This is a genomic window from Paenibacillus dauci (assembly GCF_000971985.1).
Lineage (GTDB): Bacteria > Bacillota > Bacilli > Paenibacillales > Paenibacillaceae > Saccharibacillus > Saccharibacillus dauci.
The window spans coordinates 1-230,686 of the sequence record NZ_KQ040798.1 but is presented as its reverse complement, the minus strand read 5'-3'; the positions used below and the strand labels follow the sequence as shown (position 1 = coordinate 230,686).

General features: G+C 46.5%; 201 protein-coding genes, 3 tRNA genes, 1 other RNA gene and 1 riboswitch. Of the genes, 151 read left to right on the top strand and 54 right to left on the bottom strand.

The genetic code is table 11. The features are described 5' to 3' along the window. Positions 1-123: 123 nt before the first annotated feature. Positions 124-1,218, bottom strand: coding sequence for an S-methyl-5-thioribose-1-phosphate isomerase (gene mtnA, locus WH46_RS01025; protein ID WP_046225406.1), 1,095 nt, complete (start codon positions 1,216-1,218; stop codon positions 124-126). A 254-nt stretch (positions 1,219-1,472) separates the two neighbouring features. Between mtnA and WH46_RS01020 the strand changes: the two genes are divergently transcribed. From WH46_RS01020 to WH46_RS00970, 11 genes are all read left to right on the top strand, one after another. Next, positions 1,473-1,940 (top strand): Dps family protein, encoded by a 468-nt coding sequence (locus WH46_RS01020; RefSeq protein ID WP_017811266.1) that lies wholly within the window; start codon positions 1,473-1,475, stop codon positions 1,938-1,940. Positions 1,941-2,348: 408 nt separating this feature from the next. Then, the gene (locus WH46_RS01015; RefSeq protein ID WP_046225405.1) at positions 2,349-2,846 is read left to right on the top strand and encodes a hypothetical protein; all 498 of its coding nucleotides are present in this window, start codon (positions 2,349-2,351) and stop codon (positions 2,844-2,846) included. A gap of 263 nt (positions 2,847-3,109) precedes the next feature. Beyond that, entirely contained in the window at positions 3,110-3,370 is a 261-nt protein-coding gene (locus WH46_RS01010; protein ID WP_046225404.1) for a hypothetical protein, read from the top strand. Beyond that, the gene (locus tag WH46_RS01005; protein ID WP_046225403.1) at positions 3,370-3,969 is read left to right on the top strand and encodes a DUF1802 family protein; all 600 of its coding nucleotides are present in this window, start codon (positions 3,370-3,372) and stop codon (positions 3,967-3,969) included. The genes WH46_RS01010 and WH46_RS01005 overlap by 1 nt, the downstream gene beginning before the upstream one ends. A 1,277-nt stretch (positions 3,970-5,246) precedes the next feature. Further along, on the top strand, positions 5,247-6,029 hold the full coding sequence (sufC, locus tag WH46_RS01000; protein WP_017811262.1) for a Fe-S cluster assembly ATPase SufC: 783 nt from the start codon (positions 5,247-5,249) through the stop codon (positions 6,027-6,029). A 28-nt stretch (positions 6,030-6,057) separates the two neighbouring features. Continuing rightward, positions 6,058-7,359: a Fe-S cluster assembly protein SufD gene (gene sufD, locus WH46_RS00995; protein ID WP_046225402.1), complete on the top strand. Its 1,302-nt coding sequence runs from the start codon at positions 6,058-6,060 to the stop codon at positions 7,357-7,359. Beyond that, the gene (locus tag WH46_RS00990; protein ID WP_017811260.1) at positions 7,356-8,576 is read left to right on the top strand and encodes a cysteine desulfurase; all 1,221 of its coding nucleotides are present in this window, start codon (positions 7,356-7,358) and stop codon (positions 8,574-8,576) included. Before sufD ends, WH46_RS00990 begins: the two co-directional genes overlap by 4 nt. Further along, on the top strand, positions 8,566-8,997 hold the full coding sequence (gene sufU / locus WH46_RS00985) for a Fe-S cluster assembly sulfur transfer protein SufU (RefSeq protein WP_017811259.1): 432 nt from the start codon (positions 8,566-8,568) through the stop codon (positions 8,995-8,997). Before WH46_RS00990 ends, sufU begins: the two co-directional genes overlap by 11 nt. Before the next feature lie 18 nt (positions 8,998-9,015). After that, entirely contained in the window at positions 9,016-10,413 is a 1,398-nt protein-coding gene (gene sufB, locus WH46_RS00980) for a Fe-S cluster assembly protein SufB (protein WP_017811258.1), read from the top strand. Between the two features lie 289 nt (positions 10,414-10,702). Beyond that, positions 10,703-11,155 (top strand): MarR family winged helix-turn-helix transcriptional regulator, encoded by a 453-nt coding sequence (locus tag WH46_RS00975; protein WP_017811257.1) that lies wholly within the window; start codon positions 10,703-10,705, stop codon positions 11,153-11,155. A 73-nt stretch (positions 11,156-11,228) separates the two neighbouring features. Next, positions 11,229-11,756, top strand: coding sequence for a spermidine/spermine N(1)-acetyltransferase (locus WH46_RS00970; RefSeq protein WP_017811256.1), 528 nt, complete (start codon positions 11,229-11,231; stop codon positions 11,754-11,756). Between the two features lie 139 nt (positions 11,757-11,895). On the opposite strand, the gene WH46_RS00965 is transcribed toward WH46_RS00970, so the two are convergent. From WH46_RS00965 to WH46_RS00955, 3 genes are all read right to left on the bottom strand, one after another. Further along, positions 11,896-13,260, bottom strand: a complete 1,365-nt coding sequence (locus tag WH46_RS00965; RefSeq protein WP_046225401.1) for a methyl-accepting chemotaxis protein — start codon at positions 13,258-13,260, stop codon at positions 11,896-11,898. Positions 13,261-13,299: 39 nt separating this feature from the next. Beyond that, positions 13,300-13,629 carry a hypothetical protein gene (locus WH46_RS00960; RefSeq protein ID WP_017811254.1) on the bottom strand — a complete coding sequence of 110 codons (330 nt, stop codon included), beginning with the start codon at positions 13,627-13,629 and terminating at the stop codon, positions 13,300-13,302. A gap of 221 nt (positions 13,630-13,850) precedes the next feature. Further along, a complete protein-coding gene (locus WH46_RS00955) occupies positions 13,851-14,489 on the bottom strand; it encodes a 3'-5' exonuclease (RefSeq protein ID WP_017811253.1) in 639 nt (212 codons plus the stop codon). Positions 14,490-14,786: 297 nt separating this feature from the next. Here WH46_RS00955 and WH46_RS00950 point away from each other — a divergent pair, with 297 nt between their 5' ends. Next, positions 14,787-16,373, top strand: a complete 1,587-nt coding sequence (locus tag WH46_RS00950; protein WP_331458210.1) for an FAD-dependent oxidoreductase — start codon at positions 14,787-14,789, stop codon at positions 16,371-16,373. A 177-nt stretch (positions 16,374-16,550) separates the two neighbouring features. On the opposite strand, the gene WH46_RS00945 is transcribed toward WH46_RS00950, so the two are convergent. Beyond that, a complete protein-coding gene (locus tag WH46_RS00945; protein ID WP_046225399.1) occupies positions 16,551-17,585 on the bottom strand; it encodes an HD-GYP domain-containing protein in 1,035 nt (344 codons plus the stop codon). An 84-nt stretch (positions 17,586-17,669) separates the two neighbouring features. Continuing rightward, positions 17,670-18,422, bottom strand: a complete 753-nt coding sequence (locus tag WH46_RS00940) for a molybdenum cofactor biosynthesis protein (protein WP_046225398.1) — start codon at positions 18,420-18,422, stop codon at positions 17,670-17,672. Between the two features lie 223 nt (positions 18,423-18,645). Here WH46_RS00940 and WH46_RS00935 point away from each other — a divergent pair, with 223 nt between their 5' ends. The 6 genes from WH46_RS00935 to WH46_RS00910 all read left to right on the top strand — a co-directional run bounded on the left by WH46_RS00935 (position 18,646) and on the right by WH46_RS00910 (position 25,627). After that, entirely contained in the window at positions 18,646-20,088 is a 1,443-nt protein-coding gene (locus tag WH46_RS00935; RefSeq protein WP_046225397.1) for a bifunctional metallophosphatase/5'-nucleotidase, read from the top strand. A 98-nt stretch (positions 20,089-20,186) separates the two neighbouring features. Further along, positions 20,187-21,320 (top strand): radical SAM/CxCxxxxC motif protein YfkAB, encoded by a 1,134-nt coding sequence (gene yfkAB, locus WH46_RS00930; RefSeq protein ID WP_046225396.1) that lies wholly within the window; start codon positions 20,187-20,189, stop codon positions 21,318-21,320. An 89-nt stretch (positions 21,321-21,409) separates the two neighbouring features. Continuing rightward, a complete protein-coding gene (locus WH46_RS00925) occupies positions 21,410-22,774 on the top strand; it encodes a hemolysin family protein (protein ID WP_046225395.1) in 1,365 nt (454 codons plus the stop codon). Positions 22,775-22,891: 117 nt separating this feature from the next. After that, positions 22,892-23,578 (top strand): HAD hydrolase-like protein, encoded by a 687-nt coding sequence (locus WH46_RS00920; protein WP_017811246.1) that lies wholly within the window; start codon positions 22,892-22,894, stop codon positions 23,576-23,578. A gap of 142 nt (positions 23,579-23,720) precedes the next feature. Further along, positions 23,721-24,068 carry a YlbF/YmcA family competence regulator gene (locus tag WH46_RS00915; protein WP_017811245.1) on the top strand — a complete coding sequence of 116 codons (348 nt, stop codon included), beginning with the start codon at positions 23,721-23,723 and terminating at the stop codon, positions 24,066-24,068. A gap of 218 nt (positions 24,069-24,286) precedes the next feature. Then, positions 24,287-25,627, top strand: coding sequence for a DRTGG domain-containing protein (locus tag WH46_RS00910; RefSeq protein WP_017811244.1), 1,341 nt, complete (start codon positions 24,287-24,289; stop codon positions 25,625-25,627). A gap of 137 nt (positions 25,628-25,764) precedes the next feature. Here the strand turns inward: WH46_RS00910 and WH46_RS00905 are convergent, their stop codons facing one another. Then, on the bottom strand, positions 25,765-27,717 hold the full coding sequence (locus WH46_RS00905) for a methyl-accepting chemotaxis protein (RefSeq protein WP_046225394.1): 1,953 nt from the start codon (positions 27,715-27,717) through the stop codon (positions 25,765-25,767). A 225-nt stretch (positions 27,718-27,942) separates the two neighbouring features. On the opposite strand from WH46_RS00905, the gene WH46_RS00900 reads away from it, so the two are divergent. The 6 genes from WH46_RS00900 to WH46_RS00875 all read left to right on the top strand — a co-directional run bounded on the left by WH46_RS00900 (position 27,943) and on the right by WH46_RS00875 (position 36,702). Next, on the top strand, positions 27,943-31,725 hold the full coding sequence (locus WH46_RS00900; protein WP_046225393.1) for a DNA polymerase III subunit alpha: 3,783 nt from the start codon (positions 27,943-27,945) through the stop codon (positions 31,723-31,725). A 222-nt stretch (positions 31,726-31,947) separates the two neighbouring features. Continuing rightward, positions 31,948-32,847, top strand: a complete 900-nt coding sequence (accD, locus tag WH46_RS00895; protein WP_017811241.1) for an acetyl-CoA carboxylase, carboxyltransferase subunit beta — start codon at positions 31,948-31,950, stop codon at positions 32,845-32,847. After that, a complete protein-coding gene (locus WH46_RS00890) occupies positions 32,848-33,966 on the top strand; it encodes an acetyl-CoA carboxylase carboxyltransferase subunit alpha (RefSeq protein WP_046225392.1) in 1,119 nt (372 codons plus the stop codon). 238 nt (positions 33,967-34,204) lie between these two features. Continuing rightward, positions 34,205-35,629 carry a pyruvate kinase gene (pyk, locus tag WH46_RS00885; RefSeq protein ID WP_046225391.1) on the top strand — a complete coding sequence of 475 codons (1,425 nt, stop codon included), beginning with the start codon at positions 34,205-34,207 and terminating at the stop codon, positions 35,627-35,629. A 145-nt stretch (positions 35,630-35,774) separates the two neighbouring features. Further along, positions 35,775-36,293: an acyl-CoA thioesterase gene (locus WH46_RS00880; protein WP_046225390.1), complete on the top strand. Its 519-nt coding sequence runs from the start codon at positions 35,775-35,777 to the stop codon at positions 36,291-36,293. A gap of 16 nt (positions 36,294-36,309) precedes the next feature. Further along, positions 36,310-36,702 carry an FxsA family protein gene (locus WH46_RS00875; RefSeq protein WP_017811237.1) on the top strand — a complete coding sequence of 131 codons (393 nt, stop codon included), beginning with the start codon at positions 36,310-36,312 and terminating at the stop codon, positions 36,700-36,702. Positions 36,703-36,898: 196 nt separating this feature from the next. Here WH46_RS00875 and ytvI read toward each other — a convergent pair whose 3' ends face one another. Continuing rightward, the gene (gene ytvI / locus WH46_RS00870) at positions 36,899-38,014 is read right to left on the bottom strand and encodes a sporulation integral membrane protein YtvI (protein ID WP_046225389.1); all 1,116 of its coding nucleotides are present in this window, start codon (positions 38,012-38,014) and stop codon (positions 36,899-36,901) included. 182 nt (positions 38,015-38,196) lie between these two features. On the opposite strand from ytvI, the gene WH46_RS00865 reads away from it, so the two are divergent. From WH46_RS00865 to nrdR, 19 genes are all read left to right on the top strand, one after another. Further along, positions 38,197-39,180, top strand: a complete 984-nt coding sequence (locus tag WH46_RS00865) for a LacI family DNA-binding transcriptional regulator (RefSeq protein ID WP_046225388.1) — start codon at positions 38,197-38,199, stop codon at positions 39,178-39,180. Positions 39,181-39,385: 205 nt separating this feature from the next. After that, positions 39,386-40,627: an MFS transporter gene (locus WH46_RS00860; protein WP_046225387.1), complete on the top strand. Its 1,242-nt coding sequence runs from the start codon at positions 39,386-39,388 to the stop codon at positions 40,625-40,627. Positions 40,628-40,717: 90 nt separating this feature from the next. Beyond that, the gene (locus WH46_RS00855) at positions 40,718-42,184 is read left to right on the top strand and encodes a glycoside hydrolase family 32 protein (protein ID WP_046225386.1); all 1,467 of its coding nucleotides are present in this window, start codon (positions 40,718-40,720) and stop codon (positions 42,182-42,184) included. Between the two features lie 519 nt (positions 42,185-42,703). Further along, positions 42,704-43,816 (top strand): citrate synthase, encoded by a 1,113-nt coding sequence (gene citZ / locus WH46_RS00850; protein WP_017811232.1) that lies wholly within the window; start codon positions 42,704-42,706, stop codon positions 43,814-43,816. Positions 43,817-44,167: 351 nt separating this feature from the next. Continuing rightward, positions 44,168-45,463, top strand: a complete 1,296-nt coding sequence (icd, locus tag WH46_RS00845; RefSeq protein ID WP_017811231.1) for an NADP-dependent isocitrate dehydrogenase — start codon at positions 44,168-44,170, stop codon at positions 45,461-45,463. Positions 45,464-45,475: 12 nt separating this feature from the next. Next, on the top strand, positions 45,476-46,420 hold the full coding sequence (gene mdh, locus WH46_RS00840) for a malate dehydrogenase (protein WP_046225385.1): 945 nt from the start codon (positions 45,476-45,478) through the stop codon (positions 46,418-46,420). 314 nt (positions 46,421-46,734) lie between these two features. Then, positions 46,735-47,160: a hypothetical protein gene (locus tag WH46_RS00835; RefSeq protein WP_017811229.1), complete on the top strand. Its 426-nt coding sequence runs from the start codon at positions 46,735-46,737 to the stop codon at positions 47,158-47,160. 367 nt (positions 47,161-47,527) lie between these two features. Then, the gene (locus tag WH46_RS00830) at positions 47,528-48,388 is read left to right on the top strand and encodes an SDR family oxidoreductase (protein ID WP_407944393.1); all 861 of its coding nucleotides are present in this window, start codon (positions 47,528-47,530) and stop codon (positions 48,386-48,388) included. 844 nt (positions 48,389-49,232) lie between these two features. Then, positions 49,233-50,219 (top strand): bile acid:sodium symporter family protein, encoded by a 987-nt coding sequence (locus tag WH46_RS00825; RefSeq protein ID WP_017813751.1) that lies wholly within the window; start codon positions 49,233-49,235, stop codon positions 50,217-50,219. Positions 50,220-50,231: 12 nt separating this feature from the next. Continuing rightward, complete coding sequence (pnpS, locus tag WH46_RS00820; RefSeq protein ID WP_017813752.1) at positions 50,232-52,049, top strand: two-component system histidine kinase PnpS; 1,818 nt, start codon at positions 50,232-50,234, stop codon at positions 52,047-52,049. 212 nt (positions 52,050-52,261) lie between these two features. Beyond that, complete coding sequence (locus WH46_RS00815) at positions 52,262-52,993, top strand: response regulator transcription factor (RefSeq protein WP_017813753.1); 732 nt, start codon at positions 52,262-52,264, stop codon at positions 52,991-52,993. A gap of 165 nt (positions 52,994-53,158) precedes the next feature. After that, positions 53,159-54,433, top strand: a complete 1,275-nt coding sequence (locus WH46_RS00810; RefSeq protein WP_046225383.1) for a methyl-accepting chemotaxis protein — start codon at positions 53,159-53,161, stop codon at positions 54,431-54,433. Between the two features lie 139 nt (positions 54,434-54,572). Beyond that, positions 54,573-55,328: a phosphate ABC transporter ATP-binding protein PstB gene (pstB, locus tag WH46_RS00805; protein WP_017813755.1), complete on the top strand. Its 756-nt coding sequence runs from the start codon at positions 54,573-54,575 to the stop codon at positions 55,326-55,328. 144 nt (positions 55,329-55,472) lie between these two features. After that, the gene (gene phoU / locus WH46_RS00800) at positions 55,473-56,132 is read left to right on the top strand and encodes a phosphate signaling complex protein PhoU (protein ID WP_017813756.1); all 660 of its coding nucleotides are present in this window, start codon (positions 55,473-55,475) and stop codon (positions 56,130-56,132) included. A 154-nt stretch (positions 56,133-56,286) separates the two neighbouring features. Continuing rightward, on the top strand, positions 56,287-58,971 hold the full coding sequence (gene polA / locus WH46_RS00795; protein ID WP_046225382.1) for a DNA polymerase I: 2,685 nt from the start codon (positions 56,287-56,289) through the stop codon (positions 58,969-58,971). Positions 58,972-58,994: 23 nt separating this feature from the next. Further along, positions 58,995-59,840 (top strand): DNA-formamidopyrimidine glycosylase, encoded by an 846-nt coding sequence (gene mutM, locus WH46_RS00790; protein ID WP_046225381.1) that lies wholly within the window; start codon positions 58,995-58,997, stop codon positions 59,838-59,840. 9 nt (positions 59,841-59,849) lie between these two features. After that, positions 59,850-60,446: a dephospho-CoA kinase gene (coaE, locus tag WH46_RS00785; protein ID WP_046225380.1), complete on the top strand. Its 597-nt coding sequence runs from the start codon at positions 59,850-59,852 to the stop codon at positions 60,444-60,446. Continuing rightward, a complete protein-coding gene (locus WH46_RS00780) occupies positions 60,443-61,018 on the top strand; it encodes a lytic transglycosylase domain-containing protein (protein WP_046225379.1) in 576 nt (191 codons plus the stop codon). Before coaE ends, WH46_RS00780 begins: the two co-directional genes overlap by 4 nt. 46 nt (positions 61,019-61,064) lie before the next feature. Beyond that, a complete protein-coding gene (gene nrdR, locus WH46_RS00775) occupies positions 61,065-61,595 on the top strand; it encodes a transcriptional regulator NrdR (RefSeq protein ID WP_046225378.1) in 531 nt (176 codons plus the stop codon). Positions 61,596-61,868: 273 nt separating this feature from the next. On the opposite strand, the gene WH46_RS00770 is transcribed toward nrdR, so the two are convergent. From WH46_RS00770 to WH46_RS00745, 5 genes are all read right to left on the bottom strand, one after another. Next, positions 61,869-63,977, bottom strand: coding sequence for a serine hydrolase domain-containing protein (locus WH46_RS00770; protein WP_046225377.1), 2,109 nt, complete (start codon positions 63,975-63,977; stop codon positions 61,869-61,871). Positions 63,978-64,179: 202 nt separating this feature from the next. Beyond that, positions 64,180-65,478 (bottom strand): ATP-binding protein, encoded by a 1,299-nt coding sequence (locus tag WH46_RS00765; protein WP_046225376.1) that lies wholly within the window; start codon positions 65,476-65,478, stop codon positions 64,180-64,182. A 1-nt stretch (position 65,479) separates the two neighbouring features. Further along, a complete protein-coding gene (locus tag WH46_RS00760; protein WP_046225375.1) occupies positions 65,480-66,220 on the bottom strand; it encodes a LytR/AlgR family response regulator transcription factor in 741 nt (246 codons plus the stop codon). 230 nt (positions 66,221-66,450) lie between these two features. Then, positions 66,451-66,534 (bottom strand) — tRNA-Leu (locus WH46_RS00755). Positions 66,535-66,857: 323 nt separating this feature from the next. Next, a complete protein-coding gene (locus tag WH46_RS00745) occupies positions 66,858-67,832 on the bottom strand; it encodes an ABC transporter substrate-binding protein (RefSeq protein ID WP_046225373.1) in 975 nt (324 codons plus the stop codon). Positions 67,833-68,197: 365 nt separating this feature from the next. Between WH46_RS00745 and WH46_RS00740 the strand changes: the two genes are divergently transcribed. Next, a tRNA-Ala gene (locus WH46_RS00740) sits at positions 68,198-68,270 on the top strand. Positions 68,271-68,437: 167 nt separating this feature from the next. Here the strand turns inward: WH46_RS00740 and WH46_RS00735 are convergent. Next, positions 68,438-69,022 (bottom strand): NAD(P)H oxidoreductase, encoded by a 585-nt coding sequence (locus WH46_RS00735; protein ID WP_046225705.1) that lies wholly within the window; start codon positions 69,020-69,022, stop codon positions 68,438-68,440. Between the two features lie 239 nt (positions 69,023-69,261). Here WH46_RS00735 and WH46_RS00730 point away from each other — a divergent pair, with 239 nt between their 5' ends. From WH46_RS00730 to WH46_RS00700, 7 genes are all read left to right on the top strand, one after another. Beyond that, positions 69,262-69,633, top strand: a complete 372-nt coding sequence (locus WH46_RS00730; protein ID WP_046225372.1) for a winged helix-turn-helix transcriptional regulator — start codon at positions 69,262-69,264, stop codon at positions 69,631-69,633. 243 nt (positions 69,634-69,876) lie between these two features. Beyond that, entirely contained in the window at positions 69,877-70,848 is a 972-nt protein-coding gene (locus tag WH46_RS00725) for an aldo/keto reductase (protein ID WP_046225371.1), read from the top strand. Positions 70,849-71,357: 509 nt separating this feature from the next. Continuing rightward, entirely contained in the window at positions 71,358-72,194 is an 837-nt protein-coding gene (licT, locus tag WH46_RS00720; RefSeq protein ID WP_046225370.1) for a BglG family transcription antiterminator LicT, read from the top strand. A 140-nt stretch (positions 72,195-72,334) separates the two neighbouring features. Next, positions 72,335-74,239 carry a beta-glucoside-specific PTS transporter subunit IIABC gene (locus WH46_RS00715; protein ID WP_046225369.1) on the top strand — a complete coding sequence of 635 codons (1,905 nt, stop codon included), beginning with the start codon at positions 72,335-72,337 and terminating at the stop codon, positions 74,237-74,239. 839 nt (positions 74,240-75,078) lie between these two features. Further along, complete coding sequence (locus WH46_RS00710; protein WP_231584260.1) at positions 75,079-76,857, top strand: acid phosphatase; 1,779 nt, start codon at positions 75,079-75,081, stop codon at positions 76,855-76,857. A 275-nt stretch (positions 76,858-77,132) separates the two neighbouring features. Further along, on the top strand, positions 77,133-77,480 hold the full coding sequence (locus WH46_RS00705) for a hypothetical protein (RefSeq protein ID WP_046225367.1): 348 nt from the start codon (positions 77,133-77,135) through the stop codon (positions 77,478-77,480). A 97-nt stretch (positions 77,481-77,577) separates the two neighbouring features. Then, entirely contained in the window at positions 77,578-78,603 is a 1,026-nt protein-coding gene (locus tag WH46_RS00700) for a hypothetical protein (protein WP_046225366.1), read from the top strand. Between the two features lie 258 nt (positions 78,604-78,861). Here the strand turns inward: WH46_RS00700 and WH46_RS00695 are convergent, their stop codons facing one another. Then, positions 78,862-80,019: a cation:proton antiporter gene (locus tag WH46_RS00695; RefSeq protein WP_046225365.1), complete on the bottom strand. Its 1,158-nt coding sequence runs from the start codon at positions 80,017-80,019 to the stop codon at positions 78,862-78,864. Positions 80,020-80,536: 517 nt separating this feature from the next. Between WH46_RS00695 and WH46_RS00690 the strand changes: the two genes are divergently transcribed. Further along, positions 80,537-82,684 carry an ATP-dependent Clp protease ATP-binding subunit gene (locus tag WH46_RS00690; protein WP_046225364.1) on the top strand — a complete coding sequence of 716 codons (2,148 nt, stop codon included), beginning with the start codon at positions 80,537-80,539 and terminating at the stop codon, positions 82,682-82,684. A 242-nt stretch (positions 82,685-82,926) separates the two neighbouring features. On the opposite strand, the gene WH46_RS00685 is transcribed toward WH46_RS00690, so the two are convergent. From WH46_RS00685 to WH46_RS24320, 6 genes are all read right to left on the bottom strand, one after another. Next, a complete protein-coding gene (locus WH46_RS00685; RefSeq protein ID WP_046225363.1) occupies positions 82,927-83,946 on the bottom strand; it encodes an alpha/beta hydrolase family protein in 1,020 nt (339 codons plus the stop codon). A gap of 44 nt (positions 83,947-83,990) precedes the next feature. Further along, positions 83,991-84,653 carry a GNAT family N-acetyltransferase gene (locus WH46_RS00680; RefSeq protein ID WP_046225362.1) on the bottom strand — a complete coding sequence of 221 codons (663 nt, stop codon included), beginning with the start codon at positions 84,651-84,653 and terminating at the stop codon, positions 83,991-83,993. Further along, positions 84,650-85,531, bottom strand: a complete 882-nt coding sequence (locus WH46_RS00675) for a helix-turn-helix domain-containing protein (RefSeq protein ID WP_046225361.1) — start codon at positions 85,529-85,531, stop codon at positions 84,650-84,652. The genes WH46_RS00680 and WH46_RS00675 overlap by 4 nt, the downstream gene beginning before the upstream one ends. A 388-nt stretch (positions 85,532-85,919) precedes the next feature. Then, positions 85,920-87,635, bottom strand: coding sequence for an ABC transporter ATP-binding protein (locus tag WH46_RS00670; RefSeq protein WP_026136240.1), 1,716 nt, complete (start codon positions 87,633-87,635; stop codon positions 85,920-85,922). A 347-nt stretch (positions 87,636-87,982) separates the two neighbouring features. Further along, positions 87,983-88,171: a hypothetical protein gene (locus tag WH46_RS00665; RefSeq protein WP_046225360.1), complete on the bottom strand. Its 189-nt coding sequence runs from the start codon at positions 88,169-88,171 to the stop codon at positions 87,983-87,985. 142 nt (positions 88,172-88,313) lie between these two features. Beyond that, the gene (locus WH46_RS24320; RefSeq protein WP_231584259.1) at positions 88,314-90,263 is read right to left on the bottom strand and encodes an adenine deaminase; all 1,950 of its coding nucleotides are present in this window, start codon (positions 90,261-90,263) and stop codon (positions 88,314-88,316) included. Positions 90,264-90,332: 69 nt separating this feature from the next. After that, positions 90,333-90,432, bottom strand: a riboswitch (purine riboswitch). A 340-nt stretch (positions 90,433-90,772) separates the two neighbouring features. On the opposite strand from WH46_RS24320, the gene WH46_RS00655 reads away from it, so the two are divergent. Continuing rightward, positions 90,773-92,200 carry an FAD/NAD(P)-binding protein gene (locus WH46_RS00655; protein ID WP_046225359.1) on the top strand — a complete coding sequence of 476 codons (1,428 nt, stop codon included), beginning with the start codon at positions 90,773-90,775 and terminating at the stop codon, positions 92,198-92,200. Between the two features lie 208 nt (positions 92,201-92,408). On the opposite strand, the gene WH46_RS23215 is transcribed toward WH46_RS00655, so the two are convergent. Beyond that, positions 92,409-94,175 (bottom strand): GDSL-type esterase/lipase family protein, encoded by a 1,767-nt coding sequence (locus WH46_RS23215; protein ID WP_052714062.1) that lies wholly within the window; start codon positions 94,173-94,175, stop codon positions 92,409-92,411. Positions 94,176-94,353: 178 nt separating this feature from the next. Here WH46_RS23215 and WH46_RS00645 point away from each other — a divergent pair, with 178 nt between their 5' ends. Beyond that, positions 94,354-96,597: a helix-turn-helix domain-containing protein gene (locus WH46_RS00645; RefSeq protein ID WP_046225358.1), complete on the top strand. Its 2,244-nt coding sequence runs from the start codon at positions 94,354-94,356 to the stop codon at positions 96,595-96,597. Positions 96,598-96,782: 185 nt separating this feature from the next. On the opposite strand, the gene WH46_RS00640 is transcribed toward WH46_RS00645, so the two are convergent. Next, positions 96,783-97,667: a carbohydrate ABC transporter permease gene (locus tag WH46_RS00640; protein ID WP_017813786.1), complete on the bottom strand. Its 885-nt coding sequence runs from the start codon at positions 97,665-97,667 to the stop codon at positions 96,783-96,785. A gap of 396 nt (positions 97,668-98,063) precedes the next feature. On the opposite strand from WH46_RS00640, the gene WH46_RS00635 reads away from it, so the two are divergent. From WH46_RS00635 to WH46_RS00585, 11 genes are all read left to right on the top strand, one after another. After that, positions 98,064-98,921: an ABC transporter permease gene (locus WH46_RS00635; protein ID WP_407944392.1), complete on the top strand. Its 858-nt coding sequence runs from the start codon at positions 98,064-98,066 to the stop codon at positions 98,919-98,921. 67 nt (positions 98,922-98,988) lie between these two features. After that, positions 98,989-100,503: an extracellular solute-binding protein gene (locus tag WH46_RS00630; RefSeq protein ID WP_017813788.1), complete on the top strand. Its 1,515-nt coding sequence runs from the start codon at positions 98,989-98,991 to the stop codon at positions 100,501-100,503. Positions 100,504-100,530: 27 nt separating this feature from the next. Beyond that, complete coding sequence (locus WH46_RS00625; RefSeq protein ID WP_052714061.1) at positions 100,531-101,700, top strand: glycoside hydrolase family 88/105 protein; 1,170 nt, start codon at positions 100,531-100,533, stop codon at positions 101,698-101,700. Continuing rightward, positions 101,687-103,042, top strand: coding sequence for a glycoside hydrolase family 28 protein (locus tag WH46_RS00620; RefSeq protein WP_046225355.1), 1,356 nt, complete (start codon positions 101,687-101,689; stop codon positions 103,040-103,042). The genes WH46_RS00625 and WH46_RS00620 overlap by 14 nt, the downstream gene beginning before the upstream one ends. A 1-nt stretch (position 103,043) precedes the next feature. Continuing rightward, complete coding sequence (locus tag WH46_RS00615; RefSeq protein ID WP_046225354.1) at positions 103,044-103,937, top strand: dienelactone hydrolase family protein; 894 nt, start codon at positions 103,044-103,046, stop codon at positions 103,935-103,937. A 65-nt stretch (positions 103,938-104,002) separates the two neighbouring features. Continuing rightward, positions 104,003-105,124 carry a pectinesterase family protein gene (locus WH46_RS00610; RefSeq protein ID WP_069202828.1) on the top strand — a complete coding sequence of 374 codons (1,122 nt, stop codon included), beginning with the start codon at positions 104,003-104,005 and terminating at the stop codon, positions 105,122-105,124. Positions 105,125-105,144: 20 nt separating this feature from the next. Beyond that, on the top strand, positions 105,145-106,830 hold the full coding sequence (locus WH46_RS00605; RefSeq protein ID WP_197088239.1) for a glycoside hydrolase family 43 protein: 1,686 nt from the start codon (positions 105,145-105,147) through the stop codon (positions 106,828-106,830). Positions 106,831-107,094: 264 nt separating this feature from the next. Next, entirely contained in the window at positions 107,095-107,781 is a 687-nt protein-coding gene (locus WH46_RS00600; protein WP_052714060.1) for a hypothetical protein, read from the top strand. A gap of 398 nt (positions 107,782-108,179) precedes the next feature. Continuing rightward, positions 108,180-108,926, top strand: a complete 747-nt coding sequence (locus tag WH46_RS00595) for a DeoR/GlpR family DNA-binding transcription regulator (RefSeq protein ID WP_046225699.1) — start codon at positions 108,180-108,182, stop codon at positions 108,924-108,926. A 2-nt stretch (positions 108,927-108,928) separates the two neighbouring features. Then, positions 108,929-109,840: a 1-phosphofructokinase gene (gene pfkB / locus WH46_RS00590; protein WP_046225353.1), complete on the top strand. Its 912-nt coding sequence runs from the start codon at positions 108,929-108,931 to the stop codon at positions 109,838-109,840. A gap of 73 nt (positions 109,841-109,913) precedes the next feature. Continuing rightward, complete coding sequence (locus tag WH46_RS00585) at positions 109,914-111,944, top strand: PTS fructose transporter subunit IIABC (protein WP_046225352.1); 2,031 nt, start codon at positions 109,914-109,916, stop codon at positions 111,942-111,944. A gap of 76 nt (positions 111,945-112,020) precedes the next feature. Here the strand turns inward: WH46_RS00585 and WH46_RS00580 are convergent, their stop codons facing one another. Then, a complete protein-coding gene (locus WH46_RS00580) occupies positions 112,021-112,911 on the bottom strand; it encodes a LysR family transcriptional regulator (protein ID WP_046225351.1) in 891 nt (296 codons plus the stop codon). 221 nt (positions 112,912-113,132) lie between these two features. Between WH46_RS00580 and WH46_RS00575 the strand changes: the two genes are divergently transcribed. Next, on the top strand, positions 113,133-113,852 hold the full coding sequence (locus WH46_RS00575) for an O-methyltransferase (RefSeq protein WP_046225350.1): 720 nt from the start codon (positions 113,133-113,135) through the stop codon (positions 113,850-113,852). Between the two features lie 169 nt (positions 113,853-114,021). On the opposite strand, the gene WH46_RS00570 is transcribed toward WH46_RS00575, so the two are convergent. Together WH46_RS00570 and WH46_RS00565 are read right to left on the bottom strand one after the other, a co-directional pair. After that, positions 114,022-114,606 carry a 50S ribosomal protein L25 gene (locus WH46_RS00570; protein ID WP_046225349.1) on the bottom strand — a complete coding sequence of 195 codons (585 nt, stop codon included), beginning with the start codon at positions 114,604-114,606 and terminating at the stop codon, positions 114,022-114,024. 421 nt (positions 114,607-115,027) lie between these two features. Then, the gene (locus tag WH46_RS00565; protein WP_046225348.1) at positions 115,028-116,002 is read right to left on the bottom strand and encodes a hypothetical protein; all 975 of its coding nucleotides are present in this window, start codon (positions 116,000-116,002) and stop codon (positions 115,028-115,030) included. A 510-nt stretch (positions 116,003-116,512) separates the two neighbouring features. On the opposite strand from WH46_RS00565, the gene WH46_RS00560 reads away from it, so the two are divergent. From WH46_RS00560 to WH46_RS00540, 5 genes are all read left to right on the top strand, one after another. Continuing rightward, entirely contained in the window at positions 116,513-117,277 is a 765-nt protein-coding gene (locus WH46_RS00560) for a DeoR/GlpR family DNA-binding transcription regulator (protein ID WP_017813805.1), read from the top strand. A gap of 85 nt (positions 117,278-117,362) precedes the next feature. Continuing rightward, positions 117,363-118,736 (top strand): PTS fructose transporter subunit IIC, encoded by a 1,374-nt coding sequence (locus WH46_RS00555; protein ID WP_017813806.1) that lies wholly within the window; start codon positions 117,363-117,365, stop codon positions 118,734-118,736. A 126-nt stretch (positions 118,737-118,862) separates the two neighbouring features. After that, positions 118,863-119,321: a PTS sugar transporter subunit IIA gene (locus WH46_RS00550; protein ID WP_046225347.1), complete on the top strand. Its 459-nt coding sequence runs from the start codon at positions 118,863-118,865 to the stop codon at positions 119,319-119,321. A gap of 256 nt (positions 119,322-119,577) precedes the next feature. Continuing rightward, positions 119,578-120,504, top strand: a complete 927-nt coding sequence (locus WH46_RS00545; RefSeq protein WP_046225346.1) for a prenyltransferase — start codon at positions 119,578-119,580, stop codon at positions 120,502-120,504. A 379-nt stretch (positions 120,505-120,883) separates the two neighbouring features. Further along, positions 120,884-121,975: a GntR family transcriptional regulator gene (locus tag WH46_RS00540; protein WP_046225345.1), complete on the top strand. Its 1,092-nt coding sequence runs from the start codon at positions 120,884-120,886 to the stop codon at positions 121,973-121,975. A gap of 176 nt (positions 121,976-122,151) precedes the next feature. On the opposite strand, the gene WH46_RS00535 is transcribed toward WH46_RS00540, so the two are convergent. Next, the gene (locus WH46_RS00535; RefSeq protein WP_017813810.1) at positions 122,152-122,766 is read right to left on the bottom strand and encodes a hypothetical protein; all 615 of its coding nucleotides are present in this window, start codon (positions 122,764-122,766) and stop codon (positions 122,152-122,154) included. A 598-nt stretch (positions 122,767-123,364) separates the two neighbouring features. Between WH46_RS00535 and WH46_RS00530 the strand changes: the two genes are divergently transcribed. From WH46_RS00530 to WH46_RS00490, 9 genes are all read left to right on the top strand, one after another. After that, a complete protein-coding gene (locus tag WH46_RS00530) occupies positions 123,365-123,985 on the top strand; it encodes a 50S ribosomal protein L25 (protein WP_017813811.1) in 621 nt (206 codons plus the stop codon). Between the two features lie 325 nt (positions 123,986-124,310). Further along, a complete protein-coding gene (locus tag WH46_RS00525; RefSeq protein ID WP_017813812.1) occupies positions 124,311-124,598 on the top strand; it encodes a Dabb family protein in 288 nt (95 codons plus the stop codon). A gap of 14 nt (positions 124,599-124,612) precedes the next feature. After that, entirely contained in the window at positions 124,613-125,050 is a 438-nt protein-coding gene (locus WH46_RS00520) for a DUF86 domain-containing protein (protein ID WP_017813813.1), read from the top strand. Positions 125,051-125,213: 163 nt separating this feature from the next. Then, positions 125,214-125,828: a helix-turn-helix transcriptional regulator gene (locus WH46_RS00515; RefSeq protein ID WP_046225344.1), complete on the top strand. Its 615-nt coding sequence runs from the start codon at positions 125,214-125,216 to the stop codon at positions 125,826-125,828. Between the two features lie 231 nt (positions 125,829-126,059). Then, complete coding sequence (locus WH46_RS23620; protein WP_069202826.1) at positions 126,060-126,524, top strand: YtxH domain-containing protein; 465 nt, start codon at positions 126,060-126,062, stop codon at positions 126,522-126,524. Positions 126,525-126,712: 188 nt separating this feature from the next. Beyond that, positions 126,713-126,916 carry a hypothetical protein gene (locus tag WH46_RS00505; protein ID WP_017813816.1) on the top strand — a complete coding sequence of 68 codons (204 nt, stop codon included), beginning with the start codon at positions 126,713-126,715 and terminating at the stop codon, positions 126,914-126,916. Positions 126,917-127,123: 207 nt separating this feature from the next. Next, positions 127,124-127,345 carry a hypothetical protein gene (locus WH46_RS00500; RefSeq protein WP_046225698.1) on the top strand — a complete coding sequence of 74 codons (222 nt, stop codon included), beginning with the start codon at positions 127,124-127,126 and terminating at the stop codon, positions 127,343-127,345. Between the two features lie 97 nt (positions 127,346-127,442). Further along, positions 127,443-127,751, top strand: a complete 309-nt coding sequence (locus WH46_RS00495; RefSeq protein ID WP_046225342.1) for a HesB/IscA family protein — start codon at positions 127,443-127,445, stop codon at positions 127,749-127,751. 23 nt (positions 127,752-127,774) lie between these two features. Then, positions 127,775-128,014, top strand: coding sequence for a YuzB family protein (locus WH46_RS00490; RefSeq protein WP_017813819.1), 240 nt, complete (start codon positions 127,775-127,777; stop codon positions 128,012-128,014). Positions 128,015-128,234: 220 nt separating this feature from the next. Here WH46_RS00490 and WH46_RS00485 read toward each other — a convergent pair whose 3' ends face one another. Together WH46_RS00485 and WH46_RS00480 are read right to left on the bottom strand one after the other, a co-directional pair. After that, positions 128,235-130,244 carry an LTA synthase family protein gene (locus WH46_RS00485; RefSeq protein WP_052714059.1) on the bottom strand — a complete coding sequence of 670 codons (2,010 nt, stop codon included), beginning with the start codon at positions 130,242-130,244 and terminating at the stop codon, positions 128,235-128,237. Positions 130,245-130,568: 324 nt separating this feature from the next. Next, positions 130,569-131,729, bottom strand: coding sequence for a THUMP domain-containing class I SAM-dependent RNA methyltransferase (locus WH46_RS00480; RefSeq protein ID WP_017813821.1), 1,161 nt, complete (start codon positions 131,727-131,729; stop codon positions 130,569-130,571). 225 nt (positions 131,730-131,954) lie between these two features. On the opposite strand from WH46_RS00480, the gene WH46_RS00475 reads away from it, so the two are divergent. Further along, positions 131,955-132,602 carry an O-methyltransferase gene (locus WH46_RS00475; protein ID WP_046225341.1) on the top strand — a complete coding sequence of 216 codons (648 nt, stop codon included), beginning with the start codon at positions 131,955-131,957 and terminating at the stop codon, positions 132,600-132,602. Between the two features lie 563 nt (positions 132,603-133,165). Here WH46_RS00475 and WH46_RS00470 read toward each other — a convergent pair. Continuing rightward, positions 133,166-134,407: an MFS transporter gene (locus tag WH46_RS00470; RefSeq protein WP_017813823.1), complete on the bottom strand. Its 1,242-nt coding sequence runs from the start codon at positions 134,405-134,407 to the stop codon at positions 133,166-133,168. A 325-nt stretch (positions 134,408-134,732) separates the two neighbouring features. Here WH46_RS00470 and hemE point away from each other — a divergent pair, with 325 nt between their 5' ends. From hemE to WH46_RS00430, 8 genes are all read left to right on the top strand, one after another. Then, the gene (gene hemE / locus WH46_RS00465; protein ID WP_017813825.1) at positions 134,733-135,791 is read left to right on the top strand and encodes a uroporphyrinogen decarboxylase; all 1,059 of its coding nucleotides are present in this window, start codon (positions 134,733-134,735) and stop codon (positions 135,789-135,791) included. A gap of 31 nt (positions 135,792-135,822) precedes the next feature. Next, a complete protein-coding gene (gene hemH, locus WH46_RS00460) occupies positions 135,823-136,773 on the top strand; it encodes a ferrochelatase (protein ID WP_046225340.1) in 951 nt (316 codons plus the stop codon). Continuing rightward, entirely contained in the window at positions 136,773-138,206 is a 1,434-nt protein-coding gene (hemY, locus tag WH46_RS00455) for a protoporphyrinogen oxidase (RefSeq protein WP_046225339.1), read from the top strand. The genes hemH and hemY overlap by 1 nt, the downstream gene beginning before the upstream one ends. A 299-nt stretch (positions 138,207-138,505) precedes the next feature. Beyond that, positions 138,506-139,939: a CapA family protein gene (locus WH46_RS00450; protein WP_046225338.1), complete on the top strand. Its 1,434-nt coding sequence runs from the start codon at positions 138,506-138,508 to the stop codon at positions 139,937-139,939. Between the two features lie 42 nt (positions 139,940-139,981). Then, a complete protein-coding gene (locus tag WH46_RS00445; protein WP_017813829.1) occupies positions 139,982-140,605 on the top strand; it encodes a fumarylacetoacetate hydrolase family protein in 624 nt (207 codons plus the stop codon). A 2-nt stretch (positions 140,606-140,607) separates the two neighbouring features. Beyond that, the gene (locus tag WH46_RS00440) at positions 140,608-141,438 is read left to right on the top strand and encodes a DUF92 domain-containing protein (protein WP_046225696.1); all 831 of its coding nucleotides are present in this window, start codon (positions 140,608-140,610) and stop codon (positions 141,436-141,438) included. Between the two features lie 50 nt (positions 141,439-141,488). Next, positions 141,489-142,112: a TetR/AcrR family transcriptional regulator gene (locus WH46_RS00435; protein ID WP_017813831.1), complete on the top strand. Its 624-nt coding sequence runs from the start codon at positions 141,489-141,491 to the stop codon at positions 142,110-142,112. Then, positions 142,109-144,064: an ABC-F family ATP-binding cassette domain-containing protein gene (locus WH46_RS00430; protein ID WP_046225337.1), complete on the top strand. Its 1,956-nt coding sequence runs from the start codon at positions 142,109-142,111 to the stop codon at positions 144,062-144,064. Before WH46_RS00435 ends, WH46_RS00430 begins: the two co-directional genes overlap by 4 nt. Before the next feature lie 157 nt (positions 144,065-144,221). Here WH46_RS00430 and WH46_RS00425 read toward each other — a convergent pair whose 3' ends face one another. The 5 genes from WH46_RS00425 to WH46_RS00405 all read right to left on the bottom strand — a co-directional run bounded on the left by WH46_RS00425 (position 144,222) and on the right by WH46_RS00405 (position 148,251). After that, complete coding sequence (locus WH46_RS00425) at positions 144,222-145,259, bottom strand: M42 family metallopeptidase (protein ID WP_046225336.1); 1,038 nt, start codon at positions 145,257-145,259, stop codon at positions 144,222-144,224. 153 nt (positions 145,260-145,412) lie between these two features. Continuing rightward, the gene (locus WH46_RS00420) at positions 145,413-145,766 is read right to left on the bottom strand and encodes a LapA family protein (protein WP_046225335.1); all 354 of its coding nucleotides are present in this window, start codon (positions 145,764-145,766) and stop codon (positions 145,413-145,415) included. Between the two features lie 165 nt (positions 145,767-145,931). After that, positions 145,932-147,722, bottom strand: coding sequence for an oligoendopeptidase F (gene pepF / locus WH46_RS00415; RefSeq protein WP_046225334.1), 1,791 nt, complete (start codon positions 147,720-147,722; stop codon positions 145,932-145,934). Positions 147,723-147,823: 101 nt separating this feature from the next. Further along, complete coding sequence (locus WH46_RS00410) at positions 147,824-148,012, bottom strand: hypothetical protein (protein WP_017813836.1); 189 nt, start codon at positions 148,010-148,012, stop codon at positions 147,824-147,826. Positions 148,013-148,020: 8 nt separating this feature from the next. Then, a complete protein-coding gene (locus tag WH46_RS00405; protein WP_026136247.1) occupies positions 148,021-148,251 on the bottom strand; it encodes a hypothetical protein in 231 nt (76 codons plus the stop codon). 151 nt (positions 148,252-148,402) lie between these two features. Between WH46_RS00405 and WH46_RS00400 the strand changes: the two genes are divergently transcribed. From WH46_RS00400 to WH46_RS00375, 6 genes are all read left to right on the top strand, one after another. Further along, the gene (locus WH46_RS00400; protein WP_017813838.1) at positions 148,403-148,600 is read left to right on the top strand and encodes a cold shock domain-containing protein; all 198 of its coding nucleotides are present in this window, start codon (positions 148,403-148,405) and stop codon (positions 148,598-148,600) included. Positions 148,601-148,975: 375 nt separating this feature from the next. Beyond that, positions 148,976-150,175, top strand: coding sequence for a cytochrome P450 (locus tag WH46_RS00395; RefSeq protein WP_197088238.1), 1,200 nt, complete (start codon positions 148,976-148,978; stop codon positions 150,173-150,175). Positions 150,176-150,625: 450 nt separating this feature from the next. Then, entirely contained in the window at positions 150,626-151,714 is a 1,089-nt protein-coding gene (locus WH46_RS00390) for a tetraprenyl-beta-curcumene synthase family protein (RefSeq protein WP_017813840.1), read from the top strand. Positions 151,715-151,730: 16 nt separating this feature from the next. Then, positions 151,731-152,714 (top strand): 6-phosphofructokinase, encoded by a 984-nt coding sequence (gene pfkA, locus WH46_RS00385; RefSeq protein ID WP_017813841.1) that lies wholly within the window; start codon positions 151,731-151,733, stop codon positions 152,712-152,714. Between the two features lie 308 nt (positions 152,715-153,022). Next, positions 153,023-153,622, top strand: a complete 600-nt coding sequence (locus tag WH46_RS00380; RefSeq protein ID WP_082208267.1) for a TetR/AcrR family transcriptional regulator — start codon at positions 153,023-153,025, stop codon at positions 153,620-153,622. Between the two features lie 21 nt (positions 153,623-153,643). Then, positions 153,644-154,513, top strand: coding sequence for a DUF72 domain-containing protein (locus WH46_RS00375; protein WP_046225332.1), 870 nt, complete (start codon positions 153,644-153,646; stop codon positions 154,511-154,513). Positions 154,514-154,699: 186 nt separating this feature from the next. On the opposite strand, the gene WH46_RS00370 is transcribed toward WH46_RS00375, so the two are convergent. The 4 genes from WH46_RS00370 to WH46_RS00355 form a co-directional block, all read right to left on the bottom strand. Further along, a complete protein-coding gene (locus WH46_RS00370) occupies positions 154,700-156,058 on the bottom strand; it encodes an MATE family efflux transporter (RefSeq protein WP_046225331.1) in 1,359 nt (452 codons plus the stop codon). Positions 156,059-156,185: 127 nt separating this feature from the next. Beyond that, positions 156,186-157,364, bottom strand: coding sequence for a putative glycoside hydrolase (locus tag WH46_RS00365; protein WP_046225330.1), 1,179 nt, complete (start codon positions 157,362-157,364; stop codon positions 156,186-156,188). A gap of 297 nt (positions 157,365-157,661) precedes the next feature. After that, positions 157,662-157,865: a hypothetical protein gene (locus WH46_RS00360; protein ID WP_017813846.1), complete on the bottom strand. Its 204-nt coding sequence runs from the start codon at positions 157,863-157,865 to the stop codon at positions 157,662-157,664. A 207-nt stretch (positions 157,866-158,072) separates the two neighbouring features. Beyond that, positions 158,073-158,894, bottom strand: coding sequence for a YitT family protein (locus WH46_RS00355; RefSeq protein WP_017813847.1), 822 nt, complete (start codon positions 158,892-158,894; stop codon positions 158,073-158,075). Positions 158,895-159,306: 412 nt separating this feature from the next. Between WH46_RS00355 and WH46_RS00350 the strand changes: the two genes are divergently transcribed. From WH46_RS00350 to WH46_RS00340, 4 genes are all read left to right on the top strand, one after another. Then, a complete protein-coding gene (locus WH46_RS00350) occupies positions 159,307-160,920 on the top strand; it encodes a degradosome RNA helicase CshA (RefSeq protein ID WP_046225329.1) in 1,614 nt (537 codons plus the stop codon). A gap of 252 nt (positions 160,921-161,172) precedes the next feature. After that, positions 161,173-162,072: a YesL family protein gene (locus WH46_RS00345; RefSeq protein WP_046225328.1), complete on the top strand. Its 900-nt coding sequence runs from the start codon at positions 161,173-161,175 to the stop codon at positions 162,070-162,072. A 42-nt stretch (positions 162,073-162,114) separates the two neighbouring features. Continuing rightward, a non-coding RNA gene (ssrS, locus tag WH46_RS23615) (6S RNA) lies at positions 162,115-162,304 on the top strand. Positions 162,305-162,499: 195 nt separating this feature from the next. Then, a complete protein-coding gene (locus WH46_RS00340; protein ID WP_026136249.1) occupies positions 162,500-162,892 on the top strand; it encodes a DUF1499 domain-containing protein in 393 nt (130 codons plus the stop codon). Between the two features lie 341 nt (positions 162,893-163,233). Here WH46_RS00340 and tpx read toward each other — a convergent pair whose 3' ends face one another. Beyond that, entirely contained in the window at positions 163,234-163,755 is a 522-nt protein-coding gene (gene tpx / locus WH46_RS00335) for a thiol peroxidase (protein ID WP_046225327.1), read from the bottom strand. Positions 163,756-163,892: 137 nt separating this feature from the next. Between tpx and WH46_RS00330 the strand changes: the two genes are divergently transcribed. Then, complete coding sequence (locus tag WH46_RS00330; protein ID WP_017813852.1) at positions 163,893-164,573, top strand: rhomboid family intramembrane serine protease; 681 nt, start codon at positions 163,893-163,895, stop codon at positions 164,571-164,573. 195 nt (positions 164,574-164,768) lie between these two features. On the opposite strand, the gene WH46_RS00325 is transcribed toward WH46_RS00330, so the two are convergent. Both WH46_RS00325 and WH46_RS00320 read right to left on the bottom strand, forming a co-directional pair. Then, positions 164,769-165,446 (bottom strand): zinc metallopeptidase, encoded by a 678-nt coding sequence (locus WH46_RS00325; protein ID WP_017813853.1) that lies wholly within the window; start codon positions 165,444-165,446, stop codon positions 164,769-164,771. A gap of 31 nt (positions 165,447-165,477) precedes the next feature. After that, positions 165,478-165,912, bottom strand: a complete 435-nt coding sequence (locus WH46_RS00320) for a MerR family transcriptional regulator (RefSeq protein WP_017813854.1) — start codon at positions 165,910-165,912, stop codon at positions 165,478-165,480. A gap of 484 nt (positions 165,913-166,396) precedes the next feature. Between WH46_RS00320 and WH46_RS00315 the strand changes: the two genes are divergently transcribed. From WH46_RS00315 to WH46_RS00305, 3 genes are all read left to right on the top strand, one after another. Further along, entirely contained in the window at positions 166,397-167,788 is a 1,392-nt protein-coding gene (locus tag WH46_RS00315) for an ammonium transporter (RefSeq protein ID WP_017813855.1), read from the top strand. A gap of 80 nt (positions 167,789-167,868) precedes the next feature. Further along, positions 167,869-168,942, top strand: a complete 1,074-nt coding sequence (locus WH46_RS00310) for a DUF294 nucleotidyltransferase-like domain-containing protein (RefSeq protein ID WP_197088237.1) — start codon at positions 167,869-167,871, stop codon at positions 168,940-168,942. Continuing rightward, positions 168,939-169,670 (top strand): exonuclease domain-containing protein, encoded by a 732-nt coding sequence (locus WH46_RS00305; protein ID WP_046225325.1) that lies wholly within the window; start codon positions 168,939-168,941, stop codon positions 169,668-169,670. Before WH46_RS00310 ends, WH46_RS00305 begins: the two co-directional genes overlap by 4 nt. 91 nt (positions 169,671-169,761) lie before the next feature. Here the strand turns inward: WH46_RS00305 and WH46_RS00300 are convergent, their stop codons facing one another. Continuing rightward, positions 169,762-170,412: a Mov34/MPN/PAD-1 family protein gene (locus WH46_RS00300; protein WP_046225324.1), complete on the bottom strand. Its 651-nt coding sequence runs from the start codon at positions 170,410-170,412 to the stop codon at positions 169,762-169,764. 351 nt (positions 170,413-170,763) lie between these two features. After that, the gene (cimA, locus tag WH46_RS00295) at positions 170,764-172,383 is read right to left on the bottom strand and encodes a citramalate synthase (RefSeq protein WP_017813859.1); all 1,620 of its coding nucleotides are present in this window, start codon (positions 172,381-172,383) and stop codon (positions 170,764-170,766) included. Between the two features lie 177 nt (positions 172,384-172,560). On the opposite strand from cimA, the gene WH46_RS00290 reads away from it, so the two are divergent. The 16 genes from WH46_RS00290 (at position 172,561) to WH46_RS00215 (ending at position 188,624) form a co-directional block, all read left to right on the top strand. Further along, positions 172,561-173,127: an Imm50 family immunity protein gene (locus WH46_RS00290; protein ID WP_046225323.1), complete on the top strand. Its 567-nt coding sequence runs from the start codon at positions 172,561-172,563 to the stop codon at positions 173,125-173,127. A 200-nt stretch (positions 173,128-173,327) separates the two neighbouring features. Then, the gene (locus WH46_RS00285) at positions 173,328-174,935 is read left to right on the top strand and encodes a HEAT repeat domain-containing protein (RefSeq protein WP_156172209.1); all 1,608 of its coding nucleotides are present in this window, start codon (positions 173,328-173,330) and stop codon (positions 174,933-174,935) included. Between the two features lie 22 nt (positions 174,936-174,957). Continuing rightward, positions 174,958-175,821, top strand: a complete 864-nt coding sequence (locus tag WH46_RS00280) for a hypothetical protein (RefSeq protein WP_046225321.1) — start codon at positions 174,958-174,960, stop codon at positions 175,819-175,821. A 103-nt stretch (positions 175,822-175,924) separates the two neighbouring features. Further along, a complete protein-coding gene (locus tag WH46_RS00275; protein ID WP_046225320.1) occupies positions 175,925-177,220 on the top strand; it encodes a DNA polymerase IV in 1,296 nt (431 codons plus the stop codon). A gap of 201 nt (positions 177,221-177,421) precedes the next feature. Next, a complete protein-coding gene (locus WH46_RS00270; RefSeq protein ID WP_046225319.1) occupies positions 177,422-177,664 on the top strand; it encodes a ferredoxin in 243 nt (80 codons plus the stop codon). Between the two features lie 222 nt (positions 177,665-177,886). Then, positions 177,887-179,302 carry a L,D-transpeptidase gene (locus WH46_RS00265; protein WP_046225318.1) on the top strand — a complete coding sequence of 472 codons (1,416 nt, stop codon included), beginning with the start codon at positions 177,887-177,889 and terminating at the stop codon, positions 179,300-179,302. 202 nt (positions 179,303-179,504) lie between these two features. Then, a complete protein-coding gene (locus tag WH46_RS00260) occupies positions 179,505-180,599 on the top strand; it encodes a quinone-dependent dihydroorotate dehydrogenase (RefSeq protein ID WP_017813866.1) in 1,095 nt (364 codons plus the stop codon). 60 nt (positions 180,600-180,659) lie between these two features. Next, positions 180,660-181,478, top strand: coding sequence for a GTP diphosphokinase (locus tag WH46_RS00255; RefSeq protein ID WP_017813867.1), 819 nt, complete (start codon positions 180,660-180,662; stop codon positions 181,476-181,478). Then, positions 181,468-181,941: a DUF309 domain-containing protein gene (locus WH46_RS00250; RefSeq protein WP_046225317.1), complete on the top strand. Its 474-nt coding sequence runs from the start codon at positions 181,468-181,470 to the stop codon at positions 181,939-181,941. The genes WH46_RS00255 and WH46_RS00250 overlap by 11 nt, the downstream gene beginning before the upstream one ends. 221 nt (positions 181,942-182,162) lie before the next feature. Next, entirely contained in the window at positions 182,163-183,824 is a 1,662-nt protein-coding gene (locus tag WH46_RS00245) for an RsmB/NOP family class I SAM-dependent RNA methyltransferase (protein WP_046225316.1), read from the top strand. 3 nt (positions 183,825-183,827) lie between these two features. After that, a complete protein-coding gene (locus tag WH46_RS00240; protein ID WP_046225315.1) occupies positions 183,828-184,589 on the top strand; it encodes a pseudouridine synthase in 762 nt (253 codons plus the stop codon). 49 nt (positions 184,590-184,638) lie between these two features. Then, on the top strand, positions 184,639-185,460 hold the full coding sequence (locus WH46_RS00235) for a Cof-type HAD-IIB family hydrolase (RefSeq protein ID WP_046225314.1): 822 nt from the start codon (positions 184,639-184,641) through the stop codon (positions 185,458-185,460). 235 nt (positions 185,461-185,695) lie between these two features. Continuing rightward, complete coding sequence (locus tag WH46_RS00230; protein ID WP_017813872.1) at positions 185,696-186,874, top strand: glycosyltransferase family 4 protein; 1,179 nt, start codon at positions 185,696-185,698, stop codon at positions 186,872-186,874. Positions 186,875-187,164: 290 nt separating this feature from the next. Beyond that, positions 187,165-187,734, top strand: coding sequence for a xanthine phosphoribosyltransferase (locus tag WH46_RS00225; protein ID WP_017813873.1), 570 nt, complete (start codon positions 187,165-187,167; stop codon positions 187,732-187,734). Positions 187,735-187,936: 202 nt separating this feature from the next. Beyond that, complete coding sequence (locus tag WH46_RS00220) at positions 187,937-188,266, top strand: hypothetical protein (protein ID WP_017813874.1); 330 nt, start codon at positions 187,937-187,939, stop codon at positions 188,264-188,266. A 112-nt stretch (positions 188,267-188,378) separates the two neighbouring features. Then, positions 188,379-188,624 (top strand): hypothetical protein, encoded by a 246-nt coding sequence (locus tag WH46_RS00215; RefSeq protein WP_046225313.1) that lies wholly within the window; start codon positions 188,379-188,381, stop codon positions 188,622-188,624. A 192-nt stretch (positions 188,625-188,816) separates the two neighbouring features. On the opposite strand, the gene WH46_RS00210 is transcribed toward WH46_RS00215, so the two are convergent. Continuing rightward, positions 188,817-189,293, bottom strand: a complete 477-nt coding sequence (locus WH46_RS00210) for a YhjD family protein (protein ID WP_046225312.1) — start codon at positions 189,291-189,293, stop codon at positions 188,817-188,819. Between the two features lie 926 nt (positions 189,294-190,219). Next, on the bottom strand, positions 190,220-190,867 hold the full coding sequence (locus WH46_RS00205) for a DUF1349 domain-containing protein (protein ID WP_052714057.1): 648 nt from the start codon (positions 190,865-190,867) through the stop codon (positions 190,220-190,222). A 122-nt stretch (positions 190,868-190,989) separates the two neighbouring features. On the opposite strand from WH46_RS00205, the gene WH46_RS00200 reads away from it, so the two are divergent. From WH46_RS00200 to WH46_RS00170, 7 genes are all read left to right on the top strand, one after another. Then, on the top strand, positions 190,990-192,189 hold the full coding sequence (locus tag WH46_RS00200) for an MFS transporter (RefSeq protein ID WP_046225311.1): 1,200 nt from the start codon (positions 190,990-190,992) through the stop codon (positions 192,187-192,189). Positions 192,190-192,523: 334 nt separating this feature from the next. Next, entirely contained in the window at positions 192,524-193,765 is a 1,242-nt protein-coding gene (locus tag WH46_RS00195; protein WP_017813879.1) for an aspartate aminotransferase family protein, read from the top strand. A 16-nt stretch (positions 193,766-193,781) separates the two neighbouring features. Continuing rightward, a complete protein-coding gene (locus WH46_RS00190) occupies positions 193,782-194,819 on the top strand; it encodes a zinc-dependent alcohol dehydrogenase (protein WP_046225310.1) in 1,038 nt (345 codons plus the stop codon). Between the two features lie 65 nt (positions 194,820-194,884). Beyond that, complete coding sequence (locus WH46_RS00185) at positions 194,885-195,634, top strand: HAD family hydrolase (protein ID WP_197088236.1); 750 nt, start codon at positions 194,885-194,887, stop codon at positions 195,632-195,634. Positions 195,635-195,980: 346 nt separating this feature from the next. After that, a tRNA-Leu gene (locus WH46_RS00180) sits at positions 195,981-196,064 on the top strand. 382 nt (positions 196,065-196,446) lie between these two features. Continuing rightward, the gene (locus WH46_RS00175) at positions 196,447-197,562 is read left to right on the top strand and encodes a glycerol dehydrogenase (RefSeq protein ID WP_046225309.1); all 1,116 of its coding nucleotides are present in this window, start codon (positions 196,447-196,449) and stop codon (positions 197,560-197,562) included. A gap of 630 nt (positions 197,563-198,192) precedes the next feature. Next, entirely contained in the window at positions 198,193-198,483 is a 291-nt protein-coding gene (locus WH46_RS00170) for a barstar family protein (RefSeq protein ID WP_026136257.1), read from the top strand. A 126-nt stretch (positions 198,484-198,609) separates the two neighbouring features. Here WH46_RS00170 and WH46_RS00165 read toward each other — a convergent pair whose 3' ends face one another. After that, complete coding sequence (locus WH46_RS00165; RefSeq protein ID WP_046225308.1) at positions 198,610-199,338, bottom strand: superoxide dismutase family protein; 729 nt, start codon at positions 199,336-199,338, stop codon at positions 198,610-198,612. Positions 199,339-199,685: 347 nt separating this feature from the next. On the opposite strand from WH46_RS00165, the gene WH46_RS00160 reads away from it, so the two are divergent. From WH46_RS00160 to WH46_RS00145, 4 genes are all read left to right on the top strand, one after another. After that, entirely contained in the window at positions 199,686-200,129 is a 444-nt protein-coding gene (locus WH46_RS00160) for a ribonuclease (RefSeq protein ID WP_046225307.1), read from the top strand. Between the two features lie 137 nt (positions 200,130-200,266). Continuing rightward, positions 200,267-200,545 carry a barstar family protein gene (locus WH46_RS00155; RefSeq protein WP_046225306.1) on the top strand — a complete coding sequence of 93 codons (279 nt, stop codon included), beginning with the start codon at positions 200,267-200,269 and terminating at the stop codon, positions 200,543-200,545. 89 nt (positions 200,546-200,634) lie between these two features. Continuing rightward, positions 200,635-201,423, top strand: coding sequence for a hypothetical protein (locus WH46_RS00150; RefSeq protein ID WP_046225305.1), 789 nt, complete (start codon positions 200,635-200,637; stop codon positions 201,421-201,423). 403 nt (positions 201,424-201,826) lie between these two features. Further along, positions 201,827-202,663 carry a formate/nitrite transporter family protein gene (locus WH46_RS00145; protein ID WP_046225304.1) on the top strand — a complete coding sequence of 279 codons (837 nt, stop codon included), beginning with the start codon at positions 201,827-201,829 and terminating at the stop codon, positions 202,661-202,663. Positions 202,664-202,899: 236 nt separating this feature from the next. Here WH46_RS00145 and WH46_RS00140 read toward each other — a convergent pair whose 3' ends face one another. Then, complete coding sequence (locus tag WH46_RS00140; protein WP_046225303.1) at positions 202,900-203,196, bottom strand: hypothetical protein; 297 nt, start codon at positions 203,194-203,196, stop codon at positions 202,900-202,902. 205 nt (positions 203,197-203,401) lie between these two features. On the opposite strand from WH46_RS00140, the gene WH46_RS00135 reads away from it, so the two are divergent. The 4 genes from WH46_RS00135 to WH46_RS00120 all read left to right on the top strand — a co-directional run bounded on the left by WH46_RS00135 (position 203,402) and on the right by WH46_RS00120 (position 206,000). Then, entirely contained in the window at positions 203,402-203,803 is a 402-nt protein-coding gene (locus WH46_RS00135) for an immunity 22 family protein (protein WP_046225302.1), read from the top strand. Positions 203,804-203,901: 98 nt separating this feature from the next. After that, positions 203,902-204,432, top strand: coding sequence for a ribonuclease (locus WH46_RS00130; RefSeq protein WP_046225301.1), 531 nt, complete (start codon positions 203,902-203,904; stop codon positions 204,430-204,432). A 90-nt stretch (positions 204,433-204,522) separates the two neighbouring features. Continuing rightward, positions 204,523-205,122, top strand: a complete 600-nt coding sequence (locus WH46_RS00125) for a hypothetical protein (protein ID WP_046225300.1) — start codon at positions 204,523-204,525, stop codon at positions 205,120-205,122. After that, entirely contained in the window at positions 205,119-206,000 is an 882-nt protein-coding gene (locus WH46_RS00120; protein WP_046225299.1) for a nucleotidyl transferase AbiEii/AbiGii toxin family protein, read from the top strand. Before WH46_RS00125 ends, WH46_RS00120 begins: the two co-directional genes overlap by 4 nt. Before the next feature lie 152 nt (positions 206,001-206,152). On the opposite strand, the gene WH46_RS00115 is transcribed toward WH46_RS00120, so the two are convergent. Beyond that, complete coding sequence (locus WH46_RS00115; RefSeq protein WP_046225298.1) at positions 206,153-206,440, bottom strand: hypothetical protein; 288 nt, start codon at positions 206,438-206,440, stop codon at positions 206,153-206,155. A gap of 141 nt (positions 206,441-206,581) precedes the next feature. Between WH46_RS00115 and WH46_RS00110 the strand changes: the two genes are divergently transcribed. The 3 genes from WH46_RS00110 (at position 206,582) to WH46_RS00100 (ending at position 209,435) form a co-directional block, all read left to right on the top strand. Beyond that, positions 206,582-207,313 (top strand): class I SAM-dependent methyltransferase, encoded by a 732-nt coding sequence (locus WH46_RS00110; RefSeq protein WP_046225297.1) that lies wholly within the window; start codon positions 206,582-206,584, stop codon positions 207,311-207,313. A gap of 192 nt (positions 207,314-207,505) precedes the next feature. Next, a complete protein-coding gene (locus tag WH46_RS00105) occupies positions 207,506-208,042 on the top strand; it encodes a sigma-70 family RNA polymerase sigma factor (RefSeq protein ID WP_046225296.1) in 537 nt (178 codons plus the stop codon). Beyond that, complete coding sequence (locus WH46_RS00100) at positions 208,026-209,435, top strand: DUF4179 domain-containing protein (protein ID WP_046225295.1); 1,410 nt, start codon at positions 208,026-208,028, stop codon at positions 209,433-209,435. Before WH46_RS00105 ends, WH46_RS00100 begins: the two co-directional genes overlap by 17 nt. Positions 209,436-209,557: 122 nt before the next feature. On the opposite strand, the gene phnE (WH46_RS00095) is transcribed toward WH46_RS00100, so the two are convergent. From phnE (WH46_RS00095) to WH46_RS00080, 4 genes are all read right to left on the bottom strand, one after another. Continuing rightward, positions 209,558-210,352 (bottom strand): phosphonate ABC transporter, permease protein PhnE, encoded by a 795-nt coding sequence (gene phnE / locus WH46_RS00095; RefSeq protein WP_046225294.1) that lies wholly within the window; start codon positions 210,350-210,352, stop codon positions 209,558-209,560. Continuing rightward, the gene (gene phnE, locus WH46_RS00090; protein WP_046225293.1) at positions 210,349-211,128 is read right to left on the bottom strand and encodes a phosphonate ABC transporter, permease protein PhnE; all 780 of its coding nucleotides are present in this window, start codon (positions 211,126-211,128) and stop codon (positions 210,349-210,351) included. Before phnE (WH46_RS00090) ends, phnE (WH46_RS00095) begins: the two co-directional genes overlap by 4 nt. Continuing rightward, positions 211,125-211,961 (bottom strand): phosphonate ABC transporter ATP-binding protein, encoded by an 837-nt coding sequence (gene phnC, locus WH46_RS00085; protein ID WP_017813901.1) that lies wholly within the window; start codon positions 211,959-211,961, stop codon positions 211,125-211,127. The genes phnE (WH46_RS00090) and phnC overlap by 4 nt, the downstream gene beginning before the upstream one ends. 150 nt (positions 211,962-212,111) lie before the next feature. Further along, positions 212,112-213,062, bottom strand: a complete 951-nt coding sequence (locus WH46_RS00080) for a phosphate/phosphite/phosphonate ABC transporter substrate-binding protein (protein ID WP_046225292.1) — start codon at positions 213,060-213,062, stop codon at positions 212,112-212,114. A gap of 296 nt (positions 213,063-213,358) precedes the next feature. Here WH46_RS00080 and WH46_RS00075 point away from each other — a divergent pair, with 296 nt between their 5' ends. From WH46_RS00075 to WH46_RS24185, 12 genes are all read left to right on the top strand, one after another. Next, positions 213,359-215,431, top strand: a complete 2,073-nt coding sequence (locus WH46_RS00075) for a bifunctional 2',3'-cyclic-nucleotide 2'-phosphodiesterase/3'-nucleotidase (RefSeq protein ID WP_052714056.1) — start codon at positions 213,359-213,361, stop codon at positions 215,429-215,431. A gap of 165 nt (positions 215,432-215,596) precedes the next feature. Further along, positions 215,597-215,791 (top strand): hypothetical protein, encoded by a 195-nt coding sequence (locus WH46_RS00070; protein WP_017813904.1) that lies wholly within the window; start codon positions 215,597-215,599, stop codon positions 215,789-215,791. Between the two features lie 95 nt (positions 215,792-215,886). After that, a complete protein-coding gene (locus tag WH46_RS00065; protein ID WP_046225291.1) occupies positions 215,887-216,357 on the top strand; it encodes a DinB family protein in 471 nt (156 codons plus the stop codon). Between the two features lie 329 nt (positions 216,358-216,686). Continuing rightward, a complete protein-coding gene (locus WH46_RS00060; protein WP_046225290.1) occupies positions 216,687-218,129 on the top strand; it encodes a serine hydrolase domain-containing protein in 1,443 nt (480 codons plus the stop codon). Positions 218,130-218,380: 251 nt separating this feature from the next. Continuing rightward, complete coding sequence (locus tag WH46_RS00055) at positions 218,381-219,124, top strand: glycerophosphodiester phosphodiesterase (RefSeq protein ID WP_017813907.1); 744 nt, start codon at positions 218,381-218,383, stop codon at positions 219,122-219,124. 219 nt (positions 219,125-219,343) lie between these two features. Further along, a complete protein-coding gene (locus WH46_RS00050; protein ID WP_082208262.1) occupies positions 219,344-219,853 on the top strand; it encodes a DUF2062 domain-containing protein in 510 nt (169 codons plus the stop codon). Between the two features lie 105 nt (positions 219,854-219,958). Then, positions 219,959-221,059, top strand: coding sequence for an FUSC family protein (locus WH46_RS00045; RefSeq protein WP_017813909.1), 1,101 nt, complete (start codon positions 219,959-219,961; stop codon positions 221,057-221,059). Positions 221,060-221,110: 51 nt separating this feature from the next. Then, positions 221,111-221,554: a MarR family winged helix-turn-helix transcriptional regulator gene (locus WH46_RS00040; RefSeq protein ID WP_017813910.1), complete on the top strand. Its 444-nt coding sequence runs from the start codon at positions 221,111-221,113 to the stop codon at positions 221,552-221,554. A gap of 85 nt (positions 221,555-221,639) precedes the next feature. Then, positions 221,640-221,972, top strand: a complete 333-nt coding sequence (locus tag WH46_RS00035; RefSeq protein WP_046225288.1) for a four-helix bundle copper-binding protein — start codon at positions 221,640-221,642, stop codon at positions 221,970-221,972. A 353-nt stretch (positions 221,973-222,325) separates the two neighbouring features. Further along, on the top strand, positions 222,326-223,069 hold the full coding sequence (gene map / locus WH46_RS00030) for a type I methionyl aminopeptidase (RefSeq protein ID WP_017813911.1): 744 nt from the start codon (positions 222,326-222,328) through the stop codon (positions 223,067-223,069). Between the two features lie 237 nt (positions 223,070-223,306). Beyond that, complete coding sequence (gene helD / locus WH46_RS00025) at positions 223,307-225,664, top strand: RNA polymerase recycling motor HelD (RefSeq protein WP_017813912.1); 2,358 nt, start codon at positions 223,307-223,309, stop codon at positions 225,662-225,664. Between the two features lie 226 nt (positions 225,665-225,890). Then, positions 225,891-226,274 (top strand): hypothetical protein, encoded by a 384-nt coding sequence (locus tag WH46_RS24185; protein WP_017813913.1) that lies wholly within the window; start codon positions 225,891-225,893, stop codon positions 226,272-226,274. A 6-nt stretch (positions 226,275-226,280) separates the two neighbouring features. Here the strand turns inward: WH46_RS24185 and WH46_RS00015 are convergent, their stop codons facing one another. Then, the gene (locus WH46_RS00015; RefSeq protein WP_017813914.1) at positions 226,281-227,213 is read right to left on the bottom strand and encodes an AraC family transcriptional regulator; all 933 of its coding nucleotides are present in this window, start codon (positions 227,211-227,213) and stop codon (positions 226,281-226,283) included. A 303-nt stretch (positions 227,214-227,516) separates the two neighbouring features. Between WH46_RS00015 and yicI the strand changes: the two genes are divergently transcribed. Both yicI and WH46_RS00005 read left to right on the top strand, forming a co-directional pair. Then, a complete protein-coding gene (gene yicI / locus WH46_RS00010; RefSeq protein WP_017813915.1) occupies positions 227,517-229,829 on the top strand; it encodes an alpha-xylosidase in 2,313 nt (770 codons plus the stop codon). Between the two features lie 290 nt (positions 229,830-230,119). Next, on the top strand, positions 230,120-230,524 hold the full coding sequence (locus WH46_RS00005; RefSeq protein ID WP_017813916.1) for a GyrI-like domain-containing protein: 405 nt from the start codon (positions 230,120-230,122) through the stop codon (positions 230,522-230,524). The last annotated feature ends 162 nt before the right edge of the window (positions 230,525-230,686 follow it).

Below are 230,686 nucleotides of genomic sequence, written 5' to 3'. Positions count from 1 at the left end.
TGTTAGACAAATCATAGGTAAAAACACAAAAATACCGGGGTCTGATGCGACCCCGGCTGTGATCAAAATGATATCGGAATATCTATAGTATTGCCCTCTTATAACTGCCTATAACAACGTTTTTCAGCTCTGAAAAAGCTTTGGAAGGTTTTCGTTATAGGAAGGATATACCAGACCTTTTTCAGTAATAATAGCAGTTACATATTCACTCGGTGTAACATCAAAAGCCGGATTGAATACTTTGATATCTTCAGGTGCCGTACGTTTGCCAAAGCTCTCGGTTACTTCTTCTGCAGAACGTTCTTCAATTGGAATTTCGGCTCCTGTAGCGGTAGATAGATCAATCGTCGACAGCGGGCAGGCCACATAAAAAGGAATATTATGCGCTTTGGCGAGCACGGCTACACTATAGGTACCAATTTTGTTGGCTACATCGCCATTGGCTGCTACGCGGTCAGCGCCGACGATGACTGCTTGAATCCAGCCTTTGGACATAACCATGCCTGCCATATTGTCGCAAAGCAGTGTTACATCAATACCGGCTTGCTGAAGCTCAAATGCAGTCAGACGAGCACCCTGCAGTACCGGACGAGTCTCATCGGCATATACTTTCAGATGAATACCTTGTTCGTGAGCCAGATACATGGGAGCCAGCGCAGTACCGTATTTCGCTGTAGCAAGTCCGCCTGCATTACAGTGAGTGAGAACGCCCATGCCATCCTTGAACAGAGGCAGTGCATGTTCTCCGATCATGCGGCATACTTCTTCATCTTCCTCATGGATAGCCACAGCTTCAGCGAGCAGTCCGGCATTGCGGGATTCCGTTGTGCCTTCCTGTTCGGCAAGTTGATGAGCACGCTTGTTCATACGATCGAGTGCCCAGAACAGATTAACAGCAGTTGGACGGGATTCTGCGAGATAGGCAGCTGTTTTGAGTACGTGCTTGAGCCAGGCAGCTGCATCTTCGTCTGAATACTCCCATGCGCCAAGTACAACGCCATAAGCTGCCGAAATACCGATAGCCGGAGCCCCACGTACTTTCATAGAACGAATGCCTTCGAATACCTGTTCAGCCGTGAACAGCTCCAGCATAACAATTTCATCCGGCAAGAGACGCTGATCCAGCATCAGCAGTTTATCTTCAGCCCAGCGAAGGGAAAGCAGCGGTTCAAAGGGGGCTTTAACGGGAACTTCATTGGATGGAATCTGATTATTCATAATAGAGAATCACTCCCTTGGATAATTACAAACATTAGAATATAGGATATCGGAAAACAATGTTTTTGCACAGTCTTTTTTCTGTTTTATTTCCTGTAGAGCTTCCGTTTTTTTGGTCTTCCGATGACCCTGGGCAAGGGCTGATTTCACATAGCGATTGTTTCGTCAATTGCTCACACGGGTAAGATGTATGCAGATGAGCCTGACATGTTTATCAATTTCACCAAAATTTATAGAAGTGAGGGATAAGAACTATGTCTAACATTACAAATGAAAACTCTACTCAAACCAAACGCGTCGAAGAACTGTTGAATCTGCAGGTGGCTAACCTGAATGTATTATATGTGAAAATCCACAACTTCCATTGGTATGTAAAAGGTGAGAACTTCTACACCCTGCATATCAAATTCGAAGAACTATACAATGAAGTAACGCTGAAAATGGACGAAATCGCTGAGCGTCTGCTGACACTCAAAGGTTCTCCGGCAGCGACAATGAAAGAATATCTGGAAATGTCCAGTATTCAAGAAGCTAACGGTAGCGAAGACGCTCGTACAATGGTACAGACCATTATCGAAGACTTTGCTACAGTATGCGAGCAGTTCCAGGAAACAATCGAACTGGCTGACGAGTCCGGTGACCAACCGACAGCAGATATGCTGATCGCGTTCAAAGCGGATCTGGAGAAACACATGTGGATGCTGCGCTCTTTCCTGGGCTGAGTTATCTCCACTTGATCATTAAATCAATTACTAACAACAAACCGCAATCTGTCTTAATGGACAGGTTGCGGTTTTATTTATGTAGACTTCTATGAAATACGATTTGATAATCAATCCAGGCTAATTATTTGATACATAATAGTAAAAATATGGTAATATGAAAAGGTAATATTTTATTACTAAAAATAGAAGGAGGTAAATAAGGATAAGCTCCTGTTCTGAAAATGAGCATAGTTTGTTAAGCCATAGTTCCGGAAACTTCAATACGAGAAAATCATCCTAACAAGGAAAAATCAAAGAAGAGCAATAATTTCAAAAGAAAAGAAACAAGTTAAAAGTAATTGTAAGCGTAATCATTTATGGATCTGCTTGGTTGATAGTTATTAATAACGTAAAGGGGAAATGAAAATGAGAGCAGCTACATGGTTGAAGAACATTTCATTTATACTCTTATTACCTTTGATTTTCAGTCTGGTATTGCCCGCTGGTTCTGCAAATGCCAAACCCTCCATTTCACCTCAAACCGAACCACCACCAGAATATTTCCATCATAACTGGTTTGAACCGATTTATCTTGGAGGCAATGCACGCGATTCTTCTGCCGAATGGACAACAAATAACAAAACAGATGTATCGGTTTCTTTTAGTATGGAAGGTGAAGGCGAACTGACGGTTTCTTACGAAGTATATAGTTATTATAGTGGGTGGATTCCTATGCACTCTGTAACCTTTACGGAATCCGGTAACTATGATTACAAAATGGGCTACTATCCTACGTTCCCGGATGATTTCTACCGATATCGTGTTGCCTACTATTTAAAAGAAACAAACGGACCATTTAGTGTATTTGGTGATGTGACGATTGATTATTACGACCGCTGGATTCCAACGGGTGGTGGCTGGTAATCCATATCGTCTATTTGGAATTTCCCTGTACTAATCAAAGATGCTGCTTGTCTTCTGGTAGGGAACGGAACATTCTTGGATAGAATACTAATGGAGTGTAATACACTGCTAATTATTCGCCGATGCCTAATTTATTCAAGCCATAGTTTGCAGAAATCGCAAACTATGGCTTGAATTTGTTATGGATGCATTCATTTGCTTTTATTTCTTTTATAATAAAGAAAAATAGGGTAATGAAAATCATGATGGGAGGCTTGCAGAAGATGTATATGAATGGCGGACGTTTTATCGTAGAAGACAAAGACATTTCTGCAATCTGGTGTTACCGGGATCGGGACGGCATTCATTTTGAAGATGGATTTCGATTTGAAATGCAGCTGCAGGATATTGTCATCTATCCAGGCAGTATACAAGCTGTCGAACTCCCTCACGAATTGGCTTTTTCTTCAGATGAAGGCATTGAAGAAAGCATACGGTTGGCTATTTACCAAAGTATTGGATTTATAAAGGAGGAGATTATCTAATGAATGAACAAGTTATTGCCCTCAAAGAATGGGCATCCGCTATTCGTGCCCTGGAACAGGGGCAACAGATCCTGTTAATGCGCAAAGGTGGAATCATCGAAGAAACACGTGATTTCGAGCTAAAAGAAAATGCCTTTTATCTGTATCCAACCTATGAGCACCAGCGCCGCGAGCTGCTCAAGCCAGAGGACCAACATCTGGTAGACGAATCCATGCAGGACTGGTCTCCCGAGCAAAATACAGCTACGATCCGCCTCTATGCCGAGGTCACGGATGATTTGGAAATCTACGATCAACAGCAGCTGGATCGGCTGAGAGAAATGCACATCTGGACCGATACATTTGCCGAAGAACGTCTTCGCTGGAAAAAGAAAAATCCGCTTCATGTACTAATCCTGCGGGTATATATAATTGAACGACCGGTGGACATCCCAATAGAAGAGCAGTATATCGGCTGCAAATCGTGGATATCCATACCAAGTGGTTCGGTGACGAGCGAATTGACGCCGGTGCTGGACGCTGCGGAGTTTGAGAGAATGAGATCTGCTCTATTGCAATCGCTGCAAGAACAGAACATTCCGGACACAAAGCTTGACTGAGTCGATCGGTCAGGCTTTTTATTTTGGTTTTGGGGTTGGTGGAGGCGAGGGATTGAGGTGGAGCAGGGGCCGCTGCGGCAAGGGATTGTCCGGCTGTCCTCCGGTTAAGAATGGATATTCTGAAAAGGGTACAGCGGGAATATCCATTCTTAAATGTCGTCCTGCCGGACAATTCCCTTCCCTCCGCTCCGCGCTGCTACCCTCAAACGTTGCCTCCTCCAACAAAGGGAGTGGGTAATGGGAGTGACCAAACCCTTTCTCTATTCGTTTTGTTTTTTCTTTATATATAGAAATATGAAAAAAACAAAAATGAAATTACAAAAATACAATGGATTATTAAAGTCTTAGCAGACAGACAAATGATCACTACGTTCTTAGCGGAGCAATTGGAATTGGACTTCAGCAGCGGAGCGGCCTCATTTAAGAATGGATATCTTCCGCGAAAGCGGAAATTCAGGATATCCGATTCTTAACGGAGGGCAGAAGACCAATCCAATTGTGCAGCGGATTCTTAGGAAACATCTTGTTTGATTTCTATATCTCCTAAATAAATAATCTTGTAAAAGATAAATCGATAATAAATGATTACGCATAGATAATCACAAAATCAATGACTACGCAAAAGTAACCCCAAGTATTATAGGTTCTTCGCATTTTCTATATCCTACGGAATTCACCCTAAAGACATCCTGTCCACACCAACCACGCGGCAAATGTTTTGAAGTTGTAGCTCCTCTTGCTCTGGCATGTTCCTGATATTCACGTTAAGATAAGGTGAAAGATATCCGTAGTTCATTGCGGCTATATTGAAATTATTATAAAATACTTGAGAATCGTTGAGAATCAGTTTAGAATAGTTCTAAGGAAGATTTATTCTTAGACTTTATCTAAATGAATCGGATACCTAATACTCTGTAGGTACGGTTCTTCAGAAAAGGATATTTGCTTCGCAAAAGATCCGGCTATTGGACAATGAGGGATTTTTCCCTGTTGAGATAAATGGGGGGCAGATCAAAGCCGTGAATTGGCTGGATGTCCACAGGAAAGTCATTCATATGCAGCTTGTTGATCCTAATACCGGAAAAGAGTGAATGCTGGAGAATAGAAGGCAGCTTATGGTTTTGCTGCTTGTCTTTTTTTGCGGACGACACAGTTTTACTGGTATGATTTAACAAGTGAAATGGTATTACGATCATTCTTATGAAGCAAGCTGATAGACGATATATTAAAATTGATCTATTTGGCTGCTTACTTACTTATTTGGAGGGACGACTATTATGGCAACAAATTTCGTCATTGAAGGTCTGAAAGCAACAATCGAGAACAAGGAAATCCTCAAAGGTGTTAACCTGTCGATGAAAGGCGGAGAAATCCACGCAATCATGGGACCTAACGGTACCGGTAAAAGTACGCTGGCATCCGCATTGATGGGACATCCCAAATATGAAGTAACCGAAGGCGCTGTAACGCTTGACGGTGAAGATGTACTGGAGATGGAAGTAGACGAGCGCGCACGCGCAGGTCTGTTCCTCGCTATGCAATATCCAAGTGAAATCACAGGGGTAACCAACTCCGACTTCCTGCGCAGTGCAATCAATGCACGCCGCGAAGAAGGTAAAGAAATTTCCCTGATCAAGTTCATTCGCCAGATGGAAGGCACGATGAAAGAACTGGAAATGAACCCTGAATTTGCTCACCGTTACCTGAACGAAGGCTTCTCCGGTGGTGAGAAAAAACGTAATGAAATCCTGCAAATGATGATGCTGGATCCAAAAATCGTTATTCTTGATGAAATTGACTCCGGTCTCGATATTGATGCTCTGCGCATCGTAGCAGACGGTGTAAATAAAATGCGCAGTGAAGATCGCGGTTTCCTGATCATCACTCACTATCAGCGTCTCCTGAACTACATTACGCCTGACCATGTACACGTTATGATGCAAGGCCGTATCGTGAAATCCGGCGGACCGGAACTGGCAGCCCGTCTGGAAGCGGAAGGTTATGACTGGGTTAAAGAAGAACTCGGTATTACTGACGAAACTGTAGGTCTAGAAGCGTAAATTACTGTACGGAAGGAGGAGCTACACAATGACATTGCAGACGATACTTCCGCTCAATACGGAAGCTCTCAAATCACTATCCCAACAAAAAAACGAACCGGCTTGGCTGACTGACAGCCGTCTGGGCGCTCTGGAACTTGCTTCCCGGCTCGAACTGCCCAAACCGGACAAAACGAAAATTGATAAATGGAATCTTGCAGACTATGGTACCTACCAGCCTGTAAGTGCGGCTGCTTCTCTGCAGGAACTGCCACCCGTGGTAAGCCAGCTGGTAAAAGAAGAAGAATCGGCGAATCTGCTTGTACAAAAAGATTCCGGCGTAATCTACGCGGTTCTGTCTGATGAACTCAAAGCACAGGGGGTTATTTTCACCGATCTGGAGACAGCAGCACGTGAGCATGGTGACCTGGTACAGGCGCATCTGTCCACTGTTGTCAAAAACGATGAAAATCAGCTAACTGCACTGAGTGCAGCTCTGTGGAACGGTGGAGCATTCCTCTACGTTCCCAAAAACGTAGAAGTATCTATCCCGCTGCAGGCTGTATTTGTAACGGAAAATGCAGACGCGACATTCGCGCCACGTGTACTTGTTGTTGCAGATACCAACAGTTCTGTAACGTATGTAGACAATTATGTATCGACTGGCGATGCCAGCCGTGTGCATAACGGTATCGTCGAGATCATAGCCAAAGATGGTGCCAAAGTACGTTATGCAACAGTTCATCAGCTGGGTACGAATGTAACGGATATGAGCTATCGCCGTGCAGTAACCGGTAACGATGCATCGATCGAATGGATCATCGGTGAAATGAACGACGGTAATACGGTAACGGATACATCGACTGTATTGCGAGGCAATGGTTCCACTTCCGATGCGAAAATCATCGCAGTCGGTTCCGGCGTACAGCGTCTGAATTATACAACCCGTGCGATTCACTTTGGTAAAGACTCCACCAGCCAAATGACAACACGTGCTGTTATGCGTGAAGAAGCCAATGCGATCATCAACGGTATTACCAAAATCGAACACGGCGCAACCCGTTCGAACGGTGAGCAGGCAGAGAAAGTGCTGATGCTCAGCCCGAAAGCACGTGGTGATGCTAACCCGATTCTGCTGATTGATGAAGATGATGTTATGGCAGGTCACGCAGCATCGGTAGGTCAGGTTAACCCTGAGCAAGTTCATTACCTGATGTCTCGCGGTATCTCCCGTGCACAGGCAGAACGACTGATTATTTATGGCTTCCTGGCTCCGGTCGTATCTGATATTCCACTGGAACAGCTGCGGGTTCGCCTGCAGGAACTGGTGGAAAGGAAAGTCGGACAGTGAACGAGCTCATCCGCGAGCAGTTTCCGATTTTACACCAGGAAGTAAACGGACATCCGCTTGTGTATCTGGATAATGCAGCGACTTCCCAGAAGCCGCGTGTCGTTCTGGATGCGCTGCGTCACTATTATGAATACGACAATTCCAATGTGCACCGTGGTGTGCATACATTGGGAACACGTGCGACCGACGCTTACGAAGGCGCACGCGAGAAGATTGCCCGTTTCATTAATGCGTCACGCAGTGAAGAGATTGTCTTTACCCGTGGTACAACAACAGCGCTTAACCTGGTTGCTTCTTCTTATGGCGGCCCTCGTCTCCAGCCCGGAGACGAGATCGTCGTTACACCGATGGAGCATCACAGCAACCTGATTCCGTGGCAGCAGCTCGCGCTGCGGACAGGAGCGACGCTGAAATATATCCCACTGCAGCCGGATGGCAATATCGATCTGGCTGATGTGGAAAAAGTCATTAACGATAATACCAAAATCGTCTCGGTTGTCTATGTATCGAACGTACTCGGTGTGGTTAATCCGGTGAAGGAAATTGCCGAGATTGCTCATCGTCACGGTGCGATCATGGTCGTCGACGGCGCACAAAGTACTCCTCATATGAAAGTGGATATGCAGGATCTGGATTGTGACTTCTATGCACTATCCAGTCACAAAATGTGCGGCCCGACTGGATTCGGTGCCTTGTACGGCAAGCGCAAGCTGCTCGCACAGATGGAACCGATCGAATTCGGAGGCGAGATGATTAATGATGTAGGATTGTATGAATCCGACTGGAAAGACGCTCCATGGAGATTTGAAGGCGGTACGCCGATCATTTCCGGTGCAGTCGGTCTGGGTGCAGCGATCGATTTCCTGTCCGAGATCGGTATGGACAAGATCGAAGCGCATGAAGCTCACCTGGCCAACTATGCTATGGAGCGCATGTCCCAGATTGAGGGTATTAAAATATATGGTCCAGCCAAGCGCAAAGTGGGTATTGTTACTTTCAACCTTGAAGGTGTACATCCTCATGATCTGGCGACGGTACTGGACACTTATGGGGTCGCTATTCGCGCCGGACATCACTGCTGTCAGCCATTAATGAGATGGCTTGAAGCAAGTTCTACGGCACGCGCAAGCTTTTACCTGTATAATAATGAACAAGACGTGGATAGACTCATTGAAGCGTTGGTTCTGACAAAGGAGTATTTTGGCGATGCAACTTGATGATCTTTACCGCCGCGTGATTATGGATCACTACAAAAATCAACGCAACCGCGGTACATTTGAAGACGGAGCGATGACGGTTGAATTGAATAACCCTACCTGTGGTGACCGCATATCTTTGCAGCTTCAGGTGGAAGACAACAAGGTAGTGGACGCCAAGTTCTCGGGAGATGGCTGTTCAATCAGTATGTCATCCGCCTCCATGATGACGGAAGCGATTAAAGGCAAGACGTATGCAGAAGCACTTGATCTGGCAGACCGTTTCTCTTCCCTGATGAAGGGCGAAGAAGTGGAATTTGTAGAATATGAAGAGATCGAAGCCCTATCCGGAGTAAATAAATTCCCTGCTCGCATTAAGTGTGCCACTCTGGCCTGGAATGCCCTGCGCAAAGGAATCGGAGAAGACAGCTTGGACAATTAAGATAGGGAGGCTACAACAATGGCTAAAAAAGCACCAGAAATGGAAGAATATAAATATGGTTTCCGCGACGAGCACAAATCCATTTTCCAATCCGGTAAAGGTCTGAACAAGGAAATCGTAATGGAGATTTCCCGCATGAAGGACGAACCGCAATGGATGCTGGATTTCCGTCTCAAATCACTGGAACAATTTGAGAAAATGCCTATGCCTGAATGGGGCGGCGATCTGAGTGGACTGGATTTCAACGATATTCAGTACTACGTAAAGCCATCCGAAGGACAAGGTAAAACATGGGAAGAAGTACCGACAGAAATCAAAGAAACGTTTGACAAACTCGGTATCCCGGAAGCAGAACAAAAATTCCTGGCTGGTGTATCCGCTCAGTACGAATCTGAAGTGGTATACCACAGCATGCAAAAAGAACTGGAAGACCAGGGCGTAATCTTCATGGATACGGATACTGCACTGCGTGAGCATCCAGAGATCCTGAGAGAATATTTCTCTACCGTTATTCCTCCAGCAGATAACAAATTCGCAGCACTGAACAGTGCGGTATGGTCCGGCGGAAGCTTTATCTATGTGCCACCAGGCGTACAATGTGATGTACCTCTGCAGGCGTACTTCCGTATTAACTCCGAGAACATGGGTCAGTTCGAGCGTACACTGATCATTGCGGATGAAGGCAGCTTTGTACACTATGTAGAAGGCTGTACAGCGCCGATTTACAGCACCAACTCCCTGCACAGTGCAGTTGTTGAGATCATCTGTAAAAAAGATGCTCGTGTGCGTTATACAACAATCCAGAACTGGGCACCAAACATCTACAACCTCGTTACCAAACGTGCGGTTGCAGAAGAAAATGCCACTATGGAATGGGTCGATGGTAACATCGGTTCCAAGATAACGATGAAATATCCAGCTGTTGTACTGAAAGGTCGCGGTGCCAAAGGTTCCGTACTGTCTATCGCTGTAGCAGGTAAAGGCCAGCTGCAGGATGCAGGCGCGAAAATGATTCACCTGGCTCCGGATACAACATCTACAATCGTATCCAAATCGATCAGTAAACACGGCGGTAAAGTAACGTACCGTGGTCTGGCATCATTCGGACGCAACTCCGAAGGTTCCAAGTCCAACATCAAGTGCGATACGCTGATTCTGGATAACCAATCCACTTCCGATACCATTCCGTACAACGAGATCAAGAATGATAACATCACTCTTGAACACGAAGCAACGGTATCCAAAGTATCCGAAGATCAGCTGTTCTACCTGATGAGCCGCGGTCTGACTGAAGACGAAGCGACTCAGATGATCGTAATGGGCTTTATCGAGCCATTTACGAAAGAACTGCCGATGGAGTATGCAGTTGAGATGAATAGATTGATCAAGTTCGAGATGGAAGGTTCTATCGGTTAATAGAACGTTTTAAATAAAAGAGGCACCTGTATTTTCAACTACAGGTGCCTCTTTTTGACTTTACTAATAAAAGATGTGATTTTGTTAGGATGAGGTATTTACTATAGAGGTCGCGGAAGTATTCTGCGGCCTCTTTTTCAGTTGGGAAAGATCTATATAATAAATCCCAATCATTATTTAATTCAATAATATTATATTTTGTTGCAAATACAACATAAATGAATTAAATTTAAATTACAATTTTATTGCATTTACAATAAAATTCAACGTTTTTAAAGGAGAATGTATTATGAAAGAAATTCTGCGCGAAATCGGAATGATTGCAAGAGCGCTGGATTCAATCAGTAATATCGAATTCAAGGAATATGACCTGACCAAAGGACAGTATCTGTACCTTGTACGTATCTGCGAACAGCCTGGTATTATTCAGGAAAAACTGGCGGAGATGATCAAGGTAGATCGGACGACTGCCTCGCGTGCCATCCAAAAGCTGGAGACAAACGGCTTTATCGAGAAGAGAGAAGACCCGCACAACAAAAAGGTCAAAAGGCTGTTTCCTACTGCGAGAGGCGAGCAGGTGTATCCTTTTATCAAGCGAGAAAATGACTATTCCAATTCGGTTGCTCTGGAAGGGCTGTCAGAGCAGGAAACCGAGCTAATTCATGATCTTCTCCGTAAAGTCAGAAAAAATGTAGAGAAAGATTGGGAAACCGTGAAAAAAGGCCATAAACGGAGCTATTAAGAAGGGGATGAGCCCGTGAGCTCATAAACCAATAAGTTAATACATTATTAGTTAGAGGAGTGTAAAGGGTAATATGGATATCCGTATCAGAAAATGCACGATAGATGACGCGCAGCAGCTGCAGCAGATTGGATATGAGACGTTTGACGAGACATTCAGGGATCAGAATTCACCTGAAAATATGAAGGCTTATCTGGAAAAGGCATTTGAGCGGAATCAAGTACAGCAGGAGCTATCCAACATGCTCTCCCAGTTCTTTTTCATGTATGTGGAAGATCACCTTGCCGGCTATCTAAAGGTGAATACCGGAGAAGCCCAGTCCGAACCGATGGGTGAGGATACACTTGAGATTGAGCGCATCTACGTACGAAGCCAGTTCCAGAAACGTGGAATAGGGAAGTATGTATTCGACAAAGCCATAGAAATTGCCATGCAAAGCGGTAAAAAGCAAGTATGGCTGGGTGTATGGGAGAAAAATCAGAATGCGATCATGTTCTATCAGAAGCTGGGGTTTGTCCAGACAGGAGCGCATTCCTTTTATATGGGGGATGAAGAGCAGATTGATTTGATTATGGTTAGACCGCTCTCTATCAGCCAATGAGTTGCAGTAATAATCCTAATGGACAAAATAAACCCGCACTTTGCGAGAACAATGGCAAAGTACGGGTTTATTTTTATATGATTCTTTAGCTATAAACATGAATGATTCAGTCAGACCATAAAGGTCCAATATTAACAGATTAAATCTTGAACTTGGCAATCAATTCGTTCAGTTCCTCTGCCATGACTCGCAGATCTTCGGAAGACGAAGAGATGCCGCCCAGCGCTTCGCGCTGTCTGTGGGAGATATCAGTCACTTCTACAGCACCTTTTCTGGAGACACTCGCAATCTCGGACAGTTCGGATACAGAGGAGGAGACTTCTTCGGAGCTTGCGGACATCTGCTCGGTTACAGCCGACATATCTTCGGTTTGTGAAGAGACTTCGCTGATCGCTGTCTCGATTTGGTGGAAAGCTTTGCCTGTTTCCTGGGACAGCTGGATACCAGCGTTTACTTCTCGTATACCTTCTTCCATCAGAGAGACGGCTTGATCGGTATCCTGTCTCATCAGGCCCAGGGTACCGGAGATCTGACCCGCTGACTGAGCCGACTGATCGGCCAATTTGCGGACTTCTTCAGCTACAACAGCAAAGCCTTTTCCGTGCTCACCGGCGCGTGCTGCTTCAATAGCAGCATTGAGTGCCAGCAGATTGGTCTGTGAAGCAATACCCGAGATCAACTCCGCCATGCCTTCGACTTCGCGTGAGCGTTGCTGCAGCTGGCGAATGCATGTTGCCGAGCGATCGACCGCTGCGCTGATAGAAGTCATCTGGGTACCAATTTGGCTGATGGTTGTACCGCCGCCTGCTGCTTTATATTTCATATCTGCTGCAGCTTCGGATACTTGATAAGCCGTTTGGGCAATTTCCTGAATGGCGCGTGCCATTTCTTCCATGACTCTGGCTGTTTCTCCCGCCGCGTGTTCCTGCGTTTCAGCACCCTGACTGACCTGCTCGGCGGTGTGTAGTACTTCAGCTTGCATCTGGACATTTTGCTCTACGCTGCTAGTTAGGGAAGAAGAAGCTTCTGCTGCCTGCATCGCTTTATGCTGAACACCTGCAATTACATTTTTGAGTTCGCCGGCCATTTCGCCAAAGTTACGATTCAGTTCACCAAAATCGTCATTGCGATCCGCCCGCAGCTGTACATTCAGGTCTCCTGTGCTCATCTGCTTGATCGCTGCAAACAGATCCCGAACAGGCTGCATCATATGACGCATAACAAAAAATTGAATAAGCAGCACAACAAGGACACAGCCTGCCAGAATAAGCAGGGAGTTACGCAGTAGAGTAGCGGTATTGCTCTCAATATCGGATGCACTGATATCCATACCGAACACAGCAACGACTTTGCCGGAACTATCTGTCACCGGTTGTAATACGCTGGACCAGCTTCCATATATATCTGTATAGACTTCAGTGCCAATCGGTTTGCCTTGATTGGCTACTTGTTGCATGGCGGCATACATAATTGGAGGGTTTTCATACAGTGTTCCTGGTCCCATACCTGCTTCAATCAGATGGGATGGAGAAGCGATAACAGTCTATTGATTATTTACGATCGCCGCACTGAATACATAAGCCTGGGCAATATTAGGATTGGTTTTGGAGACTTGATCGAGCTTTGCAGTCAGTTCTTTTTCGACTGCACTGCCTGCCACAGGATTTGCTGTCGCTTTGAGGATAATTTCGTTTCCGATTTGTTCCTGCATATAGGCAGATACACCAATATACTGCTTGTGCAGATCATCCAAAGACATTTTTTTCTGAATAATGACATTGAAAGTCGTCAGCAGTACACCGACCAACAAGATACCCATCGACATAAGCAGGATATTTTTTGCGAAAAAAGTAAGCCGTATTTTCTTTTTCATTAGTTGCTCCTTTGGTCCGAATGTAGGATGAAGTCTATTTATGATCTTTTCGGTAAAATAAATTCATTTATAAAGAGCAGATTGAAAATGAATGGATAATATGGAAAATAAAAAAGGACCCGTAATATTCGCGGGTCCTGCTGAAGTGAAAACTTATAACTTACATGGTATAAGGGAAGATAGATGACTATAGTAATTTCCTGTCTGGCTATATTCTCTGTTCAACTGTAATGGCTGAAGTTTTTCCTTTTCCATCCGCCTGGCTTCTTGGTCTTGGAGGCTGATGCAGAGAATGGGGTATAACCACCTGCATACAGCGTACCAGGCTTGTATCCAAGCGCTGCTGACAGTTCCGCCGGAGTTGGCTGCTGCTTATGCTCTAGCAGTTTGACGAGCACCAGTGCAGCGGCACGGGCATCTTCGAGGGCATCATGATGATTAAGTTCAATGCCATAGTAGGCAGCCAGATTGTTCAGACGGTGGGAAGGTAGCTCATTCAGAATCTTTTTGCTGAGCAGATAGGTGCAGTAATATTGAAATGCCGGATAGCCTGTACGGGCAGCATCCAGACTGTGACGCAGTACACTCATATCAAAAGCCGCATTGTGGGCGACTACATGTTTGTTATTCATATAAGGCAGCAGTTCCGGCCACAGTTCACCGAAAGTCGGAGCATCCTGTACCATAGAGGGTGTAATTTTGTGAATACTGATATTCATCGGATCAAAATGCTGCTCCGGATTGATCAGCCATGAACGTTCATCCGTAATCTCGCCGCCGCTGATCTCCACGATACCAATCGAGCAGGCACTGGAGCGACTGGAGTTGGCTGTCTCAAAGTCTATAGTTACAAAATCCATTCTTTTATTCATCCTTTCGGAGTTGGTCACCTGGTATCTATACGAATCATTACAAAACCGTTGTTGACGGGAGGGTATATGCACCTGTACCCTTTGTTAGGGTAGGATAATGAATCAATGCCGAGATACAGCAGCATGTTACTGGTATATTCTGTAGTGATTCACTTTATCTTTGCCGACCTCATGTACTGGCATACGGACAGGTACAATTATTCCCTGAACTATCTATTTTAGTACATAAGTATTCCATATACCAGTCAGTTACAGACAAATTAAATGCAAGGTGGTTAACAGCAATTGAAGAGCAGACGAAGTGAAAAGCATGGCAGAAGAAAACGTAAATCGGTAAGAATCCCAATCATCACGGCAGTAGTGGCACTCATTCTTATCGCAGCAGGAGCAGTATGGTATATGCAGCATCAGGCAATTCGGATTGCTGGACAGGGATCGACCGTTTCCGGGCAGAGTAACAATGAATCCAATACGGTACAAAATGGCAACAATGGAACGAATACAGCCAATGGACAGGCAGATCAAGCAAATGTTCCTGCGCCGCCTGCAGACGAGCATTATGATCTCGTGCTAATTGGGAGCGAAGTAGAGGGGATCCTTATGGCCAAAGCCGCTCATGATGAAGGGCTGAATGTATTGATTCTCGACCCAAGGGAAAAACCGGGCGGGCAGTTGATCCAGGGACAGATGCTTGTACTGGATGAGCCGAACAACAATAAGAAGATCAGCCTGGTGCAGGGTGAGATGAAAAAGCTGTACAATGCCTATAATCATGGTGAAATCCGCAAGGAATCCGATTTTATCAAGTATTATAACAGCCTGATCCAGGATATCCCGCTCAAAAGTGGTATAGATATCAAGCAGATTCAGCAAAAGGAAGAAAATGGACAGTATGCAATCGCCAGCCTGACCTATACGGAAAAGGATGGTGCCGAGCATACGGTGGATGCGCGTTATTTTGTGGAAAATACCGACTATGCAGCGCTATCTTCGCAGCTGCATACTACCCGCATTCCCGGCGTGGAATCGATCTTTGGCGGCGGCGACAAGCCTGAATATATGGCAGCCACTTATATGCTGAAATTCAAAAATGTAGACTGGCTCGCTTTGCACAGTGCTACGCTGAGGGATTATCCACTGTCCAATCTGGAAGCCAAATATGGTACCAATACGTACGTGGATTATGATTTTGGTACTGGCTACAGCAAAGTGACCGACAAATTCAAAATCGCCGATTCCCAGCTCAAGCTGCGCGGTATCAATTCCACCTATCAAAAAGACGGCGAAGTGATTATCAATGCGCTGCTGATCTATGATGTGGACCCTTCCGATCCCGAGTCTGTCCGCACAGCTATTGCCAAAGGCAAAGCCGAAGCACCTCATGTGCTGGAATTCCTGCGTGAAAATATCCCCGGCTACAAAAATGCCGAGTTGAACGGTTATCCGGAATATCTGTATATCCGTGACTATAACCGGTATGAGACCGACTATGTACTGCAATATGAAGATGCGATCAACAGCAAGATGTTCTGGGATGATGTCAGCATTGGCGGATATCCGCTGGATATTCAGGGTACGCGGGAAGTGCCGACCGGCAAAGGTTATGGCAAACCGGATGCTTACGGCATTCCGCTGCGGTCCTTTGAACTCAAAAATTATGACAATGTACTCGTTGCAGGCAAAAATATCGGAGCTTCGATCAAAGCTTATGGTAGTGCCAGAATCACACCAACTACGGCACTTGCAGCAGAAGTTATAGGTATTATTCTGGGGCATGAGAAAGATGGAAAGCGGCTCCGGGATCTGACCGAAGACGATTTCCGTACGATTCATGCATATCTGAAAAAAGATTATCATATTTCGCTGAACTAGAATAACCTGCTGTGATTCATAGACAGATGGCCTTCACTGCTGACGATCCGGTGGTAGAGGTGCAGTAGGCATATAGCCTGCTTAATGAAATAAGACATGTACGAATACATGCAACACAACAAAACGGGTCCTCTTCGGTAGAGAACCCGTTTTTTCGTGACTTTATTTCTTTGATCATCAGATGAAAATTTCTTCGATTTCCAGTGCAGACTGCATAGACAGATCTTTGAATCCCTGCTCCGTCTCAATCAGCGGGCGGAAATAGTCCGTTGGATTGGTCATAATGATTCGCCCGGTCTCGCCGGAATTCAGGCGCACTTTTTTGCCAATCATATTAGGCAGCATATTGCGGATAAAGGTCTGTGCGGCCTCGGCATACAGTTGTCCGAAGCTCATACGATGAATTTCCTTGAGCACACGAAGCAGTTCCTGCTTGGATTGATAAACCCGGTGTGTGGTCATGGCACTGTATATATCTGCAACCGCGGTAATACGTGCGTACGGATGAATATCATCAAGTGTGATACCGTTTGGATAGCCTTTGCCATCTGCCCGTTCGTGATGCTGTAGTGCCACAATAGCGCTCAGCTCATCTCCGGTCGACTCCATAATAATGTCATGGCCGTATTGAGCATGCTTTTTCATAATTTCATATTCTTCAGGTGTCAGTTTGCCCGGTTTGTTGAGGATTTCGGGCGGGACTTTGGCTTTGCCGACGTCATGAAGATATCCGGCGCGACCGGCAGCGTAGGCTTCCTGTTCTGTATATCCCATCCAGATGGCCAGATAATAAGATAGCATGCCGACTTGAAGGGAGTGTGTGTACGTGTAGTTATTAGTATCGTTGAGTACAAACAGAACGGAGACAACGTCTTTTTGGGTATGAAGTTCATCCATCAGAGGTTCTAGCATTGCATCCACCTGGCTCCCGTCAAATTCGCCACGGGAAGCTGCATTCAGGAACAGATTCTCAAATCCAACCAGTGCGGTATCGAACTGAACCTTTGCTTCTATAAGTGAATGATGGGGCTCATTATCATCGGTAATTACGATTTCTTCAATATCAACATAATCCAGACCATGCTTAAGCAGCTTGCTAATGTCATCGGGTTGGAGAATGTGGCCCTTTTGCATCATATGAATACCGAATGTATTGAACGTATCACTGGAAAGCGTGTCTCCCGGCTTCAAATCTGTAACATGCACTCTCAATATGGGCACCTCCATAATCTAAAAATTTAAACTTATCATAACAGGAAAAAAAGCGTACAACAATCCTGATATAGGTAATTTTACTCAGGATTTAGGTTCTGTGGGGTTCCAGGGACCTGTCTGTGCACCTTTCCATTCTGATCCATCTGCCCAGATTTCCTTTTTCCAGATCGGTACGGTTTCTTTGAGCCGTTCAATGGCAAACCGACTGGCTGCATAGGCATCATCACGATGAGCAGAGGAGACAGCGATAATCACACTTGTCTCTGCAATACCGACACTGCCGATACGATGACTGATCGCACAGCGTGTACCGGACCATGTATTTGCGATATGCTTGCCTATTTTTTGTAGCTGGGATAATGCCATGGGAATATAGGCTTCATATTCCAGGTATACCGTCTGCATTTCACCGGTCATTTCACGAGTCGTACCTATAAAAGCGATCGTTGCCCCGTGATTATTATCGGTAACTTTGGTAATGATTTCTTCTGCTAAGAGGGGAGCACTGGTAATGACATAGAGACCATCAGGGGTTTGTTCGGATGTAGTCGGTCCGGAGCCTCCGGACACGGGAGGGATCAGAGCCAGTTCATCGCTTTCCTTAATAATAGTATCGACAGTTGCATACTCTTGATTAACAGCTGCGAACGAATGACGGATAGAAATTTCGGCATCCGGGTATAATGTAGATAAAATATCTTTGATATGCTGTACAGTAACAGGATTTTTGCCCTCTTCAGAGCTGGTATCCATGGTTGAAGGTACTTCTACGATAATTTGGGATTCACCAATTTTTTCGGCAAGCCCGGCGAATAATTTAATGGTATACTGCATAAAATAAGCCCTCCATATAGGTATTATTAAAGCCCGGTACAGGCAGGTAATCACAAATGACCTGATTATTATGGACAAACAGGTTGCTGAACAATAAATGGTTACAGCCAGCAGACCAGTGATCTTCATCCTTTTAATATACCAGTATTTGCTTGAAATCCAAACGGTTTATTCAATTAGCATTTGATATAGTACACAGAGAAACAAGGGGAGGAACAAAACCATGAATACAGAAACAGCACACGATGTGCTTACCATACTGCATACCAATGATCTACACAGCCATTTTGAAAATATGGGTATCCTCGCATCCATTGCTGGAGATTATACCGATCGGTTGGGACGTGATCATGTACTGCTCGTTGATATCGGAGATCATATGGACCGGATGTCCCCGGAGACCGAAGGCTCGGAAGGTGGCGCCAATATCGATATTATCAATATGACCGGATATGATGCTGTGACAATTGGCAACAATGAAGGACTTACTTATACATCGTCCATACTGAACCAGGCTTATGCGGGTATTATCTGTCCAGTCGTATGCAGTAATGTAATCGAGCACGAGAGCGGTATACCGCCGGTATGGATGCGAACCCATCAGATTATCCAAAAAGGTACCTGGAAAATTGGTCTAATTGGTGCGACGGCTCCTTATGGTGATTTCTATGACCTGCTGGGCTGGGATGTCAGCGAGCCGGTCAGCAGTCTGCGTCCATTGATCGATCAGCTGCGCAGTGAAGTTGATCTGCTGGTGATGCTCTCGCATCTGGGACTGTCGGCGGATCAGAGGCTTGCAGAGCAGCTGCCTGAAATTGATGTGATCCTGGGCGGACACAGTCATCATGTACTGGATCGTCCGCTCTGGGTGGGATCAACGGTGCTTGGTGCAGCCGGCAAGTTCGGACAGTATATGGGACAGATGACCTGGCAAAAGGATACACTCGGCGGAAGGGCACATTTATTGGACGGAGGTCTGATTGCCATTACGGAAAATATGCCGCGTGAAGAAGCAGTGGAAGCGGCCATTGTACTCCATCGACAGCGGGCAGAGGAGCGAATGAGCCGCACGGTAGCGATGCTGGAAGCTCCACTGAAGATTGATTATGAGCGGGAATCACCGCTTGGCAATCTGCTTGCACAGGCGGTACGGCGTTATACCGGTGCAGAGCTGTCGATCGTAAATGCAGGACAGCTGCTGGATGAACTGCCTGCTGGCGAGATTACAGAATCGCTTCTGCATCGTCTGTGTCCATCTCCGATCAATCCGTGCATTACCCTGCTTCGCGGAAGCAGTATTCGACGGGCACTGGAGCAGTCACTGCTGTCCGAATTTACACACAAGGCTATTATGGGTTACGGATTCCGTGGCAAGATTCTGGGTTGTCTTTGTGTGGACGGACTGAAGATTACCTGTGACCTGGCCAGACCGGCTTATCAGCGTATTACCGGTCTGGAAATTAACGGACAGCCGCTGCAGGACGATCAGGAATACAGCGTCGGATCACTCGATATGTTCACTTTCCGGATCGGTTATGATTCACTCAGCGAGAGTGGAGGGGTGACTTACATGCTGTCGGAATTTATCCGTGATCTGCTGCGCAGCGAACTGCAGACGCCGGGAACAGTGCAGTCCTGTGCCGGACCTCGCTGGTTTATGGTATGATAAACAGGACCTTGTATCCATAATTGCATACTGCCCAGGTGGTAGCGTTAAGATTATACGAATTCAGGGTTAATACATGAGATAAGGTGAAGATACAAATGACAGTAATACACAGAAGTGAATGGCCGCTGAAAGAATTATCCCCGAGTTACGATCCGTGGGACCCGCTGCTGTCGCTTCGCCAGTATGGCAAACATACGCTTACCAGTGTAGAGATGACCGTCACCAATCTGTGCAATATGCGCTGTGAGCACTGCGCGGTAGGTGATTCGCTGGTGATGCGTGAGCCGGACATGATTCCGCTGCCGCTGATGCTGAAGCGGCTGGATGAGGTAGAGAACCTCCAGACGATCAGTATTACCGGAGGAGAGCCTACATTCCGCAAGCAAACTGTGGATGAAGTCATTGTGCCTTTGCTTCGATATGCGCGTGAGCGTGGGATTCGTTCACAGATCAACTCCAATCTGACGCTGGATATTGGCCGCTATGAGAAACTGCTGCCGTATCTGGATGTAATGCATATTTCGTTTAACTACACATCACCCGATGACTTCCACGAGGTGGGATTTGCCAATAGCGGACATCCGGTTCCGCGTGAGGCAGCTGTACGCATGTACGACAAAATGATGGAGAATACCCGTCGGCTGAGTGAAGCAGGCATGTTTATTTCCGCAGAATCCATGATCAACTATCGAACACATCGCAAACTGCCTGAGATTCATCGTATTATCGGTGAAATGGGCTGCAAGCGTCATGAAGTACATCCGATGTATGCGGCTGATTTTGCAGCAAGCCTGCCCGTCTTGTCTCTTGGCGATTTTCGCGCAGCGATTCATGACCTGTTGGATCACCGGGATCAGGATATGTGGATGCTGTTCGGTACACTGCCATTTTTTAGCTGTAACCCGAATAATGCCGATCGTGAGCTGGTATCCCGTCTGTATCGTGAACGGAATGTAACGGTGCGCAATGATCCAGATGGACGTAACCGGGTCAATGTGAATATGTTTACCGGTGACGTATTTGTAACGGATTTTGCTGCGATTCCTGCTTTTGGCAATATTCATAATCGTAAGTTGGATGAGGTGTTCGGAGAGTGGAGTAATAATCATCCGCTGAATCAGCAGGTAAATTGCCATTGTGATGCGGCAGCCTGCTGCGGACCGAATCTGCTTGTAGCGGATATGTATTACAAGGACACGGATTTCAAATCACGCAAGGCGCTGTTGTAAAACTGCCATATGCCGGTGATGTGAAACTTCTCTCTTAGGTTAGACGACCCGGCGAAGGTACTATATATCCGAGAAAAGGGGCGTTCCGGTTGGGGCATGAGTTTGACTTAGGCACTTTATTGCTTAATTTGGCACTGGTATTTGTGCTTGTATTTTTGAATGGATTCTTTGTGGCGGCGGAGTTCTCACTCGTCAAAGTGAGACATTCACGCCTGACCCAGCTACAAAGCGAAGGGAATCGACTGGCAGGATATGCACTCAAGGTAAACAGCAAACTGGATGCTTATCTGTCGGCGACCCAGTTCGGGATTACTCTGGCTTCTCTGGGTCTCGGCTGGATTGGGGAACCTGCCATTTCGGAGCTGCTTGTTGAACCGATCATGTACAAGCTGGGATTTGGTGATTCGACCATTATTGCGACGGTGTCAGTCGTTATCGGATTTGCCGTTATTACATTTCTCCATATCGTACTGGGCGAGCTGGCCCCCAAGTCACTGGCGATTCAGCGCACGGATGGCGTGTCTCTGGCGTTATCAGGACCTCTGTTATTCTTTTACCGGGTATTTTTCCCATTCATCTGGTTACTCAATATGGCTGCCAACGCGGTACTGCGCCTGGTAGGAATTGAGCCCGCGAGTGAAGCGGATGGGGCACACTCGGAAGAAGAAATTCGTATTCTGATGAATCAGAGTGCCAAAAGTGGCGTGATGGACGAAGGCGAGATTGAGCTGGTTAACAATATTTTTGAATTTTCCGATCGACTGGCTCGTGAAGTCATGCTTCCCCGTACGGATATGACCTGTCTTTATGCCAACTTGTCCCGGGAAGAGAACCTGGCGATTATCAATGATACCAAGCATTCACGCTATCCGGTAGCGGTGGAAGACAAGGACAGAATTATCGGATTCGTACATATTACGGATGTTCTGCTGTCTCCGGTAAATCAGCCTTATGATCTGGCTGCGCTTGCCCGTCCTATTCTGAATGTACCGGAATCGATGGAAATCAGTCATGTGCTGCAGCTGATGCAGAAAAATCACGCCCAGCTTACATTGGTTGTGGATGAGTACGGTGGAACCGCCGGATTGCTCACTGCTGAAGAGATTCTGGAAGAAATCGTCGGTGATCTATATGATGAATTCGAGGATGAGCGACCGGAGATGGAGATGGTAGGAGATATTATTTCCGTGGATGGCCGGATGCTGATCGAGGATGTAAACGAATTGGCCGGAGTAGAGATCGATGATGACGAAGTCGATTCAATTGGCGGCTGGATGTTCAAGGAACTTGAAGGTGTGCCGGAAGTAGGCAAGACCGTCGAAGTGGATGGAGTCGTATTCGAAGTCGCAGAATCGGAACGTCTGCGCATTATGCGGGTTCATGTCCATCCTCTTCCCAAGGAAGAAAATGCAGATGCTGAGGAAAATCATCAGGACAAGAATTCCCATTCCTAAATAACAAATATAATCAGTACCATAACGGCAGCCGCAAGGTGGAGGTGCACGATTCAATCAGCATAATCCCAATTGCGGCTGCCGTTAAATTTACATATAAACAAGGAGTGCTGGATGATGACGGATAGAACTGTACTGAACAAGCCGCAAGCGATGATGTTTGATATGGATGGAACACTGTTCGAGACGGAGACCGTACTGCTGCCTGCCTATCACAATACATTCGAGATTCTGCGTGAAGAAGGACTGTATCATGGAGAAACGCCACCGGACGAGATTATTCTAAGCTGTCTGGGCATGCTGCTGGAAGATATCTGGGCTCGTGTGATTCCGGGTGCCGAGTCGCGTACAGTTGCCAGAGCGAACCAGTTGCTGCTGGATCTTCAGGTTGATGGCATGAAAGCCGGTATATCCCGTCTGTATCCGCAGGTTATGGAGACACTGACCTATTTGCACGATCATGGCGTGCGTCTGTTTATTGCCAGCAACGGTCTGGAAGGTTATGTAAAAGGAATTGTAGAGGTACATCAGATGGGTTCCCTGTTGGAAGGGGTATACAGTGCAGGCGAATATCAGACCGCATCCAAAGTAGATCTGGTCCGGCTGCTGCTCGATACTCATGATATTACCTCTGCCTGGATGGTCGGTGATCGTTCTTCGGATGTAGAAGCAGGCCTTAAGAATGGACAAACCGTGATTGGCTGCAATTATGCAGATTTTGGTGATACGAGTGAGCTGGATGGATCGGATGTCACTATTACTTCATTTGATCAGCTGCGTCATCTGTATGATGAAGCACAGTAGAATGATCGAAACCACACATTTTACATCAGAGCTCAAATCAGTTACCCTGTATAGGACGTGTTAAAATAGTGCTGCCGTACAGGACATCTCCTGATTGGCAGACAGGAAATACAATACTGATTGGGAAAGTGGGAAATTGACAATGAATATTTACGATAAGGCACATGAACTATCCACAGCTATTCGCGATAGCAAAGAAGTATCTGATATTACAGCTGCTCTGAAATTGATCGAAAGCGATCCAGAAAGCCAGCGTATGCTGGATGACTTCCGTACGCGTCAGATGGAAGTACAGCAACGCATGATGTCCGGCGATATGCCGAACCCGGAAGAGATGGAGCAAATGGAGAAACTGTTCGAGGTGCTGAACCTGAACCTGAATATCCGCCGCCTGTTCGATGCCGAGCAGCGTCTAAGCACCATCATTGAAGATATCAACAAAATTATCACGGACAGCCTGAGCCATCTGTATGGCGGAGCTGCTGAATAATCTGTTGTAATCTGTCGACATATAAAGGTATAACAGAAGTCTGATGAGAGCTTGCGGCGCTGTAACCAATGCTTGATGGCGACGTGAATTCATCAGACAATCGATCAAGAAAACAAAAGCGGCGAGCGTCATCTCCCATAAGTACATGGTGAGATACGCTCGTTTTTTGTGCTATAATAAATGCACATTGATACAGATGCTGGAAGGTGGTGTTACAGTTGCAGGAACATGAGGAATCGATTACAAAGCACGAACAACTTTTGCAGCATATTGAGAAGCTCAAAATCGGGTCCAAAATCTCTGTCCGCAAGCTGGCCCGGCAGATGGGTGTAAGCGAAGGTACCGCCTATCGTGCGGTTAAGGAAGCGGAGAATATGGGAATCGTAGTAACCCGCGAACGGATTGGCACGGTACGGATCGAGAAACGTCCACGGGGAATCTCTGATCAGTTGACTTTTGCCGATGTGGCAGAGATTGTAGAGGGCAAAGTGCTGGGCGGCGGCAGCGGTCTGGACAAAACGCTGGTTAAATATGCGATTGGTGCAATGAAGATGGACGCGATGATGCGTTACGTGGAAGCAGGCAGCCTGCTGATCGTCGGTAACCGTGAGGATGCTCATTCTCTTGCACTGGAACACGGAGCAGCCGTACTGATAACGGGCGGATTTGGCACCAGCCTGGAGGTCAAGGCGCTTGCGGATGAACGGGGACTGCCCATCATTTCTTCTCGCCATGATACATTTACAGTGGCTTCCATGATTAACCGGGCACTGTTTGACCGGATGATCAAAAAGAAGATCATGCTTGTTGAGGATATTATTGCAGGCAAGCCCAAGCCTGGTGTGCTCAAGGCTTCCAGCATGGCAACTGATTTTTACGAAGTGGCGGAGAAGACCGGATACTTGCGTCTCGCCGTCGTGGATGAATGGAATCGGGTGATCGGGATTGTCGGACGCAAGGAAATCGAGGAGCTGGAGGGTGATCAGCCCATTGAAAAAGTGCTGATACGCAGACCGATAACGGCAACGCTACAGACTTCACTGGCTTCGGCAGCCCAGACGATGATGTGGGAAGGCATTGACTTCCTGCCTATCGTGGACCGTAACCGTAAACTGATCGGTACCGTCACCCGGCGTGAAGTGCTGCAGGCTATGCGGGATGCCCAGCTTGAGCCGCAGGCAGGTAACGTGGAGACATTTGATCATCTGATCTGGAATGGTTTTGCCGAAGAGCGGGATGAAGACGGAGGTATTGTCTATCATGGATTTATTACGCCGCAGATGGCGACAGACCTTGGTAATATTTCCGAAGGCATTCTGATCTCGGTCATGATCCAGGCGGCGATCCGCACTGCACGGTTGCTGAGTGGCCATGATTATGTAATTGATAATATTTCGACTTACTTCTTGCGCCCGGTGCAGATCGAGGATGCGATTGTGATCCGTCCAATTGTGCTGGAATCGAGCCGGCGTACCTACAAGCTGGAGATTGAGATCATTTATGAAAATATGCCTGTCTCCAAATCGGTGCTGACACTGCAGTCTATCGATCACGGATAAAAAAGCTGTGCGGAATAGAGATCCGCACAGCTTTTTTATATCCATAGGGTCGTTTTCTTGTAAATAGTGTGGGCAGTTATAACGTTGTTTGACTGGAATAGAATGTATGATTCCTGCAAATATTTATAGCCATGTCATTACACTTTGAACTTCTCAACCATAACTTTGAGTTCCTGAGCGACATTGGATAACACCGCAGAAGAAGCAGCAATTTCTTCCATAGTGGCAAGTTGCTGCTCGGTAGCAGCAGATACAGATTCAATCTCGCCTACAGAAGTGCTGGTGATATCAGACATCTGGTTAACCGACTGGATCACCTGTTGGGTACCGCTGGACAGATTGGATGAAGCAGAGGAGACGCTTTGAATACTCTGCGCGACTTCCTGTACATACTGGCGAATCAATCCAAAAGATTGACCGGCGGTATCTACTGCCTGGATACTTTGCTCGACTTCCTGGGAGCCTGCTTCTGTTTTGTTGACAACGGTATGAATTTCTTTTTGGATGCTGTCGATCAGGTTGCTGATCTGACTAGCCGAAGAGGAAGCTTCGTCTGCCAGATTGCTGATTTCTTTGGCGACCACGCTGAATCCTTTGCCATGTTCACCTGCACGAGCGGCTTCGATACCTGCATTCAGGGATAACAGATTGGTCTGTTTGGCAATCTGGGCAATAACACTGACAATTTGATTGATAGTCTGGGAATTTTTATCCAGATTACCTACCGAACCGGATAGTTCGCCAAAAATGGATTTCAGTTTGGTGATTTCATGACCGGCAGCCCGGAGCGCTTCGTCTCCTTCCGTGACTTTGGTAGAAGTCAGGACAGCCGTAGATGCGACTTCCTGGGCGCTACCGGCGATATTCTGTATTCCATCAGCCATCTGATGAACCGTGGAAGAAGTATAATTCACATGTTCGGCCTGTCGATCAGAACCGGCTGCCATTTCCTGAATGGACTCGGCAATATGCTGAGAGGCATAAGAGGTCTCGCCAGCGCTCGCTGTGAGTTCTTCGGAAGAAGAGGCCAGATGAAGAGAAGTATCCTTGAGATGAGAGACGATATCCCGCAAATTACCGGTCATCTGTGCGAGTGCATCGGACAGGGCCCCCACTTCATTTTTGGAGCGGATAGTCCAGGTAGATGTCAGATCGCCATCTGCTACAGCACGGGTGACTTCTACCAGCTGCATAATCGGACGTGTCAGACGGGTAGAGAAAATATATCCGGCAGCAATAGCAACCAGTAGTGAAACAGCAAGAATAATAATGCTGTTATAGAGCAGGGTATAATAGTCTTCCATGATGAGGTTATATGACTTTTCACTGAAGACCGTCCAGCCAGTTACCGGATCAGGTACATAAGAAACGAGCTTCTTATCATTTCCTTCTCCATAGGTTAGAGTGCCTGATTGACCGGCAGCGCCCTGTTGAAAGGATGGAGTGGATTTGATATCTGTATCAAGCGAAGCGGCGACAGGATGAGCCAGAATAACTCCTGTACGATCAGCGATGTAAGCTGTCTGTCCATTAATGGAAAATTCCTTGGCGTAGGTGCTCATGCTGTCGAGTGGCAGCGAACACTGAATCATACCTGTCAATGTATTAGTGTTATCAAAAACAGGATAAACGATATTAATGATTTTTTTGCCAGTGGATTTACTCACGAGGACATCGGAGACGACCTGCTTTTGGGTGGAGATCAGCTGTTTGAAATAATCACGGTCGCTGACATTATCAAGATCGGCATCGGTATTTTTGGCGAGCTGCTGGCCATCCTTATTGCTGAATACGATGGTTTGCAGCTCCGGATGCAGTTGGGAAGTCTGGACGAGCAGGTTTTTGACCTGTGGTAATTGAGCGGGAGTGAATTCCTTGAATTCCGGATTGGTGGCAAGCTGCTGCAGCATAGCGAGTTCCGTATTTACCAGTGTTTGCGCTTTCTGAAGTACCAGTTCAACATTCTGCTCATTCATGTTGTACGCATCTTTTTGAATTTTGTGGGTAGTGCTGATCAGACTGAATGCACCGAATACAATCATTGGGATGATCGTTATCAGACACATCATCAGGATTAACTGCTTTTTCATAAATTCATATCCCCTGTCTATTTAATCAATAGTGATTATTATTCTGAATGATAGATTTATCGGTGACCTGATCGGGGAAGTTTAGAAAAGAATAGTAACCTCTGTTCATCGCATTCATTTTTTTGCAAACTCTGACGGTCTATAGGCTGAATATGATAAAATAGTATAGATGAGAGTATAGATTCATCAGTTGTCTGATATTACACAAGGAAAGCAGGGAAGCGTATGACCCCATTTGTACATTTGCATGTGCATAGTGAATACAGTCTGCTGGACGGGGCTGCGCGTATCCAGGATCTGGTCGCCAGTGCAGCGGCAGCAGGAATGACTTCGCTGGCATTGACGGATCATGGCGTAATGTACGGTGCCATCCCGTTCTACAAAGCATGCCTGCAGCATGGTATTAAGCCGATTATTGGCTGCGAGGCGTATTACACGGCCGGATCACGCAAGGAAAAGGCAGCACGCAAAGACCAGCCGATTCACCACTTGTTACTGCTGGCCAAAAATGAAACAGGCTACCGGAATCTGATGAAGCTCTGCTCTGTCGGCCATCTGGAAGGTTTTCACTATAAACCGCGTATTGATGCGGAAGCATTGCAGCAGTATCACGAAGGCATTATTTGCCTCAGCGCCTGTCTGGGCGGGGAGATTCCGCAGCATCTGCTGCATGGACAGCTCGACGAAGCGAGAAAGGCAGCTTTGCGTTATCAGCAGATTTTTGGAGAAGACTTCTATATCGAACTGCAGGATCATGGTCTGGCCGAACAGAAAAAGGTCACGCCACTGCTGATCGAATTGGCACGCGAACTGAGTATACCGCTCGTTGCGACCAATGATGTGCATTATCTGACCGAAGAGGATGCCAAGACGCAGGATGTGCTGATCTGTATCGGAACCGGCAAGACGGTAGAAGATGAGAGCCGTTTGCGTATTCCGACCAATCAGCTTTATCTCAAAAATGAAGAGCAAATGGAAGCACTGTTCCGCTATGTACCGGAAGCGATCGATAATACTACTGTTATTGCAGATAAATGCCATTTGGAGCTTACCTTTGGTACTTCGCTGCTGCCTGCTTATCATCCGCTGTCGGAAGGCATGAATGCAGGAACTTATCTGGCTCAGCTATGTCAGGAAGGGCTGGTACGACGCTACGAAGGAACCGAGCTATGGAATGATCCCGAGGAGCGCCGAGTGCTGGATGAACGGCTCGCTTATGAACTCTCGGTTATTGGCAATATGGGATTTGACGATTACTTCCTGATTGTATGGGATTTCATGAATTATGCTCATCGCCAGGGAATCGCTACCGGACCGGGGCGGGGATCGTCTGCCGGCAGTCTGGTTGCTTATGTGCTGCAAATTACGAATGTAGATCCGATTCGATACAAGCTGTTGTTTGAGCGTTTTCTGAATCCGGCACGTGTATCCATGCCTGATATCGATATTGATTTCAGCGATCTGCGCCGGGATGAAATGATTGATTATGTGGTGGAGAAATATGGTCGTGACCGGGTTGCGCAGATTATTACCTTTGGTACACTGGCTGCGCGGGCTGCGGTACGCGATGTAGGACGGGCACTGAATGTACCTTATGCCGATACCGACAAAGCAGCCAAGCTGATTCCGGCACAGATTGGTGTAACGATTCAGCGTGCACTTGATCAGGTACCGGAATTAAAGGAAAGATACGTCAAATCCGCACCTGTGCGCGAGATGATCGATACCGCACTCAAGGTCGAAGGTATGCCACGTCATGCGTCTACACACGCGGCAGGCGTTGTTATTTCCAGTGGTCCATTGACCGATGTCGTTCCTCTGCAGGAAGGCAGTGAGCATGCGGTGCTGACACAATACACGATGGAAAATCTGGAAGCTATCGGTATGCTCAAAATGGACTTCCTGGGTCTGCGAACGCTATCCATTATTGAGCGTTGTCTGGAGTGGGTGGAAGAGCAAACGGGTGAGAAGATTGACTTTGACCGGATTCCATTCGATGATCCCGATACCTATCAGATGCTTAGCCAGGGCGATACCATGGGGGTATTTCAATTGGAATCCCCGGGTATCCGCAGAGTACTGCGTGATCTGAAGCCAAGTGAATTTGAAGATATTGTCTCGGTCAATGCGCTGTATCGTCCGGGTCCGATGGATTTTATTCCACGTTACATTGAGGCCAAACACGGCCGTTCTGTACCGGAATATCCACATAATGACCTGAAGCCGATCCTGCAGGATACGTACGGCATTATCGTCTATCAGGAACAGATTATGCAGATTGCTTCCACAATGGCAGGATTTTCGCTGGGGGAAGCGGATTTACTGCGGCGAGCCGTATCCAAGAAAAAGCGGGAAGTGCTCGATCAGGAACGAGAACACTTTGTACAGGGCAGTCTGCAGCAAGGATATACCGAGCAGGATGCCAATACGGTCTATGACATGATCGTGCGTTTTGCCGATTATGGATTCCCGCGGGCACATGCCACGGCTTATGGTGTGCTGGCTTTCCAGACCGCCTATCTCAAAGCTCATTATCCGGTGCAATTTATTGCTTCCATGCTGACGGCAGTAATGGGAACGCATCGTAAAGTAGCCGAATATGTACTGGAATGCCAGCGTGTCGGTGTCGAAGTGCTGCCGCCAGATGTGAATACGAGCGGAATTACTTTCACGCCGGTTCTGGAAGATTTGGCTTTACCACATCAGTCAGGAGAGAATCCTGCTGAAGATGTGACGGGACATGCGCAGCTATCCCAGGAAAATTCGGATAGCAACCTGGATAAAGTAGAAGCTAATTCGACTGGTGAACAAGCAGCGGAAACAGCACAAATCACCGGACATATCCGCTTTGGACTCGGCGCGGTCAAAAATGTCGGTACCCAGGCCATTAACAGCATTATCAAGGAACGTGCAGAACGTCCATTTGATAGTCTGGTTGATTTCTGTCGCCGTGTAGACCCAAAAGCCTGCAACAAGCGGGTAATCGAATCCTTGATCCAGGCCGGAGCATTTGACACGTTGCCAGGACATCGCGCCCAGCTGCTGCAGATGCTGGATGAGACGATCAAGGAAGCGGCGAAATGGCGTAAGGAACGCGAGGAACTGCAGATCGAGATGTTCGATTTCGATCTTGGAGAGAAGCCTAACTGGGAAGTCTCTTACCCGGATATTCCGCCATTTACAGCCGGAGAGCAGCTGGAGTTCGAGCGCGAGCTGCTGGGTCTGTATTTGTCTGGTCATCCGCTGGATGATTATGAGCGAGCGATTGAAGAGTCTGGCCTGTCACGGCTGATGAATCTGCATGAAGCCGAGGATGACAGTATGGTGGCGGTCGCAGGAATGGTTGTTTCACTCAAAGCGATCACAACCAAACAGGGTAAATCCATGGCCTTTATGGAAATGGAAGACCAGATCGAGAAGTGCGAAGTGGTCATGTTCCCTGAAGTGTGGCGCAAATATAATGAGCTTGTGGACAAAGGGGTACTGCTCGTCATTCGAGGGAGACTCCAGAAACAGGAAGAAGAAGGATTCAAACTGCTTGCCGAGGAAGCTGTACCATTGACACCGGCAGCAGCCGGAGAAATGGCAGAGAAGGCTCGCCAGCGGCGCAGCAAAACTTCTACAGGTGCTCCAGCAGCACGCCGTCCGTCACCGGTAGCGAAAAGCAAGACACAGCCGGCAGCAGCAGGAAAGGCATCTTCCACTGTGACATCGACTTCTTCGGCGCCAGCTTCTTCGAGCGGCAAAGCGGCTACCGAGCAGAACCATGCAGGCAAACCAAGCCAAACCGTATATATCAAAATCACTCGTGAAGCCCAGCAGGCAGGGCGACTGGAACAGCTCAAGCAGCTGCTTTCCAGTCATCCAGGTCAGCTTGGCACCGTACTTTTTTACGAGGAAAGTCAAAAACTGCTGGATCTGAGCGACAGCTACCGGATCAAACCGTCGCCTGCCCTGTTCCAGGAAATGGAACAAATGCTTGGCGAAGGCACAGTAAAAGTCAAGTGAAAAAGCACCCTGCGGTCCACCGGTTATGATCGACCGGTGGATTGATTTATTGTCTATGCTCTTTGTTACGGCAAAAAAATGTGGTATGGTATCATTATCCCATGATGTGGGCTTAAGTATGCCTATTTTTTGTAATCACTAAGTCCAGCTTGTGTTCGTTATAAATAATGATGATTTATTCAATAAGCAGGGGAATAAGTATACGTCTGAAGAGGTGTAGTTGTGTTTAGAGATTTATTCCAGAAGAAGAAAAAATATGCGACCATTCCTTCACAGCGCTGGAGCAATGAGTCCGCATCAGATGAGCCGTCGCAGGAACGCCCAAAACGGGAAATTCCGGAAGGGCTGATGAATAAGTGTAGCAAATGTGGCACGATTCATTACAGCAAAGAACTGGAAAAGAACCTGAAAGTATGCAGCAATTGCGGCTACCATATGCGCCTGAATGCGATTGAACGAATCGTTATGACGGTGGATGAAGGTCAGTTTACGGAGATGGATGCCGGTATGGAATCTATTGATCCGCTGAACTTCCCGGGTTATGCCAAAAAGCTGGAGCAGCAAAAAATGAACTCCGGCCTGCGTGATGCCGTGATTACAGGCGAAGGCGTGATCGAAGGGCATCGTGCGATGCTCGCGGTGATGAGCTTTGACTTTTTCAGTGGTAGTATGGGTTCAGTTGTCGGGGAGAAAATTACCCGTGCGATCGAAGCAGCGGACGAGCGCAATCTGCCGCTGATCATGTTCTCTACATCCGGCGGTGCCCGTATGCAGGAGAGTATTATCAGTCTGATGCAGATGGCCAAGACGAGTGCGGCACTGTCGCGCTTCCAGGATAACGGCGGTCTGTACATATCCGTCATCACAGATCCGACGATGGGCGGAGTATCTGCGAGCTTTGCGACACTGGGCGATGTGATTATCGCTGAACCAGGTGCGCTGTTTGGGTTCGCCGGACGTATCGTTATTGAACAGACGATCCGTCAGAAGCTGCCTGATAATTTCCAGACAGCCGAGTTCAACCTGGAGCATGGACAGCTGGATATGGTTGTTCATCGCAAAGACATGAAGACTATGTTGTCCGATCTATTGGACTATCATAGCGGGAAAGGGGGATTTTAAGTGGCAGGAGAGATGCCTTTTGAAATGCCTCTCGTTGAATTGCGCAAAAAGATCGACGAGCTGAAGCAGTTCGGTCAGGAAAAAGGAATCGATTTCGCTGATGAAATCAACCGTCTGGAAGAGCGTTACCGCCAGATGGAGAGCGAGATCTATACACATATCAGCCCGGCGCAGAAAATGCATCTGGCCCGGAATCAGCAGCGTCCTACGACGCTGGATCTAATTCCGCTCATTTTTACAGACTTTATCGAACTGCATGGTGATCGCATGTTCGGTGATGATCTGGCAATCGTTGGAGGACTTGCGCGTCTGGAAGGCCAGCCGGTCACGGTTATCGGTCATCAGCGCGGCAAGGATACCAAAGATAATATCGCGCGCTTCTTCGGTAGTCCTCACCCCGAAGGCTACCGTAAATCGATCCGTCTGATGAAGCAGGCCGAGAAATTTGGACGTCCAATTGTGACATTTATTGATACTAAGGGTGCGTATCCGGGTAATACAGCAGAAGAGCGCGGTCAGTCTGAAGCAATCGCCCGCAGCCTGTGGGAAATGGCCAGATTGCGTGTGCCTGTCATCTGCGTAGTCATTGGCGAAGGCGGAAGCGGTGGTGCGCTGGCGATCGGTGTAGGCAACCGTGTACTCATGATGGAAAATGCTATTTATTCGGCGATTTCACCGAATGGTGCAGCCTCCATCCTGTGGAAAGATGCATCCAAAGCCGATCAGGCTGCCGAAGCGATGAAAATCACGGCAGATGATCTGCTGCAAATGGAAATCATCGAAGGGATTGTTCCCGAGCCTCGTGGCGGTGCCCACAAGGATTACGAAGCAACTGGAGCCGCTCTCAAGGAGCATCTGCTGATTCATTTGCAGGAATTGTCCGGCATGGACGGCGATGCACTGGTCGAACAGCGTTATCAGAAATTCCGCAAGATCGGTGAATTTGCGGAGAAACGGGTAAGCAGCAATTTCTTTGGAAGTTCAAGCGAGAGCGAACAGGGAAAAGTCGAGAAGGTAGCAGATGAGTCCATGCAGCCGATAGATCATACGATCAAACATCTTTCTTCATTGGCAGAACAGCCGGGAGATGAGGATGCTCCGCGCACTCCACATCATTAATTCGGAATGTTTCCGGCGGAATTTATATGTAATTTACAAGAGTAACGTATAATTTACTACAGAGTCTCGAAGATGGCTTATGAAGATTCCGGAGCTTCCGCCGACCGGCTTCTTCAACAAGCTGTATACAAAAGCGAGAATTTGTAGTAAATTTGTTTGTTGGGGCTTGTTGTTACCAAACAATGGGCTATGTTGGAAAAAGAAAATAGAGAGACCTTGAAAACGGAGGAAATCAATTATGCGTAAAACGAAAATTGTATGTACGATTGGACCGGCAAGTGAGTCCTTGGAGAACACGAAAAAACTGATCATGGCAGGTATGAATGTATCCCGCCTGAACTTCTCTCATGGTGACTTTGAAGAGCACGGCAACCGTATCAAAAACATCAAACAAGCCAGCAAAGAACTGGGTAAAACAGTAGCAATCCTGCTGGATACCAAAGGTCCGGAGATCCGTATCGGCAAACTGAAAGAAGAGCCGATTGATCTGGTTCAGGATGAGTACATCACGCTGACTACCGAAGAAATCCTCGGTGACCAGCATCGTCTGACTGTATCTTACCAGGATCTGCCGGGAGATGTGGAAGTAGGTTCCACAATTCTGATCGACGATGGTCTGATTGGTCTGAGCGTAGTACAGGTTCTGGGTACTGAAATCAAGTGCCGTATCGTTAACGGTGGACAAATCAAAGGCCGCAAAGGCGTTAACGTACCGGGCGTGAATATTTCCCTGCCAGGTATTACTGAAAAAGATGCGAACGATATTATCTTCGGTATTGAGCAGGGTGTAGATTTCATCGCTGCTTCCTTCGTACGTAAAGCAAGTGACGTACTGGAAATCCGTAAATTGCTCGAAGAAAAAGGTGCTCCGCACATCCAAATCATCTCCAAAATCGAGAACCAGCAGGGCGTGGACAACCTGGACGAAATCCTGGAAGTATCCGACGGTCTGATGGTAGCCCGTGGTGACCTTGGTGTAGAAATTCCTGCCGAAGAAGTACCACTGGTACAAAAACGCATGATCGAAAAATGTAATCGTGCAGGCAAACCGGTTATCACAGCAACTCAAATGCTGGATTCCATGCAACGTAACCCGCGTCCGACTCGTGCGGAAGCGAGTGACGTAGCCAATGCAATCTTCGACGGAACAGATGCAATCATGCTGTCCGGCGAAACAGCTGCTGGTAAATATCCGGTAGAATCCGTACTGACGATGTCCCGCATCGCAGAAAAAGCGGAATCTGCACTGGATTACCGTGAAATCTTCCTGAAGCAAAGCCATGCACAACAAACTACAGTAACTGAAGCAATCAGCCAATCTGTAGCTAGCTGCGCAATGGATCTGAATGCAACAGCGATCATTTCTTCTACCGAATCCGGTCATACTGCACGTGTAGTATCCAAATATCGTCCGCAGGCACCAATCATTGCGGTAACGACTAAGGAACAAACGATGCGTCGTCTGGCTCTGACTTGGGGCGTACTGCCGGTTAAAGGCACAGAAGCTCATTCTACAGATGAACTGTTCGATATCGCCCTGCAGGGTGGTAAAGATTCCGGTCTGCTCAAAGAAGGCGATCTGGTTGTTATCACAGCTGGTATCCCACTGGGCAAATCCGGTTCTACAAACCTTATCAAAGTAGCACAAATGTCCGCGAAATAATCCGGCATAGTGCTTATATAGTACGATGCAAAGAAAGCAGTGGAGTCTTCCATTGCTTTTTTTGCTGATTTGCTGTGTATCTATATAGAAAAATAAACGTAATATACAGAGGAATGACAAAAGAGAAGAGTGGAGGAAGAGAGCAATGGCAAAAGAACAACTGCAGCTGCCAAGTGAATGGCATGGAATTTCGTTTCGGGTACGTTATCAGGAGAATGACCCGATGGGGGTCGTCTATCACACCAATTATTTGAACTGGTTCGAACTGGGACGGACCGAAATGATCCGCGATCTAGGATTTCGGTACCGGGATATGGAAGCGGCAGGGGTGCTGCTCCCTCTGATAGATGCTTCACTGAGTTACGGTCGCCCGGCGCGGTATGATGATCGGGTGGCTGTGTATACGCGGATTGTCAATTTCTCCAAGCTGCGGATTGATTATGAATACAAAATTCATCTGCTTGCTGATGAGGACTGTAATCTAGTAGGTGATGCTTCGGCTGTAGGACCACGTATTACCTTCCCTGATGGCGCAGAGCTGCCTGGAGAGCCGCTGACAGGCGGTTCTACCAAGCATGTATGGGTAAGCAGGGAGTTTACGCCAGTGCGGCTTGATAAAGTTCTGCCGCAGCTGTATGATTCACTTGTACGGTCTTTGCAATAGAGAGGAGAGGTACGGGTTGAAAAAGTGGATTGCTGCATTAATTATTATTGTGCCGCTCCTGGAATGGTACATTTTTCTTCAGATGATTGAATGGATTGGCGGCTGGAATACGCTGATTCTGCTCATATTGACCTCGCTGATCGGCATTGTCATGATGAGGTTCGAAGGACGCAAAGTACTCGAAGATACCAAAGCCCTTATCAATGCCAATCAGCCGCCCGGCCGTAAAATGCTGGATGGATTATGTGTGTTTATCGGCGGTATCATGCTCGTTTTGCCAGGCTTTGTACTCGATGTGATCGGTTTTACAATTGTATTTCCGCTGACTCGTCCACTATATCGGAATCTGCTGCTCAAATGGATTGAGAAGCGGATGAAAAAAGGTTCAATTACGATATACCGTCCCTAATCGGTCAGCACTGAAAAAGACTTCCCTTGGCATAAAGGAAGTCTTTTTTATTTGATGTATAAGATGACAGCAGATGCTGCGGGCAGAAGGATAGATGACTAATAAGTGTATTTCTGCTTATAGGGTAGTGCAGCGCGGTATATTATGGAGCAGTAACCGAAAGCAGCAACCGGAAGCAGTAACGATCGATTCCTGCCTACCGGACTCTTCCGTTGACAATATAATTGCGCAGATCGCGAAATACATTAGCGCGGTTCAGTGCCGATACGAACACCAGAGTGACCGGACCAATCAGCAGTCCGAGAGCACCGAATAGCTTCAGACCGACGAACATGCTGATTAGCGTAGCCAGCGGGTCAAGCCCTACATTGCTGGCGAGTATTTTGGGTTCCATCATCTGACGGACAATCAGTACAATGACATATAGAACGCTAAGACCAATCCCCAGCTTCAGATCTCCGCTCATAAAGTTGTATAGTGCCCATGGAATCATAACGATGCCTACACCCAGATATGGCAGCAGATCTACCATACCGATCAACAGCCCGATTAATAAAGCCGACTCCACATCAAGAATAAATAGTCCGATAATCACGATAATGCCAGTAATGGAAATGAGGATAAATTGGGCTTTGATATAGCCGAACAGGGCTTTTTGCAAATCGCTCCAGATCGCGGTTGCAGGTTGGCGGATACTTGATGGAAACCAGCCAGCGACAATACGGGTATGCCGCTCCCAGCTATTACTGATAAAGAAAGCAGAAAGGACGACCACGACAATAATCCAGGCGAAATTAGGCAGCGCAGTTAGAAAATCAAGCACCATATTGAGTAGACTGGTCACAATGCCGCTGACTACGCCCGATACGCTCTGAGTGGTCTTATTCAGATTATCATTAATCGTATCCTGATAAGGATTTTGCTGCAGAAAGGTACTGATTTCGTCGGTAATGGATTGAATCCGGTCATTCTGCGTCCAGCCGATCAACATCTGCCGCCAGCTATCCACATGCTCATTAAACGTTTTGGTCAGATTAATGGTCTCCTGCACGAGTCGTGTCACCAGTAGTGACAATAAAGTAAGTAATCCGCCAAAATACAGCAGCAGCGATACCGATACCGCGAGCCAGCGTGGAAAGCGCAGACGGCGCTGCAATACACGAATCAGTGGATTCATCGCATAGGCGAACAGCCAGGCAAGCAGCAGGGGATAGAGCAGTGGGAACAAATAACGTACAGCGATAGCCGTAATGATAATGGCTACCAGTACCCATATTCCTCTAAGAATCCGGTTGCGGATCGTAGTATTCAAAATGGTCAATCTCCTCACTGCACAATGTATGTAATCAGGTATATATCATGATGTTAAACGGCGAGCCTGAGTTTTGAAACGACTGTAATTGCCTGAATGGCAGAATATTTGTCGGAAGAGCACGATTTCTTTTTTTGCCCTTTGGCAAATGGTATACTAAAAGGAAAAAGGGAGGCTGCCGCATGAAAGCCAAACTGGAAGATGTTGCAAAATTAGCCGGCGTCTCGCCGACAACAGTGTCGCGTATGATGAACAATAGGGGATACGTCAGCGAAGCAACAAAACAGAAAGTACGCAGTGCCATGGAGGAGCTTCATTATTTTCCTAATGACATTGCACGGTCGCTGTTTAACAAACGCACTAATCTGATCGGACTTATTTTGCCGACAACAGCTAATCCTTTTTTTGGGGAACTGACTTTTCATATTGAAAATCTTTGTGCAGCACATGGACTTAAGGTGTTGCTATGTAATAGTCTGAACCGGATCGATAAAGAAGAACAATACGCCGAAATGCTAATGCGTAATCAGGTAGACGGTATTATTGTCGGGACGCATAACCGGGGGATACTTAATTATAAACGCACCAATCTTGCTGTAGTGGCGATCGACCGCTATTTGTCCGAGACTATTCCTGTTGTTAGCTCCGACAACTATGAGGGCGGCCGATTGGCAACGCAGCGGTTGATTGAGCGTGGATGCGAATACATCCTACATTTTAATGGACCAGCTGAATTGGAGACGCCTGCCCAGCTCCGCCGGCAAGCATTTGAGGATATGATGCAGCAGCGCGGATTACCGCATTATACATACGAGATGGAGCTGCCATTGGATCGCGAAGATCAACTGGCTGTGATACGACGAGCCTTGGATGAGCATCCTCAAGCAGACGGTATATTTGCGAGTAATGATATGATTGCAGCCTCCGTAATCTACGAAGCCGGTAGACGCAGTATATCTATTCCCGAGGATCTGAAAGTTGTCGGTTATGATGGAACCGCCGTGACTTCTTCGCTCATGCCACAGCTGACGACCATACGCCAGCCGATTGAAGCTATTGCAAATGCAGCCATAACGTTGCTGCTGCGGGAGATTGAAGGGGAATTTGAGGAGAAATCACAGCAAATTGTACTGCCTGTCGAGCTGTATGAGGGCACCACAGCCTGAGAAGCTTGATAGTACAAGTGACGGAATGGCTAGTATAGATAGAATCCAAACGCCTTTAAATATAAAGGCGTTTTTTGGTGCAGTAATATCTTTCGCCTATTTTTCCAAATCTAAAATTATTTTTATGTCATCCGGTTGACATATGAAACCGGTTGACATACAATTCTTGCAAGAAAGCACTTACATGAATAAAGGAGCGAGCCCTATGCCTGTATCAAAAAGCCTGTACTGGAAGCTGAGTCTTTACTTTTTCTTCTTTTTCGTTTGCTGGTCTTCCAGCTATTCCTTGTTCTCGATCTGGCTTGGACAGGAAATGAAGCTGACAGGAGCACAAAATGGTCTTATTTTCTCTGTAAACGCTATCTTTGCTCTTTGTGCGCAGCCGCTGTATGGCTATATTTCCGACAAGATTGGATTAAAAAGAAACATTCTGCTTTTTATTAGCTTACTGCTTGTATTTACAGGGCCCTTTTTTGTTTTTATTTATGGTCCTCTACTGCAGGTGAACGTGTGGCTGGGAGCGATTGTAGGCGGATTGTTTCTGAGTGTCGGATTTTTGGCAGGGGTTGGTGCGATTGAGACATATGTCGAAAAAGTCAGCCGCAAGTATGGTTTTGAATATGGACGTTCCCGGATGTGGGGCTCGCTTGGCTGGGCAGCAGCTACCTTTTTCGCTGGACAGCTGTTCAACCTGAATCCGAATATCAATTTCTGGATTTCTTCGGTGTCCGCCGTAATTCTTGTTGGTATCATTTTGTCGGTACGGATTGATGTGTCGGAACGTGAACTTGAAAAGGCGGCTTCTGTTACGCTGAAGGATATCGGCAACCTGTTTACACTTCGCTCATTCTGGTACTTTATGCTGTATGTGATCGGTGTAGCATGCGTGTACGGTGTATACGATCAGCAATTCCCGATTTATTATTCTTCCTTATTCCCATCCCATGAGGTGGGCAACCAGGTATATGGTTACTTGAATTCCTTTCAGGTATTTCTGGAAGCAGGCATGATGTTTATGGCACCCTTTATCGTTAACAAACTGGGTGCCAAAAAATCGCTTATTTTTGCCGGTTTGCTTATGGCTGTACGTATTGTAGGCTCCGGACTCGTTTTCGAGCCGATCGGTATTTCGGCGGTCAAGCTCATTCACGCGCTGGAATTGCCAATTATGTTGATTGCCATTTTCAAATATCTGGCTGCACATTTTGATACAAGGCTATCTTCGATTTTGTATCTGGTTGGATTTCAGTTCGCGTCCCAGGTCGGCCAGGCTGTACTGTCTCCGATTGCCGGCTCGCTGTACGATGATATTGGATTCCGTGCTACTTATCTGGTTATGGGGGCGCTTGTTCTATTGTTTACGGTAATCTCGATCTTCACACTGTTCAACGACAAACATCCCAAACCACAGCTCAAGGGAAAGCTGGAAACACAGCAAATAACCTAACATATTACACAAACACTCGTATGCCTGTTACATATAGCTATTAAGGCTGTATGTACCGGTATTATTGAGTACATTCAAGGAGGAACATCCATGTCTACACTTCATTCTATCCAGCAAGCCGCCGAAGCATTACAACTCTCCGGCCAAAAAATCAACCCACAGTATCGTCCAGGCTATCATATTGCAGCTCCAGCTAACTGGATTAATGATCCGAACGGTTTGGTGCAGTTCAATGGAGAATATCATGTCTTTTACCAGCATCATCCGTACGATGAGAATTGGGGACCGATGCACTGGGGACATGTCAAGAGCAGTGATCTTGTTCATTGGGAGCACTGTCCGATTGCATTGGCACCAGGCGATGATTGTGATCGAGACGGTTGCTTTTCTGGTAGTGCGGTAGACGATAATGGTGTGCTGACACTTATTTATACGGGACATCACTATACAGACCGGGATAAGGATTTATTTACGCAGAACCAGAATATTGCGGTTAGCCATGATGGGATTACTTTTGAAAAATATGAGTCCAATCCGGTTATTGCCGAGCCTCCAGCAGACAGTGCCCATCATTTCCGTGATCCGAAAGTGTGGAAGCATAATGATACATGGTACATGGTACTGGGTAACGCTACTCCGGATGGTCACGGGCGTGTTATCCTATATCATTCATCGGATTTACGAGCATGGACGTATAGTGGTGTACTGGCTGCAAGCGATGGAACGCTAGGGTTTATGTGGGAATGTCCTGACTTTTTCGAATTGGATGGACGGTATGTACTGCTGTTCTCACCGCAGGGGATGGAGCGTGAAGAGGAACGTTACTTGAATCTGTTCCAGACCGGTTATCTGGTAGGTGACTATGATTATGCAAGCAATGATTTCCGGCATGGTGAATTCCGGGAGATGGATCATGGACATGATTTTTATGCTGTGCAAACTCTGCTGGATAACAAAGGGCGCCGCATAGCGATTGGCTGGATGGATATGTGGGAGTCGGATATGCCGACCAAGGCTCATGGCTGGGCAGGCGCACTGACTTTGCCGCGTGTACTAAATCTGGATGAAGATGGACGCTTGCTTATGAACCCTGTCGAAGAAATCAAATTGCTGCGCCGCGAGCAGTACCGATTAGGTGAAAGTTTCGCTGTAACAGAGCGTCGTCATGAGACAGTGACTGAATCATTGCTGGAAATCCTCGTGTTATTTGATTTGAATAATAGTCAGTCCAATAAGGTTGGATTGACTCTGTACAGTGGAGGAGTCGATAAGACCGTTATTACGTATGATATCGCTGAAGGCAAGTTAACACTCGATGCTTCCAAATCGGGCAAGCCACAGGATGGAATCCGTATGGCGCCGCTGCAGCATGACGGCCTGCTGACCTTACGCCTATTCCTTGATCGTTCTTCTATAGAAGTGTTTGCCAATGAGGGACGGGCCACTCTAACCAGTCGCATTTATCCGACTGGAGCGATGACCGGAATAGAACTTTTTGCAGCAGGCGGTAAGACCGATGTGAAGGAATGGACTTGCTGGACATTGGAGGATGTATGAAATAGTGTCTACAATATGAATGAAGATGATAAGTAAGGAGTAGCTCCATCAACCAGGCTGTAATTCATCTTTTATGCAGCATAGAGTATACGGACTGAGTAGACTATTAGATTGGATATTGTATGCAGGTTGATAGGCAATACTGAATTTAATATATTCTAAGCGAGCCGATAGGGTATTACCTGTCGGCTTGCTCACAATTCTATTGGAGGAAAAGATACATAAAAGCGTATAATCAATCATTGTAAATGCTTACAAAAAAATGTTATCTTTGCGATAAAACAATTTGATACCCCGTCAGAAGACTACTTTTGTTCACAACTCCGTCAAAATAAAGTATGATGATATAAGGTTCTTGGAAGGTTAATGGCAGATGTTTCTATAACTTGTCGGCCAGGTGACCCTGTATCCCTGCATCTTATCATCTTCATATTTTTTACATTTTTTAAAATGTAAATGTTTTCATTTTATCGAATGAACAAAAAACTTCAAGAATCGTTCTGCAAAGGAGAGAGTAATATGACAGCTACCAAAGGTTTGGAAGGCGTTGTAGCAGCAAGTTCATCGATCAGCTCGATCGTTGATGGTGTTTTAACTTATCGCGGTTATGACATTGATGATCTGGCCGTTAACGCTAGCTTTGAGGAAGTCGCCTATTTGCTCTGGTTTGGTAAGCTGCCAAATCAGAACGAGCTTGACCAGTTGCAAAAGGATCTGGATAAATATGCAGTATTGCCGGATGCCTTGATTGAGCAAATGAAACTCTACCCTAAAGATATGAATCGTATGGCTGCTTTGCGCAGTGCGATATCTGCTCTGGCTCTATATGATGAGCAAGCTGATGATATGAGCCGTGAGGCCAATGAACTGAAAGTAATCAAATTACAGGCGCAGCTGCCTGCTATTGTAGCTGCACTGGGCCGTATTGCCGAAGGTCAGGAACCTGTTGCTCCGCTGCAGGGTGTATCGATTGCACATAATTTCTTGTATATGCTGACCGGCAAGCAGCCGGAAGATACAGCGATCAAGGCACTGGATCAGGCACTTGTACTGCATGCCGATCATGAACTGAATGCTTCCACATTTGCTGCCCGTGTGACTGTAGCGACGCTGTCCGATATCTATTCCGGTATTACTTCCGCAATCGGAGCGCTCAAAGGTCCCCTGCATGGTGGAGCCAATGAAGCCGTAATGAAAATGCTGGAAGAAATCGGTTCGGAAGATCGTGTAGAGAGCTACATTCAGGAACAACTGAGCAATAAAGTCAAAATTATGGGCTTTGGTCACCGTGTATATAAAAACGGCGATCCGCGTGCCAAGCATCTCCAGAAAATGTCCCGTGAACTGGGCGAAATGAACAATAATCTGAGTCTGTATAACATGTCTGTACAGATTGAAGACATTGTAACCGGCAGCAAAGGACTGAAGCCAAACGTAGATTTCTACTCTGCTTCGGTGTACACCATGCTGGGCATTCCTCGTAATCTGTTTACGCCGATTTTTGCAATCAGCCGTGTATCCGGATGGGCTGCACACATTCTGGAACAGTACGAAAACAACCGCATTATTCGCCCTCGCGCCGAGTATGTTGGACCGAACAACCAGGAATATCGTCCGGTTACAGAACGTTAATTATAGCCGCCGGATTTTATCTGTTGAAACCGGGTTTCCAAATTCTTGTGGCGTCTGCTAAAATAAAGACAACCGTTAATAACTGCACGTCAAGGAAAAGAATCACAAAGCTAGGGTGAGGGTCGATACCATAATGTACATGGACGTCTGTGTATACAGATGACAGATGGCCGTTTATGGATAGGTCCAGGTTGTTGAGCGCTCCATGCCAACAGCCTTACCAGAATGTGCTCTGAATCCTGTAATGTGCAGTACACCAACGGATGGCTGACAAAGGGCTGACGCCCGCACTACTTTGCAGTACCGATTGAATGATGTGGATCAACCATAATACTGAGGAGGAGCTTAATTATGCCGAACTTTGAAAAATACGAACTGCCGACTGCTGGTGAGCAGATCAAGATTGAAAATGGAAATTTGCAGGTGCCTAACAACCCGATCATTCCTTTTATCGAAGGTGACGGTACAGGACGCGACATCTGGAAAGCTTCTGTACGCGTGCTGGATGCAGCCGTAGAAAAAGCTTATGGCGGCTCCAAAAAAATCGCCTGGTACGAAGTGTTTGCCGGTGAGAAAGCGTTTAATACATACGGAGAATGGCTGCCAGCCGATACGCTGGAAGCAATCCGTGAATATACTGTAGCGATCAAGGGACCACTGACTACGCCTATCGGCGGTGGTATTCGTTCCCTGAACGTTGCTCTGCGTCAGGAACTGGATCTGTACGTATGTCTGCGTCCTGTTCGTTACTTTGATGGTGTACCTTCTCCGGTAAAACGTCCTGAGCTCGTAGACATGGTTATCTTCCGTGAGAACACTGAGGATATCTATGCAGGTATCGAGTATCAAGAAGGTACGGAAGAAGTGAAAAAAGTACTGGAATTCCTGAAAAACGAAATGGGCGTTAACAAAATCCGCTTCCCGGAAACTTCCGGTATTGGTATCAAACCAGTATCCGAAGAAGGTTCCAAGCGTCTGGTTCGTGCTGCGGTACAATATGCAGTCGATCATGGCCGTAAGAGCGTAACGCTAGTACACAAAGGCAACATCATGAAATTTACTGAAGGTGCTTTCAAAAACTGGGGTTACGAAGTGGCTGAAGCTGAATTCGGCGACAAAGTATTCACTTGGGCACAATACGATAAAATCAAAGACGAGCAAGGCGCAGATGCTGCCAATGCAGCACAAAAAGCAGCTGAAGATGCTGGCAAAATCATCGTAAAAGATGCGATTGCCGATATCGCGCTGCAGCAGGTCCTGACACGTCCAGCCGAGTTCGATGTAATCGCTACGCTGAACCTGAACGGTGACTATCTGTCCGATGCACTGGCAGCACAGGTTGGTGGTATCGGTATCGCTCCGGGCGCCAACATCAACTATGTAACAGGTCATGCAATCTTCGAAGCGACGCACGGTACAGCTCCGAAATATGCAGACAAAGACGTAGTTAACCCGGGTTCCGTTATTCTGTCCGGCGTTATGATGCTTGAGCATCTGGGCTGGCAGGAAGCGGCTGACCTGATCTACAAAGGTCTGGAAACATCGATCAACAACAAAACTGTAACTTACGATTTCGCACGTCTGATGGATCAGGCGACAGAAGTGAAATGCTCCGAGTTTGCCGATAAAGTTATCGAAAACATGTAAGGAGATGAACCGATGACAGCGATTAAGCGCAGAAAAATCACCGTGGTTGGCGCCGGATTTACCGGTGCCACAACGGCTCTCATGCTCGCCCAAAAAGAGCTGGGGGACGTTGTACTGGTAGATATTCCACAGCTGGAGAATCCGACTAAGGGAAAAGCGCTTGACATGATGGAGGCCAGCCCTGTTCAGGGGTTTGACAGCCAGATCAAAGGGACTTCTGACTATAACGATACCAAGGACTCCGATGTAGTCATTATTACGGCAGGGGTAGCACGCAAGCCTGGCATGAGCCGCGACGATCTGGTCAATACCAATGCAGGTATTGTCCGGTCGGTCTGCGAGCAGGTCAAGCAGCAGGCTCCCGAGTCCATTGTGATTATTCTGAGCAATCCGGTCGATGCGATGACCCACGTTGCCTATCAGGCACTGGGCTTCCCCAAAAACCGGGTGATTGGTCAATCGGGTGTACTCGATACGGCACGTTATTGTACCTTTATCGCCGAGGAACTGAATGTATCGGTAGAAGATGTACGCGGCTTTGTGCTTGGTGGTCATGGAGACGATATGGTACCGCTCGTACGCTATTCCAGCGTAGGCGGGATTCCGATCGATACTCTCATTTCCAGCGAACGGATCGAAGCCATAGTACAACGTACCCGTGTAGGTGGCGGCGAGATCGTCAACCTGCTTGGTAACGGCAGTGCCTACTATGCGCCTGCAGCTTCTCTCGTACAGATGACTGAAGCGGTGCTCAAGGACAAGAAGCGTATTTTGCCAGTGATTGCTTATCTCGAAGGGGAATATGGCTATGAGAATCTGTTCATGGGCGTACCGGCTATTCTGGGCGGCGACGGCATTGAAAAGATTTTTGAACTGGAGCTTACTTCTGAGGAAAAAGCAGCACTGGACAAGTCTGCCGAATCCGTACGCAGCGTGATCAAGGTGGTAACAGGCTGATGATCTATAGAGAGAACATTATCTTCTGATGTAACCTCCTGGATACAGACAGGTAGCAATCAGAGAAAGTGTATCCCTCTCTGTCGGTCATTATACTGTTGGGTAATTCCATCGTCATGATTTTATAAAAAAGGCTGGTTCTTCGTCACAGGGCGGAGAACCAGCCTTTTTGTATGGAGGGAGAAAGGGAACTTGTTCATCGTTTGGACACAACCTGAATCCAAAACAGTATATTTTTCACAGATCATTCGTTAAAATAATAATGCAGCAACAAGGAAATAAAATTATATCAACACAGATGGGGAGGATATGTAGTGATTCAAATTCTCGTATTTTTGCACATTTTGGGAGCTCTTTCAACAGGGTTCTATCTGGTATTGCCGATTGTAGCAGGCAAACTGGGCAGCTGGGATGCCCAGGCGCAGTCAGGTGCCATTTCAATCGTGCGTACGCTTAATCGTGTGGCACAGTTTGGTCTGATCGTACAGCTGCTGACTGGTGGCTATCTGATGACGCAAGGTACATACAGTATTGCTTGGATGATCGTAGTCGTTGTACTACTGCTGGCGATTGCAGCTTTTGGCGGTATCATGGGCAAGCCCCTGCGGCTCGCACTGGCTGATATTCAGCAGAAAAGAGATATCTCTGCTCATGCTGCCAAGATCCGTTCGCTCAGCATCGGACTGGCCGTATGTGTAGCTGTAATCAGCTTCTTTATGGTGTATCGCGATATTATTTAATTTGCAAGTGATCTCGTGAACCCTTTATTTGCACAAACAAGATCAATCATGGTTGCATGCTGCATCTGACAATGTTGTCAATTAAGATAAGGATGCAGTCAGCAGTTATACTTATCAGAACAAAAGAGCTTCTATCCGTCTAACGGTAGAGGCTCTTTTGCTGGTTGAAAAGGCAAAAAATGCAAAATCAATTGTTTAGACATTTAGAACGTGTGGTAATAATGCAGCGTAGCGAAATGAAGAGCAGGCACGGTTGAATGAATAGAAGTACAGTTGATACAGGCGTACGATAACCTTATTCTTCATCCGGCACGATCGGCTCATAATGAACAACCTAGATAATCCAATGATGAGAGGAGAATGAATGATGTCGAACAGACCCGAAAGTTTACCTCCACAACATCAGGAGAGACACCCTGGTATTGAATCCGAAATGACACCACGCCCGCAGTTTGATGCACCTGAATACAAAGCAGCAGGCAAACTGGAGGGCAAAGCAGCTATTATCACAGGCGGTGATAGCGGGATTGGTCGCGCAGTTGCGATCTATTTTGCCAAAGAAGGTGCTGACGTTGCGATCTTCTACAAAGACGAACACAATGATGCAGAAGAAACCAAAGCTCTTGTTGAAAAAGAAGGACGCAAATGCATAGCGATTGCCGGTGATATCGGAGACGAGTCCTTTGCGAAAAGTGCTGTCGAAAAAGCCGTCGCAGAACTTGGAAAACTCGATATTCTGGTAAATAATGCTGCAGAACAGCATGTACAGCAGAGCATCGAAGATATTTCTGCAGAGCAGCTGGAGCGTACATTCCGTACCAATATCTTCGGTATGTTCTTTACGACCAAAGCGGCGATGCCGCATCTGCATGCGGGCGCATCCATTATCAATACAACATCGATTACTGCTTATCGCGGTGAACCGGTACTGCTTGATTATTCATCCACCAAAGGAGCGATCCTGTCCTTTACCCGTGCTCTGTCCATGAACCTGGCAGAGAAAGGTATCCGTGTGAATGGTGTAGCTCCAGGCCCAATCTGGACACCACTGATCCCGGCTTCCTTTGATGAAGAGAAAGTCAAGGAGTTCGGTCAAAGCCAGCCAATGAAACGCCCAGGCCAACCAGAAGAACTCGCTCCAGCCTATGTGTATCTGGCAAGCAGCGATTCCTCTTACGTAAGTGGTCAGGTGATTCACGTCAACGGTGGCGAAATTATCAACGGTTAATACTTTGGTTTACAACGAGCGCTTAGTGAAATGCATTCTGCAGTGAGTGTAGATTACACTATGCGTTAGCGTATATAAGTAATAGAAGACGAGGATCGTCCATGTTTGATGTGGGTGGTTCTCGTCTTTTTTTTCCAGCTGATGTGGTAGCATCATTCACTGCGGAAAGGAATAAGGGTATCTCCTCCGGTTAAGCCTGGAGATTTTGAATAGGATGGAGAAGCAGAGGATCTCCAGGCTTAAATGTCGTTTATTCCCTTATTTCCTTTCCTGCGCTCCATGCGTCGCGCATCATTCGTATAAGCACAATCCGGCGGTATATCGTAGGTCTGTGAAGTGCGAATTTCTGAAGTGTATATATTACATATTGTTTAATATTAGCGGGATCATACAATTAATGAGCACTTAGAGAACCTATAGAGGCTAGGAATAAATACAACATACTCGCAAGGAACTCCTACAACCAACTATATTTTTATTAAGAACTTAGCATTAAGAATGTAGTACTCTGGATAAAATTCGCGAATGACACTGCATGCACGGAACGGAAGAAAGGAAATAAGAGCAAAGGACGACCTTTAAGCCTGGAGATCCTCATTTTCTACAACTATTAAAGAATCTCCAGGCTTAATCGGAGGACGTGCTCTTATTCCTTTCTAGAGTGCTTTATCATCAACCCCCAAGCAATCCAATATCTGCGAAACATAACACAATAACCATTAAACCACTAAAATGCACACGTTAAACTTTTTTTGCTGTCAGTTACCATTTTCACCTTTGCTGCTCGCGTACGTGTGTTATCATGGTACATACAACAATTGTAAAAGGCTGGAGATGAAAAGAAATGAGACAATGGACAGCAGCATTTACCCGTAATTTTGAAAAGTATATGTTCGCGATTATTCCTTGTACATTGCTGCTTGGATTCGTATTATCCGATTATCTGATTGCTTATACCGGCTGGATTCCCTATCTGTTCGCTTATGTGACATTCGTGATGGGAATTGGTTGCGGACGCAAGCATTTACAGGGTGTTTTGCAAAAGCCTGCACCTGTGTTTGTAACACTGCTTTTTGCCCATGTGGCTGCACCACTGCTGGCTTATGGACTGGGTGAGCTAATGTTTGGTCAGGGTTCGCCTTACACGATTGGTCTGGTGCTGTTCACTGCTATTCCGCTGGGCGTATCCTCTGTACTATGGGTGAGTATGTCAACAGGCAATGTAGCTCTTGCCCTGGCGATGGTGATCGTGGATTCGGCGATCAGCCCGTTTGTCGTACCGGGTATTATCGAGTGGTTTTTTGGCGCCAATATCCAGTTTGATACGCTGGGCATGATTCAGGATCTGATGCTGATTATTGTGCTGCCTACGCTGCTTGGTATGATTGTGTACGAAGCCTCCAAGGGAAAGTTCAAGGAATGGTCTGCACCAGTGACACTGCCCGTCTCCAAACTTTGTTTTGCTGGCGTGGTCTTGCTTAATGCGGCTGCAATCGCTCCACAGCTCAGCGCATTGCGCAGCGATCTGCTGCTGGTTGTTCCGGCTGTGTTTATTATTGTGGCACTCTGCTATGGACTCGGTTACGTATGTTCTGGTATACTTCGCGCAAAAGGCAGAGAGTTGCCGGTGACGCTGGCTTATACGTCGGGAATGCGCAATATCTCGGTAGGTATGGTCATAGCTATGTCGTATTTTAGCCCGCAGACGGCTGTACCAGTCGTGCTGGGCATTATGCTTCAGCAACCTATGGCAACGCTTCAATATTCTATATTTATGCGTATTGCCAGCTACCGGAGCAAGCAGAAGCTGCAGGAAAGCAAAACATCGTAAAAGGAGAGAAGCATGAAACCGTTCCGTGTCCGCCTGACCCTGATTATTATGCTGCTGCTGGGAGTGCTTGGTCTGGCAGCTGCCTTTACCATGGGGAAAATCTACAAAGATTCCCATGTGCAGACCCTGGAAGATAATATGCTGCGGGAAATTCGTCTGCTGGAGACTACATTTGATTTTAAAAATGAAGGAACACTTGGTTCGCCTACTCAAGCTGTACTCGATTATTACACGAGCCAGTCAGTGGCGATTGGCAAGCTTACCGATTCCAGAGTGACCTTTATCGAACAAGATGGAACCGTTATCGGGGACTCGCAGAGTGATCCGCGGAGCATGAATAACCACAAGGATCGCGAAGAAATTGTAGCCGCTCAGGCCAACGGGCTCGGCAGCGCGATCCGGTACAGCAATACTTTGCAGGAGAATATGCTGTATGTGGCCGCACCTGTACATAAGCAAGGGCAGTTTGACGGTTATATCCGTTTATCCATGAGTCTGCAAGCGGTAGAGAATGGGGTCCGCAGTGCATGGACTGTCATGGGCATCAGTCTCGCGGTATTATTCCTCGTGGCAGCGCTCGTCAGCTATCGGGTTGCGTCCAGTCTGACCCGGCCACTGGAGCATATTACCCGTGTCGCCAACCGGATCTCACGGCTGGATTATGGAGCCAGAGTGAAGCTGGAACGGCAGGACGAGATCGGCGATCTGGGTAAAGCGATCGATAATATGGCCGACAGTCTGGAGATGCAGCTCAAAGTCATCCGTGACAATGAAGATCTTCTGCAAAGTGTACTCGCCAATATGACCGGCGGTATGGTTATGGTGGAATTCAATGGCAATGTCGCACTGGTGAACCGCTTTGCAGAAGAGATGCTGGGGATTAGTTCCAAGCGAATTATCGGCAAATCGTATCAGGAGTTCAAGCAGCACTATGAGCTGAGCAAGCTGCTCGGTGAGGGGCTGCGCCGCAAGGAACGCATCCATGATGAACAGACCCTGTATAATCCGGAGCCACGATTGATTGAGATTGACGGAGTGCCGATGTTCGAAGACGATGATACGTACCGGGGCATGCTGTTCCTGATCCAGGACGTCTCCAATATCCGTCGTCTGGAGCGGATGCGCAGTGAATTTGTTGCCAATGTCTCCCATGAACTGAAAACGCCGATCGCTGCAGTCAAAGGCTTTGCCGAGACCCTGCTAAGCGGTGGTGTACAGGATGAGCAGACTGCACGTTCATTCCTGCAGATCATTTATGATGAGAGTGAGCGGCTGAATCGATTGATTGGCGATATTCTGGAATTATCCAAAATCGAATCCAAGCGCTCGCCGCTGAATTTCTCACCGATTCATTTGCAGCCCTTTTTTGATACAATTCGGGAAATGCTGAACTCTTCGGCAGCCAAGAAAAATATTACAATGACAATGAATGTACCGGAAGAGTTGTTTATGGAAGCGGACGAGGATCGGCTGCGGCAGATTGCTGTAAATCTGATCTCCAATGCGATCAACTATACGCAGGATGGCGGCAAAGTCACGCTCGATGTCAAAGAGGTGATGTCGCCGGAAGGTGAGGAGCGCATTCAGTTTGATGTGAGCGACACAGGGATGGGCATCCCGCGCAAGGATCTGCCGCGTATCTTTGAACGATTTTATCGGGTGGATAAGGCACGTTCACGCAGTTCAGGCGGCACGGGGCTTGGATTATCGATTGTAAAGCATCTGGTAGAGCTGCATCATGGAATGGTCACGGTAGAGAGCGAAGTGAATATTGGTACTACATTTACCGTGAATCTGCCGCTATTGCAGGAGGATGAAGGAGACTTCTAATCCGGGTCATACGTGACGCAGAAAATACAGCTTCTCATTGATTTTAACATATCTCTGCACATGGTAAACGTAATGAAAATGCAGGCTGGCAGCTGCGGATTTGATTTACCGCTAACTGCTGGCTAATCAAATTCTATATTTTTACACTGTGTTAACAAAATAGTGATATGCTGTTCAAGGTGGATGAAATGTGAACCCATATGGAGGTTATCATGACTAAACGATTGCTGGTCATTGAAGATGAATCAACGCTGTCCCGACTGTTGTCCTACAACCTGACACAGGAAGGATATGAAGTTACAGTAGAAGACCATGGCAGTGCCGGTCTGGAACGAGCTCAGAATGAATCGTTTGAGCTGATTCTGCTGGATTTGATGTTACCGGGAATGTCAGGATTAGATATTTTACGCAAACTGCGCAGCTCCGGCATACGCACGCCTGTCGTTATTTTGACAGCCAAGAATGCGGAGGAAGAAGTCGTCGAAGGTCTCAAAGCCGGCGCCGATGATTATATTACCAAGCCTTTCGGCGTATCCGAGCTGCTGGCACGTGTAGCTGCTGTACTGCGCCGGGCAACCGGTCGTGAAGATCAACCGGTGGAAGAGAATTCCCAGGAAAGCCGTATTGAGTTGGGTGATCTGATGATCTATCCGGACAAATACGAAGTAGCACTCGGTTCCCAGCAGATTACACTGCGTCCCAAAGAATTTGAAGTATTGCTGTATCTGGCACGCAAGCCAGGTGTGGTTATGACGAGGGATGATCTGATGAATGCGGTATGGGGATTTGATTATATCGGCGGTCAGCGTACTGTTGATGTGCATGTGAGTTCTCTTCGCAAAAAGCTCGAATTGGATCCGGAATCGGTACATATCGATTCAATCCGCGGCGTAGGCTACAAACTCGTTGTCCGCAAAAAAGCAGGTGCTCCTCATTCCGGTTAACGGAATGACGGGCATCTTTTTTTGTGCAAAAAGAAGAAGAACCCAAAATCGCAAAGTTTTACTTGGATGATTACATAATCGCGTATTAATCTGCAAATTAAATTTACAATCATGAATTAGTCTGAGAGGAGAAGTGATACTAAAGAACTAAGGGAGACGAGAGGTTTGTCTAATCTATTGCTGGAAAAACCACAAAATGAAGTGAAATCTGGAGATCACCAAACCATAATAAAACAGGCAAGCACAGAGGATGCCGGTACAGAAATAACGGAGATTCGGAAAGAGGAAGAGAAGATAAATCAGTTGCCGGATACTAACGAACTGGATCGCACTTTGAGGGTCAAAAGTCCTGTCCGGCAATCATCTACACCCATAACAAACAGCGATCCTGAACAGACACTGCTGCATTACCGGATGACGATTCCATCGATTACGGCTGATGAGACATGCGGCGTGACCCTGCAGCGGTTTCGCAGGGAAGAGCAGCTGCCCTGTATTGCGGTATGCAGTGAATCAGGAGAACCGATCGGTCTGATTATGAGAGAGCAGTTCTACCGCCGCATGGCGAGCCGATTTGCTACCGAGTTGTATGAAGGACGTCCGACCAGCCAATTTACCCGTCCGGGTATCCTGGTCATGGATATTCATACTGATGCAGCAGCAGCCGTAGATGCGGCTCTGGCGCGGGAGGGCGAAGCTTTTTATGAATGTATGCTGCTCACGGATCGGGGACAGTTGGTCGGAGCGGTCACGATTCGGGATATGATGGAACTGTCCCGTCATTTGCAATCTCTGGCGGAACAACAGCGATTACAGTCGCTTCGGGAGACCTGTGCTTTCGTTATGCAAATCGAGCAGGCAGTGCAGACAGTGACCGGAGCTGCATTGCATACTTCCAGTCAACTGGCAGCAATCAAGAGTCGTACGGTATCCGGGCATAGTGAGCTGCAGGCAGCGAACGAAAGCTTCCGGGAGGCACAACAGCTGGTCAGCCGCCAGCGTCTTCAGGCGGAAGACATGCTCCGACAGACCGTTCAGGCACGTAAAGTGCTGGATGATGTCTCCCAATTGGCTGGACAGAGTACCATGCTGGCACTCAATGCTTCTATCGAAGCGGCGCGTGCTGCTCAGGCTGGCAGCGGATTTGCAGTGGTCGCTGGCGAGATGCGGCATCTGTCCAGCCGAATTACTACACTCTCTGCCGATGTGACGAGGCTGTTGAATCATCTGAATGAGATGATTGGACAATCGGCCGTATACAGCCAGACAACAGAACAGACGATGGAACACAGTATGGCCTCTATTGTCCAGGCGGATCGTCTGTTTATCGAGATGGCCGCAGGTGCGGATGAAGCTTCGCTCCATGCGAATCAGCTGCTGGAGCGAGCCTCAGAGGCAGGTCGTCTGACCACTCTTGTATCGGCTGGATTGCAGAGCTGACAGACGATCGGAAGTTTTACATTCTCTTTACAATACGGGAGCTCTCGGTTTACAAATATCACGTATGATGTATAGATGCCAGTCGGAATCATGACCCGGTTGTGATTGCCAGACAAGAGAATCAAGGGAGTGTGACTCTGTGTCAGACATTATTCGCATTGAAGAATTGAATTTATATTATGAGAAGCATCACGCTCTTAAAAATATCGGACTTACTATTCAGGAAAAGGCAGTAACTGCATTTATCGGGCCGTCAGGCTGCGGTAAATCGACGCTGCTGCGTACATTAAATCGGATGAATGACATGATCCCCGGCACACGGATCGAAGGCAAGGTAGAGATCGCCGGTTCCGACATTTACGGAGATGAAGTGGAGGTGGAGGATCTGCGCCAGCAGGTAGGCATGGTATTCCAGCAGCCCAATCCGTTTCCCAAATCCATTTATGAAAATGTAGCCTATGGACCTCGCCTGCAGGGAATTACCTCCAAATCGCAGCTAAACGAGATTGTGGAACGCAGCTTGCGACAGTCCGCTCTGTGGGAGGAAGTCAAAGACTATCTCAAAAAGTCGGCGCTGAGTCTGTCCGGCGGTCAGCAGCAGCGTCTGTGCATTGCACGTGCGATTGCCAGCCAGCCGGATATTCTGCTGATGGATGAGGCGACTTCTGCCCTTGATCCCATCTCTACTCTCAAAATTGAAGAGTTGACGCAGGATCTCAAAAAAGATTACACCATCGTTATGGTTACCCATAACATGCACCAGGCAGCACGGATCTCCGACCAGACGGCATTTTTCCTGAATGGAGAAGTGGTAGAGTCTACGGATACGACAGAAATGTTCTCAAATCCGACCGATTCCCGCACGGAAGATTATATTTCCGGCCGATTCGGCTAAGGCAGCAGTTCTTCGCTTGTTGAATAGCTGACCGCTCCAAGCCGGTACCGGAAAAGATCAACCTGTCGTCCGGGCGCAGAAACCGACCAACTGTCATAAGCGGTGTAATCTGCATTATTCAACCAGCCTAGAGGAGGATTATGAATGCCTAACCGCAAAGGATTTGATGAAAGTCTCGGTGAGCTCCGGCAACTACTCACTGCTATGGGAGATCATGTGATCGAGGCACTTGAAGACGCGGTAAAGTCATTGCAGACGCTGGATACAGCCAAAGCCAAAGCCGTCGTGGATAATGACTATCGCCTGAATGAAATGGAAGAAAAGATCATGGATATCGGTTCCCGTCTGATTGTGACCCAGCAGCCGGTGGCCAAGGACCTGCGCCGTATTATTGTCGCATTCAAGATCTCCAGCGATCTGGAACGGATGGGCGATCTGGCGCGTGATGTAGCCAAAGTGACCCTGCGTATGCAGGGTTCCAACCTGATTAAACCTCTGGTGGATATCCCGCGCATGTCGGATATCGTTATGCAGATGACCCGGGATTCTATCCAGTCCTATCTGGATGAGAATACGGATCTGGCTCATAAAGTCGGTAACGATGATGACCAGGTCGATCATATGTACAGCGGCATGATTCGCGAATTGCATCAGCATATGATGGAGAATGCGGCTGACGGTCCACAAGTTATGCTGCTTAATCTAACTGGACGTTATATCGAGCGAATCGCTGATCATGCAACCAATATCGGCGAAAGTGTCGTATATCTGGTTACCGGCAGACGTCCTGATCTGAATAACTGACAATTTCATCGCACTACCACAAAAGCACCGGAACTTATCCGGTGCTTTTGTTTTGGAAAAGGGGGCCTTGTGGTATCATAGAATAAGCAATGTTATTACTGAAGAACCTCAAAATACTTACTTGTACATGCACGCTTTGACTATAGGAGGATCTATGGAAAAATTTATGTTAATAGATGGAAATAGTATTATTTACCGCGCTTTTTTTGCGATGCAGCAGCCGATGACCACATCGAGCGGTATGCATACCAATGCGGTGTACGGATTTACCAATATGCTGCTGCGGCTGCTGGAAGAGGAGAAACCGACTCATGTGATGGTCGCTTTTGATGCCGGAAAAATTACGTTCCGTCACAGCAGTTATCAGGACTACAAGGGCGGTCGCCAAAAGACACCGCCCGAGCTATCCGAGCAGTTTCCTTTACTCAAGGATTTGCTGACAGCCTTTGGCATCAGCCACTACCAGTTGGAAGGTTATGAGGCCGACGATATTATCGGTACACTCTCCCTGCAAGCCGAGCAAAAAGGCTGTGAAGTAATCGTCATCAGCGGGGACAAGGATATGCTGCAGCTGGCTTCCGAGCATGTCAAAATCGGTCTGACGCGCAAGGGTGTCAGTGATATTGAAGCCTATGGACCTGCCGAGGTACAAGAGCGCTATGGTCTGACTCCTGCGCAGATTATTGATCTTAAGGGACTCATGGGTGATGCTTCCGATAATATTCCCGGTATTCCGGGTGTAGGCGAGAAGACAGCACTGAAGCTGCTTCATCAATATGGAACAGTCGAAGAAGTGCTTGATCATACGAGTGAGCTCAAAGGCAAAATGAAAGAGAAAATCGAGACCCATGCCGACGATGCACGCATGAGCAAGGAACTGGCGACCATTTTCCGTGAAGTTCCTTTTGATGCGACGTGGGATAGCATGAAGTATGAAGGCATCCAGGCTGCTACTGCTGTATCTGCGCTGCAAAAGCTCGAATTCAAGTCGATTCTGCAGCGATTGGATCTGTCATCTACAGCTCCAGACGCTGTACTGGATCATCTGGATCTGGATGAAGCTGCCGGACAGCAGGCTGAAGAACTGGTAGTAACCGTGATTGGTGAGGGAGAAATGGCCGAGCTGGAAGCTGCACTTCCGCAAATTGATGTGGTGCATATCGAGAGCCGCGGGGAGAACCCGCATCATGCCAGTCTGGTTGGTATTGTACTGTCTGCACCGGATCAATATTTCTTCCTGACGCCTGAAACGCTAAAAAGTGAAGCGGCGGCTCCGATTCGCAGCTGGCTGGCGGATGAATCGATTCCAAAGGATGGTCATGATCTGCATCGCGCCGATCTGGTGCTGTTCTGGGACGATATTCCTTTTGCCGGTGCACGGTTTGATATTCAGATTGCTGCCTATCTGCTGGACCCGACCGATTCGGGTCAGAGCCTGAGCGTACTCGCTGGCCGCAGCGGACTGCCGCAGCTGCCGGAAGATGAGGCAATATTCGGCAAGGGTGCACGCTACAAGGTACCGGAAGCAGACGTACTCAGCCTGCATCTCGCCCGCAAAACAGCGACGATTCGTCAGCTGGTACCGCTGCAGCGTGAACAGCTGGAGCAAAATGAGATGACCAGTCTGTTCGTGGATCTGGAGATGCCATTATCACGCATTCTGGCGGATATGGAAAAGCAGGGTGTTGCTGTAAATGCAGATGAACTGCGTGCACTTGGCAAGGAGTTCGAAGGTCAGATTAATAAGCTGGTTACACAAATCTATGAACTGGCGGGCACCGAGTTCAATCTGAATTCACCCAAACAGCTTGGTGATATTTTATTCGAGCGGCTTGGATTACCGGTGGACAAGAAGACCAAGACCGGATATTCCACCAGTGCGGATGTACTGGAGAAGCTGGCACCTTATCATGAAATTGTGCAGCTGATTTTGAATTACCGTCAGCTTGCCAAGCTGCAATCTACTTATGTGGAAGGACTGCTCAAAGAGATCCATCCCAAATCCGGCAAAGTGCATACGTACTTCCGCCAGACGATTACTGCCACCGGACGCTTGTCCAGCCAGTTCCCGAATCTGCAAAATATTCCGATTCGTCTGGAAGAAGGACGCAAGCTGCGCAAAGTATTTGTACCCTCCGAGCAGGGCTGGTCGATGCTGGCGGCAGACTATTCGCAAATCGAGCTGCGTGTACTCGCCCATATTTCCGATGACCCAAGACTCAAAGAAGCCTTCCTGCATGATATGGATATCCATACCAAAACGGCGATGGATGTATTCGGAGTAGACCATGAACAAGTCGACAGCAATATGCGCCGCTCTGCCAAAGCTGTCAATTTTGGAATTGTATATGGTATCAGTGACTATGGATTGTCCCAGAACCTGAATATTACGCGTAAGGAAGCATCGGAATTTATCGCCCAGTATTTTGAAGTATTCCAGGGTGTACGCCGCTATATGGATGATATCGTGGATGAAGCCAAGAAGAACGGCTATGTGAAAACGATGCTGGAACGTCGCCGGTATTTGCCGGAGATTCGTTCATCGAATTTTAATCTGCGTTCTTTTGCCGAGCGTACAGCGATGAATACGCCCATTCAGGGAACCGCAGCAGATATTATCAAACTGGCGATGGTGCATATGGACAAGGCGCTCAAAGATCGGAAGCTTACCAGCCGTATGCTGCTGCAGGTACATGATGAATTGGTATTCGAAGTACCTGCCGATGAAATGGAAGAAATGAAAACACTGGTACCACAGGTGATGAAGGAAGCCCTGCAGTTGGCCGTTCCGCTCAAAGCGGATGTGAGCTATGGCTCCAACTGGTACGAAGCGAAATAGTATATAAAGGATAGGTGAATCATATGCCGGAATTGCCGGAAGTAGAAACAGTCAGACGCACTCTTAACACCCTGGTCACCGGCAAACAAATTGAACGGGTTACCGTATCGCTGCCACGCATTATCCAGCGCCCGGATGACCCACAGCAGTTTGCACTGGAACTGCAGGGACATACCATAGAAACCGTAGAACGGCGCGGCAAATTTTTGCGAATTGTTATGGACGGACTTGTCATGGTATCCCATTTGCGGATGGAAGGACGCTATGGTGTATATGAACAGAATGAACCGGTGGAAAAACATACCCATGTCATTTTCCATTTTACTGATGGTACAGAACTGAGATACAAGGATGTACGCCAATTTGGAACCATGCATCTGTTCAAAACAGGTGAAGATCTGGAATCCAAACCGCTGATGCAGCTCGGCCAGGAGCCACTAGATCCGGAATTTACAACAGAGCAATTTATCCGGGTAATCGGCAAGCGCAAGACGATGATCAAGCCGGTACTGCTTAATCAGGCGTACGTGGTAGGAATCGGAAATATCTATGTGGACGAGGCCTTATTCCGTGCCGGTATCCATCCCGAGCGAATCGCCGGCGATCTGAGCGAAGAGCAGCTGATTCGTCTGCATGAAGCTATTGTCTCGACATTGACCGATGCTGTAGCAGCAGGTGGATCATCCATCAAATCCTATGTGAATGGCCAGGGTGAAATGGGCATGTTCCAGCATAGTCTGCGCATCTATGGACGCAAAGCACAGCCCTGCTATGAATGCGGGACGTTGATTGAGAAGACGGTAGTAGGCGGCAGGGGTACACACTTCTGTCCGGTCTGCCAGCCTCTTCCGATACGACAGAAACATTGAGGTGACAGCATGAATATTGGATTAACCGGAGGAATCGCTACGGGGAAAAGTACAGTCTCCGCCTGGCTGGTACAGCATGGAGCTGCACTGGTCGATGCGGATCTGATCGCACGGGAAATCATGATGCCTGGTCACCCGGTACTGCAGCAGGTCAGAGAGCGCTTTGGAGCACATATGCTGAATGTGGACGGTACACTGAACCGTAAGCAGCTGGGCGAGCATATTTTCACTCATCCCGAGGAACGACAGGCGCTGGAAGGCATTACGCATCCGGCGATCCGTGCTCTGATTCACAGCCGTGTAGCTGAGCTGGAAGCAGCCGATCCGCAGCGGTTGGTCATTGCGGATATTCCTTTGCTGCTTGAAGCAAAGGATGCTTACCAGTTCGACGAAATTATGGTCGTATATGTACCACGTGAGGTACAGCTGCAGCGGCTGATGCAGAGGGATGGATTAACAGCGGAGCAGGCAGAGAAACGGCTTGCTGCACAGATGGATATCGAGGAGAAAAAACGGATAGCGGATATTGTGATCGATAACAGCGGTACACTGGAACAGACACAGCAGCAGCTGCAGCAATTCTGGGTGAATAGAGGCCTGTCATGAACCACCTCAAACATCAACTGATCCGTAAACGGATTCTGCTGCCGCTGTTTTTGGTTGTATTGGTATTGGTATTGTTCAATACCCGCTGGCTGGCATGGATCTATCCGATCGAATACAAGAATGAAATTCGTGCCCATGCTTCGGCATATCAGGTCGATCCATTTCTGATTGCTTCCATTATCCGGGTAGAGACGAATTTCCAGCCTAGTAAGGAATCCAAAAAAGGTGCTCTTGGCGTCATGCAGCTGATGCCGGATACGGCTCAGTGGGTGATGGACAAAGCACATCTGAACAATGTATCCATGGATACGGTCAAACATGATGTCGATCCGAATATCGAGATTGGTACCTGGTATCTGGGCAATCTGATGCAGCAGTTCGGTGGCAATGAGATTGCGGTGATCGCAGCCTATAATGCTGGCCCGAGTAAAGTGAAAAGCTGGATCAGCAGCGGCCAGTGGGATGGTACATTGGAGCATGCCAAGGACATTCCCTATGGCGAGACAAGACATTATGTGCAACGTGTATTATATTATTATAAGCAATATACCAAATTATATGACGCCTTCTGAATAGATGGAATAAACGGCATAGAGGGAAAGGAAGGTGACACTGGAAATGAAATGTCCTTATTGTGGTCATAACGGAACAAAAGTGCTGGATTCCCGTCCAGCCAATGATAACAAGTCGATCCGTCGCAGGCGGGAATGCGAGAGCTGTAGCCGCCGCTTTACCACATTCGAGATGGTGGAGGTTACTCCGCTTATCGTCATCAAAAAAGACGGCAGTCGTGAAGAGTTCAGCAGGGACAAATTGCTGCGCGGTCTGATTCGTGCCTGTGAGAAACGCCCGGTATCGGTTGACCAGCTGGACGCGATTGTATCAGAGGTTGAGAAGAGTCTGTATGCAACAGCCCTGGCCGAGGTAGAAAGTCGTGCTGTAGGGGAACTGGTGATGGAACAGCTGTATCCTGTTGATGAAGTGGCTTATGTGCGCTTTGCCTCAGTATACCGTCAGTTCAAGGATATCAGCATGTTCATGAAAGAGCTGGAAGGACTGCTGAATGACGATTCCAAACAGGACAAAAAGCATTCGATCAAGCAGGAATCTATTCTGTCACAGCATGATCGCGAACGCGAAGATCAGTAATTTGGACATACGGTTTGCCGTATCGAAAAAACAGTAAAAGAAAGCATCACCGCTTGGAGTCTCCAGCAAGGGAGACAGGAAGCAGTGATGCTTTTTTGTATAAGGTCAGAATAAAACCGCATTTCTGCTGCATACATCTGGGGAAGGAGAGCGGCAGAAATACGGTTTATTTAGTTAAAGCAGGATTCCGATTACAGACGTTATCGAGCCTTTATTTCTATGGAACGGTAAAGCATGATTTCTGCATCAATCTGTTCCAGACGTACCAATGATTTAGCGGTTCAGCGATAGCTTGAAGTGGTCTCCTGCTTTGCCGCCGAATACGATCATACCGCTTTGTGGCAGTTTAGTGCTGTGGCCACCGTTAACGATAGAAGAATACGTGATTTGTCCTTTGTCATCATAGACGACAAAACCTGCACCTTTCGGAAGAGTTACATTTATTTTCTGTCCAGCCGTTTTTTTGCCCAACTTCATCCATGTAGCATGATGATCTGCCGGGATTTTCAGGGAAGAGGACGCTGAGAGAGTAGATAAGCCATCTTCACTAATAAAGGATTGTCCGTTGATCTGCAGATATTCTGTTTTGCCCTGACGGGAGAAATTCAGATCAAATGTATCACGTCCGGACATAACCGGAATCTGCATAATATTCACACTCTTGTTTGCATCTACAATTTTCGTACCCAGTGCATAACCCAGTTGAGTGTCTGCCTGGATCGTTTTGCTGATTTCTGTCGGAATCAGGTAGAATGCCGAGTTGATTTTTTCGTCAATATTATAATAGCTTTTGCCATTACGCTGCTGCCATGTCTTTTTGACAGCAGAAGGGAGAGACTGTTTGTCCAGCTTTTGTCCGACATACAGAGCCATCTGGGATTGCTCCAGCTCAGGTATATTGAGATATGCATTCAGCTTCAGATACGTGCGGCCATTTTTCTGGCGTTCAAAGCTGGCGAGAGCAGAGCCATCTTCACTACGGAATTTGCCTTTACCTGCATAGATATACTGCTGTGCCGGAATCATGCCGGACATCTGTGTAGCTAGTTTGAATTTGCCATTACGGATATTAACGTCAAATGTCTCACCGACGACGCCATAGGTGCCGTTATACTTTTTCATATCAGCTGGCATAGCGACTTTAGCAGCTGCCGGGAACTGCTGATCTGGCAGAATACGTTTAATTGTGCCTTTATCTTTCAATACGCGCAGCATCACTTCACTAGCTACCGCTTCATTGTACATGGAGGAACCGCCGGACGTTAATACAGCCATACTGAGCCGCTGCTCCGGTACACTGATCAGACTGGCATGATACATAAGTGTATCGCCGCCTTTGGATACAGCTTTTAATCCGTAACGGTCAAATGGAGACAGCTGTACAGAATCCCAACCCAGTCCGTAGTTGAAAATATTGCTTGTCTCGGATACCCACATGCCGCTGCGGTATTCGGGACGGGTCATTGCATTGGTCGAAGCAGTGGACAGCAGATCCGGACGGTGTCCGGTAAGTACTTCGGCAAATTTGACTACATCTTCTGCGGTAGAGTAGACGCCGCCGGTACCGATAATATTGGTATTTTCTACCGGCAAAGCCTTGTCGGTCAAGGTAGGGAAATACGTTTTCACCAGACGACTCCGGTCAAACTGATCCAGCGGTGTCAGTGTCGACTTCAGCTGCAGCGGCTTGGTGATCCGCTCCTGGATAAACTGCGGATAGCTTTTGCCACTTACTTTGGCGACCATGAGTTCAAGCAGCTGGAAGCTGTCATTGGAATACACAGAGAAGGCACCCGGATCAGCTTTCAAAGTTTCATTTTGCAGCGCAGGCAGTAGATTGTCGCGATTGAATGTATTATTGTCATTGAACAGGATAGAGTTGCCATAGTGACTGCCATACAGTCCGGAAGAGTGATTCATCAGAATACGCGGTGTAATCTGTTTGTATCGTTCATCCTTCATTTTGAATTCAGGCAAATAGTCGGTCAGCGGACGATCAATATCGATTTTGCCTTCATCGGCCAGCATCATTGTTGCCGCTGTTACATACATTTTGCTTGTAGAACCGATACCGAACATATCATTTTTACCAATCTTGCTGTTGCCTTTGCGACCCGATGTTCCTGCACTGCCGGAGAGAACAATTTTGCCATGATCCATTACGGCATACTGCACCCCGGTCACGCCGTATTTGTCCAACAACACTTGGGCCAGCTGTTGAGCCCGGGAGGAAGTAGCGGCAGTTACAGTCTGCGGCTTGGCAGCAGCTGCTGTTTGGGTTTTGGTTTGTTCAGCAGCAGAGATACTGCCGGTTGGCAGTAAGGCCGAAGTAACGATCACGATACTCAGCAGACATTTGCTGACTTTGTTCATTGTATTCATTCTATTCAGTCCTTTCGATAGGTAGTCAGATGTCATCTCATCTGTACACAACTGAAGCATACCGCAGATTGGAATCAATAGACCGAAAATGGGCTGAAACGAATATCTTTATCCCTGAATAGCAAAAATGAACCGGCATCATCGCCAGTTCATTAAAAGGTACAGCTTATTATTGATCTGTCCATCTCTATCCTTATTGGAATCATTCTTCATAAAAGGGTAGTACAACCATATTTTCAACCCGATTATTGTGATTCTCGATCGTCATATGACCTCCATATTTCTCGCATAGACGGGAGATGTTAGTCAGTCCTAATCCATGATAACCATCACCTGGCTTGTTGCTGCTCCAGTCCGTATTCGGTGTACTGGAGTGATTGATAATGTGGATATACAACGTAGATTCATTGGAATGAATCTGGATAGAGATATATCGGTCGTCTGCCAATCGGATGTGCTTGCTCGCTTCGATCGCATTATCCAGCAGATTGCCGAGTACGACGCACAGATCATAGCGTTCGATGCGTACAGTCGGCGAGTGCAGACGCAGCCGGGTATCGATCCGTATGCCATTGGATTGTCCAATACTGAGCGTATTGCTAACAAGAGCATCAATTACCAGATTGCCGGTATTAACGCGATGGTACGCCTGATCAACCCGGTTCAGCGTCGTCTGAATATGCTCGATCGCCGCTTCCGGCTCCTGGCGACGTATACATTCTTCGATATAAAGCAGATGCTGGTTCGTATCGTGAATAACACGCTTAATATCCTTGAACGTATGCACCGTTTTCTCATAATTGGCATCCTGATAATCCATCTGCTGCTGCAAATAAACATTCTGATTGAGCAGCCGGAACCGCTCCATCAGCATATCGAACATATAAATAACAAATACATTCAGAAACAACAGCCCCAGTACGGACACTACATAATAGCTATTTTTCTGACTGTAGGCAAACAGCACATTGATCTGCCAGATCGAGATCAGCGGTACAATCAGAAATAGCAAATAATAGCGCGGCTGCAACACGATGCTGCGCCGCCGACTGATCAGCCGAATCAGCTGGGAGACCATTAGCATCACCAGGAAACTGAATAGCAGCAGTTTGATTGAGCGATTGTAATGAGTTTGCATCAGCTCATAAGGCGTTTCGATCGAATAATTGACCCCACCAAAAAAAAGATAGACACCCATGGAATTGATTATGGTCTGCAGGACTACATAGATAAAAGTAAACACGATTATCGTACCCAGCTGCACTTTGTAGGATAGTGCCATACAGAGAATCATTACTATAGCCAGAATTGAAGAGAGGGTCGACGGCATATTTACCAGATAATACACAAGGTGCAAAATAACAAATCCGATAATATATCCATATCGATTCGATCGACGGTTCACTTTGCCCAGTACGGCATCAAAGTAAAACTGACCCAAAAACAACGTAGGAATGATAAATAGCAAAACGAGCAGCATATAGCTTATATTCGTCGGCATCTCAGTTCAGCTCCTTAATCATAAAGCGTGTACAGGCGTCCTTGACTTCCTTTACCCGGGAGCGCCCGATTGGCAGCTCCAGTCCATTGGACATCAGTACCTGATTGCCGGCGAACTTTTTGGCATGACGCATATTGATAATAACAGAGCGGTGAATTTGCAGAAAATTTTGTTCCTTGAGAGCAGAGGCGTAAGTAGCCAGCACGCCTTTGCTCTCATAGGTATCCTGAGCAGTAATGAAATGCAGTTTGTTTTTGAAAGTCAGACTTTTGACAGCTTCAATCGCGATTAGTTCATCATGCTTGATAACCAGTTCATCATAGCGGGATTTGATCACGAGCAATTTGTGCTCCTGAGACTCCCAGTAGCGATAAAGAGACAGAATTACTTCATCAAATCGCTCAGGCTGCACAGGCTTGATCAGATATTGAAACGTCATCACATCAAAGCTGTCGACCATATATTCTGGATAGCTGGTGAGGAATATAATCTGTTCATCCATATGCTGCCATTCTCGCAGCTTGCGCGCCGTTTCGATCCCACTGCGACCAGGCATCTCTACATCCAGAATCCAGGCATGAAAAGAAGGCTGTGCCTGTTCGTAATGCTGCAGCAGCAGTTCCCCGGAAGCAAATTCCTCAATGACAAATTCAACACCTGTACGAACCGACAGCGTAGTCAGTAGCTGATGAACCTGCTCGCGCTGTTGATCGGAATCATCGCAAATCGCTACTCTATACATAATAGACACCTCCGTTCCGGTATGACTGCTCCAGCTCCAGTGTAGCATGGGAGAGAGCAGCAAGCTGCCGATATTGCCGAAAAGCAAAAATCAATCCCTGAACAGCAGCACCAGGAGATACAGGTATCCTCTATGAATGCAGGGGATATACAAAATCAAAATCATATTTCAATAAAAGCATCAAAAAAAGCCTGCTTCACCGAAGTGAAACAGACTTGATAGATAAGGTATGCGGTCGAGAGGACTCGAACCTCCACGGGGGTAAGCCCACACGGACCTGAACCGTGCGCGTCTGCCAATTCCGCCACGACCGCAAAAAAATATGTAACTTCCTGATCCTCATGTTGTGTGTTCTAAGATGTCAGACAGGAAGTGGTGAACGAATCACCGTAATTAAGAGTATACGCTTTTTGGAAAGGGGATGCAAGCATTTTTTGAAAATAATATATGCTGATTGGATAGGTTATACTACTGACGCTTTAAAGATTATCCAGTGGCGCTACAAAAGCTTTCTGAAAGAAACAATGGAGCAGACTGTAATCACCTGAAAAAAATAAGGACGCAAGGAGATCCGGAATACAAACCGGTATACAGCAGATCTCATTTTGCGCCCTTGATTTTCTTGCATGTATTACAGTTACTTGTCGGATAATTGCTTCACCATCGTGTCGATCGCATACGATTTGGCGAGCGGCGTATCATTGAAGAAGCTACTGTCTACAATATAGACATGTTCTGACTGAACGGCAGTCAGCTGATTCCAGATCGCACCCTCAGGAGAAGCGGTCATGCGCTTGTTCAGTGCCGCTATCGTATCATCTTCTATACCGGTGGAGATCAACAGATAATCCGGATTCATCGTTTGCAGCTGCTGCAGCGTAACCGGAGAGGATTCGCTGTCAGTCGTCATACCCTGTGGTGTTTTGAGTGCCAGATCCTGATACAGCACTTCACCTACACTGTCTTTGACATTATTGTGCAGATTCAGCTGATTATCCTGCATACTCAGCGCAGCGATGGTAGAAGTCCCGATAATAGGTGCCAGTTTGCTTTTGGCTCCGTTGAATTTTTGTTGGTACGCATTCATAAACTGCTTGGCTGCTGTATCATGGTCCAGGAAAGTGCTGTACATGTACAGCTCGTTACGCCAGTCCAGCGCCGGATCGATATAGGCGGTAGGAGCGATTTTGGTAAGTGCATCGTAAGTGGCACGGTCGCCGTTATTGGTAATGATCAGATCCGGTTTCTCGGCAGCGAGAGCATTAAGATCCAGCTCGCCGTTCTGACCTTCAATTACAGTCAGTTTGTCACGCTGCTCCTCACTGGTGTAGGGAGGAAATACATAGTTGCCCGCTGCAGGCTTCGGTGCCAGCGAGATGTCTGCGCCAATTGCATTCATGTAGTCCATCGCGTACTGGCTAGTGACTGCGATACGTTTGGCAGAGATCGGTACATTAACCTTACCGTATGAATCTCTGACCGGCATTTCCTTAATACCGTTCGGGTTAAAAATATCTGCCCGCGTCTCTTTGGGTTGTCCACAGGCTGTCAACAAAACGAGGATCAGGGATAGTACCAGTCCTGCTCTGATATAAGCTGTTGAATATTTCAAAATCATCCGCCTCTTTTCCGAGTATGCTTGGATATTGGAATGGTGATGGTGGCAGGTCGGCAATCTACCTGTTATTATAAAATACCCAATAACTTTATTATACCAATAGCATAGGAACGAAAGTCAACGCACTGACACAACTGTCACCGGCTTGTCACAGAGTGTAGACACAGATGTGAAAATACCCGTTGAATGACTTGAAATTCAAATCAGAAGCCTGGTAAATCTCTGTTTATATTCAAGCAAGTAGACAAGCTCCTATAGATAGAAAGTACAAATAGAAACGAGAAAATCTCCGATAAAAATGTTGACTGTTTTGCTAATTCATGATACATTAAAAAAGTTGTTGAACAATTACATATTATGGGGCCTTAGCTCAGCTGGGAGAGCGCATCGCTGGCAGCGATGAGGTCAGGGGTTCGATCCCCCTAGGCTCCATTATCAAAAAGTCCGTCAAACACAAGTGTTATTAAGTGTTTGGCGGACTTTTTTGTTCAGGTGGGAAGAGGTGAATCCAAATAAGCTTTTGCATGTAATTGTCTTATTCTGTTATTACCTATTTCGGCTATACCTTACTGCAAAACCTTACATAGTACAGATCTGGTTTACGATTGCTGTTCCTTGCTGTAATTCAGACCCAACTGATAAGCATGCTCAAGCAGCCGATCATAATGTTCGGGCAGGGAACCCAGTGTCTCATATAACAGCTCCACTCTGGAGTTGTTCACACCGCAATAATCAGCAATACCCACATTAAGCAAATGCGAGATCATTTGATCATAATTCCGCTTTTTCATCTGTTGTTCCGTGATGCCTGATAGCCCGACCCATAATACCTGTTGGTGATGAAGATGATTCGCACCGTATGCGAATCCGTTGTTCCATACGCGGTCAATATAACCTTTGAGCATGGCTGGCAGACTCCACCACCAGACCGGGAAAATAAATGCTAATGCATCATGTTCCTTCATTCGTGCCATTTCCTTTTCAATATCCGGACTAAAGCTTTGCTCCTCGAGGGATGGATTTGGTTCATCCATCCCCTGGAGTACAGGATCAAAACCGATTCGGTGCAGATCCAGTATCTCATATTCATGCCCGGCAGCAGCCAGCCCCTGTACAAAACGATCAGCAACTGCAAAGGTCAGGGAATCCTGTCTTGGATGTGAGACGACAGTTAATACTTTCATGGTATCCTTCACTACCTTTCTCCTGTTTGATCTTTCTCCTAATGGATGACTGATGCTATTATAAACAGGAACCCAAAAACCTGGAAGTACGCACTTTAATGTCCCATAGGATCGTTCAGGTGCCCTGGGAACATGGAAGTTCCCGAAATAACGATTGCTCCAAACCTGTCTGAACATGAACGGAAGCCTATCAAGCAAGGCTTTTCCAGTATCATAGCCTGCTCATGGAGGGATAACAGATGGAAGAAGAAAATAAAAATAGCACTGAAAAAAAATACAGGGTAGGTGTGGAAGCGGCTCTGGAAGTAATGGGAGGCAAATGGAAACCTCTGATCATTTATCATCTAATGACCGGACGGAAACGGCCTTCGGAATTTCGGCGATTAATACCCGACATTACCCAGAAAATGCTGACTACACAGCTGCGCAGTCTGGAAAAGGACGAGATCATCACACGGCAGGCGTATACAGAGATTCCGCTGCGGGTAGAGTATGAGCTAACGCCGTATGGCTGGGGACTCAAGCCCGCTCTGGATCTGCTATGTTACTGGGGTGAAGAGCATCTGGACAAAGTATACGGCGATAGATCTGCGGTGCTTGAAGAATTTTAAGGCGGTATTATAGAAGAATTATACTTATACACTTGAGCAAGATCGAGTTGTACCAAACATCGTAGCGTCAAAGGACAATCTTTTTATAGTCAGATAAAGTGTCGCTGCATACAGATCTCCTCCAGCCTGTTAGTCCCATTACCAGTATAAACACACTGTGGTTGCTCCTTGGCAGAACTCCTACAATAAGAATTGTTCACGACGTACAACAATTCATCCGCCTGGCGGAAAAGGAGCGAATAGATGAAAACACGTAAATTGGGTAATCAGGGATTGGAAGTATCTGCACTGGGACTGGGAACGATGATGATGCCGGATAATGAGGAATCTATTCATACCCTCCAGGGAGCAATCGATCTGGGAGTGACTATGTTCGATACAGCAGATATATACGGTGGATTTGAAGATGCTCGTTATGGGGAAAATGAAAAGCTGGTAGGACGCGCGCTGCGCGGACGACGCGATCAGGTTATCGTCGCGACCAAATTTGGTATTAGACATATCAGCGAGAAGCCTAAGGGCGATGCTGCCTATGTACGCAAATCCGTCGACGCCAGTCTGTACAGTCTGGGACTCGATTACATTGATCTATATTATCAGCACCGTCCGGATGTAACCGTGCCGATCGAAGAAACCATAGGCACAATGGCTGATCTGGTCAAAGAAGGCAAGATTCGCTATATTGGCTTGTCCGAAGCTTCACCCGAACGAATTCGCCGTGCCCATGCTGTACATCCGCTGACTGCGATCGAATCAGAGTATTCCCTCTGGAGCCGTGAGACCGAAGACGAGGTATTGCCTCTGACCAAGGAACTGGGGATCGGCTATGTAGCATTCAGTCCGCTTGGACGCGGATTTCTGACAGGTCAGATCAAGAGCTTTGACGATCTGCCGGCTGATGATTATCGCCGCATGTATCCACGCTTCCAGGGAGAGAATTTCAACAAGAATCTGGAAGTGGTCTCATTGATCGAAGAGATGGCTGCGCGCAAGGAATGTACTCCGTCCCAACTGGCTCTTGCCTGGCTGCTGTCGCAGGGAGAACAGATTGTACCGATTCCGGGAACCAAGCATCTGGATCGGGTTCGTCAGAATCTGGGCGCACTGGATGTACAGCTGTCTGCAGATGATCTGGCAGAGATCGAACGAATCTCTCCGCAGGGAATAGCTGCAGGTCAACGTTTTACCGAATTTGAACTGAATTGGGTAGAATAATTCTATTAGTGGAAACGGCGCATTTCAGTTGGTATAGTATATGTGCATGAACTACTCTTTTAGGCTGAGGATTTGAATTATAAATAAAGTATGAATTTACTTATAAGAAGACACCTTCCACCTATTATATAAGGGAGGTGTCTTCTGTTATAGGCACGTCTCTGAAAGGGAGGAGTGGAATAGAAATAAAGCGAATTAAAGATATAATAATAGTGAATTCAAAGTAAAAATCATTTTTTTGCAAAAGACCAAAAGAAAGCGCTTGCCAAATTGCGAAGTAGGTGTTATTCTAACTTTGGGATTGTTACTGAAAAGGCAAAACCCAGTGCATGTACAGCTTGTTATGAGCTGTCCACATGTGTTGGGTTTTGCCTTTTTCTGTATCCTGGTGAAGCTGTACGGTCAGGAAGGTATTCCATCATCACTATGGATAATTCCCTGATATCCAAAAGGGTAGGATGACAGACTCATCCCGTATACACCTGTGGGATCAAAGGAGGGCAGACTGGATGATTATCCGGAAAATTTTTAATAATAATGCCATTATAGCCAGCGATCCCGGTAAACAGGAGTTTGTCGTAATGGGTCGTGGAATCGCTTTCAAAAAAAGTGCTGGCGAACCGGTAGATCAAAGTTTAATCGAGAAAATCTTTGTACTGCAGCAGACGGAAGCGTCGGAGAGGTTCAAGGTGCTGCTCGAAGATATCCCGCCCGAGTACGTATCGGTCTGCTACGATATCATCGAGTACGGCAAGAATAATCTGAATGTCACATTGAGCGATTATATCTATGTTACCCTCACCGACCATCTGAACAACGCGTTCAAGCTGCATGATGAAGGGATACGCAATCCGAACCCGCTCAGCTGGGAGATTCGCAAGTTTTATCCCAAGGAATATGGTATTGGTGTCAAAGCGCTGGAATTTATCGAATCCACGCTGAAGCGCAAATTACCGGAGGATGAGGCAGCGAATATTGCACTTCATCTCGTCAATGCCGAGCTGAATGGAACCAGCAGCCGGATGGCAGATGTATCGGCACAGGCGGAGAAGATTCAGGACATCCTGAATATCATCAAATATACCTACCGCCTGGAACTGGATGAACAGTCGATCAGCTACGAACGCTTTATCACGCATCTCAAGTTTTTCTTTCAACGATTGGCCCAGCCGCACAGGCAGGTGCTAGAAGATGATTTTCTGCTCCGACAGGTAAGAACCAAGTACAAAAAAGCCTATAATTGTATGCTCAAAATCGAGAAATACCTGAGCACAGAACTGTCGGATGAAGAGAAGCTGTATCTTACTATCCACGTTCACCGGGTCACAAGTGACACAACTTCATAAACGATTGGATTGTTACTGGTAATGCAGGCGAAACCAAGATTAGATCGTACAGGAGTCCTGCTCCTGAAGACGGTCTGTCTGGTTTCGCCTTTTCATTTGTACATTTGGATACTCGGATACCCTACAAAGGAGGAAGAACGATGAAATACGAACAACTGGCAAAAGATATTATCCAAAACGTTGGTGGCAGGGACAATGTAAGCAGTCTGGCTCACTGTGTAACACGCCTTCGCTTCAAATTAAAAGATGAGAGCAAAGCCCATACCGATGTACTGAAAAATATGGATGGGGTAGTAACGGTCATTCAAAGTGGTGGACAGTATCAGGTTGTCATCGGTAACCATGTATCCGAAGTCTATGCGGATGTGAATACTGTCGCTGGATTCAGCGGCGACTCCTCTGCAGCCAGTGATGACTCCGGACAGAAGGTAAGTCTGTTCAACCGATTTATCGATATGATCTCCGGCGTATTCGCGCCTACTCTCGGCGTACTGGCAGCGACCGGTATGATCAAGGGTCTGACCGCATTATTCCTGTCACTCGGCTGGCTCGTCAAGGAGTCGGGTACGTATATTATTCTGAATGCCATTGGTGATTGTCTGTTCTACTTCTTCCCGATCTTCCTCGGGTATACAGCAGCGAAGAAATTCAACGCGAATATATTTATAGGGATGGCGATTGGTGCAGCCCTGGTATATCCTACATTGTCTGCAGTAGGAACAGGTACACCACTGTATACGCTGTTTGGCGGTACGCCGTTTGAGTCACCAGTGCATATTACATTCCTCGGTATTCCGGTTATTCTGATGACGTATTCATCGAGTGTTATTCCGATTATCGTATCGGCTTATGTAGGTTCCAAATTCGAGAACTTCTTTAAACGAGTTATTCCTAGTGTAGTACGTACATTCATGGTGCCATTCTGTACCCTGTTGATTACGATTCCATTGGCATTTCTGATTATTGGTCCGGTAGCTACCTGGGCAGGACAGCTTGTAGGTGCAGCGATTCTGGGCGTGTTTAACCTGAGTCCGATCATTGCAGGTCTGCTGTTGGGTGCATTCTGGCAGGTATTCGTTATCTTTGGTCTTCACTGGGGCTTTGTGCCAATCGCGATGAACAACCTGAGCAATCTGGGTTCGGATCCGATTCTGGCTGGTATGTTTGGTGCTTCTTTTGCACAGACAGGGGTCGTTCTGGCAATACTGATCAAAGCCAAAAGTACCAAACTCAAATCGTTGTCTATTCCAGCCTTTATCTCCGGGATCTTCGGCGTTACCGAACCGGCGATTTACGGAATTACCCTTCCACGCAAAAAGCCGTTTATTCTTAGCTGTATTGGTGGCGCTGTCGGCGGCGCGATTATCGGAGCCATGGGAACCAAAGCATATATTGTCGGCGGCCTGGGTGTATTCGGTATCCCGTCCTACATCGGCCCTAATGGAATTGATAGCGGATTCTACGGCGCCATTATCGGTATGATTGTCAGCTTTATTGTTGGTTTTGTACTGATGTTCTTCACTCGTCTGCAGGAAGATGAAGCACCAGGTACAGGCACCAAGGAAAAGACAGGCGCAGATGCTGCCGTGAAGCAGGAGACAGTATTCAGCCCGCTGAAAGGCGAGGTGATCTCGCTGACACAGGTAAAAGATGAAGCGTTCTCTACCGGTGCTCTTGGTAAAGGAATTGCTATTGAACCGATCGAAGGTAAAGTGTATTCTCCGGTAGACGGCGTACTGACTTCGCTGTTCTCCTCGGGACATGCAATTGGGATTACCAGTAACAACGGTGTAGATATTCTGATCCACGTAGGCCAGGATACCGTCAAGCTCAAAGGCAAGCATTTTACCCCAAAAGTGAAACAGGGCGATACAGTTAAAAAAGGTGATCTGCTGATGGAGTTTGATGTGGCTGCGATCAAAGAAGCCGGCTATGTGTTGACTACTCCGGTAATCATCTCGAACTCCGGCAACTATCTGGATGTGATCGAGACCGACAAGAAAAAGATCGGCTATCAGGAAGATCTGCTGACCGTTGTGATCTGATGTCTTGATCTAAAATAAAGACTAGAATCACAGCTGGCTCAAAATAAAATAACAAATAGCAAAAAAGCTTCTACAGCGGGCACCGGGAGGTGTAGCAAGTAGAAGCTTTTTTGCCTGTCATAGAGTGAATAGAGACAGACTGCAGAAAAATATGCAGACACAATAACCAGCTGTTTGTTGCAAGGAATAAAATCTATTATGTATATACTAATGACCTGCTCTTATCCAATGATCTGATTAAAATCGATTATTCAACCCATAAGGCAATATACACAAATCCAATAATCGAAAAGACCGGAATGATAATAGCCAGTACATACAGCCAGCGTATGAGCGGTATACTCAAATACGTTTTGATCCGTTCCCAGTCGGTTACCGTATAATCTTCACTGACTAATGAACGTTGCTCCTGTTTTTGCAGATCATCTATAAGATAGGTTAGAATACGTTGTTGTTCCTCAGGATCTCACTTGTTTAATTCCTTATGTAGTTGCTGTTGCAGGCTGGCTAGATGGGAATGATTCACTTTATTACCTCCTTGAATAAAAGTCTTTAGATAATAACTATAAAATAGATTGGAAGAAAATTCTATTTATTGGCCTTTTTTCTTTTCGACAATTCATTATAGTATTCGTCAAAGTTCTGAATAATTAACATTTGCCAAACAAACCATTATGATCCCGTTAACAAATGAGCTTTACCATGTAGTAGTACATACGGGCTGAGCATGCTGCTATCGAGTAGATGCGCCCATTACGGATGATGTGCTGACCGATTGCAGGTCTGCATATGATTTGGCATGTAACGCTGCAGGAAATATGAGGAGGATTATCGGGAGTATGAAGAGTCAAAAGAACAAAATCATCGGGTTATCTCTATCTTTGTCCGTACTGGCTGGTTCACTGGGTAGTACATATGCGCAAGCTGCCGAGCTGCCTTCCAATGTAACACCACCCAAGCCGGCATGGGGTTATTTTGTAGATAATTACAAAAACAATACAAGTGATAATATGTCGGTTACATCCAATCCGGCGATCGGCGTATTGTCTGAATTCAATAAAATGTGGAAACCAGGTACAACCTGGGATGCCGGTACCAAGCTCAACAGCGAGCTGCTGGATATGAATATCCAGAAAGTGATTAATACGGCCAAGAAGCGTACCGCAGCACAAGAAGAAGCTGCCTACCTTGACGATCGCCGCAATCAGAGCTACAGTGTGATCGAAGGTCTCGGTGCGCTGACCGATATTTACCGCAAGCAAGCGGGAGCAACGACGACCATTACGGAAGTACAAGCTGATGCGACTACCAAAAAGTATGACGATGAAGGAACCAATTCCGGTGATCCAAACTCCAGCCTTGGCAGTATGGTGACACTGGTCAATACGCTGCGCGGCAGTTACTCTTCGACCAATCCGGCGAAAAGCTTCTATAACTACAAGCGTCCATTCCGCTGGAGTCCGGAGGCGACGGTGCTGCCTACTCTGGTACCTGCGATCAAAGCGGATCCGACTACCGATGGCGGCTATCCGAGCGGTCATACCAATGCCGCTTATTTGACTGCCTTTGCCATGGCTTATGCCGTGCCGGAACGCTATCAGGAACTGCTGACCCGAGCTTCCGAACTGGGTAACAACCGTGCGGTATCGGGTATGCACTCCTACTTTGACGTAATGGGTGGACGGGTCATGGCAACAGCATTGTCTGCATCCATTCTGAATGATCCGGCGAACAAAGAGATCAAACAGGCTGCCTATGAGCAGGCTCAGTCCAAGCTCCTGACCCAGACAGGTAAAGCCAAGGATCGCTTCAATGATTATAAAACCAACAAAAAAGAGTATACAGAGCGTCTGACTTATGGATTCCCGCAAGCCTATGCCAAAGACAAGCCGGTTCTCGTACCGAAGGGAGCCGAAGTACTGCTGGAGACACGGCAGCCTTATCTGGATGCAGGTCAGCGCCGCTGGGTGCTGGCAACAACAGGCATTCCGTCCGGGTATCCGGTGCTGGATGATGCCGAAGGCTGGGGTCGCTTGAATCTGTTTGCAGCTGCTGACGGTTATGGGGCATTCGTTAACAATGTAACGGTGAATCTGGATGCTGCCAAAGGTGGATTCAACAAAGAAGATACCTGGCGTAATGATATTGCCGGTAAAGGCGGTCTGACTAAAAAAGGGACCGGTACACTGAATCTGGATGGCAAAAATACGTATACTGGCAAAACCCGACTTGTACAGGGGACACTGGAAGGTGGCAGTACAACTGCATTTGGCCGTGGCGATGTATCCAATGAAGGGGGTACGCTGCTAGAGAATGCGATCGGCAAAGTGAAGATCGGCGGCAACTACAAGCAGTCTTCCAAAGGTACACTGACGCTGACTATTGGTAGCAAAAAGGATGTACTGGATATCGACGGAACTGCAGTCTATGCTGGCAAGCTGCAGCTGAATTTTGTGGATAGCTATGTACCGAAAAATAACAGTACGATCATCGTCAGCGACAAATCTCCAAAACACGGCAAGTTCACTTCTGTGCAAGCCGCAGGTCTGCCAGCAGGTTATACAGTGAAAGCTGTATATACGAATAAAAGTGTGAAGCTGCAGGTGAAAAAGAAATAATACGAGTTACCATATATTCAGCTAGACACCAAATCCGCCAATCATGTGTATTCATGCTGGCGGATTTTTATTTGCTTAATTGGTTATTCCAGCTATTGAATGTGAAAAGCACCTATGATCGCTTGGCTTGATCAGGGTGCTTTTTGTATAGAGGGAATCGGCATCATAGAGCATAGAACGCCCGACGGACAGGATAAAAAGTTATCCGCATCGATATGAATATGATACAATTACAGCATTTACAGCTGCATGTTGATAGCGAAAGGAAGAAGCCGATGAGTCTTCATCAACTTACATACACACTGCAAAGTGGAGAAGTTACTTATACCAACGAAGCGATTAACGCTTCGGTTATTGTTGATCTGATTACGGAGTTGAATGATTATATCGTCTTAAACCCATCCATTCCTTTGGAGAACAGTATTTATTTGCAGGCTGCCTGCATAGGTGGCGAGCAGGATCTGGTTATGGAGACCCGGTTGCAGTATGAGGAACGACGGTTCAGACATTACAGCCGCATCACAGGCGACCGTACGGAAATGATACAGATATTTCTGGCTTACTGGGGACAGCAACAGCTGCCGGATTTGAGTGATTGGCAGGATATTACCGATGAGTTCTGAACCTTTTTTACGATAAAGCAATAAAAGATGTAGATGTCTATACGTGTTAGTCCAAGATCTGTATTATCCAAGTCAGACCTATTTAAAAGGAGGAATCATGCTTCATCGGTATACAGATACTCACTTATTACTGTATTACAATGACAGTCTGCTGATGATATCTGCCAGACCCCAAGGATACGAATCCTATGATGAGCTGAGCGAGTATACGCAGGTATTCATGGTATCAGGGCCGGAGGAACTGGAGTCGTTTGATCCAGCAGGCGATCATAGCGATAATCGTGATCCACATGGTCAGTATGTGATTGACTACGGTTATCATGATCATTTGCTGGAACAGATTAACGGGCTGCTTCGACCGGAGATAGAGCAGCGTACCATACCATATACTGTCGCCAACCATCACCTGATGAATACGCTGGTGAAAAACTATACACGAGTCGTCTATACAGAAGGCCCGATTAGTACTGCAAATGCAGATATAGCAGAGATGATTCTGCTGCCCGAGGATGAGCCGCCTGCGGAGATGACCGCATTGGCACAGTATTTTACCGCCCATGGCATGTGGCTTGGGGCACTTTCGCGTCTGCAGATCCAGGCAGGCAGTCCAAAGACGCAGCATATGCTGCGAACAGAAGTACTGCCTCATTTTGAGAACAAAAAGCAATCTGCTAGTAATGGAGATATACAGACTTTCTATATGTACCGACTGCGTGCGCAGTCCAGAGAACTGTTCGAGCGTACCCATACAGGGGCGCTGGCTATTATCCACGATCTGTATCGCCATCATGATACCGAAGAGTGGTTCCGTCCTGGTGTACAGGATACCGAGGAATATTTGATACATACCGAGCATTTGGAGAGTGATATGGATTCTGAGCTGGATCATTTGAGGGAGTGGATAAAAGACAGTTATATGGCATATGGACAGCATTATCTGGTCATGCCGCTAGGCTGGATGCTGGATGATTCGCTGCTGCATTCGGTGGCTTTGCGATTTTTTGCAGGTATCGCGCCAGCGATCCGATTGCGGGTAGAGAGTGGAACAGGACGGATTATTCTGATCGAATTGTGTGCAGACGAACCAGCGCATTCTGTATATTTTGTGGGGGAATCCAGATAGAGACAACTGGTTGATTAAGTGCTGTACGGCAACCAGCGTCATGCACAGTAGCCATTACGGTAACCCGTTTGCTTCAAAGAAAATATCATTAATATGGAAAAGGATTCTACTCCTGTATACGGGAGAGAGTTCTTTTCCATATTGGTGGACCAGTTATCCTGTTGTCTATGTTCTTCTTGTACCATTCATCTCTTATAGCAAACACGAGTATCATTGTATATACAGTGTGTATCGTATACTGCATACAGATAGAGAAAATCAGGCACGATCCAATTGTGAATCCGGCACCCTGAACATCATTTTTAATAGCGGCGGAGCTACAAGCGTAGTAATGATGATAACAATAACAATAGATGTAAAATATGCCGGGAGCAGAAGACCTGCTTGCAGTCCGGTTGAAGCAATGATCAAGGCAACTTCTCCTCTAGACACCATACCCGAGCCTATCGCAAAAGAAGAACGGGTATTAAATCCGGTCATTCTTGCTCCGGCTGCTCCCCCAATCAGTTTGGATAGCACAGCAGTAAGCGTCAAAATAACGATAAAGCCGATTTGCTGTCCCAATCCTTCAAAAGATACATGCAATCCAATACTCACAAAAAATACAGGTACAAATACCGAATAGGCGATCGGTTCTATTTTATGTTCCACTTTTTCCCGGAAAGAGGTTTGTGAAACGGCAAGTCCTGCTGCAAAAGATCCGATAATAGCAGCCATGCCCATCAGGTCGGCAAAATAAGCAAAGCCAAAGCAAATTATCAGTGCGGCAGAAATTAACGGTTCCGTGACTTTCAGTCTAGACATGAACTTCATAATAACAGGTACGGCTCCCCATCCGGCAAGGATAACCACAGCGAAGAAAATAATCTTTTTGCCAATAATCCATCCGAGTGAACTCTGTTCTCCACCACCCATGAAGCTCATCAATACAGCCAGCAGAATCACAACCAGTACATCATCCACTACAGCTGCACCGAGAATAGTGGTTCTTTCCCTGGAATGAAGACGATTCATTTCCTTGAGTACCTGCACAGATATGCTGACGGAAGTTGCACTGAAGACAACGCCCATAAACAGGCTGTACGAATGTCCGAGACCGAATAATTCACCTGTTCCATATCCTCCGCAAAAAGGCAGAACAATACCACCTATAGCAACAGCAAAAGCAGACTTCCAGTTTTTGCGGAGTTCATCCAGATCAGTCTCCAGACCCGCGATAAACATTAATAAAATGACTCCGATTTCAGACATATAATGAATAAACTCATTATTATCTATCCATCCCAGAACCGCAGGACCGAGTATAATGCCTATAATTAATTTTCCCAATACAGCAGGTTGCCCGAGGCGAACAGACCAATCACCCGCCAATTTGGTAAAAACAAGAATCAATGCCAGATACAAAATAAATTCCATTATACCCTCTGCCTTTCCCAATATATTAAATTACAATGTGTATATGAACGCGTTCCTGTAACAATATAAAGGAAGGAAAATCAAAGATCAATATAGCATTTTAAGCTCCAAAATCATGGTATGAAAGCTCGAAAAACCATCTTTGATCCCCATATATGTAATAGGTGTTATTATTCTTTAAAATGAGTAATAAGAGGTTTGAAGAGGTGTCCTTAAAATGAATTTTATAAAATATACTGTATGGAAACAGGGATAAGTCAAAATAAGCATATACAATATCTCAATACATTCTATTTATATTGTGCACAAAATTATTTACAAAAATAATATAAAAATCAGCTGTAAGTTGTTGACATTAAATCTGAATGCGATATAATAGTCAAAGAAAGTCAAAGTCAAAAAATATTGATCAAACATCAAACATTCATTACCTAGGTTGTTCAAGTTAACAATTTATAATCCCATTCTTTTGACCATTTTCAGATAGCGATACGATTTAAGAAAGGGGCATGTATATATGCGTTGTCAAAATTGTAATCAACACGAAGCCACTGTAGGATTGAGCTTCACTGTAAATCATAAATCAGAGAAGATGTATCTGTGCCAGGAATGTTATGCCAAAATGAACAACAGCAATCCACTGTCTGGTGGATTCGGCGCTTCCGGCATGTCACCACTGGATCAACTGTTCAAAGGCTTCATGCAGCAAGGGGGTCAGACAGGCGGATCCAATAATCAGCGTGCAGCGACACGTACGGTAGAACCGCAGCGCGGCAATGGTATTTTGGATCAGCTAGGACGTAATCTGAATGATGCTGCCAAAGACGGCAAGATCGATACAGTGATCGGCCGCGATGACGAGATCGAACGTGTGATCGAAATTCTGAACCGCCGCAATAAAAACAATCCGGTCCTGATCGGTGAACCGGGAGTTGGTAAAACAGCTATTGCCGAAGGTCTGGCACTGCGTATTACCGAAGGCAAAGTACCGTCCAAACTGCTAAACAAGGAAGTCTATTCGCTTGACGTGGCTTCACTCGTAGCGGGAACCGGTATCCGCGGCCAATTTGAAGAAAAAGTCAAACAGTTGATAGCCGAACTGCAGCAGCGCGAGAATATCCTGCTGTTTATCGATGAGATCCACTTGCTCGTCGGTGCAGGATCTGCCGAAGGTTCCATGGACGCTGGTAATATTCTCAAACCGGTACTGGCTCGTGGGGAACTGCAGGTTATCGGTGCCACTACACTCAAGGAATATCGCCAGATTGAGAAAGACGCTGCTCTGGAACGTCGCTTCCAGCCGGTTATGGTCGATGAACCAACGGTAGAAGAAACGGTTGAAATCCTGAAAGGCTTGCGTCCAAAATACGAGGAGTATCATGGTGTACGTTACTCCGATGAGACGATTGCAGCCTGTGTTCAATTATCCAATCGTTATATCCAGGATCGTTTCCTGCCAGACAAAGCGATTGATCTGCTTGACGAATCGGGTGCCAAACTGAATCTGCGTGCTTCTGCAGGCGATCAGGGAGAACTGATGACTCGTATCGAGAAGATCAAAGCTGCGAAAGAGCAGGCGACTCGAGAAGAACATTATGAACGTGCAGCCCAGTTGCGTGATGAAGAAACCCAACTGCTGAACCAGTTGAATAGTGGGGCAAGCAGCACAGAGCCGGTCGAAGTACACATCGAGGATATTCAGAATATTATCGAACGCAAAACCGGTATTCCTGTCGGCAAACTGCAGCAGGATGAGCAGAACAAAATGAAAAATCTGTCTGCCCGTCTGGAGACAAAGGTTATCGGTCAGCATGAAGCCGTAGAGAAAGTCGCCAAAGCAATCCGCCGCAGCCGTGCCGGATTGAAACCGAAAAACAAACCGATTGCGTCCTTCCTGTTCGTCGGACCAACCGGTGTAGGTAAAACCGAGCTGTCCCGATCACTGGCTGAAGAGCTGTTTGGTCAATCCGATGCGATGATCCGTCTGGATATGAGTGAATATATGGAGAAACATTCCGTGTCCAAACTGATCGGTTCGCCACCAGGATATGTGGGTCATGATGAAGCCGGTCAGCTGACTGAGCGTGTACGTCGTAATCCGTACAGCATCATCCTGCTCGACGAGATCGAGAAAGCACATCCCGATGTACAAAATATGTTCCTGCAGGTGATGGACGATGGTCGTCTGACAGACAGCCAGGGCCGTACCGTCAGCTTCAAGGATACCGTTATTATCATGACATCCAATGCAGTTATTACCGAGAAGAAAATCACTGTTGGTTTCTCTGCTGCCAAATCGGAGCAGACCAGCTCGATTCTGGAATCGCTGGGCTCCTACTTCCGTCCGGAGTTTCTGAACCGGTTTGATGCGATTATTCCATTTGCTTCTCTCAAGGAAGAAGATCTGGTACAGATCGTGGACAATATGCTGGAGGATATCCAGTCTACACTGGGTGAACAGGGTATTACGCTGAACGTTTCCGATGAGGCGAAGAGAAAACTGGCTGAGCTTGGTTACAATCCAGCCTTTGGTGCTCGTCCGCTGCGCCGTGTGATCCAGCAGCATATCGAAGACAGTATTACCGATCTGGTACTGGATGATGAGAATGTAGAAAATATCCAGGTAGATGTACAGGAAGAAGCGATTCACGTAGCAAGAGTCTGAGATTTAAATAAAGACAACAAGCTGTATTATCCCATTAGATGAATCTCTAAATAGATCTCTAAATAGATCTCTAAATAGATCTCTAAATAGATCTCTAAATAGATCAATCCCCTCTTACCGTAACTAGGCAGGAGGGGATTTTTTATGTCTGGATAAGCTATAGCATTTATTGCATATCAGCTACAACGATTTCTTGACATGCAGCAATATAGCAGGAAAGGGCGCAGTACCATAAACCGACTTTAACGCGGGATAGTAGACAGGAACTGCTCCAGATCATTCAAATATGCTGGACTGCTAACCTGGCGTGGGAAAAATATCGCTGTCAGCATCATCTGCCACGAGGAATGAACGAGACGAGAAGGTACCATGGAATGATCTACACCCGGTAGTACAGTGACCGACAGAAGCGAATTGGGGATCGAATGACGGTAGAAGTGCTCGGTTTCTTTGACATCTACATTAATATCTTCCGTACCAAGTATCAGATGTACCGGATGATGGAAATTACGAAGTTCCTGACTGGCATCGGATTGATAGTTACGCACAATAAATGTCCAGCGTTCAGCTGAAATAGGATCGACGGGATGGGTTATCCGTAGATAATCGGCGTAGGAGGCATGGCGCTTGAGCAACTGCAGTACTAACTGATCCTGCTGTTCCACATGACGAATCTCCTGTTCGCTGGCGCCGGATTGAAGCATTTCCTGCCGGGTATTATAACGGCCCTGACGTATCCAGTTGATCGCAGGTGAGACGAGAATGCTAAAAGCGAGCGAAGGCTCTTTGGCAACTACTTTGGGAATGACCCATCCTGCCTGACTGGCTCCCCATAATCCAATACGTTTGGGATCGATAGAGGGAAGTGTGCGTGCCCACCGAATCGCGGTTACAGTATCATTGGCCCGATCGTCCATGCTCTGCTGCAGCCAGCTGCCGGCTGATCCACCAATCCCGCGTTTATCCAGCGATAGGGATGCATAACCTGCTTTGGCAAATCGCTCCCATACCGGTCGATAGAATCCATCATAGCTGGCGTCGATCGGTCCATCACCATGGACAAATACGATCAGTCCAACCGGATGCTCGGTATGCCGAGGCATAGTCAGAATCCCCGTCAATACACCATCGGTAGTAGGCACCGATACAGATTGTTCAGTCATATCGTATGAATTCTGATACAGGAAAATAGCCAGTAAGGTAAATAGAATAGCAGCAGTGACACTAATAGGGACAATCCATTTGAGACGTCGTTTATGCAAGTATATTCACTCCTTGAATTAAATAAAATTACGGATGGGAATAATCATCTATTCGTTGACGATAGGGATTCAGGTATCCAGGTCATATAATGCCAACCGGGCTGCTGCAGGAAGAGCTGCTGAATCCAGCTGGAGTGGGAAGAGTGATGATGAAAGCCCATTTTCTTATATAATTGACTTGCATGTACGTTGTTATAAGATACATGCAGAGTTAATTGGTTCCACTTCTGTTCAGCTGCATACCGTTGTGCCCACTGCAACAGTGATCTGGCAATACCACGCCCTCGATATTCAGTAGCTGTAGCGAGATGTTCAATATAACCTTCATGAAGGCGGGGGTTGTGTTCCAATGCAGACATGCCTATTGCGAATCTGCACATATTCCAGAATCCATATAGTCTGATTAACGAGCCCCAGTGGGGCAGGGCTGAATGGGTAGATGAATGGCCAGCAGACCACTGGAGCCCGATCACTCCAACAATCTGTCCATTTAGCCGCGCGGCAACCTGTAGACGATCGGCAGCTAGAGCAGAGGGCGACCAGGTCTGAATGAGCAGGGCCGCCAGCTGCTGTTCATTGAGCTGAACCATGGAACCAAATATATCGGCAAATGAGGTAGCCAGCAATATACAAACAGCAGGCAATTCTTCGGGAAGACAGGGACTGATAACAAGATCCAGAGGTTGAGAAATATGGGCCGTTGTCATGGCTGCTCCTCCTGGCTCACTTCGCTAGCGCTCAAAGGCATTTGCAGCTCATAGTGGAGGCTGGCATTATCGAACAGGGACAGATATGACTTTTCGATTAGGATTAATGGGCCGGCAGGCAGTAACTGCTGCTGCTCCATATACTGCTCCAGCTGCTGAATCTGTACATAAAGTTCATCTTCTTCGGTAATCCTAATATAAGCTGACAGATACGAGCTTGCAGCCAGTTCTATATCGGGTGTGGAATGGTGAGCTTGATTTGAATTTTTCCCGCAGCTTATCTTCTCTATCGAAATGCTGGAATGGTCGCTGTCAGGGGTGATTTTATCTTTTGGCTGTTCATAACAGAGCAGCAATTGATGATCTTGCTGGATATAATATAGATCCGCCTCGAATAGATCTTCGGGGTAGGGATTCAGCTGCAGCATTTTGCGGGCAGTAAGTACTTCTCCGGTCTGCAGTTCGGTCCAGATACAGAGTTTTCTTGATGGACAGTCTATAATCTGGTAAAGGCCTCTATCTAATCCTGGGGCATAATGCTGCTCATATTCACTGATTACGCCGGCAGTGAGCTGCTTCAGCCGGGTGAGCTGCCCAATCTGCTGGTCCAGCTGAAGCATGGAATCCTGAAGCAACTCATTATATTGATCCGCCGAAAAGGAAGCCAGACTTTCACGGATCTGTCGAACCGGAATACCCAGCTTGCGCAGCAGTAGGATATGAGACAGACGATAGATTTCATCGGTTCCATACATTCGATATTGATTATCTGCGATACAGGCAGGTAACAGAACGCCTTGCTCTTCAAAATAACGGATCTGATGGGTAGATACATTCATCAGCCGAGCCAGTTCGCTAATCGTGAGATAATGATTCATAAGGGAAGGCTCCTTTCTGTACATAAAAAGTATAAACATACCGCAGAATAAACTAATTTAAAGAAAGAATATCCGGTAGGGATAGACGGAACCCATGATTCTTTTCGAAAAAAATATATTTCGTGAATCCGTTGAAACAAAGTGCTTATCTGCAAAAGAAAAAAAGTGGATCATGCTGGTTGTGGCAAAATAGTAGGAGTGCAGCAAAACGCTTGAACATCTTGTCTATATCTTTACTATAAAGCTTAGGTCAGACCCAAGGTCAAGCAAAGAAATCAGAAGATATTTCTCCATAACTATACTTCTATATTTTAAGAACATTAAAATGCCCGGCAATCACTACAGAAAGAGTGATTGCCGGGCATGGATGGTATACATGGATAAATGCTTAACTGCCAAATTGCGCACGGTGCAGACGACTGTAGATCCCACCGGCAGCGATTAGTTCTTGATGATGCCCTTGTTCGGCAATGCCATCTTGATTGACGACTATAATCCGATCGGCATTTTTGATCGTTGCGAGTCGGTGGGCGATCACCAGGGTAGTCCGTCCGACAGCCAGCTCGGAGAGAGACTGCTGGATAGCCGCTTCGGTCTCGGTATCGAGTGCCGATGTCGCTTCATCAAGAATCAGAATCGGCGGATTCTTAAGGAACATACGGGCGATAGACAGACGCTGCTTCTGTCCGCCGGACAGCTTGACGCCACGCTCGCCGATAACGGTCTCGATGCCATCCGGCATATTGCGAATAACGTCTGCCAGATGGGCACGTTCGGCAGCGAGCCAGATCTCATCCAGACTGGCATCCAGCTTGCCGTAGGCAATATTTTCCCGGATCGTACCGGAGAACAGGAATACATCCTGCTGCACAATACCGATCTGACGGCGTAGAGACTCCAGCTTCATATCTCGTATATCGATTCCATCGATGGTGATGCTGCCTTGATCCACTTCATAAAAGCGCGGCAGCAGACTGCATATCGTCGTCTTGCCGGCACCCGAAGGACCGACAAAGGCTACAGTCTCGCCAGGATGAATCTCAAGACTGATATCCCGGAGAATCGGGCGATTGGATTCATAGCCAAATGATACCTGATTAAAGCGGATATTCCCTTCCAGATGCGTCACTTCCAGTGCATTGGGGCGATCCGCAATATCCGGCTCGGTATCCATAATTTCCAGATAACGCTTGAATCCGGCGATTCCTTTGGGATAGCTCTCGATAACAGCATTAATCTTCTCGATGGGACGGAAGAAAATATTGGCAAGCAGCTGAAAAGCAACAAATTCCCCGATTTTGATCTGGCCGCTAATAAAGAACCAGGCGCCAAAGATCAACACAAGAATCGTAATCATCCGCATCATCATATAGTTGACGGCGAGACTGCGCGCCATTGTCTTGTAGGCGAGCAGCATCGTACTGCGATAGCTCTGGTTGTCGACTTCGAATAGCTTTTTCTCATGCTCTTCATTGGCAAAAGACTGCACGACCCGGATACCGCCTACATTATCCTCGATACGGGAATTGAAATTACCGACATCCCCGAACAGTCTGCGGTAAGCCGTAGTCATCCGGCCTCCGAAGAAAATAATCACCCAGGCCATGATCGGAATAATTACAAAGGTAATAATCGCCAGCTGGGGATTGATATTGTACATCAGGATAAAGGAACCGATCAATGTCATAATGGCGATGAATATATCCTCCGGACCATGGTGGGCAACTTCGCCAATATTGTTAAGATCGTTTGTAATCCGGCCAATCAGATGACCGGTCTTGTGATTATCAAAAAACCGGAATGACAGCTTTTGTAATTGTCCAAACAACTTACGGCGCATATCGGTCTCGATATTCACTCCGAGCATATGCCCCCAGTAGGTGACGATATACTGCATAAATGTATTCAGCACATAAATTCCCAGCAGTGCCAGACTGGCAATCAGAATCAGATTCCAGTTTTGTCCGGGCAGCAGCTTGTCGATAAACGTATTCACTGCCAGCGGAAAAGACAGTTCCAGTACGCCAGCCAGCACGGCACAGGTAAAATCGAGAAAGAAAAGCCCTTTATAGGGACGATAGTACGCAAAAAAACGCTTCAGGATAATAACCACTCTTTTCTATGTAATTTTCTTGGGCCACAGGCTGCGGCAGATCACGTCCCCATACTATTTTTCGGTACCGGTTGGCTGGGCCGGGACCGATCATTTACGCGGCTGCATAACAGCGCATATAGATATAGTAATATCTTACAGACAGTCAAGTCCATTGTTTTATCGATATCCCTTAGCAAGAAAAAGCAAAACCTCCCCGATATGCCGGAGAAAGGCAGGTCAGAGAGGTTATTATTTATATATTTTATAAGGTTGATTCCGTCATCGAATTTCCATAAAGAATGATCTGCCGATACAAATAGCAGCAGAAGAAGCACGCTAGAAGGAGAATCCGGAAATTACAAGCGTTGTTCGTTATGCGCCTTGTTGATTACTTCATGTGCAGGATACGTATAAGCCTGTTCGATCTTGCTCGGATGGAGAAAGTATTGCATAGGACCGGTATGGATAAATACGGCCAACAGCACCGCCGCTGCTCCTACCATCAATCCATAAGCAATCAAAAACAATCCTTTAAGCCAAATCATATATAATCGATTCTCCTTTGCGTGTATAAAATGGAATTTCCTTATACTATATATCGGCAAAGGTTTTTCATTTTATACAGCAAACCTAAAATAGTCCGGGAGAATATACTGATTATTTTATACAGGATCAGCAATCGGCTAATTACTTGGCTACAGACTTCCTGTTCCGTTGTACCTCTACATCAATATGCGCGTTGGCTGCAAAATCAAACAGTCCCAGATCAGTCAACTTGAGCGTCGGGATCACAGGCAGTGCGAGGAAAGAGAGCATCAAGAAAGGGTTGAAATGCTGGGCAGCACCAATCTGCAGCAGCGCTTGATTGAGCTTTTTCATTTGATGATAGACTTCTTCATAAGGAAGCTCGGATAACAAGCCTGCAATCGACAGCGGCAAGGAGGCGAGCACTTCGCTGCCAGACACAACAGCGAGACCGCCATTGACACTAACAATATGCTCGATAGCGAGCAGCAGTTCCTCATCCGAAGTACCGGCTGCAATCAGATTATGCGAGTCGTGGGCAACAGTAGAGACGATAGCTCCTTTTTGCAGCTGGAAGCCTTTGACGATACCAAGTCCTATATTGCCTGTAGCCTGATGACGTTCTACGACCGCCAGCTTGAGCAGATCCTGATCGGTAGAAGCAGTAAAATAGCCGTTTTTACGATTTACTTTATACTGTGCGTGAGCAGTAACCAGCGAATTGGGAATGATCTCAATCACATTGCAGTAGTCATGGGTCAGTGGGAGTGCCAGATGATCCAGTGTGATGGGAGCGGTCTGGCAGCGGGATAATGCAGCTGCACTGGTAGGGAGCGCCTGGCTGGAAGCTGGATCTATGCTGTCAGAAAGTATCTCGTGATGTGACCCGGCAAAGGCATCATGATTGAGCGAAACAGCTGGATTCACTGGGTCCAGAGCAGTGGATTCAGCTGTGAACGCAGCATCCGACTGTTCTATATATGCAGAATCTGAAAGGGTAGAGGATGCAGTTGGATTAGTAACCGGCTGTTCCAGCAGCTTACCGCCTTGAACAACGCACTGTCCATTTTTGTAGACTTCATGAATGGTCAGTTGTTCCAGATCATCCAGGATAACCAGATCGGCTATATATCCCGGAGCAATAGCACCTCGGTCCCGGAGTCCAAAGCATTCTGCTGTATTGAGCGTCGCCATCTGGATAGCAGTCACTGCGGGCAGTCCATGACGAATAGCCAACCGGATATTGTGATCGACACTGCCTTCATCGAGTAGATCATCGATCAGTTTGTCATCGGTAACAAATAGACAGCGTCGCGAATTATAAGGGGTAATGACCGGAAGAATAGCTTCCAGATCCTTGGCAGCGGTGCCTTCACGTATCATTACATACATACCGAGCTCCAGCCGCTGCCGGGCTTCATCGGCATTAATACATTCGTGATCGGTACGAATACCTGCGGCTGCATAAATTCCCAGCTGTTCCTTGGCAATACCTGCTGCATGACCATCTACATACTTGCCTCTGCCATGAGCGGCAGCGATTTTACCGAGCATACCGGGAGCTGCACTGGACAGCGCACCAAAGTCCATGACTTCCGCCAGTCCCAGTACCCGGGGATGATCATAAAATGGTTCCAGATCCTTCGCTTCCAGACAGGCAGCGCTGCTCTCAAAAGACGTCGCCGGCACACAGGAAGGCAGCATGATAAACTGGTCAACCGGCAGATTTTCTGACTGTTCCAGCATATAGCGGATACCATCAACTCCGGCAACACTGCCAATCTCATGCGGGTCTGTAATTACACTGGTTACCCCGTGTTGAATAACTACCTTCGCAAATTCCTGTGGAGACAGCATGGAGCTCTCGATATGTACATGACCATCCATCAGACCCGGAATAATCCATTTGTCTGCTGCATCGACGGTTTCGATTCCTTCATACGTACCGATCCCTGCGATTACACCATCCACGATCGCGATATCCTGTTGGACCAGCTCTCCTGTAAATACGTTCACAATCTGTCCGCCCCGTATGACCAGATCTGCTGGTTCTCGGTGACTGGCAACATCAATTCTTCGTTGTAGTGCTTCGGTTGTCCATGGCATAGGCATAGTTCACTCCTTGATAGTTATAGGTTAAAAATGAATACAAAAATCCCGATCACAAAAAATGCATGACAAATTCATCGCAGCATTTTTCGTAATCAGGATTTTACGGTTCCTGGTAGAGACCCCCGGACCGTATTACCGGGGTTATACGAAAGAACATGAGTGTTTGAGAAGATGGGTTCGAATGAGATAAAAGGGTTTGAAAATTAAAATTCAGTGTAAATCAAGGATGTTCAGATAGCAAGTATAAGTTACATTTTCTAACATATAGAGAAGGGGGAATAAATATATGTGCGTTAATGTAACCTGAAAAGCACATTTCAATTATTTTTATGGCTTTATTTGAATTAAATCGGAATTTTAAATCTAAATTCTATTACTAGTGTTAGTTTATTTACACAATACCTCATGATTTTGTTATATTCAATGACAAAATAATTAACATGTTCTATCGCTAATCCAAGTCTTATCGCTATAATAAGGCAAATGATATGGGGAAAGGCGGAGTATATATGAGTCTGGAAGCATTGAATGAGCGTGTACGACAGGATCTGGCTTATCTCGCATATGGTGGAGCGGATTGGGTGCGACCGGTGCAGCATTCGGAGGGACATGTGTATGACGCAGTTATTATTGGCGGCGGACAAAGTGGATTAGGGGCAGCTTTTGGTCTGCTGCGTGAGCGGGTATCGAATATTCTGGTTATCGATGAGAATCCTGCCGGACTAGAAGGTCCATGGCAGACGTATGCACGTATGGTCACACTGCGCACTCCCAAGCATCTGACATCCATCGATCTGGGTATTCCTTCGTTGACTTTCCGCTCATGGTGGGAAGCTCAGCATGGAGAAGAGGGTTGGGAACAGGTGGATAAAATTCCACGCGGAGAATGGATGAACTACCTGCGCTGGTACCGGAAGCTGCTGAAGCTGCCTGTAGCGAATGAAGTGACTTTGAAGCTCATTGAGCCTGTTACCAAAGGACTGCATCGGCTACATATTGGCGGTGCGGGAGCTCCGCGAGATACCGTACTGGCTCGCAAGGTGATTCTGGCAACCGGAATTCAGGGCGGTGGGGAATGGCATGTGCCGCAAATGATTGCAGAGCGGCTGCCCAGGCATCTGTATGCACATACTTCTGGAGCAATCGATTTTCGTCGTCTGCAGGGCAAAAAGATAGCCGTTCTGGGTGGAGGAGCTTCTGCTTTTGACAATGCCAATCATGCGCTGACTGAGGGCGCTGCAGAAGCTCATGTATTTGTCCGGCGTGAAGTACTGCCCAGTGTAAATCCGATTCGACAAATGGAAGTGTCTGGCATGATCGAACGGTTCCATGCACTGAATGATGAGGAGAAATATGCAGTGATCGCTCACTTTTTCAAATTCAATCAGCCGCCGACCAATGATACGTTTGAACGTGCGGCAGCCTGGCCGGGATTTGAGCTGCATCTGGGTTCGCCATGGTTGGATGTGCAGCCATGGGGCGATGGAGCGAGAGTGACCACACCAAATGGGCAGTATGAATTTGATTTTCTGGTGATCAGTACTGGGCTGCTTAGCGATCCGGCACTGCGTCCGGAGCTGGAGCTGGTAAGCGGGCACATTGCCCGCTGGCAGGATCATTATCAGGCGGCACCCGATCTGCGGAATACACTGCTTGATGCCCATCCTTATCTCAGTCCAGGATTTGCGCTGCAAAGCAGGGATGAGCTAGGGGTGGACAGAGTGCATGGGCTCTTTATGTTCAACTATTCCGCTCTTGCCAGCTGCGGATTGTCCGCATCTGCTATTTCCGGCACCAAAAATGCCGTTCCCCGGCTGATAAGTGCCGTAGCGGATCAATTGTTCCTTGATGATAAAGAGCATATTTTGCAGCAATTCTTTGCTTACGATCAGGCAGAGTTTGTCGGCCACTGGTCGAAGATGGTTACCGGTTCTTGAAGGATGGGGTTATAAAGGGTGGTTATTTTAATTATTGTGTGTACCAAATAAAAGAGACAGATCTACGCTGGGCAGATCTGTCTCTTTTTTTGTATGTCTTTTATTTGAATACTATATGGAAAAGGTTGGATAAACCACTATACTGCAAGCTGCTTCGACATGAAGGAATGCGCATATCATCTGTGACATTCGTATTTCAATCGAATAATCAATGAACGCTATGCTCCTGTGTGCGCTCGATATAAGGATGCAGCGCAGCAAGTTCCGGATGCCGGAGTATAGCAGAGACGATCAGTTCGGCAATTGCCTGAGCGCCTTGTACCGAGAAATGAGTATCGTCGGCAATGCCATCCATGTAGTTTGGATGCTGTCCGGGCCGCAGATGCATGAACAGATCCATGGAAGCAGTCTCGCCAAGCGCTTCATACAGCTGCCGGGAAGCTGTGAAAATATCCAGTAACGGAACATGGGCTGTCAACGCAGTTTGCTTCATTGCTGCGGGATAAGCACCCACTGCCAGCGGATCAATCGTACCATTGGACAAGAATCGGCGGCGGCTGACTGAAGTGAGCAATACCGGAATAGCACCATACTGACGTGCTGTATCAATAATCTTCTGCAGATTATAACGATAATCGGTATGTGGTTCCGTATAGCGCATGGGATCAGCAGATTTCTCGTCATTATGGCCGAACTGGATCAATAGATAATCACCGGGCTGCAGCTGGTTGGCGATATATTCGAGCCGCCCTTCTGCCAGAAAGGAGCGGGTGCTGCGACCGTTAATAGCATGGTTCGCCACAGTTATGCCGCTGCCAAAATATGGCTGTACATATTCTCCCCATCCGCTCATTGGCTTGTCAGAAGCTCCTTTGATCGCAGCAGTGGAATCTCCGGCAATAAACAGGGTGGGACGTCGTCCATCAGTTTGCCGGCTGATCGGCTGATGATGATCGCTGTCAGGTGTACTATTTCGGGTGAATAAGGAAGGTGTGAATAGGACATTATCTGCTGCAGCCTTGTCGCTTGTTGAATGAATATAGCCATGCCGATTCAGCCAGTGTGATGCCCATTCTGTCCATCTATGGCAGGAGGGATGAGTCTGTGCCAAGCCAAGTCCATGTCGGCCGTTCTCCATAATATGCAGTTCGTGGGAGATTCGATGGGCAGCAAGTGCTTCACTAAACAGTAAGCTGTTGTGAACCGGCACACTCGCATCGTCAGCGGTTGTCCAGATAAAAGTAGGGGGTACACTGCTATCAACCTGCCGTTCAGCAGAAAATTGATCAATCATTGCAATATCCGGCGATTCCCCCAGAAAATGAAGCCGACTGCCCTGATGAGCATAAGGGCCGCGAAAAGTAATAACCGGATAGCCAAGCAGGAGCAGGTGCGGACGAATCCGCCCCATCGTCGCGGTCAGTGCAGCCAAGTGACCGCCTGCAGAGAATCCCATTAATCCTGTCTGTTCCGGTAGAATACGCCATTCCCTTGCATGCTGCCGAAGCAGATGCAGAGCCTGTTCGGTTTCCTGTAATCGTGCGTGCGGATCAATCAGCGGGTGAACAGCATCAGCTACCGGATCGGTATGTTGGGAAAAGGAACGATTATTCGAGGAGTCTGCTGTTGAATTTTCGCTTGGCATCGTTGTCTTGGATGTATCGGTCTGTAAGAGATCATCGTCTGATTCAGCCGAGAAAGTAGAATCATGCGGATTGAAATTACCCTTATCCGTCAAGGAATCGAATGTGCTGTATTCCAGCAAGGCAGCATGAATACCGAGTGTGTTCAGCCAGCGGGCGACCGGTTCTCCTTCATGATCGGCAAGATGATGATACCCACCGCCAGGCAGAATCAGTATACACGGACGGGGTGTGCTGGAGTCCAGTAGATACAGATGCAGCGCCGGTACAGAATGGGTATCGGTGATTTTACGTATATCATTGTCACTGGAATGATTTATAATGTGGAGCATATTAGTTTGTTCCTTTCTGTACATCCAGTTGGCAGAGCAGGATGTGAAATAAGACCGAAATTCCTGTTTACATGATAATTTACGGGGAAGTAGATGATATTTGCTAAAGAAATCCTTAACATCCAGATTATGATAGCGTTATAATAGAGACTGATGACTGAACCGATGGAGGGACATGATGAAAAAGGGAATTATGTTTTACAAAATTTTTATTCCTATTCTGGTATTAGGAATCGGTCTGTCCATTAGCTTTGGCATATATATCTACTTCAATACAGTCCAATCAGTGATTGATAGTGTAGCCAACAGCAAGCAAAGTTATATTACACAAATGAGAAATAATCTGGAACAAAAAATACGTACTATTGAATACGCTTTCAATACATACAGCACTACCAGTTCATTTAATGAGGTGGTGAACCATCCAATTACGGAAAAAGACTTTATCGCGTATCGGGATGTAAATACCCAGCTGAACTATATTGCTACAATGGGGATGGAAGGGGCAGAGTACTCTCTGATCAGCATCAATCAGAGCTGGCAGATTTCCAATGGAACCTTATCACATCTCACTTCCGAAGAGCGACAGAAGCTATATGACGAATATATTGCTGATCAGGATCAGGGATTATTCTGGGTGAAAACAGATTCCGGGCTGCGATTTGTTAACACATTGCCGGTATTCTCCAAGCAAAAGCAGGCAATTGCTTTATCCGACATTTCCCTGGAGACGCTGAACCGCAGTCTGAGCGCGGAAAATAATGCACCTGTCTTTATCCTGAACAAGCAGGGGAGTGTCATGTACGATACCGGCAAAACATCCGGATTGCTAAGTACCAACCAGCTGACACAGATTCCAGCCTTGATCGGACAGGATCAGAATACCGGAATGCTGACGCTCAATCAGGATAAAGGCCCCGAGCTGCAGCTCATTTATGCCAAATCGCCATATAACAACTGGATTTATGTGACGATGCTGGATCAAAAGGAGATTGCCAGTGCCCTGCAGACGACCAAGTATGGGCTGATTCTGATGGAACTGGTATTGATTCTGTTGATTATCGTGGTTGCTTACGGAATTTCGGTTTATTTTACCAAGCCGATCCAGCAGATTACGCGCAGCCTGCCAAGAGATGCACAGCTGACAGCCAAAAATGAGATCGAATGGATCCTCTCATCTATTGATCATATTCTGACCGAGAAGCAGAGTCTGGAGAGCCTCATCGAAGCAGAGCAGCCGCAGCTGGAGACCCAGCTGGTACTGAATTTGTTCCGCAACCGTGTATCTGCCGATGAACTGGAGCATCAGCTGAACCGTCTTGGTCATTCCAGCCTGGAAGATCAGCAGTATGTAACGATGCTAGCCCAGCTGGACAATGTGGGCAAGCGCGATGCGGCTGACAAGGACGTGTTGCTGCTGGCGATCAACAAAATTGCCGAAGAGCTGATTCCCCAGCAACAGCGGCTGCTGCCTATTATCCTCAATGACGATACTCAGGCGACAATTCTGATCTTCTCCGGTGTGAATGAACAGGAGATGCGCAAGCAGATGCTGGCTTATGCCAAAGCGATGATCCGCACGGTACGTGAATACCTGAAGCTATCAATCAGTATAGGGATCAGCCAATCCTATTCCACACTACTGCGTAGCAAGGAAGCGTGTGAAATGAGCAAGCAGGCGCTGCATCAACGTCTGAATCTGGGCAAGGAATCAATCATTTTCTACGAGGATATCTCCAATGTAATCTCCGGTCCGGTACTGCTGCATTATCCGGCAGAGCTGGAATCCCGATTGTTCGATGCGATTCGTCTGGGTGATGAGGAGCAAGTGTCTCGAACACTCTATCCACTGATGGCGGAATTTATGAAGAAAAGCCGGAATTCCATGGACCTTGAAGTCATGCTCGTACGCCTCGTCAACAATCTAATTCAGCTGGAGCAGTTGCTTGGGCTGGAAGTGCTGTTAACGCACGATAACCGTGCCTTGTACCATCGGCTGCTCAGTATCCGTAATCCGGAGGAAATCGAGCGTATTCTAATCGAACAGGTCATTTTCCCGATGGTACGCAGTATGAAAAACAAGACCAACGAGCAGTTCCGCTGTCTGTCCGAGACGATCGCCGAGATTGTGCGTTCCGAATATGATCAGGAATTGTCGCTGGAGATTATCGGTGACCGGCTGCATTATAACCCAAACTACCTGAGCAGCATTTTCAAAAAGGAATACGGCATTACTTTCAGCGATTATCTAATGAGCTACCGGCTGGAGATGGCCAAACGCTGGCTGACCGAGACCGACCAGACCATCAAAGAAATCGCCGAGCGGCTGCAGTATCATAATCCACAAAACTTTATCCGTTCTTTCCGTAAAAAGGAACAGGTTACACCGGGTACCTACCGCAAAATGAGACAGAGTATCTGATGGATCACCGACATAGGAACAGCCTGCTGGCTGGAACCAGCTGCAGGCTGAAATCTGGAAACAAGTACATCGTACAGACCGCCAAAAGTCTTATGCTCTGCATTGCAGAAGATAAGACTTTTTCTATGATACGCGTGCCATGAACAGAGCTGTAAGCCACTGCATTTCCTATTGTCGGTTCAAGATCAGCCTTTGACAGCGCCGAGCAGTGCGCCTTTGGTAAAGTGTTTTTGTACAAATGGATAAGCGATCAGCATCGGTACGGTTGCGACTACGATAACGGCCATTTTGATCGTCTGTGCCGGTGGGATGACATCGACCGAACTGCCTTCCGCCTGCATACCGCTGGAGACGATAACGATCTGACGCAGCAGTACCTGTATCGGCCATTTATTGGAATCATTAAGATACAGAATCGCATTCATATACGTATTCCAGTAGGTTACGCCATAGAACAGGGAGATCGTCGCTATAGAAGGCAGTGCCAGCGGCAGCATGATTTTGAAAAAGACGCCAAAGTCATTACATCCATCAATCTTGGCCGATTCTTCCAGACTGTCCGGCAGTGCCTGGAAAAAGTTGCGCATAATGATCAGGTTGAACGCGTTGATCGCAACCGGCAGGATCAGGGACCAGTAAGAATCAATCAGGCCGACCCCTTTGACAATCAGGAAGGTTGGAATCATTCCGCCACTGAATAACATCGAGAATACGATAATAAAGTTGATTGCATTTCTTCCATACAAATAGGTGCGTGATAATCCATAAGCCATAAAGGCGGTTAGTGCCATACTGACTAGTGTACCTACAATCGTCGTGCCGACAGATACTCCCAGTCCTTTGAATATAGTAGGGGTGGACAATATATACCGGTAAGCATCGAGGGAGAATGTAGTAGGGAACAGGATGAATTTCTTGGAGACGACTTCCTGGGTAGAGGCGAACGAGCTGGCAATAACATTAACAAAGGGCAGCAGACACGCAAGTGCAACCAGGATCAATAAAGTATTATTTACAATCGTAAAAATTTTGCTTCCTATTGTAGTATCTTTCCGTAGAGACTGTTCCATGCATGATAACCTCCTTAATAATCGTGTACTCCCTAACTGTACCAATGACAGCTTGTTCCGTATATAATCCGGGGATGAGATCATGGTGTCTGCCCTCCAAAAATAACGAATGATCATTAGCTCATAATATAATCATCAGCTGAGGTGAGAACAAGGAAATCCCTTTATACAAAAGGTTTTGAAAACGCCATCAACTGATGATTATATACGGAATGACCGGATTGCTTTAGTGTGAAAGGCGTAACGTGAATTTCCATTAAGGAGGCTGGTGATCCGGTGAAGATGTCTAATCCAATGAAAGTATCCGATGCTGCCGCACTGAAGCTTGAAGGTACACAAAAAGCCGTCAAACGTAGAGGGCAGCATGGAATACTTCGTAACAAATTTCTCTATTTAATGATTCTGCCGGGATTTCTTTATTTTGTTATTTTTAAGTATTTACCAATGGGTGGGCTGATTATTTCCTTTCAGGATTACCAGCCGTATCTCGGAATTGCAGACAGCCCATGGGTAGGCTTCAAGCATTTTATCCGTCTGTTTACGGAGCCAACCTTTTTTATGCTGCTGAGTAATACGCTGATTTTGTTCGCACTGAATATTGTTATCTTTTTCCCGATGCCGATTATTCTGGCGCTGATGCTGAATGAAGTCAGACATCGTTATTTCAAAAATGCGATCCAGACGATTATCTATATTCCTCACTTTATGTCCTGGGTTATTATCGTCTCTATTACTTATGTATTCCTGACCGTAGATGGTGGGGTCATCAATGAACTGCTTGCTGCGATGGGCTTCCAGAAGATCAGTTTCCTGACTTCACCGGAATGGCTGCGCACGATGTATATGGCGCAAATCATCTGGAAAGAGCTAGGATGGTCTACCATTATCTATCTCGCAGCGATTACGGTTGTTGATACCCAGCTGTATGAAGCGGCAGAGATGGACGGTGCAGGCCGTCTGCGCAAAACCTGGCATGTCACCCTGCCGGCGATTCGTCCGGTAATTATCACCCTGCTGATCCTCAAGATCGGAACTACACTGGATCTTGGATTTGAACATATGTACCTGCTGCTGAACTCGCTTAACCGAGAAGTGGCCGAGATTTTTGATACTTATATCTATACAGCAGGTCTGAAAAATGGACAGCTGAGCTTCAGTACCGCTGTCGGATTGTTCAAAGGGCTGGTTGGGCTGGTTCTGATCATGCTGGCGAACAAGCTTGCCAAGAAATTCGGAGAAGATGGCGTCTACTGATCGCTGATGCAACCTGTTCAATCGTGTACCACATTAACCGGTGACCATATGAGAGGGGAATAATGGAATGAGAAAAAGCCAAATGATCGCAATGAAAAAAGTAGCCGCAGTCGTGGTGAGCAGTGCTATTGTATTGACTGCCTGCGGTGGGGAGAATGCTTCTTCCGGTGTATATGATGCCAATTCCAAAGCCGAAATCAGCTGGCTGAATATTCTGCATACCGCTTCACCACCAACGGATACAGTATTGAACAAACTGGAAGAGAAAACGAACAGCGATATCACCTTCTCCTGGATTCCCGATGCTTCCAAGGAAGAACGGATCAATACCGCGCTGGCATCCGATTCGCTGGCCGATATCATAACCTTGACTCTGCTCGATAACTCTTCTGTACGCAATGCGCTCAAATCCGGCATGTTCTGGGAAGTGGAGCCTTATCTCAAGGATTATCCGAACCTAGCCAAAATTCCGCCAGAAACGATCAAATCGGCTTCAATTGGTGGCAAGCTGTACGGGGTACCTTTCCAAAAGGATCTGGCGCGTAACGGCGTAACCCTGCGCAAAGACTGGCTGGATAAGCTCGGTCTGGAAGTTCCCAAAACGACGGATGAACTGATGGCCGTAGCCAAAGCATTCACCGAAGAAGATCCCGACGGCAACGGTGTAGACGATACGACCGGATTTGTTGACCGTAATGATCTGGTATATGGCGCATTCAAGACGCTGAGCTCCTACTTTGGCACACCGAATAACTGGCAGGTGAGTGAAGACGGCAAGATGACGCCCGAATTCATGACCGAAGGTTACATGAAGACTATGAACTATATGAAAGAATTATATGACAAAGGTTATATCAACAAAGACTTTGCAGTAACGGCCAAAACCGACCAGCAGCAAAAGTTTGCTCAGGGTAAGGCAGGGATCTATGTGGGTGCGCTGTTTGACAGCAAAAACCTGCTCAACATGTCCAAAGGCGTTCAGGACAAAATGGAACTGGTGATGGCGAATGATATTACATCAACCGGTAATGAGAGCGACCGTGCCATCTGGGCAGCGAATAATGGTATTGGCGGTCTGTTATCTTTCCCTCGTTCTGAAGTGAAAGATGAAGCCGAGTTGAAGCGCATCCTGAAATTTGTTAATGATCTGCTGGATGAAGACTCCTATGCACTGATGACCTACGGTATCGAAGGCACGCATTATACGGTGGATGACAAGGATGCAGCGACGATTACCAATACGGATCTGTGGCAGCAGGAAGTGCAGCCTTTTGCAGCCAGCCGTCCAAAAGAGAGCGGCTTCAAAATCCATGATGCCGATCCACTCAAGCAAATGGCCGATAAAATGATTGCTGACAATGCCAACTATGCGGTACTAAACCCTGCTTATGCACTGGAATCCGAGACGTACAATACCCAGGGTTCCGAACTGCAAAAAATGATCACTGATGCAACCTACAAATACATTCTGGGTGAAATCGATGCCAACGGATTCAACCAGGCGATCGAGAGCTGGAAAAGCGCCGGAGGCAGCAGCATTATTTCTGAATATGAAGCATCGTACAAAGCCACTCAATCCTAAACGACACACAAACCGATGGAGGTCAGTATGAATACTACTCAATGGGCGATACGCACTGCCAGTTCGATTATGGAGAGGACTCCCCGGCTGTATGAAGACCGGGGACATCGTGAAAAGTGGTCTTATGATTACGGCGTCATTCTCAAAGGATTCCAGCTGCTCTGGCAGCAGACCGGCGATTCGATCTATCTGCAATTTATCCGCGATAATATGGATCATTTTATTCAGGAAGATGGCAGCATTATGGGCTACCGCCAGGATGAATACAATATTGATCATATTAACAACGGCAAGCTTCTGTTCCTGCTATACCACGAAACCGGAGAAGAGAAATACCGTCTCGCGGCATCACGGCTGCGTGAACAGCTGCAGAATCATCCCCGTACCTCGGAAGGAGCTTTCTGGCACAAGCAGATTTATCCGTATCAGATCTGGCTGGATGGGCTATATATGGGATCGCCGTTCTATCTGGAATATCTGCAGAACTTTGAAAACAGCCAGGGAATCGATGATGTGACCCGCCAGTTTATTCTGTGCGAACGTCATACTCGTGATGCGAAGACAGGACTGCTCTACCATGCCTGGGATGAGCAAAAGGTACAGCCATGGTGTGATCCGGAGACTGGATTATCTCCGCACTTCTGGGGGCGTTCACTGGGTTGGTTCTGTATGGCGCTGGTGGATGTGCTGGAGATTCTGCCTTCCTCCCATGCAGACTATTCAGAATTAAGCCGTATTCTGACGGATACGCTGACAGCGCTAAGAAATCATCAAGATCCTGTAGCAGGCGTATGGTATCAGATTGTGGATCAGCCGGAACGCAAAGGCAATTACCGGGAAGCTTCGGCGACAGCGATGATCGCATATGCCATGGCCAAAGGAATTCGATTGGGCGTTTTGAGCACCGACTGGCAGTCTACACTGGATAAAGCTTATAGCGGCATGATTGATGAATTCGTACTGACGACCAAGGAAGGCTGGGTCAATCTGAACAAAAACTGTCAGGTAGCCGGGCTGGGTGGTGCCGATCAGCGGGATGGCAGCTTTGCCTACTATATCAGTGAACCGATTGTAACCAATGATCAAAAGGGATTGGGTGCGTTCCTGCAGGCCTGTGCCGAATACGAGCTGCTCGCGCAAAAGGAGAATATGGCTTCCGCACCAACTAGCGGAGGTACAGCTGATGTCAGTCTATAATATAGCGGATTATGGAGCTTCCCGGGATTCCGGGAAATTGTCGACAGAGGCTATTACTGCTGCAATCGAAGCAGCCAGTCAGAATGGCGGCGGAACGGTATATATTCCGGCAGGTACGTACCAGACCGGAGCAATCCGCATGAAAAGTCATATTGAACTGCATATCAGTCCGGGAGCGGTGCTGTCCTTCAGCACCAATCCGGCTGATTATCCGGTCGTACAGTCCAGATGGGAGGGAGCCAGCAGGGAAGTATATAGCTCCTGCATCTATGGCGAACATCTGGAGAATGTATCGATTACCGGCAGTGGACTGCTGCTTGGCAATGGTCAGGTCTGGTGGGATCTATTCCGGCAGTCCCCCGAGCAGCTGCAATATCCGCGTCCCAAGCTGATTAGCTTCCATGATTGTCAGCGTCTGACCATACGGGATGTACGGCTGCAGGATTCACCGAGCTGGACCGTTAATCCAATCTGCTGTTCTAATGTCACAATTGATAATCTGTCGATCCATAACCCGGCAGATTCACCGAATACGGATGGCATTAATCCCGAATCCTGTTCCAATGTACGGATCAGCAATTGTCATATCGATGTAGGTGATGACTGTATAACGATCAAGTCGGGTACCGAAGATGCCGCAGAGCGCATTCCCTGCGAGAATATTACAGTCACCAACTGCACCATGATGCACGGTCATGGCGGTGTAGTGATCGGCAGCGAGATGAGCGGTGATATCCGTAATGTGGTGATCAGTAACTGCATATTCAAGCAGACCGATCGCGGTATCCGTCTCAAGTCCAGACGCGGACGCGGCGGAACTGTCGAGGATATCCGTATCAGCAATATTGTTATGGAGGATGTCATCTGTCCGTTCATTATGAATCTATATTATTTCTGCGGTCCGCGTGGCAAGGACAAATATGTATGGGACAAGAATCCCTATCCGGTCACCGACGAGACGCCATGCTTCCGCCGGATTCATTTTGCCAATATTACGGCTCGTCGTGTACATGCTGCGGCTGGATTCCTGTATGGATTGGCAGAGCAGTACATATCGGAGATTACCTTTGCCAATATTGATATCTCGATGGCCGAGAATGCTACACCGGGCCGTCCGGCCATGATGGCAGGCATCGAAGAAATGAACAACCGGGGCTTTTACCTCGGCAATGTCCGTGATATCCGTTTCCAGCAGGTCACGATCGACAATCATGAAGGCCCTGCCTTTTATATCGAAAATGGAGAAGCCGTAGAAATTACAGACTGTCATTCCCGTCATACCGCCAAGCCCGAGCAGCTGGTACAACAGGTGACAGCCAAAGTAACAGCAGGAGGGCTCTAAGATGAAGACCAGAGATCAGCTAATCACCCTACTGGGTGATCTGCCGGAGCAGTACACACTGGACAGCGAACTGCTTTGGCAGGAAGAGCGAGATGGCTACCGGCTGGAGACACTGCTGCTGGATCTCAATGGTATGGAAAAGGTACCAGCGTATGTGGCGGTTCCTTCCTCAGGGGAGGGGCCTTTTCCATTGGTCATTTTCAATCACTCGCATGGCGGCGATTATACCAATGGTAAACGCGAATTCCTGCGCAGCAGTCCATATCTGCAGCAGACCTCATTTGCCGAAGTGTTAACCGGGATGGGCTATGCTGCCTGCTGTATTGATATGTGGTGCTTCAATGAACGTGGCGGCAGAACCGAGAGCGAGACGGTCAAGGAGATGCTCTGGAAAGGCCAGGTACTGTGGGGCATGATGATCCATGATAACCGCAGACTGCTGGACTATATGTGCAGCCGGCAAGATATCGATGCTTCGCGTATCGGTACGATCGGCATGTCGATGGGCGGACTAATGGCCTGGTGGCTGGCGGCGCTGGATGAGCGTATCACAGTTACTGTTGATATTTGTGGTCAAGTGGATGCGCAGACACTTGTAGATCGGCGCGGACTGGATCATCATGGCTTCTATTCCTATGTGCCGGGTCTGCTAAAATACTATTCCACACTGGATATTCAGCAATGGATCGCTCCGCGTCCCCGCATGAGTCTGGTAGGGCGTAATGATCGTTTATGTCCGGTAGATGGAGTGAAGCATCTGGCAAGCGGACTCCAGCAGATCTATGAGGAGACAGGACATCCCGAACACTGGGTGCCGTTTATCGGCAGCGGCGGACATATGGAGACAGCCGAGATGAGAGCGGCATGGATGTCGTTTCTGCAGAAATACCTATAAGAAGAACCAATACAATCAATTCACATACAGGATTATTATTCATATTGGTACAGAAAGGAACAGCCATGGACATTTTGGTGGGGCGACAGCCATTTTGCGATTATCCAACTATTCAGGCGGCAGTGGATGGGCTGGATAACGTGGATGATCTGGAAAAGGAAGCACAGCAGCAGGGAGCCGGTCACCTTTTACGAGAAACTGTACAGTCTGCTGCAGTCAATAGGGAACCCGATACTTTTATGACCGGCAAATATGCAGCGGAGAACGGACAGCATAAGCCTGGATCCGAATATAGTACCGCCTCTCTGCCACCTATGGATACGATCCGTATTCTGGAAGGAACCTATGAGGAGTCTGTACAGATCTATCGTTCCAATCTGCGTATTATCGGACTCGGCAGAGTAGAGATTACAGCAGCACGGCATGCCATGGAAAAAGATGAGCATGGTGCGCCTATAGGTACCTTTGCGACGCCGACTGTCTTTTTGGGTGGGCGTAATCTGTTACTGGAGAATCTGACGATCACCAATTCTGCCGGACAAGGGGAAGGTATTGGACAGGTGGTAGCTGTGTATGCGCATTGTGATCGTACCGTATTCCGTGGATGTACGCTGCGGGGGCACCAGGATACACTATTCACCGGCCCACTGCCGCCCCATCCACGGGAACGCGCGTCATTCGGCGGTATACCGATTCGTGAGCATCATAGCCAGTATCGCCAGCTATACGAGCATTGTTATATCGAAGGCACGGTAGATTTTATTTTTGGCGGAGCAACAGCTTACTTTGACCATTGCCAGATTCATAGTCTGCGTCATTATCGCAATCGATCCACTTATATCACAGCAGCTTCGACGCCGGAGCATCAATCTCATGGTTATGTTCTGTACCGCTGTTATATGACAAGTGATCCCGGTATTGCGCCGGTCTATCTGGGTCGTCCATGGCGTGAATATGCACGTACCATTCTGGTGGAATGCCATCTGGGAGAGCATATTCATCCAGATGGGTGGCATAACTGGGACAAGCCTGCCAACGAACAGACGGTAGTGTATCAGGAATATGATCCAATTCATGCAGAGCAGCTGCGTAACCATCGGGTGACATGGGCAGATTGTCTGATCGATGGATCAGGGGAATGGGCGAAGGAGAGGATATTTGCCGGAGATCATTTCTGGAATTTCTAAAATCGGAAAGGAAGTGCTTTATGAAAGCAGCAGACACGACGATCGCAGAAACCGCACAGCAAATGATTATCAATCCGATTCTGCGCGGATTCAATCCGGATCCATGTATTTTGCGGGTAGGAGAGATGTATTATATTGTAGTCTCGTCTTTTGAATGGCTGCCTGGGGTGAGGGTATATGAATCACGTGACCTGGTAGAGTGGACCTATTGCACAGATGTTCTGACTGATCAGGTAGACCTGAGAGGCAATCCCAAAAACTGCAGCATCTGGGCGCCGCAGCTAAGCTATCGGGATGATCGGTTCTATCTGCTCTATACCGATGTCAAAAGCACCAAACGTCCTTTCAAAGATGATCACAATTATCTGATTACAGCCCCTGATATTCGTGGCCCCTGGTCCGAGCCGGTATATCTGAACAGCAGTGGATTTGATCCTTCTCTCTTTCATGATGACGATGGACGGAAATGGCTGCTTAACGCACTCTGGGATTACCGGATCACCGAAGGTAATAAATCCAGCGGCATTGTTATCCAAGAATATGATCATGAGCAGGGCAGACTGATCGGCGAGCCAGTCAAACTGTTTGACTGTACCCCGCTCAAGAAAACGGAAGCTCCGCATATTTATAAAAAGGATGGTTATTACTATCTGATCACGGCCGAGGGAGGTACCGGCAGCGGACATTCGGTGACAGTAGCACGCTCCAGAGAACTGCTCGGTCCGTATAAAGTCGATCCGCATAATCCGATGATGACCTCCAGCAGTCATCCCGACTGGCCGCTGCAATGTGCAGGACACGGCAGTCTGGTCGAGACACCTGATGGAGAATGGTATATGGCTCACCTGTGTACCCGCCCGGTAGAAGGACAGTATGCGATCCTGGGCAGAGAGACAGCTCTGCAGCAGGTGTACTGGGATGAGCAGGGATGGCTGCGTTTGACGGGTGGTGGTCATCTGCCTCATGTGCAAATTGCTGCTCCGCGCAGCTATCATACAGACCAATCAGCAGATACAACAGCCGATTTAAGAGAAGCTAATGGAACTACAGCATCGACGGCTGCTAGCGACCCTGCTGCACAGAAGTCACAGTGGACATTCGAAGATTCCTTTGACAGTCAACAGCTGCGACCGGAGTGGAATACCCTGCGTATTCTCGCAGATGAGAGTTGGTGTTCTCTGACGGCAAGACCTGGCTATCTACGTTTGACAGCCGGTGAGTCAATCCAGACCCTGTTCCACCATCATCTGCTTGCCTTACGCCAGCAGGATAAGCATTTCCGTGCAGAGACTGCGCTTGAGTATGATCCACAGCAGTATTTACAAATGGCCGGGCTGCTGCTTTATCTAAATGAAGACAATTATCTCTATGCGTATGTGAGCCGTGAAGACCATCGCAGGGTGATCCGTCTGATGAAGTGCGCTGCCGATCAGTTCAGTCTGCTCCCGGAATATATTGTAATTCCGGATCAAGGTGTGGTTCATTTGGGTGTGGAGGTCCATGAGACGCAGGCACAATTCTATTATGGCATCGGTACAGCTTCTGATCAGCCGAACTGGCAGCCGCTGTATGCGCCGGAAAATATCCATTTTCTGTCGGGTGGCTTCACAGGCAATTTTGTAGGCATTGCTGCCCATGATATGTATCAATTCAGAGGAAGTCATGCGGATTTTAGTCATTTTCGCTATCAGGGACAGGATCGGTAAAGCAGATATTTTTGCTCAGTTGGCTTTGCTGTCCTGACCACAAAACGGTAATTAGAATTAAAATAATATAGGTATTATCCATCAAGACATATCTCTGTGTATGTCTTTTTGGCATGCTTGTATTCGGGTTGTCCATATAAGATGAACAAGGCAAATAATAAAAAGTGTAACTTTTCGCTGCCTTGAAGTGTCTTTCTTTATATACACCTGTCTGCACATGGATCAGGGCACAGTCAGGAATAGCCACACAAGGAGGAAATAGAGATGAAAATCAACCATTTGTATACGATAGGACTGTCTGCGCTGCTGCTGAGTACAGCACTCACCGCATGCAGTGAAAAGGCATCGGCGCCAGTTCCTGCACCACCTGCAGCAGATTCCGGCACAGCCGATCCAGCAGCATCGGACAAAGAGACTGGCAACACCAGTGGGGAACAATCCGGAGAAGCTGGTATGGAAGTACAACAGGACAATAGTGAATCTGCATCTGCCGAGCGTCCACAGACCCAGACTAATGAAATGCTGATTAATGGCGAACTGAGCAAGCATCGTGCCGTGTTGACAGAGGGAGAGGGTTATTCACTATATGTATATGAAGAGCTTCAATTGAAGAATAATCGTCTATTTTTGAAATCCAATCCTGAATACTATGCCGAGATTGAAACACTTCCGGCAGACTTCAATCTGGACGAACTCCGCCAACAGGGCAAAAAGGAGCTGGCTGCAACGAGTGAAGTACGGGAATACAGCGGTGATACCATCGGAGAACCGCTGACCAATGCACCTCTGTTCCTGCAAGCGGGTAATGAAAAGCTGCTGAAAAATTATGTCGTTTGGGAACCGAAGGGAGAGCAAGGTTATATTTTCCGCATGAACCAACCAGTCGGAGAAGAAGGCGGATTGTTCAACCCGCTCGCCTACGATTCTCTTGCGAGTATTCAGGCAAAATAAAAAAATGGGGCACTTTGATCTCGCTATTTGTATAGCAATTCGGAATATATAATGGGACAATTAACGGCAGAACCTGTAACTTGTTCTCCGGAATGGGAGACTGTCTGCTGTTTGTTTTTTCATAATGAGCAGATCTTTATCAAAGTTCATTGCCTCATCCTTTTGCTTCTATAGGTTACAATTGCCGACGGCTGCTGCTGTTGGCTTTTTTTGTATATAAAACTATGAATTACCTCAGTTTCTGCCGATAAATACATAGTAAAGTGTAAGTTTTTTCCTTGTGTTCAAAATTGTGAACGAAAAACGTCGAACCGTGAAACTTTTTGAATATTTTTGAAGGAGAGTGATTGTTTTTTGTCAGCATTGTGGTAGTATTAAAAGCAGTTGGAGGAATGAATATGCTTACAGAGGAACGCTACAATCTGATTATAGAGCGCTTACAGGAACGTGGTATCGTCAAATTGCAGGAGCTTGTTGATGTACTTGGAGCTTCTGAATCAACGATACGACGCGATTTGATCGACCTGGAAGGACGCCAGCTGCTCAAGCGTATCCATGGGGGCGCCACACTGCTGAATCAGAAAACGCAGGAACCCGGCATGGAAGAAAAAACATTCACAAACGTTCACCAAAAGAGTATAATTGCCCGGTTGGCTGCTCATGAGATTGAAGATGGCGAATGTGTCTATCTGGATGCAGGTACTACGACCCTGGCGATGATACCTTATATTGAAGCCAAGGATGTTACCGTAGTGACCAATGGTCTGTCTCATGTCGAAGCGCTTGTCAGCAAGCGAATTCGCAGCTATCTGCTTGGCGGTATGATGAAGATTCATACCAAGGCAGTGATCGGCAGTATGGCTTTGCAAAATATAGATAACTTCCGGTTTGACAAATGTTTTCTGGGAGCAAATGGTGTAGACGCGGATATGGGCTATACGACGCCTGATCCGGAAGAAGCCATGATTAAGCGTCGTGCTCACGAACTGGCTGCTCATACGTATGTGCTTGCTGATTCGAGCAAGATCGGCGAAGTTACTTTTGCCAAACTGCTGGATCTGGATGATGCTGTACTTATTACCGAATCGGTGCCGGAACATTCGCGCCCGACCATCATGAATAAAACTAAAATAATCGAGGGATAACTATGATATACACAGTGACACTCAACCCTTCTATCGATTACATCGTGGAAGTGGACGAACTCAAGCTTGGCGATTTGAATCGTATGAAACGTGATCTGAAGCTTCCCGGCGGAAAAGGAATCAATGTATCCCGTATCCTGAATCAACTCGGTGCGGATAATACAGCGATTGGATTCCTCGGCGGATTTACCGGTCGTTATATTGAAGACAAGCTGCAGCAGGATTCCATCAAGACGGATTTTGTTACAATTGCCGACGATACACGGATCAATGTCAAGCTCAAGCACGGCGATGAAACCGAGATCAATGGTCTGGGTCCTGCTATTACAGCAGCAGAAGCAGATCAGCTGGTGAGCAAATTGTCCACTCTTACCAAAGGTGATGTGCTCGTATTGTCCGGTAGTGTACCACCTTCACTCGGCAGCGATTTCTATGATCGTCTGATCGAAGTTTGCCATCAGGCTGGTGCCGAGTTCGTAATTGATACGACAGGCAAGGCACTGCTGGAAGCTCTGCCGCATGGTCCGCTTCTCGTGAAGCCAAATCATCATGAGCTGGCTGAACTGTTTGGCGTAACGATCAGCACTCGTGAAGAAATCGTTACCTACGGACGCAAGCTGCTGGAAGCAGGAGCCAAAAACGTACTCATTTCCATGGCAGGCGAAGGGGCCTTGTTTATCACGGCTGACGAAGTCTATCATGCCAATGTTCCCATGGGACAGGTGAAAAACTCGGTCGGTGCAGGCGATTCGATGATCGGTGGATTTGTCGGTACGCTAGTATTGAATGGTGATCCACTGGAAGCTTTCCGTACAGGAGTAGCCTCGGGCAGTGCGACTGCATTCTCCGATGATCTGGCCGATCGTGCCAAGATTGATGAACTATTGCCACAGGTAAGTATTAACAAAGTCTAAAAAGTATTCATATTAACATCTTCCGCCGCCTGTACAGCGGCAGAGGATGATTGACATTAAGGGAGTGTACACAATGAGAATTACAGACCTGATGATCAAAGAGGTCATGATCATGGACCTGCAGGCGGTAACAAAGGAAGCTGCTATTGATGAGCTGATCGCCAGCCTGACGTCGAGCGGCCGCATTAACGATCCGATCCTGTTCAAGGAAATGATCCTGAAACGTGAAGGGGAATCCAGTACGGGTATTGGCGGCGGCATCGCAATGCCGCATGCGAAGACCAGAGCAGTAAATGAACCAACGGTTGTATTTGCCAAAAGCCCGCGTGGCGTTGATTATGAATCCCTGGACGGTGAACCGGCGCATCTGTTCTTTATGATCGCAGCTCCGGAAGGCGCAGCGAACACCCATCTGCGTACACTTGCTGCATTGTCCAAGCTGCTCATTGATAGCGATTTCATTGCCCAATTGATGAATACGCAGACACCGGATGAAGTCGCTACCCTGTTCGATGAGAAGCAGGCAGAAGCCGATGCCAAAGAAGAAGCGAAAAAAGCAGCGAAGGCAGCCAAAGAAGCGGAAGCAGCCAAAGCCAGCGAACAGCAGCAAGAAAATACACGCGAGCAGCAGGCAGGTGAGATGCTGACCGGCAATGCGGCAAGCCAGCCGTTCGTTGTAGCCGTTACGGCATGTCCTACCGGTATCGCGCATACCTTTATGGCAGAAGATGCACTGATCAAAAAAGCCCAGGAAATGGGCGTGGAAATACGCGTAGAAACCAACGGTTCCGAAGGCGTACAAAACGTTCTGACTGAAGATGAGATTCGTCGCGCAAGCGGTGTTATCGTAGCAGCCGATAAAAAGGTCGAGATGGATCGCTTTGACGGCAAACCTGTATTGCAAAGACCGGTAAGCGACGGTATCCGCAAAACCGAAGAACTGATTACCAAAGCCATGAAAGGTGATGCGCCAACATACCGCAGCTCGGGTGGTAAATCGTCCGGCGAAACAGGAGCATCCCAGGAGAAAACAAGCGTAGGCAGCAAAATCTACAAAGACTTGATGAATGGTATCTCCCATATGCTGCCGTTCGTTGTCGGTGGTGGTATCCTGCTGGCAATCTCCTTCCTGATCGAGCAGACAGCAGGTGAGAACAATCCACTCTTCCAACTGCTGCAGACAATCGGTGGCGGAGAAGGCGCATTCTTCTTCCTGATTCCGATTCTGGCTGGTTTTATCGCAATGAGTATTGGTGATCGTCCGGCACTCATGCCTGGTATGGTCGGCGGTCTGATGGCCGTTCACTCCAATGCCGGTTTCCTTGGCGGTCTGGCTGCCGGTTTCCTGGCTGGTTATGTAGTTATTGGTCTTCGCAAGCTGCTGGCCGGTCTGCCCAAAGCCATTGACGGATTAAAACCGATTCTTCTGTACCCTGTACTGGGTCTGTTAATTACCGGTACAATTATGTTCTATCTATTCGATCCGATCTTCGGATGGATTAACACTTGGCTTGTTGATGTACTGAACAATCTGGGAACTGGTAATGCAATTATTCTCGGTCTGATCCTGGGCGGTATGATGTCAATCGATATGGGTGGACCTTTCAACAAGGCAGCCTATGCGTTTGCTATCGGTGTATTCACTTCCAGTGGCAATACAAATGGTCTGATGATGGCTGCTGTTATGGCAGGGGGTATGGTGCCTCCACTGGCAATTGCCCTGGCTACAACCTTCTTCAAAAATAAATTCACTGAGCAAGAACGCAAATCCGGTGTAACCAACTATGTACTCGGTCTGTCCTTCATCACCGAAGGTGCGATTCCATTCGCGGCAGCTGACCCGCTGCGCGTACTGACTTCATGTATTATTGGTTCTGCTGTAGCAGGCGGTCTGACCCAGTTCTGGCATATCAATCTGCCGGCTCCACACGGCGGTATCTTCGTAGCTGCCCTGGCGAACAACGGAAGTGGCAGCAACCTCGTAGCGGCAATGTTATTCCTGCTGGCAGTTATTATCGGTGCTGTTATCTCTGCACTGGTGCTGGGTATCTGGAAAAAATCAGTACAGCAAAAAATGACTGAAACCAAGAAAACAGCTGCATAATACTAAAAAATAAAATCTCCCGTACACCGATATCCGATTGGATAAAAGGTGCCGGGAGATTTTTTTTGGTTCATTTTTAAAAAGGATGTTCCCGAACCAATTCGATAAAATGGCGGGCTGCCGCAGAAAGCGGCTCTTGACTGCGTGTGCAGACAGCAATCGTATTATGCAGCTGAACGTCATCTACATACACACGGCATAATTCGCCGCGTTTGACTCTTTCTCGCACAATCACGGAAGAGACAAAGTTGGCTCCATAACCGGCAATAACCGCTTCAATCGCTTCATGCAGTCCATTGAACTGCAGTGTAATACGCGGTGCTGCCAGATTATAGGTGCGGCAAAGAGACAGTAGACGCTCGCGTGTAGAGCTGCCCTGTTCCCGCATCACAAAAGGCTGCTGCATCATCTCGGCCAGTGAAATATGCCGATCGACAAACGGATGATCCGGCGCTACGACAAACCACAGCTCATCCCGAAAAAGCTCCTCCATATCAATCCATTCATTGGCACGTTCTGGTACACCGCCGTAGATCGCCAGATCAACCTGCACATGGGTCAGCATATGCAATGCATCGGCCGAGTTGGTCGTATGAATGGTCAATTCCACATCTTCGTACTGCCGTTTGAAACGGGATAGCCAGCCCGGCAGCAGAAAGTGCGAGGGCAGATAAGTCGCTGCCAGAGTAATCTGTCCGGTGATCCCCTGTTCGTACTGCTTACAAAACTGCTCGATCTGCTGCTCTACTGCAAACAGCCGAGCCGCCATACTGGCAATATCTTTTCCAGCAGCTGTCAGGGAAATCCCGCGACCCATCGGCTGCAGCAGCTGAAGGTGGAGTTCTTTTTCCAGCTTTTTGATCTGAGCGGTAATCGCAGGCTGACTAATATTGAGCTGTTCAGCAGCGCGCGTCACATTACCGGTAGCTGCGATAGTATGGAATAAACGAAGTGCATGCAGATTCATTGGAGATACTCCTTTCCCTGGAAGATAATTATTGAGTATAACTACAGTCGCTGATCTATTAATCATAACCTATATATATGAATAATTAATAAAGATATATTATATTTATCATTTTACAAGCGTTATGCTGGTAGTAGAGATTAGAAGCATGTCAGGAAAAATGATCGAAATACTGTCCGGTATGCTGATCTCGACAATAACAGTATAGGGGAGCGATTATCATGAGTATTGGATATTCGACAGATCATGAACATCAGTGGAGCGAAGTAGACCATTATGTAGAGCAGAAATTGATTCTCATCGATCCGGTGATGCAGCAGGTACGGGACAATAATTATCAGGCAGATTTGCCGCCATTTGATGTGTCTCCGGTTCAGGGTCAGTTTTTGCAGCTACTGATTCGCATGTCCGGCGCACGTCGTATACTGGAGATTGGTACACTGGGTGGGTACAGCACGATCTGGATGGCACATGCACTGCCGACAGACGGTAGAATTGTTACCCTGGAGCTGGATCAGCATCATGCCAATACAGCCCGGGCCAATTTTGAGCTTGCAGGTGTTACCCCGCAGATCGAACTGAGACAGGGAGATGCGTTGGAGCAGCTGGCCCGGCTTGAGGAGGAACAGATAGAGCCGTTTGATTTTATTTTCATTGATGCGGACAAACCGAATAATCCCCATTATCTGAAATGGGCACTGCACTTTTCCCGGCGGGGTACGGTTATTTTTAGCGACAATGTGATTCGTGAAGGAGAAATTATCAACCGTCACAGCAGTGATCCACGTATCAAAGGGGTACGGACATTTTATGATATGCTGGCAGACGAACCGCGTATTACCGCTACAGCTATACAGACGCTAGGCAGCAAGGGTTATGACGGATTTATGATTGGGATTGTTAATGAAGATGTGCAGACACCAGTAACAGATCTTGAATAGAATATAAAATAAATCTTCTCGATTCTGCCAAGGCGTATGTCTTATATGCTGCTGAACATACCGATGTACGACAAAAAACAAGCACTTCCCGAATTCTCCTGTCAGATACGATGGAGAACACTGGGAGGTGCTTGTTTATGCAAAGCCGATTAGCATATAGATAATTGCATTATGCCGTAGGTTCTTCTACTGCTTCTTCAGTTGCCTGTACCTGTGAAGCTACACGAATCATAACAGCGGTCGGCTCGGATAGAACTTCTACGCCTTCATGAAGCTGCAGGTCGGATACGAGCAGGCTATCGCCAATTTCCATACCACTGATGTCCACTTCAAAGGAACTCAGCAGTTTGTCAGGCATGCAACGCGTTTCGATTTCATACAATTCCGTTTGCAGACTGCCGCCGGCTTTTACGCCTGCCGGTTCGCCGACGAAATGAATAGTGACCATAGAATCCATAGTAACGTTCATATTCAACTGATGAAAATCAAGATGGATAATTTTATTAGTCAAAGCATCCCGCTGGATATTCTGAATGACCACTGGCTTATTGCCAATCTCCGGTATGCTGGCATTAAGGATAGCATGTCCATTTTCTTTAATGGCAAGCAACAGAGCTTTTTCACCAACACTTACAGAGCGGCTACCAAAATCCTTACCATATACAATCGCTGGAATACGGCCTTCTTTTCTCAGGTTTTTGTTCTGGGATTTCTGTTCGTGGGTACGTGCATGTAGTTCGATTAGATTACTCAATTAGTTGCCTCCTGGGTATGTTGCAAATGGTATTCGTTAGTAAAATACCCATAAAAAAAGACGGATTCAGAGATGTCGATCATCGTTCTAATCCGTCGTTTACGATATTTGATAGGTATGTGTCTGACTAACTTAAGCTTAACACAGGTTTCTCTATTGTCAATTTTTATTACATATTAGGTAAAATAATTAACTGTAAAGTTTGCAATAAAATATATAGAAATCAATTCCACATAGTAAATAAACGCAAAAAAATGAGAATACCTCTATTGATGTGAATTATTCTATTTTTTCGTTTATTTTAAAGATAATAAAGTTTACATCATTTTATTTTTTTGAAAATTAAATATATTAATGGGGTGTTCAGCAGCGCATCATAAATTACAGATATGAATGATAAGCCCCGAACAAGGAATTACAATCAAAGAGAGTATTGTTTTAGAAAGCTCACGATCTCGGGTGAATTTTTGCCGCCGTTCTTTTCAATCAATTGCAGATAGGTTTGCAAATGAGTCAGGAGCTGGCTGTTTTTGATCTCCACTTCAGTATGACTGGACAAAGCATTATGGTAAGCGCTGCTCGCTTCCGGATCAATCGTGAGCGTTCCATATTCGAACAGTGGTGTATTCTCTATTCCGTGAAAGACATACATTTGCCCACGGTCATACCATTCCTGCATCAGCATTCTACGATTGGAAGAAGAATACGTATTCAGGAACTTTTCCATAGCCAGTGTACGATTTAGCAATTCATCCCATCCGATGATGAGACCCGCATCCTCGCTGGTTGGCTGATCGGTTTCGGCAGCCATGATATTGATGTAATCCCGGATATCCGGTTTGATATAAGGATTGAACACCTTGAAGCTTTTATAATCTACAACTGGATGATAGGTGCCTTCTGTAACTTCCAATTTGTAGCCCATATAAGCCAGATCCGTTAGAATCAGTCGATGTTCCTTTTTCTTGACCTGGCCAGCCGCAGTGAGCATGGTCATGCCTGGTTTGGAAATCTCACTGATCGCCTGCTGCAGATTGGGCTCTATTAGCTGCTCCATAGCGGTTGTCCAGTAACGGTTGTAGGCATTTTCCAATTTGAGGACCGCCAGTGTGGCCTGGGCTGGTGTGAATTCATCGATTCGGTTTACGAGCGTCGCCCGTGCCCATCCAATAGTAGCGGGTTTTTGTAGACGCTGTATAAATAGATTGTAAGAGGTATCCGCCTGCTTGGTCTGTTGGCTGGTAGCTGCTTCTGCATGTTTTACAGGCAGAAGGGAAGGCGTAGAAGTAATCATGCTGCTACCTAGTAGCGTAACCGTTAATCCAATAATAGTTAATGTACGCGGGAGTCGCTGTTTACCCGGATCTGTTGATGTTTGCTTTGAAGTATATTTCATAGATGAGCCTCCTTGGAAATGATGATTTGTATACTTATTCAGACGCTATCCGGCTTCAAAAGTTCCAGTGCTTTATTTCTGCACCGATTATAGACAGCTTAATAAAGAAATCGACAGTCAAATCGGTATGTCGATCTTCATTTCTTTGTAAGGCGGTTTTTAATAAGAATGAGCTCAATTTTATAAAAATGTACAGTGATGACCGTTTGTGATTGAATGTTTCCGTTTGGTGGTTTAAAAGGCCCAAAAATAATCTTTTAGATCGCCTTAAAGCCTGTAAATTTAAAGGCTTCCGCGGACGATATACACTATACAGATGCCCGCTGTATGACACGATAAAAAAACAAAAATAATGTTATTGACAGGTAATGAAAGCGCTATTATAATCATAATCAATCAAGGATGATCATAAATGATCAAAAGTAATCAACACGCATCTATACTACGATCAGCCTCGATACAACAGGTTATGATTATAAATGGAACGAGCAGACAGGCGGTGATGTCCCGGTGCTTTTTGAAGAAGAACGAAAGCATAAAATAGTGGAGTATTTACGTCAAAATCATCGTGCATCCGTACAAGAACTGGGTGAAGCATTTGAAGTATCCGATTCGACCGTAAGGCGCGATCTCAAGGAACTGGAAGATGCCAGATTGTTGAAAAGAACCCACGGAGGAGCGGTCTCCCTGCAAAGTGTAAACTTTGAGCCTAATATGGGAGAGAAGGAAGATTCCTACCGTGAAGAGAAAGAACGGATTGCTCGCAAAGCAGCCGAAATGGTCAACCAGGGAGATACCATATTACTGGATTCCGGCACAACCACACTGCCGCTTGCGAGAGAATTGAGACATCGGTCAGGTATTCGGGTCATTACCAATTCGGTTATTGTACTGGGGGAACTCAAGGACTGTCGCAATATCGAGCTATCGATTATCGGGGGACTGCTAAGACCGGATACACAGGCTTTTGTAGGACCGATGGCAGAGCGTGCGCTGGATATGGTGCGAGTCGACAAAGCATTTATGGCAACCAATGGTTTGAATCTCCGAGAAGGTATTACCACGCCGAATCTGACGGAGGCAGCGATCAAACGCAAAATGATCGATATTGCCAAGCAGGTGATTCTGCTTGCTGATCACAGCAAGCTGGGTGGTATCGCTTATGCCAAGTTTGCCGATTTGACGGATATCGATTACTGCATTACTGATGGGGGAGCACCAGTACAGGTTGTAAATGAACTTCGCAGAATGGGTATGGATATGATTGTGGTCTGAGTGAGCGGTTAACAATTAATAGATGAGCATATAATCGATAGGTTCCGTGTGTCCATGAATGATATGAACAGAAGGGGATATGAACATGAAAAAATTACTGGCTGTTACCGCTTGTCCGACAGGTATTGCCCACACGTATATGGCCGCCGAATCGCTGGCCAAAGCGGCTAGAGAACGGGATATCGAAATCAAGGTAGAGACGCGTGGTGCTGTAGGAGTAGAGAATGGGCTGACTGCCCAGGAGATTGCCGAAGCTCATGCTATTATCGTAGCCGCAGATACCGATGTGGATGAAGAACGCTTCGCAGGTAAGCCTGTGGTTCGTGTACCGGTCGCACAGGGAATCAAAATTCCGGGTGAATTGATTACACGTGCACTGAATCTGGAAGCCTCCAATGGTACCGCTCCTGCTCGTGCAGAAGAAGTGATCGGAGGCGGCAAGCAGCAGAACATGTTCTATAAGCATCTGATGAACGGCGTATCCAATATGCTGCCACTCGTTATTGCAGGTGGATTGATCATCGCATTTTCCTTCCTGTTTGCCTTTACCAAAGGTGGCGTGGATCAGGTAGAAGGTTCATTCGGAGCAGCGTTGTCTACTATTGGTGGCGCTTCCATGGGACTGATGGTTATTATCCTGTCCGGTTTCATTTCATTCTCGATTGCCGGTAAGCCGGGTCTGGCTCCTGGTCTGGTCGGTGGGGTACTCGCCAAGGATATGGGTGCAGGCTTCATCGGTGGTATTATCGCCGGTTTTATCGCTGGATATGTAGCACACTGGCTAATCAAAAATATCAAAATGCCCAAAAACTTTGAAGGTCTCAAACCAATTCTGATTGTTCCGGTATTGTCTGTTCTGATTATCGGTCTGCTGATGGTCTACGTTATTGGCGAACCAATTCAATGGATCCTGGCGCAACTGACAGCATGGCTGACCAACATGGGCGCAGGTAATGCCGTACTGCTGGGCGCAATTCTCGGAGCCATGATGGCGCTTGATATGGGTGGTCCATTTAACAAAACGGCATATACGTTTGCAGTAGGTCTGCTGGGTGCTTCGATTTTCACACCAATGGCAGCTGTAATGGCAGCAGGTATGACACCTCCGCTGGGTATCTGGCTGGCTACGCTCATTGCCAAAAATCGTTTTACCAAAGAAGAACGCCAAGCAGGCAAGGTAGCTTCCGTACTCGGTCTATCCTTTATTACCGAAGGTGCGATTCCGTTTGGAGCGGCCGATCCGATCCGGATTATCCCTTCCTTTATGGTCGGTTCGGCAGTAGCAGGTGGCTTGTCCATGCTGTTTGGCTGTGGACTGCATGCACCACATGGAGGCATATTTGTACTCCTTATCCCGAATGCGATCGATAACCTGGGATACTATGTACTGTCCATTGCGATCGGTACAATTGTAACCGCGCTAATGGTACTGCTGCTCAAACGCAAAGCAACTGCATAAGCGTAAAACACACAGGCGGTCGGTATAACAAACAGCCGGCCGCTATCCATACAAATTAGAAGCTTTCTCCCCATTCCATCATTTCAGACAAGCCGTATAATGGCTAGCCCAAAGGAGCCTAACCCGATGAATATCCGTGAACTGTTGAGCATGGACAGTATTTTCCTCCCTTCAAATGCCACTACACGTGAAGAGGCCATTCAGCAAATGGCAGAAGGTATGCATGCTGCTGGAGCAGTTACCGATACGTCTGCTTTTGTACAAGCTGTGACAGCACGCGAGCAGCAGAGTTCGACTGGTATCGGCTTTGGTGTAGCTATTCCTCATGGCAAATCAGCAGGTGTAGCGCGTGCCGTACTCGCTTTCTCCCGTTTTGAGCAGCCACTAGAATGGGAGTCGCTGGATGACCAGCCGGCAGTGATGGCTTTTATGATCGGTGTACCCGAAGCGAATACAGGTAATGAACATTTGCAGATTCTGGTCGCTCTGTCACGCAAGTTAATCCATGACGAATTCCGTGCAGAACTGCTGAACGCTGGCAGCAAGCAGGACATTATCGATATTTTAAGCCGTCATATTGGTTGAAAAAGGGCTTCTTCGTTCTTCCCGAGACAGCATTCTGGTGATGCTGTCTTTTTCTATTTTTCTCTCTAAAGTTGGCTTGACGTTTATTCATTTAACAAGCTGTTTAATGATGCATGTAGCTGTAGACCGATTCGTTATATACATATCCAGCAAACAGCCTGTTTTGAAAAGGATGATTACATGATATACAGCTGTTATGAAAGCATTTTGGGTTATGGAACAGCCGCGCATGGTCAGAATAGAAAGGTGGAATATAATGAATAAATGGCAGGAGTTTCGGCAGGCTTCAAGAATGCACTTTGTCCCGTTGATGGCGATCTGTATCATACAGGGGACGCTGGCAGCCTGGGTGTGGAACGGAAAGTTTAATGTATGGATTGCATTAATTACGATGATAGGAGCCTGTGCCGCGCATATTTTCTCCATGATGATCAACGATCTATGGGATTATCGCAGCGGAGCAGACAAAGCTGCTTTTGAATCGGATGAGGCGATCTCGACGGATTCGGGTTACCTTACCTCCGGTAAATGGAGTGAGCGTAGCTATGAGATTGTCTCGTGGTGTGTACTTGCAGTTGCGCTGATCTGTGCCGTGATATTGTATATGCTCAGCGGCTGGGGAGTACTGTTACTGGGAGGCCTCGGCTGTTTTATGGCACTATTTTATGTGGTGCCTCCTGTACGGTATGGATATGTCGGCAAAGGCATGAGCGAGATGGCACATCTGCTATCATTCGGGATTTTCCCTGTGATGGGATCGTATTACGTGCAGACGGGTTATTTTGATCCGAGATTATGGATCTTGTCGCTGCCGATGGGTATTTTGACGACATTGACCTTTTTTAATCATCACTTTTTGCATTGGAAAACAGATAAACAGGTGGGCAAACGTACACTGGTCGTTCGGTGGGGAGTGACCAAATCCTTTTATTTCTCTATTGTGCTGTTGTCGCTTGCTCTGCTGAGTATCATTATGTGCGCCATTTTCGGTGTGATTCCGATTTATGGTATATTGGTACTGATTGTTGCCTGGCCGCTGTGCAGAATGTACAGCGAGATGAAGGGTGAGAAGCGCAACCTGCAGAATCACCAGCGATTATTGTGGCTGTCTCTGCGGACATCGCTGCAATTTGGCGGCTTGCTTATTCTGCTGCAGCTGATCACCCGCTGGTTCAATACCTGATTGTAAGCCTGGTATTTGATCACCTTCGCAGCAGTAAATCCTTTCATTGCTGCTACCTTTACGAATTGTATAAATAATAAACGGCGCATCCTGCTTTTCACAGGAATGTGCCGTTTTAGCATGCGTTACCTGTAGAAGGATGTATCTAATTTTCTGATTTCGTAGCAAAGTTGGGAATTGCCATGGACATCCTTTCAAAAGTTTCTTAAAATGTATGTACAACTATTTTTAATTGCAATCTATCCAAAGAGTCATACATACAAGTAGAGCTGTTTGGAAATGTAAGCGATATCTTATTCGATTGGATAAGATATTCCTCTATTGAAATTCAAGTATATATTCAATGAATAAAATCCAAATTGATATGTTCGGAGGAATCATGGCTGCAAAATACAGACAAGTAAGAGATGAAATATTGTCCTGGATTCACTCTTCTCGATTGCTGCCGGGCAGTCGTCTGCCATCGGAACATGAGATCGCTGATCAATTCAATGTCAGCAGGCAGACTGTACGTCAGGCACTTGGAGAGCTGGTACGTGAAGGCTGGTTGAATCGGATGCAGGGAAAAGGGACATTTGTAGCCGATCCGGCAGTAAAGCCTCAGGAAGATAATCGAATTGTAGGTGTGATTACTACGTATATTTCCGATTATATATTTCCGCAGATTGTACAGGGGATTGAGACCAGACTACGCGCCGAAGGATACCGATTGCTGCTGGCAAGTACAGAGAATGATCCGGTTAAGGAACGAGAATGCCTGGAAATGATGCTGAACCACTGTCCAGCTGCATTGATTGTAGAACCGACACGCAGCGGCGAACGAAGTGCCAATCTTAATTATTTCCTGACGATGGAGAATCGCGAGATTCCCTACCTTATGATTAATGCCAGCTATGAGGAGATGGATTCTCCCTGTCTGCGTATGGATGATGAGCAAGGTGGATTCCTGGCAGCCGAGCATCTGATCGAGCTTGGTCATCGCAAGATTGCGGGCTTCTTCAAAACCGATGATATGCAGGGGGTACGGCGGATGCGTGGATTTGTAGCGGCTCACCGTAAATATGGGATTCCGCTGCAGCCTTCACTGATCTTTACCTATACAACCGAGGACAAGCATATTGCTCCAATGGAACAGACCCGTCAGCTGATTCGGCAATCGGCACCTGATCGGGCAACCGGTTGGGTTGTATATAACGACGAATTGGCGATCAATCTACTGCAGATTGTCCGTGAAGCAGGCTTGTCCGTACCCGATGATCTGTCACTGGTCGGATTTGATGATTCATTTCTGGCAACAGCTACAGAGGTAAAACTCACTACACTCAGCCATCCCAAACATGCACTGGGTACAGCTGCCGCGGATATGATTCTGCAGATGATGAGCGGGAACAGCAGCTGGGAAGAGAAGATTCATACTCCCGAATTGATCCAGCGTGATTCTACATCAGCTCCAGCTGTTATATCCAGCTAAGCCTGATACTGTCGATGATCTATTTGGCTCCACCAAGAAATATCGGATAGGCATTCGATTGTTGGTGTGTCATTAAATGTCCAGACAAGTAAAGCCCCGCCTGGCACCCATAATGGTGTGAAGGACGGGGCTTTCTTTTTTATCCGAACAGAAGGCTCTATAGACACCTCTGCGTATTACTGTATTTCTGCAAATTCGGGTTCGACTTCTTCTCCCAACACGCAATCAGCAAACAAAACGGATTTGGGAATGCGGAAAAACTGTTCCGTTTTCTCCTGGAATGCAGGTGATGGCAGAGTAGCCTGATGCAGCCATTTGCGGAAGGTTCCCGGATGAACACCGATCCAGTGGCTCACGTCCGTAACAGACAAATCATGGACCATACATAAGCCGGTAAGAATATGATTACGCACTGGTGAGCGGGTAATTGTCCGTTTCATAAAACGGGACGGGGCTTGCTGGCAAATCACCGGGCTGTTATTGATGACCTGTTGATTGAACAGGATATGATGAGGATATCCAAGTTCCCGGCAAACTTTTTCAAGATTGGCTTTGCCCGGTAAACGGCCTTCGTAGACCCAGGCGCTAACACTGCGTGATGAGACCGATAACCGTTCCGCAAGCTCGGATAATTTAATATCCTTCACCATCAGTACAGCCAGTAAAACGCGATTGCGGACCTGGCAGCGTGTAGGTCTGCGGAATCTCTTGACGCGGACACCCTTGCCGAGGTATTTACGGTTGATCAGAGACCACGCCTCTATAAAATGTCGTTCTGGTTGATTAGGCATATTTCCTCCGATAAATAATTATTCATATTTGTGCAGGTGGTTTTATGGTCCTTTCAACATCCTACAACACCCGGACGCTTGTTTCAAGAAGACTTTTACTAAAATAATTGCCATTCTTAAAGGAAATTTAACACTTTATTTTGTCTTGGATACAAAATGACATAAACCTGAGTATTAATGTCCGACAATAAATGTTTATTGGCAGGGGAGGAGGAAAATGGATCTATTAATTGATCGTAATTAGATTGCAAAAGGTTATTTTAAATTTTATTAACTGTCTGTTTAATACTATCTATATCCAGCGTGAAAAAGACCAGCATCGAAGGAATTCTTACAACATATTTTGAAGCTGATGCATAGGCAGTGTTTATTTATTCAGTTATCATCAAATAGATTCACCATTTTAAGAAGGAGTGGAAAGTAAAAGAACCCTACAAAACACAAGCCTCCAAGCTTCCGATCTTCAAAAAAATTCGGCAAAGTGATACAAATCTTGTCTATGCGGGTACATAAGAATAATGACCAGTAGCTCTATCGCTGGATCGATTGCACTATGTATATAGCAAATATCGTTCATAATTTAGGGAGGTCAATACTTATGAGTACTAATACGAAAATTCAAGCCGAAAAACGTGAAGCAACAAAACATTCCGCCATCCGTGAGCTTCGTGAGCAAGGGCGCACACCTGGCGTAGTATATGGACCCGATCTGGGTAGCGTACCGGTACATGTAGACAGCAAGCAGCTGCAGGCACAGGCTCGCCGCGGTGGAGCAGATATCTTCTCGCTGACAATGGACGGCGGCAAAGATGTACAGGTGCTGCTCAAGGATATTCAGCGTCAGGAAGGACGCATTCTGCATGTTGACTTTATGCAGGTATCTTCCAGCAAGTCGATCAGCATTAGTGTACCACTGGATTTCCATGGTACAGCTGCTGGTACCAAAGCAGGCGGTGTATTCCAGCATCAGACCACTGAATTGGCACTGTCTGGTCTTGCAAAAGATCTGCCAAGTATCCTGACTGTAGATATCTCCAAACTGGAAATCGGTGACAGCATTACAGCCGGTGATGTAGAACTGCCATCCGGTGTTACCCTGGATTCCAGTCCGGAAGAGATTATCGCTTCCGTAGCGGTACCACGTGTAGCCGAAGAAGATGTGGAAGCTTCCTCCGAGGAAGACGCACCAGCAGCTGAAGGCAGCGAAAGCGCCGAGTAATCGGTATCAGGTAAACAACTTGCTGCAACTCGGTATAATCTTACCGGGAAATAACTCAATAAAGTCAATCAGGAACCTCTTTTAAAGAGGTTCCTTTTGCTGTTGTTCATCATGTTTGTCTGGTCGTATTTTATATTATTTTCTGTTTTTCTGCTGACTTCATTAGTACGCTTTTCGTTATAAAAGCATGGGTTTTTCTCTACAAAAGGATATAAAAGATTTCGTGTAATAAATCTGGGCGGAATATGATACCATAATAAAGTACATATTCCGGTGAACCGCATGCTGGAATGGAATCCCATTAGCCAAAGGAGACATTCTTGTTATGATCAAGCATATTGTATTGTTCAAATTCAAAGAAGCTTCCCCAGCCGTTATTGATACTGCCGTGTCCAAATTGCGTAATCTGGAAGGCAAAGTAGAATCCCTTCGTTCCATCGAAGTAGGGATCGATCTGATTCGCAGTGAGCGTTCCTATGATGTAGCTTTGATTACTACATTTGATGATATGGACGGACTGCAGGCTTATCAGGTTCACCCCGAGCATGTTAAAGTAATTGATTATATCGCTACGGTCAAAGAATCAACGATCGCTGTCGACTACGAATATTAAGGCGGTGCTTCACCATGTATTATGTAAATCGTGAACAGATCGAGCGTCGTATTCATGCGCTGGATGAAGTCCGTACAGCATTGACACAGGTGGCTTCAGCCTGGGATGGCAGCCTGACTTCTGGCATGGTACAGGAACGGGCACTTCACCTGGCGGTAGAATGTGTAACAGATATCGGTAGCTACTTGATCGATGGATTCATTATGCGCGATGCCAGCAGCTATGAGGATATTGTAGATATTATGCGTGACGAGAAAGTAGTAGACCCGGATACAGCTGCACAGCTGATGGAACTGGTTCGTCTGCGTCGTCCACTGGTTCAGGATTATTATGACTGGCCACGTGGTGAACTTCATGCGCTGACACCGGTAATGCCCGAGATTCTGCATACCTTTATCGGACAGGTCAGCAGCTATCTTGATCAGGAGTTGGGTACTTCCACATCCTCCTGATCTATGTGTAAATGGGTGAAATCTGCTGCTTTTATACAGTTTTAAATTTACATCCCCAGCCGGATAAGCTACAATAACGGTATTATTAAAGGGATGATGTGACCCTTGTCGCTGACAACAGCGAACAGGGTCATTTTTTATTTTGATGCAAGGGGGTCAGGGAATGAAATCCAACCAGGAGCCGTCGACCCGGCGTACAATCATGATGATTTTAAAAACCCGGGGCCCGGCGAGCGTCTCGGATCTGGCAAGGGAACTGAATCTTACCGAAATGGCGGTCAGACGTCATATCCAGGCTCTGGAGCAGGAAGGAATGCTGTTGGCGGAGACAGTGAAGATTCCGACCGGAAGACCTTATCTGCGCTTTCGTCTCAGCGAGCAGGCAGAAGAGTACTTTCCGCATAATTATCATCAACTGGCGATTGATTTGCTGGATGAATTGGATGAAGAAGATATTGCCAGGGTATTCGAAGGTCGCAAACGCAAACTGTTGAGCCGTTATCAGCCGCTGATGGAACAGCAGACGCTTGGTGAGCGGGTAGCTACGTTAACGGATATTCAGCAGAACAGCGGGTATATGGCAAGTTATGAACAGACTCGGCCGGATGAATTTACGATATATGAATTTAACTGCCCCATTAACCGGGTAGCCGATCAATATAATGTTGCCTGTCACTGTGAGCAGGAGTTATTCGAGACACTGCTGGGTGCCAAAGTCACGCGTACCGAATGTATTGCAAAAGGTGGACAATGCTGCGTCTATCGTATACAGAAGTAATCATAGCCCTTTCTCCGTTTACCGGGAAAGGGCTATTTGTTATAAAATAATCGATATGTATAGTTTGCTATAGGCGCAGTAGTGGAGAATCTGCGTCTGTAATCCCTGTATGGACTGTTTTTCTGCTCCGAAAGATACAAATATGTGTACGTTTTCACAAAAGTGGGATAATTGCTGTCTCTGTGGGTAATAGAAAGCAGAGTATACTATACGAGAATGGGAGAGATAATAATGGAACAGCAAACATCGAAATTGGTATATGGCATGATCGCAGGAGCACTGATTGGCGCAGGGGTAGCAGCACTGCTGTCTCCAAAAACAGGCAGAGAAATGCGTGCAAGTCTGGTCGAACTGGCTGAATTGGTGAAAGAAAAAGGACCGGTTATGAACGAGAAAGGTCATGAAGTTACTGAAAAAGGCCGTGAAGTAGTCGAAGTAGTCAAAGAATCGATCGGTGTAGCCAAAGAATGGAAAGAGCAAATTCAAACTGCTACCGAAGAAGTGAAAACCGAATTGGCTGAATTCAAAGAGCATCAGGACGAAGACAGCAGCTCTGATAAATCTTCCAATTCCGGCTCTACAAGTGCTACTGCTTCCTCCAACAGCAATACTGGATCTTCCACATCAACAGGCGGTGCAAAAACAGGAACTACACCACCGGCTGGAAGTAACAAAAGCAGCAATTTCAGCGTCTAATCCAGCAACTGAGTGACAGACATAACAATCTGTATACAAAAGCGCCCATCGATCCGGTGAGGCGCTTTTTGTTTGGGATAATTCTTAACATAAAAAAACATATGGCGTTTACATTACCAACTACTATGGTTAATTATGTAAGTAATTAAAAGTATCGGACTATACGACTGAAGGAGGTGTAATGCTGGATGAAATACAGGATTATCGCATTATTGATGGCCTTGTTCCTCTATGCATTCGTACGCATTAATGACACCGGTATCATTCACAAGTCGTATATGTATAAACAGGCTGCGGCCAGTCCTTCGTACAGCAAGTCCTCTTCTGTCGAACAGGATGGGCCGTTTTATTATCCCAAACGTCTATGGAAGCAGTTATTTGGCTCGAATTAATTGAACTGAAATGTATAAATATATGTGAAATAATGAAACTTTTTGATATTCAAACGTATTATATAGAAGATGTCCTTGTATCAGCTACGCTATTCGGTGTGCAGTGAGGATATCTTTTTTTATATATTACAATTTGTTTGCTATTCACATATAAGGGAGAGATTCGCTTTGTCTAAATGGACCCGATTATTTTCAGCCAAACAATGGATGAATGTATTTAGAAAATTGCCCGGCTTGCTGACCTCCAAACAGCTTCCTCTGCGGGAAAAATTGCTGTTCGCCATACCGGTACTCGTATACTGGGTAATGCCTGATGTGATGCCTTTTATGCCGATCGATGATATTGGGGTTACGCTGCTCATGATGAACTGGTTCGTATCCAGAGCGGAAAGCAAGATGGCCCTGGTCGACTATACTCCGCAGCGATAAGGTCTGGTTTGTCCTTGCGTAATGCAGATGCCAGTTATACAATAGTAGTATTGTTTCCTGCCTGCTGCAGGCAAGTTGATCCCAAGGAGCTGATCTCATGAAAGTCAAAATCACCCGTAATGCTGCCAAAGTACTGAAAAAAGAAATAGACAAGCCTGAAAATGAAGGCCTGAAACTGCGCGTGTTTGTTACGCATTCTCACGGAGACCATGTACATTACGGTCTCGATCTGGGCGAGCCCCAGGCTAACGAAGAAATCGTAACTACCGATAAAGAAATTGATGTGGCTGTTGATCCTAAGGAATCCTGGCTGGATGGCGTCAAAATCGACTATCTGTACACCGGAGAAGAAGGCTTTGTGATTACCAATCCTTCTAAAGGCGACCACGGTCATCATCATCACTAAGATGATCAAGAAGGGACATTTTCATGGCTAACGATATACGCGTATGTGATGAATGCAATCATATCCGTCTGAAAACGATACTACCCAAGCTCGAAAAGCTGGCACCGGATGCCGAGATCAAAATCGGCTGCAAATCCTACTGCGGACCTTGCGGCAAGCGCGCCTTTGTATTTATCAATGGCCGCTATGTCAGCGCTCCGACCGAAGATGAAGTACTGGAGAAAGTCGCAAAGTTTGTGAAGAAGCCTTCGGCTCAAGCCTAAAGGATCGCGATTCATTCGGTTATACTCAATATGTCTACGGCAGTAAGTGATTCTGCTGTTTACAGCTTAATTTGGCTGTTATGATTCAACAAAAGCCTCCATTTCTTTACTCCCGCAGGAGTAGGAAATGGAGGCTTTTCGTTTGGAATTATTTTATCAAGAAAGATCCGTCCGTTCGTACATTAGCGCGAAGGTATCTCCAATGACTATATTCGTCTGCTTATTGAGTAGCAGTATCCTTGTGGAACTGACGGATTAGATCATGAGTGATGACTTCATCCGAAATATTCAGCCGCTTCTGAGCTTCATCATAACTGTCACGAGCACGTTCTACATCAGTCTCTTCACGAGTCTTCATGTCATAGGCAGTACCGTGTTCGAAGATCCCGTCTGCCGAAGGAATATAGAATACTTTGCCATCCGTAAAAGCACCGGTACGCAGTACAACCAGTTTCTTTTCCTTGGTATCGAACATATCATTACCCATCAGGTAATACGGGCTTGCTTCTACACCAAGCAGGTGAAGGATGGATGGAGTCATATCCAGCTGTCCGGCAGGAATATCATACGTACCAGCGTGTTTGCCATCTGGCAGGTGAATCAGCATCGGTACCTGATTCATGAGCTGCTCCATATCGAGATCGGTCAGCGGTTTGCCCAGGAGTTCTTCCATAGGAGCTTTATCCTTGAGCGAATCGTCATGATCGCCGTAGAACAACAGGATCGTATTATCCCATAGCCCGGCTTTTTTCATATCCTTTTCCATCTCGCCAAGTGCGGCATCGACATAGTGCAGAGACTGAATATAGTCGCCGAATGTCGTGCCTGTCAGATCACCCATATCCAGCTCTTGTACGGAAGCAGGCAGTGTAAACGGATGGTGACTGGACAGTGTAATCAGGAAAGAGTAGAAAGGCTGCTTCTCGGCAGACATTTTCTCGATCGATTGACGGAAAAAGGACTTGTCACCCAGTGACCAACCGAGCGGCTCGTCGATCGTAAAGTCTTCTTTGCTGTAGAAATGATCGTAACCCATATTCTGATACATAACCGAGCGGTTCCAGAAGCTTGGCTCATAGGCATGGAAGACGTAAGATCCATAGCCCTGTTTTTTCAGAATTTGTGGCAATGTATCATACTCATGATCCGCATACCGGGTAAATACAGATCCGGTTGGAAGCGGATGAAGAGACGCATTGGAAGCCATATCGGCATCGGATGTGCGGCCCTGTCCGGTCTGATGATAGTACTGGCTGTAATACATACTGCTTTTCATCAGACGATTGATATTGGGCGTAATTTCCTGGCCGTTGAATTTTTTGCCGATTACAAAGTTCATAAAGGCTTCACCCTGAACAGCGATAACGTTACTACCTTTGTAAGCACCGAATAGGGCATCATCGCCTTTTTGAGCACGGTTTTTCTGTTTGTCATCGAACCAGTCTTTGACTTCGTCTGTTGCCTGTGCCGACATCTGATTGCCATTGCCCCAGTGATCCTCGGCATACCGGTATACATCATAGCCATGAAATCCGAGCAGTCCGGTGACATTGTACAGTGACATATTCCACCAGTTCCCGACGAACAGGCCTACCGCCCAGGTAGAAGTAGCGTATTTGATTGGAGCAAAAGTCAGTACCCAGCCCAGTGCAAAGATAACAGCTCCCTGGATCAGGCGTGTAACTACACGACGACTACGACTTGAAGCGTAAGCGGAATGAGCTGTATACATATTGGAGCGATAGCTATGACGGCGCCGAATACGACGCACGATCAGATAAATTCCTGCAGCAAGCAGTACTATCCAGTCTGCAAACAACCAGATATCCGAAGTATGAATAAGTTCACGGATACTGCCACCCAGCGACTCCACCTGACCAGCCTGCATCAGCACCGGAATGGTAATGAAATCCTGAAAATAGCGGAAATAGACAAGGTCTGCGAACATAAGGAAGCTTAGCAGCACATCCAGTATGATCAAGGCAGCGATACGTCCGCGTCTTGGCAGCCAGAGCGTCCAGAAGGAAGCCAGTAGCACCGAGCCCAGCGCAGTGATTTTATCGAGTGTATTCATATCAATATTTTGTACATGCAGATTGCTGTGTAGATAAATTAATTTGCCCATGATAAGGATCAAAAAGAGCAGATAGTCTATTCTGATCGGGGCAAAGGGCCACAGTAGACGCTGAATCCAGCTTTTGCGCTGTGGACGGGAAGATAGATATTCCAAAAAGATAGCCCCCTTGCTGAAAAGCCAGATATGCTGTGATTTCTTCTTACCTGGCATTTACATAATTAAAGTAAGTAAACACATAGCACAGCGGCGAACCGGGCTGCTGTATGCAGAATTCGCCGCTGTGCTATTGCGTATCGGAAGCAGGACCGGCAAGCGGTGTTTACTTCCATTTTTCCAAATTGATCTGTCGTTTACAATAAAGAGGCAGCAGCCTCTTATGCATGGCTGCGATAGTATCGACTTGAGCTAAATAAAGGCTCAAAAAGTTGTGTTGCAGGCAGTAGATAAGCTGCTTGGTCAATCATAATAAATCGTCTATTAGTGTACAGCCGTTTCTTCGCGATCGGTACGAGGCGGCAATGGACCGAGATACTGCAGGAATTGACATTCGATCCGTCCATTGTACAGCTTGCGACGCTTGTCTGCCTTGCGTCCAAAGAATTGTTCAAAGTGACGTGTTGGTGTGATTACAAATACCGACCAGTCCGGCAGGTAAATCGAGGATTTGCCCAGCGCACGGATCATGGTTTCTACTTCTTTGCTCTCGCTTAGACGCTCACCATATGGCGGGTTGGTAACGATACAGCCGAATTTGCCCTGCGGCTGAATACGGGATACCGGCATAACCTTGAATTCAATCTCATTGCCCAGTCCGGCACTTTTCGCGCATGCTTGGGCAATCTCGATCGCTTCCGGATCGATATCGCTGCCGGTCAGCTGCAGAGGAATATCATCCTTGACTGCGTCAAATGCTTCATCACGGGCTTGTTCCCACAGTTCATCGGGAATGATACTCCAGCCTTCAGATGGGAAGGTACGGCGCAGTCCGGGTGCAATATTCCAGCCAATCATGGCCGCTTCGATCAACAGTGTACCGGAACCGCAGAATGGATCGTACAATGGACGATGCGGGCCCCAGCGACTCAGCAGAATCAGTGCAGCAGCCATGGTCTCTTTGAGTGGAGCTTCGGTGGCGTGCTTGCGGTAGCCACGCTTATGCAGTGAAGGTCCTGTTGTATCCAGAGTAATGAGTGCGGTATCTTCATACAGGGAGACATCGATGGAATACAATGCGCCGTCTTCCTGGAACCACTCGGTACCGTAGGTCTGGGTCAGTTTGTCCACGACAGCCTTTTTCACAATCCCCTGGGAAGCGGGTACGCTGCTCAGCTGGGATTTCTGGGAACGCCCGGATACCGGGAATTCGCCGTCTTCCGGAATAAAGTCTGCCCATGGAATCGCTTTGACTCCCTCAAACAGTTCATCAAAGGTGGTTGCCGGGAATTCTCCCATTTTGATAACGATTCGGTCTGCAGTACGCAGCCAGTAATTGCACCGGCAAATATCGATAAAGTCACCGGTAAACCGGACACGCCCATTTTCGGTACGAGTATCATCATAACCAAGCAATTTTAATTCACGTGCTACGACAGCCTCGATACCCATCGGGCAGGTCGCAATCAGTTCAAGCTGTTTCATTATATATATTCAACTCCTATAGCTTTCACAATTCAACTTGTGAGTTCGGTCTCAAAACCATACAATCTAGTATAGGTGAATGCCGGTATACTTACAAACGTTTCTCCAAAATTTGGGGGAATTTATTTATTCATCGGCAAAATGAATTTTTGACAGTCTGCAGGCTCTGAATACAGTATCGGCAGACATAGACGAAAGATTAGGATTGAAGGAGTTAGATAAGAGATGACAGACAAAAATGTAATAGGTGCAGAAGAATATATGGAGCAGCTGATCGAGGAAGATGAGCTGCTATTGCAGATCAAGCAGACGATCCGTGAGAAAGGCATGCCCGAGGTGTCGGTGGTACCCGGTTATGGCAGACTGCTGACCATGCTGATCCAGTTATCCGGAGCCAAACGGGTGCTGGAGATCGGTGCGCTTGGCGGATATAGCGGGGTATGCATGGCTCGTGGACTGGGCGAAGAGGGAAAGATCGTATCTCTGGAGCTGCAGCCAGCTTATGCCCAGCTGGCTCATGAAAATCTGCGTCTGGCTGGCTACGGCGATCAGGTAGAGTACCGGGTTGGCGAGGCGATGAAGAGTCTGGAGCAATTGAAAGAGGAAGGGCAGCGCTTCGATTTCTTTTTTATAGATGCGGATAAACTGAATTACCTGAATTATCTGGATTACGCAATTGAACTTGCCAATCCCGGCGCCATTATTGCCGGGGATAATCTGCTGCTGCGTGGCAGAACACTCAATTTGGACAGAAATGGTCCAGCTATACAGGCTGTACGTGAATTTAACCGTCGCATCGTATCCGATCCGCGCCTGACCGGTACGCTGCTGCCGGCTTATGATGGATTGGCATTGGCACGGGTTAAAGGCTGACATTGGTTTTTGAGCAGGCTACTGCGTATAGTGGCATAAGTGTATAAGTGCTTTGTTGATTGGCTGTTTTTGGATACTGAAGAGGTGTATCAATATCCGTTATGGAATAGGATTAGGTCACGTCCTCCGGTGGAGCCAGGGAATCCGCGATGGGAGAAAAGGTGGATTCCCTGGCTCCAGGGTCGTCCTTTGACCCAATTCCCATACCTTCACTCTGATGTAGTATTGTTACTGGATTACGATATGGTTCCGAGAGCAGCTGATGGATGGGAATAGACAGCAGAGGCAACCGAGTGATCCATGGCAAATGACAGGCTGAGGTCTGCTACAGCATACAAGAGTATGGAATGGTGTCATGCTGCGATTCGTGGCGATTATAGAGGAATGTTTGTTTTGAAAATGCTGTACTATAGGATAATGGTTAAAAATAATGCAGTATTGATAAAAATGTAGTGTTTAGTAAAAAGAGGCTGTACCATCCTGATTATAGGATCGTACAGCCTCTTTTACTTTATAGAGATCGGGAATATGCCAAAAAATAAAATTCTGGTATATCCACAATTTTAAGCAGAGCGATGATGCTTGTCGGCAGTTGGGCGGGTATACAGCTTGGTTCGTACCCATAACATATTAAGCAGCAGCATGATCCCTGACATGATGAATAATCCCTCGATACCGATAAACCCTGCCAGTACACCACCCATGACAGAGCCAGTCATATTGCCGAGGGCAGTCGTACTGCTGTTAAAGCCAAATGCACGACTCTCCATGCCATCCGGCGTGTAGTAACGGATCAGCGAATTGACGCTTGGCAGCAGACCGCCCATACATAATCCCATCAGAAACCGCACGGCAATGAGCTGGCCGACGTTCTGCACAAAAGCCTGCGGGATCAGCATTAGCCCGGCACCAATCAGGGAAAAGGTAAGTACCCTATGTGCTCCATACTTGTCGCTGACCTTTCCGAGTATAGGTGCCATGAGCATATTCGACAGACCGGTGACGGCGCTGACCAGACCTGACCAAAAAGCAAGATTCTCTATCGAACCCTGCAATTTCTGTACATACAGAGGCAGCAGGGTCATCGGACTGATCATGGCGAACTGCAGCAGCAGAGTGACAGTGAACAGAGCGGGCAGCTGCGGTGTCAGGCTCAGCTCACGCAGACCGGATAATACCGATACTTTGGGCATCTGTGCAGCAGCAGAGCGGTCGAACTTCTCTCTAACGAGGAACAGAGCCAGCAGACTCGCCATAAAAATACAAGCACCTGTAATGTAGAAAATATAACGGAAACCGACAGTGTCTGCCATGATACCGCCGATAAGCGGTCCGAGAATGCTGCCGGCTACGGTGCCGGATTGACTGATTCCCATGGCAAAACCCATTTTTTCCTTGGGGGTATTACTGGAGATCAGGGAGGTGGATGCCGGATTGAAACCCGAGATCGTCCCGTTGATCAGACGCAGTACGAGTAAATGCCATGCTTGCGTAGCAAAACCCATGGCTGTAAAAACAATCGCCATCCCGAACCCCGAACGTAACAGCATGACTTTGCGTCCGTACTGGTCGGATAATTTACCCCAGAGCGGCTGGAAAATAAACGAGGTGACAAAGTTGGCCGCGAAGATTACTCCGGACCAGATTGCAATCTGATGCTCACCCTGTACACCAATGTCCTGCGACAGGTAGAGAGCAATAAAAGGAACGATCATTGTCGTCCCGGCGTTAACAAGAAATTGGCCGAACCATAGCACCATCAAATTGATCTGCCAGGACTCCAATTTTGATTTTGAAAAGCGCATCCTGTTTCACTTCCTTAAAAAAGTCCATTCTATTAGTATACCATATGTTATACCCACTAGATTGTTATTGTAGCAGATAAACAGGAAAAACAAAACACGTTTTCATCTAGTGAAACAGAAAATGCCATTTTATTTATTCGCTTCACATCCTTCGTCTGTCCAGCCCCGTTCATAGGATTGTCATTGGATATTCATAGTAGGGAGGTTGTTACCTCTCCCGAAAAAGCGCATAATTAACTTGTGAGTATTTTTATTGCGGAAAATAATTTGAATGCGTTTGGCACAACATAAGTCAAGCCCATTTACTGACGCGGAGGACCCATTCATGACTTATAATGACTCCTTCATACGCGCCTGTCGCAAACAGGATATCGACCGTCTGCCGGTCTGGTATATGAGACAGGCAGGGCGCTATGATCCGGACTATCAGAAAATCAAAGAAAAATACAGCCTGCTGGAAATTTGCCAGCAGCCTGAACTGGCTGCCGAAGTGACCTTGATGCCTGTTCGCAAGCTTGGGGTCGATGCGGCTATTTTATATTCGGATATTATGAATCCGGTGGCTTCGATCGGTATCGATTTTGATATCGTCAAAAATATCGGACCTGTTATTGATAACCCGATTCGTACTGCAGCTGATGTGGAGCGTCTGCGTCCCATTAATGTAGAGCGCGATCTGTCCCATGTACTGGAGACGATCCGTATTCTGGATCGTGAGCTGGATGTGCCGTTGATTACTTTTGCCGGAGCACCGTTTACGATTGCCAGTTACCTGATCGAAGGGAGACCTTCGAAGAGCTATATTCGTACCAAGACGATGATGTACAGCGAGCCCGAATTGTGGCATAGTCTGATGCGCAAGCTGGGCGATATGGTAGCCACCTATCTGCGCAAACATGTCGAGAATGGAGGCAAAGCCTTCCAGCTGTTTGATAGCTGGGTTGGAGCGCTCTCTCCGGCTGATTTCCGTACTTATGTATTGCCGACGATTCGTTATATTTTTGACGAACTGCGTGATCTGGACGTACCGAAGATCTATTTCCCGGGTGTGAGTTCAGGTGAACTGCTGCCTGAGCTGAATGGTCTGCCTGTTGATGTGATTGGACTCGACTGGCGGGTATCGATTAACGAAGGACGCCGCAGGCTGGGTGGCAATTATGCCGTACAGGGGAATCTGGATCCTTATGTGCTGACAGGTCCGTCCGAACTGATTCATCAGCATGCCAAGCGAATTATTGATGAAGGATTGCAGGAGCCCGGTTATATCTTTAACCTGGGTCATGGACTGTTCCCGGAAGCTTCCATTGATAAATTAAAAGAATTGACTGACTATGTGCATGAGTATTCTGCACAGGTTCTGCAGCAGCGTACAACATCCAAATAATCGTTTATTACTTTGACTGAGGTGATTTGTAATGGCAAACAAGAAAATTGGTGTTCTCGTAATGTCCTATGGTACTCCGGCAAGTCTGGAGGACGTAGAAGCCTATTATACGCATATCCGTCGCGGCAATGCGCCTAGCCCGGAGCAATTAAAAGAATTGAAAGATCGTTATGAAGCGATTGTTGGCGGGGTATTCCCGCTGCGTGAAAATACAGATAATCAGGTAGCTGGTATGCAGCGTGCGCTGAATGAACTCGCCTCCGGTTCCGATGTGGAATTTGTATGCTATCAAGGTCTTAAGCACGCGTTCCCATTTATCGAAGACGGTGTAAAGCAGATGGTACAGGATGGTATTACAGAAGCAATCGGTATCGTACTGGCGCCGCATTATTCCACGATGAGTGTAGGTACGTATATCAAGCGTGCCAAACAGACAGCCGAGGAGCATCATCTGAATATCTCATTTATCGAGAGTTATCATATGCATCCAAAACTGATCGAGACGCTGTCCAATCGTGTCAATGCGAAGCTGGAGCTGTTTGAAGAAGCTGGGGCTACACGTGATCAGGTACGCGTACTGTTTAGCGCTCACAGTCTGCCCGAGCGAATCCTGAGCATGGGTGATCCGTATCGCGACCAGCTGCTGGAGACTTCTGCAGCAATTGCGGAACGTGCCAATGTGCCATCCTGGCAGTTCACCTGGCAAAGTGCCGGTCGTACAGCCGAGCCGTGGCTGGGACCGGATGTGCTGGATACGATGCAGGAACTGCGTGAACAGCAGGTCGAGTACGTACTGGTCGCTCCAATCGGATTCGTTTCCGACCATCTGGAGGTTCTGTATGATCTCGATATCGAAGCCCAGGAGTTGGCGCAAGAGATTGATATGCGTCTGATGCGTATTGATTCCCTGAATACAGACCCGTTATACATGGAGCTGCTGGCTGACGAAGTACTCCGTAAATACAAAGAGGTGCATGTCTAATGACTTCATCTGAACGTCGTATTGCAGTTATAGGCGGCGGGATTACGGGTCTGAGTGCCGCTTTTTATATGCGCAAGTTCTTTGCGGAGCAGGAATTGACGCCACAGATTACGATTATAGAGCAGTCCGGTTCACTCGGTGGCAAGGTGCATACGCTGCATCGTGACGGATTTGTAATTGAAAAAGGGCCCGATTCCTATCTGGCCCGTAAGACAGCCATGACCGAATTGGCTGAAGAGGTAGGCTTGGGAGACGATCTGGTAACGACCAATCCGAATGCCAAAAAAACCTATATCCTGCATGATGGCAAGCTGCATCCGATGCCATCGGGTCTTGTACTTGGCATCCCGACTGAGCTGCGTCCCTTTATGGAAAGTGACCTGATCTCGATGGATGGCAAGATCCGCGCACTGGAAGATTTCCTGCTGCCGCCCAAAATGGATGGAGAAGATGAGTCATTGGGTGACTTTATCGAACGTCGTCTTGGCAAGGAAGTATTGGAAAATGTAACCGAGCCGCTGCTGGCAGGCATTTACGCAGGGGATACACGCAAACTCAGCCTGCAGGCTACCTTCCCGCAATTTTGTGCGGTAGAGCGCGAGTATGGCAGTCTGATCAAAGGCATGAATACCGGACGCAAACCGGTAGAGACTCATACAGGAACCAAGAAAAGTGCCTTTTATACTTTTCGCGGCGGTCTGCAGAGTCTAACCGAACGTCTGGAGCAGTCGCTGAGCGATTCAGTGCAGCTGAAGCTGAATACGGGTGCAGAGTCTATCAACTATCAGGATGGACTGTATACGATCACTCTGAGCGATGGTAGTACACTCGAAGCGGAACATGTAATTATTACGGTTCCTACTTTTGCAGCGGCGCCACTGCTGAAGCCACACACGGATACATCTGCACTGGACCGGATTAACTATGTATCGGTAGCGAATGTGGTAATGGCTTTTGACCGCAAGGATATAGAGACCGAATATGATGGTTCCGGATTCCTCGTACCACGCAAGGAAGGACGCACGATTACAGCATGTACCTGGACCTCCACCAAATGGCTGCATACCAGCCCGGATGATCGGGTACTGATGCGCTTTTATGTGGGGCGTGCAGGCGATGAGGAAATCGTCGATGAGAGCGACGAAGAGATTACACGGCGTGTACTGCGCGATATGAAGGAACTGATGGGGATTGAAGCAACGCCGATCTTTACGGAGATTACACGTCTGCATCGTTCTATGCCGCAGTATCCTGTTGGACATATGAAGGATATTGCCCAGCTGCGTGCAGAGCTGGCAGAGCAGCGCCCGGGCTTGATACTACTGGGTGCCGGATATGATGGAGTCGGACTACCTGATTGTATTCGTACTGCCCGGGATGCGGCAGCTGCAGAAGCGCAGCGTGCTGTACAATTACCGGACGGTGTTCGTTAAACCGAATTCCATTTCGTAAAGTGTATAAGTAATCACGGATCAGACAAATGATGTATGACAGGTATACCAGATACATCACAATGATTTATAGAACTCAATCAATAATCAATCAAAAGCCCTTTACGTCTGGTGGAGGGCTTTTGTGCATGTTTACAATAAACTGGACATATATCTTGTATCTTTTCCCAAATAAGTACGAGTGATCTATGAAGACTGCATTATCGGTGGATACGCTATTCTTTCCGCCTGTAAGTGTAACCTGCTATAATAGACAGGACGTATAATTAAAGGAGTATTCTATGTATACCACGAGATCAGAACAATCCCGTCAACACAGACTGGATGCCAAAAGGCGGCGCAGACGCCGGATTCGGCTATGGATTATGCTGAATACCGGGCTCGCACTTGCGATTGTCCTGGTCGGAGCGTATTACTTGCATGTTGCACAGCCAAAGGGACAGCAGACTGCTGCGATTTCACCAGCAGCTGATCAGCCAGCCAGACTGGCTGCACCAGGCATTTCAGATCATACCGCAACAGAAGATAGACCGAGTTCCGATGAAAATACAGACAATCAAAGCGAGACGAATTCTGCGGATAGCATTGAAGTATCTCAGGATTCGGCCACAGATTCGATTGCAAAAGATTCCCAGCCTTCCGAATCTGCAGAGGATGACTCTGCGTCAACTGCAACAGAACCTGCGCAGAATCCATCTTCTCAGGCCCAGCCGGATCAGCTGTCAGCAGAGCCTTCAGCCGATCTGCAGCCTGCAACTCCTGCTGCACCATCCGGACAGACCGTAACGATGAGCTTTGGCGGAGACGTCATGTTCTCGGGTAAAGTCGGTGAACTACTGGCTCAAAAAGGGTATGATTATCCGTATGAGTATGTACGCAAGCTGTTCGCATCCGATGATCTGTCCGTAGTGAATCTGGAGACGCCGGTGACGGATTCGGCGACGACTGCTGCAGATAAAACGTACGCGTTCAAATCGTCGCCACAGGCGCTTCCGCATATGGCCGAAGCCGGAATTGATGCCGTGAATCTGGCCAACAATCATATTCTGGATCAGGGAATTACCGGTCTGCAGGATACAATCAGACAGCTGGATAGCAGCGGCATCGCTTATGTCGGTGCCGGCAATGACAGCAAGCGTGCCTATGAGCCGGTGTATTTTCAGCGTAAAGGGATCAAAATCGCGCTGCTCGGTTTCAGTCGTGTTATTCCGGAGACCAGTTGGAACGCCGGAGCCAACCAGCCTGGCGTAGCTACGGCCTATGATGCTTCTGCTGCAGAAGCATCTATCCAGGAAGCCCATCGTCAAGCCGATCTGGTAGTCGTTATTGCTCACTGGGGCGTCGAACGCTCGGATACGACAGTTGCACATCAGAACGATCTGGCACATCGCTTTGTCGATGCCGGAGCCGATCTGGTCATCGGAGGGCATCCGCATGTGCTGCAGGGACTGGAGCAGTACAAAGGCAAATGGATTGCTTACAGTACCGGTAATTTTATTTTCACCCATTCCCTGACGGAAAAGACCTGGGATACCGCTGTATTCCAGGCCAGATGCACGGTCAAAGGAGATTGCAGCATGCAGGTCATTCCGTATACCGCGAATCTGAGTCAGCCGGTACCGATGGCGGAAGATCAGGGACAAGCGCTGTTGCGAAGATTACAGACACTGTCCGGTACGATTCAATTTGATATCAAAGGCAATGCCATTTCATAATCTGCGTGATCGAACCAATTCATATACAGAGGAGAATGTTCAATGACCGCTATTCAAAACGTATACTGTGTAGGCCGTAATTATCGTCTTCATGCAGAGGAACTGGGCAATGAGGTTCCAACCTCACCCATGATCTTTTTGAAGCCTTCCCATGCTGCCGTAAAGCTGGAGGATGCCGAGCTGAAGCTTCCTTTTAATCAGGGAGGCATTCATTATGAAGCAGAACTGGTTGTACGAATCGGACAGGATTACGAGCCGGGCATGACAGCCGATCAGCTCGTAAATGGTCTGGCACTGGGGATCGACTTTACTCTGCGTGATGTACAGACTGTATTGAAACAAAAAGGCCATCCATGGACTGCAGCCAAAGGGTTCAAAAATTCTGCGCCGGTAACAGAGTTTATCCCGTTTCCAGATCAGGAAGCATGGCTGAATCAGGAGTTTGCACTACTACAAAATGGTCAGCAGGTGCAGTTGGGTTCTACACGAAATATGATTTTTTCATTGGATACGATTATTGCTCATATCGGTGATACGTACGGTCTGGCAGCCGGCGATATTATTTTCACCGGCACACCGGAAGGTGTGGGTCCTACAGCAGCCGGCGACACATTTGAACTGATCTATGCGGGGAATTCCATGGGAACCTGCCGCATCACGGATTAATGATGGATTGGTTGATTGGTTTGGTCTGTGCCGGACTGCTTGCGGCGCTTGGTTATCATAAGCACTGGTTATCCGCATCAGGAGCAATAGCTGCGACTATTATGGGAACGATCTATTACGGAGCTGGCAATTTATTCTGGTTCGGCCTGCTGATTTTATTTTTTATCAGCGGCAGTGTATTATCCCGAATGAAACGTGAGCGTAAACGAAGTATGGAACAGGATTATGCCAAAGGTTCACGCCGGGATGCCGGGCAGGTATTTGCCAATGGAGGCTTGGGCATGCTGCTCTGTATCGGTAATGCCATCTGGCCCCATCCGGGCTGGACGCTTGGTTTTATAGGCATCATGGCAACTGTGACGGCCGATACTTGGGCAACCGAGATTGGTAGCCTTAGCCGTAAACCGCCTCGTTCCGTGCTAAATGGACGTGTACTGGAGCCGGGCGCTTCCGGTGGAGTCTCATTTCGCGGGACGACAGCGGCAGCTCTGGCGGGCTTTATTATCGGTCTGGCGGCTTGGTTGTTCACGCTGGTATCACCACTTCCTGCTGCGAGCAGCATAGCAGCGGGGACAGCATCGATTGCTGGCGGGTGGTTGATGCTGGCAGCAGGTCTTGTAGGTGGTCTAGTAGGTTGTTTTGCCGATTCGTATCTGGGAGCGACCGTACAGCTAATGTACCGCTGCACGGTATGCGGCAAGCAAGTAGAGACTACCGTTCACTGTGGTCAGCCTACGATACATGCACGAGGCTGGCGCTGGATGAACAATGATATGGTGAATGCAGTCAGTTCCATTGTTGGTGGGGTGGCTGCACTGTTATTTTTAATTTAGCTTAAGCCTGCACCGGGTAGGATTAAGCTGTAGATAGAGGAGGTGGGCGGATGAGCGGCACAACAGGAGACAAATTGGAATTAATATTGGATGCTGCCTATGAACTTTTCGGATTGGACGGTTTTTATGAGACGAAAATTTCAGACATCGCGCATCGAGCCGGAATTGCCAAAGGAACCGTATATTTATACTTTAAAAGCAAAGAGGAATTATGTCTGGCTGTAACCCGGCGTGATTGCGAGTATTTCCTGGAGAAGCTTCAGGACGCGCTGCAGCACTGCCGGCAGCTGGCAGACAAACTGCATGTGATCGCAGCCCATCATACAACGTATCATTTTGAACGGAGGAAATATACCAAACTGGTATTCCGCGCACCGAATAATGATCCGGAATTGATGGAGTATATGCGTAATTTTATTTTCCGTTACATGGATATTGTGCAGCAGGTGCTGATCGAAGCGAATGTACAGCAGCCGCGCTGGTGTGCCGAATCATATATCGGAATGCTGGACCGGGTCAAGATGGATATTATGTTCAATCCCGAATTTACGGAACAGGAACTGCATGAACGCACTTCATTTGTAGCAGGACTGTTTCTGGAAGGATGTACACAGCAGATTAATAAGCAAGATCAATTAGCGGGACAACGTTCCCAAGAAGGTGAGTCCGAATGAATATATTGACGGTAGAAGCGCTAAGCAAAAGCTTTGGCGATAAAATATTATTTGATCAAGCATCTTTTGGAATGGAAGATCGGGACAAGATCGGTATTATCGGTGTAAATGGTACAGGGAAATCTACTTTTCTCAAAATCATCGCCGGATTGGAAGAACCCGATAGTGGTAATGTCGTTGTTAATAATAGCGTACGCATCCGCTATCTGGCTCAGAATCCGCCGTATGATCCCAATGCAACCGTTCTGCGCCAGGTATTCGAAGGTGGCGGAGAAGAGCTGCAGACAGTCAGCGCTTATATGAATGTAATGGAGCAGCTGGACCTGCATCCCGAAGATACAGAAGTACAGAACCGTTTGGTACGCATCAGTCAGGATATGGATCGGCTGGATGCCTGGTCACTGGAAAGTGAAGCCAAAAATGTGTTGTCCAAGCTCGGAATTAGTCGCTATGATGCCCTGATGGGTACATTGTCCGGTGGTCAGCGCAAACGGGTTGCTCTCGCTTCTGCACTGATTCAGCCAGCCGAACTGCTGATTCTCGATGAGCCGACCAACCATATCGATCATGATTCGGTCACCTGGCTGGAGCAATATTTGCAAAAACGCCGCGGGGCACTGCTAATGATCACGCATGATCGTTACTTCCTCGACCGTGTGGCAACAGTGATGCTGGAGCTGGATCATGGACAACTGTACCGGTATGAAGCGAACTATTCCCGCTATCTGGAGCTCAAAGCAGATCGGGAAGAACGTGAAGCAGCAGCCGAAGACAAGCGTCAGAATCTGTTCCGTCGTGAGCTCGCCTGGATTCGTCGCGGCGCCAAAGCCCGTACTACCAAGCAAAAAGCTCGTATTGATCGTTTTGAGCAGATCAAGAACGATGCACCCGGACGTCGTGATGATAATATGCAGGTATCGACAGTCTCCTCTCGACTGGGCAAGCAGATTGTCGAACTGGAACATGTATCCCTCACTCTGGGAGGACGCGAACTGATTCATGATCTGAGCTATCATGCGGTACCCGGTGATCGGATCGGTATTGTCGGCCCCAACGGACGAGGCAAGTCAACGCTGCTGAACCTGATTTCCGGCCGTTTGACTCCGAGTAGTGGCAGCGTAATTGCTGGTCAGACTGTCAAATTCGGCTACTTTACCCAGGAGCATCAGGAAATGGATGAATCTATGCGGGTGATCGAATACATCAAGGAAGTCGCAGAGGTAGTCAGTACATCGGACGGCAGTTCAGTGACCGCTTCCCAGATGCTGGAACGCTTCCTGTTCACGCCTTCTGCCCAATGGACTCCGATTGCCAAGCTGTCCGGTGGCGAGAAGCGCAGACTGTATCTGCTGCGCGTATTAATGGGAGCACCCAATGTGCTGCTGTTGGATGAGCCTACCAATGATCTGGATATTACTACACTCACTGTACTGGAAGATTACCTGGATGATTTCCCGGGCGTCGTGCTGGTTGTATCTCACGATCGTTATTTCCTGGATCGTACCTGCGACAAAATTTTTGCTTTTGAAGGACAGGGTGTTGTCAGTATTCATGCCGGTAACTACAGCGAGTATGAAGAACGTACAGCCCATCTGGCCAAAATGGATGCATGGAATGACCAAGCTGGCCCATCAACCGCTGCTTCTGCTAAAAATAGCAACTCTGCAGCTGCAAATGATAGCGCTGATTCGGGCAAACGCAGCTCTTCCCGCGACAAGATCAAGTTCAGTTACAAAGAACAGCGCGAGTACGAGCAGATCGACAGCATGATTGAAGCAGCCGAGCAGAACCTGAGCCGCATCACAACAGAAATGGAAGCTTCTTTCAGCGATTCGGTACGTTTGCAGGAACTCATGAATCAACAGACAGCTGCTGAGCAGGAAATGGAGCGTCTGATGGAGCGCTGGACCTATCTAAATGAACTTGCCGAGAAGATCGAACAGCAGGGATAATTAGTCGGCGGCATGTGGCATACAAGCGAAAATAGACTATAAATAACCAAAGCCCCCTGGAATCTGCATACCCCTCTCTTTTAGAGAAGTTGCAGATTCCAGGGGGCTTTATGGTATCTTTTAAGAAGATAAGCCTATAGCCTGATTAAATATACGATTAAGCCGTAATATAAGCTCCCAGCAAGCGCGCCGTATTGATAACTGCGTCACTGTGTGTACGCTCCATGGAATGCGAAGCATGCACACCCGGACCAATCAGTGCCGCGCGGATATTGTTGCCGGCACGCAGGGCAGCCGAAGCGTCCGATCCGTAATGAGGATACACATCCAGGGCAAATGGAATCTGTTCTGCGCGTGCCAGTTCGGCCAGCTTGCCAGTCATATGATAATCATAAGGACCCGTTGCATCTTTGACACAGATGGAGACATCGGTTTCTTTGCAGCTGAGGTCATCACCGATACAACCCATATCAACCGCGATCATTTCATCAATTTCACCCGGGATATAAGCAGCACCATGACCCACTTCTTCATAATTGGAAATAAGGATCTGTACGCGATGGACCGGCTTCCAGTTATGAGTATGTGCTGATTCCAGCAGTCCGAACAATGCAGCTACACTGGCTTTGTCATCCAGATGACGGGACTTCACATATCCGCTTGAAGTCATAACCGGACGCGCATCAAAAGAAATATAATCACCGACCATAATACCCAGGTTTTCTACATCTTCCTTGGAAGATACCAGTTCATCAATGCGTACTTCCATATTCTCTTCTGTGCGTTTATGCTGATCAGCATTATCATATACATGAACCGATGGCTTGGTCGTCAGAATAGTGCCGGTATACGTTTTGCCGCTGCGGGTATGGATCGTACAGTATTCATTCTCAATACTGTTCATATTGAACCCACCTACGATACTCAGACGGATCGTACCGCTGGATTTGATGGATCGTACCATAGCGCCCAGTGTATCCACATGACCGCTAAGACCGATAGTACGGGATGAGTCGTGACCCTCCAGCGTAATGATCAGACCGCCCTTGTGATTGAGGGAAGTGGACACGCCCAGCTTGTCAGCTTCTTCGCGCAGTCGCTCAATCAGATGATGAGTATAGCCGGTAGGGCTTGGAGTCGATAGTAATTCATGCAGCAGGGATAATACATATTCGCGATTGATAGTAATAGACATGGGAGATCTCCTTTTTTGCATCAATTATTTATGTTGATATTATGTGGGAAAAATAGATAAAGTCATTGTCATGAAAAATCCACTTGCATTCCGGCGCAGGTATAGACTGCCGGCAAGCAAGTGGATTTTTCCATACAGTGAAATACAGCTGGATTATAATTTGCGTTCGGAGAAATCAGATGAAGAACCATCTGTCTTGTCGTACATCGTATCAAAGTTCACATCACTGGCAGCTGTACGATCGCTTGCTGCGGAAGTGCTGCTCAGCTCGGTAACCTGAGCCTGAAGCGACTTAATCTGACGCTGCAGACGATACTGACGATAGATACCGTAAAAGCCTACAATCAGACCACCTACCAGTGCACAGCCAAGGATCAGCAGGATCAGAGGAACCTGTACCATGTCGAATAACAGATTGACCTGTACCGGATCTACGTTAATTACGGCAAATACCGCAATAATCAGCGCAAAAATTAGTCCCAAAATTAAAAGCCATTGAAATTTCATTGTAATACCCCCCTTGAGATCGTTCTAAGGTCAGTAAACACCCTATTCACTTATATAAAGTATTCGAACCTAACATAAACATCTCCTGCTTGTTTTATTTTGCATCATTAAAAAGGATACGAATAAAAAGCTGGAAATAGATCACTTTCAGGGGGAGGAAGCATCTTACTTCGCCAATTCTTCCATTTCGCTAACCAGTTTCTCAAAGACACTCATCGCTTCACGAATCGGTTCCGGTGTAGACATATCTACGCCAGCTTTGGTCAGGATGTTGATAGAATAGTCACTGCCACCGCTTTTCAGGAAGCCCAGATAGCGATCAACAGCAGGCTGTCCTTCTTCCAGAATCTGTTTGGAGAAGCTGGTTGCAGCGGAGAATCCTGTAGCGTATTTGTATACATAGAAACTGTTGTAGAAATGGGGGATACGTGCCCATTCCATTTCAATATCCTGATCCACGGTCATACCTTCACCATGGTACTTCACGTTCAGATCATAGTAGGTTTTGGACAGTTCCTGCGGAGTCAGTGCATCTCCAGCTTCAGCCCGTGCATGAACCAGCATTTCGAATTCCGCAAACATGGTCTGGCGGAATACGGTAGTCCGGAACTGATCGGCATAATAGGTCAGCAGGTACATTTTTTCTTTTGGATCGGTGGATTTCTTGAGCAGATAATCCATCAGCAGTGCTTCATTGGTTGTCGAAGCCACTTCCGCCAGGAAAATTGTGTACTGTGCATCCCGATAGGAAAGGGCATTATCCGAATAATAGGAATGAAGCGCATGACCCATCTCGTGAGCAAGTGTGAACATGCTGTTCAGATTATCCTTATGGTTGAGCAGTACATACGGATGAGTACCATAAGCGCCCCAACTGTAAGCACCGGTGCGTTTACCTTCGTTTTCGTAGACATCAATCCAGCCTTCGTTATAGCCTTTATTCAGGGAAGAGAGATAGTCTTCACCAAGCGGCTTAAGCCCTTCAGCTACGATCGCTTTGGCTTCATCGTACGTAATATCCATTTTGAATTCTTCTACCAGTGGAGCGAACAGATCATACATATGCAGCTCATCTACACCAAGCAGCTTTTTGCGCAGCGCCATATAGCGATGCATAATCGGCAGACCTTCATGAATCGTATCAATCAGGTTGGTATAGACTTCTTTTGGAATATTATCACCATAAAGTGACATTTCCAGTACAGAAGGATACTTGCGTACGGTAGAATAGAAGATGTTTTTGTTTACATTGGCGCTCAGTGTAGCAGCGATTGTGTTTTTTTGACGAGCGTAGGTGGAGTAGACAGCTTTGAAGGCACGTTCGCGTACTTCGCGATGCGGGCTCTCCAGAAACTGGATATACCGGCCATGCGTCAATTCCACTTCATTGCCATTTTCATCAATGATATTCGGGAATTTCAGATCTGCATTGTTCAGCATACCAAAGATGGTCTGTGGTGCCTGTGACAGGTTACCAACCTGAGCGAGCAGTGCTTCTTCAGCTTGTGTCAGTACATGGGCCTTCTCACGTTTCATCTCTTGCAGCGTAAAGCGGTAAGGTTCCAGTTCAGGAGCATTCAGCAGCTCATCCAGCTTGTCGTCGGACAGACCCAGAATCTCCGGTGTTACAAAGGATAGAGCCTGACTGGCATCTACGCTCAGCTTTTTGGCTTTTTGGGTCAGCGCCTGATATGTAGGATTGGCTGTATCTTCATCCTGATGCATATGGGCATAGACATATAACCGTTCGACCTGAAGAGAGACCCGGTCTTCCAGTTCAAAAGCGGATTTGACTGCTTCTGCCGTGTTCAGTTTGCCCTGCAGCTGCTCGGCTTCGGGCAGCATGGATTTTACTTCGTCATAAGTCTGGTCCCAGGCCTGTTGGTCTGCGAACATATCGTTCAGGTTCCAGCAATTTTCCGGTGAGGCTTCAGAGCGTTTGAGTACTTCCTGCATAAGTAATTCCTCCTCAGATCGTTGTTGTAATGTAACATTATGTGTTGTGTTATAGAATGTTCATAACGTTCATGTCTTCTAATAATGAAATGTGCATATTCTTATTTACCCGGATTGGCGGCCATCAATAATCCCCAGATCATCAGGAAAAAAGCCAGCAGCAGCATAACAATGGCGAAAATCGCCAGCCAGCGCTTGAACTGCGGCGGAATACTATTCTTATAAGCAATCAATACAAATCCCTGCACGAAAGCAAGGATAATAAAAATAACGATAGCAGTATAATTCATCCGGCGAATCAGACCTCCCGGAAGGCGTTCATCAGTTCTTCCCATTCCGCTTCATTATCGAATTTTTCTTTGGGAAAACGATCGCTTGCCCATTGCATCATCTCCGGACGGCTGATGAATTTATGTGTTTCTTCGCCCCATTCATCGGAGATTTCACGGAGGATCAGTTCACGTCCGTTTACCTCTACAGTCATCATGTTCCAGTTATCTTTTTTGTAAATCTGATGTTTTTTGATCATTTCATTAGCTCCCTGTTCTTTTGCTAAAATCATACCCTTTGCCCCCGGGAATTGCAAATCAAAACGCTTTAACTTCGTTGCATTTTGAAATCGTTTGCGATATAATACAGACATGCGTCATAGATGGCGCTATTTCTAGGAGGTTGTTTACGTGAAAGGTACAGTTAAATGGTTCAACGCAGAAAAAGGTTTCGGTTTCATCGAAGTTGAAGGTAGCGAAGATGTATTCGTACACTTCTCTGCAATTCAAGGCGACGGCTTCAAAACTTTGGACGAAGGCCAAGCAGTAGAGTTCGATATTACTGAAGGTAACCGTGGTCCTCAAGCAGCTAACGTTGTAAAATTATAAGACTGATATCCGTTAGCGGATCACTTATACATTGAACATCTTAGATTAGTCATCCATATGTTAGTTACAGCACAAGACTCCTTGTTCGCAAGGAGCTTGTGCTTTTTTTGTGCCCAAAATCTTGTATACATAATATATTACCGAAAAGTAACTCGAAGCCGGTTGAGGAACAAGTAAGAATAGGCTTATTTTTGATGAGCCTTTTCCCAAAATCTACGGAACTTACGTATGCCATACTACGCGGTTTGATTTTATTAAATCCTCAAATAAATGTTGCAAAGATAGCGCTTACGGGTCAGTACAAGTAAAGACAACGGTGTACCAAAGTCATGGACTCATGCCGTATCTTCATTTGTAAGCAAGGAGGCCAATGTAATGGATTCGAAGGATCAAGCATCCGCCATGTTGTCGCCAAATATGATTGTACCCCGAGGTGTTAAAGAGACAGGTTCTATCTTTGAATGGTACAGCCAGATGCGTGGACAAGCGCCGGTTCATTATGATGAAGAGAGACGAAGCTGGGATGTGTTCCTCTATGATGATGTACATCGGGTCATGTCCGATTATAAATCGTTCAGCTCACAGACCCGGCGGGGAATGAGTGGGCAGGACTCCGATATGCTGTTAATGATGGACCCACCCAAGCACAAAAAATATCGTTCTATTGTGAATAAGGCTTTTACACCAAAAGCGGTAGAAGCAATGGGACCTCGTATTGCCGAGATCACCCATAAGTTGCTTGATCGTGTAGATTCAGATGCAGGTATGGATATAATCCGTGATCTGTCTTTTCCACTGCCCATGATAGTTATTGCCGAGCTGCTGGGTGTAAGGGAGGAAGATCGCGAGCTATTTAAAGGTTGGTCAGATACGCTGGTCGAAGGATTTAGTGGCATGGAAGAAACTCCGCAGCAGCTGGCAGCACGCAAAAATCAGGCATCCCGTGAGCTGTATGGTTATTTTATGAAGGTTATTGAGCGGCGGCAAGAACCACAGCAGGATTTGGTTTCTGCACTGCTGACTGCCGAGGTAGAAGGAGAGAAGTTGGACTTGCCTCATTTACTCAGCTTCTGCTTGCTGCTGCTCGTGGCCGGAAATGAGACAACCACCAATTTAATCGGGAATACCATCATTTGTTTGACTGAAGAACCGGGACGCTGGCGCCAGCTGGTGGACAACCCTGGCCTACTGGATCAGGCCATAGAAGAATCGCTTCGTTATCGCTCTCCTATACAAGGTATGGTGCGCAAAGCCATTGCCGATGTAGAACTGGGCGGCCAGATGATTCGCAAAGATCAGCTGATTACAGCCTGGATGGGATCAGCCAACCGGGATGAGTACAAGTTTGAACAGGCTGGACAGTTCCGGATCGATCGTCATCCCAATCCTCATATGGCTTTTGGAATGGGGGTGCATTTCTGCCTGGGTGCTCCTTTGGCCCGTCTGGAAGCACGAACTGCCTTAAATGTACTCCTGGATCGTTTTCCGAATCTGTATACCCAGCAGGGACAATCGCTCAGGCTGCTGCCGAGTCCCATGGTATATGGTGTACAACAACTTCCTGTCAGATTCTGAACAGGAAAATATCACTAAATTGTTAAGGATACCATGCTCCTCTGCTGTAGACAGAAGCAGTATGGTATCCTTGCATCTGCTTTAATGACGAGGACTACTAATTACACATAAGGATATTTTTCCATGGAAATGGATTGATATTGCAAAAAAAATAGAGAATTATGTACAGTGTAACGTCAAATTCACATTTGGAGTATATTGTTGCTTAATTCGATTTTCTCATCATGGCTCCTTGCAAAAGCAACTAATTTGAATAGTTATTGTTAACTTTTCCTGTGAAAAATGTGGGTTTGATTATCGTTCCCCACAAGCCCTGTAAAAAGGAGGAAAATGACTGGAAAAGCTGGTTTGGCGCAGTGTGACGAAACGGGTTGCCACGTTGTGGGAGTAAATAATATGATGTATGATAATGGAGATAGGTTCAACAGACAACCATGTGGAGGCAGCCCATTGAATGATATGATGCAAAGTCGTTACCCGTTTCCCCGCAATGCCATCTCACTGATGAAGCGGGTCTATAAGTATGGTTTGCCGGAGGTACGCCAGGAGCTGGACGTTTGGCGCAATATGGCAGAACGTATGCCGGACGAGGAACTCAGGAAACAGGCGCTTGCAAGTATCGCTACCAAGCAGTTTCACTGTGAAGGGGGAGCCATCTATGCGGTGGCTAACATATCCCAGCGTCATATTCTGCTTCCGTTGATCGTCGCGTTTCAGACCATTAGTGATTATCTTGATAATCTGTGTGATCGCAGTACATCAATGGACCCGGATGACTTTCGTCTGCTGCATCAGTCGATGCTGGACGCAGTTACACCGGATGCACAGCCGGTGAATTATTACAGGCTGCGTAGTGAGCAGGAGGATGGAGGCTATCTGGAAGCGCTGGTGACAACCTGCCAGCAGAACATACGCAAGCTTCCTGATTATGATGCTGTATTTCCTTACGTACGTGATCTGGTAGGATTATATTGTGACTTGCAGGTGCACAAGCATATTGCTCCTGAGCTAAGAGAATCTGCCCTGCTTAACTGGTGGGAAGAGAACAAATACCGTACTCCTCATTTGCAATGGAATGAATTTGCTGCTGCGACAGGATCGACTCTGGGTGTGTTTATGCTGTTTCTTGCCGCAAGCGGCTTCGGTTTGGATGATACAGGTGCCAAGCAGGTTTATTCCGCTTACTTCCCGCATGTATGCTGTCTGCATATTATGCTGGATTATGTGATTGACCAGGAAGAGGATCGCCGTGGTGGTGACCTGAACTTCTGCAATTATTATGATTCGCCGGATACGATGTATGAACGGATTGAACAGATTGTAGATTGGGCACGCCGGGATGTGAACAGTATTCCGGGAACTTCTTTTCATCGCATGATTATCGAAGGATTGGTAGCCTTGTATTTATCGGATCCCAAAGTGAGTGAGCAGCAGGAAGTGCGAACCGTCTCCAGGCGTCTCATGCGTAAAGGCCCGTTAACGCGTGTCTTTTTCATGGTGAACAGCCGCTGGATTCGTAAGTATATGTATGAACATTAACAAGGGGGACATCACAATGTCAGCAGTAGAATCAGCAGTCAAAAAAATCGCAGTATTAACAAGTGGAGGAGACTCCCAAGGTATGAACGCAGCCGTACGTGCCGTTGTACGCAGCGGTCTGTATTATGGTCTTGAAGTATGCGGTATTCAACGTGGTTACCAAGGCCTGCTGAATGAAGATATTTTCCCGATGGATCTGCGCAGTGTAGGCGATATTATCCAGCGTGGTGGTACGATTCTGCAATCGGCACGATGTAAAGAATTCATGACACTCGAAGGCCAGCAAAAAGGTGCGGATATCCTGCGCAAGCATGGTATTGAAGGTCTGATCGTTATCGGTGGTGACGGTTCTTATCAAGGTGCCAACAAGCTGAGCAAGCAGGGCATCAATACGATGGGACTGCCGGGTACAATCGATAACGATATTTCGTTTACTGATTATACAATCGGCTTTGACACATCTGTTGGCGTGGTGGTTGATGCAATCAACAAACTTCGTGATACGATGTCTTCCCACGAACGTGTATCCATCGTTGAAGTTATGGGACGTCATTGCGGCGATATCGCATTGCATGCAGGTCTTGCTTCTGGAGCGGAATCCATTCTGGTACCGGAAGTTCCTTTTGATCTCAAAGAAATTGCGGATCGCATGCATCACAACTTTGCCTGCGGTAAACGCCACAGTATCATTATCGTGGCCGAGGGTGCCGGACGCGGGGAAGATGTAGCAGAGCAGCTGCATCTGCAGTATCCGAACCTGGAACCACGCGTAACCGTACTTGGACATATCCAGCGCGGCGGAACACCAACACCGCGTGACCGTAACCTTGCGAGTCTTCTCGGTGACTTTGCAGTGCGCAAGCTGATCGAAGGCGAGTCCGACAAAGCCTGCGGCGTTATCAAAGGTGAACTCGTACTGACTGATATCGACAAGGTAGTTAACAGCAAAAAAGAATTCGATCATGCAACGTATGAGCTTGCTCTGCGCCTGTCCCAATAATAATCAAGATAGCCCGGATTATGTTTTATTGTGTACCGCTTAGACAGGGATCGATCATAGAAGATAGATACAGCCTGCCCGTTTTTCGGAAGCAGGCTGTATGTATTTCTTCCGCTAACAGTGATTATTATTACATACAAGTCTATTTTAAGTATCGTTTCTGCAAGAAATTGTAATTTAACGGTAATTATTTTGCTTAAAAGTTAGAAGATAGCAGCAAATTATTGTACTATAAGATAGAAGGATGTATTACATCTTAAACTTACTTACTCAGGATGAAGAGAAACCGTAAAGGGGGATACCACACATTGGCGAGAGAAAAAGGAGCGAAAGGAAAGGAGAGCCGTTTACGTCTTTTACATGCAGCGGCCAAACAATTTGCAACTCATGGATTTTACACGACAAAGGTCAGCTCAATTGTAGCAGAGGCTAAGTTATCTCAGCCTGCGTTTTATCTGTATTTCGAAAGCAAGGATGCCGTATTTGAAGAACTGGTGGAGATGTTCCGTTCCAGACTGCAAGCTGTGATTAATGACAGTCAGCTGCCGGAGCAGAATGGAGCCAAGCATAGTGCACTCGATCAACTGTGTCATACCCTGCAATCGATGTTTGAGTATTTTTACAGCCATCCCGATCTGACTCGTATCGGATTCTATCTGTCTCCGGATGCGAATGACATCAAGCTGGAGTTGGTACAGGGAATCGAGAAAATGCTACGGCACGAACAGCAGAATTCCAATTTCGCAAGTGATATCCCCATGAACCTGGTCTCCGAATGCCTGGTGGGTACGATTGAGCGTATTGTATTTACACAGCTGCTGCCAGGTCAGATTACACCGGAAGAGCTATCTGTTAATATCGTACGTCTGTATGTATCCGGTCTGGCTCGGAATCAGAGTAAAGTATAGTTTGCAGGAGGAATTACTTTCATGATTACAGTCGGTTTGACAGGCTGGGGAGACCATGATTCGCTCTATTTGACGAAAGAGGCTTCCAAACACAAATTACCCACATACAGCAACCTCTTCCCGGCCGTAGAAGTGGATAGCTCTTTTTATGCCATTCAATCCCGGCGTAATATGGAAAAATGGACGGAGGAAACTCCAGACTCATTTCGTTTTCTGGTCAAAGCGTATCAAGGGATGACGGGCCATACCCGTGGCAAGATTCCCTATGATTCGAAAGAAGAGATGTTCGAAGCTTTTCGTTTGTCGATCAGTACAATGGCAAAAGCAAACAAGCTGATGGCAGCACTGTTTCAGTTTCCACCGTGGTTTGATTGCACGAAGGAAAATGTTAACACTCTGCGTCGTATCCGTGAGCGCATGGGAGAATATCCATGTGCGCTTGAATTTCGTCATCAGAGCTGGTTTACTTCCCAAATGCATGACCGGACGCTGAACTTTATGCGTCAGGAGAAATGGATTCACAGTGTATGTGATGAACCGCAGGCTGGTATAGGATCTGTACCGATCGTTGAAGCAGCAACCGATCGTCGTCTGACGGTAGTACGCATGCATGGCCGCAATATCTCCGGCTGGAATTCTGCTGGGCAGCCCAATTGGCGTGAAGTCCGTTATCTGTATCGTTATAATGAGGAAGAACTGGCAGAATGGGCAGCGCGGCTGCAGCGTCTGGAACAGCAATCCGAAGAAGTATGCATTATTTTCAACAATAACTCGGGTGGAGATGCTGCAGATAATGCCAGACAGCTCATGCACATGTTGGGACAACAATTGCCGGAAATTCCTTATGAGAAACAGCCGGAAGCAGAGCAATTGGATCTATTCGATTTATAGGAAATATGTAGAAGTCTAGGTTGATGGAATAAATATTCAAATTAATGATTAAATATTCATATAACAAATGTCTATTCCAATTTTAAATGGATAAGCTTTGCTCATAGCGTATAGGTCAGCTATGGTAATCAAAGTATTATCAAAAATAAAAAAGCCACTCTTCCTCAGGGAAGAGTGGCTTTTTTGCTAATGGTTGGCAAGACGGTAGAACTTGCGCTGTACCCACAATAAACGGGATAGCAGAGTCACAGCTCCAACAGCAAGCCCGATGCTCAGTCCGACCCAGTATCCATAAGCAGCGAGACTTGTATAATTGGCGATCCAGTAACCAACCGGCAGACCGATGACCCAGTACGACAGAAACGTCAGGAAAAAGGCAGGATTCACATCCTTGTATCCCCGAAGTGCACCCTGCACCGGTGTGGCAATAGCATCAGACAGCTGATAGAAGCTGGCATAAATCATAAAGTGGGCAATTAACTCAATCAGCACCGGATCGGAAGAATAGAGCGCCGATATCGGATAGCGAAAAGCCAGCAAAATGACTGCTGTACATACCGATAGCAGCACTGCGGTACCAATTCCAAGCAGACTGTATTGCCGTGCATCTCTCAGTCGTCCTGAGCCTACTTCGTAACCGACCAGAATTGTCAGAGCTGTACAGATACTCAGTGGAAGCATATACAACGTGGAAGCGAAATTCTGTGCTGCCTGATGGGCTGCGATCGTTAATGTATCATACCGACTCATGAGCAGGGTAACACCGGCGAAGATCGCTGTCTCAAAAAAGATCGCAAAACCCATCGGAACACCCAACCTCAGAATTTCTATCCATTTCTGTCCGGATGGACGGTGATATCGGCTGAAGATGCGATCGTCACGGAAAGGAGCGGCTAATATGACAACCAATACCGCAATCAGAAATACGCACCAGTACGTAATCGCCGAGGCAACACCTGCACCAACTCCGCCGAGCTTTGGAAATCCGAATTTACCAAAAATCAGCAAATAATTCAGTCCCACATTAATGGGCAGCGAGCAAAGTGTAATTAGCATAGAAAAGCGGGTCTGACCGAGCGCATCGATATAACTTCTCAGCACTGTATAACCAAATAGCGGCACAATCCCTGCCGACAACGCGATCAGAAAATGAAGTGCGACTTCATGAACCCGGGATTCCAGACTCATTGCACTGAGTATCGGTTGTACGGTCAGAATACCAATGATTAATATGACCAGAGATACCAGTACTGATAACAAGAGTGCCTGGTACACACTGAAACTGATCTTCGCACGCTGATTGGACCCTACCAGCTGCGACACAATAGGAGTGACAGCAACGAGTATGCCGCTGAGTCCTGCCTGAATGGGCACCCACAGGCTGGAACCAATCGCTACTCCAGCCAAATCCTGTGCACTGGCATGACCGGACATATTGGTATCAAAAAACGTCATCAGGGAAAGTGCAATCTGGGTAACCAGTACTGGGAACAAAATTTTGAGAAACTGGCCATATTTTTGCGACCACGTAGCAGTAGGTATCATTTTCACAAACCTCATTCAATAGAATTAATAAAGCATCCTCTCAGGTAAACATAAGAAATCCCCCTGCTACAGGGATCCTGTTTCAAGGATGCTTTGCAGCAGGGGGAAAGCTATTTATTTTGCGGTGTTAGAAATTGGCGTTTGAGGTATAACGGTTAGTAGCATTCCAGAGTAGATATTCATCCACACCCATTTCTTTCATGGCGCGAATCTGTTCATCCACTTCTTTTTTGCCATACTGGATATAGTGTCCGCCACCGAGCCAGCTGGCGGTGAAGTCCTGAATCCATGGACGGATAATCGGCTTTTGCTCACCCAATGGGTCCAGTTTTTTCAGTGTATCCTTCATGGAACCTTTGATAGTGATATACGGATTTTTGTCCGGATCATTAACACCATACCAGCCGGTGCTGTAATGACTTGGATAAACCATCGGGCTGATTACATCCACATTCTCGGAGATTTTGGCAAAATCCTGTCCAATACCTTCAGCAGCAGGCACGGAAGCCGCATAACCGAAGATATCTACTGATACCCGGACACCCAGAGGAGCAAGTTCTTTGCGTGCATACTGAACGAATTCAGCAATGACATCAACGCGGGACTTATCGTCCTTCTCGAACTTCAATTCATTTTCATGATTTTCGAAGCCTTCTGGGAAGCGTACGTAGTCAAATTGGATTTCTTTGAATCCTTTGGCAGCTGCTTCTTTGGCGAGAGCGATATTATAATCCCATACTTCTTTTTTGTATGGATTCACAAAGTTGTCTCCCTTGCCATTGCTCCATACCTGGCCGTTACGTTTGACAAAGGACAGCTCAGGATGCTTTTTGGCAAGTACAGAATCCTTGAAGACAACAATACGTGCGATCGGATAGACATCATGTTTTTTGAGACGGGTCATCAGTTTGTCGATATCACCGATAAACTTTTGCGGACTACCCATCTTTTTGAGTTCTGGATTTTCAGTTTTGTACGTTATGTATCCGGCATCATCTTTGAGATCGATAACCATGGCATTCAGCTCTGTTTTGTCCAGCAGATCCAGCAGGGTAGTCATACGGGAGCCGCCTGCACTATAAGCAGTTACATAGACGCCTTTAACTTTTGGAGCATTCGTCTGCGGGTCGATTTTGGCAGGGGGATTATCTGCATCTACCTGTGTACTATGCATCTGACTCTGAATGGCCACCCGGTTCATGATTGATTCCAGTGAAGCGTGTTGATTGGTTCCTTGTGTTTGAGCCGCCTGGTCGCCACCAAAAGTGGAGGAGGCAGCCAGCATAAGCGCCCAGAAAATATTCATGTAATTAACCCTCATCTCTTATGTATAATCGTGACAGTATCCAAAAACACTTTAAGTATAACGCATCAAAACACCATGATAAAGCCAACTTTGGAAATGACTTCCGGGTAACTTTTAGGCAGGTGAACAGCCCGGTTCATTTTCCCTTGATGCGTTTTGCTTAAAGTATTCCATTCAAGATATTTAAACAGGAGAGCTCCTAGTTAAACAGCCGAAAAACAAATAATGGTATTCTTCTCCAAAACAGAAAAACCGCCTTTGCCCGGCGCATATAGCGACATGAGCAAAAGCGGCATTTTATTGTAAAAATTGTTGATCCTGGTTCTCGCATATACTGTACTGGATAATCTCCATAGCATCATTGGGTTCCAGAATACGCAGCCCGTCGCGCAGAACAATAAGTGAATTGAGTTCCTGCTGTTTCAGGGAAGGCATCATATCCGGAAAACACTTCATGACAATTTGTGACAATTTGACTGTTTCCACTTCCACAATAATCATCCTTTCCTATCCTGGAATCACTTCGCTTAATACATGTACGAATTATTCGAACAGAAACTTAGGAAAAGCATGGTTGTTCATCAAGGATCAGGGACAGGACACAAACTTCAAAATCAGGTATGATGCAGCGGCGTGTACTGATTTTACTATATATAACGACAAAAAGCGACTTTCAGTGAATAGCAAACGCGAACTCTTCCGAAAATATCAGCTTTTCCGGAATGAACCCATGATGCCCACAGTCTCTACCATATTCACAAATGCATTCGGGTCGGTCTCTTTAATAATGCGGCGCAGCTCGGCCAGCTCATAGCGGGTAGTGACCGTCATCAACATATCCTTGGGCGTATGAGAGAAGGCGCCTTCCGCTTTGATCATGGTAACGCCGCGCTGCAGTGGCATCAGCTTCTCCAGCAGCAGTTCCGTATGATTGGATACGATAAACAGAGTGATCTTGATATGATGGACATAAATAAGGTCCAACACCTTGCCTCCAATGTAAATGGATACCATGGATGCAAGCGCAATATTCCAATCATTCGCCAGATATCCCATCGCCAGAATAACGAGACCGTTCAAGCCGACGATTACATTACCGACCGGGAAGTCACGATACCGGGTAATAATAGAACCCAGAATATCGAATCCGCCGGATGAACCGCCTACTCGGAAGGAAATGCCTACCCCTATACCGATCAATACACCACCAAATACCGAGGATATCAACAGATCGGTTGCAGCAGCCCGAATAGGGATAATAGTCATTAACCACGTTGTTGCGGCTACAGACACAATACTGAGAAAAATATATCTTTTTCCAAGCAGGAACCAGCCAGCTATCAGAAGAGGTATATTGTAGACAAAGTAGAGCATGCTGATATTAAAAGGTGTAAAATAACCGGTTAACATAGCAAGTCCTGATACCCCTCCGCTTAGCAGTTGGTGAGGAATCAGGAACAGGTTGAACGCAGCAGCTGTAAAAACGGAGCCAAGGATGACTACCAGCAGCGGCATTATTTTTTTCGACATTGAAGTTCACTCCTAGTGTTAGTTAGTTATGGAAAGTGTGCGTAACCATTTATGGGAAGTTTCTTTCGCAAAAGTAATTATATTATGATTCAGCTAGGCATAACCCTGTATTTTGTGATATAATGAATTAGATATTCTTGAGTAGGGATGTTTTGCTGAATGAAGTTCAGATTATTTTATAAATGCAAGACGGGTTTATTTCATCATAGAGAGTATTGAATAACTCTTTATTTAAAAAATCATTACTCCAGATGCTCTGGCAGTGAACGGATTATTCAATATCAACACCAGATAACGGGATATGGTGGTCTGTGAGACCTCCTGATAAGCAGCTAATATGCTACTCAATTGCTACTTAAGAATACAAACAAGTTAGTGGATTGTCCACCATCATAGAAGGAGTTTGAATATTTTGACTAAATTTATAGACTTTGGGTTAGGCGAAAATGTATTAAAAGCGGTTATGGAACTTGGATTTGAGGAAGCAACTCCGATTCAATCTCAAGCCATTCCAATCGCGATGAGCGGAAGAGACTTGATCGGTCAAGCACAGACCGGTACAGGTAAAACAGCAGCATTCAGTATTCCTATTATTAACAAGATCGAACGTTCGGAAGAAAAAATCGTTGCTCTGGTTATGGCTCCAACTCGTGAGCTTGCTATCCAGGTAGCCGAAGAAATCGAAAAACTGGCACGTTTCAAAGGCATTCGTTCCCTGCCAATCTATGGCGGACAGGAAATTGGTCGTCAGATTCGTGCTCTGAAAAAGAAACCTCAAATCATTATCGGTACACCTGGTCGTTTGCTTGACCATATCAACCGCAAAACAATCAAGCTGGAAGATGTACAGCACGTAATTTTGGATGAAGCAGATGAAATGCTGGATATGGGTTTCATGGAAGACATTCAGTCTATCCTGAAACAAGTACCGGAAGAGCGTCAAACAATGCTGTTCTCTGCTACAATGCCGGCTAACATTCAGCGTCTGGCGAGCCAGTTCCTGAAAAATCCGGAGCATGTATCCGTAATTCCAAAACAAGTAAGTGCACCACTGATCGATCAATCGTATATCGAAGTGAACGAACGTCAGAAATTTGATGCCCTGTCCCGTTTGCTGGACATGGAATCTCCTGAACTGGCTATCGTATTCGGACGTACAAAACGTCGCGTAGACGAACTGTCCGAAGCTCTGCAAAAACGTGGATATTCTGCAGACGGTCTGCATGGTGACCTGTCCCAGAACCAGCGTGATAACGTTATGCGCAAATTCCGTGACGGCAGCATCGATGTACTGGTAGCTACAGACGTAGCAGCGCGTGGTCTGGACGTATCCGGCGTTACTCACGTTGTGAACTTTGACTTGCCACAAGATCCAGAGAGCTATGTTCACCGTATCGGTCGTACAGGACGTGCAGGTAAAGAAGGTGCAGCTTATTCCTTCGTAACTCCACGTGAGCTGGATCATCTGCACTTTATCGAGCGTATTACCCGCCACAAAATCACTCGTAAACCACTGCCTTCTCTGGCAGAAGCGATTGAGGGTAAACAACGCATCACAGCTGAGCGCCTGCTGGAACTGGTTCAAGACGACACTGCTCCTCTGAACGAGTACAAAGGCATCGCGATCCAATTGCTGGAAAGCTATGATTCCGTTAACCTGCTGGCAGCTTCTATCAAGCTTCTGACAGGCGACAAAAAAGATGCACAGGTTGATCTGACACCAGAAGATCCAATTCGTGCAAAACGTCGTAAACCAGATGTTCGCTCCGGCGGACGCAAGCCATCCGGCAGCTACAACCGTAGCGGCGGTGGTTACAAAGGTAACAATAGCAGCAGTGGTGGCAGCCGTGGAGGATACGGCAGCGGCGGCGGTGGTTACAAAGGCGGAAGCCGTGACAACGCTGGAAGCAGCAGCCGTGAAGGTGGACGCGATTACTCTCGTGACCGCAAACCACGCAGCAATAATGGCGGAAGCAGCGAAGGACGTCGTCCTTCTACAACCAAACGCCCTGATTCTTTCGAATAATTAATTATTGATTTATTAGAATAATAGATACAAAAAGAGAGCCGGCTTTTACAGCTGGCTCTTTTTTATATATGATAAGGATATAAAAGTCATACATAGAATAGCAGCGTATGCAGGTCAGAGAAGAAGCAAAGCAAGATTGAGTGATATCTATACTGGTATTCTCATGGAGTCTTGGGTTATATTTAATATAGTTACGACCAGAGATAGCGGCTTTTATCATGCCGGTACGCATAAGAGGGGGAAGATGACGTGGAATTTAGAGGGGTAATGGGTGGTCTTTACAGGTTGTCAGAGTGGGTTATGCGTCTGGCGGGAAGCAACCTGTTATGGGTAATTTGTTCTTCACCGTTTTTGTTCTTTTTATTTTTTAGATTTCAATTTATGCAAATGGGTGCCAGTCAAAATGATATCCTTCAGACCAATTGGCTGTTGGGAATAGTGACACCGTTTACATTGTTTCCGGCTACAGCGGCCTTGTTCACTGTTGTACGCAAATGGGTGATGGGTGAAGGAGATGTATCCGTATTTAAGACATTCTTTAGAGGATACAAGGATAATTATAAGCAAAGTATGATTGGCGGGATTCTTTATACATTGCTGTTTGTAGTGATGTATGTAGATTATACCGTATATATGAACCAATTCCCGAAGCTGCAGCTATTGGGGATCATTATGCTGATTTTCCTGCTGGTATTATTTGTATCACTGTTTAACTTCTTCTCCATGATTGCTCATTACCATATGAGCCTCAAAGATATTATCAAAAATGCTGTACTGCTGTCGATTGTTCGTCCATTCCGATTATTTTCTACATTGATCGGTACCGTAGCACTTTTATTCATCGGAACCAAGTACCCGGTACTGTATATTTTCTTCCTGGCCTCGGCTATAGCCTGGTTCGCTTTCTTTAACTTCTATGGTGTATTCCTGAAAATGCAGGAGCAATCCGAAAAGCAGGCTGCTGCCGAAAAAGAGAAAGAATTGCAGGCTGATGAGCAGCTGGCAATTGGAAATGAAGCTCCATCCGTACAGGCAGAACGTCTGAATATTGATGAAGTCTCCCAGTCTTCCATGGACGAAGATGTGAAGAAGAAACTGGTTGATGAAGCAGAAGTAACAGAGGATCAAACGAAAAAAGGAAGAATATAGAAATCGACTTTACAAACGTCGGCACGAAGTTTATAATAAATTTACATCCTGCAATGCACGCCTCGATTTCTCGTTGTTTTGAACCAATGATGATGTCTCGGGAGATTCAAATCTAATTGTTGCTGACCGGCCCTATCCATTGGATGTGGGGACTTCAAATACAATTGTGCGATCACCCACCTGCTTAGCAGGTTCGAAGACAATGTTATCGGACGGCATATGCGGGACTTATCTTTATTTTAGCAAGAGGCAGGTGCCGACGTGATGTCGACAGATTTTTACAGAGAAACGCTCTGAATAAGGATTCATTCGAATCTATTAATCAGAGCGTTTTTCGTTTGCGCTTACATAATATTAGTTTTATTATTTCCGTACTAATGATACACTTAGATAAAGATAGGCCTGTATATGCAAAGGAGGAAAAGTCTTGTCATTAAAGAGAACGTTAGTGGGCATTATACGCAGTCAGGAAGGCACCGGTGACCGTGCCAAAGATCCTGAAATGAAAACAAGATATTATAATTTATCCCGCGAACGTGCATGGGAAGAAGTCTCTTCAACACTCAAAAAAATCCCCGGTTACAAAGTGCTGCATGAAGTATCCAGTGTAGGGGAGATAACCTTGGAACGTCGTTCTGGTCTGGGACGGGTGATGGATATTACCGTTTCTATCATTTCGATAAGTCCGGTACGTACTGCGATTGATATTCACTCGGCATCACGCGGATCACTCGGGGATCTGGGTGCCAACTACCGAAATATCATAACTTTGTTTAATTCATTGGAGAAAAAGCTGTCCCAGTATCGGGTAGTGGAATAATTACACATAGACGGTCTTGATAGGTACATGTATCAAAGCAGCTTGAATGCGGATACATAATCTTTGATGGTACACTGCGTATTTATAGTAGGATGGAGTCATGTATAAAAGGTGGTTAACCCGGTGTAAGAGGTTGATATAATAATGGATAGGCATTTATATATTCATTGCATCAGTAGATTGTATCAAGCGAACAGATGATGCCGGGCGGATCTCTTTTACAGGATTGCCGTCTATCATTTATGGATACCTGCACAGCAAAGAGCAGCTTCTCTAAGAGAGGCTGCTCTTTGTGATTATCATTCTATTCAATGCCATTAAAGGACTTCGACGTATTTACATTAACCCAGCAGTTTTTTGACAGCATCGATAGCCTGATCATAATCCGGATGATGGCTCATTTCAGGCAGATATTCTACGTATTGAATAATATCATTCTGATCCAGGACAAAAATCGCCCGCATATCAATCACAAACTCTTTGATCAGTACGCCATAAGCTTTGCCAAACGAGTTATCACGATAGTCGGACAGTGTAACAACGCGGTCTACACCGGCAGTACCGCACCAGCGTGCTTGTGCAAAAGGCAGATCGGCACTCACGGTAAGCACGACGACCTCTTCGCCCAGTTCGGAAGCAGCCTCATTAAAGCGACGAGTCTGCGCATCACATACACCTGTGTCCAGGGAAGGGACTACGCTGATCAATTTGATTTTGCCGGCAAAGTCCGATAGACTTGCCTGTTCCAGCAAGCTTTTGCTGAGGGTAAAGGAAGGAGCGGAATCGCCAACTTTCAGTTCGGGTCCCACCAGTGTAATCGGGCTGCCTTTAAAGGTAGCAATACCTGTACGTTCCTGAGTCATTGTTATAGACCTCCTAATAAAATGTAGATCGGCGTAAATATGCCGTCTATTTTCGCAATCATAGTCAGAATTTATTATAATTGAGTATATAGTATAAATCAAAATAATAGCCTGCCTATCGGCATAAAGGAGAAATTATGTTATTTGTACGTTATGAAAACTGGAAAAGCTTTTTACGGTTCTATCCGTTAACAACGCTACTGTTGCTTGCCAATGTGGTTGTCTTTATTCTGATGACGATCAATGGTGGCTCACGTACTACAGCGACTCTTGTAGAATACGGTGCATTAACCAATATTCCAGGCTATGATCAGTGGTGGAGAACGATCACAGCCATGTTTGTGCATATTGGTTTTGATCATCTGCTGTTTAACAGCTTTGGATTGATTGTATTCGCGCCTCCTCTGGAACGCCTGCTCGGTACATGGCGTTATGGAATACTATACTTTCTTAGTGGAATTATCGGTAATGTAATTAGCCTGGAGCTGTACCGTCAGTCGATGGAAGGTCACCTGGCAGCAGGAGCATCCGGAGCCATCTATGGAATTTATGGAGCATTCCTGTATATTGCTCTATTCCAGCGTAATATGATTGATCGCGCTTCTCGACAAACCATCTATACTATTCTTGGGTTGGGACTGATCTATACATTTATAGTACCAGGCATCGGAATCTGGGCACATGTAGGCGGACTCATTACCGGATTCTTCGTCTATGGTCTACTGCTCAGACTCAGTGGACTGCGCAAAAGGTGGGATCGGATTTTTGCCCGTCCGTCAATTCAGGAAGAGCTTCACAACAAGGATCAGAATCTATAAAAGAATAATTAAGAATAAACAAGCGGCATCTATTCAACATCATCACCTCAAAAGTGAACACAAAAAAGCCTTCCTACATTAAAAGTAGGAAGGCTTTTGGTATTCTTGACTGTAAATTATTAATCGGATTGCGATAAACCTTAAAGATCTTCTATTTAGCAAGATACAAGTATTACAGAATGTCTGTAGGTTGAATTAATCGCGATTGCCGAAGAACAGGAACAGAAAACGTGCAAGCTCCAATACGGATAGCAATGCAGCAGCAACATAAGTCAGTGCAGCAGCATTCAATACTTTACCCACACTGCGTTCTTCCTCATGGTTAACGTAACCTTCGCTTACCATAATATCGCGAGCCCGGTTGCTGGCGTTAAACTCAACTGGCAGTGTCACGAGTTGGAACGCTACAGCAGCGGAGAAGAAGATAATACCCAGTCCAAACAGATTCATCGAACTGAAGATCAGACCAGCCATCAGCATCAGCGGTGCAATACCTGAAGCAAAGTTAACCACAGGGAACATCCGGTGACGCAGCGCCAGCATCGGATAATGCTCCTTGTGCTGAATCGCATGGCCGATCTCGTGACAGGCAACAGCTATCGAAGAGATGCTGTTACCGTAATAGACCGGCTCGGACAGACGTACAACACGATGAACCGGATCATAGTGGTCTGTAAGTGCTCCCTGTACAGGTTCAATCGGAACGTCATAGAGACCATTGCTGTCCAGCATATGACGAGCAGCATCATAACCGGTCATTCCGCGCATGCTGGGAACTTCAGCATATTTATTAAATGTTCCCTTGACTCTAAATTGAGCCCAGATGGTCAAGCCGAAGGCGGCCAATGTTAATACCAAAAATAATACAGACATATCTCATTCCTCCATATTAATGTAGAACGGATTACATCAAGCCTGAGCCCTGTCCAAGCAGGAACTTCAGCGCTTCGATGCAAGCAGCACTCTGAGGAATCAAATTAACGAAAGCACGTTTGGCCTGATTGGGCTTCATTTGTTGAAGTAATGGCTCCAGTTCACGCACCTCACGCTGCAGCTGCAACATATGCAGCTCAAGCTCTGTTAGGCGCTGGGTCACCTGTTCTTCATCTGTTACCCGGTCCCAAGCGTTTAGTTTTTCCCTGATTTCCTCAAGGGTGTACTTGTCCTTCTTTAACTTTGTAATACGTTCTAATCGTGATAAGGTTTCAAAACCATAGAGTCTATAGTTTTTTAAGGAACGGCTTTCCGGTTCGATCAAGCCGAGCTTTGTATAATAATCTACGGTTCGTTCACTTAGACCAGCGATTTTCGCCAGTTCTCCAATGCGGTACAATTTCATATTCCCAACGTATCCACCCCCGTTTGTGGTCATGTAAACGAGGATTCAACACTGCTGAATCCTAATGCCTATATTACAGGAAATCAAACCATACAGTCAAACGTAATACTTAGTGAAACATACCCTGTAAATACAAGCAGGAAACAGCAATTTACTCGTCTCAAACGACATATAAAACTAATGATATAAATGTATATTCAATAACTTATATATAAGATAACAGAAATGGCTTAAAAGCAGCTGAAACCTAACTAAATAAAAGGTGAAAATTAAAGTCTTTAATTTCTTTAATGAGGTTATTATGGTATTGGATGGATATTATTATAGAAGTTATTTACCAAAAGTATAAATAATGATGGAAGATTTACAAAAGTATTTTCATGATTTTGAAAATTAACTCTTGTCATCGATGTTTCAATCTGATTATAATGACATTAAGGATTTCACGATATGTGAAGTAACATTACATAAGGGAGTGGGTTAAATGAGAAAAAAATGGGCCGTTATGGGGTTAGCGGCATCAGCCCTTCTTGCGTTTCCGTTTAGTGCTTTTGCAGCGGAGGAAGTTACAGCAGAGCAGGTATCCATGAATCTGGACACATTTTTCGTCTTTGTCGCTTTTGCTTTGGTAATGTTTATGCAAGCCGGATTTGCACTGCTTGAAGCAGGATCGGTACGGATGAAAAACGCCGGACACGTAGCCGGCAAGACCATTCTGACGCTGGGGATTGCTTTGATCGGGTTCTGGGCTTTCGGATTTGGACTTGGTTTCGGAGACGGTAACGGATTTTTCGGGTATCAGGGATTCTTCCTGAACGGCGAAGAGATGAAGAGTCTTTACGGTGCATTGTCCGGACTGGATATTCCCATTTCCATGATGTTTTTGTTCCACCTGGCTTTTGCGGCAGTATCGCTGTCGATCGCGTTTGGCGGATTTGCTGAACGTGCCAAGCTGAGTGTATATATCGTTTTCGGATTTTTATTTACTATTGTTATCTATCCTATTATTGCTCACTGGGTATGGGGCGGCGGATGGCTGGCTACCATGGGCATGCAGGATTATGCCGGCTCAACGGTCGTTCACTTGACTGGTGCGACAGCAGGCCTGGCAGCCACTATTCTCCTCAAACCTCGTCTTGGTAAATACAACAAAGAAGGCAAACCTAACATCATCCCGGGACATAATCAGGTATTGTCGGTTGTCGGTGTATTTATTCTCTGGTTTGGCTGGATGGGCTTCAATCCAGGTAGTGCATTGTCTCCGAATGGCGGATTCTTCACTTATGTAGCATTAACAACAAACCTGGCGGCAGCGGCAGGCGGTGTAGCTGCACTGCTCATCTCATGGGTCGTACTGGGCAAAGCGGATATTCCAAGCATGCTCAATGGTGTACTGGCAGCACTTGTAGCCATCACCGGTTCCTGTGCGTTTGTAGATGTATGGGCTTCGGTCGTTATTGGTCTGGTCGCTGGTGTAGTCACATTCTTCACGGCGCAGTGGTTTGAAAAAGCAGGTGTGGATGATCCGATCTATGCATTCTCTGTACACGGTATTGCCGGTATGTGGGGAGCGATCTCCACAGGTCTGTTCGCTACTCCTGAGCTGGTCGAACAAACAGGCGTTGGTGCACCGGGTTTATTCTATGGTGGCGGTTTCCACCAATTGGGCGTACAGCTGCTGGGTATGGTAGGAACATTCGCATTTGTACTGGTACTGTCGCTCGTTATTCTGGGAATTATGAAGGCACTCGGCGGTATTCGTGTTACGGAAGAAGAAGAAATGATGGGTCTGGATATCAGCGAACATGGTTCTTATGGATACCCTGAGCAAATGAAGGCACTGGGTGAAGTGGATCGCAGAAAAGCAGGTAACTGATTCCATTATCTTCATATAATAGAGTCTTCACAAATAAGAAGCAGAACATCATAGAATACAGATGCTGGGAGATGAAGCCGATGAAGGAGTCATTTCTCGATCTTCCCCTGCCGGATCTCATGAACAGTGATTCGATAGAAACGTTAAGGAATAAGCGTATCCTGGTGCAGCGTCAGCTTTATCAGTCGTTACCGCAAGCGGATATTCGCAGTTGGGTGAAGACGGTAAATGAGATGCATGATTATGTCATGCAGCAGGCAGTCATCATATGTGAGCAGCAATTAATCGAGGCGGGCTATGGTCCGCCTCCTGTTGCTTATTCTTTTATCGTTTTTGGCAGTGCAGGAAGATGCGAGCAGACGCTTTGGAGCGATCAGGATAATGGACTGATTATCAGCGATGAGGAGCATGAAGGCAAAGAGCGATACTTTACAGAGTTTGGAAAAAGGCTCGCCGACATTCTGGAACAAGCAGGCTATGAGAAATGCCGGGGTAAGGTCATGTGTTCGGAATCGATGTGGCGTAAAACACTGAGTGAATGGCATACACAAATGGATGACTGGCGGGCAGATCTCAGCTGGGAGCCGGTGCGTAACTGGATTATCGCTTCCGATATGCGTCACATGTATGGTGATAAGCAACTGGCTGTAAGCTGGAAAGAATACTTTTATGAAGGCATTCGGGAGACACCAGCGCTGGCTGCAGCTGTACTGCGTAATACAGTCAGGCACAAAGCTACGCTCAATGTGCTGGGTCAGATTGTTCCAGAGCGGTTTGGAGAACATGCAGGTGATTTTGATGTGAAGTATGGTATCTATATTCCACTTGTAAATGCCTCCCGCTGTCTATCGATTCAGCATGGCATCTATGAATCGTCTACATTGAAAAGACTGGAACGGCTGATTCAGCTGGAAGCGGCATCGCTTGCACTGCTGGAGATGATGCAGGAGGCTTTTTTGACATCGCTGCGTATGCGTAATTCTACTCCGGTACGGGAGCTGGATGGACTGTACGTGAGCAGTGGGTTCATGCTGCAAAAAGATTGGCGGCAGCGGCCATTTTTCCATGAATTAAGAGAAAGTCTGGGAACAGTAAAGAAAGCTCATCGTGTACTACAGCGACAATTACGCTTTCTGGAGAGGAGAGGCTTATGAAAGAACCTGCGAAAACCGGAAGTGGCTTTTGGCGGAGTCTGCGCAGCGGCGGGGTGCCGTCTGCGATTGCTTCTGTCTTTGGTGCACCTTCTGCCCAGCAGATGGCTTTTATACGTTCTCTGTCACGTGAACAGCGTCGCACGGAAGTACTTCATTTACCGCTCAACCGCTTGGAGACCGTCGTGTTCGATCTGGAGACGACGGGATTTCATGCGCAGCATGGGGATGAGATTTTATCATTCGGTGCAGTGAAATTGGTCGGGGATGAGCAGGTGGATGAATTTTACACACTGGTGAATCCCAAAATAGCGGTACCGGATAATATTACAGAATTAACAGGTATTACGCAGGAAATGACGGATCAGGCGCCTGCGCTCATCGATGGGCTGCATGATTTTATGGCATTTGCCGGCAGATCGGTATTGATTGCGCATGGTACCGGACATGACAAGGCATTTCTGAATGCTGCTTTATGGAAAACGTCCAAGATTCAATTGACTCACCGCATACTGGATACGATGATGATTGCCAGATGGCTCAAGCCTTCACTTGATAGTTACGGATTAGATGAAGTTCTGGAAGAGGCGGAGATTCCGGTGACGGTACGCCATCATGCGCTGGAAGATGCGAAAATGACGGCTTCCCTGTGGAAAGAGTATCTTCGTCTAATGCGTCACAAGCAGGTGGAGACGCTAGAAGATCTATATGCGTATCTTTGTAACTTCTGACGTCATCAGGTATAGGTATAGGTATAGGTATTTTGGAATAAGCTACGATGCTAAATAGGGTGTGACTTTAAATAGTATGCAGACTGGAAGCTTACCCGATATGCAGAATAGCAGGTAATAATGCATAAGACATCGGTTGTTGAGCGTCAATTTTGCTGAAAGATGAGGAGGAGCGTCTGGCTACCTGATAAGAGCCTATATGCAGTTCCGGAAGTGAGCTAATGTCACATATGGAATGAATAGCGCAACTTGGTGTTGTAGAAATTGGAATCGCGCAGGGTAGCGAATTGGTAATGGGCGGATGAATGTTTACCAGTTCTATTCCTTGTGCAGATTCCGCCCTTTCGGTAGATGCTACATATTTATCTGACAAAGGCGCAGGCGAACCGATCAAATACGCCGAGATCATGGATGCAAATTCCGGCAACTGCTCTGTGTCGGTAATAGAAGGGATCGGTGCTGTAAGCGGATGGGAGTGGAAAATACCGATTAAGTTGTTATTTTGGAAGCAATAAGGAATCCATTCTTCGGGTGCAAAGGAAAAATGATGCAGCGGGTCAGGTGCGACGTTGCGTAATCCATGGTACGAGTGGATATGCATACCGCCCGCTGCTTTTTTACCAAGCAGTACTCCGCAGACTTCTGCAGCAGGTGAAGAAACCATATGTGTTGCAATCTGCTCCAGGGCAGAGGAAGCGAGATGAATGGTAGGATTCTTTTCCTTGCCCAACAAGTCTGCCATGCGTATTACCCTCTCTACTTGGACTCTCTGTATAACAGGGAGTCTCTTTTTATTTACTTAGATTTATGTACTTAGATTTGTGTGATCAAATTTATGTATACAAATTTATGTAATCAAATAGCTGGTGTACAATTAGTTCAGCTTATGGCATGGCCTGACCAGAAAAAAGATCCCGATGCCCTCTTGCGTTTCGCTATAGCAGCGGTCTAAGCATTATTGTCCGCGATCTATAGTTATTATGCAAGTAATCAGGCAAAGAGATCTTTTGGATAATAAAAAATAATGAAATGCTAATATGGAGTACTATAACACTATGAAGCGTTACAGTGTATGGCTAGCAAGAAAAGCTCATCAGTGATTTACAATCCCATGTGCAGCCGATTCCTGATGATCGCTCTGATCCGGCAGCTGCTGACCAAGCAGGGCATAACGAATACTGTCAACAAGCGCTTCCCAGCTGGCTTCGATAACGTTGGCAGAGACTCCAACCGTGCTCCATGTGGTCTGCAGATTCTGTGACTCGATCAGGACGCGAACTTTGGAAGCTGTAGCATCGGCGTCGTCCAGTACACGAACTTTGTAGTCGGACAGATGCATTTCGCGCAGACTCGGGTAATATTCGACCAGTGCTTTGCGCAGTGCGTTATCCAGTGCATTGACCGGTCCATTGCCTTCGGCAGCAGTATAGACGCTTTCTCCACCAATCCGTAATTTGACGAATGCTTCCGATACGACGGCAGATCCGGCATTTTTCTCCACCAGCATTTTAAAGGATTCAAATACAAACAGTTCTTTGAACTCGCCATTGGCTTCGCGCAGCAGCAGTTCCAGGGAAGCATCGGCGCCTTCGAATTGATAACCCTGATGCTCCAGATCCTTGATTTTGCCAATGATCTGACGGGTCTCTTCATTCTCTGGATCAAGCTCCAAATTCATTTCTCTGGCTTTGGACAGTATATTGCTCTGACCGGCAAGTTCCGAGACCAAAATACGCTGCTTGTTGCCAACCTGCTCAGGTTCGATATGTTCATACGTACGGGAATCACGCAAAATGGCGGAGACGTGAATGCCACCTTTATGGGCAAACGCAGCATTGCCGACATACGGCTGATTGACTGGCATATGCACATTGGCGATCTCGCTGATATAACGTGCCGTGTTGGTCAACTGACCGATCTGTTCCGGAGTGATACAGGAATAATCCATTTTGAGCTGCAGATTAGGAATGATGGAGCAGAGGTTGGCATTGCCGCAGCGCTCACCATAACCATTCATCGTGCCCTGTACCTGACGTGCTCCTGCCTGTATGGCACTGAGCGTATTGGCTACTGCCAGTTCACAGTCGTTGTGGGTATGAATACCAAGTGAAGCCCCATCCAGCTCGGCAGTCAATCTGGATACGATCTCATACACTTCATGCGGAAGTGTGCCACCATTCGTATCGCAGAGGGTTAGCCAATCTGCACCTGCTGCATGAGCGGCGCGCAGTACGGATACAGCATATTCGGGGTTGTTTTTATACCCGTCAAAAAAATGTTCGGCATCAAAAATCAGTTCCATATGCTGCTGCTTGAGATAAGCGACAGAGTCGGCAATCATCGCCAGATTCTCCTCCAGCGTTGTCTGCAGTGCCGTATGAACATGAAAGTCCCAGGATTTGCCGACCAGTGTTGCGGCCTGGGCGCCAGATTCAACCATACGCTGCAAATTGGCATCATCATGTGCTGAACTGCCTTTGCGGCGTGTGCTGCCAAAAGCGGTGATCTTGGCATTCAGTCCAAGTGTCTGTACACGCTTGAAAAATTCAATATCCTTACCATTGCTGCCCGGAATACCACCTTCGATGTAGTGTACACCGAGTTCATCAAGTTTTTTAGCGATTTTCAGCTTATCGTCGGCAGAGAGGCTGATGCCTTCGCCCTGGGTGCCGTCGCGAAGCGTCGTATCGAAAATCGATATAGATGTGGACATGATATGGAATCCCCCTTGTATTGGACCAAGATTCAAAAACATTTTATTGCGGGTGTCAGAGATGCCTTATTTTTTAGTATAATTCGTTATTATAGCATTGGATATATGTCAGGTATACGATAATTTTGCTGAATATACAGCTTATACACGGCGATCCAAAAGAATGGAGGCACAAATATGAAAGTAGCAATCGAGAAGGTAGAACAAAGTGGCAAGGAATATACAATACGGTATCAGCTGGAAAAGCCGCTGCCGTTTGATTTGCATGATATTGTCATGCTGCAGGCCGGTGATTATGTCGTAGGCAGTGTGCGTCAGTTGGATGCAGAACAGATTACACTTTATATCAGTGAGGAAGAATTAACATGGGGAGATCAGACGATTATTCAACTGGCTTTTTCACCCACTGTTTCTATTCGCGGCAGCAAAGAGATCATTGCCGAGCTGGGGCATTTTCCTGATTTTGAAGAAGGAATTATTACCGGATACGAGATCGGCAAGGATCGGGTCGAGCTAACAGTTCAACTGGCAGAACCTCTATCAGACCATGAAGTGAAGCTTACTTTCATGGAGGCGTTTGATATCGAATTCTCTCCGCCGGATGCGCGTCTTAATGTGATCTCGGAAGTCGATTTCCGCTATGATGGCACCGATATGGTAGTGGATATTGAAGCGGCGCAGGGATTATCCGGCAGCTTTTTCTGCGGCGGTATCCAGGCGGAACTGGTACAGAAGGATAACTAGACGAGCTGGGAACAAGCCGTTGCTGCAACCCCAAAAGTTGCTGAGAGCAGCGGCTGTTGCTTGTCTATGAATAGAGCTGATCTAGGAATTGTGGATTTGGCTTTATGGCAACGTAGAGATGTAATAGACTAATGTATCAGGATATAATTCTTTTAAATGAAAGTGAAGATCAAAGATATACCCGAAGTGAGGAGGTCGGCATGATGTCCAGACCAAAAAGAGAATTATCCCAGCAGGTACAAGTATGCATCAACAAATTATACAAGCAGCAAAACAGCAAATGGATCCGGCTGATCCGGCGTTCCGGAGAGATTGCGGCTATCCCGTACTTGACGCCTTTTCTGGAATCACCAGAGCTGGAATTACAAACGGCTGCCGAAAATACAATCAGTGATCTGCTGAAGCATTGTCCTCCATCCGATCTGGTATGGTTAAGTGAGAAGATGCGTGAATATCTTCCATACGGGTTCACAGAGAATGCCAGTCAGTGGGTTCATCTGACTGCAGAAAATATAAAAAAGTGGCCGGCCACCGTACATCCGGTCAAGATTATTATGGCCAGTTTCCATTGGAATGGTTATGTGCGCGAAGAAGCTTTAAAACGGATTATCCAGTTTCATGATGGATCGGAAATTCCTTTTTTGTTGATCCGGATGAATGATTGGGTATCTCCGATCCGATTTCATACGTACAAAGCATTAAAGCAGCGTATACATACGCATAATGCAGGCGCCTTTATCCGCAATATTACACTGGTTAAGCGTCTGGAAAGCTGCGGTAGAGACCGTTATGAGGCTTTGACTGAATCGATATACGACCTGCTGCGTCAATCGGAATGCCTGTCGGAACTGGAGCAGGGAACGATATCGACAGACCGGGATATGCGGCGTTTTTGTCTGCAGATGGCATTGGAATCAAGAGCAGCTGTGCCGGTAGAAGTGCTGGAAAAAGCGCTGTACGACCGGGATGCTTCCATACGACTGTGGGCAGCAAGAAGGACAGGTAATGTATTATCCGGTGCAGATTTGCAAAAAATCCTTTTGCTGATGGTACAGGATTCGTTTCCCTCCGTAAGGCGTGAAGCATTGGAACTGATAGCACATCATTTTCCTGAACAGGCTATTCCTTTTTTGAGAGAAGGGCTGCTGGATCGCAATGCCGTGATCAGGGAAATTGCACGCAGACATTTAGCGCTAAGCGAATCCATATCGTACGCGGAGTTCTATATGGATAAGATCTGGTCCGATAATGAAAAACATCTTGCAGCAGCATTATATGGTCTGGGAGAGACAGGACAGCGAGCAGATGCCGAAATTATCGCGGAATATATGCATTATCCGGCAATACATGTCAGGAAGGCAGTTGTCCACAGTCTGGCACGTCTGGATGCAGATACCTACCAGGAACTGCTGTGGCAGTCATTGCTGGACAGACAGCAAGGAATATCCAGAGAAGCAGTACAAGCTTTTCAAAGACATGCTTATTTGCTGGAAAAAGATGAATTGGTACATGGTATTGTAAACAGCGACTGTGTGCACGTACAGCGTAACATGCTGCGTCTGCTGCCGGCTTTTGGAGGATGGCAGCATCTGGAGAGTCTGCTGGATATTATGGCTGGAACCCGAACAAGCTGGATTAAGCAGGCAAGCATTCATCAGTTAAATAACTGGACGCATGTCTCAGGCCGTTCCTATCGCAGCCGATTAACGTCGGAACAGGAGCAGGTAATGCTGAACAAGCTGGAATCCTGCGCGATCATTCTGGAATCCAAACAGGTTCATATGCTGCGCTGGCTGATTACTTCATGACAGGATAAGGGAGAATAACAGGATGGAAGACTATTTCAATAAATACCGACTGGAGCCCCAGCAGGGAGAAATATCACGCACGATCGAGATTAACCATGCAGAAATTATGGCACTCAACAAAATGATCATGTTTCTCAAATTTGAATGTACCGATCCGGAAGCGGGGTTATATGCAGGCAGCGCTTCATTGAATAGTCTGCTTGGCAAGGTGCTGGAAATACACCCTTTCCGCGAGAGTCAACAGGAATTCCTGATGACACCGAATCCGCGTATCGCTGGTATAGTCATGGATCAGCTGGAACGTGCAGACCTGCTGGAACGAACTTCATCCGCTCGGCGCAGTAACGAGTTGAAACGGATTATTATGGAAGCCATGATATACCCATATGCTTACGACGAACAATTGATGCAACGGGAATACTACGAGCCACTCCTGCCCGACAGTGGAGTGCAAACAGGCGAGCAGTGGATCGAGCAGATCGTCGGTATCATGTACAAGGAGCCATATGTACAGCAGATTCATAGCAAATGGGGCCGTCTGCCGCTTGCGATACGTAATCTACTGCTATTGATCGATTATGATACCGAGCTGCAAATGAATGGCTTGCTTATAGCATTGGATAACTTTGATACGCGTCGTCAGTCTGAGCAGTTGATTACTGCGCTTCAGGATGCCGGGTTACGACAGGAGGCCGTTCTGATTGAAGAGCTTAATCTACAGCGCACCCTTGAGCAAGACAGGGATGCAGCAGGCAACCTGACGGAAGCATTTGCTGCAAAACTGCAAACCGCCGAGCGGATGATACAGTTGGACGAGCACTCGCAGCTGTATGAGTGTATGTATGACTATGCGGAGCATGCTATGCAGAGCTGGAGACAAGAATAACTGCCAAAGTTGATTGTCAGATAGCTATTCTTTTTTTATAATAAAATAGAACGTTTGTACGCATGTGATCCGCAGGATGCCGGTCAGCAGAAGGAGGGAAGCGATGAACGGAAATAAAGCCTACTATCCGGCGCGCGGTAGAGTGATTCTGCATGTGGATATGAATGCCTTTTACTGTTCGGTGCATGCTGCCGAGGAGCCGGACAAGTATAAAGGAAAGCCGACAGCGGTAGCCGGCAGTGTCGAGCAGCGTAAGGGTATCGTCGTTACCGCTTCCTATGAAGCCCGCGGACGTGGAGTGAAGACGGGTATGCTGGTCGGTCAGGCGCTGCAAAAATGTCCGAATATCATCGTGATTCGACCGGACTTTCACCTGTACCGCAAATATTCATCTGCATTTATGAATATTGCTTACAGCTATACACCGCTACTGCAGGCAACTTCTATTGATGAATGTTATCTGGATATTACAGGCTCCAGCCAGTTCGGTACCCCGCTGGAGATTGCAGCGGATCTGCAGCGGCGTATCCAGGACGAACTGGGACTTCCCTGCTCGGTAGGGATTGCACCGAACAAACTACTGGCCAAGATGGCTTCGGATATGAAAAAGCCCAACGGAATCTCTATTCTCCGTATTCGGGATGTGCCTCGTCTATTATGGGATCAGCCATGTGGACAATTATTCGGCATCGGCAGCAAGACAGCGGCCAAATTGCGGGAGATGGGTATTCGTACAATTGGACAACTGGCTGCTGCCGATGAAGCAAGACTCAAAGCGAGGTTCGGTATTCAGGGGAGCTGGCTCAAACAGGCTGCCAATGGAACCGATCATTCTCTTGTCGAGCCTGATCACGAACCGAACAAGTCGATTGGTCATACCACGACCTTGCCGGCGGATATTCAGGATCAGGAAGATATACGCCGGGTGATGCTGAATCTGAGCGACCAGGTGTGCCGAAGGATGAGGCGTCAGAAGCTGATGTCACGAACGGTGCAGATTACAATCCGCACACCGGATATGAAGACCATTACCCGTTCCAAGGCGCTGTCTGTACCCACAGAGACTACCGAAGAAGTGTATCATGAAGCCTGTGCACTATATGACAGGCACTGGGCAGGCAAAGGGCCGGTTCGTCTGCTCGGGGTTACTTTACAAAATCTGCTGCCGCGTGATGAAGCTGCTGTGCAGCTGGATCTGTTCGATTATGGGCGTCAGCCGCAAAAAGAACAGCTGAATGAGGTCATCGACCAGCTGCGTGACAAATTTGGTGAAAGCGCCCTGCTCACTGCTGGTATGCTCGGTAATGATCCTTCCGTGTTGATTCGCAATCACAAGATCAGAGGAACTTCGCTGCAGCGGGATGGACAGCGTTTTACACAGGAAGAGGAACCTATGTAAAAGCGATCGTTTGGCTGGGCGGCTTAAAGGGTAAAATTTAACATGACGCACTTCTGATTTTAGAACAATTAGATGTTCATAATTGGAAAACAGCTGGTAATACATTTGAAATTCTCGAAGGTTTATATTATATTTTGTTTATATGTACAGACCGGGGTCCGATACAAAGACTACTGGAAAGCATGGATAGGAGGAATACAGATGAGTAAATTTACTTGGGTTGATAAGGATACATGCATTGCTTGCGGTGCTTGTGGAGCTACAGCACCTGACATTTATGATTACGATGATGAAGGTCTGGCTGAAGTTATCTTCGATGGCGACAACAATCGCGGCGTAATGGCTATCCCTGACGATATGTTCGAAGATATGCAGGATGCATGCGATGGCTGCCCTACCGATTCGATTCATATCGAAGATGCTCCATTTAACAAAGAAGCCTAATTTCTCTAGGGAAAATGGCTTTGGTCAAACGCTCTGTTCACCGCGTTGGTGGACAGGGCGTTTTTTGTGCAAATCATGCGATCTAAATTGATTCGCCAGCCCTATGCCAAATAAACAGAATTGTCCGATATAGAAGATAATAGGCATACTCTGTGCAGAGAATAATACATAATCTGATATTCCAAAGAAGGGAGAGTCGGAAGCCATTCCGGGGATGGATCAATGAAAAACTTACTGTATTTGAAGCGTTATGTCAAAATGCATCCGAATAACCGGATGGGCTGGTACCTGCTGGGCAAAGAATACGAGGCGGATGGACAGGTCGGCAAAGCCAACTACTGTTATAACCGGGCTGGTGATATTTACGAAGCTTTTGAACATAGCAAAGTACCAGCGGATGTACTCAAGGATTACGAAGCCAAAGTTATGGAAATGGCTCATAAACGTGAACAAAAAATACGACGCTGGCGCTATAGTCTGCTGGGAGTCGCTCTGCTGTTCCTGATTATGATGCGCTCGGTAGCTGCTCCAAATGACCAGACTCTGCTTGCGGCAAAGGATCAACCCAATAAATCGGATGTAACTGCCAATAGTGTGGGTACGGATAAATCGCAGCAGGAAAAGCCTCTTTTTCATTCGCCTCTTGCCTTTACAGCCATGGAACTGTCGTATGGAAGTGACGAGACAGGAGATGCGGTTGCCCGTTATATGAAGCAGCAGGCGCAGCGAAGTGCACCTGATACAGCGGTAGTGCTGGGTATGCAAAAGGTAGATAAATGGCTGCTCTGGAAGCCCGAACTGCCGGTAATGTACACTTTGGCAGAAGGCGATAATGCTGGACAGACCCTTGTTCAATCATATGATGCCAAAAACTGCCAGTGCAAGCCTGGACAGCTGCGACACTACCAAAAAGAAGCCAAAGCATGGATGCAGCAACAGGAGCAGCTGGCTGCGATGCAAACTGCTATTTCCCATTATCAAACAGCCAAGGGAGCATTACCTGCTCAGCCCAATCAATTGGAAGCGGATTTCCCGGGCAACTGGTTGTCCGGCAGCACAGAGACGATGAACCAGACTTTTACAGCTTTGAAAGCACTGCACAGCAGCGGCCAACTGCCTGCTGAAGCAGCTGCAGGTAAAGATAGCGAAGCCGCGCAAATTATGGCTTCTACGCTGGGCGGACATCCTTATTTCAAGCAACCGCTTGAGATTATCGTAGACAAGAAAAAGCATCGTCTTGCTGTAGCCAGTGGATCGGTACTGCTGCGCAACTATGAAGTAGGACTTGGCGGGGCAAGAACACCGGAAGGTACATTTAACATTTCCATTAAAGTCATGAATCCAAATGGCAAATCGGATGGGGATTTTGGCAGTCGTGGCATGCAGCTGTCCGATAGTCACTATGCGATTCACGGTACGAATGAACCGGATAGTATCGGGATGGATGAATCACTTGGCTGTGTAAGGATGGATCAGGCGGATGTAGAGGAGTTATTCGATATGATACCGCTTGGAACCAAAGTGACTATTGCCAATGATGTACTGCCCGGTAAGGTCTGGGTCCCGGAGAAGCGTTTTGAGACCAATAAAAGTCAGAATCAGACAGATCCGAATACGATCTATCACTGGCTGGATTAAATAAACCGCTATCAAACGTGTACAACGAATGAACATAAACAGCAATCGGGAAGCGGTCTTCTTAAAACGAGAAGATCGCTTTTCTTTTGACCCGGAACAGGATAAACTGTTATAGAGATCAAATCTGCAGGCTGGCCGGACAAGGCCTTGCAGGATACGCATCGAGGCGGTTTGCCAATGCCAGGAACGGAGTGAATGCAACTTGTTATATCGTAACATTTTCAAACCCGTATTGTTTCGGATGGACCCGGAAAAAGCGCATCATCTTGTAATCGGCGGACTGGGCGCAGGCGTGCGTATTCCCGGTACGCTGGCAGCCATGAATTCGATGTATGGCATTACCAGTACACCCGATATGACGACAGAGCTGTTCGGGATTACATTCCCCGGACCTGTCGGTCTGGCAGCTGGTCTGGACAAAAATGCCCAGGCAGTACCCGGGTTATCGGCATCGGGTTTTGGATTTATGGAAGTAGGGACGGTTACACCCCAGCCCCAGCCGGGTAATGAACAGCCACGCCTGTTTCGTCTGCCATCTGATCGGGCGCTGGTTAACCGGATGGGATTCAACAACGAAGGTGCAGACGCAATGGCAGCAAGATTGCAGGAACTGAATGCCCGTCCGATTCCGATTGCTGTGAATATCGGCAAAAATAAAGTGACGCCGAATGAGCAGGCAGCATCGGATTATGAATCCTGTATTCGTACCCTGTATCCGTATGCTGATTTCTTTGTGGTTAATATCAGTTCACCGAATACGCCGGATCTGCGCAACCTCCAGCATGGTAATGAGCTGAAGGAACTGCTTGCTGCCGTCATGGCAGAAATGAAGCATCAGGAGCAGCAGCATGGTTCAGCCAAGCCTGTGCTGGTGAAGATTGCACCAGATGTGAGCAGTGCCGAACTGGAATACATGGTAGATACTATTCAGTCCAGTGGAGCAGCAGGTCTGATTGCAACGAACACAACCCTGTCGAGAGAAGGATTAACCCATCCAGATGCGGGACAGGCAGGCGGCCTCAGCGGACGGCCATTGACGGAGCGTTCCACCGAGATTATTGCCAGCGTCTATCGCCAGACTGGCGGCAAACTACCGATTATTGGCTGTGGAGGTATTTTCTCCAGTCAGGATGCCTATGACAAGATCAAGGCAGGATCGAGCTTGGTAGAGATTTATACTTCGTTTATCTATGAAGGTCCTCAGGTGACCCGTGAGCTGCATAACGGTATCCGTGAGCTTATGAAGCGTGACGGCTTCACACATATCTCGGAAGCGGTTGGGGCAGACCATCGCTAATCCACCCCCTAATACATGTAAATTCGAAAGAATGAGGTCATAGACTGAGGAGGCATGAAGATGGATGACAGAGACTGGGAATTATTCTTGCTTCCCTATGAACAAGCGGTTGAAGAATTAAAGGTGAAATTCAAAACTATGCGCGCCGAACTCAAAAAGAGGGAAGAATACGCACCGATCGAGTTTGTCACCGGACGGGTCAAAAAAATATCCAGCATTCTGGATAAAGCCAAACGTCTGGACGTTCCGATGACTGAGCTTGAGACAGGAATTGAGGATATCGCAGGCATCCGGATTATGTGCCAGTTTGTGGAGGATATCCGCTGGGTTGCACAGTATATTCGTGCCCGCAAGGATCTGACTGTTCTTTATGAAAAAGACTATATTACCAACTTCAAGGATAGCGGCTACCGCAGCTTCCATATGATCGCCGAGTATCCGGTACAGACTGCCTTCGGTCAAAAAATCGTACTGGCAGAGATTCAGATCCGTACACTGGCGATGAATTTCTGGGCGACGATTGAGCATTCCCTGAATTATAAATACCGTCAGAGTCTGCCGACACCGATTCGCAACCGACTCAAAACGGCAGCCGAAGCAGCGATGATTCTGGATAATGAAATGTCCAGTATTCGCGAGGACATTCTGGATGCCCAGCGGAGCTTCGAAGATGATGCCAGCATTGTACAGCGAGTACTGACCGATATTCATCGTCTGTATTTCCATCATATGATTACAGAGGCAATCGAGAGTCAGGACAAGTTCAATGCATTGTGGCAAAACAAGGACTTTGAAGGATTGCGCCAGTTGGCGGATGATGTCAAGCGTATGCGCAAGGCTGCTTCACGAACGATTGAAGAGGAAAATCATGAGCACTGAATTTGAACCTCTGTATGTGGCTTATCTGGTGTATTTTAACCGGGATCGTGATTATTTTGAGTGTCATGAGGTGCTGGAGGAGCTCTGGCTGGATAAAGATAGAGAGCCTGTCTATCAGGGGCTGCTTCAGGTAGCAGTCGGACTGTATCATTTCCGTAATGGGACGATTCATCCTACGTATAACAAGCTTAGCGGCGCTCTGAAAATGCTGCAAAGCAGCTACCGTAAGCTGGCTTCATATCCTCCACAGATGCTTGGGATTAATATGCAAAAGCTGCTGGATGATGTGCAGCTGTATATTCAAAAGCTGGAGCGTTATGATGAGGAACCGTTTACCTTTTATGACCTGGATATCCAGATTGTCGATCCACAGCTGCGTCAGGCTGTCGAAGAAGCATCACATACGATTCCGGTGAATACTCCGCAGCGTACCGGATACGAGCGCGGACCCAAAGCCAAGTGACTCCAAATTGGCAACTGGCAGTACTTACATTAGATAGCCTTAAAATTAAAGATAAGAATACAGACAAATATGTACTATTAGATGCATTTGCCACCTGCACAGTTAAGCTTGCCCATCTAGGGCAGGCTTTTTGTTTTGTCGCCGCAGGATGCACGAAATATGCTAAAATATAGCTTGTTCCAAACCACTACGTTATTTACCTCGAAGGAGCCTATAATCTTATGTCAGTACAATTACCGCCGCAATTTGTGCAGCGGATGCAGGATTTGCTTGGTGATGAATTCCAGGCCTTTATGGATAGTTATGAGCAGTCTCCACGTGCAGGATTGCGTGTAAATACATTGAAAATTTCAAATGAGCAGTTTAAGGAGAAATCTCCGTTCGAACTGCGATCCATCCCTTGGTGTCCTACCGGTTACTATGTAGATGCTGCTTCACGTCCAGGCAAGCATCCATATTATTATGCAGGCCTCTATTATATACAGGAGCCGAGTGCGATGAGTCCGGTTGAAGCACTGGATGTGCAGCCCGGTGACCGAGTACTGGATCTGTGTGCTGCCCCGGGTGGCAAGTCTACACAGATCGCTGCAGCACTGCAGGGTCAGGGTCTGCTGGTCACCAATGATCTGAGTGCAGAACGTACACGTGCACTCGCCAAAAATATGGAGTTATACGGGGTTCGTAATGCCGTAATTCTCAATGAATCGCCAGATACGATCGCTACGCGATTTGGCGGCTTCTTTGACAAGATTCTGGTGGATGCTCCTTGCTCCGGAGAAGGCATGTTCCGCAAAGACGATGATGCTGCGCGTCAGTGGCTAAATCATTCTGTTGAGCGCTGCTCCATTATGCAGCGTGATATTTTGCAGACGGTAGCTACGATGCTCGCACCCGGCGGACGGATTGTATATTCCACCTGTACCTTTGCACCGGAGGAGAATGAACGCAGTATCGCTGTATTTCTGGATCAGCATCCGGACTTCAGTGTCACCCTGCCTGCTCATGCAGAGCATTTCCGCCCTGGGCGCAGTGAATGGGCACACCAGGTAGAGCAGGAGATTCAGCAGGGAGATACCGTATTGTCTGCTATCGCTGCAGAAGGATATACACCACTATCCGAAAAGTCCATTGCACAGACAGAGCGGACTGTACGACTATGGCCGCATCTGCTGGAGGGAGAAGGTCACTATATCGCTGTACTAGATCATCAGGCAGTACGTGATCCCGAATACGTACCTGCAGAGCCACCGTTGATAGCGACCTCATACAAAGAACGTCCGCAGCGTCATACGGCTTCCAGACCCGATCAGCGGACCGATAAGAAAGCAGAACGGCGCGCCGATCGGATAGAGGGCCGAAACCTTACAGAATCCAGAGGCCAATCCTCAAAATCGTCACGAACTACCTCCAGCAGTCGCACTCCGGTACCTGAAGAGATCGAACCTTTGCAATTATGGAAGGAATTCAGCGGACAAGAGCTCAACGGAGAATGGAATACACAAAATATGATTACCTTTGGTCAGAATCTGTACCGGGCGCCGATTGACGAGAATCGTCTCCAGGGACTCAAAGTCATTCGCCCGGGCTGGTATCTCGGTTCGTGCAAAAATGGACGATTCACCCCTGGACATGCGCTCGCGGCAGCATTGATGCCTGCAGAGGCCAGACGAAGAATCAATCTGAGTGCTGATTCTCCTGAAGCCATATCCTATCTCAAAGGCGAGACACTGTCGGTACCGGCAGAACGCATCGAGTGTGATGAACATGTATCGCCGCGCGGCTATGTACTTGTATGCATTGACGGCTGCTCGGCAGGCTGGGGCAAATGGCAGCAGGGAGACACACTCAAAAACGAATACCCGGCAGGATGGAGATGGATCTAAATTATGAGTACATCCGTAAAGAAGCAGCGTTTGGATAAAATACTGGGCAATCTCGGTTATGGTACACGTAGTGAGTTGAAGCGTGCAGCCAAACAGGGTCGCGTGACCGTTAATGACAAAGTAATCAAAGACAGCGGACTGCAGGTTGATCCGTATCAGGATCGCATCGAATTTGACGGCGAACCAATTATGTACCGTGAGTATATCTATCTGATGATGAACAAGCCGCAAGGCGTGATCTCGGCGACCGAAGATCGGCGCGACCGGACGGTAGTGGATCTGCTGGATGTAGAGTACCAGGTATTTCAGCCTTTCCCGGTAGGGCGTCTGGACAAGGATACCGAAGGGCTTCTGCTGATTACCAATGATGGACAGCTCGCTCACGATCTGCTGTCGCCGCGCAAACATGTGCCCAAAACCTACGAAGCGAATGTGCTGGGAGAAGTGACGGACGAAGATATCGAGGCTTTCCGTCAGGGAGTTACGCTGGATGACGGATACGAGACTCTGCCGGCAGAACTGCGTATTCTGGAACATACGCCTTCACCGGAAGGTACAGTATCGCTGATTCAGCTCACTATTTCCGAAGGCAAGTTCCATCAGGTCAAGCGGATGTTCGAATCGGTAGGCAAAAAGGTCATTTACCTGAAACGCCTCTCCATGGGAGCGCTGGAGCTTGATCCTGCGCTGCCGCTTGGCGAGTATCGCGAATTGACAGCAGACGAACTTCAATCCATAGGCCGAAAAGAAGATACAGCACAATAAACAATCATTTATTCCGCATTTTACATTTGACAAATAGGCAGGTGGATCAATGAATTATCGATTAATTGCTCTGGATATGGACGGCACGCTGCTGGACAGCAACCACGAGATCTCCTCCCGAACGGCTGCAGCGCTTCAAGAAGTAGCTGCACAGGGAACCGAGATTGTCTTTTGCACCGGACGTACTCCAGTTAACTCCATTCCTTATATGGAGCAGCTGGGACTGCATGAGGAAGGTTATGTGATCGTGCATAATGGTGCAGCTACCGTGCATACAGGTACGCGTAAAGTAATTCACGAGTTTCCGCTGGATACGGCGGCACTGGATCAATATATGAACTACTGTCGCCAGCACCATATTCACTTTGATATCAATACAGCATTTGAGATCTATGTCGATTCGCCCGAGAATATGCAGGCAGCGGCGCAGGAGATGTATGCCAAATTCCAGAGCTTCGAGCTGAAGCCGCAGCTGCTGCCCGCTTGGGAAGAGCTGTCCTCTCCCGTGCTGAAATTAAGTGCATTTGCTACACCAGAACAGCTGGATGCTGCCTATAAGGAGTGGAACCTCTGGACGCCAGAATTTAATATTTTGCGAAGTGGAGAATTCTTCATTGATCTCATGCATCCGGGTGCTTCCAAAGGGGGGGCACTACAGGTACTAGCTGAGAGCCGCAGGATAGCACCTGCAGAGATTATGGCGATCGGCAACTACTATAATGATTTGTCTATGATGCAGTATGCGGGTCTTGGCATTGCGGTAGATAATTCGCCGCTGGAAGTCAAAGCGGCTGCTGACGAAATTACAAGGTCCAATGACGACGATGGCGTCTATTATATGCTGAAAAAATACGCCGGAGTGACCTGCTGATCCAGCGAGCAACCTAAAGGATTCGGCCGATATCATTTGGATCGCCGATCGCGGTACCTGGATATAGCAATAACTGTATAACGTTTCACAAGAAGCCGCTCATGAATTTGAGCGGTTTTATGATGTTGGTCTGTTCCGATACATGATACAATCTTGTAGTATAGAGTCAGACTTGATGATCAGCATGGATATGTTGATATAATAAAATGACGAGTATGGGAAAGGAGGAATATTCTTGAGATTGCTGCAGGCCCTATTTTTTCCTCCTGAGCAACCGGGAGGCGTCTCATCCATGATTCCCTATCTGCAGGAGCGTTTTAGCTCTGCGCGCTGGGAGATGGAGATTTTCTCTTTACCCAAACGGATACGCAACAAGGGCAAGGATGACGTCGTTTTTGAGACGTTCGATTGGACGCAGTATGGCGCAAGCCCTGTGGTCCAGAAATATATCCAGACTTATCGTGATTATCGCTGGTGGGCGCAGCTGCGGCTGAATAAACCCTATGATCTGATTCACTCCCATCATCCGCTGGTCGGTCTGGTTATGCGGGAGGTGTTCCCGGAGACACCTATTGTGCAGACTGTACACTCCAGTTATGAACGCGAACTGCTGCTAAACGGCAAAATTGCCGAAGGCAGTATGGAGCAGCAGTTCCTCACTTCCTTATATCGGGAACTGGAGTATCGCACAGATCGTCTGATGACCGTGTCTTATTCATTCCGATCCTACCTGTCTGCTTATGTAGAGTACCCTGAGCGGATTGAGGTGCTGCCGAACGGATTCGATGAAAAACGCTTTAAGCCTGTGCCGCACGAAAATGAAGTACCACAGCTGATGACCGTCTGTCGTCTGGTGCCTGCCAAAGGACTCGATACGCTGCTCAAAGCATGTGCGATCCTCAAGCAGCGCGGTCATAATTATGTACTGCATATTATCGGGGATGGACCAAGCCGAACCGAGCTGGAGCAAATGGCTCAGCAGCTGGATATTTACGAAGATACGATTTTCTATGGATATACGCTTCATCCGGAAGAATTTATGCCGTTTTTCGATATTTTCGTGCTGCCTTCTCGGGCGGAAGCGTTTGGTTCCGTATTTGCCGAAGCTGCGCTCTGCTGGCTGGCTCTGGTCGGAACGAATGTAGGCGGAATTGCTGAACAGATCGAAGACGGAGTCAATGGCCTGCTGGTACCTCCGGATCAGGAACAGCTGCTGGCCGATGCGCTGGAGAAAGTAATCAATGATCCTTCGTATCGTTACGAGCTGGCCCGTACCGGCTGGGAGAAAGCCAAAAATCAGTATTCCCTCACCCATGTAGTCAATGAGCTCAAAAGGCTGTACCTGGAATACCTCACAGACAATCCATTTCATTCGGTATCTGATCTAACGATGCAGCAGTCGGATAACGATTGAACGTAAGAGTAAGAGTAAGAGTAAGAGTAAGAGTAAGAGTCTGGAAAAGAAACAGAATTTTGTCTGCTTTGCCATTTCTGCTGCCGGGAGAGCATAATTACACTAAATCCATGCTACAGATTATCCTGACGCATGATATAATCGGCTGTATGCGTAAGACAAGGACAGCAGATTTACGATAAATAAGTATATTGCAGTAAATCTGCTGCTGAACTGGCAAATAGTCAACAATGATAACGGAATACTGAGGCAGCACAAGCCATCAGAATACCAGTGATGGAGGACAACTAATGGAAGAACTCAAACAACGAATTTTGGCAGAAGCAACCGTACTATCCCATGATGTATTGAAGCTGGATGCACTGCTGAATCAGCAGGTAGATCCACAGCTGACGATGCGTATGGGACAGGAGTTTGCAGAATTGTACCGCTCCGAGCAGATTACCCGCGTGGTAACCGTGGAATCATCAGGTATTCCCGTAGCTTTTGCGACAGCATACGAGCTGGGAGTGCCACTTGTATTTGCCCGTCGTAAAAAGACACTGCTTGCAGATCCGGATGCACTGGTCGAGCGTGTTCCTTCCTTTACCAAAGGGATCGTAACGGATATTGTATTGTCCCAGCAGTTTATTACTGCCGAAGATCGCATTCTGTTTATCGATGATATTATCGCGAATGGAGATGCTGCTCGCGGATTGGTCAAAATTATTCAGCGATCCGGGGCGACACTGGTTGGTGTAGGTATCGTGATCGAGAAAAGTTTCCAAAATGGAGCACAATCGATTCGTGAACAGGGTATCCGTCTGGAGTCGCTGGTCAAGATTGCTTCGCTGGATGAAGGAAAAATCACTTTCGCCTAATATAAGGAACTTGTGTTTAAACCTTTTATTTTGGTTTATCTTATTTTATGGACATTGATAGCCGATAGTGTAAGTATGGCCCCATGGTATAACATGAACTTGACAATTTGGGATATCCTTTAACTGAAAACTTGATATTCTCTTTTCAAATGGGGTATTAATGTCTTATAATAAAGATATGTTAGGGAGGGGAGGCAGACTAATGAGCAAAGAGCCGATCACTGAAGAGTTTTTTATCAATAAACTGGCCGCCGCAAAAGTACACTTCGAGCGTGCTTTGGATTGTAAGCACACTGAATTTGATGACCTGTATCCCTATATGATTGAACATCCACAGTTTTTCTGGTACAAACGTTATGTAGCATGGTCTGAATTGCTGACCATTGTGAATCTGTGTCAGGAGCTGGACTTTAACTGGGAATCGCAATTCTCCGGTCACCAGGTAGAGTACGTGAACGAGCGTGTGATGTCCGCAAAAGTGCTTGATTATTGGTTCGAGAAAAACGATTCCAAAGAACACGCACAGCGCTAATCATAGCAGGAAGTCATTCAACAAGCATTCAGACCTAAATGATATCATTTAGGTCTTTTTTTGTAGAAGTTTGGAAATTACAGTATTATTGCAGGTAAAGAAGGTGAAAATAATGATGCCAGAAGAAGAACTGGACGGATACCGTCAATCAGGAGAGAAAGTCCGTGTCATACGTGATGGTATACGAGAGAACGATGTACGCGGTATAGTGATCGCCTGGGATGATGAACATGTACTGATTCGTAGACCGAATCGTAATGTCGCCAAGCTGAGTCGCAGCTATATTATTCAGCCATCCAAAGATCCACGCATTGATCCGCTGGAGCCATCTCAAGCGTCAGAGAGCGAACAGGAATAACCATAATCCTATAAATAAAAAGCCATCTGTATTGGACCTGAAGTCCTGCAGATGGCTTTTGTGTATTAGAGGAAGAACCGGCTGGAGTACAGCATCCATCGCAGTTCATGATAGCGCGTATAATAAAAAGGGACAGATATATATAGTAAAGGATAGATTCTATTTATAGATATAAATGTGTACTTTCTATACTCAGGTTCCTGTGCGATATGGCGTATAGCCGGAATAACGTGCAGGTTCGCGTACACGAGCGGGATTATAGGGTGCAACAGGTCTGTCATCAGCAGGGGCTGAAGAAGATTCAGCAGCTGGAGTCAGTCCCAGATAAGCACGCATGCGCTCTGCAGCTTCCTGACGAAACTCTGTCGAAGGAATCTGGAAGGTGCCATGATGGCCCTTGCAGAGGATCTGGGCTTCTACGATACTCTCGGATTGATTGACTTCATACAAGCGTAGATTCTGCTTGCGCAGATCACGTCGTACCTCCGATAGCAGCAGGTTGGCGCGGTCAGCCGCACTACGGATGACTTCACGGTACAGCCCTGGGGCGCTGAGTTGATCACTTTCTTCGAGAGCACGTGTGTCATGATCAAATTTCTTTTGGATATAAACAAGCAGCAGATAGCTTTTTACGAGGGAACGCTCTTCTTCAGATAAAAAGACAGCCATTCATGTCACCACCTTATGAGAACTTATGTTCTTATTGTAGCGAACATGGGGATATTTGGCAAGAGAAAGTTATTATAAACAGACATTTTCTTCGGAAAATAAATCAAAAAATAAATTTGAAGAACAATTACATCAAATATATGGAAAATAATCAAAAAGTGCACCCTGTTTGAAGAAAGATTCAGTAGATTCGGGAAAGATAACTGGCTGGATTCAATTGATTCTTCGACCAGTCAGTTACGATAATTGTTCTCTCAACACTTCCATAATGTTATGTTTACACATAAAATTGAAAGTGAGGGAGGTTTTCAAGCGGGACAAAATGGCTATTTGATTTAGGGTAAATAACTATTTTAAATCTATTATCAAGATGATGTTATTTTCGGCAAAAAGTAGTTGTTCAGGATTTGCATTTCTTGTAGAATCGGACAGTGAATTACCTATTTTTATTGTGCAAACGTATGCGCATAATTACTAAAATTTATTCTTCTATTCATAATTCCATATTTTTACATAATAAAAATTAAAACAAGTCATAACAGAAGAAGCCCGTAATCATGCGGATCGGATTCATTTTCGGAATGATTACGGGCTTTTTGTTTGTATGAACAGTGTATTAAAAGTGTTATTACGTAAATAAATATATGAATTAGACAACAAAAACAGATCTTTTGGAATAGACGACATATTTGCAATCGATTCTGAAGCGAAACAGGCAAGGTACATAATAATAAGGTTTTGTCCAAATTGTGACATGGATAAATATAAGTTCCATATCCTCAACAAATTGCAATATATCGTATTTTTGCAGGGGGTTATATGTTGAAAATGTCACGCAAATTTTACATTGACCGTCATAATAAAAGTAACTATAGTTAATTATTGTAAATAGTTCAATTAATATACATATATTTTGGGTAGTGTCCTCAGTTGAATGCTTTGTCTGTTCGCTCGATATGGAGAAATTCAAACTCGACCTGACAACCATATCCCTGAGGACTGCATGCATATACTCCGCACTGGAAAGGAGTCTGATCACTTATATCGTCAAATAGATGCGCGATTCGTATCTGATGCCATTCTGTTGATTCGGGAGTATGGCCTTCTTGTTCTGCATATTCGACCGTGTAATCACCTGCAACTCGTGTGATTCTGAACAGCAGCTCGGTAAATCCAGCCTGGAAGTTCTGGGTGGACCAGTCAGAGTAGCCATTATTGGTTACAACGACTCCGAGTTTGGCATGACCTTCAGTCTCGAATTCAACAGAAGTTTTGAGCCAGCATTGTTCGGAGAAGCGGATCATTAATCCGGCCTGATCATACTGGTGCACCGGATATGTACGAACTCTAGTAGTGACTGTCATATCACCAGACACTTCTGCAAACAAAAAGTGTCCGTTATCGACCCGAAATCCATAATGGGTCTTTTGCCAGAAATCCGTTTCTGCGAGAGGTTTGAACGAGAGTACCTGTTTGTCCGATGCGACTTCCCATTCCTGGGGAGGGCAATGCCATTGCAATCGTTCATCAATGGTCTGTCCTGTGAAATTTTCCAATACGTTTTTCATCATCATACCTGCTCCTTTACTGGATAAAATGGGGAACAGCCGCATAGACGCTGTTCGCTAGTTCATTATGTGTAAATAAAATGGAAATATCAAGTTCATCAAGATATTTTTGGAAGGGTGATGAGATTATGAAACGGATTTTCAGACTAAGCTGTGCCTTTTACTTTTTGATAGGAATTACCAGCGTTATGCTGGGGGCACTGCTGCCGGTCATTCTGCCTCATTATGGGCGGGATTATAGCGATGGAGGTACCCTTCTTTTTCTGCAATTTATCGGATTTCTGGCAGGAGTATTAATCTCGCCATCGCTCTCTGCCGGAATTGGACGCAAAAGACTGCTTATCGTCGCTATTGCCGCTATTACAATTGCTTATACCGTCATGGGTACGATGCCATCCTGGGCATTAATGGTAGTTATGACCATATTCGTGGGCTTTGGCTCCGGGATTATCGAATCTTCTATCGGTGCATTCACAATAGAATTTGCAGAGGAGCAAAAAGCAGTAGCTATGACCAAGCTGGATGTATATTTTGGCGTCGGTTCGATGCTGCTTCCTGCACTTGCCAGCCTGTACATCTATCTGAATGTCTGGAACCTGTCATTTTATACGGTAGCGCTGGCGACCTTTGTCCTGCTGCTGTTCTGGCTACGTATGCCGGCGGATAGTTCGGCACATTTGCATCAGGATCAGCAAAAGGATGCTGTAGCTTCTGCTGGCAAGCCGCGTTATACCGGTGCCCAGCTGAGACTGCTTTCCATTTTTGTACTGTTCTTCTTTGTCTATATGGGAATCGAGCTGGGGATGATGAACTTCCTGCCATCTATTCTGATTGAAAGTATCTCGATCAGCGATTCGGCAGCGTCACTCAGCGTAACCTTTTTCTGGGGTGCGATTACGATCGGCAGATTATTTGTCGGACGCATGGCCGAGACGATGAGTTATGTGCCTTTCCTGATTGGCAGTGCGCTCGGTTCCATGGTATTGATCAGTGCTCTGGCATTGTTTACCAGTCCGATTATGATGTATCTGCTGATCTTCGGAGTCGGGTTGTTCATATCCGGGCTATTCTCGATTGGGCTGGTATTTGCAAATACGCTGATGCCGGGTATGGTGGAGCGCACGACCAGTACACTGATTGCTGCGGGAGGAATCGGAGGTTCGGTTCTGCAGTATGTGATTGGATGGAGTATGGATCGCTGGTCATTTGGACCGACACTATGGATCTTCGCTCTATTCGCACTGATTCTGCTGATCAGTATCATTATTGTACAGCAGCTCAAGTCAGCGGATTCGTCTCTGCGTGCGGGTATCGAGTCTAAATATTAATGATCGGCCTTATTTCTAAATACAGCGTGGATGCGTACCGTCCATAAATGGGTTCGATGATAAATAAAACATGCTGCAGATTGATATCTATCATCTATTTCTGCAAAGGAGGTGATGCCTGCTTTTCCAGCACAAAGGTAGGAGTCCATGGCAATAGCATGTCTGGCGTAGTTGTCCTGACAGATCTGTCTATCGGATAGTTCCACTATCTATAGATCGATCTATCTAAATTATTTTCTTTTAACAACCAGTTAACAATTTCCTTGATCAAAGAATCGCATGACTAGCGTTGCCCAGATCCGATTGCAATTACATTTATCCGGAGGGATTATACATGTCAACTACTACTGAAAGCCGATTTTCGATTGGAAAAGGAATCCGTTTAATTGATGATGCAGGAAACGAATATCTGGACGGTGTGTCCGGTACGTTTAACCTGTCGCTGGGGTACAATCACCCGTATGTTGTTGAGAAAATACAAGAACAGGTAGGGAATCTCACACATATGTCCTCGTCATTTACCGAACCATATGTAGATGAAGTACTCTCTCTGTTGCTACAGGAAGCGCCAAATGGCATTGATGCAGGCTGGATGCGTGATATTACCGGTTCAACCGCCAATGAATGTGCAACCAAAATTGCACAAAAATATACCGGTGATACGGATATTGTCAGTCTGTTCTATTCCCATCATGGACAAACCCAGTTTGCAACAGGTATATCGGGGAATGCATTCCGTCGCAAAGGATTCCCAAATTCCTCTGTACCCAATTCGCTGCATGTACCTGTACCTTATTGCTACAGATGTCCGTTCCAGAGCGATCCGGATCATTGCGCGATGCAATGTATCGAAGCATTGTCCGATCAATTGGAATTTGGCGGTTCCGGCTCTACAGCCTGCATGATTATCGAACCGATTCTGGGCAATGGCGGCAATATTATTCCACCAATGGAATACTTCAAGCAGCTGCGCAAACTGTGCGATGAACATGAGATGATCCTGATTGCCGATGAAGTGCAGACGGGCGTTGGTCGTACCGGGGAGATGTTCGCGAGTACGCTGTTCGATATCAAGCCGGATATTATTACACTGGCCAAAGGACTCGGCGGAATCGGTGTACCGGTCGCTGCTGTTCTGATGCAATCCCGTCTGAATGTGCTGGAAAAGCATGAGCACTCCTTTACCTCCGGCAGCAATATGATCTCGCTGACCGCTGCCAAATCAACAATGGAAGTCGTATCGGCTCCAGGATTCCTGGAAAGTGTACGCAGCAAGGGCGAACTGCTCGGCAATCTGTTAAATCCGCTCGCAGAACTATATCCGGATACGATCGGTGAAGCACGCGGCGTCGGTCTGATGTGGGGACTGGAAATTCAGGATGCAGATGGAGCGCCGGATTCCCGCAAAGCCAATGCCATTATCGACATGGCCTTCAAGGAAGAGAATCTGATTCTCCGTGGTTCCCGTTATGGATTCGGTAATGTGGTCAAAGTTCGTCCATCACTGACTGTGACCGAAGATGAGCTTGTGGAAATTGTTGGCCGTCTGGAACGTGTACTACAAAAAATGGGTTAACCAAGGAGGATTAATCATGTTATCACTTGTCTATCGTTCTGCCTGGGATGTTGCACTGGAAGAAAGACCACGTCCGATGATTACCGGCGACCATGATGTACTGGTGCGTATTCACGCGACGGGTGTCTGTGGTACGGATCTGGGAATTATTAGCGGCAAATACCATGCCAAATCTTCTATTATTCTCGGTCATGAATCTGCCGGTGAAGTGATAGAAGTAGGATCGCGTGTAAGTACGCTACAGCCGGGAGATCGCGTCGTTATTGATCCGACGTATTACTGCGGACAATGTTCCATGTGCCGTACAGCTCGACAGAATCACTGTCTTCACAAAAGTACAACCGAGACCGGCGTAAGCAGTGACGGTACATTTACCGATTATTACGTCACCGAAGATCGCTTCCTGTACAAACTTGCCGATCATGTCAGCTACGAGGAAGCGACCATGACCGAACCGCTGAGCTGCATGTTGACTGGGATTAACCAGATCAATCTGCTGCCCAATTTCCGTACGATCATTCTGGGTGCCGGTCCGATCGGAATGCTGTACAGCTATGCACTGGCTTCCAAAGGAATTACCGGCAGTATCGTTGATATTTCGGAAGAACGGATGCGTCTGGCAGCTTCGATTGCTCCGGAACGCTGGACTACATATTCATCTTTTGAAGGGGCGCTCGCTGCTATATCACCAGAGGATCATCAGGTGGATCTGGTAGTGGACACCACAGGTGTAATAGGGACGCAGATCTTGTCCAATCTGGCTCATGGCGGTTATCTGATGCTGGTAGGTCTGCGTGATGGAGTGAGCAGCTTCAATCCCAAAGAAGTCGTGGATCGCAGTCTCAAGATCATCGGTTCTATCGACTCACTTGGTACTTTTGCTACAGCTCACTATATGATCGAACAAGGATTGGTACCAGCGCGCAAGCTGATTACACATACGTATCCGCTGGAATCCTACAAAGAAGCTTTTCAGACCCTGGGCTGTGATCTTAATGATGGTACGCTTACTTCATCCTCCAGCGCGATCAAGGTAGTATTGCAATCCTGCTAATTGCTGCCGAATAATGGTTAAAGGCTTGTAGAGAAGACTATTTTATTTGCAATGGAGGAATGAAGATGACCACTAACCCGAACCAAGCTGCTGCGAATGCTGTATCTTCTGCAGCTGGCATAGAGCCGACTGATTGGCAGCGTGAACCGGTAGAAGGTTTTATTTTCGATATGGACGGGGTGCTGATTGACAGCGAGCCGATCTATTTTGAAATCGAAAAAAGTACATTCATTCACTTCGGTGCCAATGTGGAAGAAGAAGAGCATCATACGTACGTAGGTGTGACGCTGGCATCCATGTTTGAACAGGTACAGCAGAAGCATCTGCTCGATTGTACCGTAGAGCAAATGCTGGAATTCCATGTGAAGCATGTCATGGATGTGATTCGTGAACATCCGGAGCTGCAGCCTTTTAGCGGTCTGACAGATTGGCTGGACTGGCTGAAGCAATCCGGTATACCGATGGTGGTTGCTTCATCATCTCCACGTGCACTGATTGAATTGATTCTGGAAAAACTGGATATCCGCCGCTTTTTTGAGGGAATGATTAGCGGAGAAGAAGTAGCACATGGCAAACCGGCACCGGATATTTTCCTGCGAGCAGCTGAAATTCTGGGTGTAGCACCAGAACGCTGCATGGTTATCGAAGATTCCCGCAACGGTGTGCGGGCTGCCAAGTCTGCCGGTATGCGCTGCATCGGACATCAGAATCCAGGTTCTGGTAATCAGAATCTGGGCGAAGCGGATGTTGTTATTCATAGTTATGCCGAGTTATGGGAGCTGCGTAACCAGCTGCCGGTCGCTGCTGCCAAATAAGCAGGTTATCCTAATCATTCACTATTCCGAATAATATATGCTGTTATTGCGACTGCCTGATAGAGAACATCCGACGATCCTTTATCGGGCAGAGTGCAATAATAAACAGTGGGATAAGTATACGAATGAAGAGAAGGGAAACGGAAGAGTTATTGTTTGATTCCTAAGTATTTACATCATGATGGGATCTGTTATCAAGTTCGCTTCCTATTTTTCTATATATTTCTGTATATTATATTTCTCCATATTATAGAAGGAAAAATAAAATTTGACGCTTGCTAACTAATATGCTATTCTATTTCTTGTGGCCGGGAAATAGAAATATGGAACGGTAACATTACATTATGCGGTCGTGGCGGAATTGGCAGACGCGCACGGTTCAGGTCCGTGTGGGCTTACCCCCGTGGAGGTTCGAGTCCTCTCGACCGCATCTATTTTTTACTCAAAAAGGTCTCATTCTTAAGTGAATGAGGCCTTTTTGTTATATTAGAATTAGACGGGAAATATGATTTTACCCATATCGTTCTTAAATCCGACAAGTAATGACTGTTAAGCGCCCAGTACTTCTGGTGAATAGATATAGAAGCCTATTTATTCGCGAAAGCCAGCCATGTCAATGCGGGCCAGCCAGCTGAGTATACAGGCTCAGAACACATAAATGCAAAAGACAGCGGGTAGAAGCTCATGTTGATTTCTTACCCGGCTCGGCAAATTGGCAGAACGAACGGGTACATAGCGGATCAATGGTCTTCATTCATGTGCTGCTGCATCAGGCACATGATCCACTACAGGTTGGAGAGGAGCAATAGATCATGACAGAACGCGTATTTATTAGTCCCGGCAAATATGTACAAGGCAGAAATGTTATCCAAAAAACAGGTGAATATGTAAAAGCATTAAATGGAGATAAGTCCATTGTTATCGCCGATGATATTGTATGGGATATTGCAGGTAACCAGGTACTGGAAAGTCTGGATCAGTCATCGGTTAGCTATGTCAAAGCAGTCTTCAACGGCGAAGCATCGACCAATGAGATCAATCGTCTGGTAGAGATTGGCCGGGAGAACCAAGCAACGATTGTAATTGGAGTAGGCGGCGGCAAAACGCTGGATACTGCCAAGGCAGTCAGCGATACCCTGGGCGGCTATACTGTGATCATTCCGACTACAGCTTCTACAGATGCACCAACTAGCGCATTATCCGTTATTTATTCGGATGAAGGCATATTCGAGAGTTACAAATTTTATAATAAAAATCCGGATCTGATTCTGGTAGATACCAAGATTATCGCGAGTGCACCACCACGCTTCTTGTCTTCCGGTATTGCGGATGCACTGGCAACCTGGGTAGAGGCACGTGCCGTTATCGAAGCGCGGGCTAGGACGATGGCTGGCGGATTGCCTACTCTGGCTGCCGAAGCTATTGCACGTAAATGTGAAGAGACGCTGTTTGACTTTGGTCTGCTGGCTTATGAGTCGGTACAGCGTAAAGTAGTAACACCAGCGGTAGAAGCAGTCGTAGAAGCGAATACATTGCTAAGTGGTCTGGGCTTTGAAAGTGGTGGTCTGGCAGGAGCGCATGCGATTCATAACGGGTTCACTGTACTCGAAGGTGATATTCACCATATGACACACGGGGAGAAAGTGGCTTTTGGTACATTGACCCAATTGGCGCTCGAGAAACGGCCTATTCAGGAGATTGAGCGTTATATCGCATTTTATATTAGTCTGGAGCTCCCGGTTACGCTGGAAGATCTCAAAATCGCCAACGTGTCTGATGAAGATCTGTACCGTGTAGCACAGGCAGCGACCAAGCCCGGTGAGACATCGCATAATCTGCCATTCAAAGTGACAGCAGATGACGTCAAGGATGCTATTATCGCAGCGGATCAATACTCTCACGCATACAAAGCCAAAAAAGGACTGTAATCACAGCGAATCTTATATATTTCAATGCAGTCAGGCTTCTTCAGGAACCTGCCGGTGATCATCAACCGGCAGGTTCTTTTACCCTAACAACGAATAGATTATAGCAGATGGAATCATGCATGTTATTCTGCGGAAAATATCCTGATCTTGCTGCAGATTCTGCTTCCCAACTGGCTTGCTTTCTGGTAGTCTTGTACCTTGGGAGTGACTCTGTACATACTCGAAAAGAGCCCGGAAAAGAATCAAAAGCAATCTTTTGGCGTCGGCTCTATATATACAGAATCTGGCGAGAGACGATCTGCAAGAATACCTGCATGCTCCTTATTACGAATTTTTACAAAAATCCGCTATAAATAAGGTTCTTTTACAAAAGGAATATGTTATAAAGGTAAAGAGATAACTGTATAGCTGATAATATGCGCGGTAGTTGTCCGGATAAGAATCCCGACCCTGCAGACGCCGTATATTGTCAAGCTGCTTCAGATCTCCAAGTGTCGCTCAGACCCAGATCAAGGAGCCGGATATCAGGAGGCTTCCGAAAGTACAGGTTCACGTTAGGATGCCGACAAGAACAGCAGGAATGGTATTGTAAATGTTGAACAAGGTAAGGTGTGGATAATGAGAGTGTATATGAAAACAGTGATTTTAAACGGTGAAGATTTCTCAACGATTGAAGAGCTGCATCGCACGCTTCAACAGGTGCTGGATCTGCCGGATCATTATGGTGGCAATCTGGATGCGCTGTGGGACAGTCTGACCGGTGGTGTAGAGCTGCCGCTTCAGATCGAGTGGCTCAACTATGAACGTAGCCGCGAACTGCTGGGTCCATATGCCGAACAGGTATTGGATCTAATGGAAGAAGTGCAGGGAGAAGGCAATGGCTTCCGGGTATGGCTCCAGAGTGATGCGGTCATGCTATAAGGATAGAGAGCGGAATAATACTCCTGTTGATCGGAGAAGTGAACCGGTAACAGATATAAATAAGCTGCACACTGGCGATGGCCGGGTGCAGCTTTTTGTTTGTTCATGTATGGACAGAACCTATCGTTACCGCGGAATATTGCCACCGGCAATGCGATCACCGGAATTGCCGGAAGGATCGCTTTTCTGGTCGTCTTCATCGGCATGAATAATCAAGGATGCACCCAGAATGGAATGTTCATCACCCTTGGTCAGGCTGGCGTTTGCAAGCTTCATTTCTACTTTGGCAGTACCATCGGCTGCTACTTCCAGATTCTGAAAATCGCCTAGATGGAGGCCATTTGGATTAAGATGACCATGGTCCTTGCCTGTCGGATTGAAATGGGAACCGGCGGTAGCAAAGTCATTATTTTTGATTGGCGATTGATGGACATGGAATCCGTGCTTGCCTGCCGGAAGATTAGATACATTAATCTGTGCAAGTACGCCGTCTTCCTGTTGGGTCAAAGTAATCGTACCAATCGATTTCCCTTTCGCGTCCATCATCTGTACTACCGGCTGACCTACCGAGATGGTTGATGTAGGACCATCCCAGTAAATACTATGTCCCATTAGTTCACTCATATGTCGGATCGGAACATATGTCGTCCCACTATATACAAATGATTGTGGTACCATAGTTCCTTGGTTATCAAAAGTAGCCGAAGTCTGCCGCGCTTCACCATTCATGTAAAAATTCAGTGGCTCCGTGTTAGGCGTAACCTGCATATCGGCAGCATGAGTAATTCCCGAGAAAAATACAGCACCGCCCAAAAACGAGAATAACAGATGCTTTTTGTCAAACGATTTGGTCATATAATAGTTCCCTCCCTGAATGATTGGAATAGATGAGACTCTATTCATGTTTACCCTGTATATACATGCAGAAGCAGTAGAATTGAAAACGTTTTATTATTTATTGAATATTTCAGAATGGATATGTAAGGAAATGAGTATTAAATATGTAGTACATAAAATACAATGCACCTTTGCTTAAAAGGTGATATATATAAATTTTTACAAATATAGTGATTAAAATTGAAGATTTCTCCAAATAGATATGTTATAACTGGGAAGTGGATATTTGCTACCTATAATATGAATCATTATTTTAAGGTAGCAAACATTCCCAAACATTATGATCTACATAGGAGGATGTACGTATGAAAAAGTTCTGGTCCACTGCACTACTTGCTATGATGTTGACAGTTGTCTTCTTTACCGGTTCTCAGGCAGCACCTGCTCTGCAGGCACAAAAGGCTTCGGCTGCCAGCTGTGCAATTATCAACACCTTTACAGGTGTAGCTAACTATCTGTCTGCTAACGGCAAATTACCATGCAATTTTATTACCAAATCCCAGGCAGGTTCACTGGGTTGGGTGTCTTCCAAAGGTAATCTGGCTGAAGTAGCTCCAGGGAAAAGCATCGGCGGCGATGTGTTCAGCAACCGTGAAGGTCTGTTGCCTACAGCAAGCGGACGCACATGGCGTGAGGCGGATATCAACTACACTTCCGGGTTCCGCAATTCGGACCGTATCCTGTACTCCAGTGATGGACTGATCTACAAAACGACAGATCATTATGCTAGCTTCACGCGTATGAAATAAGGAATTCTCAACACTGTACCGTCATCCTGCGATCCGGCGTTGCTGCCAGGATGCAGAATAACGGTACAGTAATGTTATAATCGTATACATAAAAGAAGGATATCTATTACATAATAGATAAAAGGGAGGCCTACAATATGAGAACAGTATGGATCAACGGAGAAGATATGTCGACTATTCAGGAACTGCATGAGCAGCTGAAGAGCAAGCTGGAATTACCCGAGTTTTATGGAGGCAATCTTGATGCCCTGTGGGACTGCCTGACCGGAATGATTGAACTGCCGCTGGAACTGCGTTGGGTGAATTATGGAATTAGCCATGACCGGATGGGTGATCAGGCAGAGCGGGTACGAAGTCTGCTGGAAGAGGTGCAAGAGGAAGGGATCGGGTTCAGAGTCGTAGTAAAAGGTGAATAAAATTTCAAGAAGGACAATATACTAAGGGTTAGTCTGTTAGACTAACTCTATTTAGTAATAAAATAGAGTTACAAAGGGGTATTTTATGAATGAATGATTTTTATGAGAAATTCAAATTAGAATTTTCTACTCATGCATTAATATTTGATCATATGAAAATTTTAGATTCTATGCTTATATGGTTATTAAGATTATTGTTTTTTTCGGGAATCGGAAGCGTTATAAGTTTTGTTATTTTTGTTGTAACTAATTTTTTTATTGAAATTAATTTTGTTACTCATAAAATATTTCTCGTTTTTTTTGGCATTATGGCAATAGTTTTTCTAATGGTTATTGTAACTACTTTAGCATTAAGTAAAAAAGCTAAAGTGATTTTAAATAATAATTATGGTATTAAAGTTGTTAAAGGACGGTGGAAGAATCAAGAATTTATAACATATCAGCAAAATAAAATCATTAAAGAATTAAAAGAAAAAGATTTTTATTCTACGGAAAAAATAAAAATATTGATATCAATACTGGATAAAAAAATAAATGAGTCAAACAAAGGTTATTTCACATGGAGTCTACTGACTTCTTTAGTTCTAATAGTTTGTTCTCAGTTTGTAGCAGGCATTTATCGGAGTATAGCTATTAGCGACTGGTTACATTATTTTGGAATTACAATTATGTTAGTAGTAATATGTGTTGCTGTTGCTGTCATCTTCTCTATGTCAAAGTTTTATCGTGACATAATCAAAGAAACTACTCGTACAGAAAGCTTTTACGGTAAAGAATTAATAGAGTGTCTTGAAGAAATTTTATTGGCTTTTAAAAATGAACAAGCTGAAAAAGAAATATATAAAACCTATATTCCTAGAAGACTACGACGAAAATGATAGTTTGTTCGATAATATTTTGTTATTTAACTCTAATTTGTATATTAATAGCTCTGCATGAATTATATTTCCCTCTATACCTTTAATTATGCAATCCTCATTCAAGTGAAATAGCTTTTTATAAGGTCTGTTATGATTACTTATAAAAATCATTTATTTTAACACGTTAAGAAGAGAATTTTAAAAATAAAAGTCATTAAAGATTAGGTTGAATGAAAGAAGTATTTTTTATTTAATAATATTTATAAATCCTCATCATAATAAAGTGAAAATTTTCACAATAGGTGATATATATCACATCCATATACCTAAGGAATTTGTATAATCAAAAAAGAAACAGTTCATTTTTAATTTAAAAAGTGAAATATTTCGACGAGAACAAGCAATTTCAGGGGGAATGGATATGTTTACTGAAGGCGTACAGAATATTATAGAAACTGCCGTGAAGAAAAAAGAAAAAATGAATGAAAGTATTGTGCGTTACTTTGCATCTGCCATGTTGGCTGGGGCTTATGTGGGGATCGGGATTATTCTGATTTTCTCTATCGGTGCACCACTGGCAGCGATTCATTCGCCACTGCAATCTATTGTAATGGGGATGTCGTTCGGTATTGCTCTGACACTCGTAATTTTCGCCGGTTCCGAGCTGTTCACAGGTAATAATATGTTTTTCACGATGAGTACACTGGCTCGGCGCACTACGATGGGCGATCTGGGCAAGAACTGGGTGCTCGTATTTATCGGTAATCTGGTCGGGGCGATCGTCCTGAGCCTGCTTGTATATGGTACCGGATTGTTCCAACAGATTGGCGCGGATCATCTCATTTTCAAAGCGGCAGCTGCCAAAATGTCTCTGCCAGTCTCGATGCTATTCTTCCGCGGTATTCTCTGTAACTGGCTAGTCTGTCTCGCGATCTGGATGGCTGCTCGTGCCAAAGACGACATTTCCAAGCTGGTCCTGATCTGGTGGTGTCTGTATGCCTTTATCGCCAGTGGTTATGAGCATAGTGTAGCGAATATGACGCTGCTCACGACTGCACTGCTGCTGCCTGGTCATCCGGATACAATTACGGTAGCAGGCTGGGTACACAATATGATTCCGGTAACGCTTGGTAATATTGTGGGTGGTGCTGTATTTGTGGGAATGGCATACTGGTTCATTTCGCCGGTTCGTCGTCAAAAACAGGCAAATGCTGCTAAAGCAAAAACCGAGACTCCAGCTCAGAAAAGCGCAGTATAAGTAACCATTTACAGATAAAATAAATTAAAATGAATACGAAAATACAAACAGCGTACAAAGATACACGTGGCATAACGTGAATCTGTACGCTGTTTGTATTTTCGCGGGAATGGCATTATGATGATCGGCAGCTAATCGCATTACACCAGCTCATTATTTCTATTATTATAGAAGGGACACTAATCTTGAGAGTTTTCGATTAACTATAATTCAAGGTAACAGCCGAACAGGTCTAATTATTGTATAGATGTCCACAGCACCCAGCCCAGTCGTAACCAGTATGCATCTTTATCCTGCGCCATATAACTATATCCCCAGTCACCTGCCACATTCCAAAAAGCGGAGTCGTTGTTATCGTTATTCGGATGGGATTGATCCAGATTGTATTGCTGCTTCAGACGATCTTGCGTAGATGTATTGATACGGCTGGCAGAGACAGTAGAGGATGAAAGTACACAAATAGAAATAAATAGTACACAGATAATGAGCAGTATAGAGAATTTGGATCTGCTGAGTATGGCTAATCCTTTCATAGCATGTTCTGTCTCCTTTCATTAATATCCAATATTCCATCTTACAGCTGGAAGTTATCAAATATGTACTCAGATCTACAGCTCTACAGGCTGTATTATACTCCCAGTATTCAAGTATATATAATAAAGTTAAATATCTTATCGATCAACTAGCGTATACAGAGGAATAGAAGGGGAAATTTAATTATAAAGGAGCAGGATAGTAGTGGAAAAGGAAAACAGGGTGTCATTATGGATCGGCCAAGCCGCTTCGGAAGAGCAGCTGGAGGAAGTACTGGAATTTTCCTACGAAGAAGATGGAGAAATAGAGCTACCGGTATTTGCGCAAGCTTTTAACATCGAGTATTTTGACGATGATTTCCGTGAAGCTTTTATACTGGAGATACCTATACAACATTGGACTATTGCTTTGCAGGATATATCGTACAGCGAATTACTGCTGCCTGCATTTATACGCTGGCTGCCGGAACCAACCAGCGCAGAACAGCAAAAAGTAAACGCAGTGATATTGCTGTATCATTTCGATTATAAAGGAACGATTCGGAAGCGCAGTATTGCCGGACAAACGTGGACCTATATAGGTTCAGTGGACTGCGAAATGTTGTAGACAGACAGCTGCTTGGGATATGATAATGGGATGTGCAGCCGTCAATATCCAGAGTGATGGCTGTACCAAATACAGCATGTCTATACACAGGAGGAATTATGTCCAAGAAATTGTCCAGTATTATCGTGTTGGTGATTGCAGCTGTTCTGCTGCTGTTTGGAGCAGGTGACAGGCTCGGTCTTTTGACGGGGGAACAAAATCAGAAGAATACACCTAGTGTTAAGCAATCCGGCGAACGTTCGGAGTCAAACTCAAACTCAAACTCAAACGCTTCTACTTCTTCCGCCCAGAAGAGCTGTTCGGCGATCAATACATTTGATGGGGTCGCCGATTATCTTCGTCAGCATAACGAGTTGCCCTGCAATTATATAACGAAAAAAGAAGCTGAAAAGCTAGGTTGGGATGCCGGTAAAGGCAATCTGGATAAAGTGGCTCCGGGTAAAAGTATAGGCGGCGATGTATTCGGTAACCGCGAAGGATTACTGCCCCGTGCTTCCGGTCGCAAATGGCATGAAGCGGACATTAATTATACTTCAGGCTTCCGTGGAGCTGACCGGATTTTGTATTCGACAGATGGGTTGATTTACAAAACGACCAATCACTACAAGTCATTTCAGCAGATGAAATAGGCATGATTTTCAATAAGTGAACATAACAGTCAAACAGCTCCATTCACATGTGATGCTTTCTGGCTGTATATTTAAAATGAGGAGAAAGTTATGGAATTTGAATATCATTTGACCGTCAACGATTTAAATATAGAAGAAAAGGAAGCCTTTATCGCCGCCTGCAATGCACAGGGCGTGAAGCCTGTCATGATTGTACTGGATCATGGGAATTATATTAATCAGCCAATGGTAACTGGATGGGTTGAGCGGAGTAGCTTCCAGGAAGCACGTGAAGACATAGACCGGATCGCTATGCAATTTCAGCAGAGCGGATTTACTATTGTCCGTACCAAAGTAGAGATTCCGCCTGTAGATGATCGATACTTTGATCATCCAGTCACTGCTTATTCTACTCCTTATTTTGAATGGCATGGCAAAGTACATACCGAAGATCTGGCACAACTCAAGCAGTTATGTGAAGCAGATGGTGGTCATATTTCCCGCAACTCACTGAATGCCAATGGCAAAATAAGATTTGTCACCGTACGCAACTACGAGAGTAGCACCAAATTTAGGGAGAGAGTGAGCCGAATCAAAGAAATTCTAAAAACTCACGAGATTGAAATGCTCAAAGAACAATATGAACTTTGTATCTACGATAGTCGTGAAGAGCTAGACAAGGGATGGATTCAAATGGAGGAGAAAGCATGATGAATAATGGTAATGTAGAAGAACTGGATTATGAGATCCGACAATTGCTTGCGATTGAGGGTCTTCTGCGGAGAGCTGCGCTTGTGGATATGCCTTTTATTTTAAAAGGAAGTCTGCTCACCAGACAGTATTTGAGTAACCGTGATATCCGTAATGTGGAAGATATCGATTTCCTGTATGGCGGGAAAATTGAACAACCTGAACAGGCCCGTCAGATTTTTACGGATTGGATGATTCAGGTAACCGAGCTGGATCTGCGAGACGGGGTTACTTTCCGAAGCTTCCGAAAAAATGCATTTTGGAGAAGTATTGACTATGCGATGGCGGATGACTTTCCGACAGTCAACACCGATATTGCCTATTCCTTGACAGGAGAGCTAGCAGAGAATGAATGGTATGATGAGATTCCACTGGACGTCTCATTCAATTTGGAAATGGTAGTTCAGCCTGTGCCACTGGAGTATTATCCACTACAGGGAGACAGCTTCCATTTATCATCTACTGTGCCGCTGGGTATTCAGGTGGCCTGGAAGCTGCATCAGACGATAGTAAGAGCCAGATTCAAAGATCTATATGATCTGCAGTATCTGTTGTCCCATCCTTCGTATGATGAACAAGCACTTCAACTCACTATGCATACCTTGGTAGAAGAATGCAGGTTGGATGCTTCCATTACCAGAGCAGATATGTATAAAGTGCTAGTGGAGGATCTACATTATTTATATCCACAGGTGAGCAATAGTTATGATATTAAAAAATATAAAGGCAATCAGGAAGAGAGTATTTATTTCGCTCAGACAGCAACAGAGCTTCGAAAAATAATGAATCGTGTGGGAATTAACGAGCAGACTTTTGTGAAGTTGCTGGATCTTATCTGATTCTATCTACGTATGGATAACTTCACTTTTGGTAAGTAAAAATGGTGAGAGCCACTTCATGGATAAAGTTGGCTCTTTATTTATATAGAAAATAACTATGATACATGTATGCCGATTGGATCTAAATGTTCAAGCCTGAAGAATTGGGCAGCTTAACTGCCTGAGGGCTGGGGACGGATATAGTTAAGCGTCGGCGCTTGAAGCGGCTTTTTCTCATATTGTATATCGTAGAAATGATCCATCTGAATCAGCGCCATCATATCAGGGGTAGTCCGTACATCATGCTCTTCGCCATCGCGCTGAATAATAATGCCTTTGTCCGTGACACCGACCACCTGATAAATGCCTTCGATTCTCTGGATACCGCTATAGTAAATGAATGTTAATGCAATGATAGCGATAACACCCATAACAGCTAACCGTGCTAATCGGGATTTCATGATCATTCACCTCTTGTATAATGAACTTGGTATTTTTGTAAATGGATACTTGCGCTTAACGATAGGTACATTTAAAATAACAGACCTGAGCTACAAATTCCATCATTTCCCGGTTAGACTACTGGTAAAGGAGGAGTATATATGCGTCAAAATATTTATGATAACCCGGAGTTTTTTGAATATTATCAGCGATTACGCAATACAGGGATTACATACAATGACTTTGTAGAACAGCCTGCCCTAATGGGAATGTTGCCCGAGCTTCAGGGCAAAACGATACTGGATATGGGATGCGGCTCCGGTCAGTTGGCTGCTTATATGATTGGTCAGGGAGCAGCACATGTTACGGGTGCAGATATCTCAGCCAAAATGCTTAACCAGGCACCGGAGCATCCACAGGTGCAGTATATTCATGGGCCGATGGAAGAGCTGGATTTTACTCCGGCATCTTTTGATCTGATTGTCAGCTCGCTCGCTTTTCATTATGTGGAAGATTATGATGCACTGATGAGCCGGATTGCAGGCTGGCTGCGTCCGGGCGGATATCTGGTATTTTCTACAGAGCATCCGGTAACAACTGCCAAGCTGGATATGGATGGCTGGATCGAGGATCATGAAGGTAAGCGGCTGTATTATGCATTGGATAACTATGCAGAAGAAGGCATTCGCCATACCCACTGGGTAGTAGATGATGTGATCAAATATCATCGTACTTTGTCTACTCTGCTCAATGGTATGATTCGCCATGGATTGCAGATTGAGCAGGTAAACGAGCCTGAACCGATCCCGGGCGCGACCGAAAAGATGCCCAAGCTTGTGAATGAGTGGCGGAAGCCGTCTTTTATTATTTTCAAAGCAGTCAAGCGGGGATAAAGAAGACGATTGATTACAGTAAGAATTTGGGGGAGCTGTAGAAGCAGCTTCCTTTTTAATATGGAAAAATAAAAAACGCTTTATGCCATTGAATAGTCCTATATATACAGAGCGATATACAAAAGCGTCCTGTAGCAGTAATCATATCCATGTACATAGTAACATCATCAGACAATAGGAAAGGGGTATCCTGTGGAAGAGAAAGAATGGGCAGCCGCTGCCTGCAATGGAGATGAAGAAGCATACTACCGATTGGTATCACTGCACCGCCGTCGTTTGTATGGTATTGCCTACGGCTATATGCGCAGCGAAGGAGATGCTCTGGAAATGCTGCAGGAGATGACCTGCCGAGGATTGATTAAATGTCATAAGTTGCGCGATCCCGGTGCATTTATACCATGGCTGATTCGCATTCTGATTCATTGCTGCATGGATGAACTAAAGCGCCGCAAACGCAGCATTCATTTGACCGAACATCATATGGCAGATCAGATTACCGAAATGAAAGAAGAAGATCGACTCGATCTGGAGAAAGCACTGGACCGGCTCAAGCCCAATTATCGTCATGTTCTCATCTTGAAATATTATGATGATATGACCGTAACGGAGATTGCCCGCGTATTGGAACGATCTGAAGGAACAATCAAAACTTGGATTCATCAGGGACTCAAGCAGATTCGGAACAAAATGTATCTCGGAGGTGAACTGTGGCATGAACGAACAAAATGATCAGAACCTGCAAAATCACGCCGGAAAAATAAAGCGCCAAGCTGAACAAATAGATGATCAACGGTTGGATAGTGCCATTCGTGCTGGCATTCATCAGGCACATCAGCAACGGAGGTCTCACCGCAAGCGAGTGCTTGGTCCGTTATTGGGAGCTGCCGCCGCATTGATCATATTGCTTGGAGCAGGAACAATAGCGGTTGTTGGCCAGGAACAAGCTTCGGAGAAAGTAATGAGAGAAATCAATAGTGGCGAAGTTCCTGAATATGTGAGCGATCTGAATCGGCTGGATATGTTTCGCTATACGCTTCAGCCCGCGATAGAACATGGATTGTATCAGCCCCTTAATCAGAAGTTAACGCAAGGGAATTATAAAATACAGCTGGATGGTGTTGTAGCAGACAGCCAGCGTGTCATTGTACTGTATACCATTGAGAATACTACCCATCAGCGTATCCGTATTGGTAATAATGTCTCGACAGCTCTGATGAATACCGAACAGAGCATGGTGATTGGCAGCTATTATAATAATTTCTCAATGTCGGGCAGCACCAACAATGTCAATCAAGGAGCTTTTGTTTTCGATTTTACAAAAGGAAATGAGATCCCGGCCAAGATGGTACTGTCTCTTGAAGTATCCAATGGCAGTACAGGAACGGATTTTGAATATATTCGTATGCCATTTGCAATAGATACTTCTCGTTATAAAGGTATGGAGCGTATAGAGCAACTTCATCGTACGTATGCTTTTCAGGATTATTCTGTACAATTGAGTGAACTTCGGCAGACACCGCTTCGTACCGAACTTGATTACACAATGAAGCCTCATGGTGGAAGAAATTTGAGTGATGTAGGAGTAGATTTACTGGTTAATGAACCTAATGGCTTGGGACATATACCGCTTTTGCAGGAAGATGGCAGTTACTATGAAGATGGCGATACTACACATTTGCTTTCTTATTACACCAGTACTTATTTTGAAAAAGATCAATCATTGTGGATAAATTTTGCCAGAATCAAACTTAGTCAGCCGGAACCATTCACATTAACTATAGATACCCGGCAAAAGAAAATTATTAATTCATCCGATACCCGAACACGGATCAAGTCTATTACGAAAGATACAGATAAACAGAAAATCCGAATTGGACTGACTTATCCTTCAATAGATCCATATGACGATCGTAATTTTATAGCGATGGACACGTTTACGGATGCTTCGGGAAAAAGCTACAAGTTGCAGCAACAGCAGCTTCACGAAGGAGCAGAGTATAAAGGCTACGAGATTTCGATAGACAGCACGGAGAAGTATCATCAGCCGCTTACCTTTAAAATGTTGGATGATCCGAGCAGCATTATCTATCCGGATCATCCATTTAAAGAGCAAATAAGATAAACGAGCGTTCAGTATACATGAATAAAGATAAAAAGGCTGCTTGTCCAAGCCCACCAGGGAAAGGAAGCAGCCTTTTTATTTTGTGGATCTCCAGATATCTGTAGAGGGAAGATACCATTTGCTTACACAATGCGTTTACGAATCCAACCGGAAATCAAATCCGTCAGCACTACCAGAATAATAATTCCCAACAGTATCACGCCAACACGGTTCCAGTTGCGCATTTGTAGGGCAAACAGCAGTGGAGTACCGATCCCGCCCGCTCCGACCAGACCGAGTGTAGTAGCCGAGCGCATGTTAATTTCGAAACGGTATAGTGAATAAGACAAGAATTGTGGAATGACCTGCGGCAGTACAGCAAACCATAGTACCTGCAGCTTACTTGCTCCGGCGGCAGTCAGTGCTTCGGAAGGGCCCGGATCAATCGTCTCAATCGATTCGGAGTACAACTTGGCGAGCATACCGATCGAATGGACACCCAGCGCCAGTACACCGGCAAATGAACCGGGACCGACTGCTTTGATAAACAGAATGGCTACAATCATCTCGGGAAATACGCGAATAACGCTCAGCACTACTTTACCCGTACCTGAAACGGCGCGCAGACGACTCACATTGGCAGCAGCCCAGAAAGCAAAGGGGATACACAGAAAAGCAGATACAAATGTACCGAGAATTGAAATGATCAGCGTATCCAGCAGTCCGCGCAGCAGATCTTCACCTTCAGGATCATAGACATAATCCCAGTCCGGATGAGCAAAGCCGTCGATGATGGAGAGGGATACACTTTTGGCAGTAGACTGGACGCCTTCAAAATTCAGCCCATTAAATGCCCACAGGTAAATGGCAATCAGCAGTATAATCCACACCCAGGGACGTATACGATACCAGAGCGGTTTGGTCGTTAATGTATTCATAGCAGTTTCCTCCGTAATACCGTACTGCCATAGTCAATCACAAGCACAATGACCAGTGTCAGTAAAATAATAATCGCTGCCCGGTCATACCGGAACAATCCGAGCGACCGATCCAGCAGCAGACCAATCCCGCCTGCCCCGACCAGACCGAGTACGGAAGCGGCACGGACATTTACTTCAAAAGCATACAGCAGATAGGACATATAATGAGGCATCGCCTGGGGAAGAACGCCAAAGACGATTAATTGGATTTTATTCGCACCTACAGCAGTCATCGCTTCCAGCGGACCCGGATCGATGGATTCAATGGCCTCAAAGGTCAGCTTGGCAATCAATCCAAACGAAAAGAACATAATAGCCAGCATTCCGGCAAAAGGACCAATCCCAAAAATCGCAACAAAAATGGCTGCAAACAGCAGATCGGGAACCGTACGAACCAGATTCAGAATCAGACGAACCGGTACGGATACCGTACGGTTGGGCATTACATTATACGCACAGAGCAGCGCAAACGGAATCGCCAGGATACCGCCCAGCATCGTACCAACCAGAGCTATCTGGATCGTCTCGACCATGGGTTTCCAGATGGTTGGCAGATAACTCCAGTCTGGTGGCACCATCTCGGCCAGCAGTGTCCCCATCTGTGGGAGACCGACGATGAGCTGGTAGGGAGTGACGTCTGTCTGAATCGCACATACAACAATCAATACGACAAAAAAGATCCAGGTCAGATAACGTTTGTATCGCTGCGGAGCTTCGATAGTAGCGGCCTTCATGATTTCACTCCATCGGTACGAGCCGGAGCAGGATCCGGAATGACCGTCACAATATCTTCACCCGGTGGATGATCACCGAGTACTTCATCACGATGAATAGAGCGTCCGTAAATATGGGAAAATACTTCGTCGGTCGCTTCTTCCGGTGTACCGTCAAATACGACTTCGCCTGCCCGCAGTCCGATAATCCGGGTCGCATACTGACGTGCCAGATCGATAAAATGCAGATTGATGATCGTCGTAATATTCAGATCCCGGTTAATGCGCTGCAGATCATCCATAACCTGGCGGGTCGTCAACGGATCCAGTGAAGCGACTGGCTCATCCGCCAGAATAATCTGCGGCTGCTGCGCCAGCGCACGGGCGATAGAGACACGCTGCTGCTGACCACCAGACAGCTGATCTGCACGGCTGTAAGCTTTATCACGGATATTGACGCGTTCCAGTGCATCCATCGCCAGTTCGGTATCTTCAGCCGGGAACATACCGAGTACCGTACGAAGTGTAGAATGGTGACCGACACGTCCGGATAATACATTGCGCAGCACGGTAGAGCGTTTGACCAGATTGAAGCTCTGGAAGATCATACCGATCCCGCGGCGAATCCGGCGTAGTCCACTGCCGGATGCCTCGGTGATCGATTGTCCGTTAATCTGGATATCGCCTTCGGTAATATCATGCAGTCGATTAATCGAGCGTAGCAGTGTGGATTTGCCGGCGCCGGACAGACCGACGATAACGACCATTTCGCCTTGATGGATAGTCAGGTTGATATTGTTCAGCCCCCGGGTACCGTTGGGATAGACTTTGGAGACATTATGGAATTCAATCATGGGAGACCCACTTTCTATTAGGAAATTACAATAGACAGCACCGTCCGCAAAATAAGGACGGTGCTGCCTTAAAGTGTGAATGCACGGATCAGTAAAATAACTTGAACTTATGAGTAAATAACAGAAGTACAGAAAGATTCGTCTAATGAATTACTTGGTCGCCTGACCTACAGCTTCGGCGTATTTGCGTACCGGCTCGAAGTTTTTGTCATCGCCTTTTTCGTAACCTACATGAGTGTAGATTTCTTCGATGATTTTCTGACCTTCAGGATCATTGCCAATATCGATAAATGCCTGACTGATCTTGTCGCGCCATGCTTGATCCATATCGGAACGTACGCTGATCGTATCATTCGGGATCGGAGCGGTGAAATGCAGTACACGTGTCTGTTCGAAAACGTCCGGTACATCTTTTTTCACAGTGTTACGGGCATCCTGGAATATAGCGACAGCATCGACTTGTCCGTTCAACAGAGCCATAACAGCAGCGTCATGACCTTTGATGGTTACACCCTGTACATCCGTATCGGGATCAACGCCGGCTGCTTTAAGCTCGGCGGCCGGGAATACATAACCTGCAGATGACGTTACATCCTGCCAACCCATTTTTTTGCCTTTCAGATCCGCGAGGGATTTGATAGGAGAGTCTTTTTTGACGATAATCATGGCTTTATAAAAATTGACTTTGTCGGTTGTCGGTTGACCGGTCTCGTCATTGACACCGTAGCGCTGTGCCTGCAGCAGCAGGTCTGCTGCTTTACGATTGTCGTGTGCCAGTACATAAGCATTTGGAGGCAGGAATCCTACATCGACCTGCTTGGAAGCCATGGCTTCAACGATTGTGTTGTAATCCGGAGATACGGTAACCTTTATCGGAATACCCAGTTTGTCGCCGAGCAATTTTTCCAGCGGTTTGGCTTTGGCTTCGAGGGTCTCTGCATTCTGGGAAGGAACGAACTGTACTTTCAGTTCCTTGGGTACAAAGCTGGTGCTGCCTGCGGAATTACCAGAACTGGCGGATGACGAACTATTGGTGCCACAGGCCGTCAGACCAGCAGCCAGGGCAATAGTCATGCCCAGTGCGAATACTTTTTTAAACAACTTGATTTCCCCCTAGGATGTGATTATGTACTTTATTGTGCCTGTTCCCGCGTCATACTTTTATTCGGGGAATAAGGTCACAAACGAAATATTAACAGCCAAGGATCAAACGCAGTGTCGATCTATGTTACTGAAAAGTAAAATGAATCCGAAGTGTTAAATGCAGAATTTACACTGTTCTAATATTGGTGTGATAGAGTGAATCGGAAATGCGTCCGGGATGCTTGCGGCAATTGCAGCAAAGGCACATCTTGGGATTTCAATGAACAATTGTATAGAAGGGAACTACCTAATTTATGAAAGAATCAGTAGGGAACAAGGCGAATATAGAGGGCAATTATCATAACGAGGATATGGCAGATTCAGCTGAACGCTACCAGCTTCGGCTAATGGCGACAACCGATCTGCATGTGGCACTAACCGGTTACGATTACTATCGAAATACAGACACGGGTGAAATGGGATTATCACACACCGCGATGCTGATCCATCAGGCACGCGAAGAGGTAGCCAATCATCTGCTACTGGATAACGGTGATATCATCCAGGGAAATCCGATTGGTGATTATGCAGCCTCCAGCCTGTTCTGGCAGCATCCAGCAAGCCAACAAGAGGAGCAACAGGTAACAGATGCATTATTTGCTGCCAGTTCAGATACGGATACTAATCGCAATAGTACAGGCGTGCATCCCATGATCGAACTGATGAATCTGCTGCAGTACGATGCTGCCACTGTCGGTAATCATGAATTCAATTATGGATTGGATTATCTGGAACAATGTCTGAATGAAGCGCAGTTTCCCTATACCAATGCCAATGTATATCGGATCTCGGACGAACAGCCGGATGCGCCTCTGCTTCAGCCGTATCTAATCCTGCCACGTGAACTCAAGGGAGCGAGTGGAGAATCGGCCATACTGAATATTGGTATTATCGGACTGGTTCCTACGCAAATTCTGAACTGGGATAAAGGACATCTGGAAGGACACGTGCGTGTACAGGATATGGTCGAGACGACAGAAGCCATGGTTCCCCGGCTGCAAGCTGCAGGAGCTGATATTATCGTACTGCTCGCTCATACCGGATATATCGAAGAGAATGATCCGTCGATTTCGGAAAATGCAGTTCTGCCGCTCAGTCAGATCAATGGTGTGGATGCACTCATTTTTGGACATGCGCACAAGCTGTATCCAAGCGAGGAATTTGCCGGACGTCCTGGGGTGAATCTGGAAAAGGGTACAATCCATGATGTGCCTGCCGTAGAACCGGGAGTATGGGGCAGCCATCTGGGTATTATTGATCTGGAACTGCAGCATACGGCTGGTAAATGGAGTGTGGTAGAAGGGCATGGCATGCTTCGTTCGGTAGTGGCTGATCTAACAGATGCCGGTGCAGATAGGCTGCTGCAGGAAGCTGCACAAACTGCACATGAACGTACACTGGCTTATATCCGAACACCGGTAGGATATACTTCAGAACCGCTATACAGCTATTTTGCACTGATTATGGACAATCCGGTTGTACAGATCATTAATGATGCCCAGCTCTGGTACACGCGTACGATGTTGATGAATACGGAATATGCGGATATTCCACTATTATCAGCTGCGTCTGCTTTTAAAACGGGCGGCCGTTACGGTTCAGACCATTATACGGATATTTCACCTGGAGAATTGACATTACAGCATATATCGGATATCTACAGCTATGCCAATACGTTGTGCGCAGTACGGTTAAATGGCGATGAGCTAAAAGAATGGCTGGAATGGTCCGCAGGTTTATTTAATACGATTGATCTACATGGAGCAGCAGAGCAGGAATTGATTAACCCGACTTTTTCACCATTTAACTTTGATGTGATTGATGGGATTAGTTATCGGATCGATATTTCCTGTCCGGCACGTTATGATGCTTCCGGACAACTTGTGCAGCCGGATCATCACCGAATCCGGTACTTGTGCTATCAGGGGGTTCCTGTTACGGATGATATGGAATTTATTATCGTTACCAATCAATATCGCGCCTATACAACGATTCTTGCCAATCCGGATGGGGAGCGAATCGTAATCGATGCCCCAATAGAGAATCGTGATGTGGTAACAGCATATGTCAGACAGCATGAAACGATCGCTCCGCAGGCAGATGATAATTGGTGCATCACCCTCGGAACGCAGGAACAATATTTATCACATAGTACGAATGTACAACTTGAAGATCAGGTGCAGGAGACCAGACCTGATTCGTCGATTATTGCCGTATTCTCTTCCGCAGCGGCAGCTGAGGTATGGGTAGACCAATATCCGCAACTGTCTGTTATTGTATCTGAAGCAGGTGGGTTTACACGATATGGAATCCGTTTGGAGGTATAGTTTGTTTGCAACTGGCGTAGGGATATTACGCTTTTACTGATATGATGACATAATCGTTTCTCCATTTCCCGGGTAATGATGATCAGGATAAGACAATATGGGTATGAAGGTAGAATATACCCTGCTTATTCCTATCTATCATTTACCAAAAAGGAGAGGCGATCCATGTCACAATCATTCACCTGGGATATCGCGCTGCAGGATGGGCAGCATCAGGCGCTGCGACTTCAGTTTGATACACAGCGGGAGCTGCAAAAGTTTATGATGACTCTGACTGTCGAACAGATGATCAATGCACTTGTCTATGATCCGGACCAGCGCAGCATGGATGGGAAAACCTATCTGTATCATTTTCTGTAAGCTCCATAATCCGCAGAATGTACCAGATTATTAATTGGTAATTATCCACTATTTATAATGAAATATGCACAATAAGAATGAGGAGGATACTGACAATGGAAATGTTGTTTCGGTATAACTGGCAGGTTCGTCAGGAATGGTTGGACTGGTGCAATGAATTGTCTATAGTAGAGCTGAAGCGGCAGCGTACAGGCGGAGTAGGCAGTATTCTGAAGACACTGACTCATATTGTCGATGTAGAGTATAGCTGGATCTGTGATTTGCAAGGCAAACCTGATCAAAGCGAATTATTCCAATCGGTGGATTCGCTTGAACAGATCATTACTCTATCCAAACGGTTTCGTCCGGAAATTAGCGATTATGTGGCAGGATGGAAGCCGGATATGGAGCAGCATATACTGCACGCGGTAGACAAAGATGGCAGACCCGAGCAATATACATATGGAGAAGTCATGCGCCATGTTATCGCTCATGAGATTCATCATATAGGTCAAATGTCGGTATGGTCACGTGAGCTGGACAGAGAACCGGTATCGGCCAATCTGATTAGACGGGGCTTAGCCTGATTTGTCCAATGGATACAGCAATAAAAGGCATAACCGTGCATTCTCGGGTATGTCTTTTTTCATATCTAATAGTGTTGCAAATCATTGGTTCCTATTAAAATCCCGATCCCAGACCACAACTTTATAGGCGAAAAGGAGTACATACTAACAGAAAACAGAATAGAAGCAGCTGTCTGAATCATATAAAAAGACAGTACGGAAACAAGCGATAGATTGCAGTATTGCCTTGATTCCGTTAAGCTTCGACCTCTATAATAGATAGTGCTGCATTTATCGGCTGCATGAGCATAAGAATAATGCTACTTTGGACTCGGGAGGATTTTATCATTATGTTATTCAAATCAAAAGGCAACAAGCTTGCGATGATTACCAAGCTGGCTGTTGTCGGCGCATTAACCGTATCGATCGGATCAGCTTCATACTCTATGCCGCAGGTACAAGCGGCAGCCAGTGAAAAGCCTGCTGTTATTACGATAGCCGGTCAGGAAATCAACTGGTCGACAGCACCATTCGTAATGAATGGCACAACTATGGTACCGCTGCGTGAAGCAGCCAGTGCACTCGGAGCAAAAGCTACCTGGGATGCACCGACCCGTTCGGTAGTGATGTACAGCAATGGAGATACCATTGTACATACACCGAATACAGCAGTGATCACATTGGACGGATATACGATACAAATGCCGGAACCATCCCGGAACGTGAACGGAACGATGATGGTACCTGCACGTTTTCTGGCAGATGCTTTCAAAGCCAAGCTCACCCTGAATTCTACACCGGAACTGGCAACGATCAATCTGACGCCGGATCAGGCAACAGTGATGAGCAGCTCTGCGAAGACAGTAGATGACTATTTGCAAAAACAGGGCTATTCCGGTCTGGCACTGGTTGCCTATAAAGGCAAAGTGGTGCTGAAAAAAGGATACGGACTATCCGGCGGGCAAAGTACAACTGATCCGAACGGCATTTCCCGGATTGCTTCACTGAGCAAATCCTTTACCGCTTCTTCGATCATGAAGCTGGTTGAACAAGGCAAAATCAACCTTGATGACAAGCTGACCAAGTACATCCCGGATTTCCCGCGTGGTGACGAGATGACTATTCATATGCTGTTGTCGCATACAGCTGGATTCAACTCCAACTTTACCCGCGGCGAAGGTGTAACGCTGCAGGATACGGTGAATGAGATCAAGACCAAACCGCTGCGTTTTGAGCCGGGTACGACGTTTAACTATAGTAATCAGGGATATGTACTGCTCGCTTATATTGTAGAGCAAGTGTCCGGCGAGACCTACGGACAATATATCCAGCATACTTTCCTCGATCCGCTGAATATGAAGGATACTGGCGAAGCGACACCAGAATCCAAAACGATCAAAGGTTATGTTAAAGACAAAGCTACCGACGAATGGACCGAGGCAGGCTATTACGCTTCCCAATCGGGTACGGGAACATTTTACTCCAGTCTGGATGATATGATGAAATGGTATCGTTCCTTTGCCAATCATACGATTCTGAGTGAGCAGACGATCGACCGGATGTTCACGCCATATTCGGAGCTCAAGCCATACGGCTATGCGTTCCTGATCAAGGATGTAGCCGGCAAACATACCATCTACCATAATGGCAGCGGTACTGGTTATGCGACAGGATTTACGTATAATCTGGATGATGATGTGCTCGTTGTTCTGCTTGGTAATCATTATGGTATGGATATCGCAACTATGCTGACGGATACCCAGACTCTGGCCAACAAAGCGCTCGTTAAATAAAGCATACTTTTTGAATGAATGAGGCTATCTGTCAGCCTCATAAGCAAAGACCGTTCTCCTATGAGGGAACGGTCTTTTTGTCATCTACACTAGAGATATAATCCAGAGAGTGAGCGGATAAGATTATAAAAAACAGGGGTTCTACGATATTTGACATTCCCCGAATATTGGAACATTATAATGGTCAAAGTCCTTATTTTGGATACAAGATTTCTACTACGCAGCGCGTCTGGCCGAAAGGAGCCTATACAATGAATACGATTGTAAACTATGCGCATCGTGGAGCTTCGGGCTATTGTCCGGAGAATACGATGGCTGCTTTTAAAAAAAGCCTGGAGCTTGGAGCTACAGGTATCGAGACGGATGTACAGATGACCAAGGATGGACGTCTTGTACTGATTCATGATGAGAGCGTACAGCGTACAACCGGACAATCCGGAGAGATCAAGGATCTGACTTACCGCCAGATCACCGAACTGGATGCAGGATCATGGTACAGCAGTGAATTTGCTGGTGAACGTATTCCCACACTAGGGCAGCTGCTGGACTGGATTGAACCTACAGGAATGATGCTTAACGTGGAATTGAAGAACAATATGGAGCCTTATGAAGGTATGGAAGAGAAAGTTATTGCTGCGATTCGCAAGCGTGGACTCTCGCAGCGGGTGCTGATCTCCAGCTTTAATCATTATTCGCTTGTGATCTGCAAGCGCATCGCCCCGGAGATCCAGACAGCGATTCTATATGGAGAGAATCTGTTTGAGCCATGGAAATATGCGCGAAGTATTGGAGCTACTGCCCTGCATCCGTACTACAAGTTTATGAATGACCGTATGGTACAGCAGGCGGCCGACCAGAGTGTGATGTACAATCCGTTTACGGTAAATGATCCTGCCGAGATGCGCGAACTGATTCGGATGGGTGTCAGTGGCATTATTACAGACTACCCGGATCGCCTGCATGAATTACTGCAGACTTCTACTGCGGGACGTTAAGTGAAAATGATCTTTTATTTAAGCCATAGTATATGTAATGCAAATAAATGATTGTCAAGTAACATAAATATCTACATAAAAAAACGCTTTATACCGTTGATAACGTATAAGCGTTTTTTTGTGTTTTGGTGACAATATAGACACCAAGCTTTTCAAGCGTAATAGAACAAGTTACAATAAACTGTACTGGAATTAGAGGTCATACCATGGAGACCAGCAATGAGAAAAATACGTATTGGACGCTATCTTAAGCTAAACACAATCCGGCTCCTTCGACTTCGAAAGGGAGCGCATCAGGTAGCGGTAGGATTTGCAGTAGGACTCGTCCCCAGCTGGTACCCGCTTCTAGGGGTCGGTCCGCTGTTGTCGCTTGGATTAAACAGGCTGTTTAAAGGTGCTTTGCCGGCCGCTATCTTTGCAGCATCACTTGATTCCTTTATCTGGCCGCTTACCTTTTTTATGAATTATCATACCGGACATTTTCTGGTGACACTCTGGAAGTCGGCCAGTCTGCCTTCCCACATGCCCAATGTACGGATTCCGGATTGGCCCGAAGATTATATGCAGCCGATTCATCATGCCCATCGCTGGCGGGATGCGGGTATTGACTTTGGCGTAGGTGCTGCGGTAAACAGTCTGATTTTTGGCATTATTATTTATGTCGTAATCAAATGGGTTATGCTTCGCTACCGCGAACATCTGCTGCGGATGCTGCGCGGCAAAAAATAAATCCTCCTGCATTATACAGGCACACATACGGGTAATATACTATAATCTGCATTTGCTATCCCAGAACCCAATCCTACTAACTGTAATAACAAAGGAGGAACATCCGTGAATTTTGGAGCCCGCATGCTGAAAACCGGAATTGCGGTTACGCTTGCTTTATACGCTAGCTCCTGGCTTAATCTGACGCCGCCCGTTATCGCGGCTATCGCTGCTATTTTTGCTATGCAGCCATCTATCTATCGATCATTCCGTTATTTCCTGGACCAGATCCAGACCAATACACTGGGAGCGATTCTTGCCCTGCTGGGTGGAATGGTATTTTCCAATGAACCGATAGCGGTCGGGCTGATGTGTATAGTTGTCATCATGATCTGTCTGCGGCTGAATATGGGCGATACGATCGGTCTGACGCTGGTTACAGTCATTTCTGTCATGGAAGTATCCGGTCAGGGACAATGGCAGTTCGCTGTCAATCGCTTTACCCTCAGTATTATCGGGATTGTATCAGCGTTCCTGATTAATATACTGGTTGCTCCACCCAAGCCGCTGGGACAGTTCAAGGCACAGATCGAGACGACATTCAGTCGTTTATCCCTGCTGCTGCGTACAGCCGTATCGGATGAAATCAAGGAAACAGTCTTCCGCGAAGAGAAACGGGCATTGGAAGGGGCTATTCAATCCTTGTCCGATAAATACAATCTGATGGAAGAAGAGTCCAAAAAGCTCAAAAAAGCTTCGCTTAGCCGTCAGCGACATCTGGTCGTCAACAAACAGATGGTCACCTCACTGCGCAAGGGAAATGATGTATTAACGGCGATCGAACAGCATTATTTTCAGGCGGAGCGAACACCGGAGATTGATGAATACTTTGATGCCCATCTGGAACAGTTGATCAAATTCCATGAGCACATCCTGCTCAAACTGAATAATAAAATCAAAAATAATAATAGTGAAGCAGAAGAAGTCGAAGAAGCCAATGACAAATTCCTCGATACGATGATCGAACGCTACCAGGAGAACTTTGGCGGTGTGCTGAGATTGTCGATCGTAGCTGCAGTGATGTATGATTATGGCTATCAACTGGAGCGGCTGAACCGTCTCGTTGATCATCTCGAGTCCACCAGTCACCGTGATACAGATGATGATCAGGACGGCGCCAAATCCAAGCCTGCACGACGCACTTTTCCAACCTGGCCCTGGAAGTAATCTTCCGGGACCAGCAATACTATGGATTCGGTTCAAAGGAGACAAACGGGAATGACAACAAATGTTCCTTACGCTTTAGAAAATTCAATCGGTTACAAATTGGCAATCGCTTCACGACTGACGAACAATCGCTTAAACCAGCAATTCAGGGATGCCGGCTATCCGGTGACCCATGAGCAATGGATACTCATTTCCTACCTGTGGAAAAGAGATGGACAGACCCAGAACCGTCTCGCCCGGTTATCCCGCAAGGATCAGCCTAGCGTATCCAGACTGATCGATAATATGATCCGTCGCGGTATGGTTACCCGTGTCCCTCATCCTGATGATCGGCGTACTAATCTGATCTATTTGACGGATTACTGTCGCAGTATTCTGGATGATCTGGCTGCCAAGGCTACCCAGACGATCGAAGAAGTATTTAACGGATTCAGTCGTGAAGAGCGTGAGATTACACTGGGTCTTGTGGATCGTATTATCAAAAACATGGATTGATTCTGTATTTTCCTTTTCATTGAGTATCCTCTGGGTTAAGAATGATAGTAGAGTCACTTAGCCTAACATAACAGGAGGAGATACAATGATCTCAACAGAAGAAAGACAGCGTTGTATAGAAGCGTGTATGGAATGCGTCAAGGCATGTAACAACTGCTATACATCATGTCTGGAAGAAGAACATATTGCCATGATGCGTGAATGTATCCGTCTGGACCGGGAATGTGCAGATATTTGCCAACTTGCAGTCAAAGCTATGACATCGAACAGTCCTTATATGAAGCAAATTTGCGAGTTATGTGCACAGATTTGTGAAGATTGTGCACAAGAATGTGGCAAGCATAATCATGAACATTGTCAGCGCTGTGCGGAAGCGTGTCGTCATTGCGCCGAAGCCTGCCGCAGTATGGTTGCTTGATTGGCCATAAGAGTTGCTTCTATAGCAGATTATAGTAATCTATATAACTGCACAAAACTCCCTTATGTCAATTGGAGTAAAGCAGTAGATCATAACAAATTCAAACAAGAGCTTTCAAATACAAAACTTTAACTCATGGAGATGAAGATTTGTATTCTGAAAGTTCTTTTTAATTTTGAAACGGCGTAAAACAAAAAATGTGTAGCGCATTTTATCATTCAAAGGACAGAAGAGCAGATGGTTCACTGTGCAAATTTTTGAATAATAAGGTATAGTAGAAGATATGTGAGTTTGAATAAAGTGAATACAGTAGCTATAATGCTGCTTGATGTTGATTGCAAAGGAGATTAAGCATGATTGCAAAAACAGAACAGGATATTGAAGGTTTGAAAAAAGTAGGCAAAGTCGTAGCGATTATTCGTGACGAATTGAAAAATATGGCGAAGCCGGGTGTACGTACTATTGATCTGGATCTGCGTGCTGCCGAGTTATTCGAACAATATGGTGCTGTATCTGCACCGAAAGTAACGTATGACTTTCCGGGTTACACCTGTATCAGTATTAATGAAGAAGTGGCTCACGGAATTCCGGGAGAACGTGTTATTCAGGAAGGCGATCTGGTGAATGTGGACGTATCGGGTTCACTCGATGGCTATTTCGCCGATACCGGTGTATCGTTTGTCGTAGGTAAAGGCGATCCAAGATTAACTGCTCTATGCGAAGCCTCGATCCAGGCATTCGATGCAGCTGCCAAAAAGATCAAAGCAGGCTCCAAGCGCAGCAATGCCGGCAAAGCCAGCCACAATACAGCTCGCAAACTGGGCTTTACCGTAATTACCAATCTGACCGGACATGGAATTGGCAAATCGCTGCATGATGAGCCCGAGTACATTCTGAGTTATTATGATCCTACCGATAATGATCTGTGGAAAGAAGGATCTGTTATCGCTTTTGAACCATTCGTGTCTACCAAGGCAGAAGAAGTATACGAAGGAAGCGATGGCTGGACGCTCAAAACCGATGATGGCAGCTATGTTGCCCAGTATGAACATACCCTGATTATTACCAAGGGCGAACCGATTATTTTAACCAAATAACCGCGCCATGATAACTAAAAAAGCCGCATGACCGAGTATATTCAGTCGTGCGGCTTTGCTATTTGCAATTTATAAAAGAAAGTCGTAAAATAAAAAATGCTCTGCAAAATGGCAGAGTGTTGTAAATGAGCATATTTTAATATGATAATATCACACATTCATATAAATGTCAAATATAAATTTGAACGCCTGATTTACACCTGATTTATAACCAGACATAGACAAGGGGATGGCGGCATGGCAATAGAAGATCAAGATTGGCAATTAGAGCAGGATCGTGTTAATGATGTAACAAACAAGATTAATAGCAAAATCCGTGTGCTGGAGCAGCAGGTCGGTGAGAGCCGGGGCGATGTAGTCGGAATGCGTAAAGATTTTTGGGATGAAGTATCCATTAACTTCAGTGAACAGGATGATGTTGGTGAGACATCGACGAGTTTGCGTCAACAGTCTCAGGTATTGTCCGAGCTGGAGCTGAGCCACCGTCGTTCCAGCCTGACACTCGACAAACTGCGTCGTCTGTCCAGTTCGCCGTATTTTGGTCGGATCGATTTTAAGGAAAAGGACGGGGGTCCGGCAGATCGCATCTATTTGGGGATCGGATCGTTTCTGGATGAGAATGAAGAGGACTTCCTGATTTATGACTGGCGTGCGCCGGTATCAAGTCTGTATTATGATGGTGCGCCTGGGCCGGCTTCCTACCGTACACCGGTAGGCGCTATCGAAGGCGAGATGGAACTGAAGCGTCAATTCGTAATCCGTGATGCCAATATCAAGGTACTGTTTGATACCGGTGTAACGATCGGGGATGAACTGCTGCAGCAGGTACTCAGTCATACGGCCGATAACCAGATGAAAAATATCGTAGCTACAATTCAAAAAGAGCAAAACAGCGTTATCCGGAATGATCGCAGCCGCATGCTGATCGTGCAGGGAGCAGCTGGCAGCGGCAAGACTTCAGCAGCGTTGCAGCGGGTTGCCTATCTGCTGTATCGCTATCGTGAAAGTCTGCGCGCCGATCAAATGGTATTGTTCTCTCCAAACTCGATGTTTAACAGCTATGTATCGACGGTTCTACCAGAGCTGGGCGAAGAAAATATGCTGCAGACTACATTCCAGGCGTATCTGGAAGTGCGAATCGGACATGAATTTGATCTGGAAGATATTTTCTCACAGATGGAATATTTACTGGCATGGTCGGAGGATGATGGACACCCGGCACGTGTACAGGGGATTCGCTACAAATCCTCGGCTGATTATTTCCAGACGATTCGTCGTTATGCCGATCTGCTGCTGCATGAAGGGATGAGCTTCCGGGCTGTTCGGTTCCAGGGAAGCGAGATTGTATCCAAACAGCAGATGATGGATCAGTTTTATAGTTACGATTCGGCAGTGAAGCTGGGCAATCGTATTGAACTGCTGCGGGATTGGCTGCTCAAGGAAGTGAATGACTTTGGCCGCCGTGAGCGCAAGGAACCATGGGTGGAAGAACAGATTCAGACGCTCAGTACGGATGATTATCATCGTGCTTACACGATGATGCGCCGCAAGCAGAAGAATAAATCCATTTCCTTTGATGATTTCCAGCTGGAGGCGGAGATGGCTGCGCGCATGGTTGTGAATAACTGGTTGAAGCCGCTGCGCAAATGGGTTAAACGATTGCGCTTTATTGATCTGAGCGGTCTGTATCGTCGTCTGTTTACCGATGAAGAACTGTTTGCACGTGTCAATGGCGGTACACTGCCGGAAGGCTGGCATGAATTCGGTCCACAAACGATCAGCCGTATGCAAAAGGGTGAACTGGCATACGAAGATGCAACGCCGTATCTCTATCTTAAGGAACATCTGCAAGGATTCCGTTCCAATACGTCCATCAAGCATATGATTGTGGATGAAGTGCAGGATTACTCACCGTTCCAGCTGGAATTTATGAAGCGTCTGTTCCCAAGAGCGCGCATGACGGCACTGGGCGACCTGAATCAGGCGATCTATAGCCATAACTCGGTATTTGATGAAGAAGAACCGCTGCTTGAGCTGTATGGCAAAGAGAACACCGAACTGATCCGTCTCACTCGCAGCTACCGTTCCACTTACGAGATTGTTGATTTTACCCGTCAAATGATTCCGGGCGGCGAGCATATTGTTCCTTTCAATCGTCGCGGAGACAAGCCTGTCGTCTCACTGTATAACGACCGGGAAGAGATGCATCAGGATATTGTGCGCAATATCCATCATTTGCAGCAGCAGGGATATCAGTACACGGCGATTATCTGCAAGACCGAGAGCGAATGTACCGAAGCCTATGAAGCGCTCAAAGATCAGATTACCATGCGTAAAATGACCAAAAACACGCCGATATTTGAAAAGGGAACGATCATTATTCCTGCTTATCTCGCCAAAGGTGTGGAGTTTGATGCAGTTATTCTATATGATGCTTCCCGTGACCGCTATAATCGTGAAGCCGAGCGCAAGCTGTTTTATACAGCCTGCACGCGGGCAATGCATCTGCTGTATCTGTATGCGATCGAAGAACCTACGCCGCTGATTGAAGATGTGAGTACGGAGAGTTATGTACTGCAGGATTATCGTGCTTGACTAGACATACATGGAATAAGAATGCATCCAGAACAATCTAGAACAAATACAGTCATGCCGTTAGAATAGTAGTATGTTTTTGTGATACAGCTTCATAATTGTAAAATAAGAGGGAGAAGGATGAATTATTCATCTTTCTCTCTCTTTGTATACAGGATGGAATAGGCGTACTCGCTATCCGAAGGAGAATTAGAAATATCCACATAATAGAAAAGAGGATAGACCTATGAACCAAAGACAACAGGCGAAAATCATGCTGCAGCAGTGGCTGATCGTCGAGTGCATAGCCAGGACAGATCACAGGTATACGCTTCATGCCATTGATTTTCAGCATGACGGCAGATTCAGCTGGACAGGCTGGGACAATATAGAGAAACTGCTGCAATTCCGGATTCCTGTTCGCTGCAAAACAGGAGGTTCCCGTATCCGGCATCAGCACTGTGCCAAAATCGCCAGCAAAGCAATCTGGCTCTCCCTCGATGAGAATCAGTACGAGGAGCTGGAACATCTATTTTACCAGCCGGTGTCCCGTGCCCGTTGGAAATCTTTTTTGCATCGATTGGGAAAAGATTCGATTCCGGAGCAGGTAGCTGACAGCTTGATTCAATAGTATGACTCAACCGTTAACATCCATTAGTTCTGTAATCAGCGCAGGAGTAGCTGTAGTCACCTGTTTGCGGTATCGTGAAGGCGTGCATCCTCGATGCTGCTTAAACACCGATATAAAGTAGCTGAGGCTGTCAAAGCCTACTTCGAGCGAGATATCCACAATCTTGCGATCGGTCGTCTCCAGCAGTCGGCAAGCTTGCTGGGTACGATAGCGATTAATATAATCGACCGGACTTTTTTGGGTCAGACTTTTGAAGAAGCGGCAGAAATGGCCTTCACTCATATTAATCAGCTCCGCCAGATCACGAAGCCGAAGCGGCTGCTGATACTGCTGATGTATATGTCCCAGTACCAGCTTGAGGCGCTCGATTTTGTCGCTGGCTGCTGTAAAGGGAATAGGCTGTTGATCCATATTTTCGATCATCAGCGAGATCATCAGATACAGATAAGCTTTGGTTTTCAGCTCAAAAGCAGTAGTGCGTGTCTCATTGATATGAATAATCTGCTGCAGCAATATGAGAATCTCTGCTTGCCACTCCTGATCATGAGTGAGATGAACGGGCAGCTGAATCTTACTCGTGAGCAGAGGGTCCAGATAGCTGGCCTGTACGGTATCATACGAGGGACTGTTAAGCAGGGACATGCCAAATACAGTGGCTGCAAAGCTGCAGGATTCTGCACCCATCTGATAAGCGGTATGAATCTCGCCACTGTTAACGAATACAGCTTCGCCTGCTTTGACTTCGTAAGCCTGTGTGCCAATCTGGAACATTGCTTTTCCGCCGGTGACGAGTATAAACTCGGGCTCCTCATGCCAATGGCATTCCAGAATAGTCTCTTCCCGCAGATCATCCATAAAATATACACTTACCGGATACATGCGGCTGCCATGAATCCGGTTTTCTTTTAGCTTATCCCGGATCGGTTCGAAACTGTTCAATTGATCATCCTCCTGTCTGCATCTGTTTCTATAGTCTATATCTATTTTTACTCATATCTACGGCTGCATTCATATCTTGATCTGTCTAGGTATCTTATCCATACCTGTTTGTTAGCAACCTGAATAAAGTAGACAGTCCATCACAGTTGTACAATCACAAAATATCAAAATACTGCTACTATTTGTCAAAATAAAAGAAGAAAAGCGCTTTCTTAATCAATATTATTATACATAGATCAAGATTACACAAGTGTTCATCAGCAATCGATTACTAAATATAGATTTTAGTGGAGGGAAATACTCATGAAATTCACAGATGGTTACTGGCAAATTCGCAAAGGCTACCATATGCAGCACCCTGTCGATATCCGCGATATCGTACGCAAAGATAACGAGGTCACTCTCTATGCAGCAACCAAGCGTATCGAACGCAAAGGGGATACCCTCAATGGCGCGCTGATCAAAGCTACGCTGAGCTCGCCTATTCCCAATGTAATCAAAGTAACGTTCAATCATCATAAAGGGGGCCTCAATCTGTCACCACAGTTCGAACTAGCCCAGCAGGATCACAATCTGGTGATTCAGGATGACGAGCAGGCGCTGACTGTGCAAAGTGGTGAACTGAAAGCTACCGTTACCAAGAATACAGGCTGGAATATCAGCTTTGATTATAACGATCGTCATTTGACCGGTAGTGTACATAAAGGACCCGGATATATCAACGGACCGGAAGATAGCATCTTTTTCCGCGAACAGCTGGAGCTGGGTGTAGGCGAGTATATTTATGGACTCGGCGAGCGCTTTACTCCGTTTGTGAAGAACGGGCAGACCGTAGATATCTGGAACGAAGATGGCGGTACAAGCAGTGAGCAGGCATACAAGAATATTCCATTCTACCTGTCCAGCAAAGGGTACGGCGTATTCGTGAATCATCCGGAAAAAGTATCCTACGAGATCGCTTCCGAGAACGTATCCAAAGTACAGTTCAGTGTGGAAGGCGAGACGCTGGAGTACTTTATTATCGGTGGCAGCAATCCCAAGGAAGTACTGGATAACTATACGACGCTGACCGGTAAGCCTGCACTTCCACCGGCATGGACATTCGGTCTGTGGCTGACGACTTCTTTTACAACGGATTATGATGAAGCAACAGTTAATCATTTTGTAGATGGTATGGCAGAGCGTGACCTTCCATTATCCGTATTCCATTTTGACTGCTTCTGGATGCGTGAATACCAGTGGTGTGATTTCAAATGGGATGAGCGTATGTTCCCCGATCCGGAAGGCATGCTGAAGCGCCTCAAAGACAAAGGACTTAAAATCTGTGCCTGGATCAATCCGTATATCGCCGAGAAATCCTATCTGTTCGACGAAGGCATGGAGAATGGCTATCTTGTGAAACGCAAAGATGGCAGCGTGTGGCAGTGGGATCTATGGCAGGCAGGCATGGGTCTGGTAGACTTTACGAATCCAGCCGCTGTAGATTGGTACAAGAGCAAGCTGAAAGTACTGGTTGATCAGGGCGTAGATTCCTTTAAAACCGACTTTGGCGAGCGGATTCCAACTGATGTTGTCTATTATGACGGATCCGATCCGGTAAAAATGCACAACTATTATACGTTCCTGTATAACAAGGTTGTATTCGAACTGCTCGAAGAAACGCTGGGCAAAAATGAAGCAGCATTATTCGCCCGTTCGGCAACAGTAGGCGGACAACAATTCCCTGTTCACTGGGGTGGAGATTGTTCATCCACATTCGAATCGATGGCAGAATCGCTGCGCGGTGGTCTGTCCCTCGGCGTATCCGGATTCGGCTTCTGGAGTCACGATATCTCCGGCTTTGAGATGACAGCAGCACCTGCGGTATACAAACGCTGGGTACAATTCGGTATGCTATCTTCCCACAGCCGTCTGCATGGTAATGAATCCTATCGTGTCCCATGGTTGTTCGATGAAGAATCGGTCGATGTCCTGCGTAAATTTACCAAGCTGAAATGCCGCTTGATGCCGTATCTGTTCGATGCAGCAGTGACTGCTTCCGAACAGGGAACACCAATGATGCGTCCGATGGTGCTGGATTATTATCAAGACCCTGCGACCCACATGCTGGATCGTCAGTACATGTTCGGTGATTCCCTGCTGGTTGCTCCGATCTTCAATGCTGAAGGCGCAGCTTCCTACTATGTACCGGAAGGACAATGGACCAATCTGCTGACTGATGCTGTGGTACAGGGCGGACGCTGGTACAATGAGACCTATGATTATATGAATATGCCGGTACTGGTGAAGCCGGGTAGCATTATTGCTATGGGTCTGGAAGACAGCAAGCCGGACTATGACTATACCGATGGTGTAGAACTTCATATATACGGACTGGAAGAAGGACAGAGCTCTGCGATTCGTCTGGTACAGATCAGTGGAGACCATGCCGCTGACGTTACAGCTGTTCGCCAGAATGGAACGATTGAAGTATCGGCGTCAGGTACACTGACCAACTGGTCTGTTGTACTACACGGAATCGAGAACGCTGCTTCTGTACAAGGAGCATCCCAATCTGCAGGTGAACAGGGCTCAGTCTTTGCAGCAGAAGGCGACAAAATCACGATCACACTGTAAACAGGGATAAGGAGCGCGTTGGGCTGCAGCAATGTATATTGTTGTACAGCCATCGTAATCTGTATGACTATATAAGTTTAAAAAAGCAGCTATGGAGCATCGACTCTCCATAGCTGCTTTTTAATCTACCCTGCACCCTGCTTCCACAGTTTCGGTCTTTTTTTGGTAATATTTGAAATGAAAGAACATTCGTTCTATAATAATGACAGCATTATGAAATATAGACATACGCATTATTTACATACTATTTACCGATCATGATGCTAGTTCATACACAGAGGAGATTACGAATGAGACTACAAAAAATCCAAAGTACCCGTACAAATAATTTTAAAGATGAACAAATGCTGGAGAAAATTATGGGAGTATGGCAGGCATCCCAACCGCAGATAGCACAGCAGCAGGGAGCAGTATATGGTGTTTATCATGAGTATGATAATGATTACAAAGGAGATTATTCCTTAACGATCGCGGTAGAAAGCCAGCAGGATGACAGCGATGCGCTGGAAATATCCGAATCTGCAGCTTATCAAGTATTTCCGGTAGATGCAGCTGATGAACAGGGTGTAATCAAAGCCTGGAAAAATATCTGGAAACTGGAGGAAGAAGGCAGCCTACATCGCGCTTACACGTTGGATTATGAGAAGTATGATACAGATGGTGCCAAATCCATTTATATTGCACTGAAATCCTGATACTCTTCCTATAAGTCTCCATTACTTGCTGCTATATCTCTAGGCAGTACATTCCAGTAGGCATTATACAAAAAAGGACTTCGCATACTAAACTGTACCCTACAAGATGGACACTTTGAAAAAAAGTCATCTTGTAGGGTCTTTTTGTGTACAATAAAGAAA

Coding starts and splice junctions, on each gene's coding strand:
- WH46_RS00580 (WP_046225351.1), bottom strand. CDS start 112,911: ATGAATCTGCATGCACTTCGTTTATTCCATACTATCGCAGCTACCGGT.
- WH46_RS00475 (WP_046225341.1), top strand. CDS start 131,955: ATGACAGACAAAAATGTAATAGGTGCAGAAGAATATATGGAGCAGCTG.
- WH46_RS00860 (WP_046225387.1), top strand. CDS start 39,386: ATGCCTGTATCAAAAAGCCTGTACTGGAAGCTGAGTCTTTACTTTTTC.
- WH46_RS00725 (WP_046225371.1), top strand. CDS start 69,877: ATGAAAACACGTAAATTGGGTAATCAGGGATTGGAAGTATCTGCACTG.
- WH46_RS00055 (WP_017813907.1), top strand. CDS start 218,381: ATGAATACGATTGTAAACTATGCGCATCGTGGAGCTTCGGGCTATTGT.
- WH46_RS00655 (WP_046225359.1), top strand. CDS start 90,773: ATGAGTCTGGAAGCATTGAATGAGCGTGTACGACAGGATCTGGCTTAT.
- phnE (WP_046225294.1), bottom strand. CDS start 210,352: ATGAATACATTAACGACCAAACCGCTCTGGTATCGTATACGTCCCTGG.
- WH46_RS00780 (WP_046225379.1), top strand. CDS start 60,443: ATGAACCACCTCAAACATCAACTGATCCGTAAACGGATTCTGCTGCCG.
- mtnA (WP_046225406.1), bottom strand. CDS start 1,218: ATGAATAATCAGATTCCATCCAATGAAGTTCCCGTTAAAGCCCCCTTT.
- phoU (WP_017813756.1), top strand. CDS start 55,473: ATGCCTAACCGCAAAGGATTTGATGAAAGTCTCGGTGAGCTCCGGCAA.
- WH46_RS00255 (WP_017813867.1), top strand. CDS start 180,660: ATGGATGACAGAGACTGGGAATTATTCTTGCTTCCCTATGAACAAGCG.
- WH46_RS00035 (WP_046225288.1), top strand. CDS start 221,640: ATGATCTCAACAGAAGAAAGACAGCGTTGTATAGAAGCGTGTATGGAA.
- WH46_RS00565 (WP_046225348.1), bottom strand. CDS start 116,002: ATGAAATATACTTCAAAGCAAACATCAACAGATCCGGGTAAACAGCGA.
- WH46_RS00405 (WP_026136247.1), bottom strand. CDS start 148,251: ATGATCAAAAAACATCAGATTTACAAAAAAGATAACTGGAACATGATG.
- WH46_RS00005 (WP_017813916.1), top strand. CDS start 230,120: ATGAGACTACAAAAAATCCAAAGTACCCGTACAAATAATTTTAAAGAT.
- WH46_RS00525 (WP_017813812.1), top strand. CDS start 124,311: ATGATCAAGCATATTGTATTGTTCAAATTCAAAGAAGCTTCCCCAGCC.
- WH46_RS00160 (WP_046225307.1), top strand. CDS start 199,686: ATGAAAAAGTTCTGGTCCACTGCACTACTTGCTATGATGTTGACAGTT.
- WH46_RS00240 (WP_046225315.1), top strand. CDS start 183,828: ATGAGTACATCCGTAAAGAAGCAGCGTTTGGATAAAATACTGGGCAAT.
- WH46_RS00905 (WP_046225394.1), bottom strand. CDS start 27,717: ATGAAAAAGCAGTTAATCCTGATGATGTGTCTGATAACGATCATCCCA.
- WH46_RS00855 (WP_046225386.1), top strand. CDS start 40,718: ATGTCTACACTTCATTCTATCCAGCAAGCCGCCGAAGCATTACAACTC.
- WH46_RS00665 (WP_046225360.1), bottom strand. CDS start 88,171: ATGATTTGGCTTAAAGGATTGTTTTTGATTGCTTATGGATTGATGGTA.
- yfkAB (WP_046225396.1), top strand. CDS start 20,187: ATGACAGTAATACACAGAAGTGAATGGCCGCTGAAAGAATTATCCCCG.
- WH46_RS00715 (WP_046225369.1), top strand. CDS start 72,335: ATGAAATACGAACAACTGGCAAAAGATATTATCCAAAACGTTGGTGGC.
- WH46_RS00075 (WP_052714056.1), top strand. CDS start 213,359: ATGAAAGAATCAGTAGGGAACAAGGCGAATATAGAGGGCAATTATCAT.
- WH46_RS00940 (WP_046225398.1), bottom strand. CDS start 18,422: ATGCAGTATACCATTAAATTATTCGCCGGGCTTGCCGAAAAAATTGGT.
- WH46_RS00190 (WP_046225310.1), top strand. CDS start 193,782: ATGTTATCACTTGTCTATCGTTCTGCCTGGGATGTTGCACTGGAAGAA.
- WH46_RS00370 (WP_046225331.1), bottom strand. CDS start 156,058: ATGATACCTACTGCTACGTGGTCGCAAAAATATGGCCAGTTTCTCAAA.
- WH46_RS00110 (WP_046225297.1), top strand. CDS start 206,582: ATGCGTCAAAATATTTATGATAACCCGGAGTTTTTTGAATATTATCAG.
- WH46_RS00215 (WP_046225313.1), top strand. CDS start 188,379: ATGATGCCAGAAGAAGAACTGGACGGATACCGTCAATCAGGAGAGAAA.
- WH46_RS23215 (WP_052714062.1), bottom strand. CDS start 94,175: ATGCTCCACATTATAAATCATTCCAGTGACAATGATATACGTAAAATC.
- WH46_RS00645 (WP_046225358.1), top strand. CDS start 94,354: ATGAAAAAGGGAATTATGTTTTACAAAATTTTTATTCCTATTCTGGTA.
- tpx (WP_046225327.1), bottom strand. CDS start 163,755: ATGACTCAGGAACGTACAGGTATTGCTACCTTTAAAGGCAGCCCGATT.
- mdh (WP_046225385.1), top strand. CDS start 45,476: ATGACAGCGATTAAGCGCAGAAAAATCACCGTGGTTGGCGCCGGATTT.
- WH46_RS00825 (WP_017813751.1), top strand. CDS start 49,233: ATGAGACAATGGACAGCAGCATTTACCCGTAATTTTGAAAAGTATATG.
- WH46_RS01010 (WP_046225404.1), top strand. CDS start 3,110: ATGTATATGAATGGCGGACGTTTTATCGTAGAAGACAAAGACATTTCT.
- WH46_RS00220 (WP_017813874.1), top strand. CDS start 187,937: ATGAGCAAAGAGCCGATCACTGAAGAGTTTTTTATCAATAAACTGGCC.
- WH46_RS00435 (WP_017813831.1), top strand. CDS start 141,489: ATGAGCGGCACAACAGGAGACAAATTGGAATTAATATTGGATGCTGCC.
- WH46_RS00270 (WP_046225319.1), top strand. CDS start 177,422: ATGAGTAAATTTACTTGGGTTGATAAGGATACATGCATTGCTTGCGGT.
- WH46_RS00170 (WP_026136257.1), top strand. CDS start 198,193: ATGAAAACAGTGATTTTAAACGGTGAAGATTTCTCAACGATTGAAGAG.
- WH46_RS00540 (WP_046225345.1), top strand. CDS start 120,884: ATGGCTGCAAAATACAGACAAGTAAGAGATGAAATATTGTCCTGGATT.
- WH46_RS00535 (WP_017813810.1), bottom strand. CDS start 122,766: ATGCCTAATCAACCAGAACGACATTTTATAGAGGCGTGGTCTCTGATC.
- map (WP_017813911.1), top strand. CDS start 222,326: ATGATTGCAAAAACAGAACAGGATATTGAAGGTTTGAAAAAAGTAGGC.
- WH46_RS24185 (WP_017813913.1), top strand. CDS start 225,891: ATGAACCAAAGACAACAGGCGAAAATCATGCTGCAGCAGTGGCTGATC.
- WH46_RS00185 (WP_197088236.1), top strand. CDS start 194,885: ATGACCACTAACCCGAACCAAGCTGCTGCGAATGCTGTATCTTCTGCA.
- WH46_RS00115 (WP_046225298.1), bottom strand. CDS start 206,440: ATGAAATCCCGATTAGCACGGTTAGCTGTTATGGGTGTTATCGCTATC.
- WH46_RS00440 (WP_046225696.1), top strand. CDS start 140,608: ATGGATTGGTTGATTGGTTTGGTCTGTGCCGGACTGCTTGCGGCGCTT.
- yicI (WP_017813915.1), top strand. CDS start 227,517: ATGAAATTCACAGATGGTTACTGGCAAATTCGCAAAGGCTACCATATG.
- WH46_RS00625 (WP_052714061.1), top strand. CDS start 100,531: ATGAATACTACTCAATGGGCGATACGCACTGCCAGTTCGATTATGGAG.
- WH46_RS01005 (WP_046225403.1), top strand. CDS start 3,370: ATGAATGAACAAGTTATTGCCCTCAAAGAATGGGCATCCGCTATTCGT.
- WH46_RS23620 (WP_069202826.1), top strand. CDS start 126,060: ATGGAACAGCAAACATCGAAATTGGTATATGGCATGATCGCAGGAGCA.
- WH46_RS00040 (WP_017813910.1), top strand. CDS start 221,111: ATGACAACAAATGTTCCTTACGCTTTAGAAAATTCAATCGGTTACAAA.
- WH46_RS00315 (WP_017813855.1), top strand. CDS start 166,397: ATGAGAAAAAAATGGGCCGTTATGGGGTTAGCGGCATCAGCCCTTCTT.
- WH46_RS00965 (WP_046225401.1), bottom strand. CDS start 13,260: ATGGGACCAGGAACACTGTATGAAAACCCTCCAATTATGTATGCCGCC.
- pfkB (WP_046225353.1), top strand. CDS start 108,929: ATGATATACACAGTGACACTCAACCCTTCTATCGATTACATCGTGGAA.
- WH46_RS00145 (WP_046225304.1), top strand. CDS start 201,827: ATGTTTACTGAAGGCGTACAGAATATTATAGAAACTGCCGTGAAGAAA.
- WH46_RS00100 (WP_046225295.1), top strand. CDS start 208,026: ATGAACGAACAAAATGATCAGAACCTGCAAAATCACGCCGGAAAAATA.
- WH46_RS00760 (WP_046225375.1), bottom strand. CDS start 66,220: ATGTATAGAGTAGCGATTTGCGATGATTCCGATCAACAGCGCGAGCAG.
- WH46_RS00175 (WP_046225309.1), top strand. CDS start 196,447: ATGACAGAACGCGTATTTATTAGTCCCGGCAAATATGTACAAGGCAGA.
- WH46_RS00600 (WP_052714060.1), top strand. CDS start 107,095: ATGAAAATCAACCATTTGTATACGATAGGACTGTCTGCGCTGCTGCTG.
- WH46_RS00620 (WP_046225355.1), top strand. CDS start 101,687: ATGTCAGTCTATAATATAGCGGATTATGGAGCTTCCCGGGATTCCGGG.
- WH46_RS00330 (WP_017813852.1), top strand. CDS start 163,893: ATGTTATTTGTACGTTATGAAAACTGGAAAAGCTTTTTACGGTTCTAT.
- WH46_RS00705 (WP_046225367.1), top strand. CDS start 77,133: ATGAGTCTTCATCAACTTACATACACACTGCAAAGTGGAGAAGTTACT.
- hemE (WP_017813825.1), top strand. CDS start 134,733: ATGACTTATAATGACTCCTTCATACGCGCCTGTCGCAAACAGGATATC.
- WH46_RS00545 (WP_046225346.1), top strand. CDS start 119,578: ATGAATAAATGGCAGGAGTTTCGGCAGGCTTCAAGAATGCACTTTGTC.
- WH46_RS00410 (WP_017813836.1), bottom strand. CDS start 148,012: ATGAATTATACTGCTATCGTTATTTTTATTATCCTTGCTTTCGTGCAG.
- WH46_RS00070 (WP_017813904.1), top strand. CDS start 215,597: ATGTCACAATCATTCACCTGGGATATCGCGCTGCAGGATGGGCAGCAT.
- WH46_RS00585 (WP_046225352.1), top strand. CDS start 109,914: ATGAGAATTACAGACCTGATGATCAAAGAGGTCATGATCATGGACCTG.
- WH46_RS00310 (WP_197088237.1), top strand. CDS start 167,869: ATGAAGGAGTCATTTCTCGATCTTCCCCTGCCGGATCTCATGAACAGT.
- WH46_RS00640 (WP_017813786.1), bottom strand. CDS start 97,667: ATGGAACAGTCTCTACGGAAAGATACTACAATAGGAAGCAAAATTTTT.
- WH46_RS00320 (WP_017813854.1), bottom strand. CDS start 165,912: ATGAAATTGTACCGCATTGGAGAACTGGCGAAAATCGCTGGTCTAAGT.
- icd (WP_017811231.1), top strand. CDS start 44,168: ATGCCGAACTTTGAAAAATACGAACTGCCGACTGCTGGTGAGCAGATC.
- pfkA (WP_017813841.1), top strand. CDS start 151,731: ATGTCAGCAGTAGAATCAGCAGTCAAAAAAATCGCAGTATTAACAAGT.
- WH46_RS00730 (WP_046225372.1), top strand. CDS start 69,262: ATGGAAGAAGAAAATAAAAATAGCACTGAAAAAAAATACAGGGTAGGT.
- WH46_RS00200 (WP_046225311.1), top strand. CDS start 190,990: ATGAAACGGATTTTCAGACTAAGCTGTGCCTTTTACTTTTTGATAGGA.
- WH46_RS00125 (WP_046225300.1), top strand. CDS start 204,523: ATGGAATTTGAATATCATTTGACCGTCAACGATTTAAATATAGAAGAA.
- WH46_RS00065 (WP_046225291.1), top strand. CDS start 215,887: ATGGAAATGTTGTTTCGGTATAACTGGCAGGTTCGTCAGGAATGGTTG.
- WH46_RS00975 (WP_017811257.1), top strand. CDS start 10,703: ATGAAAGAAATTCTGCGCGAAATCGGAATGATTGCAAGAGCGCTGGAT.
- WH46_RS00970 (WP_017811256.1), top strand. CDS start 11,229: ATGGATATCCGTATCAGAAAATGCACGATAGATGACGCGCAGCAGCTG.
- WH46_RS00635 (WP_407944392.1), top strand. CDS start 98,064: ATGATTCTGCCGGGATTTCTTTATTTTGTTATTTTTAAGTATTTACCA.
- licT (WP_046225370.1), top strand. CDS start 71,358: ATGATTATCCGGAAAATTTTTAATAATAATGCCATTATAGCCAGCGAT.
- WH46_RS00610 (WP_069202828.1), top strand. CDS start 104,003: ATGGACATTTTGGTGGGGCGACAGCCATTTTGCGATTATCCAACTATT.
- WH46_RS00120 (WP_046225299.1), top strand. CDS start 205,119: ATGATGAATAATGGTAATGTAGAAGAACTGGATTATGAGATCCGACAA.
- WH46_RS00700 (WP_046225366.1), top strand. CDS start 77,578: ATGCTTCATCGGTATACAGATACTCACTTATTACTGTATTACAATGAC.
- WH46_RS00430 (WP_046225337.1), top strand. CDS start 142,109: ATGAATATATTGACGGTAGAAGCGCTAAGCAAAAGCTTTGGCGATAAA.
- WH46_RS00555 (WP_017813806.1), top strand. CDS start 117,363: ATGAAAAAATTACTGGCTGTTACCGCTTGTCCGACAGGTATTGCCCAC.
- WH46_RS01020 (WP_017811266.1), top strand. CDS start 1,473: ATGTCTAACATTACAAATGAAAACTCTACTCAAACCAAACGCGTCGAA.
- WH46_RS00505 (WP_017813816.1), top strand. CDS start 126,713: ATGAAATACAGGATTATCGCATTATTGATGGCCTTGTTCCTCTATGCA.
- WH46_RS00205 (WP_052714057.1), bottom strand. CDS start 190,867: ATGATGATGAAAAACGTATTGGAAAATTTCACAGGACAGACCATTGAT.
- WH46_RS00195 (WP_017813879.1), top strand. CDS start 192,524: ATGTCAACTACTACTGAAAGCCGATTTTCGATTGGAAAAGGAATCCGT.
- WH46_RS00290 (WP_046225323.1), top strand. CDS start 172,561: ATGAAAGTAGCAATCGAGAAGGTAGAACAAAGTGGCAAGGAATATACA.
- WH46_RS00130 (WP_046225301.1), top strand. CDS start 203,902: ATGTCCAAGAAATTGTCCAGTATTATCGTGTTGGTGATTGCAGCTGTT.
- phnE (WP_046225293.1), bottom strand. CDS start 211,128: ATGAAGGCCGCTACTATCGAAGCTCCGCAGCGATACAAACGTTATCTG.
- WH46_RS01015 (WP_046225405.1), top strand. CDS start 2,349: ATGAGAGCAGCTACATGGTTGAAGAACATTTCATTTATACTCTTATTA.
- citZ (WP_017811232.1), top strand. CDS start 42,704: ATGACAGCTACCAAAGGTTTGGAAGGCGTTGTAGCAGCAAGTTCATCG.
- WH46_RS00225 (WP_017813873.1), top strand. CDS start 187,165: ATGGAAGAACTCAAACAACGAATTTTGGCAGAAGCAACCGTACTATCC.
- WH46_RS00280 (WP_046225321.1), top strand. CDS start 174,958: ATGGAAGACTATTTCAATAAATACCGACTGGAGCCCCAGCAGGGAGAA.
- sufD (WP_046225402.1), top strand. CDS start 6,058: ATGACATTGCAGACGATACTTCCGCTCAATACGGAAGCTCTCAAATCA.
- WH46_RS00830 (WP_407944393.1), top strand. CDS start 47,528: ATGTCGAACAGACCCGAAAGTTTACCTCCACAACATCAGGAGAGACAC.
- WH46_RS00365 (WP_046225330.1), bottom strand. CDS start 157,364: ATGAATATTTTCTGGGCGCTTATGCTGGCTGCCTCCTCCACTTTTGGT.
- WH46_RS00140 (WP_046225303.1), bottom strand. CDS start 203,196: ATGAAAGGATTAGCCATACTCAGCAGATCCAAATTCTCTATACTGCTC.
- WH46_RS00690 (WP_046225364.1), top strand. CDS start 80,537: ATGCGTTGTCAAAATTGTAATCAACACGAAGCCACTGTAGGATTGAGC.
- WH46_RS00920 (WP_017811246.1), top strand. CDS start 22,892: ATGACGGATAGAACTGTACTGAACAAGCCGCAAGCGATGATGTTTGAT.
- WH46_RS00915 (WP_017811245.1), top strand. CDS start 23,721: ATGAATATTTACGATAAGGCACATGAACTATCCACAGCTATTCGCGAT.
- WH46_RS00615 (WP_046225354.1), top strand. CDS start 103,044: ATGAAGACCAGAGATCAGCTAATCACCCTACTGGGTGATCTGCCGGAG.
- polA (WP_046225382.1), top strand. CDS start 56,287: ATGGAAAAATTTATGTTAATAGATGGAAATAGTATTATTTACCGCGCT.
- pyk (WP_046225391.1), top strand. CDS start 34,205: ATGCGTAAAACGAAAATTGTATGTACGATTGGACCGGCAAGTGAGTCC.
- nrdR (WP_046225378.1), top strand. CDS start 61,065: ATGAAATGTCCTTATTGTGGTCATAACGGAACAAAAGTGCTGGATTCC.
- WH46_RS00470 (WP_017813823.1), bottom strand. CDS start 134,407: ATGCGCTTTTCAAAATCAAAATTGGAGTCCTGGCAGATCAATTTGATG.
- WH46_RS00375 (WP_046225332.1), top strand. CDS start 153,644: ATGATTACAGTCGGTTTGACAGGCTGGGGAGACCATGATTCGCTCTAT.
- WH46_RS00060 (WP_046225290.1), top strand. CDS start 216,687: ATGTTATTCAAATCAAAAGGCAACAAGCTTGCGATGATTACCAAGCTG.
- pepF (WP_046225334.1), bottom strand. CDS start 147,722: ATGCAGGAAGTACTCAAACGCTCTGAAGCCTCACCGGAAAATTGCTGG.
- coaE (WP_046225380.1), top strand. CDS start 59,850: ATGAATATTGGATTAACCGGAGGAATCGCTACGGGGAAAAGTACAGTC.
- WH46_RS00710 (WP_231584260.1), top strand. CDS start 75,079: ATGAAGAGTCAAAAGAACAAAATCATCGGGTTATCTCTATCTTTGTCC.
- WH46_RS00495 (WP_046225342.1), top strand. CDS start 127,443: ATGAAAGTCAAAATCACCCGTAATGCTGCCAAAGTACTGAAAAAAGAA.
- WH46_RS00735 (WP_046225705.1), bottom strand. CDS start 69,022: ATGAAAGTATTAACTGTCGTCTCACATCCAAGACAGGATTCCCTGACC.
- WH46_RS00575 (WP_046225350.1), top strand. CDS start 113,133: ATGAGTATTGGATATTCGACAGATCATGAACATCAGTGGAGCGAAGTA.
- sufU (WP_017811259.1), top strand. CDS start 8,566: ATGCAACTTGATGATCTTTACCGCCGCGTGATTATGGATCACTACAAA.
- cimA (WP_017813859.1), bottom strand. CDS start 172,383: ATGTCCACATCTATATCGATTTTCGATACGACGCTTCGCGACGGCACC.
- pnpS (WP_017813752.1), top strand. CDS start 50,232: ATGAAACCGTTCCGTGTCCGCCTGACCCTGATTATTATGCTGCTGCTG.
- sufC (WP_017811262.1), top strand. CDS start 5,247: ATGGCAACAAATTTCGTCATTGAAGGTCTGAAAGCAACAATCGAGAAC.
- WH46_RS00325 (WP_017813853.1), bottom strand. CDS start 165,446: ATGTCTGTATTATTTTTGGTATTAACATTGGCCGCCTTCGGCTTGACC.
- WH46_RS00550 (WP_046225347.1), top strand. CDS start 118,863: ATGAATATCCGTGAACTGTTGAGCATGGACAGTATTTTCCTCCCTTCA.
- WH46_RS00155 (WP_046225306.1), top strand. CDS start 200,267: ATGAGAACAGTATGGATCAACGGAGAAGATATGTCGACTATTCAGGAA.
- WH46_RS00520 (WP_017813813.1), top strand. CDS start 124,613: ATGTATTATGTAAATCGTGAACAGATCGAGCGTCGTATTCATGCGCTG.
- WH46_RS00675 (WP_046225361.1), bottom strand. CDS start 85,531: ATGAATCATTATCTCACGATTAGCGAACTGGCTCGGCTGATGAATGTA.
- WH46_RS00500 (WP_046225698.1), top strand. CDS start 127,124: ATGAATGTATTTAGAAAATTGCCCGGCTTGCTGACCTCCAAACAGCTT.
- WH46_RS00305 (WP_046225325.1), top strand. CDS start 168,939: ATGAAAGAACCTGCGAAAACCGGAAGTGGCTTTTGGCGGAGTCTGCGC.
- WH46_RS00815 (WP_017813753.1), top strand. CDS start 52,262: ATGACTAAACGATTGCTGGTCATTGAAGATGAATCAACGCTGTCCCGA.
- WH46_RS00900 (WP_046225393.1), top strand. CDS start 27,943: ATGACCCCATTTGTACATTTGCATGTGCATAGTGAATACAGTCTGCTG.
- WH46_RS00880 (WP_046225390.1), top strand. CDS start 35,775: ATGGCAAAAGAACAACTGCAGCTGCCAAGTGAATGGCATGGAATTTCG.
- phnC (WP_017813901.1), bottom strand. CDS start 211,961: ATGATTGAATTCCATAATGTCTCCAAAGTCTATCCCAACGGTACCCGG.
- WH46_RS00300 (WP_046225324.1), bottom strand. CDS start 170,412: ATGGCAGACTTGTTGGGCAAGGAAAAGAATCCTACCATTCATCTCGCT.
- WH46_RS00355 (WP_017813847.1), bottom strand. CDS start 158,894: ATGTCGAAAAAAATAATGCCGCTGCTGGTAGTCATCCTTGGCTCCGTT.
- WH46_RS00630 (WP_017813788.1), top strand. CDS start 98,989: ATGAGAAAAAGCCAAATGATCGCAATGAAAAAAGTAGCCGCAGTCGTG.
- WH46_RS00050 (WP_082208262.1), top strand. CDS start 219,344: ATGAGAAAAATACGTATTGGACGCTATCTTAAGCTAAACACAATCCGG.
- WH46_RS00450 (WP_046225338.1), top strand. CDS start 138,506: ATGTATACCACGAGATCAGAACAATCCCGTCAACACAGACTGGATGCC.
- WH46_RS00490 (WP_017813819.1), top strand. CDS start 127,775: ATGGCTAACGATATACGCGTATGTGATGAATGCAATCATATCCGTCTG.
- mutM (WP_046225381.1), top strand. CDS start 58,995: ATGCCGGAATTGCCGGAAGTAGAAACAGTCAGACGCACTCTTAACACC.
- WH46_RS00395 (WP_197088238.1), top strand. CDS start 148,976: ATGGATTCGAAGGATCAAGCATCCGCCATGTTGTCGCCAAATATGATT.
- WH46_RS00955 (WP_017811253.1), bottom strand. CDS start 14,489: ATGGATTTTGTAACTATAGACTTTGAGACAGCCAACTCCAGTCGCTCC.
- helD (WP_017813912.1), top strand. CDS start 223,307: ATGGCAATAGAAGATCAAGATTGGCAATTAGAGCAGGATCGTGTTAAT.
- WH46_RS00245 (WP_046225316.1), top strand. CDS start 182,163: ATGTCAGTACAATTACCGCCGCAATTTGTGCAGCGGATGCAGGATTTG.
- WH46_RS00765 (WP_046225376.1), bottom strand. CDS start 65,478: ATGCCGACGAATATAAGCTATATGCTGCTCGTTTTGCTATTTATCATT.
- hemY (WP_046225339.1), top strand. CDS start 136,773: ATGACTTCATCTGAACGTCGTATTGCAGTTATAGGCGGCGGGATTACG.
- WH46_RS24320 (WP_231584259.1), bottom strand. CDS start 90,263: ATGCCTATGCCATGGACAACCGAAGCACTACAACGAAGAATTGATGTT.
- WH46_RS00265 (WP_046225318.1), top strand. CDS start 177,887: ATGAAAAACTTACTGTATTTGAAGCGTTATGTCAAAATGCATCCGAAT.
- WH46_RS00530 (WP_017813811.1), top strand. CDS start 123,365: ATGAGTACTAATACGAAAATTCAAGCCGAAAAACGTGAAGCAACAAAA.
- WH46_RS00480 (WP_017813821.1), bottom strand. CDS start 131,729: ATGAAACAGCTTGAACTGATTGCGACCTGCCCGATGGGTATCGAGGCT.
- WH46_RS00235 (WP_046225314.1), top strand. CDS start 184,639: ATGAATTATCGATTAATTGCTCTGGATATGGACGGCACGCTGCTGGAC.
- WH46_RS00515 (WP_046225344.1), top strand. CDS start 125,214: ATGAAATCCAACCAGGAGCCGTCGACCCGGCGTACAATCATGATGATT.
- WH46_RS00285 (WP_156172209.1), top strand. CDS start 173,328: ATGATGTCCAGACCAAAAAGAGAATTATCCCAGCAGGTACAAGTATGC.
- WH46_RS00960 (WP_017811254.1), bottom strand. CDS start 13,629: ATGAAAAAGAAAATACGGCTTACTTTTTTCGCAAAAAATATCCTGCTT.
- WH46_RS00680 (WP_046225362.1), bottom strand. CDS start 84,653: ATGACAACGGCCCATATTTCTCAACCTCTGGATCTTGTTATCAGTCCC.
- WH46_RS00150 (WP_046225305.1), top strand. CDS start 200,635: ATGAATGATTTTTATGAGAAATTCAAATTAGAATTTTCTACTCATGCA.
- WH46_RS00425 (WP_046225336.1), bottom strand. CDS start 145,259: ATGTCTATTACTATCAATCGCGAATATGTATTATCCCTGCTGCATGAA.
- WH46_RS00770 (WP_046225377.1), bottom strand. CDS start 63,977: ATGAATACAATGAACAAAGTCAGCAAATGTCTGCTGAGTATCGTGATC.
- WH46_RS00165 (WP_046225308.1), bottom strand. CDS start 199,338: ATGACCAAATCGTTTGACAAAAAGCATCTGTTATTCTCGTTTTTGGGC.
- WH46_RS00865 (WP_046225388.1), top strand. CDS start 38,197: ATGAAAGCCAAACTGGAAGATGTTGCAAAATTAGCCGGCGTCTCGCCG.
- WH46_RS00275 (WP_046225320.1), top strand. CDS start 175,925: ATGAACGGAAATAAAGCCTACTATCCGGCGCGCGGTAGAGTGATTCTG.
- WH46_RS00250 (WP_046225317.1), top strand. CDS start 181,468: ATGAGCACTGAATTTGAACCTCTGTATGTGGCTTATCTGGTGTATTTT.
- WH46_RS00210 (WP_046225312.1), bottom strand. CDS start 189,293: ATGGCTGTCTTTTTATCTGAAGAAGAGCGTTCCCTCGTAAAAAGCTAT.
- hemH (WP_046225340.1), top strand. CDS start 135,823: ATGGCAAACAAGAAAATTGGTGTTCTCGTAATGTCCTATGGTACTCCG.
- WH46_RS00935 (WP_046225397.1), top strand. CDS start 18,646: ATGAATACAGAAACAGCACACGATGTGCTTACCATACTGCATACCAAT.
- WH46_RS00420 (WP_046225335.1), bottom strand. CDS start 145,766: ATGAAATTTCAATGGCTTTTAATTTTGGGACTAATTTTTGCGCTGATT.
- WH46_RS00445 (WP_017813829.1), top strand. CDS start 139,982: ATGACCGCTATTCAAAACGTATACTGTGTAGGCCGTAATTATCGTCTT.
- WH46_RS00605 (WP_197088239.1), top strand. CDS start 105,145: ATGAAAGCAGCAGACACGACGATCGCAGAAACCGCACAGCAAATGATT.
- sufB (WP_017811258.1), top strand. CDS start 9,016: ATGGCTAAAAAAGCACCAGAAATGGAAGAATATAAATATGGTTTCCGC.
- WH46_RS00595 (WP_046225699.1), top strand. CDS start 108,180: ATGCTTACAGAGGAACGCTACAATCTGATTATAGAGCGCTTACAGGAA.
- WH46_RS00360 (WP_017813846.1), bottom strand. CDS start 157,865: ATGATTATTGTGGAAGTGGAAACAGTCAAATTGTCACAAATTGTCATG.
- WH46_RS00695 (WP_046225365.1), bottom strand. CDS start 80,019: ATGGAATTTATTTTGTATCTGGCATTGATTCTTGTTTTTACCAAATTG.